The sequence below is a fragment of the Pseudomonas atagonensis genome (genome assembly GCF_011369485.1).
Classification (GTDB): Bacteria; Pseudomonadota; Gammaproteobacteria; order Pseudomonadales; family Pseudomonadaceae; genus Aquipseudomonas; species Aquipseudomonas atagonensis.
In genome coordinates this window covers 1-230,686 of sequence record NZ_VXCA01000035.1, presented here as the reverse complement: position 1 = coordinate 230,686, position 230,686 = coordinate 1, and the positions used below count along the sequence as shown (strand labels likewise).

The 230,686-nt window shown below is 58.5% G+C and carries 202 protein-coding genes and 1 pseudogene (1 of these 203 cut by a window edge); 123 read left to right on the top strand and 80 right to left on the bottom strand.

Translation table 11 applies throughout. From position 1 onward, the window contains the following. The 4 genes from F2P67_RS24235 to F2P67_RS24220 all read right to left on the bottom strand — a co-directional run. Window positions 1–244 carry the 5' portion of a hypothetical protein gene (locus tag F2P67_RS24235; RefSeq protein WP_016986009.1) on the bottom strand. It extends 14 nt beyond the left edge of the window, so only the first 244 of its 258 coding nucleotides appear in the window; it begins with the start codon at window positions 242–244; its stop codon lies off the left edge, out of view. 43 nt (window positions 245–287) lie between these two features. Next, complete coding sequence (locus F2P67_RS24230) at window positions 288–617, bottom strand: hypothetical protein (protein WP_166224718.1); 330 nt, start codon at window positions 615–617, stop codon at window positions 288–290. An 82-nt stretch (window positions 618–699) separates the two neighbouring features. Beyond that, complete coding sequence (locus tag F2P67_RS24225) at window positions 700–1,896, bottom strand: MFS transporter (RefSeq protein WP_166224715.1); 1,197 nt, start codon at window positions 1,894–1,896, stop codon at window positions 700–702. A 109-nt stretch (window positions 1,897–2,005) separates the two neighbouring features. Beyond that, window positions 2,006–2,659: an HD domain-containing protein gene (locus F2P67_RS24220; protein ID WP_166224712.1), complete on the bottom strand. Its 654-nt coding sequence runs from the start codon at window positions 2,657–2,659 to the stop codon at window positions 2,006–2,008. 222 nt (window positions 2,660–2,881) lie between these two features. Between F2P67_RS24220 and F2P67_RS24215 the strand changes: the two genes are divergently transcribed. From F2P67_RS24215 to F2P67_RS24185, 7 genes are all read left to right on the top strand, one after another. Next, window positions 2,882–3,361, top strand: coding sequence for a GNAT family N-acetyltransferase (locus F2P67_RS24215; protein WP_166224709.1), 480 nt, complete (start codon window positions 2,882–2,884; stop codon window positions 3,359–3,361). A gap of 56 nt (window positions 3,362–3,417) precedes the next feature. Beyond that, window positions 3,418–4,344 (top strand): hypothetical protein, encoded by a 927-nt coding sequence (locus F2P67_RS24210; RefSeq protein WP_166224706.1) that lies wholly within the window; start codon window positions 3,418–3,420, stop codon window positions 4,342–4,344. Window positions 4,345–4,421: 77 nt separating this feature from the next. Next, window positions 4,422–5,411, top strand: a complete 990-nt coding sequence (locus tag F2P67_RS24205; protein WP_166224703.1) for a 2-dehydro-3-deoxygalactonokinase — start codon at window positions 4,422–4,424, stop codon at window positions 5,409–5,411. Window positions 5,412–5,430: 19 nt separating this feature from the next. Continuing rightward, window positions 5,431–6,051 carry a 2-dehydro-3-deoxy-6-phosphogalactonate aldolase gene (locus F2P67_RS24200; RefSeq protein ID WP_166224700.1) on the top strand — a complete coding sequence of 207 codons (621 nt, stop codon included), beginning with the start codon at window positions 5,431–5,433 and terminating at the stop codon, window positions 6,049–6,051. A 48-nt stretch (window positions 6,052–6,099) separates the two neighbouring features. Further along, complete coding sequence (dgoD, locus tag F2P67_RS24195) at window positions 6,100–7,248, top strand: galactonate dehydratase (RefSeq protein ID WP_007908327.1); 1,149 nt, start codon at window positions 6,100–6,102, stop codon at window positions 7,246–7,248. Between the two features lie 216 nt (window positions 7,249–7,464). Continuing rightward, window positions 7,465–8,775, top strand: coding sequence for an MFS transporter (locus F2P67_RS24190; RefSeq protein WP_166224698.1), 1,311 nt, complete (start codon window positions 7,465–7,467; stop codon window positions 8,773–8,775). A gap of 60 nt (window positions 8,776–8,835) precedes the next feature. Next, window positions 8,836–9,639 carry an IclR family transcriptional regulator gene (locus F2P67_RS24185; protein WP_166224695.1) on the top strand — a complete coding sequence of 268 codons (804 nt, stop codon included), beginning with the start codon at window positions 8,836–8,838 and terminating at the stop codon, window positions 9,637–9,639. Here the strand turns inward: F2P67_RS24185 and F2P67_RS24180 are convergent. Further along, a complete protein-coding gene (locus tag F2P67_RS24180) occupies window positions 9,636–10,688 on the bottom strand; it encodes an NAD(P)-dependent alcohol dehydrogenase (protein WP_166224692.1) in 1,053 nt (350 codons plus the stop codon). The genes F2P67_RS24185 and F2P67_RS24180 overlap by 4 nt on opposite strands. Before the next feature lie 191 nt (window positions 10,689–10,879). On the opposite strand from F2P67_RS24180, the gene F2P67_RS24175 reads away from it, so the two are divergent. Beyond that, window positions 10,880–11,770 (top strand): AraC family transcriptional regulator, encoded by an 891-nt coding sequence (locus tag F2P67_RS24175; RefSeq protein ID WP_166224689.1) that lies wholly within the window; start codon window positions 10,880–10,882, stop codon window positions 11,768–11,770. A gap of 65 nt (window positions 11,771–11,835) precedes the next feature. Here F2P67_RS24175 and F2P67_RS24170 read toward each other — a convergent pair whose 3' ends face one another. Then, entirely contained in the window at window positions 11,836–13,500 is a 1,665-nt protein-coding gene (locus F2P67_RS24170) for a 4Fe-4S dicluster domain-containing protein (RefSeq protein WP_166224686.1), read from the bottom strand. Window positions 13,501–14,049: 549 nt separating this feature from the next. On the opposite strand from F2P67_RS24170, the gene F2P67_RS24165 reads away from it, so the two are divergent. The 10 genes from F2P67_RS24165 (at window position 14,050) to F2P67_RS24120 (ending at window position 23,476) form a co-directional block, all read left to right on the top strand. Next, window positions 14,050–14,799, top strand: a complete 750-nt coding sequence (locus F2P67_RS24165) for an electron transfer flavoprotein subunit beta/FixA family protein (protein ID WP_007908338.1) — start codon at window positions 14,050–14,052, stop codon at window positions 14,797–14,799. Then, window positions 14,800–15,729 (top strand): electron transfer flavoprotein subunit alpha/FixB family protein, encoded by a 930-nt coding sequence (locus F2P67_RS24160; protein WP_166224683.1) that lies wholly within the window; start codon window positions 14,800–14,802, stop codon window positions 15,727–15,729. A gap of 80 nt (window positions 15,730–15,809) precedes the next feature. Continuing rightward, a complete protein-coding gene (locus tag F2P67_RS24155) occupies window positions 15,810–16,631 on the top strand; it encodes a substrate-binding periplasmic protein (protein ID WP_166224680.1) in 822 nt (273 codons plus the stop codon). A 9-nt stretch (window positions 16,632–16,640) separates the two neighbouring features. Further along, entirely contained in the window at window positions 16,641–16,997 is a 357-nt protein-coding gene (locus F2P67_RS24150; RefSeq protein WP_178120953.1) for a DUF4398 domain-containing protein, read from the top strand. Beyond that, on the top strand, window positions 16,994–17,806 hold the full coding sequence (locus F2P67_RS24145; RefSeq protein ID WP_166224677.1) for an OmpA family protein: 813 nt from the start codon (window positions 16,994–16,996) through the stop codon (window positions 17,804–17,806). The genes F2P67_RS24150 and F2P67_RS24145 overlap by 4 nt, the downstream gene beginning before the upstream one ends. A 201-nt stretch (window positions 17,807–18,007) precedes the next feature. After that, window positions 18,008–19,447, top strand: coding sequence for an aminotransferase-like domain-containing protein (locus F2P67_RS24140; protein ID WP_103305643.1), 1,440 nt, complete (start codon window positions 18,008–18,010; stop codon window positions 19,445–19,447). A 78-nt stretch (window positions 19,448–19,525) separates the two neighbouring features. Then, on the top strand, window positions 19,526–19,999 hold the full coding sequence (locus tag F2P67_RS24135) for a translation initiation factor 2 (protein ID WP_166224674.1): 474 nt from the start codon (window positions 19,526–19,528) through the stop codon (window positions 19,997–19,999). Window positions 20,000–20,164: 165 nt separating this feature from the next. Next, entirely contained in the window at window positions 20,165–20,419 is a 255-nt protein-coding gene (locus F2P67_RS24130) for a YkgJ family cysteine cluster protein (RefSeq protein ID WP_007908349.1), read from the top strand. 41 nt (window positions 20,420–20,460) lie between these two features. Next, window positions 20,461–21,066, top strand: a complete 606-nt coding sequence (locus F2P67_RS24125) for an START domain-containing protein (RefSeq protein WP_166224671.1) — start codon at window positions 20,461–20,463, stop codon at window positions 21,064–21,066. 316 nt (window positions 21,067–21,382) lie between these two features. After that, window positions 21,383–23,476 carry an LTA synthase family protein gene (locus F2P67_RS24120; RefSeq protein WP_166224668.1) on the top strand — a complete coding sequence of 698 codons (2,094 nt, stop codon included), beginning with the start codon at window positions 21,383–21,385 and terminating at the stop codon, window positions 23,474–23,476. Window positions 23,477–23,544: 68 nt separating this feature from the next. Here the strand turns inward: F2P67_RS24120 and F2P67_RS24115 are convergent, their stop codons facing one another. Then, window positions 23,545–23,703, bottom strand: coding sequence for a DUF3309 family protein (locus tag F2P67_RS24115; RefSeq protein WP_169432680.1), 159 nt, complete (start codon window positions 23,701–23,703; stop codon window positions 23,545–23,547). A gap of 301 nt (window positions 23,704–24,004) precedes the next feature. On the opposite strand from F2P67_RS24115, the gene F2P67_RS24110 reads away from it, so the two are divergent. The 3 genes from F2P67_RS24110 to csrA all read left to right on the top strand — a co-directional run bounded on the left by F2P67_RS24110 (window position 24,005) and on the right by csrA (window position 25,549). Further along, window positions 24,005–24,820 carry an SDR family oxidoreductase gene (locus tag F2P67_RS24110; RefSeq protein WP_166224665.1) on the top strand — a complete coding sequence of 272 codons (816 nt, stop codon included), beginning with the start codon at window positions 24,005–24,007 and terminating at the stop codon, window positions 24,818–24,820. A gap of 63 nt (window positions 24,821–24,883) precedes the next feature. After that, on the top strand, window positions 24,884–25,216 hold the full coding sequence (locus F2P67_RS24105) for a YnfA family protein (protein ID WP_166224662.1): 333 nt from the start codon (window positions 24,884–24,886) through the stop codon (window positions 25,214–25,216). A 147-nt stretch (window positions 25,217–25,363) separates the two neighbouring features. After that, the gene (gene csrA, locus F2P67_RS24100; protein WP_166224659.1) at window positions 25,364–25,549 is read left to right on the top strand and encodes a carbon storage regulator CsrA; all 186 of its coding nucleotides are present in this window, start codon (window positions 25,364–25,366) and stop codon (window positions 25,547–25,549) included. A 5-nt stretch (window positions 25,550–25,554) separates the two neighbouring features. Here csrA and F2P67_RS24095 read toward each other — a convergent pair whose 3' ends face one another. From F2P67_RS24095 to F2P67_RS24080, 4 genes are all read right to left on the bottom strand, one after another. Further along, window positions 25,555–25,782, bottom strand: a complete 228-nt coding sequence (locus F2P67_RS24095; protein ID WP_003192759.1) for a YheU family protein — start codon at window positions 25,780–25,782, stop codon at window positions 25,555–25,557. Window positions 25,783–25,954: 172 nt separating this feature from the next. Further along, on the bottom strand, window positions 25,955–27,145 hold the full coding sequence (locus F2P67_RS24090) for an osmoprotectant NAGGN system M42 family peptidase (protein WP_166224656.1): 1,191 nt from the start codon (window positions 27,143–27,145) through the stop codon (window positions 25,955–25,957). A gap of 139 nt (window positions 27,146–27,284) precedes the next feature. Next, complete coding sequence (gene ngg, locus F2P67_RS24085) at window positions 27,285–29,030, bottom strand: N-acetylglutaminylglutamine synthetase (RefSeq protein ID WP_166224653.1); 1,746 nt, start codon at window positions 29,028–29,030, stop codon at window positions 27,285–27,287. A gap of 3 nt (window positions 29,031–29,033) precedes the next feature. Next, window positions 29,034–30,806, bottom strand: a complete 1,773-nt coding sequence (locus F2P67_RS24080; RefSeq protein ID WP_166224650.1) for an N-acetylglutaminylglutamine amidotransferase — start codon at window positions 30,804–30,806, stop codon at window positions 29,034–29,036. A 298-nt stretch (window positions 30,807–31,104) separates the two neighbouring features. On the opposite strand from F2P67_RS24080, the gene F2P67_RS24075 reads away from it, so the two are divergent. Next, a complete protein-coding gene (locus tag F2P67_RS24075) occupies window positions 31,105–35,904 on the top strand; it encodes an NEL-type E3 ubiquitin ligase domain-containing protein (protein WP_166224647.1) in 4,800 nt (1,599 codons plus the stop codon). 6 nt (window positions 35,905–35,910) lie between these two features. Here the strand turns inward: F2P67_RS24075 and mnmC are convergent, their stop codons facing one another. Then, a complete protein-coding gene (gene mnmC, locus F2P67_RS24070) occupies window positions 35,911–37,893 on the bottom strand; it encodes a bifunctional tRNA (5-methylaminomethyl-2-thiouridine)(34)-methyltransferase MnmC2/FAD-dependent 5-carboxymethylaminomethyl-2-thiouridine(34) oxidoreductase MnmC1 (RefSeq protein ID WP_166224644.1) in 1,983 nt (660 codons plus the stop codon). A 365-nt stretch (window positions 37,894–38,258) separates the two neighbouring features. Between mnmC and pap the strand changes: the two genes are divergently transcribed. Beyond that, window positions 38,259–39,773, top strand: coding sequence for a polyphosphate:AMP phosphotransferase (pap, locus tag F2P67_RS24065; RefSeq protein WP_166224641.1), 1,515 nt, complete (start codon window positions 38,259–38,261; stop codon window positions 39,771–39,773). A gap of 103 nt (window positions 39,774–39,876) precedes the next feature. Then, window positions 39,877–41,061, top strand: coding sequence for a thiolase family protein (locus tag F2P67_RS24060; RefSeq protein WP_166224638.1), 1,185 nt, complete (start codon window positions 39,877–39,879; stop codon window positions 41,059–41,061). Between the two features lie 130 nt (window positions 41,062–41,191). Here F2P67_RS24060 and F2P67_RS24055 read toward each other — a convergent pair whose 3' ends face one another. Continuing rightward, on the bottom strand, window positions 41,192–41,386 hold the full coding sequence (locus tag F2P67_RS24055) for a DUF6316 family protein (protein WP_166224635.1): 195 nt from the start codon (window positions 41,384–41,386) through the stop codon (window positions 41,192–41,194). A 212-nt stretch (window positions 41,387–41,598) separates the two neighbouring features. Here F2P67_RS24055 and F2P67_RS24050 point away from each other — a divergent pair, with 212 nt between their 5' ends. Then, the gene (locus F2P67_RS24050; RefSeq protein ID WP_166224632.1) at window positions 41,599–42,558 is read left to right on the top strand and encodes a DMT family transporter; all 960 of its coding nucleotides are present in this window, start codon (window positions 41,599–41,601) and stop codon (window positions 42,556–42,558) included. A 123-nt stretch (window positions 42,559–42,681) separates the two neighbouring features. On the opposite strand, the gene F2P67_RS24045 is transcribed toward F2P67_RS24050, so the two are convergent. Continuing rightward, the gene (locus F2P67_RS24045; RefSeq protein ID WP_166224629.1) at window positions 42,682–44,076 is read right to left on the bottom strand and encodes a class II fumarate hydratase; all 1,395 of its coding nucleotides are present in this window, start codon (window positions 44,074–44,076) and stop codon (window positions 42,682–42,684) included. A gap of 193 nt (window positions 44,077–44,269) precedes the next feature. Between F2P67_RS24045 and F2P67_RS24040 the strand changes: the two genes are divergently transcribed. The 5 genes from F2P67_RS24040 (at window position 44,270) to F2P67_RS24020 (ending at window position 48,794) form a co-directional block, all read left to right on the top strand. Further along, entirely contained in the window at window positions 44,270–44,788 is a 519-nt protein-coding gene (locus F2P67_RS24040; protein WP_102354097.1) for a DUF2059 domain-containing protein, read from the top strand. A gap of 12 nt (window positions 44,789–44,800) precedes the next feature. Continuing rightward, a complete protein-coding gene (locus F2P67_RS24035; RefSeq protein ID WP_166224626.1) occupies window positions 44,801–45,100 on the top strand; it encodes a BolA family protein in 300 nt (99 codons plus the stop codon). Window positions 45,101–45,404: 304 nt separating this feature from the next. Beyond that, entirely contained in the window at window positions 45,405–46,346 is a 942-nt protein-coding gene (trhO, locus tag F2P67_RS24030) for an oxygen-dependent tRNA uridine(34) hydroxylase TrhO (RefSeq protein ID WP_166224624.1), read from the top strand. A gap of 35 nt (window positions 46,347–46,381) precedes the next feature. After that, the gene (locus tag F2P67_RS24025) at window positions 46,382–46,984 is read left to right on the top strand and encodes a DsbA family protein (RefSeq protein ID WP_178120955.1); all 603 of its coding nucleotides are present in this window, start codon (window positions 46,382–46,384) and stop codon (window positions 46,982–46,984) included. Next, a complete protein-coding gene (locus tag F2P67_RS24020) occupies window positions 46,977–48,794 on the top strand; it encodes an ATP-binding cassette domain-containing protein (protein WP_166224618.1) in 1,818 nt (605 codons plus the stop codon). Before F2P67_RS24025 ends, F2P67_RS24020 begins: the two co-directional genes overlap by 8 nt. Window position 48,795: 1 nt before the next feature. Here the strand turns inward: F2P67_RS24020 and F2P67_RS24015 are convergent, their stop codons facing one another. Then, window positions 48,796–52,950 carry a deaminase domain-containing protein gene (locus F2P67_RS24015; RefSeq protein ID WP_166224615.1) on the bottom strand — a complete coding sequence of 1,385 codons (4,155 nt, stop codon included), beginning with the start codon at window positions 52,948–52,950 and terminating at the stop codon, window positions 48,796–48,798. A gap of 218 nt (window positions 52,951–53,168) precedes the next feature. Between F2P67_RS24015 and F2P67_RS24010 the strand changes: the two genes are divergently transcribed. Next, window positions 53,169–55,628: an EAL domain-containing protein gene (locus F2P67_RS24010; RefSeq protein ID WP_166224612.1), complete on the top strand. Its 2,460-nt coding sequence runs from the start codon at window positions 53,169–53,171 to the stop codon at window positions 55,626–55,628. 47 nt (window positions 55,629–55,675) lie between these two features. Then, entirely contained in the window at window positions 55,676–56,470 is a 795-nt protein-coding gene (locus F2P67_RS24005; protein WP_166224610.1) for an iron-containing redox enzyme family protein, read from the top strand. A 74-nt stretch (window positions 56,471–56,544) separates the two neighbouring features. Here F2P67_RS24005 and F2P67_RS24000 read toward each other — a convergent pair whose 3' ends face one another. The 5 genes from F2P67_RS24000 to F2P67_RS23980 all read right to left on the bottom strand — a co-directional run bounded on the left by F2P67_RS24000 (window position 56,545) and on the right by F2P67_RS23980 (window position 61,380). Continuing rightward, window positions 56,545–57,471 carry a GGDEF domain-containing protein gene (locus F2P67_RS24000; RefSeq protein ID WP_166224607.1) on the bottom strand — a complete coding sequence of 309 codons (927 nt, stop codon included), beginning with the start codon at window positions 57,469–57,471 and terminating at the stop codon, window positions 56,545–56,547. Between the two features lie 361 nt (window positions 57,472–57,832). After that, entirely contained in the window at window positions 57,833–58,573 is a 741-nt protein-coding gene (locus F2P67_RS23995; protein WP_166224604.1) for a YciK family oxidoreductase, read from the bottom strand. Window positions 58,574–58,612: 39 nt separating this feature from the next. Further along, the gene (gene mupP, locus F2P67_RS23990; protein WP_166224601.1) at window positions 58,613–59,284 is read right to left on the bottom strand and encodes an N-acetylmuramic acid 6-phosphate phosphatase MupP; all 672 of its coding nucleotides are present in this window, start codon (window positions 59,282–59,284) and stop codon (window positions 58,613–58,615) included. A gap of 4 nt (window positions 59,285–59,288) precedes the next feature. Then, the gene (ubiG, locus tag F2P67_RS23985) at window positions 59,289–59,987 is read right to left on the bottom strand and encodes a bifunctional 2-polyprenyl-6-hydroxyphenol methylase/3-demethylubiquinol 3-O-methyltransferase UbiG (protein ID WP_166224598.1); all 699 of its coding nucleotides are present in this window, start codon (window positions 59,985–59,987) and stop codon (window positions 59,289–59,291) included. A 58-nt stretch (window positions 59,988–60,045) separates the two neighbouring features. Then, window positions 60,046–61,380: a TRZ/ATZ family hydrolase gene (locus F2P67_RS23980; protein ID WP_166224595.1), complete on the bottom strand. Its 1,335-nt coding sequence runs from the start codon at window positions 61,378–61,380 to the stop codon at window positions 60,046–60,048. Between the two features lie 108 nt (window positions 61,381–61,488). On the opposite strand from F2P67_RS23980, the gene mtnA reads away from it, so the two are divergent. From mtnA to fabF, 37 genes are all read left to right on the top strand, one after another. Further along, a complete protein-coding gene (mtnA, locus tag F2P67_RS23975) occupies window positions 61,489–62,565 on the top strand; it encodes an S-methyl-5-thioribose-1-phosphate isomerase (RefSeq protein WP_166224592.1) in 1,077 nt (358 codons plus the stop codon). A gap of 426 nt (window positions 62,566–62,991) precedes the next feature. After that, the gene (gyrA, locus tag F2P67_RS23970; protein WP_166224589.1) at window positions 62,992–65,766 is read left to right on the top strand and encodes a DNA gyrase subunit A; all 2,775 of its coding nucleotides are present in this window, start codon (window positions 62,992–62,994) and stop codon (window positions 65,764–65,766) included. Between the two features lie 154 nt (window positions 65,767–65,920). Then, entirely contained in the window at window positions 65,921–67,006 is a 1,086-nt protein-coding gene (gene serC, locus F2P67_RS23965; RefSeq protein WP_166224586.1) for a 3-phosphoserine/phosphohydroxythreonine transaminase, read from the top strand. Beyond that, complete coding sequence (gene pheA, locus F2P67_RS23960; RefSeq protein ID WP_016770924.1) at window positions 67,006–68,100, top strand: prephenate dehydratase; 1,095 nt, start codon at window positions 67,006–67,008, stop codon at window positions 68,098–68,100. The genes serC and pheA overlap by 1 nt, the downstream gene beginning before the upstream one ends. A gap of 12 nt (window positions 68,101–68,112) precedes the next feature. Next, the gene (gene hisC, locus F2P67_RS23955; RefSeq protein ID WP_016986958.1) at window positions 68,113–69,225 is read left to right on the top strand and encodes a histidinol-phosphate transaminase; all 1,113 of its coding nucleotides are present in this window, start codon (window positions 68,113–68,115) and stop codon (window positions 69,223–69,225) included. A 28-nt stretch (window positions 69,226–69,253) separates the two neighbouring features. Then, on the top strand, window positions 69,254–71,461 hold the full coding sequence (locus F2P67_RS23950) for a bifunctional prephenate dehydrogenase/3-phosphoshikimate 1-carboxyvinyltransferase (protein ID WP_246226546.1): 2,208 nt from the start codon (window positions 69,254–69,256) through the stop codon (window positions 71,459–71,461). Then, window positions 71,458–72,147, top strand: a complete 690-nt coding sequence (gene cmk, locus F2P67_RS23945) for a (d)CMP kinase (protein WP_166224580.1) — start codon at window positions 71,458–71,460, stop codon at window positions 72,145–72,147. The genes F2P67_RS23950 and cmk overlap by 4 nt, the downstream gene beginning before the upstream one ends. Before the next feature lie 119 nt (window positions 72,148–72,266). Beyond that, entirely contained in the window at window positions 72,267–73,952 is a 1,686-nt protein-coding gene (gene rpsA / locus F2P67_RS23940) for a 30S ribosomal protein S1 (protein ID WP_007963626.1), read from the top strand. 213 nt (window positions 73,953–74,165) lie between these two features. Next, entirely contained in the window at window positions 74,166–74,441 is a 276-nt protein-coding gene (locus F2P67_RS23935) for a hypothetical protein (RefSeq protein ID WP_166224577.1), read from the top strand. A gap of 154 nt (window positions 74,442–74,595) precedes the next feature. Then, window positions 74,596–74,892 carry an integration host factor subunit beta gene (gene ihfB, locus F2P67_RS23930; RefSeq protein WP_003189779.1) on the top strand — a complete coding sequence of 99 codons (297 nt, stop codon included), beginning with the start codon at window positions 74,596–74,598 and terminating at the stop codon, window positions 74,890–74,892. Between the two features lie 27 nt (window positions 74,893–74,919). Continuing rightward, window positions 74,920–75,159, top strand: a complete 240-nt coding sequence (locus tag F2P67_RS23925) for a lipopolysaccharide assembly protein LapA domain-containing protein (RefSeq protein ID WP_166224574.1) — start codon at window positions 74,920–74,922, stop codon at window positions 75,157–75,159. Window positions 75,160–75,383: 224 nt separating this feature from the next. Beyond that, the gene (rfbB, locus tag F2P67_RS23920; protein WP_166224571.1) at window positions 75,384–76,460 is read left to right on the top strand and encodes a dTDP-glucose 4,6-dehydratase; all 1,077 of its coding nucleotides are present in this window, start codon (window positions 75,384–75,386) and stop codon (window positions 76,458–76,460) included. Further along, on the top strand, window positions 76,457–77,338 hold the full coding sequence (rfbD, locus tag F2P67_RS23915; RefSeq protein WP_166224568.1) for a dTDP-4-dehydrorhamnose reductase: 882 nt from the start codon (window positions 76,457–76,459) through the stop codon (window positions 77,336–77,338). Before rfbB ends, rfbD begins: the two co-directional genes overlap by 4 nt. Continuing rightward, window positions 77,335–78,225, top strand: a complete 891-nt coding sequence (gene rfbA, locus F2P67_RS23910; protein WP_166224565.1) for a glucose-1-phosphate thymidylyltransferase RfbA — start codon at window positions 77,335–77,337, stop codon at window positions 78,223–78,225. The genes rfbD and rfbA overlap by 4 nt, the downstream gene beginning before the upstream one ends. A 54-nt stretch (window positions 78,226–78,279) precedes the next feature. Then, the gene (locus tag F2P67_RS23905) at window positions 78,280–79,203 is read left to right on the top strand and encodes a glycosyltransferase (protein WP_166224562.1); all 924 of its coding nucleotides are present in this window, start codon (window positions 78,280–78,282) and stop codon (window positions 79,201–79,203) included. Continuing rightward, window positions 79,200–80,162 (top strand): UDP-glucose 4-epimerase family protein, encoded by a 963-nt coding sequence (locus F2P67_RS23900; RefSeq protein ID WP_166224559.1) that lies wholly within the window; start codon window positions 79,200–79,202, stop codon window positions 80,160–80,162. The genes F2P67_RS23905 and F2P67_RS23900 overlap by 4 nt, the downstream gene beginning before the upstream one ends. Continuing rightward, complete coding sequence (locus tag F2P67_RS23895) at window positions 80,159–81,175, top strand: MraY family glycosyltransferase (protein WP_166224557.1); 1,017 nt, start codon at window positions 80,159–80,161, stop codon at window positions 81,173–81,175. The genes F2P67_RS23900 and F2P67_RS23895 overlap by 4 nt, the downstream gene beginning before the upstream one ends. A gap of 220 nt (window positions 81,176–81,395) precedes the next feature. Then, window positions 81,396–81,704 carry a hypothetical protein gene (locus tag F2P67_RS23890; RefSeq protein ID WP_166224554.1) on the top strand — a complete coding sequence of 103 codons (309 nt, stop codon included), beginning with the start codon at window positions 81,396–81,398 and terminating at the stop codon, window positions 81,702–81,704. A gap of 127 nt (window positions 81,705–81,831) precedes the next feature. After that, entirely contained in the window at window positions 81,832–82,647 is an 816-nt protein-coding gene (locus F2P67_RS23885) for an ABC transporter permease (RefSeq protein WP_166224549.1), read from the top strand. Further along, window positions 82,637–84,010, top strand: coding sequence for an ABC transporter ATP-binding protein (locus F2P67_RS23880; protein WP_166224546.1), 1,374 nt, complete (start codon window positions 82,637–82,639; stop codon window positions 84,008–84,010). Before F2P67_RS23885 ends, F2P67_RS23880 begins: the two co-directional genes overlap by 11 nt. Continuing rightward, a complete protein-coding gene (locus tag F2P67_RS23875; protein WP_166224543.1) occupies window positions 84,007–86,871 on the top strand; it encodes a glycosyltransferase in 2,865 nt (954 codons plus the stop codon). Before F2P67_RS23880 ends, F2P67_RS23875 begins: the two co-directional genes overlap by 4 nt. Next, a complete protein-coding gene (locus F2P67_RS23870; protein ID WP_166224540.1) occupies window positions 86,861–88,153 on the top strand; it encodes a rhamnosyltransferase WsaF family glycosyltransferase in 1,293 nt (430 codons plus the stop codon). The genes F2P67_RS23875 and F2P67_RS23870 overlap by 11 nt, the downstream gene beginning before the upstream one ends. A 72-nt stretch (window positions 88,154–88,225) precedes the next feature. Continuing rightward, window positions 88,226–89,323 carry a methyltransferase domain-containing protein gene (locus F2P67_RS23865; RefSeq protein ID WP_166224537.1) on the top strand — a complete coding sequence of 366 codons (1,098 nt, stop codon included), beginning with the start codon at window positions 88,226–88,228 and terminating at the stop codon, window positions 89,321–89,323. Window positions 89,324–89,612: 289 nt separating this feature from the next. After that, window positions 89,613–91,055, top strand: coding sequence for a UbiA family prenyltransferase (locus F2P67_RS23860; protein ID WP_166224534.1), 1,443 nt, complete (start codon window positions 89,613–89,615; stop codon window positions 91,053–91,055). Continuing rightward, the gene (locus tag F2P67_RS23855; protein ID WP_166224531.1) at window positions 91,052–92,344 is read left to right on the top strand and encodes an FAD-binding oxidoreductase; all 1,293 of its coding nucleotides are present in this window, start codon (window positions 91,052–91,054) and stop codon (window positions 92,342–92,344) included. Before F2P67_RS23860 ends, F2P67_RS23855 begins: the two co-directional genes overlap by 4 nt. Before the next feature lies 1 nt (window position 92,345). After that, on the top strand, window positions 92,346–93,092 hold the full coding sequence (locus F2P67_RS23850) for an SDR family NAD(P)-dependent oxidoreductase (protein ID WP_166224528.1): 747 nt from the start codon (window positions 92,346–92,348) through the stop codon (window positions 93,090–93,092). A 162-nt stretch (window positions 93,093–93,254) separates the two neighbouring features. Then, window positions 93,255–95,432, top strand: a complete 2,178-nt coding sequence (locus tag F2P67_RS23845) for a hypothetical protein (RefSeq protein WP_166224525.1) — start codon at window positions 93,255–93,257, stop codon at window positions 95,430–95,432. Between the two features lie 94 nt (window positions 95,433–95,526). Continuing rightward, complete coding sequence (locus tag F2P67_RS23840; protein ID WP_166224522.1) at window positions 95,527–97,230, top strand: hypothetical protein; 1,704 nt, start codon at window positions 95,527–95,529, stop codon at window positions 97,228–97,230. Window positions 97,231–97,257: 27 nt separating this feature from the next. Further along, a complete protein-coding gene (locus F2P67_RS23835) occupies window positions 97,258–98,196 on the top strand; it encodes an NAD-dependent epimerase/dehydratase family protein (protein WP_166224519.1) in 939 nt (312 codons plus the stop codon). Window position 98,197: 1 nt separating this feature from the next. Next, on the top strand, window positions 98,198–99,484 hold the full coding sequence (locus F2P67_RS23830; RefSeq protein ID WP_166224516.1) for an NAD(P)/FAD-dependent oxidoreductase: 1,287 nt from the start codon (window positions 98,198–98,200) through the stop codon (window positions 99,482–99,484). Then, complete coding sequence (locus F2P67_RS23825; protein ID WP_218583402.1) at window positions 99,471–100,163, top strand: class I SAM-dependent methyltransferase; 693 nt, start codon at window positions 99,471–99,473, stop codon at window positions 100,161–100,163. Before F2P67_RS23830 ends, F2P67_RS23825 begins: the two co-directional genes overlap by 14 nt. Next, window positions 100,164–100,553 carry a GtrA family protein gene (locus F2P67_RS23820; protein WP_166224513.1) on the top strand — a complete coding sequence of 130 codons (390 nt, stop codon included), beginning with the start codon at window positions 100,164–100,166 and terminating at the stop codon, window positions 100,551–100,553. 348 nt (window positions 100,554–100,901) lie between these two features. Then, complete coding sequence (locus tag F2P67_RS23815) at window positions 100,902–101,822, top strand: glycosyltransferase family 2 protein (protein ID WP_166224510.1); 921 nt, start codon at window positions 100,902–100,904, stop codon at window positions 101,820–101,822. A 262-nt stretch (window positions 101,823–102,084) separates the two neighbouring features. Further along, window positions 102,085–104,079 (top strand): polysaccharide biosynthesis protein, encoded by a 1,995-nt coding sequence (locus F2P67_RS23810; RefSeq protein WP_166224765.1) that lies wholly within the window; start codon window positions 102,085–102,087, stop codon window positions 104,077–104,079. Window positions 104,080–104,189: 110 nt separating this feature from the next. Next, window positions 104,190–104,525, top strand: a complete 336-nt coding sequence (locus tag F2P67_RS23805) for a ComEA family DNA-binding protein (RefSeq protein WP_166224507.1) — start codon at window positions 104,190–104,192, stop codon at window positions 104,523–104,525. Between the two features lie 214 nt (window positions 104,526–104,739). Further along, entirely contained in the window at window positions 104,740–105,534 is a 795-nt protein-coding gene (locus tag F2P67_RS23800; protein WP_166224504.1) for an SDR family NAD(P)-dependent oxidoreductase, read from the top strand. A 31-nt stretch (window positions 105,535–105,565) separates the two neighbouring features. After that, complete coding sequence (fabF, locus tag F2P67_RS23795) at window positions 105,566–106,840, top strand: beta-ketoacyl-ACP synthase II (protein WP_166224501.1); 1,275 nt, start codon at window positions 105,566–105,568, stop codon at window positions 106,838–106,840. Here fabF and F2P67_RS23790 read toward each other — a convergent pair. The 3 genes from F2P67_RS23790 to eat form a co-directional block, all read right to left on the bottom strand. After that, a complete protein-coding gene (locus tag F2P67_RS23790; RefSeq protein ID WP_166224498.1) occupies window positions 106,837–107,394 on the bottom strand; it encodes a TetR/AcrR family transcriptional regulator in 558 nt (185 codons plus the stop codon). The two genes, fabF and F2P67_RS23790, sit on opposite strands and share 4 nt — an antisense overlap. 135 nt (window positions 107,395–107,529) lie before the next feature. Next, window positions 107,530–107,697: a DUF2897 family protein gene (locus F2P67_RS23785; RefSeq protein WP_003226857.1), complete on the bottom strand. Its 168-nt coding sequence runs from the start codon at window positions 107,695–107,697 to the stop codon at window positions 107,530–107,532. Window positions 107,698–107,824: 127 nt separating this feature from the next. Continuing rightward, window positions 107,825–109,189, bottom strand: coding sequence for an ethanolamine permease (eat, locus tag F2P67_RS23780; RefSeq protein ID WP_166224495.1), 1,365 nt, complete (start codon window positions 109,187–109,189; stop codon window positions 107,825–107,827). Window positions 109,190–109,588: 399 nt separating this feature from the next. Between eat and kdpF the strand changes: the two genes are divergently transcribed. The 6 genes from kdpF (at window position 109,589) to F2P67_RS23750 (ending at window position 117,762) form a co-directional block, all read left to right on the top strand. Then, window positions 109,589–109,678 carry a K(+)-transporting ATPase subunit F gene (gene kdpF / locus F2P67_RS23775; protein ID WP_007899818.1) on the top strand — a complete coding sequence of 30 codons (90 nt, stop codon included), beginning with the start codon at window positions 109,589–109,591 and terminating at the stop codon, window positions 109,676–109,678. A gap of 8 nt (window positions 109,679–109,686) precedes the next feature. Further along, window positions 109,687–111,381, top strand: coding sequence for a potassium-transporting ATPase subunit KdpA (kdpA, locus tag F2P67_RS23770; protein WP_166224492.1), 1,695 nt, complete (start codon window positions 109,687–109,689; stop codon window positions 111,379–111,381). Between the two features lie 10 nt (window positions 111,382–111,391). Further along, a complete protein-coding gene (gene kdpB, locus F2P67_RS23765) occupies window positions 111,392–113,449 on the top strand; it encodes a potassium-transporting ATPase subunit KdpB (RefSeq protein WP_166224489.1) in 2,058 nt (685 codons plus the stop codon). Between the two features lie 246 nt (window positions 113,450–113,695). Beyond that, on the top strand, window positions 113,696–114,241 hold the full coding sequence (gene kdpC / locus F2P67_RS23760; protein ID WP_150706471.1) for a potassium-transporting ATPase subunit KdpC: 546 nt from the start codon (window positions 113,696–113,698) through the stop codon (window positions 114,239–114,241). 122 nt (window positions 114,242–114,363) lie between these two features. Then, entirely contained in the window at window positions 114,364–117,015 is a 2,652-nt protein-coding gene (locus tag F2P67_RS23755; protein WP_166224486.1) for a sensor histidine kinase, read from the top strand. Window positions 117,016–117,063: 48 nt separating this feature from the next. Continuing rightward, window positions 117,064–117,762 carry a response regulator gene (locus F2P67_RS23750; RefSeq protein ID WP_166224483.1) on the top strand — a complete coding sequence of 233 codons (699 nt, stop codon included), beginning with the start codon at window positions 117,064–117,066 and terminating at the stop codon, window positions 117,760–117,762. Between the two features lie 123 nt (window positions 117,763–117,885). Here F2P67_RS23750 and F2P67_RS23745 read toward each other — a convergent pair whose 3' ends face one another. Further along, on the bottom strand, window positions 117,886–118,923 hold the full coding sequence (locus tag F2P67_RS23745; RefSeq protein ID WP_166224480.1) for a patatin-like phospholipase family protein: 1,038 nt from the start codon (window positions 118,921–118,923) through the stop codon (window positions 117,886–117,888). A 215-nt stretch (window positions 118,924–119,138) separates the two neighbouring features. On the opposite strand from F2P67_RS23745, the gene F2P67_RS23740 reads away from it, so the two are divergent. The 3 genes from F2P67_RS23740 (at window position 119,139) to F2P67_RS23730 (ending at window position 121,219) form a co-directional block, all read left to right on the top strand. Then, window positions 119,139–119,417, top strand: a complete 279-nt coding sequence (locus F2P67_RS23740; protein ID WP_008079886.1) for a hypothetical protein — start codon at window positions 119,139–119,141, stop codon at window positions 119,415–119,417. An 80-nt stretch (window positions 119,418–119,497) separates the two neighbouring features. Further along, on the top strand, window positions 119,498–120,262 hold the full coding sequence (locus F2P67_RS23735; RefSeq protein ID WP_166224477.1) for a CHAD domain-containing protein: 765 nt from the start codon (window positions 119,498–119,500) through the stop codon (window positions 120,260–120,262). 162 nt (window positions 120,263–120,424) lie between these two features. After that, window positions 120,425–121,219 (top strand): acyl-CoA thioesterase, encoded by a 795-nt coding sequence (locus tag F2P67_RS23730; RefSeq protein ID WP_166224474.1) that lies wholly within the window; start codon window positions 120,425–120,427, stop codon window positions 121,217–121,219. A 1-nt stretch (window position 121,220) separates the two neighbouring features. On the opposite strand, the gene F2P67_RS23725 is transcribed toward F2P67_RS23730, so the two are convergent. The 3 genes from F2P67_RS23725 to F2P67_RS23715 all read right to left on the bottom strand — a co-directional run bounded on the left by F2P67_RS23725 (window position 121,221) and on the right by F2P67_RS23715 (window position 124,201). Further along, entirely contained in the window at window positions 121,221–121,586 is a 366-nt protein-coding gene (locus F2P67_RS23725) for an Mpo1-like protein (protein ID WP_166224471.1), read from the bottom strand. A gap of 213 nt (window positions 121,587–121,799) precedes the next feature. Then, the gene (locus tag F2P67_RS23720; RefSeq protein WP_166224468.1) at window positions 121,800–123,281 is read right to left on the bottom strand and encodes a methyl-accepting chemotaxis protein; all 1,482 of its coding nucleotides are present in this window, start codon (window positions 123,279–123,281) and stop codon (window positions 121,800–121,802) included. 113 nt (window positions 123,282–123,394) lie between these two features. Continuing rightward, the gene (locus tag F2P67_RS23715; protein ID WP_166224465.1) at window positions 123,395–124,201 is read right to left on the bottom strand and encodes a TatD family hydrolase; all 807 of its coding nucleotides are present in this window, start codon (window positions 124,199–124,201) and stop codon (window positions 123,395–123,397) included. A 236-nt stretch (window positions 124,202–124,437) separates the two neighbouring features. Between F2P67_RS23715 and F2P67_RS23710 the strand changes: the two genes are divergently transcribed. The 3 genes from F2P67_RS23710 (at window position 124,438) to F2P67_RS23700 (ending at window position 126,959) form a co-directional block, all read left to right on the top strand. Then, window positions 124,438–125,859, top strand: coding sequence for an MltF family protein (locus F2P67_RS23710; RefSeq protein ID WP_166224462.1), 1,422 nt, complete (start codon window positions 124,438–124,440; stop codon window positions 125,857–125,859). Window positions 125,860–125,965: 106 nt separating this feature from the next. After that, window positions 125,966–126,400 (top strand): DoxX family protein, encoded by a 435-nt coding sequence (locus tag F2P67_RS23705; protein WP_166224459.1) that lies wholly within the window; start codon window positions 125,966–125,968, stop codon window positions 126,398–126,400. Window positions 126,401–126,650: 250 nt separating this feature from the next. After that, window positions 126,651–126,959: a class I SAM-dependent methyltransferase gene (locus F2P67_RS23700; protein ID WP_166224456.1), complete on the top strand. Its 309-nt coding sequence runs from the start codon at window positions 126,651–126,653 to the stop codon at window positions 126,957–126,959. Between the two features lie 6 nt (window positions 126,960–126,965). Here F2P67_RS23700 and greB read toward each other — a convergent pair whose 3' ends face one another. Genes greB through F2P67_RS23685 form a run of 3 tightly spaced genes read right to left on the bottom strand, consistent with a single transcriptional unit; the run spans window position 126,966 to window position 130,685 of the window. Next, window positions 126,966–127,463: a transcription elongation factor GreB gene (gene greB, locus F2P67_RS23695; RefSeq protein ID WP_166224453.1), complete on the bottom strand. Its 498-nt coding sequence runs from the start codon at window positions 127,461–127,463 to the stop codon at window positions 126,966–126,968. 34 nt (window positions 127,464–127,497) lie between these two features. Next, window positions 127,498–130,002, bottom strand: a complete 2,505-nt coding sequence (locus F2P67_RS23690; protein WP_166224450.1) for an ABC transporter permease — start codon at window positions 130,000–130,002, stop codon at window positions 127,498–127,500. Then, window positions 130,002–130,685 (bottom strand): ABC transporter ATP-binding protein, encoded by a 684-nt coding sequence (locus tag F2P67_RS23685; RefSeq protein WP_103304726.1) that lies wholly within the window; start codon window positions 130,683–130,685, stop codon window positions 130,002–130,004. The genes F2P67_RS23690 and F2P67_RS23685 overlap by 1 nt, the downstream gene beginning before the upstream one ends. A gap of 10 nt (window positions 130,686–130,695) precedes the next feature. Between F2P67_RS23685 and F2P67_RS23680 the strand changes: the two genes are divergently transcribed. Further along, window positions 130,696–131,301, top strand: coding sequence for an arylesterase (locus F2P67_RS23680; protein ID WP_166224447.1), 606 nt, complete (start codon window positions 130,696–130,698; stop codon window positions 131,299–131,301). A gap of 18 nt (window positions 131,302–131,319) precedes the next feature. On the opposite strand, the gene hxsC is transcribed toward F2P67_RS23680, so the two are convergent. From hxsC to hxsA2, 4 genes are read right to left on the bottom strand one after another with little or no spacing between them, the layout of a single operon-like run. Beyond that, on the bottom strand, window positions 131,320–132,483 hold the full coding sequence (gene hxsC, locus F2P67_RS23675; RefSeq protein WP_166224444.1) for a His-Xaa-Ser system radical SAM maturase HxsC: 1,164 nt from the start codon (window positions 132,481–132,483) through the stop codon (window positions 131,320–131,322). Next, window positions 132,477–133,934 carry a His-Xaa-Ser system radical SAM maturase HxsB gene (gene hxsB, locus F2P67_RS23670; protein ID WP_166224441.1) on the bottom strand — a complete coding sequence of 486 codons (1,458 nt, stop codon included), beginning with the start codon at window positions 133,932–133,934 and terminating at the stop codon, window positions 132,477–132,479. Before hxsB ends, hxsC begins: the two co-directional genes overlap by 7 nt. Further along, a complete protein-coding gene (gene hxsD, locus F2P67_RS23665) occupies window positions 133,927–134,229 on the bottom strand; it encodes a His-Xaa-Ser system protein HxsD (RefSeq protein ID WP_166224438.1) in 303 nt (100 codons plus the stop codon). The genes hxsB and hxsD overlap by 8 nt, the downstream gene beginning before the upstream one ends. Before the next feature lies 1 nt (window position 134,230). Further along, the gene (hxsA2, locus tag F2P67_RS28140; RefSeq protein WP_218583401.1) at window positions 134,231–134,515 is read right to left on the bottom strand and encodes a His-Xaa-Ser repeat protein HxsA2; all 285 of its coding nucleotides are present in this window, start codon (window positions 134,513–134,515) and stop codon (window positions 134,231–134,233) included. A 154-nt stretch (window positions 134,516–134,669) separates the two neighbouring features. On the opposite strand from hxsA2, the pseudogene F2P67_RS23660 reads away from it, so the two are divergent. The 3 genes and pseudogenes from F2P67_RS23660 to F2P67_RS23650 form a co-directional block, all read left to right on the top strand. Then, window positions 134,670–134,813, top strand: a pseudogene (locus F2P67_RS23660) (arylesterase); the annotation flags it as partial. A 57-nt stretch (window positions 134,814–134,870) separates the two neighbouring features. Then, the gene (locus F2P67_RS23655; RefSeq protein WP_007908575.1) at window positions 134,871–135,164 is read left to right on the top strand and encodes a hypothetical protein; all 294 of its coding nucleotides are present in this window, start codon (window positions 134,871–134,873) and stop codon (window positions 135,162–135,164) included. Between the two features lie 149 nt (window positions 135,165–135,313). Then, window positions 135,314–136,285, top strand: a complete 972-nt coding sequence (locus F2P67_RS23650) for a L,D-transpeptidase family protein (protein ID WP_166224435.1) — start codon at window positions 135,314–135,316, stop codon at window positions 136,283–136,285. A gap of 126 nt (window positions 136,286–136,411) precedes the next feature. Here F2P67_RS23650 and oprI read toward each other — a convergent pair whose 3' ends face one another. After that, on the bottom strand, window positions 136,412–136,663 hold the full coding sequence (gene oprI / locus F2P67_RS23645; RefSeq protein ID WP_003199355.1) for an outer membrane lipoprotei OprI: 252 nt from the start codon (window positions 136,661–136,663) through the stop codon (window positions 136,412–136,414). A gap of 637 nt (window positions 136,664–137,300) precedes the next feature. On the opposite strand from oprI, the gene F2P67_RS23640 reads away from it, so the two are divergent. Next, window positions 137,301–137,582, top strand: coding sequence for a GNAT family N-acetyltransferase (locus F2P67_RS23640; RefSeq protein WP_095189182.1), 282 nt, complete (start codon window positions 137,301–137,303; stop codon window positions 137,580–137,582). Window positions 137,583–137,646: 64 nt separating this feature from the next. Here the strand turns inward: F2P67_RS23640 and F2P67_RS23635 are convergent, their stop codons facing one another. Both F2P67_RS23635 and F2P67_RS23630 read right to left on the bottom strand, forming a co-directional pair. Next, the gene (locus F2P67_RS23635; protein ID WP_007908583.1) at window positions 137,647–138,723 is read right to left on the bottom strand and encodes a 3-deoxy-7-phosphoheptulonate synthase; all 1,077 of its coding nucleotides are present in this window, start codon (window positions 138,721–138,723) and stop codon (window positions 137,647–137,649) included. A 130-nt stretch (window positions 138,724–138,853) separates the two neighbouring features. Further along, a complete protein-coding gene (locus F2P67_RS23630; RefSeq protein ID WP_166224432.1) occupies window positions 138,854–139,297 on the bottom strand; it encodes a PilZ domain-containing protein in 444 nt (147 codons plus the stop codon). On the opposite strand from F2P67_RS23630, the gene F2P67_RS23625 reads away from it, so the two are divergent. The 5 genes from F2P67_RS23625 to cysB all read left to right on the top strand — a co-directional run bounded on the left by F2P67_RS23625 (window position 139,296) and on the right by cysB (window position 143,251). Then, the gene (locus tag F2P67_RS23625; RefSeq protein ID WP_166224429.1) at window positions 139,296–139,682 is read left to right on the top strand and encodes a thioredoxin family protein; all 387 of its coding nucleotides are present in this window, start codon (window positions 139,296–139,298) and stop codon (window positions 139,680–139,682) included. The two genes, F2P67_RS23630 and F2P67_RS23625, sit on opposite strands and share 2 nt — an antisense overlap. Continuing rightward, on the top strand, window positions 139,679–140,635 hold the full coding sequence (locus F2P67_RS23620) for a putative 2-dehydropantoate 2-reductase (protein WP_178120952.1): 957 nt from the start codon (window positions 139,679–139,681) through the stop codon (window positions 140,633–140,635). Before F2P67_RS23625 ends, F2P67_RS23620 begins: the two co-directional genes overlap by 4 nt. A 21-nt stretch (window positions 140,636–140,656) precedes the next feature. After that, complete coding sequence (locus tag F2P67_RS23615) at window positions 140,657–141,562, top strand: 5'-nucleotidase (protein ID WP_166224426.1); 906 nt, start codon at window positions 140,657–140,659, stop codon at window positions 141,560–141,562. Window positions 141,563–141,659: 97 nt separating this feature from the next. Then, window positions 141,660–142,163, top strand: coding sequence for a universal stress protein (locus tag F2P67_RS23610; RefSeq protein WP_166224423.1), 504 nt, complete (start codon window positions 141,660–141,662; stop codon window positions 142,161–142,163). Between the two features lie 113 nt (window positions 142,164–142,276). Continuing rightward, window positions 142,277–143,251, top strand: coding sequence for an HTH-type transcriptional regulator CysB (gene cysB / locus F2P67_RS23605; RefSeq protein ID WP_008079948.1), 975 nt, complete (start codon window positions 142,277–142,279; stop codon window positions 143,249–143,251). A gap of 9 nt (window positions 143,252–143,260) precedes the next feature. On the opposite strand, the gene F2P67_RS23600 is transcribed toward cysB, so the two are convergent. Together F2P67_RS23600 and F2P67_RS23595 are read right to left on the bottom strand one after the other, a co-directional pair. Beyond that, entirely contained in the window at window positions 143,261–143,743 is a 483-nt protein-coding gene (locus F2P67_RS23600; protein ID WP_166224420.1) for a GreA/GreB family elongation factor, read from the bottom strand. A 2-nt stretch (window positions 143,744–143,745) separates the two neighbouring features. After that, window positions 143,746–144,153, bottom strand: coding sequence for a hypothetical protein (locus F2P67_RS23595; RefSeq protein WP_166224417.1), 408 nt, complete (start codon window positions 144,151–144,153; stop codon window positions 143,746–143,748). A gap of 124 nt (window positions 144,154–144,277) precedes the next feature. Between F2P67_RS23595 and earP the strand changes: the two genes are divergently transcribed. Together earP and F2P67_RS23585 are read left to right on the top strand one after the other, a co-directional pair. Then, on the top strand, window positions 144,278–145,420 hold the full coding sequence (earP, locus tag F2P67_RS23590) for an elongation factor P maturation arginine rhamnosyltransferase EarP (RefSeq protein ID WP_166224414.1): 1,143 nt from the start codon (window positions 144,278–144,280) through the stop codon (window positions 145,418–145,420). A gap of 48 nt (window positions 145,421–145,468) precedes the next feature. Then, window positions 145,469–146,038 carry an elongation factor P gene (locus tag F2P67_RS23585; protein ID WP_003226785.1) on the top strand — a complete coding sequence of 190 codons (570 nt, stop codon included), beginning with the start codon at window positions 145,469–145,471 and terminating at the stop codon, window positions 146,036–146,038. A gap of 78 nt (window positions 146,039–146,116) precedes the next feature. Here the strand turns inward: F2P67_RS23585 and F2P67_RS23580 are convergent, their stop codons facing one another. The 3 genes from F2P67_RS23580 to F2P67_RS23570 all read right to left on the bottom strand — a co-directional run bounded on the left by F2P67_RS23580 (window position 146,117) and on the right by F2P67_RS23570 (window position 148,282). Beyond that, a complete protein-coding gene (locus F2P67_RS23580) occupies window positions 146,117–146,536 on the bottom strand; it encodes an organic hydroperoxide resistance protein (RefSeq protein ID WP_166224411.1) in 420 nt (139 codons plus the stop codon). Window positions 146,537–146,787: 251 nt separating this feature from the next. Continuing rightward, complete coding sequence (locus F2P67_RS23575) at window positions 146,788–147,252, bottom strand: MarR family winged helix-turn-helix transcriptional regulator (protein ID WP_166224759.1); 465 nt, start codon at window positions 147,250–147,252, stop codon at window positions 146,788–146,790. Between the two features lie 73 nt (window positions 147,253–147,325). Further along, window positions 147,326–148,282 carry a LysR family transcriptional regulator gene (locus F2P67_RS23570; RefSeq protein WP_166224408.1) on the bottom strand — a complete coding sequence of 319 codons (957 nt, stop codon included), beginning with the start codon at window positions 148,280–148,282 and terminating at the stop codon, window positions 147,326–147,328. 109 nt (window positions 148,283–148,391) lie between these two features. On the opposite strand from F2P67_RS23570, the gene F2P67_RS23565 reads away from it, so the two are divergent. Beyond that, complete coding sequence (locus tag F2P67_RS23565; RefSeq protein ID WP_178120951.1) at window positions 148,392–149,141, top strand: TSUP family transporter; 750 nt, start codon at window positions 148,392–148,394, stop codon at window positions 149,139–149,141. On the opposite strand, the gene F2P67_RS23560 is transcribed toward F2P67_RS23565, so the two are convergent. Continuing rightward, window positions 149,131–149,985 carry a LysR family transcriptional regulator gene (locus F2P67_RS23560; protein WP_178120954.1) on the bottom strand — a complete coding sequence of 285 codons (855 nt, stop codon included), beginning with the start codon at window positions 149,983–149,985 and terminating at the stop codon, window positions 149,131–149,133. The two genes, F2P67_RS23565 and F2P67_RS23560, sit on opposite strands and share 11 nt — an antisense overlap. Before the next feature lie 97 nt (window positions 149,986–150,082). Between F2P67_RS23560 and F2P67_RS23555 the strand changes: the two genes are divergently transcribed. Both F2P67_RS23555 and F2P67_RS23550 read left to right on the top strand, forming a co-directional pair. Beyond that, window positions 150,083–150,298: a DUF1127 domain-containing protein gene (locus F2P67_RS23555; RefSeq protein WP_166224400.1), complete on the top strand. Its 216-nt coding sequence runs from the start codon at window positions 150,083–150,085 to the stop codon at window positions 150,296–150,298. Window positions 150,299–150,362: 64 nt separating this feature from the next. Next, a complete protein-coding gene (locus tag F2P67_RS23550) occupies window positions 150,363–151,589 on the top strand; it encodes a winged helix-turn-helix domain-containing protein (protein ID WP_166224397.1) in 1,227 nt (408 codons plus the stop codon). A gap of 98 nt (window positions 151,590–151,687) precedes the next feature. Here F2P67_RS23550 and F2P67_RS23545 read toward each other — a convergent pair whose 3' ends face one another. After that, the gene (locus F2P67_RS23545) at window positions 151,688–153,034 is read right to left on the bottom strand and encodes a class II 3-deoxy-7-phosphoheptulonate synthase (protein ID WP_003226774.1); all 1,347 of its coding nucleotides are present in this window, start codon (window positions 153,032–153,034) and stop codon (window positions 151,688–151,690) included. A gap of 151 nt (window positions 153,035–153,185) precedes the next feature. On the opposite strand from F2P67_RS23545, the gene F2P67_RS23540 reads away from it, so the two are divergent. Next, window positions 153,186–153,941, top strand: a complete 756-nt coding sequence (locus F2P67_RS23540) for a spermidine synthase (RefSeq protein WP_166224394.1) — start codon at window positions 153,186–153,188, stop codon at window positions 153,939–153,941. Between the two features lie 131 nt (window positions 153,942–154,072). Here F2P67_RS23540 and F2P67_RS23535 read toward each other — a convergent pair whose 3' ends face one another. After that, window positions 154,073–154,864: a crotonase/enoyl-CoA hydratase family protein gene (locus F2P67_RS23535; protein ID WP_166224391.1), complete on the bottom strand. Its 792-nt coding sequence runs from the start codon at window positions 154,862–154,864 to the stop codon at window positions 154,073–154,075. Window positions 154,865–155,285: 421 nt separating this feature from the next. Here F2P67_RS23535 and F2P67_RS23530 point away from each other — a divergent pair, with 421 nt between their 5' ends. Continuing rightward, window positions 155,286–156,959: a DEAD/DEAH box helicase gene (locus tag F2P67_RS23530; RefSeq protein ID WP_007964821.1), complete on the top strand. Its 1,674-nt coding sequence runs from the start codon at window positions 155,286–155,288 to the stop codon at window positions 156,957–156,959. A 77-nt stretch (window positions 156,960–157,036) separates the two neighbouring features. Here the strand turns inward: F2P67_RS23530 and F2P67_RS23525 are convergent, their stop codons facing one another. Further along, a complete protein-coding gene (locus tag F2P67_RS23525) occupies window positions 157,037–157,804 on the bottom strand; it encodes a DODA-type extradiol aromatic ring-opening family dioxygenase (RefSeq protein ID WP_166224388.1) in 768 nt (255 codons plus the stop codon). A 102-nt stretch (window positions 157,805–157,906) separates the two neighbouring features. Here F2P67_RS23525 and F2P67_RS23520 point away from each other — a divergent pair, with 102 nt between their 5' ends. Next, window positions 157,907–158,563, top strand: a complete 657-nt coding sequence (locus F2P67_RS23520) for a thiopurine S-methyltransferase (RefSeq protein WP_166224385.1) — start codon at window positions 157,907–157,909, stop codon at window positions 158,561–158,563. A gap of 239 nt (window positions 158,564–158,802) precedes the next feature. On the opposite strand, the gene htpX is transcribed toward F2P67_RS23520, so the two are convergent. Both htpX and F2P67_RS23510 read right to left on the bottom strand, forming a co-directional pair. Next, window positions 158,803–159,690, bottom strand: a complete 888-nt coding sequence (gene htpX, locus F2P67_RS23515; RefSeq protein WP_007908619.1) for a protease HtpX — start codon at window positions 159,688–159,690, stop codon at window positions 158,803–158,805. A 304-nt stretch (window positions 159,691–159,994) separates the two neighbouring features. Next, entirely contained in the window at window positions 159,995–161,206 is a 1,212-nt protein-coding gene (locus F2P67_RS23510; RefSeq protein WP_166224382.1) for a pyridoxal phosphate-dependent aminotransferase, read from the bottom strand. Window positions 161,207–161,429: 223 nt separating this feature from the next. Between F2P67_RS23510 and msrB the strand changes: the two genes are divergently transcribed. The 3 genes from msrB (at window position 161,430) to F2P67_RS23495 (ending at window position 162,870) form a co-directional block, all read left to right on the top strand. Further along, the gene (gene msrB / locus F2P67_RS23505; protein WP_166224379.1) at window positions 161,430–161,825 is read left to right on the top strand and encodes a peptide-methionine (R)-S-oxide reductase MsrB; all 396 of its coding nucleotides are present in this window, start codon (window positions 161,430–161,432) and stop codon (window positions 161,823–161,825) included. Between the two features lie 101 nt (window positions 161,826–161,926). Next, window positions 161,927–162,412, top strand: coding sequence for a glutathione peroxidase (locus F2P67_RS23500; RefSeq protein ID WP_166224376.1), 486 nt, complete (start codon window positions 161,927–161,929; stop codon window positions 162,410–162,412). Continuing rightward, a complete protein-coding gene (locus F2P67_RS23495; protein ID WP_166224373.1) occupies window positions 162,409–162,870 on the top strand; it encodes a MarR family winged helix-turn-helix transcriptional regulator in 462 nt (153 codons plus the stop codon). The genes F2P67_RS23500 and F2P67_RS23495 overlap by 4 nt, the downstream gene beginning before the upstream one ends. Here the strand turns inward: F2P67_RS23495 and F2P67_RS23490 are convergent. Continuing rightward, window positions 162,854–165,175 carry a hybrid sensor histidine kinase/response regulator gene (locus F2P67_RS23490; protein ID WP_166224370.1) on the bottom strand — a complete coding sequence of 774 codons (2,322 nt, stop codon included), beginning with the start codon at window positions 165,173–165,175 and terminating at the stop codon, window positions 162,854–162,856. The two genes, F2P67_RS23495 and F2P67_RS23490, sit on opposite strands and share 17 nt — an antisense overlap. 166 nt (window positions 165,176–165,341) lie before the next feature. Here F2P67_RS23490 and F2P67_RS23485 point away from each other — a divergent pair, with 166 nt between their 5' ends. Together F2P67_RS23485 and F2P67_RS23480 are read left to right on the top strand one after the other, a co-directional pair. Next, the gene (locus F2P67_RS23485) at window positions 165,342–166,232 is read left to right on the top strand and encodes an ATP-binding protein (RefSeq protein WP_108592444.1); all 891 of its coding nucleotides are present in this window, start codon (window positions 165,342–165,344) and stop codon (window positions 166,230–166,232) included. Continuing rightward, the gene (locus F2P67_RS23480) at window positions 166,229–166,711 is read left to right on the top strand and encodes a GAF domain-containing protein (protein WP_166224367.1); all 483 of its coding nucleotides are present in this window, start codon (window positions 166,229–166,231) and stop codon (window positions 166,709–166,711) included. Before F2P67_RS23485 ends, F2P67_RS23480 begins: the two co-directional genes overlap by 4 nt. On the opposite strand, the gene F2P67_RS23475 is transcribed toward F2P67_RS23480, so the two are convergent. The 8 genes from F2P67_RS23475 to F2P67_RS23440 form a co-directional block, all read right to left on the bottom strand. Further along, entirely contained in the window at window positions 166,712–169,657 is a 2,946-nt protein-coding gene (locus tag F2P67_RS23475) for an HD domain-containing phosphohydrolase (RefSeq protein ID WP_166224364.1), read from the bottom strand. 48 nt (window positions 169,658–169,705) lie between these two features. Beyond that, window positions 169,706–173,350, bottom strand: coding sequence for a transporter substrate-binding domain-containing protein (locus tag F2P67_RS23470; protein ID WP_166224361.1), 3,645 nt, complete (start codon window positions 173,348–173,350; stop codon window positions 169,706–169,708). An 8-nt stretch (window positions 173,351–173,358) separates the two neighbouring features. Then, a complete protein-coding gene (locus F2P67_RS23465; RefSeq protein WP_166224359.1) occupies window positions 173,359–173,985 on the bottom strand; it encodes a response regulator transcription factor in 627 nt (208 codons plus the stop codon). A 259-nt stretch (window positions 173,986–174,244) separates the two neighbouring features. Further along, window positions 174,245–175,573 (bottom strand): deoxyguanosinetriphosphate triphosphohydrolase, encoded by a 1,329-nt coding sequence (locus F2P67_RS23460; RefSeq protein ID WP_166224356.1) that lies wholly within the window; start codon window positions 175,571–175,573, stop codon window positions 174,245–174,247. A 70-nt stretch (window positions 175,574–175,643) separates the two neighbouring features. Further along, window positions 175,644–176,807, bottom strand: a complete 1,164-nt coding sequence (locus F2P67_RS23455) for an EAL domain-containing protein (protein ID WP_166224353.1) — start codon at window positions 176,805–176,807, stop codon at window positions 175,644–175,646. Window positions 176,808–176,929: 122 nt separating this feature from the next. Beyond that, window positions 176,930–177,268 carry a hypothetical protein gene (locus F2P67_RS23450; protein ID WP_166224350.1) on the bottom strand — a complete coding sequence of 113 codons (339 nt, stop codon included), beginning with the start codon at window positions 177,266–177,268 and terminating at the stop codon, window positions 176,930–176,932. After that, window positions 177,265–177,651 carry a phage holin family protein gene (locus tag F2P67_RS23445; protein WP_166224347.1) on the bottom strand — a complete coding sequence of 129 codons (387 nt, stop codon included), beginning with the start codon at window positions 177,649–177,651 and terminating at the stop codon, window positions 177,265–177,267. Before F2P67_RS23445 ends, F2P67_RS23450 begins: the two co-directional genes overlap by 4 nt. A gap of 2 nt (window positions 177,652–177,653) precedes the next feature. Beyond that, window positions 177,654–177,968: an ElaB/YgaM/YqjD family protein gene (locus F2P67_RS23440; RefSeq protein WP_007908653.1), complete on the bottom strand. Its 315-nt coding sequence runs from the start codon at window positions 177,966–177,968 to the stop codon at window positions 177,654–177,656. A gap of 305 nt (window positions 177,969–178,273) precedes the next feature. On the opposite strand from F2P67_RS23440, the gene F2P67_RS23435 reads away from it, so the two are divergent. Next, window positions 178,274–179,482, top strand: a complete 1,209-nt coding sequence (locus F2P67_RS23435; RefSeq protein WP_166224344.1) for an ammonium transporter — start codon at window positions 178,274–178,276, stop codon at window positions 179,480–179,482. Here F2P67_RS23435 and F2P67_RS23430 read toward each other — a convergent pair. After that, the gene (locus F2P67_RS23430; RefSeq protein WP_166224341.1) at window positions 179,479–181,191 is read right to left on the bottom strand and encodes a monovalent cation:proton antiporter-2 (CPA2) family protein; all 1,713 of its coding nucleotides are present in this window, start codon (window positions 181,189–181,191) and stop codon (window positions 179,479–179,481) included. The genes F2P67_RS23435 and F2P67_RS23430 overlap by 4 nt on opposite strands. A gap of 207 nt (window positions 181,192–181,398) precedes the next feature. Here F2P67_RS23430 and F2P67_RS23425 point away from each other — a divergent pair, with 207 nt between their 5' ends. The 3 genes from F2P67_RS23425 to F2P67_RS23415 all read left to right on the top strand — a co-directional run bounded on the left by F2P67_RS23425 (window position 181,399) and on the right by F2P67_RS23415 (window position 183,026). Continuing rightward, window positions 181,399–181,635 carry a glutaredoxin family protein gene (locus F2P67_RS23425; protein ID WP_007955734.1) on the top strand — a complete coding sequence of 79 codons (237 nt, stop codon included), beginning with the start codon at window positions 181,399–181,401 and terminating at the stop codon, window positions 181,633–181,635. A 112-nt stretch (window positions 181,636–181,747) separates the two neighbouring features. After that, window positions 181,748–182,065 carry a transcriptional regulator gene (locus F2P67_RS23420; RefSeq protein WP_166224338.1) on the top strand — a complete coding sequence of 106 codons (318 nt, stop codon included), beginning with the start codon at window positions 181,748–181,750 and terminating at the stop codon, window positions 182,063–182,065. A 70-nt stretch (window positions 182,066–182,135) separates the two neighbouring features. Beyond that, window positions 182,136–183,026 (top strand): pseudouridine synthase, encoded by an 891-nt coding sequence (locus F2P67_RS23415; protein WP_166224335.1) that lies wholly within the window; start codon window positions 182,136–182,138, stop codon window positions 183,024–183,026. Between the two features lie 79 nt (window positions 183,027–183,105). Here F2P67_RS23415 and F2P67_RS23410 read toward each other — a convergent pair whose 3' ends face one another. Both F2P67_RS23410 and mobA read right to left on the bottom strand, forming a co-directional pair. Further along, window positions 183,106–183,327, bottom strand: coding sequence for a YgdI/YgdR family lipoprotein (locus F2P67_RS23410; protein WP_007908660.1), 222 nt, complete (start codon window positions 183,325–183,327; stop codon window positions 183,106–183,108). A gap of 78 nt (window positions 183,328–183,405) precedes the next feature. After that, window positions 183,406–184,008, bottom strand: a complete 603-nt coding sequence (gene mobA, locus F2P67_RS23405; RefSeq protein WP_166224332.1) for a molybdenum cofactor guanylyltransferase MobA — start codon at window positions 184,006–184,008, stop codon at window positions 183,406–183,408. Window positions 184,009–184,088: 80 nt separating this feature from the next. Here mobA and moaB point away from each other — a divergent pair, with 80 nt between their 5' ends. Both moaB and F2P67_RS23395 read left to right on the top strand, forming a co-directional pair. Further along, a complete protein-coding gene (gene moaB / locus F2P67_RS23400; protein ID WP_166224329.1) occupies window positions 184,089–184,628 on the top strand; it encodes a molybdenum cofactor biosynthesis protein B in 540 nt (179 codons plus the stop codon). Continuing rightward, on the top strand, window positions 184,612–185,838 hold the full coding sequence (locus F2P67_RS23395) for a molybdopterin-binding protein (RefSeq protein WP_166224326.1): 1,227 nt from the start codon (window positions 184,612–184,614) through the stop codon (window positions 185,836–185,838). Before moaB ends, F2P67_RS23395 begins: the two co-directional genes overlap by 17 nt. A 52-nt stretch (window positions 185,839–185,890) precedes the next feature. On the opposite strand, the gene F2P67_RS27645 is transcribed toward F2P67_RS23395, so the two are convergent. Continuing rightward, window positions 185,891–186,199: a hypothetical protein gene (locus tag F2P67_RS27645; RefSeq protein ID WP_178120950.1), complete on the bottom strand. Its 309-nt coding sequence runs from the start codon at window positions 186,197–186,199 to the stop codon at window positions 185,891–185,893. Window positions 186,200–186,516: 317 nt separating this feature from the next. Here F2P67_RS27645 and yegS point away from each other — a divergent pair, with 317 nt between their 5' ends. Next, window positions 186,517–187,434, top strand: a complete 918-nt coding sequence (yegS, locus tag F2P67_RS23385) for a lipid kinase YegS (protein WP_166224323.1) — start codon at window positions 186,517–186,519, stop codon at window positions 187,432–187,434. On the opposite strand, the gene F2P67_RS23380 is transcribed toward yegS, so the two are convergent. From F2P67_RS23380 to F2P67_RS23370, 3 genes are all read right to left on the bottom strand, one after another. Continuing rightward, a complete protein-coding gene (locus tag F2P67_RS23380) occupies window positions 187,418–188,077 on the bottom strand; it encodes a response regulator (RefSeq protein ID WP_166224320.1) in 660 nt (219 codons plus the stop codon). The two genes, yegS and F2P67_RS23380, sit on opposite strands and share 17 nt — an antisense overlap. Continuing rightward, window positions 188,074–188,967 (bottom strand): sensor histidine kinase, encoded by an 894-nt coding sequence (locus F2P67_RS23375; RefSeq protein WP_166224753.1) that lies wholly within the window; start codon window positions 188,965–188,967, stop codon window positions 188,074–188,076. The genes F2P67_RS23380 and F2P67_RS23375 overlap by 4 nt, the downstream gene beginning before the upstream one ends. 467 nt (window positions 188,968–189,434) lie before the next feature. Continuing rightward, the gene (locus tag F2P67_RS23370) at window positions 189,435–189,905 is read right to left on the bottom strand and encodes a hypothetical protein (protein WP_166224317.1); all 471 of its coding nucleotides are present in this window, start codon (window positions 189,903–189,905) and stop codon (window positions 189,435–189,437) included. Window positions 189,906–190,360: 455 nt separating this feature from the next. Between F2P67_RS23370 and F2P67_RS23365 the strand changes: the two genes are divergently transcribed. After that, on the top strand, window positions 190,361–191,296 hold the full coding sequence (locus F2P67_RS23365) for a chemotaxis protein CheV (RefSeq protein ID WP_166224314.1): 936 nt from the start codon (window positions 190,361–190,363) through the stop codon (window positions 191,294–191,296). 93 nt (window positions 191,297–191,389) lie between these two features. Next, window positions 191,390–192,196, top strand: a complete 807-nt coding sequence (locus F2P67_RS23360; RefSeq protein WP_166224312.1) for an MOSC domain-containing protein — start codon at window positions 191,390–191,392, stop codon at window positions 192,194–192,196. Between the two features lie 71 nt (window positions 192,197–192,267). On the opposite strand, the gene ppnP is transcribed toward F2P67_RS23360, so the two are convergent. The 8 genes from ppnP to F2P67_RS23320 all read right to left on the bottom strand — a co-directional run bounded on the left by ppnP (window position 192,268) and on the right by F2P67_RS23320 (window position 201,634). Next, window positions 192,268–192,552, bottom strand: a complete 285-nt coding sequence (ppnP, locus tag F2P67_RS23355) for a pyrimidine/purine nucleoside phosphorylase (RefSeq protein WP_166224309.1) — start codon at window positions 192,550–192,552, stop codon at window positions 192,268–192,270. Window positions 192,553–192,667: 115 nt separating this feature from the next. Further along, window positions 192,668–193,210: a 3'-5' exonuclease gene (locus F2P67_RS23350; protein WP_166224306.1), complete on the bottom strand. Its 543-nt coding sequence runs from the start codon at window positions 193,208–193,210 to the stop codon at window positions 192,668–192,670. A 70-nt stretch (window positions 193,211–193,280) separates the two neighbouring features. Next, complete coding sequence (locus tag F2P67_RS23345) at window positions 193,281–195,242, bottom strand: acetyl/propionyl/methylcrotonyl-CoA carboxylase subunit alpha (RefSeq protein WP_166224303.1); 1,962 nt, start codon at window positions 195,240–195,242, stop codon at window positions 193,281–193,283. A 118-nt stretch (window positions 195,243–195,360) separates the two neighbouring features. Beyond that, window positions 195,361–196,158, bottom strand: coding sequence for an enoyl-CoA hydratase/isomerase family protein (locus F2P67_RS23340; protein ID WP_166224300.1), 798 nt, complete (start codon window positions 196,156–196,158; stop codon window positions 195,361–195,363). After that, on the bottom strand, window positions 196,155–197,312 hold the full coding sequence (atuD, locus tag F2P67_RS23335) for a citronellyl-CoA dehydrogenase (RefSeq protein WP_166224298.1): 1,158 nt from the start codon (window positions 197,310–197,312) through the stop codon (window positions 196,155–196,157). The genes F2P67_RS23340 and atuD overlap by 4 nt, the downstream gene beginning before the upstream one ends. A 29-nt stretch (window positions 197,313–197,341) precedes the next feature. Next, complete coding sequence (gene atuC, locus F2P67_RS23330; RefSeq protein WP_166224295.1) at window positions 197,342–198,958, bottom strand: geranyl-CoA carboxylase subunit beta; 1,617 nt, start codon at window positions 198,956–198,958, stop codon at window positions 197,342–197,344. A 3-nt stretch (window positions 198,959–198,961) separates the two neighbouring features. Further along, window positions 198,962–199,831: an SDR family oxidoreductase gene (locus F2P67_RS23325; protein WP_166224292.1), complete on the bottom strand. Its 870-nt coding sequence runs from the start codon at window positions 199,829–199,831 to the stop codon at window positions 198,962–198,964. 12 nt (window positions 199,832–199,843) lie between these two features. Next, window positions 199,844–201,634 carry an acyclic terpene utilization AtuA family protein gene (locus F2P67_RS23320; RefSeq protein WP_166224289.1) on the bottom strand — a complete coding sequence of 597 codons (1,791 nt, stop codon included), beginning with the start codon at window positions 201,632–201,634 and terminating at the stop codon, window positions 199,844–199,846. 185 nt (window positions 201,635–201,819) lie between these two features. Here F2P67_RS23320 and F2P67_RS23315 point away from each other — a divergent pair, with 185 nt between their 5' ends. The 3 genes from F2P67_RS23315 to F2P67_RS23305 all read left to right on the top strand — a co-directional run bounded on the left by F2P67_RS23315 (window position 201,820) and on the right by F2P67_RS23305 (window position 204,432). Next, window positions 201,820–202,443: a TetR/AcrR family transcriptional regulator gene (locus tag F2P67_RS23315; protein WP_343045172.1), complete on the top strand. Its 624-nt coding sequence runs from the start codon at window positions 201,820–201,822 to the stop codon at window positions 202,441–202,443. A gap of 90 nt (window positions 202,444–202,533) precedes the next feature. Beyond that, the gene (locus tag F2P67_RS23310) at window positions 202,534–203,331 is read left to right on the top strand and encodes a substrate-binding periplasmic protein (protein WP_166224286.1); all 798 of its coding nucleotides are present in this window, start codon (window positions 202,534–202,536) and stop codon (window positions 203,329–203,331) included. 87 nt (window positions 203,332–203,418) lie between these two features. Further along, window positions 203,419–204,432, top strand: a complete 1,014-nt coding sequence (locus tag F2P67_RS23305; RefSeq protein WP_166224283.1) for a GNAT family N-acetyltransferase — start codon at window positions 203,419–203,421, stop codon at window positions 204,430–204,432. Window positions 204,433–204,580: 148 nt separating this feature from the next. Here the strand turns inward: F2P67_RS23305 and F2P67_RS23300 are convergent, their stop codons facing one another. Beyond that, entirely contained in the window at window positions 204,581–205,135 is a 555-nt protein-coding gene (locus F2P67_RS23300) for an RNA polymerase factor sigma-70 (RefSeq protein ID WP_166224280.1), read from the bottom strand. Window positions 205,136–205,503: 368 nt separating this feature from the next. Here F2P67_RS23300 and F2P67_RS23295 point away from each other — a divergent pair, with 368 nt between their 5' ends. Together F2P67_RS23295 and F2P67_RS23290 are read left to right on the top strand one after the other, a co-directional pair. Continuing rightward, window positions 205,504–218,502, top strand: a complete 12,999-nt coding sequence (locus tag F2P67_RS23295) for a non-ribosomal peptide synthetase (protein WP_166224277.1) — start codon at window positions 205,504–205,506, stop codon at window positions 218,500–218,502. A 229-nt stretch (window positions 218,503–218,731) separates the two neighbouring features. After that, complete coding sequence (locus F2P67_RS23290) at window positions 218,732–219,544, top strand: alpha/beta fold hydrolase (RefSeq protein ID WP_166224274.1); 813 nt, start codon at window positions 218,732–218,734, stop codon at window positions 219,542–219,544. A 31-nt stretch (window positions 219,545–219,575) separates the two neighbouring features. On the opposite strand, the gene dsbG is transcribed toward F2P67_RS23290, so the two are convergent. The 4 genes from dsbG to F2P67_RS23270 all read right to left on the bottom strand — a co-directional run bounded on the left by dsbG (window position 219,576) and on the right by F2P67_RS23270 (window position 223,806). Next, window positions 219,576–220,346: a thiol:disulfide interchange protein DsbG gene (gene dsbG, locus F2P67_RS23285; protein WP_166224271.1), complete on the bottom strand. Its 771-nt coding sequence runs from the start codon at window positions 220,344–220,346 to the stop codon at window positions 219,576–219,578. Next, window positions 220,322–221,203: a TlpA disulfide reductase family protein gene (locus tag F2P67_RS23280; protein ID WP_166224268.1), complete on the bottom strand. Its 882-nt coding sequence runs from the start codon at window positions 221,201–221,203 to the stop codon at window positions 220,322–220,324. Before F2P67_RS23280 ends, dsbG begins: the two co-directional genes overlap by 25 nt. Continuing rightward, the gene (gene dsbD / locus F2P67_RS23275; RefSeq protein WP_166224265.1) at window positions 221,203–222,942 is read right to left on the bottom strand and encodes a protein-disulfide reductase DsbD; all 1,740 of its coding nucleotides are present in this window, start codon (window positions 222,940–222,942) and stop codon (window positions 221,203–221,205) included. The genes F2P67_RS23280 and dsbD overlap by 1 nt, the downstream gene beginning before the upstream one ends. 111 nt (window positions 222,943–223,053) lie before the next feature. After that, window positions 223,054–223,806 (bottom strand): hypothetical protein, encoded by a 753-nt coding sequence (locus tag F2P67_RS23270; RefSeq protein ID WP_166224262.1) that lies wholly within the window; start codon window positions 223,804–223,806, stop codon window positions 223,054–223,056. A gap of 254 nt (window positions 223,807–224,060) precedes the next feature. Here F2P67_RS23270 and F2P67_RS23265 point away from each other — a divergent pair, with 254 nt between their 5' ends. The 5 genes from F2P67_RS23265 to F2P67_RS23245 all read left to right on the top strand — a co-directional run bounded on the left by F2P67_RS23265 (window position 224,061) and on the right by F2P67_RS23245 (window position 228,536). Then, window positions 224,061–224,741: a response regulator gene (locus F2P67_RS23265; protein ID WP_166224259.1), complete on the top strand. Its 681-nt coding sequence runs from the start codon at window positions 224,061–224,063 to the stop codon at window positions 224,739–224,741. Next, complete coding sequence (locus F2P67_RS23260) at window positions 224,741–226,063, top strand: ATP-binding protein (RefSeq protein ID WP_166224256.1); 1,323 nt, start codon at window positions 224,741–224,743, stop codon at window positions 226,061–226,063. The genes F2P67_RS23265 and F2P67_RS23260 overlap by 1 nt, the downstream gene beginning before the upstream one ends. 111 nt (window positions 226,064–226,174) lie before the next feature. After that, window positions 226,175–226,660, top strand: coding sequence for a GNAT family N-acetyltransferase (locus F2P67_RS23255; protein WP_166224253.1), 486 nt, complete (start codon window positions 226,175–226,177; stop codon window positions 226,658–226,660). A 143-nt stretch (window positions 226,661–226,803) separates the two neighbouring features. Continuing rightward, window positions 226,804–228,216 (top strand): aspartate aminotransferase family protein, encoded by a 1,413-nt coding sequence (locus F2P67_RS23250; protein ID WP_166224250.1) that lies wholly within the window; start codon window positions 226,804–226,806, stop codon window positions 228,214–228,216. Window positions 228,217–228,299: 83 nt separating this feature from the next. Continuing rightward, window positions 228,300–228,536 (top strand): MbtH family protein, encoded by a 237-nt coding sequence (locus tag F2P67_RS23245; RefSeq protein ID WP_166224247.1) that lies wholly within the window; start codon window positions 228,300–228,302, stop codon window positions 228,534–228,536. Here F2P67_RS23245 and F2P67_RS23240 read toward each other — a convergent pair. From F2P67_RS23240 to F2P67_RS23230, 3 genes are all read right to left on the bottom strand, one after another. Next, window positions 228,514–229,419, bottom strand: coding sequence for a metal ABC transporter substrate-binding protein (locus tag F2P67_RS23240; RefSeq protein ID WP_166224244.1), 906 nt, complete (start codon window positions 229,417–229,419; stop codon window positions 228,514–228,516). The two genes, F2P67_RS23245 and F2P67_RS23240, sit on opposite strands and share 23 nt — an antisense overlap. Beyond that, window positions 229,420–230,319 carry a metal ABC transporter permease gene (locus F2P67_RS23235; protein WP_166224241.1) on the bottom strand — a complete coding sequence of 300 codons (900 nt, stop codon included), beginning with the start codon at window positions 230,317–230,319 and terminating at the stop codon, window positions 229,420–229,422. It abuts the gene before it with no gap. Continuing rightward, window positions 230,319–230,686, bottom strand: a 368-nt coding sequence (locus tag F2P67_RS23230) for an ATP-binding cassette domain-containing protein (RefSeq protein WP_166224238.1), incomplete at its 5' end; no start/stop codon positions are given. The genes F2P67_RS23235 and F2P67_RS23230, both read right to left, overlap by 1 nt.

Sequence of the window (230,686 nt, the reverse complement as noted above, 5' to 3'; positions counted from 1 at the left end):
GCTTGCGTGCCGCTTCAACGCCGGCGGCGCTGAGCTTGATCGGCAGGTTCAGCGAATGTTCGCCAGCCTCGTTGCAGGTCACATGTCCGTGGTGAATCAGTCCACGATCCTGCAAAGCGGCGAGGGCACTGGCCACGACTTTCTCGCCCCGATAATTGTCCAGTACCTCCTTGCCAAGTCCACTCGGGTGGGCATGCAGCAGGCGGGTGAGGACTTCTTTTTCCAGGTTTTTATCGACGTTCATGGTTACCTCTTCATGGATTGAATAGGACGCTCGCGTCGGCGAACTACTGACCGGAACCTTCAGAGCCCGAGCCACCGGTGGTGGTTTTCGAGCCGATGCCGGTGCCGGAATTATCAGGCGGGACGGGATTGCCGGACGTCCCACCCTGACGCCCCGGATCGTTGCCTTGGGTGCGTGGATCAGTGCCGGTGGCGGGTGGCAGTGCGTTTTCCACGCCGGAGCCATCGGTGTTCATGCCGGGGGCACTCTGGATGGCGGGGGCTTTGGGGCGTTCGACCGGGTCGGTCGGGCCGGTTCCTGCGGCAGTGGCGGCGAATGCCGCCGGGCAGAGCAGGGCGGTGAAGATGAGGGCAGTCAACCTTGACGGGATCATAGGGCGTCTCCAGTGATTGGAATCCTTACCTGTCGTTGGTCTGTCCTTGTGATGGAATGGTGCCTGATGAACGACGAACGGTCTAACTCGCCGCGACGGTTTTGACGCTGACCCGTCGCCAGAACAGACGCCCGACGGTGATCAGCCAGTTCGCCAGCGCGACTGACAGCACCGTCAACAGCAATATCGCCATGCCGTGCTCGACAATGATTTTCCCCGCCAGCAACGGAAAGCCAAACACGCCGATAAAGTACGACAGACTGAACAGCAGCAAGGCCTGCGATGTGGTGCCGGTCGGTGCTTCGTTGGCGGCGAGGCCATTGATCACCGAATAGGTGAGGCCGTAACCGACACCGAGCATCAGCGCGGCCAGCAGATAAAGGAACGCGCTGTGCACGCCGAACGCGAACAGGACAATCGATGCCAGCATCAACCCCGACAGCAGACACGAGGCACGCAGCGGATCACGTTTGACCACGAAGCCTGCGATCAGCATTCGGCTGCTGATGGCAGCGCTCATGAAACCAAGAAAGAACAGCGAGTAATCCAGCGAGCGAGCGGCGGCGTAACTGGTCTGAAAACTCGACAGCCCGCCGAACACGCAGCCACCGAGACCGACCATGATGATCGGGAACAACGCGCGCGAACCGAGCACTCGCGTGGTGGCGCGCCAAGTGATTTTTGCCGCACTGGTGGCTTGGCTACTGTGCAATCTCGACCCGAGCAGCCAGAACAACAGCACGCCAGTCAGACTCGCCAGCGCCGCCAGATAAAACGCCGATGTCACCGGCAATCCCATGGCACTCGCTGCACGCCCGAGTAACGGGCCGCTGCCGATGCCGGTCATCATGCTGCCCGACAGCAGAGCGAAGTATTTGGCCCGCTGCGCCGGACTTACCAGACTCGCGACAATGATCGGCCCCAAGGTATAAAACACGCCCCAGCCCAAGCCCAGCAATAAGCCAAAAAACAACAACAGATGACCAAACCCCGACGTCATCGCAAAGCCCAGGCTGGCCGCGACCAACAGCACGCCAAACAGCGCAATCGAGCGCGCCGCTCCCAGCAGATCCGACAGATGCCCCGAGAGCAGCACCGCCACAAACGTGCTGAGCATCGCCGCCGAAATCACACTGCCGGCATCGTGTTCGTTGCCGCCGCGAGCACTGATCAACAGCGACAGCAGAAACGTCGAGCCGTAAGAAAGTGAAAGCAGATAACTGGCGAGGCAGAACAGGCCGAACAGCTTGCCTGAAACCTGAGGTGTTGCTTGCGACATGACGCGGTTCCTTGACCGGAAAAATTGAGCGCCATCTAGATAACACGCCACACACATGGCTTAGGTCTGAGGTTGCTGAAGTCAGGATCGTCACCGGCCGGAGTAACGCTCAGACGATGCCGATTTCTTCCTTGAACTGCTCCATGAAACCCTTCAGGCGCTGATGGCGAATTTGCGCCAGACGCTGGCCGGTGGCGGTCTGGAAACCCTCGGCGAGGTGCAGCAGTTTGGTCTGGAAATGGTCGAGGCAAAAACGTTTGTCGTCGTAGTCGCGTCGCTGCGCTTCGGGATCCTCGGGGTCGTAAAGCGCAGAACCCATACGCCCGGCGACGTAGAACGTGCGGGCGACGCCGAGCATGCCCAGCGAGTCGAGACGGTCGGCGTCCTGCAGCAGTTTTGCTTCAAGGGTCAGCGGGGTGATGCTGGCGGAAAAACTGTGGGCTTCGATGGCGTGGACGACTTTGCTGATTTTTTCGCCGGGCCAGTTCATCCCGGCAAGTACCGCCGAAGCTTTTTCCGCCGCCAGCCGCGACGCCTGTGCACGCAGTGGCGAGTTCTTCTCGACGGCCACGCAATCGTGCAGCAGCGTGGCAGCGAGCAGCACTTCAAGATCGCCACCTTCCTCGGCGTGCAAGGTGCGCACGTTGTGCCAGACCCGCTGCAAGTGCGCGAGGTCGTGCGCACCGTCGTCTGAAGGTTCCAGAGCATGGGGCAGCAACTCGGCAGCAAGTGTGGAGCGTGGCGCGAAAGTAACATCGTTCATAAGCATCCTTACTGGCTGTCGTAGATTTTCAGTTGATGATACTTCTATGGCGAGGGGATTTACCCCCCGTTGGGGCGCCAAGCGGCCCTGAAAAATGGGACTGCTGCGCAGTCCAGCGGGGATAAATCCCCCTCGCCACAGGGTTCCTCATCAGGTTTGGAGTGTGACGAGCGCTGCCCACGGCTTTAGTATGGCGTTTTCCTTTTCCGACAAGGCCCGTCCATGACGATCGAAATCCGCCCGGCGACTCCCAGCGATGCTCCGCAAATCCTCGCCTTCATCACCGAACTGGCAGATTTCGAAAAGGCCCGCCACGAAGTGATCGCCAGCGTCGCCGACATCGAACGCAGCCTGTTTGGTGAAGGCGCCACCGCTCACGGCCTGATCTGCCTGCGCGACGGTTTACCGATCGGTTTCGCGGTGTTCTTCTTCAGCTATTCGACCTGGCTGGGCAGCAATTGCCTGTACCTCGAAGACCTCTACATCACCCCGGAACAGCGTGGCGGCGGTGCCGGCAAAACCCTGCTGCGCCACCTGGCGAAAATCGCCTGCGCCAACGACTGCGGCCGCTTCGAATGGAGCGTGCTGGACTGGAACACCCCGGCCATCGATTTCTACAAGTCCCTCGGCGCCCAGCCGCAGGAAGAGTGGGTACGCTACCGCATGGACGGCAAGGTGTTGCGTGAGTTTGCCGAGGGCTGAACATCAATGATGACAGTCTTCAATGACGTTCCCTGTGGTTGGCTTTTGGAGTGGTAATGGCAAGGTTGCTGTTGGTTTTGGTGTTCGCTTTATGTTCTTCATGTATGCATCTGAATGTTCCTCCCGCCAGGCTTGAGTTTGTCTCGATCGATCACGAGAGGTATTCCTCCTATGACCTGCGTTTCACCTCGGACAGAAACCTGATTGACCTGTATGAGGATCATGGGCGAAGCGGGCAGATCGGTACCTGGATTCATTGCTCGTTGAACGGTGATACGGATTTTTCCGTCGAGCACAAAATCCTTTTGGAAGCGTCGGGAATTGTCAGCGGCGTGCGCTTGATCGAGGGCGATCGTCGGTACGAGATGTTCGCGAATATCAGCGTCGAGAATCACGCCGTCAATGACGGCCATAACGACATCAGACCGGCCGAGCTGGTGCAGATGCTCAAGCCGCAGGAATACATTCCCTGCAAGGTGGCGATCACTGCATTCCCTTTCGTGGCGTACTACTCGAAAGTCATGTACATGCCCACGTCGCGATTCATTGCCGCCATCGAAAACCCTCGCGTGGCCCCACCGCGTATCTCCCTCAAACAGTCTGATCAACCAAGGTCGTTGCTGCCTCTTGCGTCTGTATGCATCGTGCGCTGGCGCTATGAATTGGCGGTGGGACATGACCAGATCGACAGCCTCGGACTGTGCAGCGATGTGCCCTACGCCGGCATGCTGGCCTCGTTTGCACCGAGCAGGACGAAACTGGGGATTGTTTCAGGGCCAGAGGAAACCCCGGCTGCCTTTGCGGCGTACACCATCATTCGTGGTGACGGACGTCTGGAACCCGGAATGACTGACGAGAAAGGTCGTACGCATGAGGTTGGATCCATAGAGCACGAAACGCTGAAGGTCATCATCAACAAGAATTTCGACGTCGTTGAACGGTTTACTCCCTGGACCGATACCATCCCGAAATATGGGATGTAAAATTACATATTGAGATTTCCCGCTTGGGAGGTCTATAGTCCGTCGCACTCACTGCCAAAAACAAAACAGGTGAAGCGATGCAGGCGCAATTGATCGCGCTCGACTGGGGGACGACCTCATTACGTGCTTACAAACTCGCGGCGGGCGGGCAGGTGCTGGCGCAGCGGTCGCTGTCGTTCGGGATCATGCAGTTGCCGAAGACGCTGCGCGTCATCAACGGTCGTGAATGCGCCGAGGGTTTTGAACTGGCGTTTGATGAGGCTTGCGGCGACTGGCTCGACGCACAGCCCGACTTGCCGGTGATTGCCTGCGGCATGGTCGGCAGCGCCCAGGGCTGGCGCGAAGCGTCCTACCGCGATACGCCGGCCAACGTCGCCGATCTCGGAAAATCCCTGCAAACCGTTCGTAGTCTTCGCGGTGTCGATGTGCACATCGTGCCGGGTGTGATTCAGCGTTCGCGTCTGCCGAATGTGATGCGCGGCGAAGAAACCCAGGTGCTTGGCGTCCTGCAGAATCTGCCGGTCGAGACTGGCAATGATCTGCTGATCGGCCTGCCGGGCAGTCACTCGAAATGGGTGAACGTGGTCGATGGCCGCATCACGCATTTCGATACGTTCATGACCGGCGAAGTGTTCGCCGTGCTCAGCGAACACAGCATCCTTGGCCGTACGCAACAGCACAGCGCTACGTTCGATGGTCAGGCGTTTGACCGTGGCGTGCAGATCGCGTTGTCGGCTGACGGCGAACTCGGTGTGCTGTCGACTTTGTTCAGTGCCCGGACACTGGGCCTGACCGGTGAACTCAGCCCGACCGCGCAAGCCGATTATCTGTCCGGTCTGATGATCGGCCATGAACTGGCAGCGCTCGCTGCCGCTCAACGCCGTCGCCGCAATAACCCCAATCTTCCTTCGATCATCCTCATCGGCAACGCACAACTCTGCGCGCGCTACAGCCGAGCCCTGGATACCTGCGGTTTTGCCAAAGTGACGCTGGCCGAGCAGGCCACCGAACGTGGGCTGTGGCAACTGGCGCTGGCTGCCGGACTGATCGATTCCTCATCCCGTTAACCCTGACTGGAGGCCTGAAATGCTCAAGCAAGCACTGGCACAAAACGGTCTGATCGCGATCCTGCGTGGCCTGCATCCGCAGGAGGCCGCCGCTGTCGGAGAAGTCCTGTATGCGGCCGGATTTCGCGTCATCGAAGTACCGCTCAATTCCCCTTCGCCGTACGAAAGTATCCGCATCCTGCGCAAGACCTTGCCCGCCGATTGCCTGATCGGCGCCGGTACAGTGCTGACGCCGGAGCAGGTCGAGTTGGTGAAGGAGGCCGGTGGCCAAGTGATTGTCATGCCGCACAGCGATGCCAAAGTGTTGCGCGCAGCGAAAGCGGCTGGGCTGTATCTGTCGCCGGGCGTTGCCACGCCGACCGAAGCCTTTGCGGCGCTGGAGGAGGGTGCGGACATCCTCAAGCTGTTCCCGGCCGAGCAGATGGGCCCGGCGGTCGTCAAAGCCTGGCTGGCGGTGTTGCCATCCGGAACGGTGCTGGCGCCGGTCGGCGGGATTACGCCGGACAACATGCAGGCGTTCATCGACGCTGGCGTCAAAGGTTTCGGCCTCGGTTCCGGGCTGTTCAAACCGGGCATGACGACTGAGCAAGTGGCGGCCAATGCCAAGGCCTACGTGGCGGCCTGGAAAGCCCTTCGCTAAGACTTTTCTGGCGCTGCGTGCGCTGCATCTAACAAGAGAGACAAACAGATGAAAATCACCAAACTCACCACTTTCATCGTTCCGCCGCGCTGGTGCTTCCTCAAGGTCGAAACCGACGAAGGTGTAACCGGTTGGGGCGAGCCCGTGGTCGAAGGTCGCGCACACACCGTGGCGGCCGCCGTTGAGGAATTGTCCGACTACCTGATCGGCAAAGACCCACGCAACATCGAGGACATCTGGACGGTGCTGTATCGCGGTGGCTTCTACCGGGGCGGCGCCATCCACATGAGCGCGCTGGCCGGTATCGACCAGGCGCTGTGGGACATCAAGGGCAAGGCCCTCGGTGTCTCGGTCAGCGATCTGCTCGGTGGTCAGGTGCGTGACAAGATCCGCGTGTATTCGTGGATCGGTGGCGACCGTCCGGCCGACACCGCGCGTGCGGCGAAAGAGGCGGTGAGCCGGGGTTTCACCGCAGTAAAAATGAACGGCACCGAAGAGCTGCAATTCCTCGACACCTTCGAAAAAGTCGATCTGGCGCTGGCCAACGTCGCCGCCGTGCGTGATGCAGTCGGGCCGAACGTCGGCATTGGCGTCGACTTCCATGGCCGGGTGCACAAGCCGATGGCCAAGGTGCTGATGAAGGAACTCGACCCGTACAAACTGATGTTCATCGAAGAGCCGGTGCTCAGTGAAAACTACGAAGCGTTGAAAGAACTGGCGCCGCTGACCAGCACCCCGATTGCCCTCGGCGAGCGGCTGTTCTCGCGTTGGGACTTTAAACGCGTGTTGAGCGAAGGCTACGTCGACATCATCCAGCCCGACGCCTCCCACGCTGGCGGCATCACCGAAACCCGCAAGATCGCCAACATGGCTGAAGCCTACGACGTCGCGCTGGCGCTGCATTGCCCGTTGGGGCCGATTGCGCTGGCGGCGTGTTTGCAACTGGACGCCGCTTGTTACAACGCGTTTATCCAGGAGCAGAGTCTGGGCATTCATTACAACGAGAGTAATGACTTGCTCGACTACGTGAAGGATCCGCGCGTATTCGATTACGACAAAGGCTTCGTCAAGATTCCCAACGGCCCGGGTCTGGGCATCGAGATCAACGAGGAATACGTGATCGAGCGGGCGGCAGTCGGCCACCGCTGGCGCAACCCGATCTGGCGCCATGCCGATGGCAGTTTTGCCGAGTGGTGAGTCCTGCCTGACGCACCACGAATCCCATGTGGGAGGGGCGGTGCGACGATTCGACTTGCTCCCGAATGCGGAGTGTCATTCGACATCTCTCTGACTGATACACCGCTTTCGGGAGCAAGTCGAATCGTCGCACCGCCCCTCCCACAGTTTTCAATCTCCACATGGATGGGAGATTTGCGTCATGACTTCAAATAAACATAAGAAGAGGCATCTCTCATGCAACCGCAAACCCTCACCGGGCAGGCGTCTTTAGTCACGCCCAGCCGCAAGCGGTTTTTCATCATGGTGTTGCTGTTTATCACCGTGGTCATCAACTACCTCGACCGCAGCAACCTGTCGATTGCCGCGCCAGCCCTGACCAGTGAGCTGGGCATTGATCCGATTCATGTTGGCCTGATCTTCTCCGCATTCGGCTGGACCTACGCTGCCATGCAGATTCCCGGTGGCTGGCTGGTCGACCGAGTGCCGCCGCGCATTCTTTATAGCGTCGCGCTGCTGTTGTGGTCGGCAGCCACGGTGATGCTCGGTTTCGCCGCCAGTTTCATCGCGCTGTTCGTGCTGCGCATGGCGGTCGGAGCGCTGGAAGCACCGGCGTATCCGATCAACAGCCGCGTGGTGACGACGTGGTTCCCTGAGCGCGAGCGCGCCACGGCGATTGGTTTTTACACGTCCGGGCAATTTGTCGGTCTGGCGTTTCTTACGCCGGTGCTGGCCTGGCTGCAACATGAATTTGGCTGGCACATGGTCTTCGTCGCCACTGGTGCGGCGGGAATTATCTGGGCAGGCATCTGGTACGCGGTGTATCGCGAGCCACGGGATTTCAAAGGCGCCAACGATGCGGAAATCGATCTGATTCGCGAGGGCGGCGGGTTGGTGGACATCGCGGCCGAAACCGCAAAAGTGAAGGCGAAATTCAGTTGGAGCGATCTCGGCATCGTCCTCAGCAAACGCAAACTGTGGGGGATTTACCTCGGCCAGTTCTGCCTGAACTCGACGCTGTGGTTTTTCCTGACGTGGTTCCCGACTTATCTGGTGAAGTATCGCGGCATGGACTTCATCAAGTCCGGCCTGCTGGCGTCGCTGCCATTTCTTGCCGCGTTCGTGGGTGTGCTGTGTTCCGGGTTCTTTTCCGACTTCCTGATTCGTCGTGGTTACACCGTGGGTTTTGCACGCAAGTTGCCGATCATTGGCGGTCTGCTGATTTCCACTTCGATCATCGGTGCCAACTTCGTCGAGTCGACGCCGCTGGTGATTGCCTTTCTGGCGTTGGCTTTTTTTGGTAATGGTCTGGCGTCGATCACCTGGTCACTGGTTTCGACATTGGCGCCGGCGCGGCTGCTTGGGCTAACGGGTGGGGTGTTCAACTTCATCGGCAACCTGTCGGCGATTGCTACACCGATCGTGATCGGCTTTCTCGCCAGCGGCGATTCGTTTGCGCCGGCGATCACCTATATCGCGGTTCTCGCACTGATTGGCGCTTTGTCCTACGTGCTGCTGGTGGGCAAGGTCGAGCGTATCGAGTTGTAGTGCTCCGCGTCGGGCGACCATAATGCCGCCCGTTCCCTCGCTCAACGGTAAAGGCTGGATATGCAGGAAGACGCCCCGGAAAAAACCAAGGACGCCGCGCCCACCGGCACCCAGACGCTATTGCGCGGCTTGGGGGTGGTGCAGGCAGTGGCCAGTGGCGCCCGCGATCTCAAAGAGATTGCCCGGCTGATCGGCACCACGCGCAGCACCACTCACCGTCTGGCCAGTTGTCTGGTCGACGAACGCTATCTGCGCGTCGTGCCGCAAGTCGGTTATCTGCTCGGCCCGAAGCTGATCGAGCTGGGTTTCCAGGCACGCGAAGAGTTGCCGCTGGTGAGTCTGGCCGGGCCGTATCTGGACGAGTTGTCGGCGCTGACCGGCGACACCGTTCACCTGGGCATTCGTGAAGGCGATGAAGTGCTGTATTTGCTGAAGAATCCGGGGCGCAATGGCCCGGAAATGCGCTCCCGAGTCGGCCATCGCATGCCGTTGGCACGCACCGGGATCGGTAAGGCGTTGATGCTCGATGATTCGCCGCAGGATTGGCAGCGGCTGTACGACATCAGCCTGCCGGCGGGTGGGAAAAGTCAGTTCTGGCCGCAGCATCCCCAACAGTCGTGGGAACAGCTTGAGCAACGCATGGCCGAATACGTGGCCGGTGGCTACGCCTTCGATCTGGAAGACAACGAGCCGTCGATCCGCTGCGTGGCGGCGCCGATTCGTGACGCGAGCAAGCGCATCGTTGCCGCGATCAGCATCGCCAGCACCGTGCCATACATGCCGCTGGAAAAAATGGCCGAGCTGATTCCCCTGATCAAAGAGGTCACAGCCCGGCTTTCGGCGGAACTCGGTCTAAAGATTTAAACCTTGAGTGTCGCCATGTCGATCACGAAACGGTACTTCACGTCGCCGGCGATCATGCGCGCGTAAGCCTCGTTGATCTGGCGGATGTCGAGCATTTCGATGTCGCAGGTGATGTTGTGTTCGGCGCAGAAATCCAGCACTTCCTGGGTTTCGGCGACGCCACCGATCAAGGAACCGGCCAGTACGCGGCGCCCCAGGACCAGTTTGGCTGCGTGCACCGGTGGATCGATCGGCTCGATCAAACCGACCAGAATGTGCACACCGTCGAAACGCAGAGTGTCGAGGTACGGGTTCAGGTCGTGCTGTACCGGAATGGTGTCGAGCAGGAAATCGAAATAGCCCGCAGCGGCTTTCATCTGTTCGGCGTCGGTGGAAACGATCACGTGATCGGCGCCCTGACGGCGACCCTCTTCAGCCTTGCTTGCCGAGCGGGTGAACAGCGTCACTTCGGCGCCCATGGCTTTGGCGAACTTGATGCCCATGTGGCCGAGGCCGCCCATGCCGAGAATCCCGACCTTGTCGCCGGCTTTCACGCCGTAGTGCTTGAGGGGCGAGTAGGTGGTGATGCCGGCACACAGAATCGGTGCCGCGCTGGCCAGAGCCAGTTTCTCCGGGATGCGCACAACGAAGTGTTCGCTGACGACGATGCTGTCGGAATAGCCGCCCATGGTGTTGCTGCCGTCGACCCGGTCCGGGGTGGCATAGGTCATGGTCGGGCCTTCGAGGCAGTATTGCTCGAGGTTCTGCTGGCAGGCTTCGCAGGTGCGGCAAGAGTCGACCATGCAGCCGACGCCAACCAGATCGCCTACTTTATGCTGAGTGACGTTCGCACCAATGGCGGTGACTTTTCCGACAATCTCGTGGCCGGGCATCAACGGGTAAACGGCGATGCCCCATTCGTTGCGCGCCTGGTGGATGTCGGAGTGGCAGACGCCGCAGTAGAGAATTTCGATGGCGACGTCGTCGGCGCGAGGACTGCGGCGTTCGAACTTCATCGGGGCGAGGGGAGAGGTGGCCGACTGGGCGGCATAACCGATGGCGGTGTACATGAGAAACCTCGCAAAAGCAGGAACAAGTGAGGCGGCGCATTCTGGGCTTCGTCCGGTTGTCCGGCCATGACGATTCCTCCGGGTCTCATGCCTAATCCTCCGGCATGCGGGTTTGATCGGTCGCATTGGCAAAAGGATCTGCGATGATGCTTTTGTCCCTTTTTCCGTGTCTTTTTCAGTGAAGAGTTTTGATGCAATTAACCCGTCATCTTGATGCCAATGCCCGGCTGGTTTCATTGATCGAACCGCTGGCGCTGCGTGATGGTTACAGCCAGACCGGACTGCCTGGCGTGCAAGTGCTGCGCGCCAGTTGCGACGTCGCCCGTGGGCCGCACATTTACGAGCCGAGCCTGATGATCATCGCTCAGGGCAGCAAACTGGCGTTTCTCGGGCCGCGTACCATGGAATACGGCGCCGGGCATTATCTGATTCAGGCGCTGCCGGTGCCGTTCGAGTGCGAGACATTTGCCTTGCCGAATGCGCCGTTGCTCGGTGTATCAGTGGCGATTGACCGGGTGCTGCTCGGTGAACTGGTGCTGGCCATGGGGCTGGCGCCGGGGCGGCATATTCCGGCACAGACGCCGGAATCGATGACGTCGGTGGTACTCGACGATGACATGCGCGGGTGTGTCGAGCGCTTGCTGAGCTGTCTGCACGATCCGCTGGAGTGCCAGATTCTCGGGCCGGCGCGGGTGCGTGAGTTGCTGTTTACAGCGCTGCGCGGGCCGCAGGCCGATGTGTTGCGCGCACTGGTCGAGCAGCAGGGACAGTTCGCGCGGGTAGCGGCGTCGATCAGTCATTTGCATGCGCATTACACCGAACCGTTGAACGTTGAAACGCTGGCCGGTTGCGCGAACATGAGCGTTTCGACGTTTCATGAACACTTCAAGCGCAGCACGCTGCTGTCGCCAGTGCAGTATCTGAAACGTTTACGGCTGCTCAAGGCGCAGACGTTGCTGGTCGCCGAAGGCCTGGGTGTGGCGCAGGTCGCGCATCGGGTGGGGTATCAGAGTACGTCGCAGTTCAGTCGCGAGTACAAACGTTACTTCGAGCGCAGTCCGGGTGACGAACGCGCGGCATGATCTTTCCCGAATGCCGGGCAACAAAAAGGCCCCCATTCGGGAGCCTTGATGTTTGGCGATACGACTTACATGTTCGGGTAGGTCGGGCCGCCGGCGCCTTCCGGCGTCACCCAGGTGATGTTCTGCGAGGGATCCTTGATGTCACAGGTCTTGCAGTGCACGCAGTTCTGGGCGTTGATCTGGAAACGCTTCTCGCCGTCTTCCTTGGTGATCACTTCGTATACGCCGGCCGGGCAGTAGCGCTGCGCCGGTTCGTCATACAGCGGCAGGTTTTTGCTGATCGGGATACTTGGGTCGGTCAGCTTCAGGTGGCACGGCTGTTCTTCTTCGTGGTTGGTACCGGAGATGAACACCGAGCTGAGTTTGTCGAAGCTGAGTTTGCCGTCCGGTTTCGGGTAATCGATCTTCTTGCAGTCCGCCGCGAGCTTGAGGCAAGCGTAATCCGGCTTGGTGTCGTGCAGGGTGAACGGTAGTTTGCCGCCGAAGATGTTCTGATCCAGCCAGTTGAAACCGCCACCCACGATAGCGCCGAACTTGTGGATCGCTGGGCCGAAGTTGCGGCTGGCGAACAGTTCGTCGTAGAGCCAGCTCTTCTTGAAGGCGTCGACGTAAGTGGTCAGCTCTTCAGTGCCATCCTTCTCGGCGAACAGTGCATCGGCCACGGATTCAGCGGCGAGCATGCCGGACTTCATCGCGGTGTGGCTGCCCTTGATCTTGGCGAAGTTCAGGGTGCCGAGGTCGCAACCGATCAGCGCGCCGCCCTTGAAGACCATTTTCGGCAGCGAGTTCAGGCCACCCTTGCAGATTGCGCGGGCGCCGTAGCTGACACGCTTGCCACCTTCCAGGTATTGAGCCAGCACCGGGTGATGCTTGAGGCGCTGAAACTCGTCGAACGGCGACAGGTAAGTGTTGCTGTAGGACAGATCGACGATCAGACCCACCACCACCTGATTGTTTTCCAGGTGATAGAGGAACGAGCCGCCGGTGTTTTCGGTGCCCATGATGTCCAGCGGCCAGCCGGCGGTGTGCACCACCAGGCCTGGCTGATGCTTGGCCGGGTCGATTTCCCAGATTTCTTTCAGGCCGATGCCGTAGTGCTGGGCGTCGGCATCGCTGTCGAGGTTGAAGCGTTTGATCAGTTGCTTGCCGATGTGGCCACGGCAGCCTTCGGCGAACAGCGTGTATTTGCCACGCAGTTCCATGCCCGGGGTGTACAGGCCTTCTTTCGGGTTGCCTTCACGGTCGACGCCCAGATCACCGGTGATGATCCCGCGCACGATGCCGTTTTCGTCGATCAGTGCTTCCTGAGCGGCGAAGCCCGGGTAGATTTCCACACCGAGGTTCTCGGCCTGTTGGGCCAGCCAGCGACACAGATTGCCGAGGGAAATAATGTAGTTGCCTTCGTTGTGCATGGTCTTGGGCACGAAGAAGTCAGGAATCTTTTGCGCGCTGTCAGCGTTTTTCAGCACGAAAATGTCGTCGCGGCTGACTGGCGTGTTCAGCGGCGCGCCGAGTTCCTTCCAGTCCGGGAACAATTCGTTCAGAGCGCGGGGTTCGAATACGGCGCCGGACAGGATATGTGCGCCGACTTCGGAGCCTTTTTCGACCACGCAGACGCTGATTTCCTTACCGGCTTCGGCGGCCTTCTGCTTCAAACGGCAGGCGGCGGACAGGCCAGCGGGGCCGGCACCGACGATGACCACGTCGAATTCCATGTATTCGCGTTCCACAGGCTATCTCCTACTCAAGGCTCAACAGTTTTTTTTCTAATTTGGAGGTTCGGTGTCGCATCCGTTATTGCCTTTACGTTAACGTCAAGGGTAATAATGGGCAAACCACCTTTCTCTCTAGGCGGCGCATTATATCTACACCACTCTTAGCGTCCAATACAAACGTTTGTTTGAATCGCCTCCAGCCCTGATAAATCAAAGAAGCGCGGCTTATGACGGGGCATTTTGGCGTATTGACCGGAATGGGCGTTCCGGTCAAGATACGGGCGGTTTTGCGCTCGCCGTAGGCAGACTGGCGATTTCAAGAGCACCTCTAAAGACAGGGCGTAGGCAGAAAGGGTGAGGCGCGACGCAAGTCCGGAGCGCAGTTTACACAGCGTGAAGTTGAATGACTTGTTGGTCACCACTGACGAACGGTCTTCACACTTCACTGTGCAATCACCTCGCACCCGAGTCGGCGTTTTTAGAGGTGCCCTTTTAGCCTGATGAGCATCAACCGCCAGGTTCGCCTAGGCGACTTTCTTTTCACCGGAGAGTAACGAGGAATCCATGAAGGTTCTTGTAGCTGTCAAACGCGTTGTGGATTACAACGTCAAGGTTCGCGTCAAGGCGGACAATTCCGGCGTCGACCTCGCCAACGTCAAGATGTCGATGAACCCGTTCTGCGAAATCGCAGTGGAAGAAGCCGTACGCCTGAAAGAGAAAGGTGTTGCGACTGAAATCGTCGTCGTCTCCATCGGCCCGACCACCGCTCAGGAGCAACTGCGTACCGCACTGGCTCTGGGTGCCGACCGCGCCATCCTCGTCGAATCCGCTGAAGATCTGACCTCGCTCGCCGTGGCCAAGCTGCTCAAGGCTGTGGTCGACAAGGAGCAGCCTCAGCTGGTGATCCTGGGCAAACAGGCCATCGACAGCGACAACAACCAGACCGGGCAGATGCTCGCTGCACTGAGCGGCTACGGTCAGGGCACGTTCGCTTCGAAAGTCGAAGTTTCCGGCGACAGCGTTGCCGTGACTCGCGAAATCGACGGCGGCGCGCAGACCGTTTCGCTGAAACTGCCAGCGATCGTCACCACCGACCTGCGTTTGAACGAGCCGCGCTACGCGTCTCTGCCAAACATCATGAAAGCCAAGAAGAAGCCTCTTGAAGTGCTGACTCCGGACGCTTTGGGCGTTTCCACCGCCTCCACCAACAAGACTCTGAAAGTCGAAGCGCCGGCTGCACGCAGCGCAGGCATCAAGGTCAAGTCGGTGGCTGAACTGGTCGAGAAACTGAAAAACGAAGCGAAGGTAATCTAAATGACTATCTTGGTTATTGCTGAACACGACAACAAAGTGCTGGCCCCGGCCACTCTGAACACCGTGGCTGCCGCTGCCAAAATCGGCGGCGACATTCACGTTCTGGTTGCCGGCCAGGGCGCTGGCGCCGTGGCTGAAGCCGCTGCGAAAATCGCTGGTGTGAGCAAAGTCCTGAACGCTGACAATGCCGCTTACGCGCATCAGCTGCCGGAAAACGTTGCTCCGCTGGTAGCAGAGCTGGGCGCTGGCTACAGCCACATCCTGGCTGCCGCCACTTCCAACGGCAAAAACATCCTGCCGCGCGTTGCCGCGCAACTGGACGTTGACCAGATCTCCGAGATCATCTCGGTAGAAAGCGCTGACACCTTCAAGCGTCCGATCTATGCCGGTAACGCCATCGCCACCGTGCAGTCGACCGCTGCGATCAAAGTGATCACCGTGCGTGCCACCGGTTTCGACCCGGTTGCCGCCGAAGGTGGTTCGGCTGCCGTTGAATCGGTTGCTGCCGCGCACAATGCCGGCACTTCCAGCTTCGTCAACGAAGAACTGGCCAAGTCCGATCGTCCGGAACTGACCGCTGCCAAGATCGTCGTTTCCGGCGGCCGCGGCATGCAGAACGGCGACAACTTCAAACACCTGTACGCCCTGGCCGACAAGCTGGGCGCTGCCGTCGGTGCTTCGCGCGCCGCGGTCGACGCGGGTTTCGTACCGAACGACATGCAGGTCGGTCAGACCGGCAAGATCGTTGCGCCACAACTGTACATCGCCGTCGGTATCTCCGGCGCGATCCAGCACCTGGCCGGCATGAAAGACTCCAAAGTGATCGTTGCGATCAACAAGGACGAAGAAGCGCCGATCTTCCAGGTGGCCGATTACGGTCTCGTGGCCGATCTGTTCGAAGCAGTACCTGAGCTGGAGAAGCTGGTCTAATCCGGCGGCTTCACTTATAAAGAGCCCGACCTTTTGGTCGGGCTTTTTTTTGACTCGGATTTGAGTGGGAGCGTTTTGCCATGGATCTGCGCCGCAGGTTGTTATTGGGTTTGATCCTTTTACCGGGGGTGGTCGTGGCCGCCGGCAAGTGCGAACGCCTGGTGGTCACCGGTAGCCCGGATGCGCCGCCTTACCTGTGGCAGGATCCGCAGAATCCCAAACAATTGATTGGCGCCAGTGCCGATCTGTTGCAGCAAGTGGCCAAGGATCTGGGCATCAAGGTCGAACTGCTCTACGCGGGCAAACGCTCGCAAGCCCTCGATGAAGTGCGCAGCGGACGCATGGACATGCTCGCCGACGCACCGCTGACCCTCAATGAGCTGGAAAACCTCGACTACATCCATCCGCCGCTGCTGGAAAACGACTATCTGGTGTGGACCCGCAAGGGCTCGACACTGACCTACAGCGAAGCCAAAGACCTGCACGGCCACATCGGCGGCTTGTCGGAAAAGTCTCGGATGACCCAGGCATTCGGCACTTTTGCCGAGCAGAATCTGGCCCTGACCCGGACAGCAAACCTTACTCAGGCCTTGCAGAAATTGCTCCTGGGTGAAGTGGAATATGTACTCGCCGGTCGCTACTCCGGCATGGCAGCCGCGCAGGCATTGGGTATGGCCAATGACCTGCTGGCCTTTGAGCAACCCATTGATCGACCGGGGCTGTTCCTCGCGCTTTCCCATAACTCGGCCTGCAACGATCCGTGGTTGCGCGGACAGCTGGCCAAAAAGATGACAGAATTGCCCGCGTCCGGACTGACGGAAGCCGTGCTGCAACGCAATATCGAGCGCTGGAAGGCGCAGCAGCAACAGCCGCAACAACCTGTCAGTGCCCCAAAACAGTAGGGATTCTTAGTGAGTATTCGACCTCTTTTCGCGGCTGTGGCCGTTCTGGCCCTGGCCGGTTGCGCAACCGATCCGGCACCCAACGAACAAATGCGCCTGACCGAGCAAGCCATTACTCAGGCCAAGGCTGTCGGCGCCACTGCCGATGACATGCCGGAAATGCAACTGGCCGAAACAAAGTACAACCGCGCCAAAGGCAACATGATTGACGAGTCCTACCGCAATGCCCGTATGCGCGCCGAACAGGCCGAACTGGATGCGCGCCTGGCCGAAGCCAAAGTGCTGACGCAGAAAAGCGAAGAACAGGTGAATGTGCTCAACACCCGCATCGTCCGTCTGCGCAAGCAACTGGGGGATGCCCAATGAACCTCAAGTCGACAGTTCTCGGTGGGCTGCTGCTTGCCGGTTGCGTCAGTCTTTACGGTTGCGCCGGTCAGCACAGCGAAGCCGCGTTGCAAGAGGCGGGCGCTGATTTCCAGAAGGTCAAGGAAGACTCCAACGTGCTGCGCATCGCGCCGAAAGACGTGATCCGCGCCGGTGAGTCCTTGGCCCGAGCCGATCGCCTGTCCACTTATTGGGGCAGCGGTGCGGACGTGGTGCATTACGCCTACCTCAGCCAGCGCTACAGCGAAATTGCCCGCGAGCACACCAATCAGGTGCTCAACGAGGAGCGCGCGGCGAAGCTTGAGCTGGAACGGCAGCGCCTGCAACTCGCCCTGCGCGAGTCGAAATTGCTCAGCGTGCAACAACAGGGCAAGTGGCTTGAAGAGCAGATCGTCGCGCTGGCCACCACGCAAACCGACCGTGGTCTGGTGATGACCCTTGGCGACGTGCTGTTCGACACCGGTGAGGCCGAACTGAAAAACTCCGCCAATCGCGTGGTGCTGAAGATTGTCCAGTTCCTGCAGTTGAACCCCAAGCGCGTGGTGCGAATCGAGGGCTACACCGACAGCACCGGCGGCAAGCAGGAAAACCTCAAGTTGTCGCGTGATCGCGCGCAAGCCGTCGCCGATGTGCTGATGGATCTGGGCATCGACGACAAACGCATTCAAGTCGAAGGCTACGGCGACGAATACCCGGTGGACGCCAACGCTTCCGAGCGTGGGCGCGCGCAGAACCGTCGGGTGGAAATTGTCTTCTCCGACGAAAAAGGCCAGCTCGGCGCCGCCCGCTGAGGGTGGCGTTACTGGAAAGCCCGGGCTGTCAGGCAGTACCGGGCTTTTTTACGTCTGTCGATTGCTGCGCAAAACCATACAGTGGTGGCTGACACTGCACTGTATGGTCGAGTATGGTGGCAACTGTCCCAGTACACTTCTAAACTGTTCCGGTATTGTTTCACACAAGAATAAAATGCCCGTGAAATCGAGTGCTGCGTCATGACCAATCTCTTGCTCTACCAACGTATTGCTCAACAACTGGCCGAAGATATCCGCCGTGGTGTCTATCAACCGGGGGAGCGCGTGCCTTCGGTGCGCAAGATGAGTTCGCAGCTCAACGTCAGCCACGCCACCGTGTTGCAGGCGTACGCCAATCTCGAAGATCAGGGATTGATTCGCGCACGGCCGCAGTCCGGTTATTACGTGCATCAGACGCCAGCGCTGACGGCGCCGACGCCGGACATTGCGCGGGTCGAGCGGCCCGGTCTGGTCACGCGCAGCAGCATTATTCAGCAAGTGTTAGTCGAATCGCGTCGCGAAGGTGTATTTCCGTTGGGCGCCGCAGTTCCCAGCGTCGATTACTTGCCGGTTCGTGCGCTGCATCAGCAGTTGGCCAAGGTCACGCGATTCCACAGCCCACGGGCATTCAGCTACATGTTCAGCCCGGGTTTTGAACCCCTGCGCCGGCAGGTCGCGATCCGCATGCGTGATGCCGGGGTGGTGGTTGATCCATCGGAAGTGGTGATCACCCACGGTTGTGTCGATGCCTTGCAGATGTCGTTGCGCGTGCTGACGCGTCCGGGCGATCTGATCGCCGCCGAATCACCGACCTATTACGGGCTGCTGCAACTGGCCGACCTGCTCGGTCTGAAAGTCATCGAAATCCCCAGCGACCCCGCTACCGGCATGAGCCTCGAAGCCTTGCAACTGGCGGCCAACCAGTGGTCGATCAAAGCGCTGGTGCTGACCACACGCCTGAGCAATCCATTGGGCGGCACCATGCCCGAAGAACGCCAGAAGCAATTGCTGCGACTGGCCTCGGACTTCGATATCCAGATCGTCGAAGACGACATCTATGGTGAGTTGATGTTCGAGCAGGGCCGCACCAAAGCGCTCAAGGCCTACGACCGACTGGATCGGGTGATCTACTGTTCGAGTTTCTCGAAAACCCTGTCGCCCGGTGTGCGCATCGGCTGGATGATAGCCGGCAAATATCAGCAGGAAATTCAGCGCCTGCAGACCTTCAGTACGCATTCAGCTTGCAGCGTCACACAAATGGCGATTGCCGCCTATCTGGAAAACGGCGGTTATGACCGGCATTTACGGTACATCCGCCAGGAATACCGAAAAAACCTCAGTGCCTTCCAGTTAGCCGTGCAGCAGTACTTCCCCGAAGGCACGCAGATGACCCGGCCCACGGGCGGTTTCATCCTTTGGGTGAGTCTGCCCGGTAGGGTCAATACGCAAGAATTGCATGTCCGCGCATTACAGCAAGGCATCAGCATCGCCCCCGGGCTGATCTTCAGTAATACCGAGCAGTTCAACCACTGCATCCGCCTGAACTGCGGCATTCCGTGGAATCGCGAGGCGGAGCGGGCACTGATGACCCTCGGTTTGCTGGCCACGCAACTGTGTCAGGAAACCGCTGGCGGATTCTGAACGAGCGGCGGGTCGTGCTTGTTTTGTGACGGTCAACAAGCGAGCATATGGCCCTCTGCCGTTAGTCTCGTTGGGTCCATGAAAGCGTTTTTTTCTGCCGCTGGAGTTTTTCTCTGTTTGTTGATGGTCGGTCAGGCACCCGGTGTCATGGCGGCGACCGTTCAGGACAAACCGACGGCCACCGCCAAGAAGTCAGTCGCGAGCAAGCCATCCGCACCAGTAAAAAAAGCTCAGCAGAAGAAAACGGCGCCGGTGAAGAAACGCGCACCGGTTGCTTCCAAGTCGAAACCGGCCAGTGAGGTGGTGAAAACCAGACTGCCGCCCGCCAGACTTGATCTTAGTCTGCCCAAAGACATGGTTCAGGAACTCAAGCCCAAAGGCACCGTAGAATTGCCCAAGCGCGAAACGATCCTGCCGCAAATGTTCGGCGAGAAAAACAACGGGTTTCAACTCAACGGTCGCTTGCTCAGCAACGAAATGCAGTTGCAACTGCGCAACGAGGAGCGCCGTGAAGTCGAAGGCGCTGCGCTGGATTTCGAATTCAAGCAGTAAACCCGACATCTCTGTGACCCGCAGACCAGACGCTTTGTCGGAGACTGGTCAGTCACATTCAGTTATCGGTAAAAACCCCGGTTCAGGGAATTTAAAACAGCCGTTTTAGCGGTTACTCTGTCCGCGTCCCTTTTACACATTGCCCGTCGCGAGGACTCGCTCGTCATGAAATGCCGTGAAGGCTGTGGCGCTTGCTGCATTGCCCCTTCCATCAGTTCGCCGATTCCCGGCATGCCGGATGGCAAACCTGCGGGCGAACGTTGCGTGCAGCTCTCGGTCGAAAACCTGTGCAGCATTTTCGGCCGCCCGGAGCGCCCGGCAGTCTGTTCGGGCTTTGCCGCTGATGTCGAAGTCTGTGGCAGCAGTTCTGAAGAAGCGATCAGATTGATCGGCTGGTGGGAGCAAATGACGGCGGCGTGATGTGTCAAACGAACGGAACTTCAACAATAAGGAATAAGACTATGGGTTCGCTGCATCGTATCGCTGTGTTGTGTGGTTTGACCGCTGTACTGGCCACGTCGGTCGCTCAGGCTGAGGACTGGAAAGTCGCCAAGAACGAGGACGGCATCAAGGTGTCCCTGAGTGAAGTGCCGGGTTCGGACTACAAGTCCTATCAGGGTGTTGCACTGATGAAGACCACCGTCGCCAAACTGCGCGCACTGCAGGAAGACGTGTCCGGCGCCTGCGCCTGGATTCACGAGTGCAAGACCCAGAAACTGCTCAAGCACGAAGGCGACCAGAGCTGGACTTACACCCAGTTCAATACGCCTTGGCCTGTCACCCCGCGTGACTCGGTGCTGCACGTCACTACCGTTGAAGGCGCCGACGGCAGCCTGACCCGCAATCTGGAAGGCGTGCCGAAGTACATTCCTGACGAGAAAGGCTTTGTCCGTGTGGCCCAGGTCAAAGGCTTCTGGAAGTTCGTGCCAAAAGGCGATCAGGTTGAAGTGACGTATCAGGTGCACACCGAGCCAGGCGGCAGTGTGCCGGCGATGGTTGCCAACAAGTTCGTGGTCGATGCCCCGTTCAACACCCTTAAAGCCCTGAAAGAACGCGCCGAGAAGTAATCGCCGCGCGCACGGCAAAACGCCCCGATCGAGTCGGGGCGTTTTGTTTTGTAGCTATATTGTGTTTCCAGATATGCGTTGCACGAAATTTTCACAACCTGTTCAAGACAATTCGCCCGCGCTGTTTGCCCCTTGTCCCGCCCGGCCACGGCTCTAAATGAAAGTGTCTGGCGGTGGGGCAGTAATCAATGGCAATGGCGCGAGTGATCGTGCAACATTTGCGCATCGCGCACGCCCCGGGGTCTGGAATGACCAATAGAGGGCATGGCGCCGCTGTATTTTTGCAACTTCAACTTCCAATGGGTCCTAAAACGACATGGCAAACCCGGACGCCCTGAATCAGCAGCGAGCTACCAGTCGCCTGCTGCAACCGACCGTCAAATCGCATCTGGCCTACACGCTGCTCTGTGCGCTGGTCATGATGGTGATGTTTTCCGTGCTGCGCCTCGCGCTGCTGGTCTACAACCGCGAGATGATCCTCGACACCCCCGCTTCGACCTTCCTCGAAGCCTTCGCCAACGGCCTGCGTTTCGACCTGCGCCTGGTGGTCTACGTGTGCATTCCGCTGGTGCTGGCGCTTTTCAGCGCCCGTGCCATGGCGGCGCGCGGGTTTTTCCGTCTGTGGCTGACAGTGGCCTCTAGCATCGCGCTGTTCCTCGGCCTGATGGAAATGGACTTCTATCGCGAGTTCCACCAGCGCCTCAATGGCCTGGTGTTCCAGTACGTGAAGGAAGACCCGAAAACCGTGATGAGCATGCTCTGGTACGGTTTCCCGGTGGTTCGCTATCTGCTGGCGTGGGTCATCGGCACGGTGATTCTGACCCTGGCGTTCAAAGGCGCCGACCGCGCCACCCGCCCGCGCGGGCCGTTCAGTGGCGGCAGCGTCAGCACTCGTCAGGTGGCGCCGTGGTACACGCGCCTTGCGGTGTTCGTGGTTTGCCTGCTGATCTGCGTGGTCGCGGCCCGTGGCACCCTGCGTCAAGGCCCGCCAATGCGTTGGGGTGACGTGTACACCACCGATTCGAACTTCGCCAACCAGCTCGGCCTCAACGGCACGCTGTCGCTGATCGCGGCCGCCAAGGACCGCATGGGCGAGGATCGCGACAACATCTGGAAAGCCACGCTGCCGCAGGAGCAGGCGCAGAAAGTCGTGCGCGACATGCTGCTGATGCCGGACGACAAACTGGTCGATGCCGATATCGCCGCTGTGCGCCGCGAGTACACGCCACCGGCCGACAAGACCTTGCCGATCAAGAACGTCGTGGTCATCCTGATGGAAAGCATGGCCGGTCACTCGGTCGGCGCCTTGGGTGCACCGGGCAACATCACGCCTTACCTGGACAAACTGTCGAAGGAAGGCCTGCTGTTCGACCGCTTCTTCTCCAACGGCACGCACACCCACCAGGGTATGTTCGCGACCATGGCCTGCTTCCCCAACCTGCCGGGTTTCGAATACCTGATGCAGACCCCGGAAGGCAGCCACAAACTGTCCGGCCTGCCGCAGTTGCTCAGCGCCCGTGACTACGATGATGTGTACGTCTACAACGGTGACTTCGCCTGGGACAACCAGTCCGGTTTCTTCAGCAACCAGGGCATGACCAACTTTGTTGGCCGTAACGACTTCGTCAATCCGGTGTTCTCCGACCCGACGTGGGGTGTGTCCGACCAGGACATGTTCGACCGTGGCCTGCAGGAGCTCAAGGCGCGCGAAAACGGCAAGCCGTTCTATGCGCTGCTGCAAACCCTGTCCAACCACACGCCGTACGCCTTGCCGACGCCATTGCCGGTCGAGCGTGTGACTGATCGTGGTTCGCTGAACGAACACTTGACCGCCATGCGTTACGCCGACTGGGCATTGGGTCAGTTCTTCGAGAAGGCGCGCAAAGAGCCGTACTTCAAGGAAACCCTGTTCGTCATCGTCGGCGACCACGGTTTCGGCAACGAGCGCCAGATCACCGAAATGGACCTGGGTCGCTTCAACGTGCCGATGCTCATGATCGCGCCGGGCATTCAGGAGAAGTTCGGTACTCGTGACCACACTGTGGGTACGCAGATCGACATCGTGCCGACCATCATGGGTCGTCTGGGTGGCGAAGTGCGTCACCAGTGCTGGGGTCGTGACCTGTTGAACCTGCCAGAAGGCGACACCGGATTCGGTGTGATCAAGCCGTCGGGCAGCGAGCAGACCACCGCCATCGTCACCGCTGACCAGATCCTCGTACTGCCGAAAGACAAGGAAATGGGGCCGAAGATGTGGCACTACCAACTGGGTGCCAACCCAAGTGCCGAGATCGTTCCGAATGCACCGCGCACCGAAGAGTTGAAACTCAAGCTTGAGTCGTTCCTGCAAACGGCGACCAAGAGCCTGATGGACAACACGGCCGGCGTGATTAACGGCAAGCCGGACTGATCGTCAGACTAAAATCCGCGCAATAAAAAGAGGCCCTGAAAAGGGCCTCTTTTTTTATGCCTGAATCTTTATATCCGACCGAGTAACAACAGCACCAACAGCACGACCAACACCACGCCGATAATGCCCGAAGGACCGTAACCCCAACTTCTGGAGTGCGGGAAGACCGGCAGACCACCGATCAGCAACAGGATCAGGATAATGATAAGAATTGTGCCCATGTCGATTTCCTTGTTGATTATGTTCGAGAAGTCTTGGTGTTCAAGGGGCGACTGGAGACTAAGTAATTCCAGACGGCTTATAAATTCCGACCGGTGCGAATGAAAGAAAATTCAATGTTTTTTTAATGTATTTGGATCGTTGGCTTATTTCCTTTTTCCGCCATCCAAGTTGAGAACTTAGTGCCCGTCACACAATCCAACGCGCCACGGTTTGCCCCTGCCATTCAGCAATCTGATGGAGCGTGGGTCGCCACGGATCCTTCGCTACACTGCGGGCATCTTCCCCAGAACAACAAGGCTGTCCGCTATGCAAAATCGCATGATGATCACTGGTGCAGGCTCGGGCCTGGGTCGCGAAATCGCGCTGCGCTGGGCGCGCGAAGGCTGGCGACTGGCCTTGTCGGATGTCAGCGAACCCGGTCTGCAAGAAACCCTGAAACTGGTTCGCGAGGCCGGCGGTGACGGTTTCATCCAGCGTTGCGATGTACGCGATTACAGCCAGCTCACCGCGTTTGCCCAAGCCTGCGAACAGAACTTCGGCGGCATCGACATCATCGTCAACAATGCCGGCGTCGCTTCCGGCGGGTTTTTCAGCGAATTGTCGCTGGAAGACTGGGACTGGCAGATCGCGATCAACCTGATGGGCGTGGTCAAGGGCTGCAAAGCGTTCCTGCCACTGCTCGAGCAAAGCAAAGGCAAGATCATCAACATCGCCTCGATGGCAGCGTTGATGCAAGGCCCGGCGATGAGCAACTACAACGTGGCCAAGGCTGGTGTAGTGGCCCTGTCGGAAAGCCTGTTGATCGAACTGGCGCAACAGGAAGTCGGCGTGCATGTGGTGTGCCCGTCGTTCTTCCAGACCAATTTACTCGACTCTTTCCGTGGCCCGACCCCGGCGATGAAGGCTCAGGTCGGCAAGTTACTGGAAAGTTCGCCGATCACCGCTGCGGACATTGCCGACTACATCTATCAGCAGGTGGCTGCCGGTGAGTTCATGATCCTGCCTCACGAACAAGGGCGCATGGCCTGGGCGATCAAGCAGAAAAACCCGCAATTGCTCTACAACGAAATGACCGCCATGGCCGAGAAAATGCGCGCCAAGGCCAAACAGAACAACGGCTGACCTTGCCCGTTGCCCGCTGCGTCGTTAGGGTGGCCGCCATGGTCATCCTGACGAGACGCGTACATGCTCAATTACTTGTGGTTCTTCCTCGCGGCGCTGTTTGAAATCGCCGGCTGCTTCGCTTTCTGGATGTGGCTGCGTCAGGGCAAAAGTGCGCTGTGGGTGATTCCCGCACTGCTCAGTCTGACCCTGTTCGCGCTGCTGCTGACCCGGGTCGAAGCGACCTACGCCGGGCGCGCCTATGCGGCCTACGGCGGCATTTACATCATTGCGTCCATTGGCTGGCTGGCGGTTGTCGAGCGCATTCGCCCGTTGAGTTCGGACTGGATCGGCGTGGCGTTGTGCGTGATTGGCGCGACCGTGATTCTGTTCGGGCCGCGGTTTTCCGCTGCCTGAATTGCGGCTTTTTGCCTTGTTTGCAGGAAGCGTCTGACGGGCGTTGCGCACAAGTGTGTAGGGCAAGACTGAATTGCCGCCGGCGCATTGTGTAAGAGGCGCGGGCCACGCATCTTCAGGGCTGGCTAACCCTGAAGGACGACCCCCATGTTAGTACTCAGCCGAGTTGTCGGAGAGCAGATATCCATTGGTGACGAGATCACTGTGCGCGTATTGTCGGTCAACGGCTCGAGCGTGCGTTTTGGCGTCGATGCGCCGCAGCAGGTCAACGTGCACCGTGCCGAAGTCTATGAGCGCATCCAGCGCAAACAGGCGAACGGCAAGGGGCGTTGAGCGGATCAGTCGAACAGATGCTTGGGCACGTCATGCTTGAGCATCAACTGACATTGCTCGCTTTCCGGGTCGAAGACGATCAGCGCCTGACCTTTGGTCAGCGCCTGGCGCACGCGCAGCACGCGGGTTTCCAGCGGCGTGTCGTCACCGTTGTCGGTGCCGTCACGGGTGACGAAGTCTTCGATCAGGCGGGTGAGGGTGTCGACTTCAAGCGCGTCGTAAGGAATGAGCATGGGCACCTCGGCTAAATCAATGTCGGGATGCTACGGCGATTGATGTCGGGCTGCCAGTTTTTGTAATACCTGTGCCGGCCTCTTCACGAGGAAGCCCGCTCCCACAGGGGAAATGCATTCCTGCTTTTGGAGCGGGCTTGCTCGCGTAGGCGGCATTGCCGACGGCAAAGTTTTAACTGTCCGACCGCTGCCCTACCAGACTGTCCACCGACGGCACCCGCGTATCGCTTTCCATCTGCGTGTCATGTTCGATCTGATGACTGAAGCGATCCAGCGATGCATTCGCCGGCGCCGCATCGCTGGCGAACACCGGCGGGCTCAGAATGTAAGCGCCGAGCAAGCGACTGAGCGCTGCCAGACTGTCGATGTGCGTGCGCTCATAGCCGTGGGTCGCGTCGCAGCCGAAAGCGAGCAGGGCAGTACGAATGTCGTGGCCGGCGGTCACCGCCGAGTGCGCATCACTGAAGTAGTAGCGGAACAGATCACGACGCACCGGCAGTTCGTTTTCGCCGGCCAGACGCAACAAATGTCGCGACAGGTGATAGTCATAAGGCCCGCCGGAATCCTGCATCGCCACGCTCACTGCATGCTCGCTGGAGTGCTGGCCCGGCGCGACCGGGGCGATGTCGATGCCGACAAATTCACTGACGTCCCACGGCAACGCCGCCGCGGCACCGCTGCCGGTTTCTTCGGTGATGGTGAACAGCGGATGGCAGTCGATCATCAGTTCCTGGCCGCTGTCGACGATGGCTTTAAGCGCGGCGAGCAGCGCAGCCACCCCTGCCTTGTCGTCGAGATGGCGCGCGCTGATGTGGCCGCTTTCGGTGAACTCCGGCAGCGGATCAAACGCCACCACGTCGCCGATGCTGATGCCCAGCGAATCGCAATCGGCCTTGGTCGCACAGTAGGCGTCGAGGCGCAGTTCGACATGATCCCAACTGATCGGCATCTCATCCACTGCGGTGTTAAAGGCATGACCGGAAGCCATCAGCGGCAACACACTGCCGCGAATCACGCCATTGTCGGTGAACAGACTGACGCGGCTGCCCTCGGCGAACCGGCTCGACCAGCAGCCGACCGGCGCGAGGGTCAGGCGACCGTTGTCCTTGATCGCACGCACCGCTGCGCCGATGGTGTCCAGGTGCGCCGACACTGCGCGGTCGGGGCTGTTTTTCTTGCCTTTGAGTGTGGCGCGAATGGTGCCGCGCCGGGTCATTTCGAAGGGGATGCCAAGCTCTTCCAGACGTTCGGCAACGTACCGCACGATGGTGTCGGTGAACCCGGTGGGGCTGGGAATGGCGAGCATTTCCAGCAAGACTTTTTGCAGGTAGTTGAGATCCGGTTCGGGAATGTTCGTGGTCATGGAAACTCCTGATGGGTTGAGCACTGATCGTTCCCACGCTCTGCGTGGGAATACAGCCCGGGACGCTCTGCGGCCCAAGTGGACGCTGAGCGTCCGGTGAGGCGTTCCCATGCAAAACACGGGAACGATCAGGAAATGTTCAGACGGCCGGCAAACTGTGCGGAAACAACAAATCGACAAAGCGCTCAGCCGTCGGCTGCGGTTCGTGATTGGCCAGGCCCGCACGTTCATTGGCTTCGATAAAGACGTATTCCGGCTGATCCGCCGCCGGCACCATCAGATCGAGGCCGACCATGGGAATGTCCAGCGCCCGCGCCGCGCGTACGGCAGCATCGACCAGCGTCGGATGCAGGATCGCCGTGACATCTTCCAGCGTGCCGCCGGTGTGCAGATTGGCCGTTCGCCGGACGAACAGATGTTCGCCCGCCGGCAGCACGCTGTTGTAGTCGTAACCGGCCGCTTGCAGCGTGCGTTCGGTTTCGTGATCCCGGGGAATCTTGCTCTCACCGCCCGTCGCCGCTTGCCGCCGGCGACTCTGCGCTTCGATCAACGCACCGATCGAATGCTGACCGTCACCGACCACCTCCGCCGGGCGTCGAATCGCTGCCGCCACCACTTCAAAACCGATCACCAGAATCCGCAGGTCGAGGCCTTCGTGGAAGCTTTCCAGCAGCACGCGGCTGTCGAACTGCCTGGCGGTTTCGATGGCCTGCTGCACTTCTTCGATGTTCTGCAAATCCACCGCCACGCCTTGCCCCTGTTCACCGTCGAGCGGTTTGACCACCACCCGTTGATGCTCATCGAGAAAGGCCAGATTGTCGTCGGCATTGCCCGCCAGTTGTTGTGACGGCAGGTTCAGCCCGGCAGCCTTGAGCACTTTGTGCGTGAGGCTTTTGTCCTGACACAAACTCATGCTGATCGCACTGGTCAGGTCGCTCAACGACTCGCGGCAACGCACGCGGCGCCCGCCATGACTGAGGGTGAACAGCCCGGTATCGGCGTCATCGACTTGCACGTCGATCCCGCGTCTATGAGCCTCCTCGACAATGATCCGCGCATACGGATTGAACTGCGCCTCCGGCCCCGGCCCGAGAAACAGCGTCTGATTGATGCCGTTCTTGCGCTTGATGGCGAAGGTCGAAAGGTTGCGAAAACCGAGTTTGGCGTAGAGGTTTTTCGCCTGACGGTTGTCGTGCAGCACCGACAGATCGAGGTAGCTCAAGCCGCGACTCATGAAGTGTTCGATCAGGTGGCGCACCAGCACTTCGCCGACGCCGGGGCGCGAGCATTGCGGGTCAACCGCTAGGCACCAGAGACTGCTGCCGTTTTCCGGATCGTTGAAGGCTTTCTGATGATTGAGGCCCATGACGCTGCCGATGACCGCGCCGCTGTCCTCGTCTTCGGCCAGCCAGTACACCGGGCCGCCCTGATGATGCGGGGTCAGCAGCGAGGCATCGATCGGCAGCATGCCGCGCGCTTGATACAAATGATTGATCGCTTGCCAATCCGTCTCGCTCTGCGCACGGCGAATGCGGAAGCCGCGAAACACCCGAGTGGCCTGACGGTAATCGCTGAACCACAGGCGCAACGTGTCGGACGGGTCGAGGAACAACTGCGTCGGCTCTAGGCCGAGGATCTGCTGCGGTGCTGCGACGTAGAGGGCGATGTCGCGCTCGCCGGGCTGTTCGTTGAGCAGTTCCTGCGCCAGCGTCGCCGGGTCGGGGAAGGTGTGGCCGATCAACAATCGGCCCCAGCCGCAATGCACCGCAATCGGCGCGGCACCGAGTTCACTGCCGTCTTCGGCCAGACGCGCCTGCAAGCGTTCGTACGACGGTGTCTGACCGCGCAGCAGGCGTTGGCTGATAGCCGTGGCGTGGGGTTTCATCGATCAGATTCCTTGTTCACTGAGCCACAGATTCAGGGCTGCCAGTTGCCACAGTTTCGAGCCGCGCAATGGCGTCAACTGGCCTTGCGGATCGGTCAGCAGTTTGTCGAGCATGGCCGGGTTGAACAGGCCGCGATCCTGACTCGGATCAAGCAGCAGTTCGCGCACCCAGTTCAGTGTGTCGCCCTGCAAATGCTTGAGGCCGGGCACGGGGAAATAGCCTTTTTTGCGGTCGATCACTTCACTCGGAATGACCCGGCGCGCCGCTTCTTTGAGCACTTGCTTGCCGCCGTCCGGCAGCTTGAACTGACCGGGAACCCGGGCCGACAGTTCGACCAGGCGGTAATCGAGAAACGGCGTACGCGCCTCCAGGCCCCAGGCCATGGTCATGTTGTCGACCCGTTTGACCGGGTCGTCCACCAGCATCACGGTGCTGTCCAGACGCAACGCTTTGTCGACCGCCGCCTCGGCGCCGGGCAGAGCGAAATGTTCCTTCACGAAGTCGCCGGCAGCGTCATTGGCGGTCAGCCATTTCGGTTGCACGGTCGCGGCATAGTCGTCGTAACTACGGTCAAAAAATGCTTGGCGATACGCCGCATAAGGATCGGCCGCGCCATCGACTTGCGGATACCAGTGATAACCGGCGAACAACTCGTCGGCACCCTGGCCGCTCTGCACGACCTTGCAGTGTTTGGCCACCTCGCGGGACAACAGATAGAAGGCGATGCAGTCGTGACTGACCATGGGCTCGCTCATCGCACGGAACGCGGCGGGCAGTTGCTCGATGATCTCTTTCTCGTCGATGCGCAGTTGATGGTGCTGGGTGCCGTAGTGTTTGGCGATCAGGTCGGAGTACTGAAACTCGTCGCCGCGTTCGCCGCCGGCATCCTGAAAACCGATGGAAAAGGTCGACAGGTTTTCCACGCCGACTTCGCGCAACAGACCGACGAGCATGCTCGAATCGACACCGCCGGACAGCAACACACCGACATCCACCGCCGCCCGTTGGCGGATCGCCACGGCTTCGCGGGTGCTGTCGAGGACGCGGTCGACCCAGTCTTCCAGCGTCAGATTTTTCTCGTCATCGTGTGGGCCGTAGGGCAGGGTCCACCAGGTTTTCTGTTCGGTGGTGCCGTCGGCTTCGACGCGCATCCAGCTCGCTGGTGGCAGTTTCTCGATGCCGGCCAGCAGCGTACGTGGCGCGGGCACCACGGCATGGAAGTTGAGGTAATGGTTGAGCGCCACCGGATCGAGAATCGGGTTGATGTCGCCGCCCTTGAGCAGCGCTGGCAAAGCCGAGGCGAAGCGCAGGCGCTGACCGGTGCGCGACAGATACAACGGCTTCACGCCGAGGCGGTCACGGGCGATGAACAGACGCTGGGCATCGCGCTCCCAAATGGCAAAGGCGAACATGCCGTTGAGTTTCGGCAGCAGCGCCTCGCCCCAAGCGTGATAACCCTTGAGCAGTACTTCGGTGTCGCCGCCGGAATAGAAGGCATAACCCAGCGCTTCGAGTTCGGCGCGCAGTTCCGGAAAGTTATAGATCGCGCCGTTGAAGGCCAGTGAAAGGCCGAGCTGGCTGTCGATCATCGGCTGCGCCGAGCCGTCCGACAGGTCCATGATTTTCAGGCGACGATGGCCCAGGGCAATCGGCCCTTGGGCATGGAAACCCCACGCGTCAGGGCCGCGAGGGGCCAAGTGATGGGTGATTCGCTCAATGGCTGCAAGGTCTGCAGGTTGATGATCAAAACGTAACTCGCCAGCTAATCCGCACATAAAATCCTTACCGGTTTTTCCGTTGGGGAGGGTCAATCGCTGTCTCGCCAGAATGGCGGGTACTCAGAAACTGACCCGCCTCAAATTCAGGAGTTTTAGATCGATGAGTTATAAGGACGGGCGGTGACCGGGCCTTCCTCGGGCAAAACGGCTGTTTTGCAGAAAGGGTGGTAGATAGTTATGTGATCTATTCAAAGTTTGCCGGTAAGCCCCGCCGACCCCACAGGATTTTGATTATTGGCTGCCACGTTCTGCACGTTAGGGTGTGATCCACCTCAAGCAATAAGGAACGTTGCTCATGTCAGTACCCGTCACAGCGCTCAGTCAGGACGAGCGCAGACAAGCCTTGCTGGAAATTACCGGTGATCTGGACAAGGCCGATGTCCTTGACCAGCGGTTGCCGGCCTGGCTGTTGAAGGCCGATGCAAACTGGATCAAGGAAGTGCAGAGAGCGCATCGGCAGTTGCAACCCTACGATGCCCGCGTCAGGAAAATGCTGCAGACAATCGAAAGCCTCGAGACGTACTGTGCCCGGCTCCTGACCCAGATCCTCAAGGAGACTTTTTCCGTCGATCTGGATGTATTCCACGACACGCTATGGCTGGAGCGCACCGAGCACATCCTCGACCACTCGAAAGTGCCGGCACTGTGGATCGCCCGGCCACGCACCGAGAAGCTCGGTCTGTTGCAGGCGGCGTTGCGAAACTTCTCCAGCGAGCAGGCGCAGGGCAAGGATTTTGGTCCGGCCAGCAGCATTCGCCACGGCAATGACGGGGCGATCGTCAAGACTGTTTCGGCGGCAGATTTTGCGACCTGTTGCCGAAAGCTCGACCTCGGCCAGCGCTATCAGGATTACCTGGCAGACATCATCAACCTCAGCGTGCCGGTCAAGGACGAGTGGGTCAGCAACCCGGATGCCGACAACCTGCGCGGGCTGCGTTTACATGAACTGCGCATTGAGGCGCACCTGGCCTGGCTGAAAAACGATATCGGCCTGGATGCACACCGGATGCTGCTTGAACTGACCTCGATGGCGTCAACCGTCGGCCCCACAGATGTCGCCGATATCCTTTTTGAAGGCAAGCCGCTGGTGTGGGAGCAAATCGAATTGCTCGACACCTGCATTTGGGGCGCGTTGGTTCTCTCGGCCGGGCAGCCTGAGGGCAAGTGCCTGGTGTACATGCCCAACGATGCCCATCGGGTGCTTTACGAATATCCGTCACTGGCCGAGTTCAAAATCTACCTTGAGCTCAAGCTGCAGGTTCCGGCTTCTGCAAAGCTGTTCGAGCGTCATCTCGATGAGTCTTCCCGCGCGGCTTTTTTCAATCGCTTCGCCGCCACGCGCAAACTTGAGCGGATCAAAACGCTGCCGGTCGAGGCCGGAATCTTCCAGTTTTTCTTCAACAGCTTCATTGGCAAGCTGCAAATCGATGCGCGCACGCTGGCCGTACCCACCCGGGATTTCGATGCCGAGCAACAACGCAAAAGCGATGAAAAGGTTTTCGAAACCGCGCTGACCGTTGCCAACATTGCCGGTTTTTTTGTGCCGGTGATCGGCCAGCTAATGATGGGTGTGGGCATCGGGCAGTTGTTGGGCGAAGTGTATGAAGGGGGTCAGGACTGGCGCAGCGGGGAAAAAACCGAAGCGCTGGCGCACCTGTTTTCGGTCGTGGAAAACCTCGCGTCGATGGCGGTGTTTGCGCTGGGCGCCCGGGTTGTGCACGCCGTTGGCAACACCGAGTTGCCCGCCGGCGAATTCTTTGAAGGGTTCGAAACAGTGAAAAGTCCCGATGGTCGCTCAAGGCTGTGGAAGCCCAATCTGCGCGCTTACCGTTTACCCGCCGGGCACGCTGAGGGGGCAACGCAGGTCACGCCCGGCGAACACCGGGCCGACACGACTTACGTTCTCAACCATGACGACAGGCTCTACTCGGCGCGCTTTGACGAGGAAACCGAGCGCTGGCAAATCACCCATCCCGGCAGCGAGTCGCACTACCAGATCCCGGTTGAACACAATGGCCGGGCCTGGAAGCACATCCACGAACATCCCGGGCAGTGGAGTGATCCGGCCTATGCGGTGCGACGCATCGAACCGGGCCTGGCGACGCTGCGCGACGAGCAACTGGAGCAAATCTGTGCGCTGACACGGACATCCCTCTCTTCGCTGCAACAACTGGCAGAAGGTAATCGCCGATTGCCCATGCGCTTCGTGGACATGGCGCAGCGCTACGTGCTGGAGCAGAAAATTCGCGATCTGATCTGGCAGATGGAACAGGTGGATTTTGCCCGCGCCGACAATGCCGATCTGCTGCTGCACGCGTTGCCGGATTTGCCGGGCTGGCCGCAAAAGCGCTTTTTCAAAGTGTTTGATGACGAAGACGAATTGATCGCGCGCTACCCCGAGCCACCGCTGCTCGACGAGGGCAACCTGAGCGTGCACGTGACCCGGAAGCAGCTTCAGGCCGGAACGCTTTTACAAACTGTCGCCGACGGCATCTACGACAGCGAACTGACCCGGTTGCTGGGGGAATCCGCTGCCGGGCGCCAGGAGGATCAACTGCTGGCCCGACGCATCGCGGTGTTGCTCAAAGAAGACGCCAAACCCTTGTTCAAGCGTTTGTACACCGCTCACGATCAAGCCCTGCAGCCTCGACAAATCCTGTTGAAAGAACACTTCCCCGACGTGCCGACGCGCATGCTCGAAGAACTCAGTGCCGAGCTGAACAGCGTCGACCTCAGTCACCTCGACGATACGCGGCGGATGCCTTTGCGCCTGACTCAGCGCGTGCGGGAGGTGCACGCAGAAATTGCTGTGGATCGAGCCATCAGTGGCTTGCATCTGCCAGCACTCGCCGATGAGCGCACCCGCACACTGGCGCTTGGCCTGCTCGGTCGTCTACCTGAGTGGCCCGAGAGCCTGCAGCTTGAGGTACGTCTCAACAATCGTGACGGTGCCTTGGTCGACCAGGTTGGCAAGATCACAGCGACAGATCGGCGGATGGTTTTCCAAAGCGCAGACGGCTATCAGGCGCAGGGTCTGGATGATCAGGTTCGCCCGGTGGTCTTGCGCGGCCCGCACGGGTTCTATCAGGCGATCATTCAGGCATTGTCGAGTAGCGAACGCGAGGTGCTGGGGATTGCCGGCGAGGAGGTCGGGGACGCAGAGCGCCTGCAGCTGCGTCTGGCGGCAAGGTCTTCAAATCGTGCTGAGTGCGAGCGCATCCTGACACCGCACGCAACCGAGGCGCCCACTCAGGACCTGTCGTGCATGCTGGCCGATGCACCGGCAGAAGCTCCCGTCAGCCACCCGCGAGGATTGGTGCGCAAACTGAAAAAACTCTATCCGTGGTTCACCGATGTTGAGGTCAATCGTTGCCTGAGTGCTTTGGGCAGCAATCACTTTGAACGGGCCAAGGCGTTGAAACTGCGCGAGCGCAGTCTGCAGAGCCTGCGCGAGCAATTGAAACGCTGGAGAAATGACGAAACCCAGATGAAAAAACTGCCTGGCTGGCCCGGTCGTTACAAAGCGGCGCGTCTGCGCGTGGCCGAGCAGCTTGAGCTGTGCTGGCGTCAGCAGACATCGCTGCCGGGAGAGCTTGGTGTACCGGTGTCGGGTTTGCGCCTCGATGGCATGCGCGTGGGCAATCTGCCGGTGTTTTCGGCTGACGTCGATTTCAGCCACGTGCGTCGGCTGTCGCTGCAAAACATGCAACTGGGCGATGACGTGGCCTATTTCCTTAAGGCGTTCAAAGGGCTGGAAAAACTCGAACTGGATGCCAATCGCATCAGCCGTTTGCCTGAAGTGTTGTCCCACATGCCGGCGCTGCGCTATTTGAGCCTGCACAAAAATGCCTTGAACCTGACGGCGCAGACTGCACAGAAACTGGCGCACATGCGCACCCTGCATACTCTCGATCTGAGCGATAACCCGTTGCTCGACACGCCGGATGTGAGCAGGATGAACGCATTGCGCACTCTCAACTTGCGCAACACCCGTGCCAGCGATTTGCCGCAGGGCTTGCTGACGTTGCTGCAACTGGAAGAGGTCAACCTGCGCGAGAACGATATCCGCACCTTGCCGGGCGAGCTGTTCGATGCGCCGATTGCGCTGACTGAAACCATCAATCTGCGCCTCAATCCGCTGACCGCGCAGAGCCAGCTCGACCTCAACGTTTACCGCAGTCGCACCGGTGTCGGCATGGGTTTTCTGGAGGATGAAGTCGGCATGCTCAGCGACCAGCGCGCTCGCGAAGTGTGGCTGGCGGCGGACACGGTGGATGGCTACATGAAGCGCTCGATCACCTGGCAGGCGCTCAAGGATGACTGGCGTTCGGGGGATTTTTTCAAAGTGTTCTATCAGTTGGTGCACTCGCGCGACAATCGTCTGGTTCACGCCGAAATGACCCGGCGAGTGTGGGCGGTACTGGAAGCCGCCGAAGCCGATTTCGAACTGCGCGGTCTGCTGTTTTCATTGGCTGAAGGTGAACCGAATTGCGTGGACGCGGCGGCGTTCACCTTCAGCGAGATGGAGGTCACCGTGCTGATCGATCAGGCATTGCGCCAGTCGGGGCTGTCCGGGCCGGATGACAAACTGCTGATCGAGTTGGCCCGTGGCCTGTTTCGGCTGGATCGACTGGATGGGTTTGCCGACCGCTTCAGTGATCGACACAACGTGGTTGATCGCCTCGGTGTGCGCCTGGCTTTTCGCAAGGGCCTGGCCGACACACTGGCGTTACCGGGACAACCGAAGAACATCACCTATACGCAAGTCGGCGGCGTCACGGAGGACGATCTGAAGGACGCGTTGGCGGAGGTCACGACCAAAGAAATGTCGCAAGCGTTGAAGGGCTTTGTGGTGCGGCAGAATTTCTGGCGCAAGCACTTGAAGCGACACTTCGCGCAGGATTTCACGGCGGCGAGTGATCCGTTGGTGGCGCAACTGGATGCGCTGGTTACCGACTCGGCCACTTATCAACACGACGTGCAGACCTTGCAGACGCGCTACCGACAGGCCCGCGAGGACGTTTTCGAGCGCCTCACCCAAGAGGCGCTGGAGCGTCTGGACGTGCCTGCCAGCGGGCAATGCAGCGTGCGTTAGGCGCTTTTAGCGGGTTCCACGAATCAGGCTGCGCAAGGCGAACCGGTTCGGGTGGCAGGCTTCGGCCACGCTGCGTGGCAATGGCAAGGGTTCGTTGTCCAGCCACGCGGCAAGCAGTTCGCCGGACAGTGGCGCGGTGATCAGTCCGCGCGAACCGTGGCCGCTGTTGACGTACAAACCGTCGAGCCACGGGCAGGGGATGTCCGGCACTTGTCGGGCATCCTTGGCCAGCGCGGCATAGGCCAGATTGAAGGCTTCACGGTCGGCAAGCGGGCCGACGATTGGCAAGTAATCCGGACTGGTGCAACGAAACGCCGCACGCCCCTGAAGTTGCTCGGGGGGCACATCGCCGAGGTGCAGGCGCGCTAGCAGATCAGTGGAGATTTCTTCGAGCATCGCCAGGTTGCCCAGGTGTTCGGCGGTGGTCGGTGTCAGGTCATCGCTGTTGAAATCGAAACTGGCACCGAGAGTGTGTTCACCCAGTCGTGCGGGGGCCACGTAGCCTTCAGCGCAGACCACCGTGTTCAGCGTCTGGCTCTCTGCGGTTTCGGCGAGGCGGGTGATCTGCCCGCGAATGCGCTTGAGCGGCAGTTCGGCGCTTTGGGCGAAACGTTTGATCTCGGCAGCGCCGGCCAGCACCACGACCGCAGCGCTGGCGAGCAGGCGTTCACCGTCGAAGGCTTGCCACTGGTCATCGACCTTGCGCAGTTGCAGCACGTCGCGGTGGCTGAGCAACTCGATGTTCGGCTGCGTAGCTTGAGCCTGGCACAGTGCCGGCGGATGCACCCAGCCACCTTCAGGGTAGAACAGACCGCCATGGGCCACGCCGACACCGGCCTGTTTTTGCGCTTCGGGTTGATCGAGCCAGTGCAACAGATCGTCCGGGAATGCCGTCGCCAATTGCGCGTGACGCTCGGCTTCCTTGGCGTTGAAGGCCAGTTGCAGGACACCGCAACCGTCCCATTCGGTGCCGCGCTGCAGCGATTCCAGCAGGCGGCGGGTGTAACCGAAGCCGCTGATGATCAGTTGTGACAACGCCGTGCCATGGGCCGAGAGTTTCAGGTACAGCACGCCTTGCGGGTTGCCTGAAGCTTCTTGCGCCACCGCCGCGTGACGTTCCAGCAGGCTGACGTGCCAGCCGCGCGCTGCGAGGCTGGCCGCCGTGGCGCAACCGGCCAGACCAGCGCCGATGACCATCGCCCGGCGCTCGCCGGGTAGCGGGGCAGGGCGGGCAAACCAAGGTTTGTCTGGCGCGGGCGGGGCGACGTCTTGCGGCCAGCCGAGGAACTCGCCGCGCAGGATTTCCCACTTGTGACCGATGCCCGGCGTGCGCTTCATTTTGAATCCGGCGGCGTTGAGCAGGCGCCGCACCCAACCGGTGCTGGTGAAGGTGCTGATGGTCGAACCCGGCGCCGCCAGACGCGCCAGCTCGGCGAACAATTCGGCCGTCCACATCTCGGGGTTTTTCGCCGGGGCGAAACCGTCGAGAAACCACGCATCGATCTGCGCGTCGAGTTGCGGCAGTTGTTCCAGCGCGTCGCCGATCAGCAGCGTCAGGGTCACGCGGCCGTTGGCCAGGGTGATGCGCTGAAAACCCTGGTGGATCGCCACATAATGCTTGAGCAATTGATCGGCCAGCGGCTTGAGCTCCGGCCACAGCGCCAGCGCCCGTTGCAGGTCGGGAGGGCTCAGCGGGTATTTTTCGACGCTGACGAAATGCAGGCGAGCACCGGCCGCCGCGTGTTGCTCGAACAGCTGCCAGGCGCAGAGAAAATTCAGCCCGGTGCCGAAGCCGGTTTCGCCGATCACCAGGCGACCGTCCGCTGGCAGCGCCGCGAAGCGCTCGGCCAGACGATTCTGTTCGAGGAACACGTAACGGGTTTCATCGAGGCCCGACTGGTCGGAAAAATACACATCATCGAACACCCGCGAACGCGGACGTCCGTGGTCATCCCAGTCGAGTTGGGCGTGGGGCAATACAGGCTTCATGGCAGGCTCGGCAACGGCAAGGCCGCCATTCTAGCCGATCGCGCAGGGACTGCTTGATCCATGGCAAGCCTTGGATTTGCAAGCTCAGGGACAATCGATCATTCAAGACCTGAACCGATAACCCTGTGGCTAGGGGATTCAGTGAAACGTCGCACCGCCCCGTTCGGCTGCGCAGCAGCCCCAAAACCATTCAACCCGGATACTCCAGTCAAACCGTGTGTACCGGGTATACGACTGCTGCGCAGCCGAACGGGGATAAATCCCCTCGCCACAGGGTTCTCATGCATTCCTCAGAGAGCGGGAATTTCTGTGCTGCACGTGTGCCCAATCCGCTAGTCTTGCTGAACCCTGGAAGGAGCCGTCCCATGTTTGAATCCGCTGAAATCGGTCACGCCATCGACAAAGACACCTACGAGGCCGCCGTTCCCGCGTTGCGTGAAGCGTTGCTGGAAGCGCAGTTCGAGTTGCAGCAGCAGAAGCGTTTCCCGGTGATCATTTTGATCAACGGCATTGAGGGCGCGGGCAAGGGCGAGACGGTCAAGTTGCTCAACGAGTGGATGGATCCGCGCCTGATCGAGGTGCGCACCTTCGATCAGCAGACCGATGAAGAGCTGGCGCGGCCACCGGCGTGGCGTTACTGGCGGATGTTGCCGGCCTCGGGAAGGATGGGGATTTTCTTCGGCAACTGGTACAGCCAGATGCTGCAGGGCCGGGTGCATGGCTTGTTCAAGGATCCGCGTCTGGATCAGGCGATTGCCGGCGCCGAGCGTCTGGAAAAGATGCTTTGCGATGAAGGCGCACTGATCTTCAAATTCTGGTTTCACCTGTCCAAGAAACAAATGAAGGCGCGGCTCAAAGCTCTCGCCGACGACCCGTTGCACAGCTGGCGCATCAGCCCGCTGGACTGGCAGCAATCGCAAACCTACGACAAATTCGTCAAGTACGGCGAGCGCGTACTGCGCCGCACCAGCCGCGACTACGCGCCTTGGCATGTGATCGAAGGCGCGGACGCGCATTACCGCAGTCTGGCGGTCGGCAAGATTCTGCTGGAGGGTTTGCAGAACGCCCTGAAGCGTCTGGAACTGCATCCTCACGATGTCAGTGCGGCGCCATTGGGCACCGCGGTCGATCAGTTGAACCTGCTCGACAGCCTCGACCTCACTCAGCGTCTGGACAAGAAAGACTACGAAGAACAATTGATCACCGAACAAGCCCGGTTGTCCGGGCTGATGCGCGATAAACGCATGCGCCGCCATGCGCTGGTCGCGGTGTTCGAGGGGAACGACGCGGCGGGCAAGGGCGGGGCGATTCGTCGAGTGGCGGCGGCGCTCGATCCACGTCAGTACAGCATCGTGCCGATTGCCGCTCCGACCGAAGAGGAGCGCGCGCAACCCTATTTGTGGCGGTTCTGGCGGCACATTCCGGCGCGGGGCAAATTCACCGTGTTCGACCGCTCGTGGTACGGCCGGGTGCTGGTGGAACGGGTCGAAGGTTTTTGCAGCACTGCTGACTGGATGCGCGCCTACGGTGAGATCAACGACTTCGAAGAGCAACTCGCCGATGCCGGGGTGATCGTGGTCAAGTTCTGGCTGGCGATCGACAAGGACACGCAAATGGAACGTTTCCAGGAGCGTGAAGAGATTCCGTTCAAACGTTTCAAGATCACCGAGGACGACTGGCGTAACCGCGACAAGTGGGACGATTACCGCGCCGCCGTCGGCGACATGGTCGACCGTACCAGTACCGAGATTGCCCCGTGGACCCTGGTCGAAGCCAACGACAAGCGCTGGGCGCGGGTCAAGGTGTTGCGCACGATCAACCGGGCGTTGGAAGAGGCGTTCGAAAAGTCCGACAAAAAGGCCAAAAAGCACAAGGACTGAGGCGATGAACACGCATACGCGGGGTGAATGATTGTCGCGGTCGGTAATCGAGTGGACTTATGCTCAAGTCCACTCTCAACCGACAACAACAATGAGGTATGCCATGCGTGAAGTGGTGATCGTCGACAGCGTACGGACTGGCCTGGCCAAATCCTTTCGCGGCAAGTTCAACCAGACCCGCCCTGACGACATGGCGGCGCACTGCGTCAACGCGCTGCTGTCGCGCAATGACATCGACCCGGCCAGCGTCGAGGATTGCATCGTCGGCGCCGGTTCCAACGAAGGCGCGCAGGGCTACAACATCGGTCGCAACGTCGCAGTACTCTCGCAACTGGGTACGGGCGTGGCGGGCATGACCCTCAACCGTTTCTGTTCGTCGGGTTTGCAGGCCATTGCGATTGCCGCCAACCAGATTGCTTCGGGTTGCAGCGACATCATCGTTGCCGGTGGCGTCGAGTCGATCAGCCTGACCCTGAAAAGCGTCAACACCGATCACCTGATCAACCCGCTGCTCAAGCAGCAGGCGCCGGGCATCTATTACACGATGGGGCAGACCGCCGAAGTGGTCGCGCGCCGTTATGGTGTCAGCCGCGAGGCGCAGGATCGCTATTCACTGCAAAGCCAGATCCGCACCGCACAAGCGCAGGCCGCCGGGCTGTTCAACGATGAAATCGTGCCGATGGCGGTGAAGTACCGCGTCGAGGACAAGAACAGCGATGAAGTGCAGGTTCTCGACGGCATTGTTGACCGCGATGACTGCAACCGACCGGACACCACCTACGAAAGCCTCGCCGGGCTGAAACCGGTGTTTGCCGAGGACGGCTCGGTGACGGCGGGCAATTCGTCGCAATTGTCCGATGGCGCCTCGATGACACTGGTGATGAGCCTGGAGAAAGCGCTGCAACTGGGTCTCAAGCCGAAAGCGTTTTTCCGTGGTTTCACCGTCGCCGGTTGCGAGCCGGATGAAATGGGCATCGGCCCGGTGTTCTCGGTGCCGAAACTGCTCAAGGCCAAGGGCTTGCAGGTGGCGGATATCGATTTGTGGGAGCTGAACGAAGCGTTCGCGTCGCAGTGCCTGTATAGCCGTGATCGGCTGGAGATCGACAACGAGAAATACAACGTCAATGGCGGCTCGATTTCCATCGGCCACCCGTTTGGCATGACCGGCTCGCGCCAGGTCGGGCATCTGGTGCGGGAGTTGCAGCGGCGCAATCTGCGTTACGGCATCGTGACCATGTGTGTGGGCGGGGGGATGGGCGCGACCGGGTTGTTTGAGGCGGTGCGTTAAGCCTGCGGAAATTGGGTTGCCGTTTCAGGCCTCTTCGCGAGCAAGCCCGCTCCCACAGTTGACCGCGATTCCATGTGAGGAAAGCGATCGGATGTGGGAGCGGGCTTGCTCGCGAAGGCAGCGCCGAGGTCTAACGACTGGAATCCAGCCTTTGCATCCGCGCAATATAAGCCTGAATTTCCTTCTCAATCTGCTCGGCATTCTCAAACGGCCCTTCGAGGGTGTTCTCCCGCGTGCTGAAAAACAGTTCGCCATTGACCCGGCATATCCGGTCACTGCGAAAGTGCGTGGCGGGGGCGCTGTCGTGGGCGCGCATTCCTAACATGATCGGTCTCCTTGGCTGATGCGCTGAAAGGGATCCAAAGAGCTTATGCCTGAAGCACTTGAGTTGCCCGCTCAGCCGATCAACGGCCGAAGCGTCAATTTAATGCTGCGACCTACACAGTTTCATTCGCGTCCTGGCCCCAACTGTCCCTGTGTCGCGTCCGGCGGCGGGCCTAGAATGAGCGTTCCGGTCAGCAGGCATTTGGGGTTCGCATGCACATTTCATCGGGTCGCTGGGTGTACGGACTGTTCCTCGCCTTGTTGACCGCGTTTCTGTGGGGAATCCTGCCGATCAAACTCAAACAGGTGTTGCTGGTGATGGACCCGGTCACGGTGACCTGGTTTCGTCTGCTGGTGTCCGGCGGTTGCCTGTTCATTTACCTGGCCTCGGTCAGACGCCTGCCGAGCCGCAAAGTGCTCGGGCCAAAGGGCGGCTGGCTGGTGTTGATGGCGGTGCTCGGGCTCGTCGGCAACTACGTGCTGTACCTGATGGGCCTCAATCTGCTCAGCCCCGGCACCGCGCAACTGGTGGTACAGATGGGGCCGATCATGTTGCTGATCGCCAGTCTGTTTGTGTTCAAGGAGCGCTTCAGCATCGGTCAGGGCATTGGTCTTGCCGTGTTGCTGATCGGTTTTGTGCTGTTCTTCAATCAGCGTCTGGCCGAATTGCTGACCTCGCTGTCGGATTACACCGCCGGTGTGTTGCTGGTGTTGTTGGCATCTACGGTGTGGACGTTCTATGCGCTGGGCCAGAAGCAATTGCTGACGGTGTGGAATTCGCTGCAGGTGATGATGGTGATCTACCTGTTTTGCGCGCTGTTGCTGACGCCGTGGGTGCACCCGCTCGAAGCACTTGAGTTGAGCTCGTTGCAGGGCTGGCTGTTGTTGGCCTGCTGCATGAATACCCTGATCGCCTACGGCGCGTTTGCCGAAGCACTGGCGCACTGGGAAGCCTCGCGGGTCAGCGCGACGCTGGCGATCACGCCGCTGGTGACGTTCGGGGCGGTGGCGGTGGCGGCCGGGATCTGGCCTGAATATGTGCATGCCGAGCAGATCAATGCGCTGGGTTATGGCGGCGCGGTGCTGGTGGTGCTGGGTTCGGCGCTGGTGGCGTTGGGGCCTTCGCTGATTGCCGGGCTGAAGGCCCGGCGGATGAAGATGGCCGCCAGTTAAACCGAGTCAACCTCATTCGCGAGCAAGCTCGCTCCCACATTCAACCGCACTCTTCACAAGGGAATGCGGTCAACTGTGGGAGCGGGCTTGCTCGCGAAGACGTATTTTCAAACGCTACAAAAACTAGCCTTTGGCCCCGGCCTCGATCATGTTCTCCGGCCGCACCCAGGCATCAAACTCTTCATCGGTCAGATAGCCCAGTTCCAGCGCTGCCTCACGTAAGGTCAGGCCTTCGCTGTAAGCCTTCTTGGCGATTTCCGCCGACTTGTCATAACCGATGTGCGGGTTCAGTGCCGTCACCAGCATCAAGCCACGTTCCAGATGCTTCGCCATGACTTCGGCGTCCGGCTCAAGCCCGGTGATGCAGTGCTGCTGGAAGTTGCTGCAGCCGTCGCCGAGCAGGCGGATCGATTGCAGCAGGTTGTGGATGATCACCGGTTTGAACACGTTCAACTGCAAGTGCCCCTGACTGGCGGCGATGCCGACGGTCACGTCATTGCCGAGCACTTGGCAGGCGAGCATCGACAGCGCTTCGCACTGGGTCGGGTTGACCTTGCCGGGCATGATCGAGCTGCCCGGCTCGTTCGCCGGCAATTTCACTTCGGCAAAACCTGCGCGCGGGCCAGAGCCGAGCAGACGCAGGTCGTTGGCGATTTTCATCAGCGCCACGGCGAGGGTTTTCAGGGCGCCGGAGAGGCTGGTCAGCGGTTCGTGGCCGGCGAGGGCGGCGAACTTGTTCGGCGCGGTGACGAAGGGCAGGCCGGACAACGCCGCGAGTTCAGCGGCAATCGCCTCGCCAAAACCGTGCGGCGAGTTCAGTCCGGTACCGACGGCGGTGCCGCCCTGCGCCAGTTCACACACTGCCGGCAATGCAGCGCGGATCGCCCGTTCGGCGTAATCCAGTTGCGCTATGAACCCGGACAATTCCTGACCGAAGGTAATCGGCGTGGCGTCCATCATGTGCGTGCGGCCGGTTTTCACCAGTTTCATGTGGCGCGCAGCCAGCTCAGCGAGCCCGCCGGACAGCTCGGCAATCGCCGGCAGCAGCTGCTCTTGAACGGCTTTGGCGGTGGCGATGCTCATGGCGGTCGGGAAGCAGTCGTTGGAGCTTTGCGAACGGTTGACGTGATCGTTCGGGTGCACCGGGATTTTGCCGCCGCGCGGATTCCCGGCCAGTTCGTTGGCGCGACCGGCAATCACTTCGTTGACGTTCATGTTGCTCTGAGTGCCGCTGCCGGTCTGCCAGACCACCAGCGGGAACTGGTCGTCGTGCTGGCCGTCGAGCACTTCGTCGGCGGCTTGTTCGATCAGGCGGGCGATGTCGGCGGGCAGGTCGCCGTTGCGGTCGTTGACCCGGGCGGCGGCTTTCTTGATCAGGGCCAGGGCGTGCAGGACCGGTAGCGGCATGTGTTCCTGGCCGATGGCGAAGTTGATCAGCGAGCGTTGCGTCTGAGCACCCCAGTAGGCGTCGTCCGGGACTTCGATCTGGCCCAGGCTGTCGGTTTCGATACGGCTCATCGTGCACACTCCTGTTGGTCTGTTTGCGCAGTTTAGGCCGGTGTCGGCCCCGGTGGTTCCCTCGATCCGATTGTTGACCGGCAAATCCCCGTCAATCAAGCGCGGCAAGGCCCGGGGGTTGAGCCGCAGCGATTTTTAGGCGCAGAATGGTCGCCCTTGGGGTTTTACCTCGCTTTGCTTAAAAGGAAACTCGATGACTCGTCTTCGTGCCATCTGCACCGCGGTTGCACTGGTTTGCGCCAGCGGCCAGGTGCTTGCCGATACCGCCAGCCACAACGCCAGTGCCGAAGCTTTCCTGACCCTGGCGCACGCTGACAAACTGGGCACCCCGGTTTACATGCAAGTGCAGCAAATGTTCGCTCAACGCTTTGAGCAGACCAAAGCCCCGGAAGCCAAGAAAGCCGTCCTGGAAACCTACCAGGCCAAGGCCAACGCCGCACTGGATCAGGCCATTGGCTGGAACAAGCTGAAGCCGGACATGGTCAAGCTCTACACCAGCAACTTCAGCGAATCCGAACTCAAAGACCTGGTCGCGTTCTACCAGTCGCCACTGGGCAAGAAAGTCCTGGAAAAAATGCCGCAGCTGACCCAGCAATCGGCCCAGATGACCCAGGCCAAACTGGAAAGCGCGGTGCCTGTGGTCAACAAGCTGCTGGACGACATGACCAACGAGCTGGCACCGAAAGGCGCTGCTCCGGCCAAGAAGAAGTAAGCGGAGTTCGTGATGACCATGCAACAACGCATCGAATCGACGCTGGCTCTGCTTCAGCCTGAGCATCTGCAAGTGCTGGACGAAAGCCACATGCACAGTCGCGGGTTACAGACGCACTACAAGGCTGTGGTGGTCAGCGCGCAGTTCGAGGGGCTGAACCGGGTCAAGCGCCACCAGAAAGTCTACGGCACGCTCGGCGAGCTGATGGGCGAGTTTCATGCGTTGGCGCTGCACACCTACACCCCGCAGGAATGGGCAGAGATCGGCGCCGCCCCGGCGTCGCCGACCTGTGCCGGCGGCAGCAAGCACTGACCTGGACTGGCTTTGTGATGAACGGGCTTTTGTGGCGAGGGGATTTATCCACGTTGGGCCGCGAAACGGCCCCAGACTCTGAGAATGCATTCTTTCAGAGAGACCGGGCTCTGTGGGTTCAGGGCTGCGACGCAACCCAACGGGGATAAATCCCCTCGCCACAGGGTTTGTGTTGCCACAGAAACCTCAGTACATCCAAAACACATCGTGTTTTTGCTAGAATCCGCAACGCGCCGCTCACCCGGCGCGTTTTTTTTTGAATCCGGTTCACCCTTTGCGAGGGTAGCCACCTGGAGAAATACCCATGACACAACCGATTGTCGTGGCGGCACTGTATAAGTTCGTCACCCTCGAAGATTACGTCAACCTGCGCGAGCCTCTGCTGCAAGCGATGGTCGACAACGCTATCAAAGGTACCTTGCTGATCGCCGAAGAAGGCATCAACGGCACGGTTTCCGGCAGCCGCGAAGGCATCGACGGCCTGCTCGCCTGGCTGAAAAACGATCCGCGCATGGTCGACATCGACCACAAGGAATCGTACTGCGACGAGCAGCCGTTCTACCGCACCAAGGTCAAACTGAAGAAAGAGATCGTTACCCTCGGTGTCGAAGGCGTCGACCCGAACAAGAAGGTCGGCACCTACGTTGATCCGCAAGACTGGAACGCGTTGATCAGCGACCCGGAAGTGCTGTTGATCGACACGCGCAACGATTACGAAGTGTCGATCGGCACCTTCGAAGGCGCCATTGATCCGAAAACCACCAGTTTTCGCGAATTCCCCGACTACATCAAAGAACACTTCAATCCGGCCGTGCACAAGAAGGTCGCGATGTTCTGCACCGGTGGCATTCGTTGCGAAAAAGCGTCGAGCTACATGCTCGGCGAAGGCTACGAAGAGGTTTACCACCTCAAGGGCGGCATCCTGAAGTACCTTGAAGAGGTACCGCAGGAAGAGACCAAGTGGCAGGGCGACTGCTTCGTCTTCGACAACCGCGTGACCGTGCGCCACGACCTCAGCGAAGGCGACTACGATCAATGTCATGCCTGCCGCACACCGGTCAGTGTTGAAGATCGTGCCTCCGAACATTACGTCGCCGGCATCAGTTGCCCGCACTGCTGGGACACACTGAGCGAGAAGACCCGCCGCAGCGCCATCGATCGGCAGAAACAGATCGAACTGGCAAAGGCGCGCAACATGCCGCACCCGATCGGCTACAACTATAAACAAGCATCCACCGAGGCTTAACCATGTCTGCGCGCCTGCTCTATGTTATGGATCCGATGTGTTCCTGGTGCTGGGGGTTCGCTCCGGTGGCCAAGGCACTGGTCGAGCAGGCGCAGGCAGCCGGAGTCGAGCTGCACCTGGTGGTCGGCGGCTTGCGTACCGGTAACGGTGCGGCGTTGGAGCCGACTACCCGGCGCTACATTCTTGAACACTGGCAAGCGGTGACCGAGGCCACCGGCCAGCCGTTCAAGTTTGACGGTGCGTTGCCCGATGGTTTCGTCTACGACACCGAGCCAGCCTGCCGGGCGATTGTCACCGCGCGCAGCCTCGCGCCGGATTGCGCGTGGAAACTGGTCGGGTTGATCCAGCACGCGTTCTACGCTGAAGGTCGCGATGTCACCCAGGCCAGTGTGCTGGTGGAGCTGGCCGAGCAGGCCGGTGTGCCGCGCATCGAATTCGCCGCGTTGTTCGACCGCGCCGATCAGCACGAAGCCACTTTGGCCGATTTCAATTGGGTACAGGATCTGGGCATCGCCGGTTTCCCGACCTTGCTCGCCGAGCGCAACGGCCAACTGGCGTTGCTGACCAACGGCTACCAGCCGCTCAGTGAACTGTCACCGTTGCTCGGTCGATGGCTGGAGCGCGCAGCCTGTGCCTGACCTGGCCGATGACACGCCAGCCGTAAAGCGTGTCGACCGGCTGAGCTGGGCAGAAGTCCGGCGACTGGCACTTCATCACAAAAAATCCCTGTGGATCGCCAACGGTGTGGCCGTGCTGGCGACGCTGTGCAGTGTGCCGATTCCGCTGCTACTGCCGTTGTTGGTCGACGAAGTGTTGCTCGGCCACGGCGATGCAGCGCTGAAAGTCATGAACCATGTCCTGCCGGGCATGTGGCAGCAGGCGGCGGGCTACATTGGCCTGATGCTGGTGGTGACCCTGACGTTGCGTTGCAGTGCTCTGTGCTTTGGCGTGTTGCAGGCTCGCTTGTTTGCACGGCTGGCCAAGGACATCGTCTACCGGATTCGAGTGCGCCTGATCGAACGGCTGAAACGGATTTCCCTGGGCGAATACGAAAGCCTGGGCAGCGGCACAGTGACCACGCATCTGGTGACCGACCTCGATACTCTCGACAAATTTGTCGGCGAAACCCTCAGCCGTTTTCTGGTGGCGATGCTGACGTTGGTCGGCACCGCGAGCATCCTGATGTGGATGCACTGGAAACTGGCGCTGCTGATTCTGTTGTTCAACCCGTTGGTGATCTACGCCACGGTGCAGTTGGGCAAGCGGGTCAAGCACCTGAAGAAACTCGAGAACGACAGCACTTCGCGCTTCACGCAGGCCTTGAGTGAAACCCTCGATGCGATCCAGGAAGTGCGCGCCGGCAACCGTCAGGGTTACTTCCTTGGACGCCTCGGCTTGCGCGCGCAGGAAGTGCGCAACTACGCAGTCAATTCGCAATGGAAAACCGACGCGTCGAATCGCGCCAGTGGCCTGCTGTTCCAGTTCGGCATCGACATCTTTCGTGCGGCGGCGATGCTCACGGTGTTGTTCTCCGACCTGTCGATCGGCCAGATGCTCGCGGTGTTCAGTTACCTGTGGTTCATGATCGGCCCGGTGGAGCAGTTGTTGAATCTGCAGTACGCCTACTACGCCGCAGGCGGGGCGCTGACGCGGATCAATGAGCTGCTGGCGCGTGCCGATGAGCCGCAGTACCCAGGCGGAGTCGATCCGTTCAAGGGCCGCGAAACCGTGGGCATCGAAGTGCAAGGTTTGAGCTTCGGCTACGGCGATGAACTGGTGCTCGATCAAATGGATCTGTCCATTGCGCCAGGTGAAAAAGTCGCCATCGTCGGCGCCAGCGGCGGCGGCAAAAGTACCTTGGTGCAACTGCTGCTGGGGCTGTACACGCCGCTGGCGGGCACCATCCGTTTCGGTGGTTCGACCCAAGAGGAAATCGGTCTGGAGACCGTGCGCGAGAACGTCGCCGTGGTGCTGCAGCATCCGGCGCTGTTCAACGATACGGTGCGCGCCAACCTGACCATGGGCCGCACCCGCAGCGACGAAGCCTGCTGGCAGGCACTGGAAATCGCTCAGCTGGAACCCGCCATTCGCGCGCTGCCGGATGGCCTCGACAGCATTGTCGGACGCTCCGGCGTGCGCTTGTCCGGTGGTCAGCGTCAGCGTCTGGCGATCGCACGGATGATCCTTGCCGAACCGAAAGTGGTGATCCTCGACGAAGCCACCTCGGCCCTCGACGCCGCCACCGAATACAACCTGCACCAGGCCATGGCGCGGTTCCTCCATGGCCGTACCACGTTGATCATTGCCCACCGCTTGTCAGCGGTGAAGCAGGCCGATCGCGTACTGGTGTTCGACGGCGGGCAAGTGGCCGAGGATGGTGACCATCAGCAACTGATTGCCGATGGCGGGTTGTACGCAAAGCTCTACGGGCATTTGCAGCGCATGTAGTTCATTGCCACAGCACCTTCAGGCTGTCAGGGCCACCGTCGTGAGCGAACTCTTTGATCACTACCGAGCAGCTGTTGCAGGGGTGCATGGTGGTGACCACATCGATTGATCGGATCGTCGCGTTGTCCGGGTATTTTCCGCGAATCGCGCTGATCAGCTTCGCCTCGCTGTCCAGTGACGTCGGGCGGGTAGTGAGGGCCGGTGTGTAGGTATCGATGTCTTTTATCGTGTGGGGAATGGCCAGCACCTTGCCGTCCTCTGAAACGTTCAGCGATGTCCGGGTAAACGACTCGCCCGCGTCGATGTTGAAGTAGGTGGTATCGCCGACGATGACCTTGTCTTTGGCAAATGGCGGTTTGAACAGCGGGAACTCTCCGGTCAGCCCATGCGCGCCGGAAACGCTGACATAGACCTCGCGTTTGCCGCTCGCGGTGACGATATCGGCGTAGGCGATGTTTCTGGCGTTGCGGGTGCGAAGATTGGCGGGAAGCAGTTTCTGGAAGTTTTGCATGACCTTGTTCAGTTTCAGATCACTGTGAAGAATCAGGTTTATCTCGGTGTCAGTGCCCGAGCCGACCTGGATGGCTTTGCCTTCGAACAGGGTATCGAAGATATCCGCTGCTCTCTGGCGAAACGCCGGCGAAGCCTGGCGACTGCGCGACCATGATCCCGTGCCCGCAGGCAATTGGCTGACAATCATGCGCGTGGAGTGGTCGAACAGCACCGCTTCGCCGGGGCTGGTGTCGACTTTGAGCAGCTTGAGCGTATCCGGTGGAACGGCGTGGCCGCCAATGGGGATTGCGATTTCGTCCATGGTTTTCATCGCACGCTCTACCGTTTCAATGCCGTGAATCCTGACGGTGTTATTGGCGTTGAGCGAGCCGGTGTAGACGATCATCAACTCCTTGTTCAACTCCGTGCTCAAGTCAGCCTTGCGCAAGGTCAGGGGCGCCGACAGGCCTTGCCCGCTGGCAAGTTCTGCGACGTAAAAGTCGCCGGCGTCCACGCGGGTGAACACATAGTGTCTGGAGCCATCCATTGCCGGGACGATGGTCGCTCCGGCCTCAAACGTATCCAGCTGATTTTTGTTACCAACGGGGATCTCTACTTTGATTCGTCCGTAAATGCCTTTCTGAAACTCCACTGTCCCGGTGAACTGATTCTTGCTTTTCAGGGCGGCCAGCGACATCGGTCGCCCTGCAACCGCTGGCGTATAGAGGGAATCACCGAACCACGGCGCCCAACCCTTGCTTTCATCAAACGATCCATGGGCTGGCGTGGGGGCCGGATCACGCAGGACATATTTCGTCTGGCAGAGGTCGCCGCCATCGCGCCTGATCCGACACGGCATTGCTTTGTACTTCGACTGGTCGTTGATCAGGTCGGCGCGGCGCAACTGGTCACCGTCCAGACGATACGGAACTTCGTCAATCAACAGCGTGGTTCGACCATCGACCTCAAGCCATTCACGCACGCGGGCGTGTTCCGGCACCTCTGCCAGCGCATGGGACTCGGTGGGCGGCAGCGCTTTGTAAGTGGATCTGCCCTGAATCAGGTGGCGGTTACTGCGCAGGCGTGGCCCGAAGGGTAAGGACGTCACCGGATCGACCAGATGCAAGCGTTTGGGGTCTGTCGCACTGGTATGGCGCACCAGTACGTCACCTATGCCGTTGACCGTGACCAGTCGATCACTTGAGTTCAACTGTTTCCACTGCCCTGGATCAATTGCCTGGGGCAGGTTGTGCGCCAGTCGATAAGCGCCGACCTTTCCGTGCAGGCTCTTGAGGCCGTTTACACCTGAGCGAGCGACTCCGAGCGCGCCTTTTGCAATGCCCTTCAACAGAGTAGGAATACCGCTCAGGGGGTTTATGTTACTTAGCGAAGAGGTCAGCAGCTTGCGCGACAAGGTCGAAAAGGACGGCAGGCTGGCTTTGACGGCGATGCGCGCGGTGCCACTGCTGGCTTTGATCAGGCGCACAGAGCCCGAAATGAACTTGCCTATGGGAAACAGGAATGACGCCAGGTCCGCCAGCAATCCGATCCCGCCGATCACCTGGTTGGAGGTCTTGTCCGAAAGGAGGTCGTCGATGCTGCCCCAGAAGGGTACGAATCCTTTGACGATGGAATAGGCCAGTTCCTGACGCTTTTCGTTTCTTGCCCTGTACTCGTCGAAAATCGTCATGCCGCGGGCCTCGGCACGCAGTTCTTTTTCGTCGACATAAGGAAATTTCGCTGCAATGTACTCGGCCAATTCATTCAGGCGGGTAGTCAGCACTGTCCATTCACTGCCGATGGCGGTTGCGCTGTCGAATGTCGCTGCAGGGATCTGTAACACGCTGTCGAGGTAGCCGGTGCACCAGGATTTTTCCGCTGGGAGCGTGCCTTCAAAAAAAGCTTTCTCGTCGAGCAGGAGCGTCGCGCTGATGTCGCGCTCGGGTGCATAAGACTCCCCGGCAACCTCCGCGTGAAGCGGCAGTTCGGTACGAACGCCGTCAATGTAAGTAAGCCTCAGTGCGTTTCTTGGGCGAATGAAGCCGGCACTGGGGATGACTTCGTGATAGGTAATAGTGTTGTCGTCCTGGGTCGCCTTCAGCACGAATCCTTTTCTGGCCTTTATATCGCCTGCTTTGTGTCTGAGCTTCCTGCGCAGGCGCAGCACCTCGATATCGCCACGCGCCAGCGCCTTGCGTTCAGTTACTGGCAGGGAGACAAGCAGGCTGGCGATCAGCGTCTGGTAGGCTTTTGAGGTATTGGTCTGATAGCGGTCGAAGCCGCTGGTGAACAATGCGTTGACGTCCGGAAACGTTCGCTCGTTGGGAATGATATCCCCGAAAATATCCCTATAAGTTCCATCGGGAGTCTCGCTTTCCAGATGAGACTTTCGCTGACTGTCGATTCTGAATCTGCGTTTCGTCGGGGTGATGCCATCGGCTTGGGTGACAATCCACCTTTCGCCTTCATCGAACCGGCCATCCGCATACAAGTCCAGAAAGCTGTAGCCCGCCAGCGCCAACGAGTGCATGTCCTTGCCCCCCGCCAGATGCGAGTTGTTAGTCGGCAGGAATTTGTACCCGTCCGTTTCCAGTGCATCTGCGCCAAACGCGGCATCCTTGAACTTCTTAGCCATTTTCAGCCGTTCAGGGATGGTGTCCTCCACTGTCATTACGGCGGAGTTCAGATTCGTACTCTGGGTCTCCAGTGCCTCTATCGCCTGCTTGATATCGTCCACGCCGTAACTTGACGCGGACTTCGACTCAATGAGACCTGTGCACACGGCCCATGTGAGTGCGGGGCCAAGTCTTGCTTCGGTTATGCGTTCAAGTTGATCGGGTGAGGCGCCGTCACTGAGTTGCAGAGGCAGGTTGACCAAATCTTGAAAAGCCATCGAACGCTTCAGATCAAAGGCGTCGACCAGCAAAACGCCGTGCATGAAGTTGACCCACACGATCGAGCTTTTATAGCGCAGATCGGCGGGGATATCGCGAACCGAAAAATCGCCGGACAAACGTGTCTGGAAGATTTGCGCCAGGACGATTGCCTCTTTGCTGTAGATGACCCGCTTGCTGGTCTTCAAGTGCTGCTCAAACTCCATTCGCAGGCTCTGGTAGCTTTTGCCCCAGTGTGCCGAGTCCTGCCAGTCGAAACCGGCGAGGTCTTGTGGTTCATCGGGCAACGGCTTTTGCAGATAGAGGCAGATGGCTTTGCACAGCAGCTGATAGCGCAGTGAGGCCGATGTTTTTTCACCGGGCCGTGCGCCGTACCACCTGAGCTTTTTCAGCAGTTGATCGACCAGATCCTGCGACGGGGCCGAGTCCAGTATCCGCCGGACGAACACCCAGGGGGTGGCGCGTATGTCCTCTGCGCTTGGGGAATGCAGCACATCGCCAGCCAGTCGATAAATCAGCATGGGGTTGGCATTCATGAAGCTTTTGACGGTGTCGAAAATTCGCTGATTGATGCGTTCGGCTTTGTACTGGTCGAGGGTCATCGTTTGATCAAGCGTGGGCTTCTTGCTTAAAGACGCCTTGAAACGCTTGCGATCCCGAGCGGAGGGCGGCGCAAACAGTGCGTCGATGTCCGGGCCGTCATCAAGGCCCAGGGCCTGTATTGCCAGTGATTCTTCTGAACCGGGTGTAACTGAAGGTGTCGATGTCATGTAGCACTCCTTGGCTGGGGGTTTCCCCGGTGAAGAGGAAACCGGATGCACCCATTAAATCGAGCCTGCATGCCCCGGTGGCGGTACATATGTATTTGTTCGGCGGCGTACCGTAATGAGGCGGATCCGTCGCTTGCCGGAACGCTGAAGGCCTCCTAGTCTTGGACGGACGGCCAGATAGAGAAGGACGACCCAGCAGTGCTCATGCAAGGAACCCCATGAAGCAGAAGCGGACGCTCGGAACGCCACGGTTGTTGGGCATCGTCTGGCCATTTATTGCCGTCGTGTTATTTCAGGCATTACTGGGAGGCGTGAGCCTTTACGTCCTGTCGGCAGTTCGCGGCTATGTCGCCGGTGAAAGCCTCTGGTCCAAGGGCCAGAAAGACGCCATCTATTACCTCAACCTCTACGCCGACAGCCGCGATGAGGCGATTTATCTCAAATATCAGGGTGCGATTGCCGTGCCTCAGGGCGGCCATCAATTGCGTCTGGCGCTTGATCGTCAGCCGCCGGATCTGCAAGCCGCCCGCGAGGGCATTCTCAAGGGTGGCAACCACCCTGACGACGTTTCCAGTCTGATCTGGCTGTATCTCAATTTCCGCCATTTCAGTTATCTGGAAACCGCCATTGATCGCTGGACGGTGGGCGATGCCTACCTGGTCGAGCTGGACACGGTCGCTCGGGAGATGCACCAGAGCATCACGCAAAATGAAGCCACGGTGGCGGATGTGCAGCGCTGGAAAGCGCAGATTTTCGCCATTAATGACGGTGTGACCCCGGCGGCCAAGGCGTTCAGTGATGCGCTGGGCGAAGGTTCGCGGATGATCCTGCGGCTGCTGCTGTTTACCAACCTCGCCACTGCGCTGGGCCTGATTGTGCTCGCACTGTTGCGCACACATAAACTGCTCAAGCAACGGCACGCCTTTGCCGAGGCGCTGCAACTGGAGAAAGACCGGGCGCACGTCACGCTGCATTCGATTGGCGATGGCGTGATTACCACGGACGTCGCCGGGGCCATCGACTACATGAACCCGGCCGCCGAGGCCATGACCCACTGGAAGGCCGAGCAGGCGGCCGGTCTGCCGCTGGCGGCGCTGTTCAATCTGCTGGATGAAAATGCGCAGACCGAGGGACTGACACTGATCGAGCATATTCTCAGCGGCAAACTCAGCGGCGGCAGTGAACATTCGAAACTGATCCAGCGTCTGGATGGCAGCACCGTCTCGGTGACGCTGGTGGGCGCGCCGATCCGCAATGCCGGCAAGGTCAGCGGCACGGTGCTGGTGTTGCACGACATGACACAGGAGCGGCAATACATCGCCAACCTGTCGTGGCAGGCGACGCATGACGCGCTGACCGGGCTGGCCAACCGTCGCGAGTTCGAGTATCGCCTCGAGCAGGCCCTGCACAACCTTACGCGACAGGCGGGGCGGCATGCCTTGATGTTCCTTGATCTGGACCAGTTCAAACTGGTCAACGACACCTGTGGTCACGCCGCCGGTGATGAACTGTTGCGCCATATCTGCACGCTGTTGCAGTCCGGCCTGCGCGAGGGCGATACGCTCGCGCGCCTCGGTGGCGACGAGTTCGGCATCCTCCTGGAAAACTGCGCGCCGGACGCTGCCGAGAAGATTGCCGAAGCGCTGCGCCAGACCGTACAGAATCTGCATTTCGTCTGGAAAGGTCGGCCGTTTCTGACCACCGTGAGTATCGGTCTGGTGCACATCGCGCAATCCCCGACCACCCTTGAAGTCTCGCTGCGCGCTGCCGATATGGCCTGCTACATGGCCAAGGAAAAGGGCCGTAACCGCGTGCAGGTCTACCACGCCGATGATTCCGAGCTGTCACTGCGCTTCGGTGAAATGGCCTGGGTGCAGCGCCTGCACATGGCTCTGGAAGAAAACCGCTTCTGCCTCTACGCCCAGGAAATCGCCCCGCTCAAACCCGGCGAGCGTGGCGGCGGACACATCGAAATCCTCTTGCGTCTGCATGACGAAGCCGGGCGGATGATTTTGCCTGACAGCTTTATCCCGGCCGCCGAGCGCTATGGCTTGATGAATCAACTGGATCGTTGGGTAGTGGAGAATGTATTCAAAGTCATTGCGCAGTGTATTGCTCAAGAACATGAAGAACCGTTGGCGATGTGTGCGATTAATCTTTCAGGCATTACTATAGGAGATGACGCGTTTTTGCACTTTCTGCGTGAACAGTTTGTTAACTACGCAATACCACCTGAAATGATTTGTTTTGAAATTACAGAAACCAGTGCTATTTCAAATTTGGGCAGCGCAATACGTTTTATCAATGAACTCAAAGGCTTGGGTTGTTACTTTTCACTGGATGACTTTTGTGCCGGAATGTCTTCATTCGCTTATCTGAAACATTTACCTGTAGACTTCTTGAAGATCGACGGGAGTTTCGTAAAGGATATGCTGGACGACCCGATTAACCGTGCAATGGTCGAAGTGATCAATCACATCGGGCATGTCATGGGTAAGCAGACAATTGCCGAGTTTGTTGAAACAACCCAGATCGAGCAGGCATTGCTTGAAATCGGGGTTGATTACGCTCAAGGTTATATTGTTGAGCGTCCGCAGTTGTTTACCTGTGACAGTTTGCAAAGTCGGCCCGCCAGACCGCAGCCGTTGTTATTCAAAGCGCCTGGCACGTTCCGTTGAAGTCTCTCGCCGATCCTTAAAAATCACAAATCAAAAGGAGCCGAACAGTGATCGACACATTCAACCGAACCGGACCACTCATGGAAGCTGCAAGTTATCCTGCCTGGGCACAACAGCTCATTGCAGATTGCAGCGAGAGCAAACGCCGGGTTGTCGAACATGAACTTTATTTGCGCATGCGTGATAACAAGCTCAGCGCCAAAACCATGCGTCAGTACCTGATCGGGGGCTGGCCCGTTGTTGAGCAGTTCGCGTTGTACATGGCGCAGAACCTCACCAAAACCAGGTTCGCCCGGCATCCGGGTGAAGACATGGCGCGACGCTGGCTGATGCGCAACATCCGCGTCGAGCTCAATCATGCAGATTACTGGGTGCACTGGAGTCGCGCGCACGGTGTCAGTCTGGAGGACCTTCAGGCTCAGCAGGTTCCGCCGGAGCTGCACGCGCTGAGTCATTGGTGCTGGCACACCAGCTCTGCGGATTCGCTGATCGTCGCCATTGCCGCGACCAACTACGCCATCGAGGGCGCGACCGGGGAGTGGTCGGCGCAGGTCTGTTCCACCGGTGTGTACGCGGCGGCATTCCCGGAAGAAGACCGAAAGCGGGCGATGAAGTGGCTGAAGATGCACGCCCAGTACGACGATGCCCATCCGTGGGAAGCGCTGGAAATCATCTGCACGCTGGCCGGAATGAATCCGGGCAAGGCGCTGCAGGCCGAGTTGCGCCAGGCCGTGTGCAAAAGCTACGACTACATGTTCCTGTTTCTGGAGCGCTGCATGCAGCTGGAGACGTCGGAGCGCTTGCTGGTCGGTCGTGAACGTCGGGCGTTAGTCGAAAGCTGATATTCGCCTGAACCTTAAACCAATGTGGGAGCGGCTTTCTCGCTCCCACTCTGTTTTGTGTGCATTGGCCAAGCTCAGCCCGCCATGGCCAACCGGTTACGCCCTTCGCGCTTGGCCACATAAAGCGCACTGTCGGCGCGACGCAGCAGGCTCTCGGCGGACTCGCCCGGCAATAACGTTGAGCAACCCAGGCTCACCGTCAGTTCGATCAACTGGCCATCGGCGTAATATTCGGCCGCTTGCGCCGCATACCGCAGACGCTCACCGACCATCCCTGCCGCTTCCCGGCTGGTGTTGGACAGCAAGATCAAAAACTCCTCGCCGCCATAGCGGAACACCATATCGACATTGCGCAACTGACCCTTGATCGAGGCCGCAACCGCTTTGAGCACGGTATCGCCAGCGCTGTGGCCGTGGCTGTCGTTGACCCGTTTGAAATGGTCGATATCCAGCATCAACACCGACAACGGTTGCAGGTGCCGGCGCGACATCTCGATTTCGCGTTGCAGCGTCTGCTCCATGGCAATGCGATTGCCGGTGCCGGTCAGTGGATCACGCAGCGCGCTCTGAGTGGCGGCGCGATAGAGCAGGGCATTGCGCATCGGGTACAGCAATGACGACAGCAGTGATTCGAGATTGCCTTGTTCCTGATCGTTGAAGCGCTGGTTGCGGCGGAAGACCAGTTCGCCCATGTGCTCGCCTTCGTGGCTGAGGCTATAGCTGATCGAGTGATGGCCGCGTGCGCCAAACTCCAGGCGCAAGTCGCTGCCCTGATGCACATAGCTCAAGGCATCCAGCGGCACGAGCCGTTGGACTTCGCGAAAGAACAGGCCGAGGATTCGTTGCGGTTCAAGGCTGGTCTGCAGTTGCAGGCTCAGTTGCTGGCGCAATTGCGCGAGGCTGGCCGGTCGCTCCAGAAGTGGCGGCAGCTGACCGAAGCCCAGGCGTTGCAATTTGGCACTGTCGAAGTCAATTGCATTGGTCTGGGAGGGTGATTTCATATGGCGTGAGCCCCTAAGCAGTAAGTCTGTCTTACAGGCTGGGTGAGAGCGGCTATGGGCTGCGCGTCATACTGATCCATCAGTCCCGTAGGACATTTGGCGTAAGTTTAGTCTGCCTGATGACGATTAGTCAGCTATCGAAATCGGCCTTGCCCCACTGCCTTCACACGGCATGCTGTGAGGAAATTTAGAGCGAAAGTCGTGCCATTCCGTTCAGCTTTATTAAAGCCTTTACGAATCAATGGCTTGAGTTAATCAGGCGAAAAGACGCGGCGGATATTTGACTGAGATTCGACCGCGCAAAGCGGCAAAGGCGTGCCGCGACGGGAATCCGCCACGGCAACAAAAGCGACGTATGGCACTACTGGGCGTTGAAAGCCTGGCCGTTGATGCCGGTGCTGTCCGGGCCCATGAGGTACAAATAGACCGGCATGATCTCCTCGGGTGTCGGATTGTTCAGCGGGTTTTCCCCCGGGTACGCCTGCGCACGCATGCTCGTACGGGTGCCGCCCGGATTGATGCTGTTGGAGCGTACCGGCGCTACGTTTTCGACTTCATCGGCCAGGGTTTGCATCAGGCCTTCGGTGGCGAATTTCGACACGCCATAGGCGCCCCAATAAGCGCGCCCCTTGCGCCCTACGCTGCTGGAAGTGAACACCACCGAAGCATCCTGCGACAGCTTGAGCAGTGGCAACAAGGTGCTGGTCAGCATGAACATGGCGTTGACGTTGACCTGCATGACGCGCATGAAGTTTTCGCCGGACAACTGCTCGATCGGCGTGCGCGGGCCAATGATCGAGGCGTTGTGCAGCAGGCCGTCGAGGTGGCCGAATTCGGTTTCGATCATCGCTGCCAGCTCATCGTATTGATGGGGCAGGGCGGTTTCGAGGTTGAACGGAATGACCGCCGGTTGCGGGTGGCCGGCCGCTTCGATCTCGTCGTAGACCTGAGTCAGGTTGGCCTCGGTCTTGCCCAGCAGCAACACGGTCGCACCGTGGGCTGCGTAGGTTTTCGCCGCAGCCGCGCCGATACCGCGGCCGGCGCCGGTGACCAGAATGACCCGATCCTTGAGCAATTCGGGGCGAGCGGTGTAATCAAACATAAAAAACCTCAAAATCCATTAACAAGCCGAGGGAAGCATTCAGCAGCTGCAGAGTGCGTTATCCAACACCTTGCGCAACTCCAGCGGATGATCCACCACCACGTCCGCACCCCAGTGTCGCGGGTTGTCGTCCGGGTGAATGTAGCCATAGGTCACGGCGGCGGTCTTGGTGCCGGCGTCGCGGCCGGACTCGATATCGCGCAAATCATCGCCGACAAACAGAACCGTCGACGGATCCAGATCAAGCATCTTGCACGCGAGGATCAACGGCTCCGGATCCGGCTTGCTGTTCTTCACGTGATCCGGGCAGATCAGCAGCGCCGAACGTTCGGCCAGCCCCAGTTGCTGCATGATCGGTTCGGCGAAACGCAGTGGTTTGTTGGTGACCACGCCCCAGACCAGATTGGCTTTTTCGATGTCGGCAAGCAGTTCGCCCATGCCGTCGAACAGCTTGCTGTGCACTGCGCAGCCGACCAGATAACGCTCAAGAAACTCCAGGCGCAATTCTTCGAAGCCCGGCGACTCCGGATCCATCGAGAACGTCACCGCAACCATGGCTTTGGCGCCACCGGAAATTTCGTCGCGGATGTGCTTGTCGTTCATTGGCGGCAAACCGCGATCCGCGCGCATCGCCTGGCAGATGGCGATGAAGTCCGGCGCGGTATCGAGCAGGGTGCCGTCCATGTCGAAAAGAACTGCTCTGATGGCCATCGGCTTACTCCTCGCGCAGGGTCTGGATCATGTAGTTGACGTCAACGTCGTTGGCCAGTTTGTAATGCTTGGTCAACGGGTTGTAGGTCAGGCCGATGATGTCCTTGACGGTCAGGCCGGCCATGCGGCTCCACGCACCCAGCTCGGAAGGGCGGATGAATTTCTTGAAGTCGTGGGTGCCGCGCGGCAGCAGCTTCATGATGTATTCAGCGCCGACAATGGCGAACAGATACGCCTTCGGATTACGGTTGATGGTCGAGAAGAACACCTGGCCGCCCGGCTTGACCATGCGGAAGCAGGCGCGAATGACCGACGATGGATCCGGCACGTGCTCAAGCATCTCCAGGCAAGTGACCACGTCGAACTGCTCGGGCATTTCTTCGGCCAGGGCTTCGGCGGTGATCTGGCGGTATTCGACGCTGACACCGGATTCCAGCTGATGCAGTTGCGCGACCGCCAATGGTGCTTCGCCCATGTCGATACCGGTTACGGTCGCACCGCGCTGGGCCATGGCTTCGCTGAGGATGCCGCCGCCGCAACCGACGTCGAGGACTTTCTTGCCGGCCAGATTGACCCGCTCGTCAATCCAGTTGACCCGCAGCGGGTTGATGTCGTGCAGCGGTTTGAATTCGCTTTCACGATCCCACCAGCGATGGGCCAGGGCTTCGAATTTGGCGATTTCGGCGTGGTCGACGTTGCTCATGTTCAATTCCTCGAAAAACTTGAAAAAGGTTGTAGCCGCGAAACGGATTGCGCGGTGTTTACGATTCGGTATGGCCGCTGATGCGCTGGCCCCAGGCGCGCGCGGTGACGCCCAGCTGTTGTTCGTCAAGACGCGTCAGGTGCCGGTCGTCGAGCAATTGTTTGCCGGCGACCCACAGGTGTTTCACACAATCGCGGCCGGTGGCATATATAAGCTGCGAAACCGGGTCGTAGATCGGTTGCTGGGCAATGCCGGACAGGTCGAAAGCGACGATGTCGGCGGCTTTGCCAATCTCCAGCGAGCCGACCTGACTCTCGATCCCCAGCGCTCGCGCGCCGTTGAGCGTGGCCATGCGCAGCGCCCGGTGCGCGTCCAGCGCGGTGGCCGAGCCAGCAACGGCTTTGGCCAGCAGCGCAGCGGTACGGGTCTCGCCGAGGAGGTCGAGATCGTTGTTGCTGGCTGCGCCATCGGTGCCGACGGCGACATTCACACCAGCCTGCCACAAGCGCTCCACCGGGCAAAAGCCGCTAGCCAGCTTGAGGTTCGATTCCGGGCAATGGATCACGCTGGTGTTGCTTTCTACCAGCATCGCCAGGTCGTCATCGCTGATCTGCGTCATGTGCACGGCCTGGAAGCGCGGGCCGAGCAGGCCGAGGCGACCGAGGCGGGCCAGCGGCCTCTCGCCGTGCTGCTCGAGAGATTGCTGGACTTCGAACGCTGTTTCATGGACGTGCATGTGAATCGAGGCGTCCAGTTCCTCGGCGATCACGCGGATTTTTTCGAGGTTCTCGTCGCCGACGGTGTAGGGTGCGTGAGGGCCGAAGGTGATTTTGATTCGCTCGTGATGCTTCAAATCGCCGAACAGCTCGACGCCCTGACGAATGGCTTCATCGGCACTGCTGGCGCCCGGAATCGGGAAATCGAGGATCGGAATGGCGATCTGCGCGCGAATGCCGCTGTTGTGCACGCGCTCGCTGGCAACCTTGGGGAAGAAGTACATGTCCGAAAAACAGGTGATGCCACCTTTTATCTGCTCGGCGATGGCCAGGTCGGTGCCGTCACGGACAAAATCTTCATCGACCCATTTGCCCTCGGCCGGCCAGATGTGGTTTTCCAGCCAGGTCATCAGTGGCAGATCATCGGCAAGGCCACGGAACAGGGTCATCGCTGCATGGCCGTGAGCGTTGATCAGGCCGGGGCTGAGCAAAACGTCCGGCAATTCGCGGATTTCCGTAGCGTTACACTTCAACGCTTCGGCGCGCGGGCCGATAAACACGATGCGACCGTCGCGGATGCCCAGGCCGTGCTCTTTGAGCACAACGCCTGCAGGTTCGACGGGTACCAGCCAGGTCGGCAGCAATAATAAGTCGAGCGCAATGGCAGGTTTCGGCATCGAGGGTCGGTTCCAGTGCTTTTGTAAAGGATGGCGAAGTATACCCGAGCGTCTTCGCGGGGGGATCGCTATAATCGGCGGCTTTTGTTCATGAGTGCGGGGTGAGGGATGCGCGATCGACTGTTGGCTGCGGAGAAAGTAAAGGCCATCGATTGGCGAGATGGCGCGCTCCACCTGCTGGATCAGCGTATTTTGCCGTTCGAGGAAACCTGGATTGCCTACACCAGCGCCGCCGGCGTGGCTGAGGCGATTCGTTCGATGGTGGTACGTGGCGCGCCGGCCATCGGCATCAGCGCGGCGTATGGCATTGTCCTTGCCGCTCGTGCGCGATTGGCTGAAGGCGGCGACTGGTACGCGGCGCTGGAGGAGGATTTTGCGCTGTTGGCCGACTCTCGTCCGACGGCAGTCAATCTGTTCTGGGCGCTGGGTCGCATGCACGATCGGCTTGATCGTCTGAAGGACAATGCCGATCCGCTGGCCGCGCTGGAGGCGGAAGCCGTCGCCATTCATGAAAGCGACCGCGAGGCCAACCTGACCATGGCGCAATTGGGCGTCGACCTGATCCGCAAACATCAGGGCAATGCTCAGGCGATTCTGACCCACTGCAACACTGGCGCACTGGCTACCGGCGGTTTCGGTACCGCACTCGGCGTGATCCGCGCGGCGTTCATCGAAGGCATGGTCGAGCGCGTTTACGCCGACGAAACCCGCCCGTGGTTGCAAGGCTCGCGCCTGACGGCGTGGGAGCTGGCTAACGAAGGCATCCCGGTGACGCTCAATGCCGACTCCGCTGCCGCGCACATCATGAAAACCAAAGGCGTGACCTGGGTGATCGTTGGTGCTGACCGCATCACCGCCAACGGCGACGTGGCCAACAAGATCGGCACCTACCAGCTGGCGGTCAACGCCATGCACCACGGCGTGCGTTTCATGGTGGTGGCGCCGAGTTCGACCATCGACATGAACCTGGCCAGCGGCGACGACATCCCGATTGAAGAGCGTGACGGTGCTGAGTTGCTGGAAGTCGGCGGTAAACGTGTCGGCGCGGATGTTGAGGCGTTCAACCCGGTGTTTGACGTGACGCCGGCGGATTTGATCGATGCGATCGTGACCGAGAAGGGCATTGTCGAACGTCCGGATACCGCGAAAATGGCTCAGTTGATGTGCCGCAAACGCCTGCATTGATTGGCTGTGATGTCTGCAAGGACGCCATCGCGAACAGGCTCACTCCTACAAGGTCTTGTGTCGAACGCAAAACCTGTAGGAGTGAGCCTGCTCGCGATGAGGACATAAATGTCAATAAACATCCGCAATCCAAGCACTGATTCTGCATTCAAAGAAGCTCTGAGCTTCTCTCGTCCCCGTTAAGCCTGTCACCGGTCAACTAACTATGCTCCATGCGCATCTGGGGGATAGGTGCGTGGCGGCCTTTGTGATAACATCCGGCGTTTTCCGAGGCAGCTCCACGGAGCTGTCTTTACTGCGCAAATCCACTCTCCAGATTGTTGATTTGTCGTAAGTCGGCGCATGGCACTCAGCCTGCCCCGACGAGCTTCGTTGCTCCCACATGGATATGACGAAGTTTCACCAGAAAAAGGAATCAGGCTTCTCATGGGCGAACTGGCCAAAGAAATCCTCCCGGTCAATATCGAAGACGAGCTGAAACAGTCCTATCTCGACTACGCGATGAGCGTGATCGTCGGCCGTGCACTGCCGGATGCGCGCGATGGCCTCAAGCCCGTGCACCGTCGCGTACTGTTCGCGATGAGCGAGCTGGGCAACGACTTCAACAAGCCGTACAAGAAATCCGCCCGTGTTGTCGGCGACGTGATCGGTAAGTATCACCCGCACGGTGATACCGCGGTGTATGACACCATCGTTCGTATGGCGCAGCCTTTCTCCCTGCGCTACCTGCTCGTCGACGGTCAGGGCAACTTCGGTTCGGTGGACGGCGACAACGCTGCGGCCATGCGATACACCGAAGTGCGCATGACCAAGCTGGCACACGAGCTGCTGGCTGACTTGCACAAGGAAACCGTGGACTGGGTGCCGAACTACGACGGTACCGAACTGATCCCGGCGGTCATGCCGACTCGCGTTCCGAACCTGCTGGTCAACGGTTCCAGCGGTATCGCCGTGGGCATGGCAACCAATATTCCGCCGCACAATCTCGGTGAAGTCATCGACGGTTGCCTGGCCCTCATCGACAACCCCGAGCTGACCGTCGATGAGCTGATGCAATACATCCCCGGTCCAGACTTCCCGACCGCCGCGATCATCAACGGTCGTGCCGGCATCATCGAAGCCTACCGTACCGGTCGCGGACGCATTTACATGCGTGCACGTTCGATCATCGAAGACATCGACAAGGTCGGTGGCCGTCAGCAGATCGTCATCACCGAGCTGCCTTACCAGCTGAACAAGGCGCGTCTGATCGAGAAGATCGCCGAGCTGGTCAAAGAGAAGAAGCTGGAAGGCATCACCGAACTGCGCGACGAGTCCGACAAGGACGGTATGCGCGTCGTGATCGAGCTGCGTCGCGGCGAAGTGCCTGAGGTGATCCTCAACAACCTCTACGCCCAGACCCAGCTGCAGTCGGTATTCGGCATCAACATCGTTGCGCTGATCGACGGTCGCCCACGCATCCTGAACCTCAAGGATCTGCTGGAAGCGTTCGTTCGTCACCGTCGCGAAGTCGTCACCCGTCGTACCGTGTTCGAACTGCGCAAGGCGCGCGAGCGTGGCCACATCCTTGAAGGTCAGGCCGTTGCCCTGTCGAACATCGACCCGGTCATCGCTCTGATCAAGGCTTCGCCGACCCCGTCGGAAGCAAAAGAAGCGCTGGTCAGCACGCCGTGGGAATCTTCCGCCGTAGTGGCGATGGTTGAACGTGCCGGTGCCGATTCGTGCCGTCCGGAAAACCTCGATCCGCAATACGGTTTGCGCGAAGGCAAATACTTCCTGTCGCCAGAGCAGGCGCAAGCCATTCTGGAGCTGCGTCTGCACCGTCTGACCGGTCTGGAGCACGAAAAGCTGCTGGCCGAGTATCAAGAGATCCTCAACCAGATCGGCGAGCTGATCCGCATCCTCAACAGCGCTGTGCGCCTGATGGAAGTGATCCGCGAAGAGCTGGAAGTGATCCGCGCCGAATACGGCGATCAGCGGCGCACCGAAATTCTCGATGCCCGTCTCGACCTGACCCTGGGTGACATGATCCCGGAAGAAGAGCGCGTCGTGACCATTTCCCACGGTGGCTACGCCAAGACCCAGCCATTGGCTGCGTACCAGGCTCAGCGTCGTGGCGGTAAAGGCAAATCGGCCACTGGCGTCAAGGATGAGGACTACATCGCTCACCTGCTGGTTGCCAACAGCCACACCACGCTGCTGCTCTTCTCCAGCAAGGGCAAGGTGTACTGGCTCAAGACCTACGAGATTCCGGAAGCGTCCCGCGCCGCCCGTGGTCGTCCACTGGTCAACCTCTTGCCGTTGAGCGAAGGCGAATACATCACCACGATGCTGCCGGTCGATCTCGAAGCCATGAAGCGTCAGGCTGACGAAGAAGAAGCCGAAGGCGCCGAGACCGATGTAGAAGAAATCGAAAACAGCAACGAAACCGACGAAGAGCGTCGCGCCCGTATCAAGGCTGCTGATCGCAAGAAGGCGCCGTTCATTTTCATGTCGACCGCCAACGGTACGGTCAAGAAGACCCCGCTGGTGGCTTTCAGTCGTCAGCGCAGCGTCGGCCTGATCGCGCTGGAGCTGGACGAAGGCGACATCCTGATCTCCGCTGCCATCACCGATGGCGAGCAGGAAATCATGCTGTTCTCCGACGGCGGCAAGGTCACTCGCTTCAAGGAATCCGAAGTTCGCGCCATGGGCCGTACCGCCCGTGGTGTGCGTGGCATGCGTCTGCCGGAAGGGCAGAAACTGATTTCCATGCTGATTCCGGAAGAAGGCAGCGAGATTCTGACGGCATCCGAGCGCGGCTACGGCAAGCGCACGGCGATCACCGAGTTCCCTGAATACAAGCGTGGCGGTCAGGGCGTTATCGCCATGGTCAGCAACGAGCGTAACGGCCGTCTGGTCGGTGCGGTTCAGGTGCAGGATGGCGAAGAAATCATGCTGATCTCCGATCAGGGCACTCTGGTGCGTACCCGTGTCGACGAAGTGTCGAGCCTGGGCCGTAACACGCAGGGCGTGACGCTGATCAAACTGGCCAAGGACGAAACCCTGGTCGGTCTTGAGCGGGTTCAGGAGCCTTCGGAAGTCGAAGGTGAAGAGCTTGAAGGTGAAGAGGGCGAGGAATTCGAAGGCAATGTCGTGATCGACGACGCTGCCGAAGACCAGCAACTCGACGCCGCAGCAGACGAAGAGCCGCAAGAATAAGCGGACAAACGAGGGGGCGGATGAAAATTCGCCCCCTTGTTATTTGTCCGCCATGAAATACCTCAGAAGAATTTCAGATGCGCATAATTGCGTATCCGCAGCATCAGCGATTTACAGAATTATTGTGTATCACCAAGTCAGAGCGAGATTGGATGTGAGCAAGCGAGCCTATAACTTCTGCGCCGGCCCTGCGGCGCTTCCCGAAGCTGTCCTGCAGCGCGCCCAAGGTGAACTCCTTGATTGGCACGGCAAGGGTCTGTCGGTCATGGAAATGAGCCATCGCAGCGATGAGTTCGTGTCCATTGCTACCCAGGCCGAGCAGGATCTGCGTGACCTGCTGAATATCCCGTCGAACTACAAAGTGCTGTTTCTGCAAGGTGGCGCCAGCCAGCAGTTTGCGCAGATCCCGCTGAACCTGCTGCCGGAAAACGGCTCCGCCGACTACATCGACACCGGTATCTGGTCGCAGAAAGCCATCGAAGAAGCCTCGCGCTACGGTCACGTCAATGTCGCCGCCACCGCCAAGCCTTACGACTATTTCGCCATCCCGGGCCAGAACGAGTGGAACCTGTCGAAAGACGCCGCTTACGTTCACTACGCGCCGAACGAAACCATTGGTGGTCTGGAATTCCAGTGGATCCCGCAAACCGGTGATGTTCCGTTGGTGGCCGACATGTCTTCTGACATTCTTTCGCGTCCGGTCGATATCTCGCGCTTCGGCATGATCTATGCCGGTGCGCAGAAAAACATCGGTCCGAGCGGCATCGTCGTCAACATCATCCGCGAAGACTTGCTGGGCAAGGCGCGCTCGTTGTGCCCGACCATGCTCAACTACAAGGTCGCGGCCGACAACGGCTCGATGTACAACACCCCGCCGACCCTGGCCTGGTATCTCTCCGGTCTGGTGTTCCAGTGGCTGAAAGAGCAGGGTGGCGTTGAAGCGATCGCCAAACTGAACGATGTCAAGCAGCGCACGCTGTATGACTTCATCGATGCAAGCGGTCTCTACAGCAACCCGATCAACAAGTCGGATCGCTCGTGGATGAACGTGCCGTTCCGTCTGGCTGATGATCGTCTGGACAAGCCATTCCTGGCCGGTGCCGACGAGCGCGGTCTGCTTAATCTCAAGGGTCACCGCTCCGTGGGCGGCATGCGCGCCTCCATCTACAACGCCGTCGACATCACCGCCGTCAATGCGCTGGTGGCGTACATGGCTGAATTCGAGAAGGAACACGGCTGATGTCCGAGCAAGAACTCAAGGCACTGCGCGTTCGCATTGATGCTCTGGACACCAAGGTCCTCGAGCTGATTAGTGAGCGTGCGCGTTGCGCCCAGGAAGTCGCGCGAGTAAAGATGGCCTCGCTGGCCGAAGGCGAAGTGCCGGTGTTCTATCGTCCCGAGCGTGAAGCTCAGGTGCTCAAGCGGGTGATGGAGCGCAATCAGGGGCCGCTGGGCAACGAAGAAATGGCGCGGTTGTTTCGCGAAATCATGTCTTCCTGCCTGGCGCTGGAGCAGCCGCTGAAAGTGGCTTACCTCGGCCCTGAGGGCACGTTCACCCAGGCGGCGGCCATGAAGCACTTCGGTCATGCAGTGATCAGCAAGCCAATGGCGGCGATCGACGAAGTGTTCCGTGAAGTGGCGGCCGGTGCGGTGAACTTTGGCGTGGTGCCGGTGGAGAACTCCACTGAAGGCGCGGTCAACCACACACTGGACAGCTTCCTCGAACACGACATGGTGATCTGCGGCGAAGTCGAGCTGCGCATCCATCATCACCTGTTGGTCGGTGAAAACACCAAGACCGACAGCATCAGCCGCATTTATTCCCATGCGCAGTCGCTGGCCCAGTGCCGCAAGTGGCTGGACGCGCACTATCCGAATGTCGAGCGCGTGGCGGTGTCGAGCAACGCCGAAGCGGCCAAGCGGGTTAAAGGTGAGTGGAACTCGGCGGCGATTGCCGGTGACATGGCGGCCGGGCTTTACGGTCTGACCCGTCTGGCCGAAAAGATCGAAGACCGTCCGGACAACTCGACGCGCTTCCTGATGATCGGTAACCAGGAAGTGCCGCCGACCGGCGACGACAAGACTTCCATCATCGTGTCGATGAGCAACAAGCCCGGCGCGCTTCACGAGCTGCTGGTACCGTTCCATGACAACGGGATCGACCTGACCCGCATCGAAACCCGTCCGTCGCGTAGCGGCAAATGGACCTACGTGTTCTTCATCGACTTCGTCGGTCATCACCGTGATCCGTTGATCAAAGGTGTATTGGAAAAGATCAGTCAGGAAGCGGTAGCACTCAAAGTGCTGGGTTCCTACCCGAAAGCAGTTCTGTAAGGGGCGGTAGTAATGAGTGGCAATTTCCTCGCTCTGGCACAGCCGGGCGTGCAACAACTTTCGCCGTACGTTCCGGGCAAGCCTGTGGACGAACTGGCGCGCGAGCTGGATCTGGATCCAGCAAAAATCGTCAAACTGGCAAGCAATGAAAACCCGCTGGGTGCCAGTCCAAAGGCCTTGGCGGCGATTCGCGAAGAACTGGCCGAGCTGACCCGTTATCCGGACGGTAACGGTTTCGCGCTGAAATCCCTGCTGGCCGAGCAGTGCCGCGTCGAGTTGAACCAGGTCACCTTGGGCAATGGCTCGAACGACATTCTTGAACTGGTCGCGCGCGCTTATCTGGCGCCAGGCCTGAATGCTGTGTTCAGCGAGCACGCGTTCGCCGTGTATCCGATTGCGACTCAGGCGGTCGGCGCGCAGGCCAAAGTGGTGCCGGCAAAGGATTGGGGGCACGATCTGCCTGCAATGCTCGCGGCCATCGATGCCAACACCCGCGTGGTGTTTATTGCCAACCCGAACAACCCGACCGGCACCTGGTTCGGCGCTGAAGCGCTGGACGAATTCCTGCAGGACGTTCCGGAGCATGTGCTGGTGGTGCTGGACGAGGCGTACATCGAGTACGCCGAAGGCAGCGACTTGCCGGATGGCCTGGACTTCCTCGCGGCTTATCCAAACCTGCTGGTGTCGCGCACGTTCTCCAAGGCCTACGGTCTGGCGGCGTTGCGCGTCGGCTACGGTCTGTCCACTCCAGTGGTGGCGGATGTATTGAACCGTGTTCGTCAGCCCTTCAACGTCAACAGCCTTGCGCTGGCAGCGGCATGTGCTGCGCTGAAAGACGAGGAGTATCTGGCGCAGAGTCGTCAGCTCAACGAAGCGGGCATGCAGCAGTTGCAAGCCGGTTTTCGTGAGTTGGGTCTGAGCTGGATCGAATCCAAAGGCAACTTCATTTGCGTCGATCTGGCTCAGGTAGCCGCTCCGGTATTTCAGGGCTTGCTGCGCGAAGGCGTGATCGTGCGTCCGGTGGCCAACTACGGCATGCCGAACCACCTGCGGGTGACCATCGGTCTGCCGGCGGAAAACAGCCGCTTCCTCGAAGCGCTGCGCAAGGTTCTGGCTCGTGGGTGATGTCACTGCTCTGCAATCTGCTGCACCTATGATCGGTCGCCTTGTGGTGGTCGGTCTGGGGTTGATCGGTGGTTCGTTTGCCAAAGGCTTGCGCGAAAGTGGTGTGTGCCGCGAAGTGGTCGGGGTCGATCTCGACCCGCAATCGCGCAAGCTGGCGGTCGAGTTGGGTGTGGTGGATCGCTGCGAAGATGACCTCGTGGCAGCTTGCCAGGGCGCGGACGTGATTCAGTTGGCGGTGCCGATCCTTGCCATGGAAAAGGTGCTCGCGCGTCTGGCGAGCATGGATCTGGGGCAGGCGATTCTGACCGATGTCGGCAGCGCCAAAGGCAATGTGGTTCGCGCAGCAACCGAGGCGTTTGGCGGCATGCCGGCGCGCTTTGTGCCCGGGCATCCGATTGCCGGTTCCGAGCAGAGCGGGGTGGAAGCCTCCAATGTCGAACTGTTCCGTCGCCATAAAGTGATCCTCACACCGCTTGAACAGACCGATCCGGCAGCGCTGGCTGTCGTCGATCGTCTGTGGCGCGAACTAGGTGCCGATGTCGAGCACATGCAGGTCGAGCGTCATGACGAAGTGTTGGCGGCGACCAGTCATTTGCCGCATCTGCTGGCGTTCGGTCTGGTCGATTCGTTGGCCAAGCGCAATGAAAATCTTGAGATCTTCCGTTACGCTGCGGGCGGTTTCCGCGATTTCACAAGAATCGCCGGAAGCGACCCGGTGATGTGGCACGACATCTTTCTCGCCAACCGCGAGGCTGTCCTGCGCACACTCGATACATTTCGCAGCGATCTCGACGCCTTGCGCGACGCGGTCGATGCAGGGGATGGGCACCAATTGTTGGGCGTTTTCACTCGCGCCCGGGTTGCCCGCGAGCATTTCAGTAAAATCCTGGCCCGCAGGGCCTATGTGGACGCTATGAATTCCAACGATCTGATCTTCCTGGCTCAACCTGGTGGCCGCCTGTCCGGTCGGATTCGCGTACCGGGTGACAAATCCATTTCCCACCGTTCGATCATGCTCGGCTCGCTGGCCGAAGGCGTCACGGAAGTCGAAGGCTTCCTCGAGGGCGAAGACGCCCTGGCGACCTTGCAGGCGTTCCGCGACATGGGCGTGGTTATCGAAGGCCCGCATCACGGCCGCGTGACCATTCACGGTGTCGGCCTGCATGGCCTGAAACCAGCGCCGGGCCCGATCTATCTGGGCAACTCCGGTACTTCGATGCGTCTGCTGTCCGGCCTGCTGGCCGCGCAGAACTTCGACAGCACCCTGACAGGTGATGCGTCGCTGTCCAAGCGTCCGATGAATCGCGTGGCCAATCCGCTGCGTGAAATGGGCGCCGTGATCGAAACTGCTGCCGAAGGTCGTCCGCCGATGACCATTCGCGGCGGTCATAAGCTAAAAGGCCTGACTTACACCATGCCGATGGCCAGTGCGCAGGTGAAATCCTGCCTGCTGCTCGCCGGTCTGTACGCTGAAGGCAAGACCACCGTTACCGAACCTGCGCCGACCCGTGACCACACCGAGCGCATGTTGCGTGGCTTCGGCTACCCGGTCAGCGTTGAAGGCGCTACTGCTTCGGTCGAGTCCGGCGGCAAGCTGACAGCTACTCATATCGAAGTGCCGGGCGACATCTCGTCGTCGGCATTCTTCCTGGTGGCTGCTTCGATTGCCGAAGGTTCGGAGTTGGTGCTCGAGCACGTCGGCATCAACCCGACCCGTACCGGCGTCATCGACATCCTGCGCCTTATGGGCGCGGATATCACGCTGGAAAACCAGCGTGAAGTGGGCGGCGAACCAGTGGCTGACCTGCGCGTGCGGGCAGCTAAACTCAAAGGTATCGAGATTCCGGAAGCGCTGGTTCCGCTGGCCATCGACGAATTCCCGGTGCTGTTCGTGGCTGCTGCCTGTGCCGAAGGGCGCACCGTGCTGACCGGCGCTGAAGAGTTGCGGGTCAAGGAATCGGATCGTATCCAGGTGATGGCGGACGGTCTGTTGGCACTGGGCGTCAAATGCCAGCCAACGCCGGACGGCATCATCATCGACGGCGGCCAGATTGGCGGCGGCGAAGTGCATGGTCACGGCGATCACCGTATCGCCATGGCTTTCAGCGTGGCGTCCTTGTGCGCAACCGCACCGATCCGTATCCATGATTGCGCCAACGTCGCGACGTCGTTCCCGAACTTCCTCGCGTTGTGCGGTCAGGTCGGCATTCGTGTGGCTCAAGAGGCTCAGTCGTGAAAAACATTGCACCGGTCATCACCATCGATGGGCCTAGCGGCTCTGGCAAGGGCACGGTAGCCGGGATTCTGGCCAAGCGTCTGGGCTGGAATCTGCTGGATTCCGGAGCGCTTTACCGCCTGCTGGCGTTCGCTGCGCATAATCATGGTGTCGACCTGACCAATGAAGAACTGCTGAAGAAACTGGCCGCTCATCTGGATGTGCAGTTCATTGCGGCGACCGACGGTCAGTTGCAACGCATCATTCTGGAAGGCGATGAAGTCAGCGACGTGATACGCACGGAAAGCGTCGGTTCCGGCGCTTCGCAAGTGGCTGCATTGCCCGCTGTACGCGAGGCGCTGCTGCAGCGCCAGCGTGCATTTCAGGAAACGCCGGGCCTTGTAGCGGATGGTCGCGACATGGGTACAGTGGTTTTTCCTGATGCGCCGCTGAAGATTTTCCTGACCGCCAGTGCCGAGGAGAGGGCGCGCCGTCGATATTTGCAGTTGAAGGGCAAAGTCGAGGGTGTTAGTCTGTCGAGTCTGCTAGATGAGATCCGTGCGCGCGACGAGCGTGACACCCAGCGAGCGGTAGCCCCGCTTAAACCGGCGGCTGACGCCATACAGCTGGATTCCACGGAGTTGTCCATCGATCAGGTGCTTGAACGCATCATGAGCGAGATCGCCATTCGCGATATCGCCGGGTGACCAAGAAGGCGGCAGGGGACCAGTCATAGTCCTGCAGCGCTTCTTCTATATGAAACTAACCCACACCGTCTGGGGTGTGGAGATGGGCGTATCCTTCGCCCTCATTTACAGGAATTAAAATGAGCGAAAGCTTTGCGGAACTCTTTGAAGAAAGCCTAAAAACCCTGAACCTTCAGGCAGGCTCCATCATCACCGGTGTTATCGTTGATATCGATTACCAGGCTCGCTGGGTAACCGTTCACGCTGGCCTGAAGTCTGAAGCACTCATCCCGCTTGAGCAGTTCTACAACGACGCTGGCGATCTGACTATCAATGTCGGTGACGAAGTTCACGTTGCTCTGGACTCGGTTGAAGACGGTTTCGGTGAAACCAAGCTGTCCCGTGAAAAAGCCAAGCGCGCTGAATGCTGGATCGTTCTGGAAGCAGCCTTCGCAGCTGAGGAAGTGGTCAAGGGCGTTATCAACGGTAAGGTTAAAGGCGGCTTCACTGTCGACGTTAACGGCATCCGTGCGTTCCTGCCAGGTTCCCTGGTTGACGTCCGTCCAGTGCGCGACACCACGCACCTGGAAGGCAAAGAGCTGGAATTCAAGGTCATCAAGCTGGACCAGAAGCGCAACAACGTTGTCGTTTCCCGTCGCAGCGTCCTGGAAGCCGAGAACTCCGCCGAGCGTGAAGCTCTGCTGGAATCCCTGCAGGAAGGCCAGCAAGTCAAAGGTATCGTCAAAAACCTCACCGATTACGGCGCATTCGTCGATCTGGGTGGCGTGGACGGCCTGCTGCACATCACCGACATGGCCTGGAAGCGCATCAAGCATCCTTCCGAGATCGTCAACGTTGGTGACGAAATCGACGTTAAGGTTCTGAAGTACGATCGCGAGCGCAATCGTGTTTCCCTGGGCCTGAAGCAACTGGGCGAAGATCCATGGGTTGCTATTAAAGCCCGTTACCCAGAAAGCACTCGCGTTACCGCTCGTGTAACCAACCTGACCGACTACGGCTGCTTCGCAGAGCTGGAAGAAGGCGTTGAAGGTCTGGTACACGTTTCGGAAATGGACTGGACCAACAAGAACATCCACCCTTCGAAAGTCGTACAAGTCGGCGACGAAGTGGAAGTTATGGTTCTGGACATCGACGAAGAGCGTCGTCGTATCTCCCTGGGCATCAAGCAGTGCAAGTCGAACCCGTGGGAAGACTTCTCTGGCCAGTTCAATAAGGGCGACAAGATCTCCGGCACCATCAAGTCGATCACCGATTTCGGTATCTTCATTGGTCTGGACGGCGGCATCGACGGTCTGGTTCACCTGTCCGACATCTCCTGGAACGAAGTGGGCGAAGAAGCCGTACGTCGTTTCAAGAAGGGCGACGAGCTGGACACCGTTATCCTGTCGGTTGACCCAGAGCGCGAGCGTATCTCCCTGGGTATCAAGCAACTGGAAAGCGATCCGTTCTCCGAGTACGTCTCGGTTAACGACAAAGGCGCAATCGTTACTGGCACCGTGAAAGAAGTTGACGCCAAAGGCGCCATCATCGTTCTGGCCGACGATATCGAAGCGACTCTGAAAGCCTCCGAAATCAGCCGTGACCGCGTTGAAGACGCGCGCAACGTTCTGAAAGAAGGCCAGGAAGTAGAAGCCAAGATCATCAGCGTTGATCGTAAGAGCCGTGTAATTCAGCTGTCGATCAAATCGAAAGACGATGCTGAAGAGAAAGAAGCTATCCAGAGTCTGAAAGCAGCTCCGGAAGGCGAAGCAGCTGACACCACTATGGCGGCACTGCTGCGTCAAGCAATGGCTAAACAGAACTGAGTTCTGTCTGACCATTAAAAAGGGCGACTTCGGTCGCCCTTTTTTGTGTCTGCGATTTGGTGTCATGTAAATTCCTCGCACGCTCAAGCATTTACGTGAAACCAATGCTCGTGCCCGGCGGTCTGTTTGTTTAATCGGATCAATCGTCTATTCGCGGCTAAGCTTGGTCTTAAGCGTGTAGTAGTCGGGCAGTTGCCTGGCATAAGGAAGTGGATGAACAAGTTAATTGTCCTCACGGCAATTTTGCTGTTGGCCGGCTGTACTACCAGCGCAAAGACTCATGCGGTGCGTGGTGTCAGTGGTATCGAAATCGATTGCTCCGGTCTCGGGTCCGGTTGGGAGAAGTGCCAAAAGCGCGCGGCGAAGGAGTGCAAAGGTGATGGCTACAAGGTGATTACGCGGTCTGATGATGCCAAGGATGATGAATTCCCGTTCGGCTTCAATCCTGCGGGATACGTGACTCGAACCATGTTGGTGATCTGCCGCTAATGGCGCAGATGTTCCAGAAGGGTGAATCGATGCTCAAAAAAAGGGCGTTTCGGCGCCGAGGAAGATATGTCAATCCCTGGGCTGTTCAAAATCTTCCGGGCGTGCTAAAACCTTTCAAGCGCTGATCTAGCTGCTTGAAAAAGAAGGGAAAAATATGACGAAGTCGGAGTTGATCGAACGAATTGTCACCCATCAAGGGCTACTCTCATCGAAAGATGTGGAGCTGGCCATCAAGACCATGCTTGAACAAATGTCCCAATGCCTGGCTACCGGCGATCGCATCGAGATCCGTGGGTTTGGCAGCTTCTCTCTGCACTACCGTGCGCCGCGCGTCGGCCGCAATCCGAAGACTGGTCAGTCTGTCAGTCTGGACGGTAAATTTGTTCCGCACTTCAAGCCGGGCAAAGAGTTGCGCGACCGAGTGAACGAGGAAGAGGAGGAGGGGGTTTGACAGTCGCTACCATTCAGGGAGTTACCCATGCGTAACCTTAAGCGCATACTTCTTGGCGTTTTTATTCTCTTGCTGGTGTTGGTGATTCTGGCCTTTGTTCTTGAGAATCAACAATCAGTGTCGTTATTGTTTCTGGGTTTGTCTGGGCCTCAGTTGCCGGTATCACTTGTCGTGGTTTTGGCGTTGCTGATTGGCATGTTGATTGGTCCATTATTCGCCTGGTTTCTGGGGCGTTCGTCCAGGGCTGCGCGCAAACGTCTTATCTAAGGCGACAGGTGCAGGGCGTCTGTCGAAATTGCCTCTCTACCTGTCTTTATCCATTAGTAAAACGTTCGCTAAGCTGTAAAATGCAGCCCTTGTTCGATAGTGCCTGCTTTGTACATCGACTCAGACTGACTCTGACGGAAGCCGTATCTTTGACGGTTTTTGCATTCATGGATTAGACGGCGCTCGTTGGTGGCGCTGTCCGCAGCTCAAGGGTATGGTTTCGCGTGAAAATTCTAGTAACCGGCGGCGCCGGGTTTATCGGCTCGGCAGTCATCCGTCACATTATCTCCAACACTACCGACTCTGTCGTTAACGTCGATAAGCTGACTTACGCCGGTAATCTGGAGTCATTGGCGCAAGTTAGCCAGAATCCACGTTACGTGTTCGAGCGTGTCGATATTTGCGACCGTGAGCAGATCGACCGTGTCCTACGTGAGCATCAACCGGATGCAATCATGCATTTGGCCGCAGAGTCTCACGTTGATCGCTCGATCTCAGGCCCATCCGAGTTCATCCAGACGAACATCATTGGCACTTACACTTTGCTGGAAGCGGCCCGCCATTACTGGGCTGCGTTGGATGATGTGCGTAAAGCCAACTTCCGTTTTCACCATATTTCGACTGACGAAGTTTATGGTGACCTGGAAGGCCCGGAAGATCTGTTCACCGAAACCACGCCTTATCAGCCCAGCTCGCCTTATTCGGCCAGCAAAGCCAGTTCCGATCACTTGGTTCGCGCCTGGGCTCGCACCTATGGGTTGCCAACGCTGGTAACCAATTGTTCCAACAACTACGGCCCGTGCCACTTCCCTGAGAAGCTGATACCGCTGATCATTCTTAATGCGCTGGAAGGTAAGCCACTGCCGGTTTACGGCAAGGGTAACCAGGTTCGTGACTGGCTCTACGTCGAAGATCACGCCCGTGCACTTTACAAAGTCGTGACCGAAGGCGTCATCGGTGAGACGTACAACATTGGCGGTCACAACGAGAAGCAAAACATCGAAGTGGTGAACACTCTTTGTGCACTGCTGGATGAGTTGCGTCCTGATTCAGCTCATCGTCCACATGCCAGCCTGATCACTTATGTTCAGGATCGCCCGGGTCACGATCAGCGTTATGCGATTGATGCAAGCAAAATACAGCGCGAGCTGGGCTGGACGCCGCAAGAGACTTTTGAATCCGGTATCCGTAAAACGGTTGAATGGTATCTGACCAACACTGAATGGGTAGAGCACGTGAAAAGCGGCAGCTATCAGCAGTGGATCGACCAGAATTACAGCGATCGATCGAGCAAGGCATGAAAATCCTTCTCCTGGGAAAAAACGGTCAGGTCGGCTGGGAGCTGCAACGGTCTCTCGCGCCGCTGGGGGAATTGATTTCCCTCGACCGTAACACGGGTGGCGATTTGTCCGATCTGGAAGCATTGCGTGCGACGATTCGCCAGGTCAAGCCTCAGGTCATTGTTAACGCTGCCGCTTACACTGCAGTCGATAAGGCAGAGTCGGAGACCGAACTGGCTGACCGTGTGAACGGTCAGGCGAGTCAGGTCATGGCGCAAGAGGCGGCATCCCTGAGTGCTTGGCTAATTCATTACTCCACCGATTATGTCTTCAGTGGGCAAGGTGCGCAGGCCTGGCAGGAAACCGACTCTGTCGCTCCGGTGAATCACTATGGCGCGAGCAAACTTGCGGGCGAGCAGGCAATTATTGCCTCGGGATGCAAGCATCTGATCTTTCGTACCAGTTGGGTTTATGGCGCTCGCGGCAACAATTTTGCCAAGACTATGCTGCGTCTGGCGAAGGATCGTGAAAGCCTGAGCGTTATCGCCGATCAGATTGGAGCGCCTACTGGCGCCGACTTGATTGCGGATGTCACCGCATTGGCAATTCAGCAAGTCATGCATCGTCCTGAGCTGGCAGGCCTTTATCATTTGGCCGCCGCAGGCGAGGTTTCCTGGTACGGCTATGCCTGTCACGTTATCGATTTTGCCAAGGCTCAAGGTGAAGAGTTGGCAGTGACCGCCGTCAATCCGATCGATACGACCGCTTATCCAACACCTGCGCGTCGCCCGCTGAATTCACGCTTGAATACTCAAAAGCTGCGCGACAACTTTTCTCTACACTTGCCGGATTGGCAAAGTGGCGTAACCCGAATGCTTAGGGAAGTCCTGAATAAATGACCACGACAAATCGTAAAGGCATCATCCTTGCTGGCGGTTCTGGCACGCGCCTGCATCCGTTGACCCTTGGTGTGTCGAAACAGATGCTGCCAATCTATGACAAGCCGATGATCTTTTATCCCTTGTCGGTGTTAATGCTGGCGGGTATGCGCGAAATCCTGATCATCTCGACGCCGGAAGACTTGCCATGTTTCCGCAAGCTGCTGGGTGACGGTAGTGTGTACGGTATCAAGTTGACCTACGCTGAGCAGCCTAGCCCGGACGGCCTTGCACAAGCATTTATCATCGGTGAGGAATTCATCGGCGAGGATCCTTGCTGTCTGATTCTCGGTGACAACATCTTCTACGGTCAGCACTTCTCCGATAACTTGCGTTCGGCAAGCTCTCAACAACAGGGTGCAACGGTATTCGGCTATCACGTGTCCGACCCGGAACGCTTTGGTGTGGTGGAGTTTGATGCTAGCGGTCGCGCACTGAGCATTGAAGAGAAGCCACTAAAGCCGAAGTCCAACTATGCGGTCACCGGCCTGTACTTCTACGACAACGACGTTGTGGAGATTGCCAAGGGCATCAAGCCTTCTGAGCGCGGAGAGCTGGAAATTACCGACGTTAACCGTGCCTACCTTGAGCGCAAAACGCTGAGTGTTGAAATGCTTGGCCGCGGTTTCGCCTGGCTTGATACCGGGACTCATGATTCGCTGCTGGAAGCCAGTCACTTCGTACACACTATCGAGCAGCGACAAGGCTTGAAAGTGGCGTGCCTGGAAGAGATTGCTTACCACAATGGCTGGATCACTGCTGAGCAGTTAGGTGCACAGGCTGATGCCCTGAAGAAAACCGGCTACGGCCAGTATCTGCAAAAGCTTCTGGACTCGCCCTCTCACTGATTCGAACGCTCACTTTTTGAGCGATAGCGTTTACCCGGTGCAAGCAGGAAAGGCATGCCAGTAAAACATCCCAAGGTCGTGGTTTTGCTGGCTGCCTACAATGGCATGCAATGGATTGAGGAGCAGTTGGCTTCAATCCTTGGCCAATCTGCGGTCGACATAACTGTCTATATCAGTATTGATTCTTCCACTGACGGGACCGAAGAGTGGTGCGTGGCTTATGCCGCGACACATCCCGAGGTGCTAATCTTGCCGGCTGCCGGTAGATTTGGTGGGGCCTCTCGCAACTTCTTTCGGCTAGTCCGTGATGTCGATCTTCAAGGTTACGACTACGTGGCCTTTGCCGATCAGGATGACGTGTGGCATTCCGACAAACTGCAGCGCGCTATCCATGCGATTCAAACTCGCGAAGTCGATGCTTACTCTAGTAATGTCACGGCTTTCTGGCCTGATGGAACGACGCATTTACTGGACAAGGCACAGTCTCAGGTTGAATGGGATTTCCTTTTCGAAGCGGCGGGGCCTGGTTGTACTTACGTGATGAACAAGCAGCTCGCAGGTTCACTTAAGGCCTCGATGCTCGATAATTGGCAACTGTTGCAAAAAGTCAGTCTGCATGACTGGTACTGCTATGCCTTTGCACGTAGTCATCGTTACCAATGGTTTATCGATCCGAAACCGTCCATGAATTATCGCCAGCATGAGCGTAATCAGGTCGGTGCCAACAAGGGTTTGAGTCCTCTCATCGCTCGTTATAAAACTATCCATGACGGCTGGTGGTTCAATCAGGTGCAATTGATTGTGCGTCTGGTCGGGCGCTGCAATGACCCTTTTGTTCAAACTTGGCTGCCATTGCGGCGTATGCAACTTGTCACGCTTTCACTGAGTGCCTGGCGTTGCCGGCGTAGGGCTCGGGACAAAGTGTTTTTTTTCTGTATATGTTGGGTTACAGCGATGATAGGGAATAAGTCTAGATGATCGCTCCGAAGGTATTGATTACCGGGGCAGGCGGCTTTGTCGGAGAAGCGGTGGTGTTCAAGTTGCTGGTCGATAAGAGGTTTTATCCCATTGCAGCTGTACGAGGTGCGACCCGCCTGCAAGGACTGTGTCCTGTTCAGTACTTTGATATGAGCGATGACAAGTCGCTGCCTGTGCTGCATGGTGTGCAAGTTGTCGTTCATGCAGCGGCGCGAGTGCATGTCATGAAGGAAGTGGCGGCAAATGCGCTGGAAGCGTTTCGTGAGGTTAATGTAGAAGGTACTCTCCGGTTGGCGCAATGTGCTGCCGCCTCGGGGGTCAAACGGTTTATTTTTCTCAGTTCAATCAAAGTCAATGGTGAGAGCACTGTTACCGGCAAGCCATTCAAGGCTGATGACCTGCCCAATCCTCAAGATCCATATGGTGTTTCCAAATACGAGGCCGAGGAACGTCTGAGTCAATTGGGTCGCGAGACAGGTATGGAGGTGGTGATTATTCGTCCGCCACTGGTTTACGGGCCAGGAGTTAAAGCGAACTTTCTGAGTATGCTCCGTTGGCTTGGCAAAGGCATTCCTTTGCCCTTGGGGGCAATTGAAAACCGGCGAAGCATGGTTTCAATCAACAATTTGGTGAGTTTTATTGTCACCTGCCTCGACCATCCTGCTGCCGCGAATCAAACTTTTCTGGTGAGTGATGGCGAGGACTTATCTACCAGTCAATTGTTGCGTCGACTCTCAAAAGCTTTGGGGCAACCGTCTAGGCTTCTGCCAATACCCCAATGGCTGTTGACGTTGTCAGCTTCATTGCTGGGTAAAAAGTCAGTAGCGCAAAGAGTGTTTGGCTCATTGCAAGTCGATATCAGCAAAAATCGTGATCTGCTCGGATGGAGTCCCTCTGCGAATATGGACGAGACGTTGCGGCAGACCGCCGGTTATTATCTGGAAAAACTAACGAAATGAATGTCTGGTGGCTTCTACTTGCCGTATTCGCCGGTGCATGGTCACTCACGCTGTTTTTACGTCGTTACGCTTTGACGAAGAGCTTGATGGATATACCAAACGAGCGTAGTTCGCACTCAATTCCGACTCCCCGAGGTGGGGGCGTGGCTATCGTAGTCACCTTTCTTCTGGCGCTTCCGGTGCTGGCCGGTCTCGGACTGTTGAGCTTCTCTGCCTTGTGTGGGTTGTTGGGGTCGGGTCTGTTCGTGGCCTTGATCGGATTTGCTGATGATCATGGGCATATTGCCGCCAGATGGCGATTGCTGGGTCATTTCGTTGCTGCGGGTTGGGCGTTGTTTTGGCTTGACGGTCTTCCTGTCATGCATTTCTTCGGCGTCAGTGTTGACTTGGGTTGGGTTGGCAGTGTGTTGGCTTTGGTGTACCTGGTCTGGATGTTGAATCTTTACAACTTCATGGATGGCATCGATGGTCTGGCCAGTGTGGAGGCGATCTGCGTTTGCCTTGGAAGTTGTGTTGTCGCAGGTTTGTCTGGCCATGTCGATTCAATGTGGACCGCCCTTGTGTTGGCTGCCGGAGTAAGTGGCTTCCTTTGCTGGAACTTTCCGCCTGCCCGTATATTCATGGGCGACGCGGGGAGTGGCTTTCTTGGGTTGATCCTGGGTTTTATGAGCATTTCCGCTGCGTGGGCTTCAAGCGAATTACTATGGAGTTGGCTGATACTTTTAGGTGTGTTCATCGTAGATGCAACGTGGACGCTCATCCGGCGTTTGTTGAGTGGCGACAAGGTCTATGAAGCGCACCGTAGTCATGCCTATCAATACGCATCGAGAAAATACGGGAGCCACAAGCTCGTCACGCTTTCGGTCGTCGCGATAAATCTATTGTGGCTACTGCCCATGGCGATTGCCGTGGGAGTCGAGAAAATCCCAGCCCTTGTCGGCATCGCAATTGCGTACGTTCCATTGGCGATAATCGCTTTCGTATTCCGGGCCGGGGAGCGTGAGCGGGCTTAGATCTGGTTGGTCGAAGCTGTTCAAATGCGGGGTTAAGTGATGTCTTTAACTGGACAATCCCCCTCTGTCCGGCGATCGATTTCGACGCCGCTGCGAGAGGGGCAGCCATTATGAAAAGCCTCGGCAGACGAAGTCCAAATGCGGGATAACCGGGTTATACTCCTGCGCCCAGCAAGCGATAGATAACGGCCAGAGCGTTAGGCCTTCGGAGTGTGGCGAGATGGAAATCACCGAACTTGATCCGGTTTATTTTGAGCAGCGCGACCTTTTCTCTGCATTCTCCATGGCGGCTATGGGGCTTTCGCCTGCCCGGCCGATTGGTCGCATGACCGATTCCACGTTCAATCCCAAAGTCGGCCAATACGCTCTTGCACTGGAATCTTTTCAGTACTTTATAGTGGCTTGCCCGAAAATGGTCATCCGTCCGGTGCGCAGCCATGGCGTGCTGATCCACCGCTGGGCTGCACCCCTCATCAAAACTGGCTACGGCCTGCGCCTAAAACGCATCCTGAAAGAGACCGTGTATTAATGATTGTTACGCGCTTAAGCATTCCTGACGTGTCGTCAATGGAGTCAAAGGTATTTGACATGCCGGAAGGCTTTTCCAAAGGTCTTACTGTGTCACAACGTTTTGATGTGGTTGAGGTATTTGCCTGATGCAAGATTTCTCCGCCAGCCCTCGTGAGGTTGCTGCAAGCATTTGGCGCAATCGGAATCTGATATCCGCCGCCACCAAACGTGAAGTCATGGGGCGTTACCGTGGCTCTTTCCTGGGCATTCTATGGTCATTCTTCAACCCTCTTTTGATGCTGGCTGTGTACACCTTTGTATTCAGCGTTGTGTTCAAGGCTCGATGGGGGGGAAGTGAGTCCAAGACCGAATTCGCTCTCGTGCTGTTTGCCGGGATGATTGTTTTCAACCTTTTCAGTGAGTGCATTAACCGTGCTCCCAATCTGATCCTGGGCAATCCAAATTATGTAAAGAAAGTTGTATTTCCTCTCGAGATCTTACCTTTGATTGGATTGGGGGCGGCCCTGTTTCACTTTCTCATCAGCTTGGGCGTGTGGTTGTTCGCCTACGTCATTTTTTATGGCGTGCCTCATCTGACAGTTCTTTTTCTGCCGTTGGTCCTGATTCCTTTCATGTTGTTTATCATGGGGATTAGCTGGGCCCTGGCATCGCTTGGGGTGTATCTGCGCGATGTCGGTCAATTTATCGGCATCCTGACAACCGTTCTGATGTTCCTGTCGCCGATATTTTACCCGGTGTCGGCATTGCCAGAAGCCTATCGAGGTCTGATTTATATGAACCCGATGACACCGGTTATTGAGCAAACCCGAGCGGTTCTGTTCTTTGGCGTGGCTCCAGACTTTGCAATGCTTGGTATTTATCTTGTTGCTACATCATTGATAGCTTGGTTGGGTTTTTTCTGGTTCCAGAAAACGCGGAAAGGGTTTGCAGATGTCATCTGAAATTTCCATCGAGGTCTCTGGCCTTGGCAAGTGTTACCAGATCTACAGTAGCCCGCGCGATCGACTCAAGCAGTTCGTATTACCACGCTTGTCTCCTCTGATCGGGCGTGAGTCCAGGCAGTACTATCGTGAGTTTTGGGCGTTGCAGGACATTTCTTTCGACGTCAAACGAGGGGAAACCATCGGTATCGTTGGTCGCAACGGCAGTGGTAAATCGACGCTCCTGCAAATGCTCTGCGGTACGCTCAATCAAACGACTGGCAGCATCCAGTCCCATGGCCGAATCGCTGCATTGCTTGAGCTGGGATCAGGGTTCAACCCGGAGTTCAGTGGGCGCGAAAACGTTTACATGAGTGCTGCGTTGCTTGGACTGACACCTAAAGAGATCGATGAGCGGTTTGAAGCGATAATTACGTTTGCAGACGTTGGCGAGTTCATCGAGCAGCCGGTTAAAACATATTCAAGCGGTATGTATGTTCGATTGGCCTTCGCGGTCATCGCGCATGTTGACGCCGATATTCTTGTAATCGATGAAGCGTTGGCAGTCGGTGATGCGGTCTTCACCCAGAAATGCATGCGTTTTCTTCGGAAATTCAAGGAGCATGGCACGCTTGTTTTTGTCAGCCACGATATGGGTTCGGTACTCAATCTATGTGAGCGTGCGGTGTGGCTGCACCAAGGGCAGTTGCGCCAAATAGGTTCTTCGAAAGAAATTGCTGAAGCTTACTTGCAATACACATTGCAGGAGGTTTATGGGCAAGAAGAAACGCTGCAGCTTATCGAGTCTGGGGAAACAGGACTTTCGGACTCCAGTTCGGATATAAGCGCACGGGTAACTTCAGAATTTAATGCTCCGCCGGTGGTTGATTACGAGGCAAGCTTGCAAGTTTGCGATAATTTAACCGAAGCAAACGGTTGGAAGACTGGCGCTGGTGAAATTCTGTCGGTATCCATCGCGCCTGTATCAGTAAATTCGACCGAAGTGTTCAAGGGTGGAGATCGTGCTCTATTGACGATCAGTGGAAAGGTGCACCAAGAGTTTGAACGTCCGATTATCGGTTTTGTTGTTAAAGATCGCCTAGGTCAAGATCTATTTGGTGAGAACACTTTACCGTTTACTGACCGTCACCCCCGCCCATTGACAGCGGGCACGAGTTTCACCGGAGAATTTGTTTTTCGCTTGCCAATGCTGCCCAACGGGCAGTACTCAGTAATGGTCTCACTCGCAGATGGCGATCTTTACACTAACGTACAACACCATTGGTTACACGACGCCGTCATATTGAACGTATCGTCGAGTAAGGTGCGGTGGGGGTTAGTGGGTGTTGACTTTGACAGTGTTGAGCTAAAGGTAGCTACATGAATTCGTTATTTGAGCTTTACTCCCAGCATGAAGGCAAGTTGTCCGATAAGTGGTCGATCTACCTATCGGAATACGACAGAATTTTTTCGCCGTACCGCGACCTGCCGGTAAGATTCCTGGAAATCGGGATCCAAAATGGCGGTTCGCTGGAGATATGGGCCAAATACTTCAAAAATGCAGATGTCTTTGTGGGTTGTGATATCAATCCTCAGTGCTCTGTATTGAAATACGAAGATGAGCGAATCAATGTCGTCGTCGGCGATGCGACCACAGATATCTCCGAGCGGGTCATTCTTGGGCTCTCGCCGACTTTCGATATCGTCATTGACGACGGATCGCATACGTCGGGAGATATTACAAAAGCGTTCTCCAGATATTTTCCTGCGATAAATGACGGTGGTGTGTTTATCGCTGAGGACTTGCATTGCAGCTACTGGAAAGAATTTGAGGGTGGAATTTACCATCCGTATTCCTCCATTGCATTTTTCAAACGTCTGGCAGATATCGTCAATTTTGAACATTGGGGCGTAGAAAAAAGCAGGGATGAATTGCTTCAGGGCTTTTCACACGAATATGGAGTGAAGTTTACTGAGGATGACCTGGCGGCGATTCACTCAGTAGAGTTTTTCAACTCTGTATGCGTGGTTCGTAAGCGTGCTCCCTCGGATAATATTCTTGGCCAGCGTTACATTGGCGGTATCGACGAGAAAGTTGTTCCAGGTCATCTTAATCTGAAAGCAGAGTATTCAACTCCGCCGGCCCAGCGCAAAAATAACTGGTCATTGATGACTAGTGCACCCGAAGAGAAATGGGAAGAAGTCACTGGCAAACTGGTAGATCGCAATAAAGCTATCTACGAATTGCAGGCTGATATTACCAATCTCAATGCAAGTGTCGCAGGTCTGAAAGGTGAAATTTCACAACTTCGTCATTCGGCCAGTTGGCGTGTAACGGCGCCATTGAGATTCGCCAGTCGACAAGTGAGAAAGTTTGTCTTTTTAGGCAGAAAAATTCCACTTTTGTTTAAATTGGAAGGTGGGCTGGCGCACAATGCTCGCAAATTTTTCTCGCTTTACCGCCGCGAAGGTATTCCTGGTCTCAAACGAGTGATTTTGGCGCTTGGCAGCTCTCAGGGATCTCCCGTCTCTTCTGCGCCACTACCGATCGACTATGTCAGTTGGGTAGAGGAACACGACACGATCAATGAAAGTACTCGTGTTCAACTTCTCGCGCGCTACGAACAACTTGTTTCGAAGCCTAAAATTTCGGTAGTAATGCCTACCTACAACCCGAACCCGGTTTGGCTGGCGGAGGCCATTGAATCTGTACGCAATCAGGTTTACTTGAACTGGGAGCTTTGCATTGCGGACGATGCTTCAAAAGATCCTCATGTACGTGAAATTCTCGTTCGCTACATGCGTGAGGACGCCCGTATCAAGGTCGTTTTCCGGGAAAAAAACGGGCATATTTCGGCAGCGTCCAACAGCGCGCTAAGTATCGCTTCGGGGGATTGGGTCGCGTTGCTGGATCATGATGATCTGCTCGCTGAGCATGCGTTGCTCGAGATGGCTGATGCTATTAATAAGTTACCAAACGCGAAATTGCTTTACTCCGATGAGGACAAGCTGAATCCGCAGGGAGAGCGGTGCCTGCCATTTTTCAAACCAGGGTGGTCCCCTCATCTGGCTTGCTCGCAAGCTTATCTGGGTCACCTCGTGGTTTTTAGCATTGTCGATGGCATACCTGTTTTTGATGAAAGCGCCGTTGGTGCTCAAGATTACGATCTTTGGCTGACCATTGCGAGTAAGCTAAAGTCTGAAGAAATCGTCCACGTTCCGAAAATTTTGTATCACTGGAGAATGCATCAGGAGTCAACGGCAAGTAACCCTGAGAGTAAAAACTACGCCGATGCGGCGGGACTTCTCGCCGTCAATAAGTTTGTTTCCCAGGTGTACGGGAATGACTCGGTTGTCGCTGTTAATGGCGAAAATCTTTTCACCTACAAACTAGAGTTTAAAAAAGCCGCGTCGCTGAAATATTCGATTGTGATACCGACCAAGGATAAGGTCGAGTTGCTGTCTGAATGCATCAGTAGCATTATTGGCAAGTCCACATGTCAGAATTTTGAGATTATTGTTCTCGATAATAATTCCACCGAAATCGATACCTTCAATTATTTCGATTTTATTCAGAAAGAAGATTCTCGCGTTCGTGTTGTTCCTGCGGCGTTCGAGTTCAATTGGTCTCGATTGAATAATTTGGGTGCTTCGAAGTCCAGTGGCGACGTTCTGGTTTTCTTGAATAACGATACCTCGGTAATTTCACCCGATTGGCTTGAGAAGTTGGGCGGTTATTCTTCGCTTGATGACGTGGGTGTAGTAGGTGCGTTGCTGCTTTTTGCGGATGGCACCATACAACATTCGGGTGTCGTGGTAGGCATGGGTGGTTGGGCCGATCATGTGTATCACGCGCAGCCTGCGACGCACACGGGCGCAGGCCCGTTTGTTTCGCCAGTTCTGACTCGCAACGTCCTCGCGGTAACGGGGGCGTGCATGGCGATGACCAGAAGCAAGTTCGATCTAATCGGTGGATTTGACGAAAGTTTTATCATCTGTGGTAGCGATGTGGAGATCTGTGTTCGCGCGATGAAAAAGGGGTTCCATAACGTGATGTGCGCTGATGCACGTCTTTACCACTTTGAATCGAAAACCCGTTCGTCCTACGTTCCACAAAATGACTACGAGCAATCTGTGCTGAAGTATGCACCGTATCGCGTTGAGCAGACCGACCCTTACTTCAACCCACATCTAAGTCTGCAGTCTAAAACCCCAAGGATAGAGGGATCGCCCCGTGCTTCGTAAAATAGTTCGATTTGCACTTGGTAACAGACGAGTGCACGCCGCATTAAAAAGAGTGTACCAGGCCTCTGTGCCTGGCACTGTAATCGAGTCCGGTTTGCAAGTTGCCGTCCCGGAAGCGCTACCGCTTTTTGCTCGCAGAAGCAGCCTTTCTGGTCAGAGGCTGAATCTTGTGGTGCCGGGGCTTTCTACGAGGCATGTTTTTGGCGGCATATCCACTGCTCTGCATTTCTTCCAAGAGATGGCTGCTCATTTTGAGGATGTACGAATAGTCGTTACAGATGAGCTGGCGTTTGCTGTAGCTGATAACCCGGATTTTGCTGATTGGACGATTTTGAGTCTCGCTGATGATGATCGTCCAGGCAAAACTATTGTTTCCGCAGGCGACAGATCTAAATACACGCTGGCGATTCGCGAGGACGATGTTTTTATCGCCACAGCATGGTGGACCGCGGCAAATGTAAAAAAATTACTGGCACAACGCGCCAAGCTTTGGCCTGGTTGTAAAGAGGGTAAGTTTATTTATCTTATCCAGGATTACGAGCCCGGTTTTTACCCATGGTCAAGTCGCTATGCCCTCGCCGAAGCGTCGTATCACGATGGAAGTGATTGTGTAGCTGTTTTTAACACTTCTTTTTTGAAAAATTACTTCGACGCGAAAGGTTATACTTTCTACAAAAGCTTCGTGTTTGAGCCGATTTTAAACAAAAAACTACAGCCGTTTTTGACTGGTTGCCCTCTTAAAGCACGTGAGCGCCAAATACTTGTGTATGGGCGTCCGAGCGTCAACAGAAATTGCTTTGAATTGATAGTTACAGGACTTCGTCAGGTTGTCTCTTCAGCGGACTGTGGCGGCTGGTCTTTTGTTTCTGCAGGTGAGAGTCACCCGGATATTGATTTGGGAAAGGGTTTTTCGCTTAAGTCGCTCGGCAAGTTGTCGATTGACCAGTATGGCCGCCAATTACAGCAATCCTTTGCGGGCTTATCTTTGATGGTGTCTCCACATCCAAGTTACCCGCCGCTCGAAATGAGCGCATTTGGGATTAAGGTTCTGACCAATCGATATGACGAAAAATGTCTGTCGTCTTTGGCAAGTAATATAACTTCAGTAGATTATCTTTCTGGTGAGTCAATATCTGAGGGGTTAATCGGTATAATGAATTCTTATAAAGCTGATTCGTACGGGCATTTGCCACAAACCGAATTCTTTAAACAGTTTCGTGAAGTGGAAAACCCGTTCGTTCAAATTGTTCCCGCTATTGTGATTGAACTAAAGTTGGCTTGAATCAATAAAAGGTCGGCGTGCAATCATTGAGATTATGATTGAGATGAACCGAATGTTTAAGGAGAGGCAGTTATGAGCATGAGAGATAGTGTTCGCGCTGGTATCCCAGCACCAGAAGCTTCGGTTCTTGAGATCGGGCCTCTCTATCGTCCGTTCTTTCTCAAGTCAGAGACAGACGTGATTTATGTCGACCACGCTGATACGGATACTTTGCGTGAGAAGTACAGGGTTGGTCACGGCTTTGACGTGAAAGATATTGTTGAAGTTGATGCGGTTTGGGGAGACAACTCGCTGGTCAAGTGCGCAGGGCGTCAGGTCGACTACGTAATTGCCTCTCATGTTATTGAGCATGTGCCTGATTTGATTACTTGGTTTAAGGAACTGCAGGCTGTACTCAATTCCGATGGCCAGATTCGTCTGGTAGTGCCTGATAAGCGCTACACATTTGACTTTGCTCGCCGTGAGACTGCGTTGCAAGATTTAATTGATCCATATGCCCGACGTACTCGCCGACCGTTGCCTGCTAATATTTTTGATCATATGACGTATGTAAAAAAAGTTGCTGTCGCAGAGGCTTGGGATAAGCCATTGGATTCAAAAAAACTTGAGCCTCTTCACTCCTATGAAATGGCGATGAGTTTAGTGGAAGATGCACTTTCTTCGCAAAACTACCATGATGTGCATTGCTGGGTTTTTACTCCCTATAGTTTTGCTACCTTGATGCTCGAGGCGGCTGAGTATGGACTTCTTAATCTTGAATGTGTTGAATTTACAGATACACCGCATTACTCGCTGGAGTTTATCGTTTTTGTTCGCCCATCTTCTGACGTCTCAGTGATTAAAGAGAGTTGGAAGAAAATGCAGCAGTCTGTGCGGGTCGCTGTTGACTACCCAGAAATATTTTCATCTCTTAAGTCATGTGTGGCCCCTAAGGGTGTTTTTGAGGGTGGCTCTCTTTCACGCGAAATACAATTGGCTTCAGCGCTAGGGGAGTGTCAGGAAGATCTAAATATATTACAGCAGGAACTAGCGGAAGCTCAAGACGATTTAGCAAAGTTAAAGAGCGAATTGAGCATGGCCAAGCTCAAAAATACCGCTTACGAACACTCTCGATCTTGGCGTTTAACTGCACCGTTGAGAGCTATACAAAGGAAATTTTCAAATCGTTAAGTTTGTGCGTTTGGGAATATGAATGTTTTGTATGAGTTCAGATTTTTGGTTGTATGCGCTACCGATCGTTGCTTCATGATATTTGGATTTTTTAAGTGTTTTTTTGGATGGGACGTTGTCAGGTGGAGAAAAATTATTGTGCCGGAAGCATGGGAAGTGTGCTGCTGTTTACAGGCTGATCCCGGCGCGTGATTATGCTGGAACTGTTTTTTGTATCTATCATATTCCATGTTTGAGTAGGTGATAGACTTAATTTCGTACTTTTGATGATAGTTGCGCAGTAGAAACTATGAATAATAACGTAAGTTCGGTCCCGCTTTGTATTGATCTTGATGGAACACTTATACACTCTGACATGCTTCACGAGAGTGTTCTCGGATTAGTCAAAGCCGCTCCGCTGTCGCTTTTCCGATTGCCTTTCTGGCTAGCGAAAGGCAAAGCGGAAATGAAGAAGCAGATTGCCGAACGGACGGAATTCGATCCCTCTTCGTTGCCTTATAATCTTGACTTCGTTGCGTGGCTGCGTGAACAGCATGCGTCCGGTCGTCGTCTGATTCTTTGCACTGCTTCTGATCGATCTATTGCCAATCCGATCGCTCAGCACCTCGGATTTTTTGATGAAGTGCTCGCCAGTGACGGGCTGGTGAATCTTGCTGGCTCAAATAAGGCCAAGGCATTGATTGCGCGCTTTGGTGAGCAAGGTTTTGACTATGCGGGAAATTCCGCTGCCGACCTGAAAGTTTGGGAGCATGCGCGTCGAGCAATTGTTGTCAATGCGTCAACAGCACTCCAGGCCGATGCCAGCGCTTGTGCCGAAGTGGAGCAGGTTTTCGCGGGTATGAGTTCGGGGGCAACAACGTGGAGCAAGTTGCTTCGTGTACATCAATGGCTGAAAAACGGTCTGCTCGCCGTTCCGCTGTTTGCAGCGCATGGTGTTGCCGAAAGTGGCTCATGGTTAGCATTACTCCTTGCTTTTGTCGCGTTCAGCCTCTGCGCATCTTCGGTGTATATAGCGAACGATCTTCTAGATTTGGAAAGTGATCGCCAGCATCCACGCAAAAGCAAGCGTCCTTTCGCGGCAGGGCTTGTACCTGCATGGAAGGGGGTGCTGCTGGGGCCGGTCTTATTGGTAGTCAGCCTTTTGATCGCAGCCCAAGTCGGTCCAGGCTTTTTGGCGTGGCTAAGCGTCTACTTTGTCCTTACGTGTGTTTACTCTTTCAAACTCAAGCAACTCGTCCTCATTGACTGCCTGACCCTCGCTATTCTTTACACCTTACGAATCGTTGCGGGCGCTGCTGCGGTGGGTATGGTTTTGTCGTTCTGGTTGCTCGCTTTTTCGGTTTTTCTCTTCTTGTCACTGGCGTTCGTCAAGCGCTTTGCGGAGCTGCAGATGCAGTTATTGCACGGCAAGCACAAGGCGCACGGTCGCGGCTATTTCACTGATGATGCGCCTTTGATTCAGATGCTGGGGGTAGCATCCGGCTTCTCTTCGGTGCTGGTGCTGGCGCTGTACCTGAACAGCGTTGATGTTCTGCGCCTTTATCAACATCCCGAGTGGGTCTGGGGGAATGTCCCCGTCATGCTGTTCTGGATCAGTTGGGTGTGGTTGCGCGCGCATCGCGGGGAAATGCATGACGACCCTTTGGTCTTTGCCGTAAAAGATAAGGCAAGTCTATTGGCGGGTGTCGTCTTTGCGATGTTTATCGCTATCGGCGCGGGCGGCTGGGTATGACTTGTGTCGGTTCATGGGGTCGGCTCAGTGAGCTACCGCATTTGGTTCAGCCTCTCTCTCATAAGGCACGGCTGACTCTAGAGTCTGGACAAAAGGGATTGGCTTACGGCAACGGTCGAAGTTATGGCGATGTCTGCCTGAATCCTGACGGCGTTCTATGGACGACCAGTGGGCGCGATCATCTAATTGCCTTTGATGACGAAACCGGCGTACTTGAGTGTGAAGCAGGGATTTTATTGCGAGATATCCAGCGCACTTTTGTGCCTCGGGGCTGGATGTTGCCGGTAACACCTGGCACCCAACTGATCAGTGTTGGGGGAGCAATTGCTAATGACGTGCACGGCAAAAACCACCACGTGATGGGCTCTTTTGGTGATCATGTGTTGGCGCTCCAACTGCTTCGCACGGATGGTGAGGTGATTGAGTGCGGTCCGTTCGAGCGGTCTGACTGGTTCGCTGCCACTGTAGGTGGTATGGGGCTTACCGGTGTAATCACACAGGCTCGACTCCAGTTGCGGCGCATTGGTGGGCCATGGTTGGAAACAGAAAATACCCCTTATGCTGGCCTCAATGAATTCTTCGAGCTTGCTGATGGTTCGGAAGCAAGCTGGGAACACACTGTCTCCTGGATCGATTGCGTCTCCCGCACCAGTGCACGGGGCATATTCATGCGCGGTAACCACGTTGATATCGCGCAAGGCCCCGGGTCGAAATCCTCGAGCGTTACAGTACCGTTCGTGCCGCCGATTTCCCTGGTGAATCGGTTGTCATTGAAACCGTTCAACCTTGCTTATTATCAGTTGCAGGCTCTGAAGCGCGGAAAATCCGTCGCGCATTACGAACCGTTTTTCTATCCACTCGATAATGTACTTGAGTGGAACCGGATTTACGGCCCTCGTGGTTTTTATCAGTACCAAAGTGTCGTAGCGCGTGCAGCAGGGCAAGACGCTGTTGATGCCATGTTGAAAGAGATCGCAAGATCAGGAGATGGCTCATTTCTTGCTGTTCTGAAGACCTTTGGCAATCGTGTCCCTGTAGGGATGATGAGCTTCCCTCAACCTGGTGTGACTCTGGCGCTGGACTTTCCAAACCGAGGCGCACACAGCCACTCGCTGTTTTTGCGCCTGGATGCCATCGTCAGCGAGGCCGGTGGTCGTATATATATGGCTAAAGATGCACGCATGCCACGCAAATTATTTGAGTCGGGCTATTCGCGACTGAACGAATTTTTGAATTATCGTGACCCGGGCATCAGCTCGTCGATGTCACGTCGTCTAATGGGGTACTAGCTTGAGCAGAAAAATTGTAATTGTCGGCGCAACGTCTTCGATCGCTGAGCATTGTGCACGCCTATGGGTGGCTGAAGCTGCATCGGAACTCGTACTTGTCGTCAGAGACGCTGCGAAAGCGGAGCCCATTGCTGCTGACCTGCGAGTTCGCTCACCAGCTTCATTGATTTCCATCCGCACAGTTGAGTTTCTTGACGCTCGTGCAATTAGCGCCTTCGTTGAGGAAGTAAGTAACTCGCGGTGCCCGGACGTTGTCCTGATCGCTCACGGTTCGCTACCGGATCAGCATGCCTGTCAGCAAGATTTAAACGTCGGGCGGGAAGCTCTGGAACTTAATGCCATTTCTCCTGTGATGTTTGCTGAAGCATTCGCTACCCAGTTTGCAATGGTCGGCAAAGGCACGTTGGCGATTATCGGCTCCGTGGCGGGGGATAGGGGGCGGAAGTCTAATTACGTCTACGGGGCGGCTAAGGGATTGGTCACACGTTATGTTGAGGGATTGCAACATCGCTTCGCGGCCACAGATGTGAAGATCGTATTGGTAAAACCTGGTCCAACTGATACTCCTATGACGGCTCATTTAAAGTTGCAGGGCGCGAAGCTGGCAAGTGTCAGTGATGTCGCTCACGAAATTGTTTCAGCAATAAAGGTTGGATCCCCGGTTTTATATGCTCCACGCAAATGGGCGCTGATTATGTTTGTGATAAGAAATCTTCCGCGCTTTATATTTAATAAAATGGACATTTGAGCGGGTTAAGTTTCATTTATGGTAACTCTATCTAAGAAGCGACTTGATTTCATAATTAATTTTATAGTGTCATTTGTTCTTTTTGTTGCATGCATCTGCGTTTTTGTTCCTTTTCTACCATTGATGCCGATTGAGGGGTTGGACCCGTCTTGGTATATAGGTATGAATCAGGCAGTTGAAAATAAACTGCATTTTGGGAGTGACTTAATATTCACCTATGGTCCCTATTCTTCAATCAGTACTGAGATGTATCACCCGTCAACTGATACGAAAATGCTCTGGGGTAGTGGATTTCTTGGGCTGTGCTTCGGACTCGTTCTTTTGTTGTTGACCTTTGAGCGTCCGGTGTGGTGGAAGTTGCCGCTGATAATGGCAATTTCCGCAGGTTTCTTTACTTGGGATGCCCTGATTTTTTTCTATGGGGTGGCCGTCGGCATTTATTGTTTGTTGAATCTTCCCAAGAAAACAGGGTGGCTAATCGAGTTTTTTGCTTTTTCTGTTTTAATGTTTTCTTTGGGTTTGCTTCCCCTTATTAAAGGGACTTTTATAATCTTCTGTGTCGTTGTTGTTGGTTCAATAACCTTCCAAGCTTTGTATTTGCGACAATGGATGCATGCGTTGATTTCCCTCGTGTTTCCAGCTTGCGGAGTATTGTTTTTTTGGGGGCTGTCGGGACAGCCACTTCTGAGTCTGTCAGATTATTTTGTTTCGATGATTCCAGTCGTAGCTACTTATACTGAGGCGATGAGTACGCGTGGTGATGGTTTAAGTGTATTTTCCTTCGTGCTTGCTGTTTTGGTGCTCGTTTTTGCTGTATGGAAGATTGTGGGGCTGGAGTTTTTAACTAAGTTTAACTTGTTTGGTTTGCTAGCTCTTGTTTCATTTTTGGTATTCAAGGCCGGATTCGTTCGACATGGTCATGAGTATGTGTCGGGCGACTTTATTTTAGCCGTTGCCATGTTGATGATGGTCGTCAGGTGTTCGAGATATTTTATTGTTGCGTTTGTGCTCTCTGTTTTTGTTTGGGTGCAGGTGGATATCGGTGGCCGAACATCGAGTGTCGGAACGCTGCCGACGAACCTGGTTAGCAATTATAAACGTGATTGGGAGGGTTTGAACTTACGCCTCTTTCAAGTGGGCGGGTTGAATCGAAAGTATGAAGAAAGTCTTGTAAAAATCAATCGGCACTTTAAATTGCCAGATGTTAAAGGGTCGGCGGATATTTATTCTTTTAATCAAGTTAATCTATTGTCCTCAGGTGCGCGGTGGAATCCTCGACCAGTTTTCCAAAGTTACGCTGCGTATAATGAAACTTTGGCTGAAATAAACAAGGCTCATTTAATTGGTGCTAATGCGCCTGAGAATATATTTTTTAATGTTGAGCCAATTGATGGGCGACTTCCATCTTTAGAGGATGGTGTGAGTTGGCCCGTGCTCTTGTCGAAATATCAACCTGAGGCTTATGAGAATAAATTCCTTCTTCTTCAGAAAAAACAAGATGATTCTGGTTTTAATGAGGTCGACTTAAGAAGTAGTAGGGAGAAGGTTGGAAGGAAAGTTTCTATTAGCGCTAATAATAAGTTGTTGTTTGCGAAGATATATATCAATAAGACCTTTTTTGGGCGCGTGGTCGATTTGTTATTCAAGCCGGATGAGCTAGCAGTTATTGTTGAGTTGAGAGGGGGAGAGACAAAGCGCTTTAGGTTGATATCCAGTATGGCTAGATCTGGATTTGTTTTATCACCATTGATTCAGAATAGTTTGGATTTTGGGCTTTTGTACAATGGTACTAAGTATCTGGGTGACAAAGAGGTAATAGGTATTACGGTGGAGTCCTCTCACTCCAGGCAGTGGGAGGACTCCTATTTGCTTGAGTTGTCAGAATTGAGTATGCCGAAAAGCACTGAGGTTGAAACCGCGTTCAATTTTGTCGATCCCTCAGTCAGAAAGAAAGAATTTACCTCGCAAGAAACGTGCGAAGGAAGCATCGAAAGTGCTAACGGCACCTCACTTGGAGGATTCTTCAGTGCTAGCACTGTGTTGCGTGTAGACGGCTGGATAACGCCTTCCATTACGAACGGATTGTTAGCAGATGAGGTTTTCGTAGTATTAACCGATGACGGCGGGAAGGATTTACTGCTGCCTGCGAAGCGGGTTTACAGACGGGATGTCGGCGAATATTTGGCGAGTAAAAAACTTGAGAACGCAGGATATAGCACGATTGCTGATGTTTCTGGGCTGGCGGGTAACTATCGTTTGTCTATAGCATATGAATATACTGGGAAGCTGGTGCGTTGTTCAAACTTGGAGATTAGAGGGCATCTGGCGGGTGGCAACTAATGTCGCGGTTGCATGATTTAGATTCAGTGAAAATCAATGAGGTTGACGCCAGGTTAAGCAGGCGTCTATCACTTAATTCAATGGAGGGGGCTTAATGGGCGGATTGAGAAGTATAGGTGGTGTATTGCTCGCTCTGGCTGGCTTGATTTGCGCTGCAATTGTTGTCCTTGCTATAGCCGGTGCGGTAATCAATTACTCGCCTGTGCCGAATGCCGATATGTGGAATGGAGCTATCGGATTTGTATTGGATGTTGATGACGGACAGTATGCTGCATGGTGGGCGCAACACAATGAACATAGAATCCTCCTTTCACGATTGTTTTTTTGGCTTGATATAAAGTTATTTGGTGGGATTGGTGTTTTCCTAGTTGTAACTAATTACGTCCTGGTGGTTTGCTCAGTTATTACGTTTTTTTCGTTTGTAAATAAATTGTACGGGGGGCAAAGGAAGTCTCTACAAGATGGAAGAGTTCTGTTGTTGATGTTGGCTACGGCCTTCCTCTTCCTTTGGTCTCAAGAAGGTAATTTGGAGTGGGCGTTCCAGTGTCATTTCTTTTTAGCGCAACTACTACCTCTTTGTGCTTTGTTTTGGCTTGCTAAAAGTGTTGAAAGTGGCAGTCGGCGTGATTTTGTAATTGCTAGCTTGCTTGGCGGTGCTTCAGTTTGGGCGTTAGCAAATGGAGTGTTGATTCTCCCTTTGATGATCCTTTACTCCATTATCCTTGGTTGTGGTATTAGACGAACCGGTTTCATATCGGCGCTTGGCGCGATTATGGTCGTGGCTTACTTTTATGACTATCATGCCCCGGAACATCACGGGCATCTTCTTGATACCTTGAAAAACCATCCTTGGGATTTGCTGCACTACACAATGCTTTATTTGGGAGGAGCGGCATTTTATATTTTCGGCCAAGGGGAGGCGGGTAAGTTATTAGCGCTTCTATCCGGGATGATTTTGACAGGGGCTACTGCCACTATAGCTTGGGTGCAATTTAAGAAGGCCAACAAAAATCCTTTCATCGTAGCGCTGATTTTTTTTATTGTTTACATTGGTGGTACTGCCTTCGGCGCCGGAGGAAGCCGGCTGATTTTTGGCATGGATCAAGCCCTATCCTCCAGGTATACGACTCCTTCGAATATGGCATGGGTTGCTCTTTTTATAGTTGTTTGGCACGAACGATATTTGGCGTTTTTAGGTAAGGTTGCTCCAGTTGTCGTAGTAGTATTTATGTCATGCATGTTGGTTTTTCAGTTGGATGCGCTGAAATCAGCTCGGGAAGTGATCAATACTAGAGAAATAGCGGCATTGGCATCAGCTCTTGATATTGATGATGTTGAATATATTAGGAATGTATTTCCTGATCCTTCCTATGTTCTCGATATCACCAAACGTGCGATTGATAGTAATTATTCGATATTTAATACCTATCCGTACAAGGGATTGAAGAAAGAGATCGGTAATCGATACGATGCTGGTCAACAGCCCGCTTGCCTCGGATCACTCGAGAGAGTGCTGCCTCTGCCGGGGGTTGAAAGCTATGTACGAGTTAATGGTTGGTTGTTTGATCCACATACCAAGACAACGCCAAAACTCATTCGCTTTACGGGAAGCGACGGTGCCGTGGTGGGTTTCGCCTTTACCGGTGGAGTGCGGGAGGATGTGAGGGATGTCATCAGTCACAAAGCCGGAACTTCAGGGTTTACTGGATATATTTTGTCCTCACAGTCAGGGGCGCCAATAACGGCCACTAGTAACGACCTCGGTTGCGCGATCAAATTTACCGTGCAGTCCATGTAGGGCTGCGAAGGAATAAGGAATACATCAATGAGCGGCTTAAAAGTTTTACTCCCTGGAGGAGCAGGCCTGGTAGGCCAGAATCTTGTTGCAAGATTGAAGGATAAAGGTTACTCCAATATTGTTGTGCTTGATAAGCATCGCGCGAATATCGAAGTGCTGAAACGCGTTCAGCCTGATATTACAGTCGAATACGCTGACCTGGCTGAGCCCGGTACGTGGCAAGATCATTTCGTTGGTGCCGATGTAGTAGTGATGTTGCAGGCACAGATAGGTGGAAATGACTATCAGGAATTTGTTCGTAATAATGTTGACTCAACACGTTTGATACTTGAATCGATCAAGGTCAATAGTGTGCCTTACCTGGTACATATCAGCTCCTCAGTCGTTGAGTCCGATGCCGATGATTTCTACACTAACACAAAAGTTGCTCAGGAAAAGATGGTGCTTGAAAGTGGAGTTTCTTGCCCTGTCCTTCGGCCAACGTTGATGTTTGGCTGGTTTGATAGAAAGCATTTGGGGTGGCTGTCGCGTTTTATGGCAAAAGTTCCTGTGTTCCCAGTTCCGGGTGACGGCCGATACATGCGTCAACCGCTCTATGTCGGCGACTTTTCGAACATTATCATCAGTTGTATAGAGAACCGCGTTCGCGATGGGATCTATAATATTTCCGGGCATGAGAAGGTTGATTACATCGATATTATCCGCGAAATCAAGCGTGCCACTCGTGCCAATGCGATGATCTTGCGTATCCCATATGGCCTGTTTTATGCGTTGTTATGGGTCTGGGGTTTGTTCGATAATAACCCCCCTTTTACCACCCAACAGTTGGCTGCGTTGAGCGCCAAAGACGAGTTTGAGGTGATCGATTGGCCGGGAATTTTCGGTGTGCCTTGTACATCGTTCAAAGCCGCCGTGGACGAAACATTTAACGACCCGCGGTACAGCGGCGTTGTGCTGGAGTTCTAAGATGGGACAGCGGATTGCGGTTTTGGGAGCGGGGCCGATGGGCCTGGCTGTCGCCTATCAATTGGTGCTGGATGGTCATCATCCTGTGCTATTCGAGGCGGACGACCGGGTGGGCGGGATGACTGCATGTTTCGATTTCAATGGCTTGGAAATCGAGCGCTATTATCACTTTCACTGCATCTCCGATCACGACTTCCTGCAGGTGCTTGGGGAGTTGGGACTCGCCGACCGTATGCGCTGGGTCGAAACGAAGATGGGTTACTGGTATCAGAACCGCTTGCAGGCCTGGGGTAATCCGGTGGCGCTGCTCAAGTTCCGTGGTTTGAGTTTCATGGCCAAGTTCCGCTACGGCTTACACGCGTTTCTCTCCACCAAGCGTAATGATTGGCGTCCGCTCGACAATGTTGAAGCGGCCGGGTGGATTCGACGTTGGGTGGGTGACGAAGCGTGGGAGGTGTTGTGGCGCAGGCTGTTTGATTACAAATTCTATAACTACGCCCATGGGTTATCGGCCGCATGGATCTGGAGTCGTATTCGCCGTATAGGCCGTTCACGTTACAGTCTGTTCCGCGAAAAACTTGGATACCTCGAAGGCGGCTCGACAACGCTGTTGCAGGGACTGAAAGGCGCAATCGAAAGTCGTGGTGGCGAAATCCGGCTCAAGTGTCCGGTCGAAAAAGTGATCATCGAGGGCAGTGCGGTCACTGGTGTGCAAGTGGGTGGTGTCGTAGAGTCCTTCGACAAGGTAATCAGTACCGTGCCATTGCCCTATGTGCCGCGACTGATGCCGGATTTGCCGGCAGATATCCTTGAAAAATTTACGGCTACCAAAAATATTGCTGTTGTCTGTGTGATTGCCAAACTGAAAAAGGCGGTCACCGAGAATTTCTGGCTCAATACCAATGACCCTGACATGGATATTCCTGGGCTTGTTGAGTACAGCAATCTCCGCCCGCTCGACCAGCATGTTGTGTACGTGCCGTTTTACGTGCCCGGTGAACACCCGACTTTCGCTGAGCCAGACGAAGTGTTCCTGGCCAAAGTGCGCAGCTATCTGAAGAAAATCAACCCGCAGCTCAGCGATGACGACTTTATCGATATCCGCGCAAGCCGATACCGATATGCACAACCTATCTGCGATCCAGGCTACCTCGACAAGCTTCCCCCCGTTGAGCTGCCGGTGAAAGGATTGTGGGTGGCAGATACCTCCTATTACTATCCGGAGGATAGAGGTATCTCGGAAAGCATCGGGTTTGGTCGTCAGATGGCTAAGAATGCAGCTTCTTAAAGTGGAAAAAATTATGGATACGCGGTCGACGGATTTGCAGGAAGAGTACCAAAAGCGCTTTCAGGGTGCTGACCAGTACCGAGACGCTGTCTGGAAAATTCTCTGCGATGAGTTTTTTTCCAAATATATTGGCAAAGACAGTGTTTTGCTCGATTTAGGGGCAGGGTGGGGCGAATTTTCGCGGAACATCAGTGCGCGGAAAAAGTATGCGATGGACCTGAACCCGGATTGCGGAACTCGGGTGGCCGGCCATTCTACGTTCTTGCTTCAGGACTGTTCCACCACATGGCCAATCGAAGATGCCTCTCTGGATGTCGTCTTCACCAGTAATTTTCTTGAGCATTTGCCCAGCAAAGACTTGGTCGACAAAACACTGCGTGAGGCATTTCGGTGCCTGAAGCCGGGTGGGAAAATCATCTGCATGGGGCCCAACATCAAGTTTGTACCTGGGGCTTATTGGGATTATTGGGATCACTATATCCCTATCACCGAAGATTCCATGGCTGAAGCGCTTTCGCTCAAGGGTTTCAACGTGGTCAGAAAGGTTGATCGTTTTCTGCCTTATACGATGTCCGGCGGAAGAAACGCACCGCTGATTGCAATTCGTCTTTATCTAAAAATGGCGTTTGCCTGGCGATTCTTCGGCAAACAGTTTTTAGTCATTGCAGAGAAGTCATAAGTGGCCGTAAAACAGTTTGCTTTCTTTCTCGCAAGCGGTGGGCTTGCTGCTGGTTTGAATTGGGGATCCCGCTTTCTCTTTTCTGTGTTTTTCCAGTTTGAGATTGCAGTGGTTCTCGCTTTTCTGGTCGGATTGCTTTCTGGCTTTATCCTGATGCGCCTGTTTGTATTTGACGGGGCCGGCAAACCGCTGGCACCGCAAATCGGCAAGTACATTGTCGTTAACCTGTTGGCGCTTGCTCAGACTCTGATCATCAGTATCGTGTTCGCTCGTTGGGTGCTTCCTGCGATGGGCATTGTTCAGTACGTCGAAGCGACCGCGCATCTGATAGGCGTATTGATCCCTGTCGTAACCAGCTATTTTGGACATAAGCTTTTGACTTTTCGGTAAGCGTTCAACCGCTATCACCGGGTATCTTTAGGTCGAGGGTTGCGTAGGGGGTGAGGTTGATTTTTACGTCAACTCAGCCCCGGACGTTACCTCGATTTCCCGCGGCATATCGTGAAACAGTTCACGCCATCGCACCCAGCTATCGGAAAGGCGAGGTGATCAAGCCGTATTCTTCGCTGAACGTATAAGTCTTTGTCGGCTAGCCTGTGTATAGGCTGGAATCAAGAGCGCATTATCTGTATCGTTTGCCGCATCGAGGTGATTACCCACAGCCTTGAACTGATGTTGCTCGATTATCATTTTTTTGAAGTTAGGTATTTACCGGTTGCGCGTATTAGTTGAGTTTATATGAATAACACGGTTCCATCGATCTGCGCTGTAGTCATAACGTTTCATCCAGACCTGGACAGATTGGAGCAGCTTATTTGTTCATTGGCGACTCAAGTGAATACGATTGTTATTGTTGATAATGGATCTTTCGAGTCTTTAGATGATTTCGCTGCAGCTCAAAACTTGCCGGATCAACTGGTGGTTTTAAGTCTTGATGATAATTTCGGTATCGCTCATGCCCAGAATGTTGGTATTGACTATGCCCGGAAAGTACGTTCTTCTCATGTCATTTTGTTTGATCAGGACAGTTGTCCTGAGCCCACCATGACTGCAGAGCTTTATCAGTCGGCGTTTGAGTTACAGCAATCTGGTGTTCGTTTGGCCGCGGTGGCCCCTGCTTATAAGGATTCGGAGCAGGGATCGCTTTCAAGTTTCGTGCGCGTTGGTTTGTTCGGCTTTAAACGATTGGCATGTACCGAAGGAGATCGCGTAGTCGAGGCCGACTTTTTAATTGCTTCTGGCTCATTGATACCTATGTCGGTTATCGATGATGTCGGCGAGATGGACGCGAGTTTGTTTATTGATCACGTTGACACTGAGTGGTGTTTTCGCGCCAAGTCAAAAGGATACAAGTTGTTCGGTGTGTGTCAGGCGGAAATGCTTCATTCGCTCGGTGACCGTAGGATAAGGGTCTGGTTTCTAAGGTGGCGAACAATTCCGTATCATTCGCCATTTCGCTACTACTATATGTTCAGAAACAGTGTTTTGCTTCAGAGAAGATCTTACATGCCGGTCAACTGGAAAGTGGCTGATTTAACGCGCTGTATTGTTGTATTTTTATTTTTCGGAATTTTTTCTTCTTCGCGGAGTGCCAGTTTGAAAATGATGCTCCGAGGTTTTCGAGATGGGCTGAAAGGCGTGACGGGTAAAATCAAATAAAATATCACCTCAACATGACGAGGTACCTTTCAAATTCAACCTGCGCTCACGGGGATATCGTCGCTTTCTATGAATGAGCCGTCATTTTCCTCAACCCCGAATTTTTCTTGACCAGCGGTCGACCCATAGAGGAACGTATGTTTCTCAGTCGGTTCAAAGTACAGCGGCTACCATTCAGCTTTATAGTGTTAAGGCTTGGCGATAGAATCCGTCAAAATCTCGCGGTCTGTTGAATGGAGTCTCCTAGGTGCTGGAAAGCAATATGGACAGGGTTAGGATGTTTCTGTTGGCGCTCCCGCGCCGGCAAAAGAGGCTTTTGCAAGTCATCACTGATGTGGTTCTGGTATGGATCGCTCTTTGGATGGCTTTTGTCGTTCGACTGGGTATTGACGAAATGGTCAACCCTTTCAAGGTTCACCTTTGGTTGTTCCTGTTCGCGCCTGTGATCGCGATCCCTCTTTTCATACGCTTCGGCATGTATCGCGCTGTGATGCGCTATTTTGGCAACGACGCGCTTGTCGCCATCATCAAGGCAGTCACGCTTTCATCACTGATTCTGGCATTGGTCGTTTACTGGTACAGCAACCATGAAGCCGTGGTGCCGCGATCCATCGTCTTCAACTATTGGTGGCTCAGTCTTGTCATCATTGGTGGTCTGCGGTTGTGCATGCGTCAGTATTTCATGGGGGATTGGTTCAATGCCTCCCAACATGTCCCGTTTACCAATCGGGATGACGGCCTCACCAAAGTTGCCGTTTATGGTGCTGGTGTCGCCGGTAACCAGCTGGTGGCAGCGCTTCGGATGGGCCGTGCAATGCGCCCTGTCGCTTTTATCGATGATGATGCGAGCATTGCAGATCGCTCGATTGCAGGTCTTCAGGTCTATAAGCCTAAAAATATCCAGGTAATGATCGACGAAACAGGCGCACAAGAAATTCTCCTCGCCCTTCCATCGTCAACCCGTGCCCGGCGCAGAGAGATTCTCACCATCCTCGAGCGTTTCCCTCTACATATACGCAGCGTTCCCAATTTCACCGATCTGGCCAGTGGGCGAGTCAAGGTCGAAGACATCCAGGAAGTGGATATTGCAGACCTTTTGGGGCGCGACTCGGTTCCCGCGCAACCGGATCTGCTCGAGCGTTGTATCAAAGGCAAGACCGTGATGGTTACGGGGGCCGGCGGTTCGATTGGCGGGGAGTTGTGCCGGCAAATTTTTGCCTTGGGTCCCACCACGCTTTTGCTCTTCGAGCACAGTGAGTTCAACCTTTACAGCATACTTTCGGAACTGGAGCAGCGCGCCAGCAGGCAGTCGGTGCCTGTACGTCTACTTCCAATCCTCGGCTCGATCAGGCATCAGGACAAACTTCTGGATGTGATGAAGACTTGGGACGTAGATACTGTTTACCACGCGGCTGCTTATAAACATGTGCCAATGGTCGAACACAACATCGCCGAAGGCGTACTCAATAATGTTATCGGCACGCTCAATACTGCCCAGGCTGCATTGCAGGCAGGGGTTGCCAACTTTGTATTGATTTCAACCGATAAGGCTGTGCGCCCAACGAATGTCATGGGCAGCACCAAGCGTTTAGCCGAGCTGACCTTGCAGGCCCTCAGTCGCGAGATTGCGCCAGTACTGTTTGGTGAAAACGGAAAGGTATCGCGAGTCAACAAGACCCGTTTCACCATGGTGCGCTTTGGCAACGTTCTGGGCTCTTCAGGGTCAGTCATCCCGCTGTTTCACAGCCAGATCAAATCCGGTGGTCCGTTGACGGTCACCCATCCCAAAATCACACGTTACTTCATGACCATTCCCGAAGCTGCACAACTTGTGATTCAAGCAGGTTCGATGGGGCAGGGGGGAGATGTGTTTGTTCTGGACATGGGGGAGCCGGTAAAAATCGTCGAGCTGGCAGAGAAGATGATTCATCTGTCCGGTTTGAGTGTCCGTTCGGACAAGAACCAGCAAGGCGACATTTCCATCGAGTTCACAGGGTTGCGTCCTGGCGAGAAACTTTACGAGGAACTCTTGATCGGCGACAACGTTGTCGCCACGCAGCACCCGATGATCATGAGCGCCAACGAGGATCACCTGCCTTGGGACGTCCTCAAGGTTCGTCTGAAAGAGTTGTTGGTGGCGGTCGATCAAGATGATTACGATCGTGTACGCCAACTCCTGCGCGAAACCGTCTCCGGCTACACCCCCGACGGCGAAATCGTCGATTGGATCTATCAGCAGCGCCATCTCGACTCCTGATTGTTTCACATCCTGTAACGCACGCATTTTTGACTTGTCGCCACCATGACCTAGGTTTGAGGAGCAGCTTCGGAAAAGCTGCTTTCTCAAACGATGATGGAGCGTCACTTATGCGTACTGGTTACTTCTACTCGCTGATTTTTTCCCTGCTCACCAGCGCCTCGATTGCTGCAGTTGCAGCCCCGGCTGCGACTCCGGAGCTGGCCAAGGCGTCCGTTTCTGTTGATGTGTCGGCAGCTTCTCAAAGCGCAAAGGTCGATCTCAATGATGCCGACGCAACGACTCTGCAAAAAGAGCTGTCCGGGATAGGTGAGGCCAAGGCCAAGGCGATTGTTGCGTATCGTGAAACAAACGGGCCGTTCGCATCGGTGGATGAGTTGCTGGAAGTGAAGGGGATCGGTAAAGCGATTCTGGATCGCAATCGTGAAAAGCTGGAAGTGAACTAAGCTGATTGTTCAACGCCAAGGGGCCGGTCATTGACCGGCCTTTCTTGTTTCTGCGTGCAGCTCGAATGGACTGGCCAAGTGGTGCATTCGACGAATGGCTGAAAATTACGGCTATCATATTGCGTTTAGATTATGCCTATAATAATTTCCTCGCCTTCGAAGCAATACCTGCTCTCAGGCCATTTTTCCTTCGCGCATTTTCAGGAGTACTCACATGAATTCTGTAACGTCTCAAGGTACGGCTCTCATCACGGGTGCATCTTCGGGCATCGGGGCCGTGTACGCCGAGCGATTGGCTGCACGCGGTTTTGACTTGTTGTTGGTGGCTCGAGATCAGCAGCGTCTGGAGGCGGCAGCGAGCAAATTGCGTGAAGCGCACGGTGTTCAGGTCGAAGTATTGAAAGCGGATCTGACGCAGAACGACGATGTGCTGAAGGTTCAGCAACGCTTGCGCAGCGATTCCAGCATCAGCCTGTTGCTGAATAATGCCGGTGTGGCCGCGAATGGCTTGCTGGCCAATTCGGACGCGGACGCGCTTGAGCGTCTGATTCAATTAAACGTCACGGCTGTCACGCTGTTGGCCTCTGCAGCCGCCGCGAGTTTTGCCAAGGCTGGGCGTGGCACGATCATCAATATTGCCTCGGTGGTTGCACTGTTCCCCGAGCGTTTCAACGCAACCTACAGCGCGAGCAAGGCCTACGTGCTGAGCCTGACCCAATCGCTCAATGCCGAACTCGATGGCACCGGCGTCAAGGTGCAAGCGGTGCTTCCCGGTGTGACCCGCACTGAAATCTGGGAGCGTTCCGGTATCGACGCGAGCGGCATCCCGGCAGAAATGGTCATGGAGGCTGGCGAGATGGTTGATGCCGCGTTGGCGGGCCTGGATCAGGGCGAGCTCATTACCATCCCGTCATTGCCGGATGCGGGTGATTGGCACGCTTTTGTCGCCGCACGTCATGTGTTGGCGCCGAATCTTTCGCACAGTTCTGCAGCCAGTCGCTACAAGTAAGTCCTTCGAATCGGTCAGGGGTAAACGCGGTATGGATCAGCGTCGAGTAGTCGTCACGGGCATGGGCCTGGTGTCTCCATTGGGCAGTGATGTCGAAGTTGTCTGGCAGCGCTTGCTGGCCGGGCATTCTGGGTTGCGCAGCTTGCCGGAAGCGGTGGTCGCTGATTTGCCTGCGAAGATCGGCGGTGCAGTGCCGACGGTGGAGGAGGATGCCGAAGCCGGTTTCGATCCGGATCGCGCCACTCCACCGAAAGAACAGAAAAAAATGGACCGCTTCATCCTGTTTGCCATGGAGGCTGCGCGTCAGGCGCTCGAGCAGGCCGGATGGCAGCCTTCCAAGACCTTGGATCAGGAACGCACTGCAACCATTATCGGCTCCGGTGTTGGTGGTTTCGGCGCGATTGCCGATGCTGTGCGCACCACGGACAGTCGGGGGCCTCGGCGTTTGTCGCCCTTCACGATTCCGTCGTTTCTGGTCAACCTGGCGGCGGGGCATGTGTCGATTCAGCATGGCCTCAAAGGGCCATTGGGCGCGCCGGTGACGGCGTGTGCCGCCGGGGTTCAGGCAATTGGCGACGCGGCGCGGCTGATTCGTGCAGGTGAAGCCGACATCGCTGTGTGTGGTGGAGCGGAAGCTTCGATCGATCGGGTCAGCCTTGCCGGCTTCGCGGCAGCCCGGGCGCTGTCCAGTGGCTACAACAACACGCCGCAGCGCGCATCGCGTCCGTTCGACAGTGGCCGCGATGGTTTCGTCATGGGCGAGGGCGCGGGTCTTCTGGTCATCGAATCTCTGGAACATGCCTTGGCCCGTGGTGCTCAGCCGTTGGCCGAGCTGGTCGGTTACGGCACCAGCGCCGATGCCTATCACCTGACCGCAGGTCCCGAAGATGGCAGCGGCGCGCGCCGGGCAATGACACTGGCGCTGGCACAGGCGGGAATCGAGCCGGCTCAGGTGCAGCACCTCAATGCGCATGCCACGTCTACGCCAGTAGGGGATCTGGGCGAGTTGGCGGCGATCAAGAGTGTATTTGGCGAGGAAAACAGAATTGCCGTGACTTCGACCAAATCCGCCACGGGGCATCTGCTCGGTGCGGCCGGCGGCCTGGAGGCGATCTTCACGTTGCTGGCCCTTCGTGATCAGATAGTACCGCCCACTCTGAATCTGGATAACCCTGACCCGGCCAGCGCGGGAGTGGATATCGTCCATGGCAAGGCGCGTTCGATGTCGATCGAATATGCGTTGTCCAATGGTTTTGGCTTCGGCGGGGTGAACGCCAGCGTGTTGTTCAAGCGCTGGAAAGATTAATCCTGCTGTTTCTTCAATGAACGTCGCGTGACATCGAGAACCCGCTGCGCCAGCTCCGGGTTTTCGACGCTGCGCGCGAGCACCAGTGCACCGACCAGCGTGGCCATGATGACGATGCTGCGATCAGCGGCGCTCTCGCCCTCAAGGCTATGTTCTACCTGTTCCAATCGATTATTGAGCACGGTATCGGTGGTCGGGCTCGGCTGGCCGCGCAGGCCCAGTTCCGAAGACATGGTGGGCAACGGGCAGCCTTCGTGGGGAGAGGTGTGGTGCCACTCAGAGAGATAGCTGTCGATGAAAGCCTCCAGCGGGCGCTCTTCGGAAAACAGCATGGCGCAATGTGCGTCCAGTTGATTGCCAGCCTCCTGCAAGGCTTTTTCCACCAGATCGTCCTTGGACTTGAAGTGCGAGTAAAAACCGCCATGGGTCAACCCGAGCGCCTTCATCAATGGTTGCAAGCCCGTTGCACCGATACCGTCCTTGCGGAATCGCGCGGAAGCCTCTTTGATGATGCGTTGGTGGGTCTGGGCTTTGTGATCCTGCGAGTAACGCATTTCGACTCTCCGCGACAAGGCCACCATCTTAACCACTGAAAATTAGATGGTGACTGTACTTCTACTCCTAAAAGCATGCAGATAAGTCTCTTGGTTACATAAAACATAAACCCCGCCAATCGGCGGGGTTTGTTTTCAGCGGTCTTGCGCGTCCTTGATGTCCGCTTCGGCATTGCGCTGCGCAACGCGCTTGCGTTCTTCATCGGTCAGTTCGACCTTGTTGGCAGTGTCCCGCAACATCATCAATCCGCCAACGATCGAGCCGATTGCAACGACCAGAATCAACCAGGCATACCAGGGCATAACGGCTCTCCTTAAGGGCAGATCAACGGACGAGGATTTCGCCGCGACGCTGCCTACCACTTTTGAGCGAAGAGACTTCGCAGTGGTTCCATTCTAGGCCGGTTATGCCTGATGCACTCACACTCCCTCAGTTTCCGGTCAGCATCGCATCGGCCGGTGCATTGGCGCGCAATTGTCCGGTAAGCAGGAAATAGCCGAAGCCAACCGCCATGAAGCCGAGAAAGATCAGTCCGATCAACGCGTTGAACCACGCCATCGCCACCAGGCACACCACTGCCAGCACCAGCGCAATCATCGGAATCAGCGGATAGCACGGCGCACGGAATGTACGCTCCAGATTCGGCTCCGATTTACGCAGTTTGAACAGGCTGAGCATGCTCATGATGTACATCACGATGGCGCCGAACACGGCCATGGTGATCATCGCAGCGGTGAGTGTCATGCCGCCGAGGTTGATCAGACCGTCGCTGTAAATCGCCGCAATGCCGATGATGCCGCCGACAATAATTGCCCGGTGCGGTGTCTGGAAGCGCGAGAGCTTGGCCAGCGAGGCCGGCAGGTAACCGGCGCGGGCGAGGGCGAAAAACTGTCGCGAGTAACCCAGGATGATCCCGTGGAAGCTCGCCACCAACCCGAACAAGCCGATCCACACCAACATGTGCAACCAGCCGGAATTATCGCCGACCACGGTTTTCATCGCCTGCGGCAGCGGGTCGTTGATATTGGCCAGAGTGCGCCAGTCGCCGACACCGCCGGCAAAGAACATCACGCCCATTGCCAGCAACACCAGAGTCAGAATGCCGCTGATGTAAGCCTTGGGAATCGTGCGTTTCGGATCCTTGGCTTCTTCGGCAGCCATGGCTGCGCCTTCGATGGCGAGGAAAAACCAGATCGCAAATGGAATCGCCGCGAACATCCCGGCGATCGCCGGTGCACCGAACACATCCGAACCCGCCCAGCCATTGAGGGCGAAGTTGCTGAAGCTGAACGCCGGGGCGACCACGCCCATGAACACCAGCAATTCAGCGACGGCCAATACGCAGACGATCAACTCGAACGTCGCTGCCAGTTTCACCCCGAGGATGTTCAAACCCATGAACACGAAGTAGGCGCCGACCGCCGCGTGTTTCGGATCGAGCGCGGGGAATTGCACGTTCAGATAGGCGCCGATGGCCAGGGCAATGGCGGGCGGGGCGAAAACGAATTCGATCAGCGTCGCCAGTCCGGCGATCAATCCACCTTTCTCGCCAAACGCTCGGCGGCTGTAAGCGAACGGCCCGCCCGCGTGAGGAATCGCGGTGGTCAGTTCGGTGAAGCTGAAAATGAAGCAGGTGTACATGGTCGCGACCATGAACGAAGTCACCAGGAAACCCAGTGTTCCGGCCACGCCCCAGCCGTAACTCCAGCCGAAATATTCCCCGGAAATCACCAGCCCGACGGCGATACCCCACAAATGCAAGGTGCCCAGGGTGGGTTTGAGTTGTGTGTTCATGCGTTTGCTCCCTGAAGAGTTTGGAAAGCTCGGGGAGGGCGCGTGCAGTGGACGTGCCATTGCGGTGAAACAAGTCGTAATAGGTTGAATGGAGTCGTATCGGGGATGTTTGCCGCGGGATGCCAACCTGTTTGTGCGCCAGTTGGGTGCGTTGTTGGTTGTGCTGCCGTCTTCGCGAGCAAGCCCGCTCCTGCAATTTGGAATGCATTCCCCTGTGGGAGCGGGCTTGCTCGCGAAGAGGCCGGCCCAGACACCGCAAAAGCCGGGTGTAACGCCAGCATAAACTCACTCTTTACGCTTTCTTTATGCCCCGCCGCCCCCCTCGGTCTCGTTCCTTTACAGCCTCCTTTCCGACAATGCCTGCACACACGGCAATACGCCGTAACACGGAGATCTTCCATGAGCGTTCTGGACGGGGTGTCCCTGCTGCTGGCAGTGGGGCTGTTCATTTATCTGTTGGTTGCGCTGTTGCGCGCGGACCGGAACTAGGAGCGGCTATGCACAGTTATGACTATTGGCTGATCCTCGCGTTTTTCGCGGTGGTCTTGCTGCCGGCGCCGTTCCTCGGGCGTTTCTACTACAAAGTGATGGAAGGTCAGCGCACCTGGCTGACGCCGATTCTCGGTCCGGTCGAGCGCGGCTGTTATCGCATTGCCGGGGTTGATCCGCAGGCGGAACAGAGCTGGCAGAAATACACGCTGGCGTTGCTGGCGTTCAACCTCGCCGGTTTTCTGCTGCTGTTCGCGATCCTGTTGTTCCAGGATCACTTGCCGCTGAACCCGCAAAACCTGCCGGGCCAGGAGTGGACGCAAGCGTTCAACACCGCCGTCAGTTTCATGACCAACACCAACTGGCAGTCTTACAGCGGCGAAGCGACCCTCAGCTACCTGAGCCAGATGGTCGGCCTCACTGTGCAGAACTTCGTCAGCGCCGCGACTGGCCTGGCTGTACTTGTTGCGCTGTGCCGTGGTATCGGTCGCAAGTCGACGAAAACCCTCGGCAACTTCTGGGTCGACATGACCCGTGCCACCCTCTACGGTTTGCTGCCGCTGTGCCTGTTGCTGGCGCTGTATCTGGTCTGGCAGGGCGTGCCGCAAACCTTCGCGCAATATGTGAATGCGGTGACCATGCAGGGCGTCGATCAAGTGATCCCGCTCGGCCCGGCCGCCAGCCAGATTGCGATCAAGCAGCTGGGCACCAACGGCGGCGGCTTCTTCGGCGTCAACTCGGCGCACCCGTTCGAGAACCCGACCGCGTGGAGCAACCTGTTCGAAGTCGGCTCGATCATTCTGATCCCGGTGGCGCTGGTGTTCACCTTCGGCCACTACGTCAAAGACCTGCGCCAGAGCCGCGCGATCATCGCCTGCATGCTCGCGCTTTTCCTGATCGGCGGCGCGACCTCGCTGTGGGCCGAATATCAACCGAATCCAACCCTGAACAACGCCGCTGTTGAACAGACCGCGCCACTGGAAGGCAAGGAAGCCCGCTTCGGCACCACCGCGACGGTGCTCTGGTCGGTGACCACCACAGCGGCGTCGAACGGCTCCGTCAACGGCATGCATGACAGCCTCAACCCGCTCAGCGGCATGGTCGCGCTGGTCAACATGATGGTCGGCGAAGTGATCTTCGGCGGCGTCGGTGCCGGGCTCTACGGCATGTTGCTCAACGTGCTGATCGCGGTGTTCCTCGCCGGCCTGATGATCGGCCGCACCCCGGAATATCTCGGCAAGAAACTGCAGGCGCGGGAAGTACAACTGCTGGTCGTTACCTTGCTGGTGATGCCGGTTGGCGTGCTGGTGCTCGGCGCGATTGCCGCGACGTTGCCCGGCCCTGCGGCAACCATCAGCAACCCCGGCCCGCACGGCTTCAGTCAATTGCTCTACGCCTACACCTCGGCCAGTGCCAACAACGGTTCGGCGTTCGGTGGCCTGAGCGCGAACACACCGTTCCATAACCTGATGCTCGGTCTGGGCATGTTGATCGGTCGCTTCGGTTACATCCTTCCGGTGTTGGCCCTGGCCGGTAGTCTGGCGATGAAGAAAACTGCACCGATCGGCCAGAACAGCTTCCCGACCCACGGCCCGCTGTTCGTGACCCTGTTGACCGTGACCATTTTGCTGGTGGGCGGCCTGACGTTCTTGCCGACGCTGGCGCTGGGTCCGATTGCTGAACACCTGAGCATGGGCTTCTAAGGAATCGATCATGAATATGCCTGCAATCAAACCCGCTGCCGTCAAGGCACCAGAACAAGCGAAAACCGCGATCTCGGCGTTGTGGCGTCCGGCATTGGTACAAGCCTTCGTCAAGCTCGACCCTCGGCAACTGGCGCGTTCGCCGGTCATGCTGGTGGTCGAACTCACCGCGATCTTCACCACGGTGCTGTGCTTCATACCCGACAGTACGGTGCCGACTTTCGTCGCCGCGCAGATCGCCCTGTGGCTGTGGTTCACCGTGCTGTTCGCCAACTTCGCCGAAGCCTTGGCCGAAGGTCGCGGCAAGGCCCGCGCGGACAGTCTCAAGGCTGGCAGCGAAGGCCTCAGCGCCCGGCGCAAATTGGCCAACGGCAGTTTTCAGGTGGTGCCTGCTGCCAGTCTGCGCAAAGGCGATGTGGTGCGCGTTGAAGCCGGCGAGATGATCCCCGGTGACGGCGAAGTCATCGAAGGCATCGCGGCGGTCAACGAAGCGGCAATCACCGGTGAATCGGCGCCGGTGATCCGTGAGTCGGGCGGCGATCGCTCAGCGGTCACCGGCAACACCCGGTTGGTGTCGGACTGGCTGCTGGTGAAGATCACCGCCAACCCCGGCGAATCGACCCTCGACCGCATGATCGCGTTGGTCGAAGGCGCCAAGCGTCAGAAGACCCCGAACGAAGTCGCACTCGACATCTTGCTGATCGGCCTGACCCTGATCTTCCTGCTGGTGGTCGTGACCCTGCAACCGTTCGCTCACTTCGCCAACGGCAGCTTGCCGCTGGTGTTTCTGGTGGCGTTATTGGTCACGCTGATTCCGACCACCATCGGTGGTCTGTTGTCGGCGATTGGTATTGCCGGGATGGATCGTCTGGTGCGGCTCAACGTGATCGCCAAATCCGGGCGTGCGGTGGAAGCAGCAGGTGACGTGCACGTTCTGTTGCTCGACAAGACCGGCACCATCACCTTCGGCAACCGTCGTTGCAGCGCGGTGTACGCCGCGCCGGGAGTAAATGGTCGGGAACTGGCCGAAGGCGCGTTGTTCGCCTCGCTGGCGGATGAAACCGCCGAGGGTAAATCCATCGTCGAATACCTGCGCGGTCTGCACCCGCAATCCGAGCCAGCGCTGGAAACCCTGACCGCTGTGCCGTTCAGCGCGGAAACCCGCTTGTCTGGCGTCGACTATCAGGGCCGCGTGTATCGCAAGGGCGCGGTGGATTCGCTGCTAAGTTTCCTTGGCCAGAACCGCTCTGACCTGGCCCCGGCACTGTCTCGGGAAATCGACAAGATTGCTCAGAGCGGCGGCACGCCGTTGCTGGTCTGCGCCGACGGCAAACTGCTTGGCGCGATTCACCTCAAGGACGTGGTGAAACCTGGCATCCGCGAACGTTTTGCCGAGTTGCGCAAACTCGGGATTCGCACCGTGATGGTCACCGGCGACAACCCGCTGACCGCCGCTGCGATTGCTGCCGAGGCGGGCGTGGATGACGTCCTTGCCGAAGCCACCCCGGAGAAGAAACTCGCGCGTATTCGTCATGAACAGAACGACGGTCGTCTGGTCGCGATGTGCGGCGACGGCGCCAACGACGCCCCGGCGCTGGCTCAGGCTGACGTCGGCATGGCGATGAACGACGGTACGCAAGCTGCACGCGAGGCCGCCAACATGGTCGACCTCGACAGCGACCCGACCAAGCTGTTGGACGTGGTGCAGATCGGCAAGGAGTTGCTGGTGACGCGCGGTGCGTTGACGACGTTTTCCATCGCCAACGACATCGCCAAATACTTCGCGATCCTGCCGGCGTTGTTCGCTTCGATCTACCCGCAACTGGGCGTGCTGAACATCATGCACCTGACCAGTCCGCAGAGCGCGATTCTCTCGGCCATCGTCTTCAACGCCTTGATCATCGTTGTGCTGATTCCGCTGGCGCTGCGCGGTGTGCGCGTGCAGGCGGCGAGTGCGGCGGCGTTGTTGCGACGCAATTTGTTGATCTACGGATTGGGCGGGATTCTGGTGCCGTTCGTGGGGATCAAGGCCATCGACATGCTGCTCACGGCGTTGCATTTGGTGTGAGGCTGGAAAGAGCCCCTCACCCTAACCCTCCCGAAACGTCGGACCGCCCGGAGGGAGAGGGGACTGACCGAGTGGTTTATCAGAGGTGCGTCGACCTGAGATACCGAGCTGAACTCCGGTCTTGAGAAGCACCACGATCGGCTCCCTTTCCCCCTCGCCCCCCTGGGGGAGAGGGCTGGGGTGAGGGGGAAAAGATCTCCCTGACACTCCACAAAAAGTTTGCCCAACGAATTCGAGGATTTTGAAATGTCCACAATGATACGTCCGGCCCTGAGCCTGCTGGTGCTGATGACCCTGGTCACCGGCGTTGCCTATCCACTGGTAGTGACCGGCGTTGCGCAAGTCGCATTCCCCGAACAGGCCAACGGCAGTCTGGTTCACGATGCCGACGGCAAGGTGCGCGGCTCATCGCTGATCGCTCAGGATTTTGTTGGCGATGCGTGGTTCCATCCACGTCCTTCGGCCGGCGCGTTTGCGACCGTTTCCAGCAGCGCGAGCAACCTGGCCCCGAGCAACCCGGCGCTGGCCACGCGAGTGATCGACGACGCCAACAAATTGCAGGTGCCCGGGCAAGGCCCGGTGCCGTTGGCGCTGTTGACCACCTCAGGCAGCGGCCTCGATCCGCACTTGCCTCCAGCGGCAATTGCCTATCAACTGGCGCGTGTCGCGGCCGCGCGTAACCTGCCGGTGTCGACCCTGCAGCAATTGCTCGATGCGCACATCGAACAGCCGCTGGTAGGGCCGCCGGTGGTCAATGTGCTGGAGCTGAACATGGCCTTGGAAAAACTCTAGTAGATGCTCGTTCCCACGCTCTGCGTGGGAATGCATCAATAGACGCTCCGCGTCTGCTTTAGTGGGACGCAGAGCGTCCCGGNNGCGTGGGAACGATCAACATCTGACTGAAGAGATCAAGCATGAGCGACTCCGGCCGCGCCGACGCACTGTTAGCAGACCTGCCCCGCGACGGCCGTGGCCGGCTCAAGGTTTTCCTCGGCGCCGCCCCCGGTGTCGGCAAGACCTACGCCATGCTCCAGGCGGCCCACACCCAACTGCGTCAGGGCGTGAAACTCATCGCCGGCGTGGTCGAAACCCATGGGCGCGCTGAAACCGAGGCGCTGCTCGGCGGCTTGCCGCAGCAACCGCTGATACGCTCGGAATACCGTGGCGTGATGCTCGAAGAAATGGACCTCGACGGCATTCTCGCGGCCAAACCGAAACTGGTGCTGGTCGATGAGCTGGCGCACACCAACGCTCCCGGCAGCCGCCACACCAAACGCTGGCAAGACATTCAGGAATTGCTCGCTGCCGGCATCGACGTGTTCACCACAGTCAACGTCCAGCACCTGGAAAGCCTCAACGATCAAGTGCGCGGCATCACCGGCGTGCAAGTGCGCGAAACCCTGCCGGACTGGGTGCTGCAGGAAGCCTACGAACTGCTGCTGATCGACCTGCCGCCACGGGAATTGCTCGAGCGACTGCGCGAAGGCAAGGTCTACGTGCCGGAGCAGGCGCGGGCGGCGATTGATGCATTTTTCACCCAGACCAACCTCACTGCGTTGCGCGAACTGGCGATGCAAACGGCGGCCGCGCAGGTCGACAACGATCTCGCTCAGGGCTACCGCCAACTCGGTCAGGCTGCGCCGGCGGTGCGCGGTCGATTGCTGGTCGGCGTCGATGGCGATGCCCAGGCTGAACGGCTGGTGCGCCATGCCAGTCGGGTCGCCCAGCGTCGGCATTTGCCGTGGAGTCTGGTGCATGTCGATAACGGTAGCGTGCGCGACGAGCAATCGCGCCTGCGCCTGCAAAGCGCTCAGCAATTGGCTGAACGCCTCGGCGGCGAAGTGGTGTTGCTGCGTGCCGGTGAAGTGGCGAAAACCCTGATTCAGCATGCCGCTGAACGCCGTGCGAGTTTGGTGCTGGTCGGCCAGTCGCGGCCGCGTCTGCGTCGTCGCTTGTTCGGTGGCGGGTTGGCTGCGCGTCTGTTGCGCCAGGCCCATGGGCTGGAAATCAACGTCCTCGACAGCGACCACGAACAGCATCAACCGCGCACCCGAAACGCCCTGACCCTGGTCTGGTTCGACTACGCGCTGGCGCTGGTCGCTACGGTGTTGGCCAGCGCATTGGCGTGGGCGGTGTCGAGTGTCTTGCCGCTGCCGAACATCTCGTTGGTGTTCCTCGCGGCGGTGCTGCTGGTGGCGGTGCGCAGCAGTCTCGGCCCGGCACTGGCCTGTGCGGCACTGTCGTTTCTGACCTACGACTTTCTGTTCATCCCGCCGAATTTTTCCTTCAGCATTCAGCGTGAAGAAGACGTGCTGACCTTGCTGTTTTTCCTGCTGATGGCGGCGCTCACCGGTAATCTCGCGGCACGTCAGCGTCGACAATTGCAGGCACTGCGCGACACGCAGGAAGAGACCACCGAGCTGCTCGACCTGTCGCGCAAACTCACCGCCGCCACCGACCGGCAAGCCGTGGTCAGCGCCGCCGCGCAGCACCTAAACGGCTGGAGCGATCTACAGTTGTGCCTGCTCAATCGCGACGGGCAGGGTGATTGGAAAGTCGAAACCGGCGGGCCGCTGCAATTCACTGAGTCCGAACGTGCCGCAGCCGATTGGGCCTGGCAACACGATCAGCCGGCAGGGATGGGCACGGGCACGCTGCCGTTCGGTCGTTGGTGGTGGTGGCCGCTTTCGGTCGAGGACGGCCCTTTGGCCTTGCTCGGCGTCTGCGCCAAAGAAGGCCAGACCTTGAGCGGTCAGCGTCGTCGCTTGCTCACCGCGCTCAGCCAGCCGTTGGCGCAAGCCTTGGCCCGGGCGCAACTGGCGGATGATCTGGAAGCGGCGCGCCTGCACGGCGAAACCGAGCAATTGCGCAGCGCCTTGCTGGCGTCGGTGTCCCACGATCTGCGCACACCGCTGACATCGATGCGCGGCAGCATCGACAGCTTGTTGGCCCTCGGCGAAGCGATCCCGCTGGAGGATCGTCGCGAACTGCTCGAAGGCACCCGTGATGAAGCCGAACGCCTTGATCGCTACATCCAGAACCTGCTCGACATGACCCGCCTCGGCCACGGCGCGCTGAAGCTGGCGCGGGACTGGGTGTCGCCCGCCGACATCGTCGGCAGTTCGCTCAATCGCCTGCGCGCAGTGCTCGCGCCGTTGCAGGTCGGCACCGATGTGCCGGTCGAGTTGCCGCTGCTGTTCGTGCACGCCGCGCTGATCGAACAGGCGCTGGTCAATGTGCTGGAAAACGCTGCGCGCTTCTCGCCTGTGCACGGTCGTTTGCAACTGCGCGCCGGTGCCGACGACAGCGAGATTTTCTTCTCGGTCAGCGACGAAGGGCCGGGGATTCCGGAGGACGAACGGGCGAAGATTTTCGACATGTTCTACACCGCGGCGCGGGGTGATCGCGGCGGCCAGGGCACCGGCCTTGGACTGGCGATCTGTCAGGGCATGGTCGGTGCTCACGGCGGGCGAATCAGTGTTGCCGACGGCATCGACGGGCGCGGCACCTGCATCACCTTGCACCTGCCGTTGCAGGCACAACCGGGGATGGACAATGAAGCCTGATGCCGACTGCGCTACTCTCTTGCCAATCTTTACTGTTGATGTGAATTCATGAGCCAGACCGCGACCATTCTGGTCATCGATGATGAACCGCAGATCCGCAAATTCCTGCGCATCAGCCTCGCTTCACAAGGCTACAAAGTGCTTGAGGCCGGCACCGGCGCCGAGGGGTTGGCGCAGGCAGCGCTGAACAAACCCGACCTGCTGGTGCTCGACCTCGGCCTGCCGGACATGGACGGCCAGCAAGTGCTGCGCGAGTTTCGTGAGTGGGCCACGGCGCCGGTGCTGGTGCTCTCGGTGCGCGCCAGCGAGGGGCAGAAAGTCCAGGCATTGGATGGCGGCGCGAATGACTACGTGACCAAGCCGTTCGGCATTCAGGAATTTCTCGCCCGGGTGCGTGCCTTGTTGCGTCAGGCTCCGGCCGGGGAGGCTCAACAAGCGGCGCTCAATTTCGGTCCGCTGACTGTGGATCTGGCCTATCGGCGGGTGCTGCTCGACGGCGTCGAAGTGGCGTTGACTCGCAAGGAATATGCAGTGCTGGCGCAACTGGCGCGGCATCCGGGGCGGGTCATCACCCAGCAGCAATTGCTCAAGGATATCTGGGGCCCGACGCACACCGAGGACAGTCATTATCTGCGGATCGTGGTCGGGCATTTGCGCCAGAAACTGGCAGACGACCCGACCCACCCACGATTTATCGTGACGGAGGCGGGAGTCGGCTATCGATTGTTGAGTGATAGCAGCCTGTAGTGTTTGCGCTGTCTGATCTGACGTTTTCGCGAGCAAGCCCGCTCCCACCCTTGGAATGCGTTCTCCTGTGGGAGCGGGCTTGCTCGCGAAGAGGCCCTCAAACTGACTAAAAATTTCAGCCCGTCAGCCCTGCTCACTCTCGTAACGATCCAGGGTGTCGCTGGCAATCTCACGTCCCAGCGCGATCAGCTCGGGCGCCTTGTAAAACTCGAAAAACCGGCACACCCGCTTCGGCACGTTGATCAGAATGTCTGGTGGATAGCCGGCGATCTTGTACTGCGCCAGTGATGTCTGCATCACCTCGAAACTCTGGTTGATCAAGTCCAGCAGCGACGCTGGCCCGACGTTATCGATGATGAACGAGCCGGTTGCTGATTTCGGCGCGCCTTCGCGTTCGGGCGCGGCGGCCGGTTGTTGGCTTTCCGGTTCGACTCCTTCCAGCCACGGGTTGATGTCGGCAGCCTCGGCGCGCAGTGCTTCCTGTTCCAGCATCAACAATTGCTCAGCCTGCTTACGCCGGAACGGCATCTTCGAACCGAGTGAACTGATCAGGCTGTCAAATCGTGAGCGAAAGGCTGCGGGACGTTGAATTACCGGCAGTTTGTAATGCCGCTGGTTGGTCGAGTTGAGGTTCACCGCGATGATCAGATCGCAGTGGCTGGAGACCACCGGCACGATGGGCAGCGGATTAAGAATGCCGCCGTCCACCAGCATGCGGTTGCCTTGCATTACTGGCGTAAACAGGCTGGGAATCGCCGCCGAAGCGCGCATCGCCTGATGCAGGCAGCCTTCCTGAAACCAGATTTCCTGCTGATTGGTGAGGTCGGCGGCCACTGCCGTGTAGGGAATGCGCAAATCCTCGATGTTGATCTCGCCGACGATCTTGCGGATCTGCCCGAAGACTTTTTCGCCACGAATCGCGCCGAGGCGAAAGCTCACGTCCACCAGGCGCAGGACGTCGAGGTAATCCAGACTTTCGATCCAGTTGCGGTACTCGTCGAGCTTGCCGGCGGCGTAGATGCCGCCGACCACCGCGCCCATCGAACAGCCGGCAATGCAGGCGATGTCGTAACCGCGTTTTTCGATCTCCTCAATGACCCCGATATGGGCATAGCCCCGGGCGCCACCGGAGCCCAACACCAGTGCGACACGCTTTTTCATCAAACGTCCTCCCGACAAGGTTCCACAATGCACCCAACGCGGGGCGGGCTCAATCGCCAGGGTCGCACGGGACATCAACAACGTCGTTTTTCCGATACTCCGTGCAGCTTCGGCGCTATCCTTTTCGCCACCGTCGATCGATTGCGCGGCAAGGCACTTTTTGCCCGCGCAGCCGTCTTACCTGCACGACTGTTGACCTATTTGAGGTGTGAGTGATGAAAGCCTGGATCTGTGTGCCGTTGATGGCTTTGGCGTTGGCCGGTTGCGCGGGCAAGACTGCGTATCGTGACAGCTGTGGCAGCCAGCTCGATGCGGCGTGGCACGAACTGGATCTGGCCAAGGCCGAAGGGTTTGCCGGCACGGTCAGTTATTCCAAAGCGCTTTCGCTGCTGACGGCGGCGAAAACCCAGCAGCAGTTCGAGGGCTTCGAGGGTTGCAGCAGCAAAGCCGAGAAGGCGCGTTTCTACATTCGCGAATCCCGCGCCGGGCGCTAAGCTGCTGACGTAGCTCAAGCGGGATGAGGCTGTGAAGTCGCAGACTCATCCTTTGCAGCCCTTTGATTCAGGAGCAAGTGATGTCTGCGTTGGTTGACCGCCTGGTGGCTCATGTTCTGAGCCTGGAAGTGCGACTGCTGGCCTGTCAGGCGCGAATGAATGCGCACACCGATCCCGAAGCCCTGCACGATTTGCGCACCACGGTTCGCCGACTGCGCAGCCTGTTGCGGCCGTTGCGCGGCTTGCCGGGTGTCGAGCAACTGGAAGACGCCGCTTCGGCTGTCGGCCAATTGACCACGCCTTGGCGTGACCGCGAGGTTCTGGCGGCGTATCTGCTTCAGCACCAGCAGCCTGAAGCGGCGCAACGCCGCATGGCGCAAATGGCGCAGGCCTATCCGACGCTGGCGGCCAGTCAGGAAGTTGCGGCATTGCTGATGATCCTCGATGCCTTTCCACGCTTCTTGCGGGCGTCGCAACGGCAGGGCTTGCTCAAGGATCTGGACAAGCGCATCGAAAAACGCCTCGGCAAACAATGGCAGAAACTCGATGAAGCGCTGCACGATCCGGCGCATGACCGTCACCGTCTGCGCCTGCTGATCAAGCGTGTGCGTTATGGCATCGAAGCCTATCCCGAACTGGATCGTCTGCCTGAAGCTGCGCTGAAACGCCTGAAGGCGGCGCAAGGTGCACTGGGCGACTGGCACGATTGCTGGCAGTGGCTGGCGAAAGCCGAGCAGGAAGCCGATCTGCAACCCTGTGTGGCGACCTGGCAGGCGACCATGATCGAGGCCGAAGGCAAAGCGGATCGTGTCCTCGAAAAACTCAGCTCGACCTGCTTCAAATAACCTCAAGCACTATTTGTATTTCCTTGTGGGAGCGGGCAAGCCCGCTCCCACGGGGTTCTGCATCATGTCCGAGATGTCAGCCCATTTGACCGGAATAGACGCTGCGGCGTTGTCTTGAGCTGGTTAAGATCCGTGCATTCCTTTTTCGTTTCCGAGGTTGCCATGCGCTTTTGTGATCTGCTTGATGCGGTCCGCCGCCAACCGGAACTGACGATTCCTGCCGAATGGGGTCAGGGCCGTGCCAGTTTCGGTGGTCTGGTTGCCGCGCTGCAATACGAAGCGATGCGCGCCCGAGTGCCGGCGGATCGGCCAGTGCGTTCACTGGCGATCACCTTTGTCGGCCCGGTCGAGCCTGAAGTCCCGGTGAGCTTTGAAGTCGAAGTGCTGCGCGAAGGCAAAGCGGTCAGCCAGTTGCTGGGGCGTGCCATGCAGAACGGTCAGGTGGTCACGATGGTGCAAGGCAGCTTCGGTGCTTCGCGGCCTTCAGAGGTCGCGGTTGAAGCCTATCCGGCAGCCGAAATGAAACACTGGGACGAGTGCCCGGAGTTGCCGTATATCAAAGGCGTGACGCCTGAGTTCATGCGCCATCTGGCCATGCGCTGGAATGTCGGCGGCATGCCGTTCACCGGCACACCCTCGCGCCTGATGGGCGGCTGGGTGCGGTTGCGCGGGGATGTGAAGGAAGAACCGGTCAGTGAGGCGCATCTGCTGGCGCTGGTCGATGCATGGCCACCTGCGCTGTTGCCGTATCTGAAGAAACCCGCGCCGGGTAGTACGTTGACCTGGACCATTGAGTTTGTTCAGCCGTTGCATGATCTGAGCACGCTGGACTGGTGCAAATACCTCGCCGACATCGAATACGCCGCCGACGGTTACGGCCACGTGGCCGCCAAGCTGTGGAGCGCAGAAGGGCAGTTGATTGCGATGAGTCGGCAGACCGTCACGATCTTCGCCTGATTCAATGCCGACGGTGGCGCTCACGCCAGGCGCGCCACCAGCCGCCGCTGAGAAAGAAACGCGGAAACGTCAGAAACTGTTCGACCAGCAAACGTGACAGCGCATCTTTGCGATCACTGAACGGCTCGGCGGCTTGCGCCTCCAGGCTGTGGCCGTGGCGCTGCAGACCCAGCGCCGCGACGATGCCGATCACGCCAATGGCCACGCTCGCCAGACTCAGGCTGAACACGCCCGAAACGATCAGCAGAAACGCGACAATGAACAACGGCACGGCAATCAGGTGCAGCACCAGATTGGTCGGATGCTGATGATTGTTCGGGTACGCGCGCCATTGCCACGCGGGAAGGTTGGGGTGACGTTTGCCCATGTTGACGACTCCTCGATCCATGTTGAACACATGGTTGGAGAATAGGCCGGGCTGAGGAGGGCGGCGAATCAAGGTTGGCTATTGAAGTGATAGGCACAGTGGGCGGATTCGACGGTGTTGCAACTAAAGCTATCGCGAGCAGGCTCACTCCTACAGGAGATCTTCGGCGTTCACAAATTCCTTGTAGGAGTGAGCCTGCTCGCGATGAGTCCCCTACAGCTTGAGCTGTCCAATCGCCTTGCTCAGCTCCCCGGCCAACGTCGCCAGCTCATTACTCGTCGTCGCCGAATCGACTGTCTGCTGCACGGTGTTTTCGGTCACATCGCGAATGCTCACCACGGCCCGGTTCATCTCTTCGGCCACCTGACTCTGCTGTTCCGCCGCCACGGCAATCTGCGTATTGCTCTCACGCATCTGCGCCACCGCTCCAGTGATTTCCGCCAGCGCTTCACCTGCCTCCTGCGCCTGCTGCACGCAGTCGTCAGCTTTGTACGAACTCTCCTGCATGAAGTCCACGGCATCCCGAGTACCGGCCTGCAGCGCCGAAACCATGGTGGTGATTTCATCGGTTGAGGTCTGCACCCGCTTGGCGAGATTGCGCACTTCATCGGCGACCACCGCAAAACCACGGCCCATTTCACCGGCCCGGGCGGCTTCAATCGCGGCGTTGAGCGCGAGCAGATTGGTCTGCTCGGCGATGCTGTGAATCACGCCGACCACGCCGTTGATCTTCTGACTGTCCTCGGCCAGCCGCTGGATCATCTCGGCGGTCTGCTGCACGCCGCTGGACAGTCCGGCAATCGAATGCTGCACCCGTGCAACCACTTGCTGACCGCTGCCAGCGAGGCCATCGGCAGTCTGCGAAAGGTCGCGGGTGGCGCCGGCATGCTGGGCGATGTGGTAAACGGTGGCGGTCATTTCGTTGATCGCCGTGGCCGCCTGATCGGTTTCGCTCTGCTGACCGAGCATGCCGTGACGCACCTCGTTCATGCTTTTCGCCAGACGCGCCGCGCCGACATCCAGTTGCCGCGCGGTATTGGCGACGGTGCTGACCACACGCTGATAACCCGCTTGCATGGCGTTGAACGCATTCGCCATCTGCCCGACCTCGTCCTTGCAAGCCAGTGGTACGCGCGCCGAGAGGTCGCCGCTTTTCTCGACGTGCAGCATCACATCTTTCAACGTGTTGAGCTGGCTGAGCAGAAAGCGGATCAGCAGTTGCGACGCGCCGAGCATCGCTAGCATCAGGATGAACACCGCCACCGCGTAATTTGCGAAACGCTCGCTGAACACCTGGCTCAGGCTCGGGCCGTAGGCGATCACGGCGACTTGCTGGCCATCGGCGCGGCTGAACACTTCAGCGCCCATCAACGGGTTTTCGCCGAACAGCGGCATGTGGTTGATGTCGTTCCAGCCGTTGCTGTCGGTGATCTCCAGCAACGGTTGTTCATTGAGGCGCGGCGCTTCACCGCGTTTGAACGTCAGCACCTGATCGGCCTTGGGCAGCGCCTGTCCGGCCGGCCAGGCCTTGAGCAATTGCGCCTGGGCTTGTGCCGACGCCTGCGCCGCGTGGCTGCGCGCCTGTTGTTCGAGTTGTACGGCGTACAACACCAGCAACAGCGTGGTGACGAAGGCGACCGCGTTGACCGCCCAGAATTTGTATTTCAGCGAGATATTGCTAAGCCAGGCACCCATGGAGGTCTTCTCTGATAGCGGAAACAGTTTTGGCAAGGTGCCAGCATTGTGCCGCTACGCAGATCTGAAGTTCTTGATGTGGGTCAACAGGTTCTGCGCTAACCCTTGTGGCGTCAGGGGAAGGTGGGCAGGTTGAAGAAGGCGCGGGCGCATGCGGTAGTGTGTGCGGCCAGATCTTCTTCGCTTTCGCCGCGATGCAGCGCCACCTCGCGCAGCACTTCGCTCAGATACGCCGGTTCATTGCGGCCGTTCTTTGGCTTTGGGCGCAAGGTGCGTGGCAAGAGATACGGCGCATCACTTTCCAGCATCAGCCGCCCACGTTTGATCTCTTTGACCAGCGGATGCAAATGCGTGCCCCGGCGTTCATCGCAGATCCAGCCAGTGATGCCGATATGCAGGTCGAGATCGAGGTAGCTGAACAGCGCCTTTTGCTCGCCGGTGAAGCAATGCACCACGGCGGCAGGCAACTTGTCGCGGAAGTCTTTCAAGATTTCCAGCAGGCGTTGACTGGCGTCGCGCTCGTGTAGAAACACCGGCAGTTGCAGTTCGACGGCCAGCGCCAGATGTTCTTCGAGGACTTTTTCCTGCTGCGGGCGTGGCGAGAAATCGCGATTGAAATCCAGACCGCATTCACCCACCGCCACCACGTTGGTTTCCATCAGCAAACTGCGCAGACGCCGTGCGCTGTCAGCGTTCCAGTCACTGGCCGAATGCGGGTGAATACCGGCGGTGGCGAACAGTCGCTGGCCGCTTTCATCCAGTTGCCGACACAGTTCCAGGGCTTGTTCACTGCCTTCGACGCTGGTGCCGGTCAGCACCAGTTGGCAGACGCCGGCAGCATAGGCGCGGTCGAGTACGGCCTGGTGTTTGTCGGCGAAACTTGGGTTGGTCAGGTTGACGCCGATATCGATGAGTTGCATGGTTGCTACCTCGGGCCGAAGGCCGGGAAGCATACCAGAGCTGTAGATTCATAAGAAAAGCCAAGAACTACAACGAGTTATAGCTGTCTTTTGATGCCGCGACGCCGCTCGGGTTGGCAGAAATGCCATCACTGTGCCAGTCTCTCGCACTTTGCCAGCGCTCAGGCGCTCTGTTTTTCGTCGGTGATATCGACCGTTCAGCGGTGAAATCGCCCCGTATTCTTTCCGGAGAGTGGATGGTTCGTCCCTCGGTTTTGTTGCTGTTGTGTGGTTCGTTGCTGCTGCCGATGACGGCAGTTGCGCGCCTGCCCGGGCCGCTGCAAGCTGTGCCGGCCGCCAAGGTGCGGGATTTGTCGGAGATTCGCAGCAGCCGCGTGTTGCGCGTGCTGGTCAACCAGAGCCGCAATAGCTCCGGCGAAGTCCAGGGGCAGCCCATCGGCATCGAATACCATCGCCTGCGCGCCTTCGAGCAATACCTCAACGGTCACGCCCGTGACGGTCAGGAAATCACCCTCAAGATCATTCCCAAAGCCAAGGATCAACTGCTCGGCGCATTGCAGCGTGGCGAAGGTGATCTGGTCGCGCCGGGTGAATTGCTCGATCTGCAACCGGGGCACGCGGTCGCCAGCAGTGAACCGATTGCCAGCAACGTGCCGCTGATCCTGGTCGGCATCAAGGGCGAGCGGCGCTACACCAAGGTCGAACAGCTTTCCGGCAAAACCCTGGCCTTGCCCACCGGCAGCGCGGCGGGTGAGGCGGTCAGTCAACTCAACCAAAAACTCGCGTTGCACAAACTGGCGCCGATCAAGATCGAATGGGTCGATCCGACGCTGGCGGTCGAAGACGTGCTGGAAATGGTTCAGGGCGGGATTTTTCATCTGACCATCGTCGAGCAACCGATTGCCGAGCGCTGGGGCAAGATCCTGCCGAAATTGCGTTTTGACCGGCAGTTGATGATCAGTGAACCGGGCGAGGAATACTGGTTTGTACGCCGTGATGCCTCGATGCTGCGGGCGAGCATCGACCGCTTTCTGACCGGCTACAAAAAACCTTCGAACGAAGATGCTGCGTTCCTGCGTATCTATCGACGCCTTTATCAAGTTCACTATCCGCTGGCCAAGGCGGATCGCCAGCGTCTGGAAAAACTCCGTCCGACCCTGCAAAAACATGCCGACGCTCAGAGCATGGATTGGCTCAATCTGGCCGCGCTGGCGTTCAAGGAATCGGCCCTGCAACCCAATGTGCGCAGCGGCAGTGGCCCGACCGGTCTGATGCAGATCACACCGTCTGCAGCACAGCGGGTTGGCGTGAACAATATCCAGAATCTCGATGCCAATGTTCAGGCCGGGGCCAAGTACCTGGCGATGATTCGCCGCAAGTTTTTCAACAGCCCGAAGCTCAATGAGCGCGAGCGCATGGCTTTCACGCTGGCGGCTTACAACATTGGCCCGGAGCGGGTGCAGGGCATGCGCGCTGAAGCCCGGCGGCGCGGGCTCAACCCCAATCAGTGGTTCTTCCAGGTCGAACGCATCGCCATGGAGCAGGTGGGTATGGGGCCGGTCAGCTATGTTAATAGCGTGAACAAGTATTACTTGGCGTTCGACCGGGAGCGAGAGTCGTTGGAGCCCGGAGGGCAGAAAGTGGTCTCACGAAAATGATCTAATAAACTGATTGTTATGGCGGAATATTTGCGCTTTTAACATGAAATTAACTGATTAATATAGCGGCCAACCAACAAGCACTTCTCACAACAAGGAACGCAACATGAGCTCTCTGATCAACAAGGTATTGTTCACTCGCGCCGGTTACGGCCTGACTGTTCTGCGTATCGCGGTCGGTGTGATCTTCGCCGCCCACGGCTCGCAGAAGCTCTTCGGCCTGTTCGGTGGCTACGGTCTCGCCGGCACCGCGCAGTACATGGACAGCATCGGTTTGCACCCGGGTTACGTGATGGCCACGTTGGCCGGCGGTACCGAGTTCTTCGCCGGTCTGGCTTTGATCATCGGCCTGCTGGTGCGCCCGGCGGCGCTGGGTCTGACCTTCCTGTCGCTGGTGGCGATCTTCACCGTGCACATCGGCAACGGCTTGTTCATGGCCAACAACGGCTACGAATTTGCTCTGGCCCTGCTCGGTGGCAGCATCGCGGTACTGATCGAAGGTGCGGGTAAGCTCTCGGTGGATCGCGCCATCGCCGGTTAAGCGCTCTGACTCAAGTAAAAGGCCCGCATTGTGCGGGCCTTTTTTGTTGCGGCTGATTCTTGACACCGGCCGGTCACGTTCTCTAGGATGCCGCGTATGCGCCGATTTAAACAGCTACTTGCGGGGCGCCAGGTGACTCATTTGCAGTTGCCGTCAGAAGCCGGAACAGGGCTTCGAAATACCGCTAAAGCGCTGGTTCGGTGTTGCCTCTCACCTGCCATGCAGACTTTTGAGGCAGAGACACGACACGATGAATGCACTACGCCCTCCAGCTCGTCCCGCGCCGATCACGGCACATGTCACTCAGCGCAACCCGAAAATCCTTCTTGGCGGTAAACATCAGCCGACGCTGTTGCGTTATCTCGATGGCTGGCCACGTCGCAGTGGCGGTCCTGCCGCGTTCCTGATTCAGTTTGTTGAAGACGGCGAGTCACTGGCGCGTTTCGCCAGTGACAGTTTCGATCTGGCCGTGATTCAGGCGCCGAGTGCTGAAGATGCCCCGGAAATGATCAGGCAACTGACCCGTGTTGCGCGGCAGGGTTTGATCACCCGCCGCTGATGCGGTTTACGGGTATTCGATTGCCACGATATAAACGAACTGCTCGCCGGTCGGCGTCTGCACCCGCACTTCCGCGTCCAGTGCCTTGCCGATCAGGGCGCGGGCCAGCGGTGAGTCAATGCTGATCAGACCCAGTTTCAGATCCAGTTCATCCGGGCCGACGATGCGGTAGCGCGATTGCTTGCCGTCCTCTTCCTCGATGGTCACCCAGGCGCCGAAGTACACCTTGTTCGGGTCACTGGGTTTTTCGCTGACAACCTTGAGCGCTTCCAGACGTTTGGTCAGAAAGCGCACGCGGCTGTCGATCTCGCGCAGCATCTTTTTACCGTAGGTGTATTCGGCGTTTTCCGAGCGGTCGCCCTGAGCCGCCGCCTCGCTGACCGATTGCGTCACTTGCGGACGGCGCACATGCCACAGCTCATGGAACTCGGCACGCATCCGCGCTTCACCTTCAGGGGTGATCAGCGCGGTGCCGGCGGTGCGGGGAGGGCGGTAACGGCTCATGGCAACTTCTTGTGATCAGGACGACTGGAGTCTATCAACCCTCACGCAACACTGTCAGCGGACTTGCATTCAAGGCCCGGCGTGTGCCGAACACGCCGGCGCCACCGATCAGTGCGGCGCCAATCAGTGGCAGCACCAGCAGCCACGGATGCGGATGCCACGGCAGGTCGAAGGCGTAGCGGTACAACACCAGACTGACGATTTCCGAACCGATGGCCGCGAGCAAACCACTCACTGCTCCGAGCAATCCGAACTCGATACGCCGTGCCTTGATCAACAACTGCCGCTCCGCGCCCAGCGCACGCAACAGCGCACCTTGGCGGATGCGCTCATCCAGCGTTGCTTGCAGGCCGGAAAACAGCACCGCCATGCCCGCCGCCAGAACAAACAACAACACGTACTCCACGGCCAGTGTCACTTGGGCGAGGATGCTGCGCAGTTGTTCGAGCAACGCCTCAACCTGCAGGATGGTCACCGCCGGGAAGGCTCGCGACAGTTCGACGATCTGCTGATCGTGACCGGGCGCCAGATAGAAACTGGTCAGGTAGGTCGCCGGCAGATCCTTCAGGGTGCCGGGCTGGAAGATCATGAAGAAGTTCGGCTGGAAATTGTCCCAGTTTATCTCGCGCAGGCTGGTGACTTTCGCTTCACGATTGATCCCGCCGACACTGAACACCATGTGATCGCCGAGTTTGAGTTTGAGGCTCTCGGCAACTTTGCCTTCCACCGAGACACCCGGTACATCGTCGGTTGGCTGATCCTTCCACCATTCACCCGCGATGAGTTTGTTGCCTGCCGGCAAATCCGCCGCCCAGGTCAGACTCAGGTCACGTTGCACCGCGCGGTCGCCGGCTGAATCCTTGCTGACGATTTGCTGCACCGGTTCGCCGTTGATGCTGATCAGTCGTCCCGGAACCACCGGGTACAAAGGTGCGGCTTGGGCCGAAACATTGATCAGGTGATCGGTAAAGGCCTGTTTATCCGCCGGTAGAATGTTCAGCGCGAAGTAGTTCGGCGCGTTTTTCGGCAACTGGTTTTGCCAGGTGTCGAGCAGTTCGCCGCGCAGCAGGGCGATCAGTGCCATGGACAGAAGAATCAAGCCGAACGCCAGCGATTGACCGGCTGCCGCCAATGGATGCCGCAGCAGTTGGCCAAGGCCAAGACGCCACGGCAAGGACGCTCGGGCGAGCATCCGCCGCAAACTTTTAAGCAGCAACAACAGCAAGCTGCCCAGCACCAACGCGGCCAGCACGCCACCGCCAAGCAAGGCAAAGGTCAGCAGCAGATCGAGGCTCAGGCGCCACATGATCAGGCCGAGCGCGCCGAGCGCCGCGCCATAAACCATCCAGGTACTCGACGGGATGGGCAGCATGTCACGACGTAACACGCGCAGCGGCGGCACTCGACCCAGCGCCGCGAGTGGCGGCAGGGCAAACCCGGCCAGCGCCACCAGCCCGGTGCCGATCCCGGCGATGGCCGGAAAAAGACCACCCGGTGGAACATCCGTCGGTAGCAAATCATGCAACAGCGCGAACAGTCCCAATTGCGCCAGCCAGCCGAGCAACGCCCCGCTGAGTGCAGCGAACAGCCCGAGCACGGTCAGTTGCACACTGAACAGCAGCATGGTTTCCCGGCGTGACAAGCCGAGGCAACGCAGCAAGGCACTGGCATCGAAACGCCGACTGGCGAAGCGATTAGCCGACAACGCCACGGCGACGCCTGCCAGCAATACCGCGACCAGGCTGGCCATGTTCAAGTAACGCTCGGCCTTGCCCAGTGCGCCGCCAATCTGCCGATTGCCGTCGCGCGCATCCTGAATCCGTTGGTTCGCCGCCAGGCCCGGTTTGATCAGCTGGCGATAGGTTTCCAGCCCCTGCGGTTCGCCGCGCCACAAGTCCCGGTAGCTCACCCGGCTGCCGGGCTGCACCACGCCAGTAGCGGCAAGGTCATCGAGGTTGATCATCACCCGGGGTGTCAGGCTGTAGAAGTTGCCGGCGCGATCCGGTTCATACGTCAGCACGCGAGTCAGTTTCAACGTCTTCATGCCGACGTCGATGCTGTCGCCGATCTTCAGATCCAGCGCGGTCAGCAGGCGTGCCTCGACCCAGGCTTCGCCGGGCTGCGGTTCGCCGCCGGGTTGCTCTGCCGCGAAGGGCGCCGGCGCACTTTTCAGCTCGCCACGCAGCGGATAGGCGCGGTCGACGGCTTTGATACTCGACAACTGAATGCCGTTGTCGGTGGCGATGACGCTGGAAAACTCCACCACTTGCGCATGCTGCAAGCGCAGTTCGGTACCGCTCCGTATCTGTTCCTCACGGGCCGGCGAGCTACCTTCAAGCACCAGATCGGCGCCGAGAAATTCGGTGGCCCGCAGCATCATCGCGCCATTGAGGCGCGCGCCGAAGTAACCGATGGCCGTGCTTGCCGCCACGGCGACAACCAGGGCGAAGAACAACACCCGCAATTCCCCGGCGCGGGCATCGCGCAGTAATTGGCGGATGGCGAGACTGAACAGACGCAACAGCGGCAGACGTGCCATCAAGGCTCCAGAGGGGCGACCAACAGGCCGGCTTCAAGACGGATCAGGCGCCGGCAGCGATGGGCCAGGCGTTCGTCGTGGGTCACCAGCACCAGGGTGGTGCCGCGTTCCTTGTTCAGTTCGAAGAGCAAGTCGCTGATGCGCTCACCGGTGTGGCTGTCGAGATTGCCGGTGGGCTCATCGGCAAACAGCACGTCCGGTTCGGCGGCAAACGCGCGGGCGATTGCCACCCGTTGTTGCTCGCCACCGGAGAGCTGGCGCGGAGAATGGGTCAGGCGCTGGCCGAGGCCGACGCGCTGGAGCAGCTCCGTCGCCCGCTCGCGGGCATCTTTGCGGCCATCGAGCTCCAGCGGCAGCATGACGTTTTCCAGGGCGTTGAGGCTGTCGAGCAACTGGAACGACTGAAAGACAAAACCGACATGCTCGGCGCGGATCCGTGCACGCTGATCTTCATCGAGGTTGCTCAGGCTCTGCCCGGCAAGGGTGACTTCGCCGCTGCTCGGCAAGTCGAGGCCGGCGAGCAGGCCGAGGAGGGTGGATTTGCCGGAACCGGACGCGCCGACGATGGCCAGGCTGTCGCCCTTGTTCAGTTCCAGGCTGAGTTCGTGCAGGATAGTCAGTTCACCTTCCGCGCTGGGAACCACTTTGCTGAGGTTCTTCGCGGTGAGAATGCTTGCGCCCATGGAGAATCCGATGCGTGTGTGGTTTTTGAGTGCTGGCCTGGCCTTGATGTGCATGGCCCAGAACGCAGCGGCGGGTACTGTCCTGATCGTTGGCGATAGTATCAGCGCCGGTTTCGGACTGGATACCCGCCTGGGGTGGGTATCGCTGCTGGAGCAACGGCTCAAAAAGGAGGGTTTTGACGACAAAGTGGTCAATGCCTCCATCAGTGGCGACACCAGTGCCGGAGGCCAGGCGCGCCTGCCGGCACTGCTTGCAGAGCATAAGCCTGAGCTGGTGATCCTCGAACTTGGGGGTAACGACGGCCTGCGCGGAATGCCGCCAGCGCAATTGCAACAAAATCTTGCCTCGATGATCGACAGTTCCCGCCAGAGCGGTGCCAAGGTGTTGTTGCTCGGCATGCAATTGCCGCCCAATTACGGCAAGCGCTACACCGACGCCTTCGCCGAGGTCTACGGCAAACTCGCCGACGACAAAAAGATCCCGCTGGTGCCGTTTTTCCTCGACGGCGTGGGCGGTCATCCCGACCTGATGCAGGCCGACGGTCTGCACCCGGCAGCCGGGGCTCAGAGCAAGTTGCTGGAAAATGTCTGGCCGACGCTAAAACCGCTGCTTTGATATAGCTCTGCGAAGGCGTCAGAAAGGCGAAAGTTGTTTGCTGTATCCAAATTTGATCCCTGACGAGAAAAAGCCTCCGCATTCGCTTTGCTTTCTGCAGGTCAGGCATTCCGGCGCAAACTCATTTTTCCAGTCGCTGATTGACTTTCGGTAGTACGGAAGAATGTCTGCGTTAACCAGACACAACTGATGGTTGTAGACCGAAACGTTCATTCCATATTTGGTAAGAATCTGCACTGATTTGCTGAGGATGTCTTTGTACTCGATGGGATCAATCCATAGCTCGTCGAGATTAGCGCGAGTAAACCCCATCATTTCAAGCCCCATCAAAGCAACCTGATCAACGAACAAGAGATTGCGCGCAATGAACTCACATAACTGAGGAAGCCGCTGAATTGACAGCTTGTGCAAGACGACCCGAATCTCAACCTTCTGCCCCAAGCGTTTCAGGTTCAGAATGCCTCGGATGGTTTCGTCGAATGCGCCTCGAGCTTGCACGATGTAGTCATGCAGCGTTGGATCGTCTGAATAGACGGGAATGCCGACCATCGCATCGGGTATTCCTATCGACGCGTATTTTTCAGCAAAGTCCGAGTCTTTAAAGCTTCTTCCGTTCGAAAGGATATGGATGGCGGTTCTTGGTAAATAGCTTTTTGTCAGGCTAATGATTTTAAGAAACCGCTCCTTATTGGTCGTAGGCTCCCCACCAGTGAATCCCAGCTCGCGGGTTTCCTTAGGAATCAATGGAATCAAGCTTTCAATTTCATCGAGTATCCATGAGTCATCGGCTGCTTTAGGAGGTTGTGAACACATAAGGCAATAGTTGTTGCACTGCTCAGTCAGCAGAATGCTGTTGTTCGGCGACGAGGCCCGAAACAGAACCCGTATGCTTTGACGATCAGCGGAAAGCCGGACAATGTCATTGTTATCAATGTAGCCATAGTCATTCGGCAGGACCGAATGGTCGGAACCCATTGGGAGTTCTTGAGCCAAATCCTGATGCTGCTCAGTCAGAAGATAGTGAGCAAATCCGATGGGGATCGGGTATCCGGTCACCAGGTAGGCCATTTCTCTTCGTAGGATTTCGGGAAGGTTTCGGTTAGTGGAGACCTTGATTAGCGTGAGATCCTTCGAGACATCAACTGCATGAATACGGATTATTTTTCCGCTGAGCTTCAGCATCGATTCGCCCACCCCATAAAAATTCGCTTCGTATCTTCGTCGTTTTCCATCAATTCAATGAGGTGTTTGAAGATCGCCATGTTCCGCTTACAAAAAGAGGATTCTGGCTTTCTTCCTACCAGATCGTTTTGCATGGCGTGGTGGTAAACAGGTTCTGAGCCGCAGAAGGGTTCAAATGCGCAGTCTGAGCACATGGGAGAACTCAGTGTGAAGGACTCTTCCAATGCATCTAAGAGCTGATCTGAGAGGATGATATCCTCATAGGATTGTTCCAGAATGTTGCCTAATCTGAAGGTGTAGTCGCCCATCTCAGCAAGCATGCGACTCTCATCTGAAGCGTAGACGGAGCCATCATAATTGAACACGATGGCAGCAATTCCAGCACCTGCGGGGGTCATCAGATCAACGAATCCGGGATCTGTTGATGTGAGCATTTTTGCCAGCACAAGCGATGAGTACTGCTCCACAAAACGTATGCCGGATTTGTTCAGCTCGATGATGTAATCAAGACCTTCTTTGAAAAAGTCTAGCCAGCGTTCAGTGTCATATGCCAGAAATTTCTTGGTCTTGATTGCGAAGCCATATGGCGAGAGAGTTCGGAGAAATATCCCATCAAAGCCGAGACGCAGGTAATCATCAATGATGGCCCTTACGTGGGGTAGGCTTTTGTCGGTGGTCGTCATCAGAGCAGATACTTGATCGTACCCGAGTGCTGCGCGCGCTTTCGTTAACCCTTCTTCGAAACGTTGGTGACTGTCCCGTCCGGGGCGTGGGCGATTGGCGTTGTGGAGATTCATCGGTCCGTCGAGGGATGATGAAAGAACAATGCGGTGCTGCTTGCAAAAAATGAGCATTTCATCAGTTAACAGTGAAAGCGTGGTTGCAATCACGAACTGAAGGTCACGGCCTTCTTTGAGATTGCGTCTTTCAGCCTCAAGGACAACGTACTTCACCATCTCAAAATTCAGCAAGGGCTCCCCGCCCTGAAACTCAATTTTGATGGCCGGATTCGGTGACATGAAAACGAAATCCAACGACCGGTCAGCCATCTCTGAGGTCATGTCGAATTCATCTCTGCTTTCCGATTGCCGTGAGACTTGGCAATAGGGGCAGCTATGGTCACATCGAAGGGTTACTACAAAGATGTGCAGATTTGTGAACTGAGCCAGCCTAGACAAACGGGTGCGAATCTTGAGAGCGAGTAGCTGGAGAGGTGCTTGCTCTTCAGGAAATCGGATGAACTGCTTCGAACGTAGTGTTGGGATCAGCTCTGATGTAAACGATAGCGTTCTGTTGATCAGCTGTTCGAGCACCGGCATTGGCAGGACTTGGTACTCGCCCGCCATATTGGTAATGACGTATTGGCAGTCATTCAAACGGTCGAATTTGAACGGCAGCAGCTCGTAAGGGCGTTGCTGAGCATAGAAATCCAGCTTCTGAAATTTACTCACTGATCAGTCCGGTTTTCGAGAAGGCCAGTCCAAGGATCAGATTTTTGATGGGCAACGTTTCAGCATTCAACTGGTGGCGCAGTTGGTAGTCGATCACGTCCTTCTTGAATTCTTGAACAGCGAGTAGAAATGAAGGCTCTTCGACGCCGATATTTGAGGACAAAACGCAGCTGAATTTACCGTCAGCGCACGTAATATCAACCGTCAGCGAGTTCATTGCCCGATAAGCAGCTTTTTGCAGCACTTGTGCTTCGTAAAGCTGCTCGTCATATACGAGCGTCACCTCGCGTCCCATGTCAGGAGCCCGAATGATGAGAGCTGTGGGAGCTGTGAGATGAGTGGGAGCTATGGGAGCTGTGATAGGCCATAAATTGACCTTGGTCACCGCGTTTTAACACGAACTCGAATAGGTCATTGCCACTGCGTACCGAAAGGTTTTCACTTGGAGGAGGCGTTTGGATTGAGATTGTTTGGTCGATGGTGGTTTCGACGATCTCGTGAGGTGCCGACGCTGAAGCCTGTTCAGTGGCAACAGCCGCAGCCAAGGTAGCCATAGGTACCAAAAAGGAACGATTTTTCATAATGGGATTTCCTTATCAGAGGTGGGGTTAATCGAGGAGAGTCTATGTGCATACAAGGTGATGTCAATATGGAATTGGTGTGACCTTATGGTTCTGCCGTCCAAATCCGACAAACGTATCGGGCTCCCTAATTTTCTAAGCTTAAGTGTTGGTCAAAAAGATCCCGCTGGTGCCGTTTTTCCTCGACGGCGTGGGCGGTCATCCCGACCTGATGCAGGCCGACGGTCTGCACCCGGCAGCCGGGGCTCAGGGCAAGTTGCTGGAAAATGTCTGGCCGACGCTAAAACCGCTGTTATGAGGCTTTTCTAAGGGCAGGCTTTCGGCTAATGTGGCGCCCCCTTATTTGGAGCCCCCGATGTCGCGTTCTGCCTGGTCCCTGTTTGCCTACCAACTGATCGAGCCTGACGAGCAGCTGGATCTGTTCGCCTGCCAGGAAGTGCGGGTGCATCTGGTGACCCGTCAACTTGAACTCGGCGGCTCGGCCGATCGCACCCTCTGCGGCAGTCTGCTGCCGGCGCAACCACGCTGGTCGAGCGTGGATCGTCGGGTGTTTCAGGATCAGCGTCTGTGCTCTTTGTGCCGGGCGATTCTCGAGTCGCAGAAGCGCGGGACTTCGCCGATCTGGCCGGAACTGCGTTTCGAGCTTTAGTCGAATAAGGGCGTCTGATCGCGGCCGAGCCTTCGGCAGCTCCAACATGAAGAGTTTTGCCAGCCTATCGGGCTGTCTCCCCGAATATTCAAAGTGCGGTGTACAATCGCGCTCTTATACCCTTGTTGATCATGCGAAGGATTTTCCGGATGTTGCCGCGCTTTCCTGCCGTCACCCGCTGCCTGTCACTTGCCGCCCTGTGTGTGGCCGGTCCCGTTGCTGCATTGGAGTTTCCCCTGCCACCACCCGGTGAAGACATCATCGGCCAGGTGCAGGTGATCAAAGCCAAGTACGAAGACACCTTCGCCGACCTGGGCACGAAGTACGATCTGGGCTATTCGGAAATGGTCGCGGCCAACCCGGGCGTCGATGCCTGGTTGCCGGGTGCCGGCACCGAAATCGTTCTGCCGACGCGCTTCATTCTGCCGCCGGGCCCGCGCGAAGGCATAGTGATCAACCTCGCCGAATACCGACTCTACTATTTCCCGAAAGGCCGGAGCGTGGTGTACACCTTCCCGCTGGGCATCGGTCGTGAAGGTTGGGGTTCGCCGATTGCGCATACCTCGATCACGGCCAAGACGCCGAACCCGACCTGGACGCCTCCAGCGTCGATCAAGGCTGAGCACGCCGCTGATGGTGATCCGTTGCCAAACGTGGTGCCGGCCGGTCCTGACAACCCGCTGGGGCCGTTCAAGTTCACCCTCGGCACGCCGGGCTACCTGATCCATGGTTCGAACAAGAAGTTCGGCATCGGCATGCGCACCAGTCACGGCTGCTTCCGCATGTTCAACAACAACGTGCTGGAAATGGCCAGCATGGTGCCGGTCGGCACTTCGGTGCGTATTCTCAACGATGCGTACAAGTTCGGGCGCAGTGGCGGCAAGGTCTATCTCGAAGCGCACACGCCAATCGACGACAAGGGCAACCCGTCGGTGGTCGACAAGCACACGGCGGTGATCAACGCGATGCTCAAGCGTGACGACATCACCAACAACCTGCGCATGAACTGGGATGTGGTACGCGACGTTGTTGCGGCCGAAGATGGTCTGCCAACCGAGATCGGCACGCCGAATACTTCGGCGCCGATTGTCTCGAGCGCACCGATCGACCTGCAGCAGTAACAGGCTGATCCAGAACCCGCCGACGCCTCGCGCGCCGGCGGGTTTTTTTGTGCCCGGACAAAAACTCCGGGCACAAAAAAGCCGACCCGAAAAACGGGTCGGCTTGATAACAATCCCGAGGGATTATTACTTGCGGCTAGCTTTGTCCAGCATGCGCAGAGCACGCTCGTTAGCTTCGTCAGCAGTCTGTTGTGCTTTTTGAGCAGCAGCCAGAGCTTCATCAGCTTTACGGTAAGCTTCGTCTGCACGAGCCTGGGAGCGAGCAGCTGCGTCTTCAGTAGCGGTCAGACGTGCTTCGGTTTCTTTCGATGCGCTGCTGCAACCGGTAGCCAGAACTGCGGCCAGAGCCAGAGCAGAGAATTTCAGAACGTTGTTCATCGTGTTCCCCTTCAAGGACTTTCAATTAAGTGGCTGTCTCCTCCGATTGAGGAAATAGCCGGCGTACATACTACCCATTACTTGTAGTAAGTAAACTGACGTAAGGCAAGAAGCAAAAAAAATTGTAGGCGTTGATTCTTTTTCGAGCAACTTTTAACTGCACTGTTTAAAAAATATCCAGCTGCAAGCCCCGCGCAGAGCGAGTTATTGAGAAAAAGTTCCCGTTGTCACGTGCTGTTTTGCAGGCAATGGCTAAAGTCTGCCTATATCAATTCGTCCATACTTTCGTTGCGATTTTGCGTGATGCGTCACCTATCTTTGTCCCTCTTGAGGTGACTTTAAACAAAGTCGCACGTCTTAAGTCTCAACATCCGGCAATGTTCAGGTGACCGGCCGGGGAAGATAATCTCCCAAGCCACCCCTGCGTCCAACGGAGCCACCGCCGCCAACCCGTCTGATGACGAGCGCACCTTGAGCATTTTTGCCAATGGTGCCTACTATTTATCAGGTGCTCGGTTACGCGAGATCGGTGTGGCTCTTCTCGGTGTCCAGCAGGCACGGGGTGGCGTAGATGTTCCTTCGCCGGAAAAACATCGGTAAGGTAGGGGTCAGAATTCAAGACCCGCGAGGAGTAGTGATGAGCGAGGCGTTGTCCATCCACCATGACCAGGCTGGTCATCAGTTCGAGACCAGTGTGGACGGTCATCGTGCCTACCTGACCTATATGGATCTGGGAAAACAGACCCTGGATATCTATCGCACGTTTGTGCCCAATGCCCTGCGCGGGCGTGGCATTGCCGCAGCGCTGACTGAAAGCGCGCTGCAATACGCCGAAGAAATGGGCTACACGGTGATTCCGTCGTGCTCCTACGTCGAGCGCTACATGGAGCGCCACCAACGGCGCGCCGCGAAGATCTGAAAAAACTGCACACACAAAAACGCCGGGCAATGCCCGGCGTTTTTTTATGCCTGCGAAACGCCGATCAGCTGCGCTGACGCTTCGGCAGCACGTCCTTGAGTTTGGCGTGCATGCTGCGCAGGGTGTTCTCGGTGGCGGACCAATCGATGCAGGCATCGGTGATCGACACGCCGTATTGCAGGTCGGCGAGGTCTTTCGGAATCGCCTGGCAGCCCCAGTTCAAATGACTCTCGACCATCAGGCCGATGATCGATTGGTTGCCTTCGAGGATCTGGTTGGCGACGTTTTCCATCACCAGCGGTTGCAGGGCCGGATCCTTGTTGGAGTTGGCGTGGCTGCAATCGACCATGATGTTCGGCTTGATCTTCGCTTTGTTCAGCGCCTGCTCGCACAGGGCAACGCTGACCGAATCGTAGTTTGGCTTGCCGTTGCCACCGCGCAGCACCACGTGGCCGTAGGCGTTGCCTTTGGTGGTGACGATCGACACGCCACCTTCCTGGTTGATACCGAGGAAACGGTGCGGGCTGGAGACCGACTGCAAGGCGTTGATCGCGACGGTCAGGCCGCCATCGGTGCCGTTCTTGAAGCCCACAGCCGAGGACAGGCCCGAAGCCATTTCACGGTGAGTCTGGGATTCGGTGGTACGCGCGCCGATGGCCGACCAGCTGATCAGGTCCTGCAGGTACTGCGGGGAGATCGGGTCGAGGGCTTCGGTGGCGGTTGGCAGGCCTTTTTCGGCCAGATCCAGCAGCAACTGACGACCGATGTGCAGACCGTCCTGAATCTTGAACGAGTCATCCAGATACGGATCGTTGATCAGGCCTTTCCAGCCGACGGTGGTGCGCGGCTTCTCGAAATACACACGCATGACCAGATACAGGGTATCGGAGACTTCCGCCGCCAGTACCTTCAGGCGGTCGGCGTATTCGTGGGCAGCCTTGATGTCGTGGATCGAGCACGGGCCGATCACTACGAACAGACGGTGGTCGGTGCCATCAAGAATGTTGCGAATGACTTCGCGGCCCTTGGTGACGGTGCGCAGGGCAGCGTCGCTCAAAGGGATATCACGCTTGAGCTGATCGGGAGTGATCAGGGTCTCGTTAGAGGCGACGTTTAGGTCGTTGATCGGTAAATCAGCCATCGTTTACTCGTCAGGTCACGGGTGCCGGCCGCCAGCGATCCCCGCGCGGCGGAGCACAGCAGATTTAAGCGCGTCGGGGAGCGGAACCTTAGCGCGTTACGCGCCTGCTCGACAATGGGCAAACGCCGCTTTAATCCAGTACTGGCTGGGCAAAAGCCTTGCTGACGCTGTCGTGGGAGAACTCGTCGGCGTGTTGTTCGACCCATTGCAGGGCCAGCGCCTGAATATCCTGAAGGTCATCGTGGGGGTCGTTCATCCGGCAAAACCGCTCGATCTGACACACCTGCTCACCCATTCGCGCGCTGAACAGCGTCTGCTCATCGGTAAACGCGATCCCCACCAGATAGCCTTTTTTGCGCCGCAGGCACCAGGCGACATAGCCCGGATAGCAGATGTCGGCATTGAGTGTCGGCATGCGCACCTGCAGCGCCGTGCCGTGTCGCCAGGCGCGGTGGTAATTGCAAGCGATGCCGCCGAGGCTGATAGTGTGCAGTTGTTGCCTGGAAATACACTCAGGTTTGAGCAAGGTTAATTCAACCGGCACCTCGTCCGGATGAGGAATGAAACGTCCCATGAGCACAGACTCCCTGTGTCGGCCATTTGACATTGTTTCCCCCAGTATAGTGGTCGAATCCGAACTGACCGATTTCGACGCCGACCAACGGCTGCTGGCGATGAGCGGCGTTTCCCTGGTGATATTCACCAGCGTCGGCTGCGCCAGTTGCCGGTTCGCCCGTGAGGTACTGCCTGGATTCGATCTGGCGATCGACCGATTGTGCTGGATCGATGCCGGTAACAACGGCGGGTTGGTGGAGCGTTATCAGGTCTTTCATTTGCCGGCGCTGTTTGTCGTGCGCGACGGTGAGTTCTTTGGGGCATTGCACACGCGCCTGACGGCTGACGCGCTCAACGCGGCGCTGACGCAGGCACTGGGTCGAATTGCAGAGGAGTTGCCATGATGGGGGCAGTGAACAAACCGGTGGTGGGGATTATCGGCACCGGCGCGATTGGTGGTTTCTACGGGGTGATGCTGGCGCGGGCCGGATTCGACGTGCACTTTTTGCTGCGCAGCGAGTTTTCTGCCGTGGCCGAACGAGGTTTGCAGGTGAACAGCGCGGTGCATGGCCAACTGACGCTAAACCCTGCGCAGGCTTATTCTGCGGCCGAAGACATGCCCAAGTGTGACTGGCTGCTGGTCGGTGCCAAAACCACCAGTAACGCCGATCTGGCGCCGGCGATCATTCAAGCGGCCAAAGCGGATGCAAAAGTGCTGTTGCTGCAAAACGGTCTGGACGTCGAAGACAGTTTGCGTGCGTTACTCCCCGACTCCCTGCATCTGCTCGGTGGTCTGTGCCTGATCTGCGTGCATCGCGACGGGCCCGGGCAGATCATCCATCAGGCGCTGGGGGCGGTCAACGTGGGTTATCACAGCGGCCCGGCCATCGACGATGCCGCACGCATGGCGATCGTCGAGGCAGGCTCGGAGCTGTTTCGCCGCGCTGGTCTGGACTCCCAGGCGATGCCCAATCTGCATCAGGCGCGCTGGCAGAAACTGGTCTGGAATATTCCTTACAACGGACTCTCGGTTTTGCTCAATGCCGGCACCACGCCGCTGATGGCCGACCCTGACAGCCGCGTGTTGATTCAGGCACTGATGGCGGAAGTGGTGCAGGGCGCCAAGGCCTGCGGTCACGACATGCCGCCGGGTTACGCCGGTTTTCTATTCCAGATGACCGAAAAGATGCCCGATTACTGGCCGAGCATGTACCACGATTTTCTGCACAAGCGGCCGCTTGAACTTGAGGCGATTTACGCCCGGCCCCTGGCCGCAGCCAAAGCGGCGGGGTGTGAATTGCCGCGTATCGAAGCGCTGTATCGCAATCTGTGTTTTATCGACCGACGCAATCGCTGATCGGTCAATCCGGGGGAAGGCATGGCCAAGAACATCGATGACAAACTGGTGCTGGCGATTTCGTCGCGTGCGTTGTTCGACCTGAGCGAGAGCCACAAGGTTTACCTGTCGAGCGGCGTCGAAGCCTATCGGCAATATCAGATCGAACACGAAGACGAAATTCTCGCGCCCGGCGATGCCTTTCCGCTGGTGGAAAAACTCTTGAGCCTGAACAGTCGTCTCGGTCGCGCGCGGGTCGAGGTGATTCTGGTGTCGCGCAACAGTGCCGACACCGGTCTGCGCGTTTTCAACTCGATTCATCACTACGGTCTGGCGATTTCCCGTGCGGCGTTTGTTGGCGGGCGCAGTCCTTATCCGTATCTCAAAGCGTTCGGTTGTGACCTGTTTCTTTCTACCCATGCCGAAGATGTGCGTGCGGCGCTGGAGGCCGGTTTCGCCGCTGCGACGATTCTGTCGGGCGGCGCCAGTCGTGCGGCCAGCGATGAATTGCGCATCGCCTTCGACGGTGACGCGGTGATTTTTTCCGACGAGTCGGAGCGCATTTATCAGTCCGGCGGCCTGGAAGCGTTTCAGGCCAAGGAGCGCGAATCGGCGCGCGAGCCCTTGCGCGGCGGGCCGTTCAAGGGCTTTCTGGCGGCGCTCAATCTGTTGCAGCGCGAGTTTCCCGACGACGACTGCCCGATCCGCACAGCGCTGGTCACGGCACGTTCGGCGCCGGCCCATGAGCGGGTGATCCGCACATTGCGCGAGTGGGACATCCGTCTTGATGAGTCGCTGTTCCTCGGCGGGTTGACCAAGTCGGCCTTCCTCGAAGCCTTTGCCGCCGACGTGTTCTTCGACGATCAGGCCGGTCATTGCGAACTCGCCCGCGACGTCGTCGCCACCGGCCATGTGCCCCACGGCATCAGTAACGAACCGTCGATCTAAATCCCTGTGCTTCAAGACGTTGCGTCGCACGTCGTACTCGCCAAGGCACTGCTAAGCTGAATCAAATCTCCGCCATGTTGGCTTGCGAGGAGGTCATATGATTCGTTCGATGCTGTATGCCACTGACCTCGGTCTGTACGCACCGTTAGTGATGCAGCACGCTCTGGCGTTGGCGCGAACGTTCAATGCCGACTTGTACGTGGTGCACGCGGTGGAGCCGATGGGGCTGTTTGCCGAGTCGGTGTTGCAGAGTTATCTCGACGAGCAGGCATTGAACGAATTTCACAGCGAGGGTCTGAAAACAGTCATCGCCAATATCGAGCAGCGGGTGCTGGAGAGTTTTCGCGAAGAACTGGGAGACGAGGGCGAGCAGGATCTGCAGCGCATTCGCGCGGTGCGCGTGCTGCAGGGCGATCCGTCGCAGGTGATTCTCGACCAGGTGCAGAAACTCTCGGTCGATTTGCTGATCGTAGGTAGCCACAGCCACGGCGTTGGGGCCGAAACCCCATTGGGGCGCACGGCGGCTCGAGTGCTTCAACTGGCCAAGGTGCCGGTCTATCTGGTGCCTCTGGTGGAGCGGCGGCGGCGGGAGGATCGCTGAAGCAAGAATAATGGCACTTTGATAAAAAAGTTCTAGATTTATTCTTCAAACCATTAATATAGTTATATACCGTCGCTGATGCCCGTGGCGTCTACCTGCTTTGAGGGATTCATATGAAGCTTCAACAATTGCGCTACATCTGGGAAGTGGCGCACCACGACCTCAACGTTTCCGCTACAGCCCAAAGCCTTTACACCTCGCAACCGGGCATCAGTAAGCAAATCCGTCTGCTGGAAGACGAACTCGGCGTCGAAGTGTTTGCCCGCAGCGGCAAACACCTGACCCGCGTCACCCCGGCCGGCGAGCGCATCATCACCACCGCCGGTGAGATTCTGCGCAAGGTTGAAAGCATCAAGCAGATCGCCCAGGAATTCTCCAACGAGAAGAAAGGCACCCTGTCGATCGCCACCACCCATACCCAGGCACGTTATGCGCTGCCGCCGGTGATCAGCAACTTCATCAAGCAATACCCGGACGTGGCGCTGCACATGCATCAGGGCTCGCCGATGCAGATCGCCGAAATGGCTGCTGACGGCACCGTCGATTTCGCCATTGCCACCGAAGCGCTGGAGTTGTTCGGTGACCTGGTGATGATGCCGTGCTACCGCTGGAACCGTTGCGTGGTCGTGCCGCAAGGCCACCCCCTGACCAAGCTGCCGAAGCTGACCCTCGAAGCCTTGGCCGAATACCCGATCGTGACCTACGTGTTCGGTTTCACCGGCCGTTCGAAACTCGACGAAGCCTTCAGCCATCGTGGCCTGACGCCGAAAGTGGTGTTCACCGCCGCTGACGCCGACGTGATCAAAACCTACGTGCGTCTGGGTCTGGGTGTGGGTATCGTGGCGAAAATGGCCGTCGATACCAAACTCGACAGCGACCTGGTCGTACTTGATGCCAGCGAACTGTTCGAGTCGAGCATCACCAAGATCGGTTTCCGTCGCGGCACTTTCCTGCGCGGTTTCATGTGCGATTTCATCGAGAAGTTTGCCCCGCACCTGACCCGCGAAGTCATGGCCAAAGCCATTCAGTGCCACAACAAGCAGGAACTGGAAGAGTTGTTCGACGGCGTCGAACTGCCGGTTCACTGATCCGTTGTTTCAGAGCACCTCGGTGACAGCAAACTGTTGCCGAGTACCCGCCACCAGAATTTCCACCTCATCGCCCTCGAACTTGCCCAGCAAACTTTTGCCCAGTGGCGAGCGCGGGGTGATGACGGTAATCGGCTGACCGACCACGTCGACTTTCAAGCCTGCCGCATCCGGCGCCAGAAACAGCCATTGCTCGCGACCTTTCTCATCTTCCAGACCGAGCAGTGCACCGATCTCTATTCCTCGGTTTTCGTCATAGGCGCGCAGCGTAAGGTTCTGGCACAGGGCCAGTGACTGACGAATCTCCTCGACGCGTTTTGCTTGCCCGGCTGCCAGATAAGACGCCTCAAGTCCCAGTGTGTCGTATTTGTTTTCGGCGATGTTCTCTTCGTGAGTCGCGGTTTCGTAAGCGGTCTGCGCGGCGCGTTCGGCGATGTCGAGGTCGACGCGCAATTTGTCGAGAATCAATTGGTGGACAGTCTGTTTATTCATGATCAATCGCAGAATTGCAAAACATTGGCGCGGCTTTTCTCGCTCGGCGCGGTCTGGTCCTGTTGCAGCCAGAACTGACATTTGGGGTTCGACTGATTACGGCTGTTGCCGCGTGCCTGATCCAGTCGAGCCTGCTGCTCGTTCTTGCGCAGGTTTTCTTCGTACTGATCAAACAACGGACTTTGCGGTGGAATGTCCGGCACCTGCTGCACGGCTGGCGGATTGGCCAGTTGCTGCACCGCTTGCGCGACGGGCGCCAGTTGCTCATTGAACAGAAAACGCGAGAGCAACCAGCAAGTCAGCGCAATGGCGAGAAAGCCCAGCCACAATCCCAGGGCAATGCTGCCGGTCAATTGCAGCGCGCTAAGCTGGACAGGCAAGGGGCGACGTGGGTTGGGACGATAGGGCATGGCTGCCTCCTGGCGGACGATTGCGGGCAAGTGGCGATTGTCGCACGAAGATTAATCGGCGTCGGCTCTTCTGCGCGAGCTCATTTATGCGGACAATCAGCGCTTTTGCCAACGGGAGTCTTGAATGCCGGAAGTGAACACCCGCTGGGATATTTTTTGCACCGTGGTCGACAACTTTGGCGACATTGGCGTGACCTGGCGTCTGGCCCGGCAACTGGTGGCCGAACACTCGCTGGCGGTACGCTTGTGGGTCGATGACCTGCGTGCGTTCGAACGTCTTTGCCCAGAGATCGACATCGATGCTGCGCAGCAATTTCAGCAAGGTGTGGATGTGCGGCACTGGCCGGGCGAGTGGTTGCCGACCGAGGCCGGTGACGTGGTGATCGCGGCATTTGCCTGCCAGTTGCCGGGCGCTTACATGGACGCCATGGCCGCGCGGGAAAAACCGCTGCTGTGGATGAATCTGGACTATCTGAGCGCTGAAGACTGGGTGACCGGTTGTCACGGGTTGCCTTCGGTCAAATACAAATCGGTGCAGAAGTTCTTCTTCTTTCCGGGGTTCCAGCCAGGTACCGGTGGACTGCTGCGTGAGCGTGGATTGCTCGAGCAGTGTCGGCAGTTTCAACAGGATCTCCAGGCGCAGCGACAATTCCTGCAAGGCCTGGGAATTGATCGTGCGCCCGAGGCGCAGCTGGTTTCGCTGTTTGCCTACGAGAATGCAGGATTGGCCAGTTGGCTCAAGGTGTTGTCTGCCGACGCACAACCAACCCACTTGCTGGTGCCGGAAGGCCGAATCCTTGGCGACGTTGCGCGCTGGCTCGGCGTGGAAAGCCTGACGGTCGGCGCTATTCATGTGCGCCAGTCACTGACCGTGCAAGTGCTGCCGTTCGTCCGTCAGGATCAATACGACCGTCTGCTTTGGTGCTGCGATTTCAACGCGGTGCGCGGCGAGGATTCGTTCGTGCGGGCACAGTGGGCGGGGCGCCCGATGCTCTGGCACATCTATCAGCAGGACGAAGACATCCATCTGGACAAGCTTGATGCCTTCCTTGCGCTGTACACCAAAGGCCTTTCACCGGGCGCCGCCGAGGCGATGAACGGTCTGTGGCGAGCGTGGAGTGCAGGGCAGCCGATAGGTGAACACTGGCTCGCCGCCCGTAAACATTGGCCGCAGCTGCAGGAAAATGCCGAAGCGTGGTGTCTGGAACAAGGCTTGCAGGCGGATCTTGCCACGGCGCTGGTACAGTTTTATGTAAATTGGATATGATACGCGGCCTAGATTTTTGTAAATCCCATCCAAATTCGGATATTCGCAATGAAAACTGGTAAAGAACTCAAACCCGGTACCGTGATCCGTATCGACAACGATCCTTGGCTGGTTCAGAAAGCTGAATTCACCAAGTCGGGCCGTAACAGCGCGATCATGAAGACCAAGCTGAAAAACCTGCTGACCGGTTACAAGACCGAAACCGTTTACGGTGCGGACGACAAACTGGACGACGTGATCCTGGATCGTAAAGAAGCCACCCTGTCTTTCATCAGCGGTGACACCTACACGTTCATGGACACCACCGACTACACCATGTACGAACTGAATGCCGAAGACATCGAAAGCGTTCTGCCTTTCGTTGAAGAAGGCATGACCGACGTTTGCGAAGCCGTGTTCTTCGAAGAGCGTCTGGTTTCCGTAGAGCTGCCGACCACTATCGTGCGTCAGGTTGACTACACCGAAGGTTCCGCTCGCGGTGACACTTCCGGCAAAGTGATGAAGCCTGCCAAACTGAAGAACGGTACCGAGCTGTCGGTTGCTGACTTCATCGAAATCGGCGACATGATCGAGATCGATACCCGCGAAGGCGGTTCCTACAAAGGCCGTGCCAAATAAGCACTGCTTTTACGGAAAAGAAAAAGCCCGACCATTGAGTCGGGCTTTTTTGTGCCTGCGATTTTTGCTTCAGGCCAATTACACGGTCACGTGCAGGCGTACATCGACATTGCCGCGGGTGGCGTTGGAGTACGGGCAGACCTGGTGAGCCGCTTCGACCAGGCTTTGTGCGTCGGCTTGCTCAAGGCCCGGCAGGCTGATGTGCAGGTCGATATCCAGACCGAAACCGCCGGGGATCTGGCCAATGCCAACGTGGGCAGTGATCGACGCATCGTCCGGGATCTTGCGCTTGGTCTGGCTGGCGACGAATTTCAGTGCGCCGATGAAGCAGGCCGAGTAGCCGGCGGCAAACAATTGCTCAGGGTTGGTCGCCGCGCCGCCGGCACCGCCGAGTTCTTTCGGGGTGGCGAGTTTGACGTCGAGGATGTTGTCGCTGGAGACCGCACGACCGTCACGGCCGCCAGTGGAGGTTGCGATTGCAGTGTAGAGAGTTTGCATGGTGTGAGCCTCGATGAGTGAGTTTTTTTGCGCTAATTGTTTGCGCGCTAAGTAAGTGCGAGATAAAGGTAGCTCGCAAGTATTTAGTGCGCAAGATAAATTTTTGAAAAAAACCGATCACGAGGGTGAACGGAGTAGTCCGATTGGCTGGGAGAGTTGAAATAGAGCGCTGAAGGAGGCATCCCCGCCTGCGAAAAAATTTCAATCTGGGGGAGAATCCAGAAGAAGATGAGATCCAGAGAAAGCGAGTTTCAGGTCAGGCTGTCCTGCAGATGGCTGCGTAGAGCCTGCAGTTCTGATTGCAGATTCTGCAAACGCTCAAGGCTGAAACCGCTGGCGCCCAGGATGCACGGCGGCACGCTTCGGGCCTGATCCTTCAATGCGCGACCCTGCTCGGTGAGCTCAACGATCACCACTCGCTCGTCCTCGCGGCTGCGCGTGCGGCTGAGCAGCCCTTCGCCTTCCAGCCGTTTGAGCAGCGGCGTCAGTGACCCCGGATCTGTCAGCAGTCGCGTGCTGATTTCTCCAACCGTCAAACCATCCTTCTCCCACAACACCATCATCGCCAGGTACTGCGGGTAGGTCAGGCCCAGCGCCTGCAACAGCGGCTTGTAGACCTTGGTCATCATCAACGATGTGGAATGCAGGGCGAAGCAGGCCTGGTTGTCCAGCAGCAGTTCTTCGCAAACGTCAGGGGTGGTGCGGTCGATGGTCATGTCAGAGCCTTGATCAGTCATGCCCACGAATCTAGCGCCCGAATGTTTAATGCGCCAGATAATTATCAGGCCATCAGTGCCGGCCGAAGTCGCGTTGTAACGCAAGATCCCATGGCGGTACCGGGCTGAAGCGGGTTTTCAGGTATTCCAGCAGCAGGCGGCTGCGCGAGTTGGTTTGTTGTTCCATGCGCAAGGCATAGATGCCCGTGGTCTCTGGCTCCGGCAGGCCATTCTCGCAAAACAGCGGGATCAGTTCGCCGCGTAGCAGGTACTCGCTGGCCAGCCAGGTCGGCAGATGGGCAATGCCCAGCCCGGCCAATGCGCCGCACACTAAAGCTTCGGCATTGTTGGCGCTCATGCGGATGCGTGCCGGTCGATGCAGCTGCATCTGCCCGTTTTGTTCAAACCGCCAGGCGAATGGCGGGGCCAGTCCGTCCCAGTCGAGACCGTCGTGTTCGCTCAACTGTGCGGGCGCATTCGGCACGCCACGGCGTTTGAGATAGTCGGGGCTCGCGCAGGCGATGCGCACCATGCTCGCCAGCGGTGTGGCGACCAGTCGCGTATCTGCCAGTTGCCCGGCGCGCAATACCAGATCGACTTTGCCCAGGTTCGACCCGGCCATGTCGACGAAGCTGTCGATCAGGTGCAGCTGCACATCCAGCCCCGGGTACAGCACCAGAAAATCGGCAATCACTGGCGCCAGGTGTCGACGCCCGAAGGCCGCTGGTGCATCAATTCGAATCAGCCCCTCCGGCGCGCTGCTCAGGGATACCGCTTCGGCCCGGGCCAGTTGCAGCTCGGCGACAATGCGCCGCGCCCGTTCGGCAAATGCCAGGCCGGCCGGCGTGGCACGCACGGCGTGGGTACTGCGGATGAACAATTGACTGCCGACGGCACTTTCGAGGCTGTCGATGCGCCGGGCGACGGCTGAAGGCGTCAGCGGATGACGGCGCGAGGCGGCGGAAAAACTGCCGCTTTCCAGCACATCAAGGAACAACCCGAGCTGATCGGTCAGTTGATTGGGATTCATATCAGTCCACGCTTGTGCGAAATCGGCATAGCCATTGTGCGGTGCTGTGCGTTTCCCCGCCAGCGTCGACTGCGTAGGATGAATCGCCTGACGTAAGAGGAATTCGGCTGTGATGGAGTTTTTGTTGTACCTGCTGTTTGGCGCAGCCCTTGGCACACTGGGCGGTATTTTCGGCATCGGTGGCGGTTTGATCGCTATCCCGTTGCTGGGCGTCTGGTTCGGTCTCGACCAGCAAATCGCCCAAGGCACCGCGCTGGTGATGGTCGTGCCGAACGTGATGCTGGCGTTGTGGCGTTATCACCAGCGCAATCGCATTGAGCTGCGCCACGCATTGCCATTGGCGCTCATGGGTTTTTGCTTTGCCTGGATCGGCTCGATCTGGGCGGTGGGCATCGATGCGCAAACCATGCGCATCGGTTTCGTCGCGTTTCTGGTGGCGCTGTCAGCTTATAACCTGCTGAAGATGTTCGGCAAACGCCCGGCAGCCACTGCCGAGATGCGTTATTCCTGGCGGTGGCTCGGTGTGCTCGGCGCGGCGTCCGGCACCATGGGCGGCTTGTTCGGTGTCGGCGGGGCGGTGGTGGCAACGCCGGTACTGACCAGTCTGTTCGGCACCACGCAAGTGGTGGCGCAAGGTTTGTCGCTGGCACTGGCCTTGCCCAGTACCGGCGTCACTTTGGTGACTTACGCGTTGCATCACGAAGTGAATTGGATGATCGGTCTGCCGTTGGCGCTGGGTGGTCTGGCGAGCATCAGTTGGGGTGTGAAAGTTGCCCACGCCATGCCGGAAAAACTCCTGCGCGGGCTGTTCTGCGGATTCCTAGTGCTCTGTGCGGTGATGCTCGCGTTTAAAGTTTGAAGCCTTCGACGATGTGCTCGGCCAGGCATTCGGTAATCGGCGAAGGATTGTTGAGGTTGCGGATCAGCATGATGCTCGCCTCAGGCAAAAGCGGCAGGTCCTCGTCGGCGCCGAGAATGCGCATGTCCGCAGTGATCAGGCTCTCCAGTTGCGCGGTGATCGCCAGGCCCGCGCTCACCACCGCCATCAGCGCTGACAGACTGCTGCTGTTATAGGCGATGCGGTAATCGCGGCCCATCGCGTCCAGCGCATTGCAGGCCCACAAGCGGCAGAAACAATCACTGTTAAACATCGCGAGAGGCAGCGGCGTCTGCTCGTGGGCGCTGAAGTTTTGCGCTTCGGCCCAGACGAAACGCTCCTTGCGCAGCAACTGACCGATCTCGTTACCCGGCTCGCGGGTGACGATCGATAAATCCAGATCGGTGCGCTGCAACAGTTGTTTGGTCGACTCGCAATGCACTTCGATCTGGATCAGCGGATAAAACTGCGCGAACCGCGACAGGATCCCCGGCAGAAAACGCATCACGTAATCATCCGGCGTGCCGATCTTCACGGTGCCGACCATGTGCGGCTCGCGCAGCGTATTGAACACCTCACTGTGCAGTTTGAGAATGCGCCGCGCGTAGCCGAGCAGCACCTGGCCCTCGGCGGTCAGGCGAACCTGACGTCCGTCACGTTCGAACAACTGGCGCTGCAACACGTCCTCTTCCAGACGTTTCATCTGCATGCTCACCGCTGATTGCGTGCGGTTGACCATCTCGCCGGCGCGGGTGAAACCACCCTGATCGGCAATCGCGACGAAGGTGCGCAGGACATCGGTATCGATACTGGGGTAAGCCGACAATTGATGAATCTCCGTGATGCATGCCATCAGAAACATTCGTTGGATTGATCTTAGCGCCGGGACGAGACTTGAGCCATCCACAATGGAGGGCAACACGATGAAAGGTCATGAAGAGTACGCAGGCGAAGAAAAATTTACCGGCCATATCGTTTCCGATCTGCTGCACAAGTTTAGTCGCTGGTACGAATTGCACAGAGAGCGCGAACTGCTCGCCAGCCTGAGCGACGAAGCCTTGAAGGATATCGGGATCAGCCGTGCCGACGTCGAGCATGAAACCGTGCGGCCGTTCTGGGACGATCCGATGCATAAATGATGAGCCGAACGCTACACAAACCCACTTACGGTGAGGTAGGTTGCGAGCAGACAAGGAGATTTTCATGCCCGCGACACTGTCCTTTTCCATCACACAGGCGCGACGTCTGGCGCTGGCTGCCCAAGGGTTCAACGGGCGCCAGCCGCCAACCGTCAAGGCTGCGCACATCAATCAGCTGATCCAACGGCTGGGCCTGCTGCAAATCGACTCCGTCAATGCGCTGGTGCGCTCGCACTATCTGCCGCTGTTTTCCCGTCTCGGTTCCTATTCTTCTGATTTGCTCGACCAGGCGGCCTGGAGTTCGGGCCGGCGTCGTACGCTCTTCGAATATTGGGGCCACGAAGCCTCGTTGCTGCCGTTGTCGATGTATCCCTTGCTCGGCTGGCGCATGCAGCGGGCAAAGCGTGGCGAGGATATTTATCAGCAACTGGCGAAATTCGGTCGTGAACAGCAAGGGACGATTCGCCGGGTTCTGGCGTTGGTCGAAGAGCGTGGCGCACTGGGTGCCGGCAGCCTCTCGACCCGCGAGGACAAGGCCGGGCCCTGGTGGGACTGGAGTGCGGAAAAGCATGCGCTGGAATGGTTGTTTGCCGCCGGTGAAGTGACGGTGGCGGGGCGGCGGGGTTTTGAGCGGTTGTACGATTTGCCCGAGCGGGTGATTCCTTCTGCCATTCTGCAACAGGCGCTACCTGACGAAGCCAACGCCCAGCGCGGTTTGTTGTTGCACGCCGCCACCGCGTTGGGCGTTGGCACTGAGAAAGACCTGCGCGATTACTTCCGTCTGAATCCGGCCGATGCCCGACCGCGTTTGGCTGAACTGGTTGAAGCGGGTCAGTTGATTGCCTGTGAAGTCGGCGATTGGCGGCAAATCGCCTACTGCCTGCCGGAGCCGAAATTCCCGCGCAAGGTCGCCGCCAGCGCGCTGCTGTCGCCGTTCGATTCACTGATCTGGGAGCGTAGCCGCACCGAGCGATTGTTCGACTTTCGCTATCGGCTGGAGATCTACACGCCGCAGGACAAGCGGGTATACGGCTATTACGTGTTGCCGTTTTTGCACAATGAGCGGATCGCCGCGCGAGTCGACTTGCGCGCCGAACGGGCGTCGGGGCGGCTGGCGGTGCATGCAGTGCACGAGGAACAGCCGGGGCTGGATGAGGAGGGGATGCTGGCGCTGGCCGTGAGTTTGCGGCGGATGGCGCACTGGTTGGGGCTGGAGCGCGTGCAGCTCAATTGTCACCGCGAGAGTGCGGGGCGGTTGCGGGTGGCGTTGGCGCAGATTGATGTTGTCTGAGCTGGCCTCTTCGCGAGAAAGCCCGCTCCCACATTGGATTTGTGTACGACACAAATCGTGTGTGGGAGCGAGCCTGCTCGCGAAAGGGACGGCGCGGTCTAGCGACGGACTTGCTTCAACGTCTCGGCAATCAAAAATGCCAGTTCCAGCGACTGATCGGCATTCATCCGAGGATCGCAATGCGTGTGATAGCGATCCGACAACCCGTCTTCAGTGATCGGCCGCGCCCCACCAATGCACTCGGTCACGTTCTGCCCGGTCATTTCGATGTGAATCCCGCCGGCATAACTGCCTTCTGCCTCGTGCACCTGGAAGAATTGCTTCACCTCGCCGAGGATCTGCGCAAAATCGCGGGTCTTGTAGCCGCTGCTGGCTTTGATGGTGTTGCCGTGCATCGGGTCGGAACTCCACAGCACCTGCTTGCCTTCGCGCTGTACCGCGCGGATCAGCGCCGGCAGGTGATCGCCAACCTTGTTCGCACCCATCCGCGCGATCAGGTTCAGACGGCCCGGATCGTTGTCCGGGTTGAGCACGTCGATCAGGCGGATCAAATCGTCCGGGTTCATGCTCGGGCCGACTTTGACCCCAATCGGGTTATTCACCCCGCGCAGGAATTCAACGTGAGCGCCGTCGAGCTGACGGGTGCGGTCGCCGATCCACAGCATGTGGGCCGAGCAGTCGTAGTAATCGTTGGTCAGGCTGTCGCGGCGAACGAAGGCTTCTTCATAGTTCAGCAGCAGCGCTTCGTGGGCAGTGAAGAAACTGGTTTCGCGCAATTGCGGCGAGCTGTCCATGCCACAGGCACGCATGAACGCCAGGGTTTCATCGATGCGGTCGGCGAGGTGGCTGTACTTCTCCGCCAGCGCCGAGTTGGCGATGAAGTCCAGGTTCCACTTGTGCACCTGATGCAGGTCGGCAAAACCGCCCTGAGCAAACGCGCGCAGCAGGTTGAGGGTCGCGGTGGACTGGTGATAGGACTGCAGCAGACGCTCGGGATCCGGTACGCGGCTCTTCTCGTCAAAACCGATGCCGTTGACGATATCCCCACGGTAGGCGGGCAGGGTCACGCCGTCGATGGTCTCGTCGTTGGCCGAACGCGGCTTGGCGAACTGACCGGCCATACGGCCGACCTTGACCACCGGGCAACCGGCCGCAAAGGTCATGACAATCGCCATTTGCAGCAACACTTTAAACGTGTCGCGAATCTTTGCCGCAGAGAATTCGGCGAAGCTTTCGGCGCAATCGCCACCCTGCAGCAGAAACGCCCGGCCCTGAGTGACCTCGGCAAACTGACGACGCAGCTCGCGCGCTTCGCCGGCAAACACCAGTGGCGGATAACTGGCCAGGGTTTGCTCGACCTGGCGCAGGTGTGCGGCGTCGGGGTATTGGGGTTGTTGCTGGATCGGCAGGGCGCGCCAGCTGTCAGGGCTCCACGGTTGGCTCATCACGTTCTCTAAGGTTCTACGCACGGAAGGCCATGGTATCAGCAAATTAGTGCGTGACCTGTTCCCGCACCTTCGCCGACAATCGCCGCTTTGCCACGGCGCCACAGCGGTGCCATCGCGTCACCGCGCCCGGTGACCATCAGGAGACGAAATGACTGAGGAGCGCGTCGAGCATCTGCTCGCCGAGGTACAGGATGAATTCGGCGTGATTCGCGTGCTGGAAGTGGCCGACTACCGTTTTCTGGAGTTCGGCGATGCGATCGAGCAGAGCTGCGTGTTCACCGCCGACCCGAGCTGGCTGGAATACGACTACACCCGGGCGATGCTGATTGGTGCGCTGTGCCATGAGCAACCTGAGAGCGCGCTGTTTCTCGGGCTGGGCGCGGGGACGCTGACTCAGGCCTGCCTGAAGTTCCTGCCGCTGGACGATGTCGAAGCCATCGAGTTGCGCCCGGATGTACCGCGTCTGGCCATCGAATATCTGGGCCTGGACGATGATCCGCGTTTGTACATCCGTGTCGGCGATGCCCTCGAATTGTTACCGACGGCGGAGCCGGCGGATCTGATCTTTGTCGACCTGTACACCGATGTCGGTCCGGGTGTCGGGCATCTGGCCTGGAGTTTTCTCGGCGACTGCCAGAAGCGTCTGAATCCGGGAGGCTGGCTGGTGATCAATCAATGGGCCACGGATGACGGCAAGCCGCTCGGTGCGGCGTTGTTGCGCGGGCTCTATCACCGGCACTACTGGGAATTGCCAGTGAAGGAGGGCAACGTGATTCTGATTGTGCCGGCGGATCTCGATCAGGCGCTGGACCTGCAGGCGCTGACGGCGCGGGCCGAAGCATTGGCGCCGCGACTGGGGTATTCGCTGGAGTCGTTGATCAAGGCGATTCGCCCGGCTACATGATTTGCTGAATGTGCCTGCCCCTTCGCGGGCAACCCCGCTCCTACAGTGACCGTGTCGTTCACAGATTGTGTGTACGGCGCAGAACTTGTGGGAGCGGGCTTGCCCGCTAAGGCGGCATCACCGCCGCCCATTCAGATCCCTTTGAAGATGCCGGGGCGCCGCTCCACCAGCGACCGCACTCCCTCTTTGGCATCCTCAGTTGCCAGCAATTTCTTCACCATCGCCGGCAATCCCTGCGCCGCTACCGTCTCGCCTTCATACCGCGCCTGCCGCGCCGACATCAGCGTCGCCTGCACGCCCAGCGGTGCCTGCCGGGCAATCCGATCGGCCAGTTCAATCGCCCGGGGCAGCAAGTCTTCGCTGGCCATCACTTCCTGCACCAGGCCCAGTCGCAGCGCGTCGTGCGCATCGAACTCATCCCCGGTCAGCAGCCAGCGCATGGCGTTGCCCCAGCCGGCTATCTGTTGAAAACGCAAAGTCGCTCCGCCAAACGGAAAGATCCCACGCTGCACTTCCATCTGTGCGAAGCGGGTATTGCTCGCGCAAAGGTTGATGTCGGCGGCCAGCATCAACTCGATGCCGATGGTCAGGCAGTACCCCTGCGCCGCAACTATCACCGGTTTGCTCACCCGGGGTCCGACGAAAACACCCCACGGATCGCAACCGCCGGTCGGAACCTGCCAGCCTTGGGCGAGGGCGGCGCTGGCATTCACCAGATCCAGACCGGCGGTAAAGTGCTCGCCATGCCCGAACACCACCGCCACCCGAGCCTCGGAATCAGCCTCGAACTCGCCGTAGGCCAGGCTCAGCTCATTGAGCAGATCGAGGTCGAAAGCATTGCGCTTGGCGGCCCGGTCGAGGCCAATCAAATGGACATGACCACGACGCTCACGGCTGACGCGGCCGGGACAGGGCTGATTCATGGATAAATCCTCGGGCGGGAAGGGCGGGTGCAGCGACGGTATGCCACACGTCGGTGAATCGTTTAAGCGTCATCGCCCGCAGGGCCGGGCCTTTGAAAAATAGACCTTCGCGCGATTATCCGCAAAACCCCGTTACACAGCGGTGACACACGGATTCAGTCGATAAAAAAAGCTCCCTTTTCGGGCAAATTCCGGTATAGTGCGCGCCGGCCTTTAACCGGGCCGCGTTTAGGTAGCGCAATTCCCCGAAGTCAGCTTCGGCTGCATGTCCGCACTGCGGGCTCTTCCTTGACGATTCTTTTTCATTCATTCGTTTTCGCAAATCCCCGCCGACAAAGCTGCCAGGGCGACTCTTGAGTCTCAACACGGCATGTGCAGCTTTGGAGCATGGGTCTTTGCGGATGCACTTAGAGGCAGACCCATGACCCAGGAAATCGGCGGCTTCGCCGCTCTTGAACTTCATCCCAATATTGTCGCTGCAGTAGTCGCTACCGGCTATGAAGAGCCTTCGGCCATTCAGCAGCAGTCGATCCCGATCATCCTCGCCGGTCACGATATGATTGGTCAGGCGCAAACCGGTACCGGTAAAACCGCTGCCTTTGCCCTGCCTATCCTGCACCGCATTGATCCGTCCAAGCGCGAGCCGCAAGCTCTGATCCTGGCCCCAACTCGTGAGTTGGCGCTACAAGTTGCAACCGCTTTCGAAACCTATGCCAAGCAAATGCCGGGCGTAACTGTTGTGGCTGTCTACGGCGGCGCGCCGATGGGCCCACAACTGAAAGCAATCCGTAATGGCGCACAGATCGTTGTCGCCACGCCGGGCCGTCTGTGCGACCACCTGCGTCGCGACGAAAAAGTCCTCGCTACCGTGAACCACCTGGTTCTGGACGAAGCAGACGAAATGCTCAAACTGGGCTTCATGGACGACCTGGAAGTTATCTTCAAGGCCATGCCGGAAACCCGTCAGACCGTATTGTTCTCGGCTACCCTGCCGCAATCGATCCGTGCCATCGCCGAACGCCATCTGCGCGATCCGAAGCACGTGAAGATCCAGAGCAAGACCCAGACCGTTACCGCGATCGAACAGGCTCACCTGTTGGTTCACGCTGACCAGAAGACTTCGGCCGTTCTCAGCTTGCTGGAAGTGGAAGATTTCGACGCGCTGATCATGTTCGTGCGCACCAAGCAGGCGACCCTGGATCTGGCCAGTGCCCTCGACGCCAAAGGCTACAAAGCCGCAGCGCTGAACGGCGACATCGCCCAGAACCAGCGTGAGCGCGTGATCGACTCGCTGAAAGATGGCCGTCTGGACATCGTTGTGGCGACCGACGTAGCGGCTCGTGGTCTGGACGTTCCGCGCATCACTCACGTGTTCAACGTTGACATGCCGTACGATCCTGAGTCCTACGTTCACCGTATCGGCCGTACCGGCCGTGCCGGTCGCGAAGGTCGTGCACTGCTGCTGGTGACTCCACGTGAGCGCCGCATGCTGCAAGTGATCGAACGTGTCACCGGTCAGAAGGTTGCTGAAGTTCGCCTGCCGGACGCGCAAGCCGTTCTCGACGCACGCATCAAGAAATTGACCAACAGCCTGTCGCCGCTGGTCGCTGATGCCGAATCGACTCACGGTGAGCTGCTCGATCGTCTGACCGCTGACATCGGCTGCACGCCGCGTGCTCTGGCTGCTGCGCTGCTGCGCAAGGCTACCAACGGTCAAGCGCTGAACCTGGCCGCGATCGAGAAGGAACGTCCACTGGTGCCGAACAACGCACCGCGTGGCGACCGTCCTGAGCGTTCCGGTGATCGTCCTGATCGTGGTGACCGCGAGCGTCGCGCGCCAATGCCTTTGGGCGAAGGCCGTGCTCGTTGCCGTACCGCGCTGGGTGCGCGTGACGGTATCGCCGCGAAAAACCTGCTGGGCGCCATCCTCAACGAAGGTGGTCTGGCCCGTGAAGCGATCGGTCGCATCCAGGTGCGTGACAGCTTCAGCCTCGTCGAGCTGCCGGAAGACGGTCTGGACAAGCTCCTGACCAAGCTGAAGGACACTCGCGTTGCCGGTAAGCAGCTGAAACTGCGTCGCTATCGCGAAGATTGATCCGCCCTTGGGCTGATTGATCGAACATAAAAAATCCCCGACTGGTTCGGGGATTTTTTTTACCTGCGATTTGGGCATCAGCCGAAGCGGTAGATGTCCATGCCCAGCGCGGCCATCGTGAATCCCTTGTGCGCGACGCTGAACTCACCCCCAGCACCCCGCGCAAAATACAACGGCAACAAATGCTCATCACTCGGATGGCTGCGCACCGCGTTCGGTGCCTGCTGGCGGTAATCATGCAGCGCCGCTTCATCGTCGGCCGCCAGCTTGTCGATCACCCAGTCACGGAACTCCCGCGCCCACGGCTCCACGCTGTCTGGGCCGGCGTGCCAGTCCAGTTCGCGCAGGTTGTGTGTAATGCTGCCGGAACCGATCAGTAAAATGCCTTGTTCACGCAAACTGGCCAGCGCATGGCCGACACGGGTCTGCAGCGCCGGGCCACCCCGGCTGGGCAGCGAAACCTGCACCACCGGAATATCGGCCTGCGGATACATCAGCGAAAGCGGCACCCACACCCCATGGTCAAACGGTCGTTGTGGGTCGAGGCGCGCCGGCAGGTCGTTGGCGGTCAGCAATTGCGCGACTTCGGCAGCCAGTTGCGGATTACCCGGCGCCGGGTATTGCACTTCAAACAGCGCCCGGGGAAAACCGCCGAAGTCGTGCCAGGTCTCGGGTTGTGGATGGCTGCTGACCAGCAGCTCATGGCTTTCCCAGTGTGCCGATACGATCACAATGGCATTCGGGCGGGGCAGTTCAGCGGCCAGTCGCGCCAGGGCCGGGCCGCTGGCGCCGGGTTCCAGTGCGAGCATGGGTGAACCATGGGAAATAAACAGGCTGGGAAACATGATGGGTTCCTGAGCGGTAAGATGGCTCATCTTCAGTCAGTTCATTGATCTGATTCCAATATAAGTTTTAACGCTTTTTGATCGATTTTTTGGGAGTGATACATGCAGCCTGAGTTTTGGCACAAGAAGTGGGAATCGAACCAGATCGGCTTTCACCAACCCGAGGTCAACGTGTATTTGCAGCGGCACTGGCCGGCACTGGCAATTCCTGCGCAGGCGCGCGTGCTGGTGCCGCTGTGTGGGAAAAGTCTGGATTTGGCGTGGCTGGCCGGGCGTGGCCATCAGGTGCTGGGGGTTGAACTGTCGGAAAAGGCTGTCGAGGATTTTTTCAGTGAACACCAGATTCAGCCGCAAGTCAGCGAGAACGGCGCGTTCAAGGTCTATCACAGCGACGCTGTCGAACTTTGGTGTGGTGATTTCTTTGCGCTGACTGCCAGCGATGTGGTCGATTGCCCAGCGTTGTACGACCGGGCCGCGCTGATCGCCTTGCCGGCGCCGATGCGGGAGCGCTATGCAGCTCATCTCCAACAGATCCTGCCGCAGGGTGTGCAGGGGTTGCTGATCACGCTGGATTACGATCAGGCGCAGATGCCCGGGCCACCGTTTGCCGTGCCGGATGCCGAAGTGCAGCGCTTGTTGGGTGGCGGCTGGCAGGTCGAGAGGCTAGAAGAGCAGGATGTGCTAAGGGACAGCTGGAAATTCCTGCAAGCTGGGGTGACGCGGCTGGAGGAGCGGGTTTACCGGGTTTCGTCGTGTTAGTTATGTGCAAATAATGCCGACGCTTTCGGGAGCAAGCCCCCTCCCACACTGATTGGTTCAATGTCACAGATTACCTGTCCATCACACTGTGGCTGGTTCAATTTCACTGATTGGATGTACACCACAAAACCTGTGGGAGGGGGCTTGCTCCCGAAGAGGCTGGAACAGGCACTGCATAATCCTGAGCAACAAAAAAGGCCCGCATCACTGCGGGCCTTTTTGTTTTTACTTCAGTCTGATCAACCGCGACGACGCAGGGCGTCGATACGCTCTTCCAGTGGCGGGTGGCTCATGAACATGCGTGCGAAGCCCTGTTTGATGCCACCGTTGATGCCAAAGGCGTTCAGGGTGTCCGGCATGTGCACCGGCAGGCCCTGTTCGGCGCGCAGGCGTTGCAGCGCACCAATCATCGCGCTGGTGCCGGCCAGGCGTGCACCGGCTTCGTCGGCGCGAAATTCGCGTTTACGCGAGAACCACATGACGATGGCGCTGGCCAGAATGCCCAGTACCAGTTCGGCGAAGATGGTCGCCACGTAGTAGGCGATGCCCTGGCCTTCTTCGTTCTTGAAGATCACTTTGTCGACGAAGTTGCCGATGATCCGTGCGAAGAACATCACGAAGGTGTTCACCACGCCCTGAATCAGCGCCAGTGTGACCATGTCACCGTTGGCCACGTGACCGATTTCGTGGGCCAGCACCGCTTTCACTTCGTCCGGCGAGAAGCGCTCGAGAAGGCCCTGGCTGACGGCTACCAGCGCGTCGTTCTTGTTCCAGCCGGTAGCGAAGGCGTTTGCTTCGTAGGCCGGGAAAATACCGACTTCGGGCATCTTGATCCCGGCTTCGCGGGACAGTTGTTCGACGGTTTGCAGCAGCCATTGCTCATGACGGGTACGTGGCTGGCTGATGATCTGGGTACCGGTGCTCATTTTCGCCATCCATTTGGAGATGAACAGCGAGAACAACGAACCGGCGAAACCAAAGACCGCACAGAAGACCAGCAGCTGACTGAGGTCGAGATCAACCCCGTTGGCCGCCATGAACCCGTTGAAGCCGAACAGGCTCAGGGTGATGCTGGCTATCAGCACGACCGCCAGGTTAGTGGCCAAAAACAGCAGGATGCGCATCATGGTTGTAGAAATCTCCTCAAGCTAAAGATGTAGCGTACTGCGGGGTATATAAGGTGCTGCAACGGGCTATTCAACCGAGTGACTATTTCAAACTGTGTCCTACAGTGGATTCCTCGCTGCACGGCTCATTTCCCACAGCAGACACCGACATGGATGACAGATAGCCGCGACCCGCCGCCATTACGTCAGGCGCGAGTGGCAGGTACGAATCGCAAGTGTAGAAGGCGTGGAGAGGCGGGGACTGCAGAAGTGTTGCTGAATCAGACAATGCGCAACGAACCGGTCGTTGCGCACTGCTGGCCAGTTACTGGCGGTAGGACTTGAGGAAGTTGCCGATGCGGCCGATGGCCATTTCCAGATCATCGACACGGGGCAGGGTCACGACACGGAAGTGATCCGGCCAAGGCCAGTTGAACGCGGTGCCTTGCACGACCAGCAGCTTCTCGGAGAGCAGCAGGTCGAGGACGAATTTTTCGTCGTTATGAATCGGGCAGACCTTTGGATCGATTTTCGGGAACGCGTACAGCGCGCCCATCGGCTTGACGCAGCTCACGCCGGGAATGTCGTTGAGCAGCTCCCAGGTGCGGTTGCGCTGTTCCAGCAAACGACCTTGCGGCAGCACCAGATCATTGATGCTCTGATAGCCGCCCAGCGCCGTCTGGATCGCATGCTGGCTTGGCACGTTGGCGCACAGACGCATGTTGGCCAGCATGTCGATGCCTTCGATGTAGCTCTGGGCATTGTGTTTCGGCCCGGAAATCGCAATCCAGCCGGAGCGGAAACCCGCCACGCGGTAGGACTTCGACAGACCGTTGAAGGTCAGGCACAGCAGATCCGGGGCCAGGGAGGCGGTGCAGATGTGCACGGCGTCGTCGTACAGAATCTTGTCGTAGATCTCGTCGGAGAACACCACCAGATTATGCTGACGAGCCAGTTCCAGCATGCCCAGCAACACTTCTTTCGAATACACCGCACCGGTCGGGTTGTTCGGGTTGATGATCACCATCGCTTTGGTGTTCGGGGTGATCTTGGCCTTGATATCGGCCAGATCCGGGAACCAGTCGGCGCCTTCGTCGCACAGGTAATGCACGGCGTTGCCACCGGCCAGACTCACGGCAGCCGTCCACAGCGGGTAGTCCGGCGCCGGCACCAGCACTTCATCGCCATTGTTGAGCAGCGCCTGCAACGACATCACGATCAGCTCGGACACGCCGTTGCCCAGGTAAATGTCTTCGATGCCGACACCTTCTACCTGCTTTTGCTGGTAGTACTGCATCACGGCCTTGCGCGCACTGAACAGGCCTTTGGAATCGCTGTAACCCTGCGCGGTCGGCAGGTTGCGGATCACATCCTGAAGAATTTCGTCCGGCGCTTCGAAACCAAACGGCGCCGGGTTGCCGATGTTCAGCTTGAGGATGCGTTGACCTTCCTCTTCCAGTCGTTTGGCGTGCTTGAGCACCGGGCCGCGAATGTCGTAGCAGACGTTGGCGAGCTTGTTCGATTTGCTGAACTGCATGGCGATGTGATCCCGAAAATGAACGATCCAGACGGTGAGTGGACAACCGTTCTGGGATTCCTGCGTTTCGCACAGGCGGAGCTCTTGAGCCGTGGCTTGGAGAATCCGTTTGAATGCGTCCGGTCTGGCTGCCAGACTGGCGCGTGACGAGGCGCAATCATACGTGCCGCCCGATCCGTGGAAAAGGTACAGATCGGGCTTTTTCAGCCGCTGAGGTGTGATGATGGAAAAGTTGGAAAAAACCCTGGAAGAATGGCGTGAGATGCTCGACCCCGAGCAGTACAACGTTTGCCGTCTCAGTGCGACCGAGCGACCGTTCTCCGGCAAATACAACGCCACCAAAACCGACGGTGTTTACCACTGTGTCTGCTGCAATGAGCCACTGTTCGACTCCAAGACCAAATTCGACTCAGGCTGCGGTTGGCCGAGCTTCTACGCGCCAATCGGCGAAAGCGCCATGACCGAAATCCGTGACACGACCCACGGCATGATCCGCACTGAAGTGAAGTGCGCCCGCTGCGATGCGCACCTGGGACACGTGTTCCCGGACGGCCCGCCGCCGACCGGTCTGCGTTATTGCATCAACTCGGTGTGCCTGGATCTGGTGCCTCGCGAGTAGCTGATCGGGCGACCTGTGGGTCGCCTTTCGCATAATTGAATTGCACGCAATTTAATTGCTCGCTATGTTTCAGGGTCTCGACTTCCAATGGAGCCAGTCCGATGAGCGACAACCTGCTGAATATTCCCGTCACCACCATCAAAGGTGAGCAAAAGACCCTGTCTGACTTTGCCGGCAAGGCGGTTCTGGTGGTCAACACCGCCAGCAAATGCGGTTTCACCCCGCAATACAAAGGCCTGGAAGAACTGTGGCAGACCTACAAGGATCAGGGTCTGGTGGTGCTGGGCTTTCCGTGCAATCAGTTCGGCAAGCAAGAGCCGGGTAACGAAGGCGCGATCAGCGAGTTTTGTGAGTTGAATTACGGCGTCAGCTTCCCGCTGTTCAAGAAAATCGACGTCAACGGCGCCGGCGCCCATCCGCTGTTCGTGCAGTTGAAGAAACGCGCTCCGGGCGTGCTCGGTTCCCAAGGCATCAAGTGGAACTTCACCAAGTTCCTGATCGGCAAGGACGGCCAGTTGGTCAAGCGTTTCGCCCCGGCCACCAAGCCGCAGGACCTGAGCCGCGAGATTGAAGCCCTGCTCAAATGAACAGCCTGCCCGTTGATTCGCTGAAGCTCGACAGTCAGTTGTGCTTCAAGTTGTACGCCGCATCCCGGGCGGTGATTCGCGCTTACAAGCCTATGCTCGACCAGCTTGGCCTGACTTACCCGCAGTACCTGGCGATGCTGGTGTTGTGGGAATGGCAGGACAACGCGCCGGAGCAGCCTACGGTGAAAGCCTTGGGCGAACGTCTGGCGCTGGATTCCGGCACGCTGACGCCGCTGCTCAAGCGTCTGCAGCAGTTGCAACTGGTTCAGCGTCGGCGCTCGGCGCGCGACGAGCGTGAGGTTCACTTGAGCCTCACGTCGGCAGGGCAAACGTTGCGCGAGCAAGTCGGGCCGTTGAAGAGTCGCCTGCTGTGTGACAGCGGGGTCGATCTGGATCGGCTCAACGAATTGCGCGACGGCCTCGATCACTTGCTCTGGCAAATCAAGGCGTTGTCGTAGTCGGGATCCATTGATCCAGTAGCGCGGCGAGTTCTTCGCGGCGAAACGGCTTGGCCAGATAGTCGCTCATGCCCGCCGCGCGGCAGCGCTCGCGCTCTTCGGACATGGCGTTGGCGGTCAGGGCAACGATGGGCAGGTTCGGCCACCGCCCGCTCTGGCGAATCTGCCGGCTCGCTTCGTAGCCGTCCATGACCGGCATGTTGCAGTCCATCAGCACCATGTCGAATTCGTGGAACTCCAGTTGATCCAGCGCTTCGGCGCCGTGGCTGGCAACCACCACCTCGCAGCCGAGCTTGCCGAGCATGCCTTTGGCCACCAGTTGATTGACCGGATTGTCCTCGACCAGCAGTACTCGCCCGCGTCGCTGCGATGGCGAGGTTTCAAGGCGTGCGTCGTCGGGAGGCGTGATGTCCGGTTGCAGGATTCGCCGCAGGTTCTGGTACAGCGCATTGCGCGCCAGCGGCCGCGCCTGTTGCTGCAGCGGGGCGAGGGCGGCGGCTTCTTCGCTGGGCAGGAAACTGCCGTAGGCGGTGACCAGCAAAATCGGCGCATTGAGCGTCGGGCGCAGACCGAACAGACACTCGGGGCAATCGGTGATCAACACGTCCGGGGTCAGCCCCAGCAATGAGTCGTCGATGGTGCGTTGCTCATATTCAAGACCCCACACCGGCAGCAAGCTTTTCAACAACTCTGCCAGACCACTGCTGCTGGCGGTGATCGCGAGGACTTTGCCTTGCAGCGGCGGCGTGGGCACCGCGCGGGTGTGGCACGGCAGCGGCAGGTCGGCGCAGAACTGGCTGCCGAAACCGGCTTCGGAACTGATAGTCAGGCGTCCCTGCATCGCCTCGCAGAGGTTATAGGTCAGGGCCAGTCCCAGGCCGGTGCCGCCGTACTGGCGGGTAATGCCGGCGCCAGCCTGCGTGAACGGCTGGAAGATTTTCACCTGCGCGTCCTGGGCGATGCCGATCCCGGTGTCACAGACTTCGATGCGCACGCCTTCGTTGCAGGTCGACAAGCGCACATCGACGCGCCCGAAACGAGTGAATTTCAGCGCATTGGACAGCAGGTTGCTGACGATTTGCCGAACCCGGGTCGGATCGCCGAGTACCAGCGCAGGAAACTGCGGATCAATCAGGCAGGTCAGTTCGACACTGGGCGCGGCGTTCTGAGACAGCAGGTTGGCGGTGTCTTCGATCAGCGAGCCGAGGTCGAACGGAATGTGCTCAAGCTCCAGTTGCCCGGCATCGAATTTCGACAGGTCGAGAATATCGTTGAGCAGTTCCACCAGCACCTTGCCCGAGTCATGCGCGATGGACAGCTGTTGCTGCTGTTCGGCGTTCAACGGGCCGTCGAGTGACAGTGCGATCATCCCCAGCAAACCGTTGAGCGGCGTGCGGATCTCATGGCTCATGTTGGCGAGAAACGCCGAGCGGGCTTCAGCCATGTCCAGCGCCGTGCTGCGGGCGACTTCCAGTTCCTGATTGGACTGGCTGAGCCGGGCGTTGATGGCTTTGAGTTCAGCGGTGCGCGCCGAGACGATGTTCTCCAGTTGGCCGAGGTAATCGGTCAAACGGTTTTCGGCGTTGCGTCGCTGCTGGATTTCCGTGGCAATGTTTTCGAATTGCTGATTGGCGACTTTGACCAGCACGCCGATCTCGTCGTTGCCGTGCCCGGCCGGGCATTCAAGCGTTGTCGGTTCGGCGCTGCGCGGATCGCGGCCGCTGAGTTCACGAATCACCCGCACCAGCGGCTTGGTCAGCATCACGTAAAACAGCGCGAGCAGGATGCCGGTCAGAATCAGGCTGCGGGCGAAGCCATTGAGCAGGGTGACTTCGGCCCGCCGCAGAAAACGGCTGCCGAAGGCAAAGGTGTCGACTTCCAGGCTGAGTACGCCGAGGGATTCGTTGGGCAAGTGGTCGAGATAGAGGCGGTCTTCGAACTGGCGTTTGGCGCCGAACAGAAAGTCGCTGATGACCCGGTAATTGCTTTGCGACTCGGGGCGTTTGACGCTGGCCAGCACGGTATTGTTGTTGTCGGTCAGGTGAGCGGAAATGATCGCTGGCGAGCGCAACAGACCCAGCGTGAGTTCCTGCGCCAGTTCTGCGTCGATGTTGTAGGCGATACGCGAGGCCGGATTGTGGCTGATTTCCAGCAACGAGAGGATTTCACGGTTGATGGAGGCGTCTTCACTGGCATAATCGATGCCGATTTGCAGCAGGCTGAGCAGCGTGCCCAGAATGAACCCGACCAGCACGGTAAGCCTGGCTTGCTTGTAAGACAGCCGGTGGGTGAATTTGATATCCATGGGGTGTTGAACCACTTCCGTTTCCCTTCGCTGCTCAAGCATAGTCGATCATGTATCGATTCCGAGGTTCCCGAATCGCCTTGTAACAAGGGCGCAGAACGGATTTGAGGTCTGTGAGTCGTCGCTGTATCGCCATCATCACTGTGAACGTGCCCGAGGAGAAGACGTGGATTCCCGATTGAATGCTTTTCTTGAACGCGCCGAGTCGGTTCTGGCGCGGATCGAGCCGCTGCTGCCGGCGCCGCGTCCGCTTATCGACTGGAACACGTGCCTCGCCGCGCGCTGGCAGCGCGATGGTCGCAGCGGCTATCTGCTGCCCCTGGAAGTCAGCCTCGACATGCGCCTGTCCGACCTGATCGGGGTCGATCGGCAACTGGAGCAACTGGGGCGCAACACACAACAGTTTCTCGACGGCATGCCCGCCAACCATGCGTTGTTGTGGGGCTCTCGCGGGACCGGCAAATCCTCGCTGGTGCGGGCGCTGCTGGCCGAGCACGCCAAGGCCGGATTGCGCCTGATCGAAATCGAGCGCGATCACTTGGCCGACCTGCCACGGGTGGTCGAACAGATCGCCAAGCTGCCGCAGCGTTTCGTGCTGTTCTGTGATGATTTGTCGTTCGAGTCTGGCGAAGGCGATTACCGCGTGTTGAAAAGCGTGCTCGACGGCTCGCTGGAGCAGGCGCCGGACAACGTTTTGCTGTACGCCACTTCCAACCGTCGCCACTTGGTGCCGGAGAAGGAAAGCGACAACGAAAACTGGAAACGCGTCGATGGCGAATTGCACCCGAGCGAAGCGGTGGAAGACAAAATCGCGCTGTCGGACCGTTTCGGCCTGTGGCTGTCGTTTTACCCGTTTACCCAAGAACATTTCCTCAACGTCGTTGAACACTGGATCGGCCAGTTGGCGGCCAAGGCCGGTTTGAGCTGGCAGCGTGACGAAGCGCTGGACATCCTCGCCGTGCGCTGGGCCACCGGCCGCGGCAATCGCAACGGACGTTGCGCGTACCAATTCGCCCGTTATTGGGTGGGACTGAAATTGTTGGAGCACAAGGCATGATTGATTTGCAACAAAGCGGCCAGGGACTGGAAGGCTATGGCATGTTGGCCGCGCAACTGGAGTCGCTACTGGCGGACGAGCGCGATTTCATTGCCAACGCCGCACAGTTTTCGGCGTTCCTGTACAACCAGCTCGACGATCTCAACTGGGCCGGGTTTTACCTCAATCGCAATGAAGAACTGGTGCTTGGCCCGTTCCAGGGCCAGATCGCGTGTGTGCGCATTCCTTTTGGTCGCGGTGTCTGCGGCGCGGCGGCGGCCAGTCGGCAAACCCAGCGGGTCGAGGACGTTCATGCGTTTCCTGGCCACATCGCTTGCGACAGTGCGTCGAACAGCGAACTGGTGGTGCCTCTGATCAAGGATGGTCGCCTGATTGGCGTGCTCGATCTCGACAGCCCGAAACTCGCCCGCTTCGGCGCAGATGACCAGGCTGGTATCGAGCAACTGGCTGCGATCTTCCTGCGCCTGACCGACTGCTGATCACGCGCTCAGGCCAGCCTTGTGCAGCAGGCTGGCCGGATCCACCGTATCGACCTGCCTCGGATCGAGAAAACGCGCGGCGTATTGCAGGTAGATCCTGTCGTTGATGAACAGCCCGAACAGGTCCGGATCGATATGCGCCTCGCGGCACATGTTGGCCATGATCCCCAAGGCCTCGCTCATTGACTTGGCTTTCTTGTACGGGCGATCCGCCGCGGTCAACGCTTCGAAAATATCGGCAATCGCCATCATTCGTGCCGGCAGGCTCATCTCTTCGCGTTTCAAGCGTTTGGGGTAACCGGTGCCGTCCATTTTTTCGTGATGACCGCCGGCGATTTCCGCGACGTTGGCCAGATGACCCGGGAAGGGCAGGTGACTGAGCATCAGGATCGTTTGCACTATGTGGTGGTTGATGATGTAGCGTTCCTCGCGCGTCAGGGTGCCGCGGGTAATACTCAGGTTATACAGCTCGCCACGGTTGTATTTGTGTAACGGCACTTCAAGCTTGAAACCCCACGGATTGTCTTCGGCGATCAGTTCGCTTTCCAGGCGTTCGATCAAGTGCTCCGGTTTGTCGGCCAGCAACGGCTCGGTGACCGGCAGTGTCGGCGCGGCGGTTCGCGTCTGACGCCGGTTTTCCTCCCATGACACGCCCAGTCGATCATCCAGCGTACGCGTCCAGTGGCGTTGAGCGATGAGGCTGAGACGTTGCAGGTCGGCGTCGGCCATCGCTTCACCGCCCAGATTGCAATGGGCGACAAAGGCAAAATCATCATCCAGCGCGGCCAGCGTGACGTCGCGCAGTTGCGCTAGCGAATGTTCATCGCCGCCCATCGCTACACCCTGCCAGTAACTGACCCAGGCATCACGCTTGAGCACCTCGAAACGGGTGCGGATTTCGTGGATGCGGTCATTGATCGTTTCCAGTTTGGTGGCTTTGTCGACCACGTATTCCGGGGTCGTGACCTTGCCGCAGTCGTGCAGCCACGCGGCGATATGCAAGGCTTCCCATTCGTCCTCGTCAGGCTGGTAGGCACTGAAAGCGGGGGCCTGACTGGCCGCTGCGGCCTGGGCGATCATCAGGGTCAGTTCCGGCACTCGCTGGCAATGGCCACCGGTGTACGGGCTCTTGGCGTCGATGGCTCCGGCCACCAACTGAATGAACGCGTCCATCAATTGCTTCTGTCTGGCTTGCAGCCGCTGACTTTCAATACTGACCGCAGCTGCCCCCGATACGGCCTGCAGAAACGCAATGCGGTCGGGACGGGTTTTCTCCAGGTCGGCCGGGGTGCCGCTGTCATTGACCAGCAGAATCAGCAGGCCGATGGTCTCGTTGTGACGGTTGTGCAGGCGAATGCCGATCAGGTGCACACGTGGAGATTCCATAGCCAGCAGCACTTTTTGCAGATCGCCGGCCTGATCGAAACCCAGATCACTGACCACGTTGTCGGCCGTCGCCAATTGTTGCAGCCACGCCGGGCTCTGGCTTGCCTGTAGATCATGGCCCTGAACATCGAACGCGGACAGTGGCCGGGAGGTGCCGTTGACCACCAGTCCATAGGGCTGCACACGATTGCCGTCGCTTTCACGCAGGTAGATCAGGCCTGCCTGAGCCTGAGCAATCTGCACGGTTTCAAACAGTACTTTCTGCAGCAGTGGGGCAAAACGCGTTTCGGCGCTGAGGCTGTCGGTGATGCGAAAGAAACTGGCGAGGGTTTCCTTCATGCGCGCCATCGAAATGCTCAATTGGTCGACTTCGAGTACCGGCGAGCGGCGCGTGACCGGGAAATTGAAGTCGAAGCTGCGAATCGCGTCCGCCTCTTTGACCAGTGCACGTAACGGTTTGACCAGAACCCGCGAGGTCAGCCAACCCAGCGGCAGGCACAACAACAGCGTGGCAAGGGTCACCAATGCACCTTGCCAGCGCATGCGGTAGGCATCGACCAACAACTCGTCCTCCGGCACCAGCAAGGCCATCTGCAACCCTTTCGGCCCGCCTTCCTGCAGGCTGCTGCGGGCGATGATCCACTGGCGACCGTCGACTTCCAGACGATTTCCGGCGGTGGCGGTCGAGAGCAGCGCATGCAGGACGGGGCTGAGGTCGGCGGCTCTGGCCAGGCGCGCAGTGCGGTCGTCGACGATCAAACGGTCGCTGTCGGGATACGCCACGGCGTTGCCGTCGGTATCGAACAGGACGATTTCAGTGGAGGGTGTCACGACGTGCTTGCTCAACGTCGCGGACAGCGCGGCGAGGGTCAGGTCAGCGCCGATCACGGCTTGTTCGCCACTGCGCCGGGCTAATGTCGTGCCGACGTTGTGGGTCGAGAAAAACACGTACGGCTCGGTGGTGATCTGGTCGTCCTGCTCGCGTGCGCTGGTGAACCACCCCCGGCTGCGCGGATCGTAGCGATCGTCGGGGTTTTCCTGCTGACCGATCGGGTTCAATGCCTGATCGAAGTACAGCGATTGCGAGTGCGGTACGCCGTGCTCGCCATGCTCGATGCTCCAGACCTGATAGGCCGCCGCGTCCGGAGCCTTGAGCAGGGTTTTCAGTGCGGCGCTGCGCAGTGGCCGCACCATGAAAAAGTCGCCGTTGGCATAACCCAGATACAGCGAGGCCAGATCGGGGTTGTCGGTCAGTGACTGGCTGAACGGCTTGAGCAAGGCCAGGCGTTGCTCAAGGGCTGGCGCCTGAGCCGCCGGCGCTTGTGCCAGCAGACTCAGCAAATGGCGGATGGGTTGATACGTCGCGTGTAGATCGAGGCGAACGTCCTGTTCGATGCGACCGAACAGTTTTTCGCTGCTCGACAGAATGATCTGCGTGGTCTGGCGATAATTGAACAGTCCCAGCACCACGCCGGTGAGCAGCAGCAGAAAGGTGAACATGACGCTGATGTGCACATGCAGAGGAAACCGGCGTTGTTCCGGGCGCAGTGGGCTGGGCATTGCTGACTCTCCATAATGATTAACTCACTGCTCAGCGCCCAAGCATAGTTAAGGCTCGCCCAATCTGCCTTGCCCGACTTCGGTCATTTGTTGCTGCAATGCCTGCTCCAGTTCGAGCATGGCCAGATTGCCCGCTTCACAATGCCGGGTCAGCAAATCTGCAGATAACGCCTGCTGGCAGGCCTGTTCAAGCGCATCGCAGCATTCGATCACCCGCGTGGCCTGAGCGATGCGCGCCGCGCCTTTGATTTTGTGGGCGACGTCGGCCAGCGCCTGATGATCGGTGAAAGGCTTCAGCGACATCAGTTCTAGACGATCGGTGCGGTTACTTTTGAGCAGTTCGGCCAGCAGTCTTTGCGTCTGTACCGGGCTGGCTCCGGTCAGCGCGTTGAGTCCATGCAGATTGAACACCGCCGCAGTGGACGACGGTTTGACACTGTTGACCCACTGGCTCAGCACGCTCAGGGACAACGGTTTGAACAGGCAATCGTTCATGCCCGCCTGTTTGCAGCGCTCGACCTCTTCGGGTTGCGCATTGGCGGTGAAGCCCAGAACCGTGCAGGGCGCTTGTCGGGTCTGTTGTTCGTGTCGACGGATGGCCCGGGTCAGGTCATAGCCGTTCATCAAGGGCATGTTGCAGTCGGCGACCACGAGATCGAAGCGTCCGCTTTTCCACAGCTCGAACCCATGCAGGCCCTCTTCGGCAATGCAGAAATCATGGCCGAGGAACTCCAGTTGCTGACACATCAGCAGGCGATTGGCCGGGTGATCGTCAACCACCAGAACCCGCAGTTTTATGGAAGATTTCTCGATCAAAGGCTCGCTTTTCTGCGGGATGACTTCTGCCGGCAGGGTCTCGACCGGCAACGACACAGCCACTTGTGTGCCAATGCCCAGTTGACTGCTCAACTGCAACTGTCCGCCCATCATCTCGCACAGACTGCGGCTTATCACCAAGCCCAAACCCGCGCCGCTACGGGGTTGCTGGCTGCTGTTGTCCGCTTGGGCGAAGGGCTTGAACAGGCGTTGCTGATCCTCGGCATTGATGCCAACGCCACTGTCCTGCACCGTCAACTGAATGATTGAGCGGTGTGCAACCTTGGTGTCGAGCAGTTCAAGGGTTATCCGCACCCGACCCTGAACCGTGAACTTGATGGCGTTGCTGATCAGGTTGGAGAGGATCTGCTTGAACCTCAGCGGATCGAGGCAAACATCGACTGCCAGCCCGGGAGGGTTGAGGATCAACTGCAGATCGAGGTTTTTCTGCCGCGCCAGCCCTTCGAAAATCCGTGTCACGGCGGTGACCGTCCCGACCAGACTGACCCGTTGCGGGCTGAGCGTCATGTGCCCCGATTCGATGCGTGCGATATCGAGAATGTCGCCAATCAGGTCCAGCAGATCCTTGGCCGAATGGTAGGCCGTGTCGATGGAGGAGCGATCCGGATGATTCTGGCTCATGCGCTTGAGGGTCAGTTCGAGCAGGCCGATCACGGCATTCATCGGGGTGCGGATTTCGTGGCTCATGGTTGCCAGAAAAGTGCTTTTGGCGCGATTGGCATCGTCGGCACGCTCCTTGGCCGAGCACAGTTCATCGAACAATTGGCGACGTTCGCTGATGTCGATCCAGCCGCCAATGATGCCTTGAACGTCACCGCTGGAATCGCGGTAGGGCAGGATCCAGTGGTAGATCGTCAGTTTGCGATGACCGATTTGCAGCGGTCGGTCCAGAACCAACGGTTTACCCTCGGCCACCACGCGCTGGTAATCCGCTTGAAATGTCTGGGCTTCGAAGGCATTGGTCAGCGCACCCTGCATGACACTTTTGCCGATGACGTCCTCGCGTCTGGCGTTGAACGCTTCGAGATAACTGTCGTTGCAGCTCTGCAGCAAACCTTTGCAGTCGCGGACATAAATGGGGTGCGGCGTGCCGTTGACCAGCGAGCGCATGAATTCGAACTGATCGTTCAACGCTCGCTCGGCGGCCTGACGCTGCTTGATCTGCCGACGCATATAGGCGTTCCAGGCCAGTGACAGCAGCAGAAGCACGCAGACTGCGAACACCACCTGATAGAACAGTCGCTGGTAGCGGTGCCAGGTGTTTTGCGATTCCGTCGAATAACCTCGCCAGCGCCCATTGATGATGCCCAGCTCTTCCGGGGCGATGCTCAGTAGGGCTTTGTCGATGATCGAGGCCAGTTCGGTGTTGTTTCGGGCGGTTGCCAGGGAAAAGGCCGCCTGACCCGTGCCAATCGTGTTGGTGATTTGCAGCGGGTGCTCGAAGATCCGCGAAGAGATGAAGTAGTTGGCGATCACCAGAGAGTTGACCGCCCCGTCTGCACGGTTTTCGGCGAGCAGGCTTACGGCACTGAAGGTGTCCGGGGTTTCGATCAGTTGAATGCGTGGAAACTCGCGACGCAGGTACTCGACCATCGGGCTGCCGTGGGCAATCGCCAGTGACTTGCCCTTGAGTTGCCCGAGATGCGTGGGGCTGTCCGCGCTCTTTTGCGTCAGCAGCACATATGAATTCTCGAGATAGGGGCGACTGAAGTTCAGCGATGCCTCGCGTTGCGTACTGGGCAATAAAGCGGCGATGAGGTCGGCTTGACCCGTGTCGACCTTCTCGACCATTTCCGCGTCGTCACGGCTACGGATGATGTCGAAGCGCAGTCCGGTACGCAGGCGGATGATTTCCAGCAAGTCGGCACTGATGCCGCGAAAGTTGCCGTTGCTGTCGAAAAACGTCAGTGGCGCAAAAGCTTCATTGACCACCACGCGCACGACCGGATGTTGTTTGAGCCAGTCTTCTTCGCGATGGGTCAATTGCAGCTTCTGATCGGTCAGCAACAGATCGCTGCCGGCGCTCCAGCGTTTGGCAATGGTGTCGCGTTCACTGCCGGGGACTGCGGCGAGCACGGTATTGAGGATGTCGAGCAGTGGCGCGTTGTCGCGATTGACCGCAAAGCTGAAGCCGTGGGCTTCGTGTTTACCGAAATTGGCCATGCGAATGTTGTTCAGGTAACCCTTGTTGATCATGTAGTGCGTGGAAATGGTGTCGCCGAGAAATACGTCGGCCTGATCGAACGCAACCGCATTGATCGCATTCTGGTAGGACGGGTATGAGGTAATCAGGGCTTTGGGATACAGCGCCTTGACTTCGTCCAGCGGCAGGTAGTGATAGACCATGCTCAATCGCAGCCCCGCCAGGCCGTTGCTCAGTGAGCGCGTTTCACCATCGCGGGTGACAAGGACTGGCTGATCGATTGCGTATGGCCGGGACAACAGCACTTGTTGATTACTGGCTTCGAAGCCGTTGGCCGTTCCGAGCAGATCCACTTCGCCGTCGACCAGCGCCTGTACGGCCGAGTCTCGAGAGGGAAAACGTTGAACCTTGACCGGCAACCCGGTGGCCCGACTGAGGAGTTCAGCGTAGTCGGCGGTCAAGCCTTCGTAATCGCGACCGCTGACGGTCATGTCGAACGGCGGATAATCGGGGGCGGAGGCTCCCAGCACCAGTTCGCTGCGCGATTGCAGCCAGTGCCTTTGCGCCGCATCAAACGTCACCGGCACCGAAATTCCAGCGGAACGCCCCAGCAGGGAATAACTGCGCGGGACATCCGATGCGGTAGACGTCTGGGCACTCAGGACGAGGGCAAAACCCAGAACAGTCAGGAAGTCCTTCAAGCGGCTCGACATGGCAGTTCTCACACGAGTGCGTTGCGTTTGGCCATTTCAATCAGTTCAACAAGGGATCTGGCTTTAAGTTTTTGCATCAGGCGTTTTTTATAAGTGCTGACAGTCTTATTGCTCAGAAACATACCCTTGGCTATTTCCTTGTTGGTGCGGCCTTGAGCAAAAAGTTGCAATACCATTAATTCGCGGTCATTGACGGATTTGAATAGTTCAAGTTCGGCATAACGAATGTCATCACTGCGAACGGGGTTCAAAGCCTGACTCGGGTAATAGTTATAACCGGACAACACAGCCTTGATGGCGCTGACCAGCTCACTCAAGTCTTCCTGTTTGCAGACATAACCCGATGCACCGGATTGCATGCACCGAATCCCGAACAGGGTCGGGCATTGTGCAGTCAGGACGAGGGTTTTCATGGGGGAACCCATGGCGTTGAAACGGGCCAGAACCTCCAGACCGTCGAGCTTTGGAATGCTGATGTCGAGAATGATCAGATCGGGCATGCACTCTCGAACCATTTGCATGGCATCGACCCCGTTATCCGTCTCGCCAATGACTTTATATCCTTCATGTTCCAGGAGCATTCGAACGGCAAGACGGATGACCGGGTGGTCGTCGACGATAAAAACGGAGTTCATGATCAAATCCCATACAAGCGCGAATAAAGGGCGCACCTTAGCTCAGATGACTGAGCGGTCGCATGGACTGACTTGGCTCTAGCGGCAATATAGGATTAATCCTACAAGTAAAAGAGAAAGTGACCACGAGAGAGGCGGTTCACACGTAAGCAAGACAAGTTTTTTAATTAGTTGTTATTAAGTCATTAATAACGTCAGGCGGGATGTCGGGGAGGGGCAGGCGTTGTACCGACGGCAATCGCCGGTACAACACTGTGGCTCAATGGCTGGAGCGGCCCGTCATTTCCAGGGCCATGTCGCTGGCGTAGCTGTCGGTCATACCCGCGATGAAGTCGATCATGCGCAGGAATGACGTGTGCAGAGAGCCTTGCGGATCCGGCGCATTATTGCCCAGCAAATCGAGAATGCGCCGGCTCTTGAACGACGGCGTACGTCCGTTGTGCTGTTCCAGGGCGGCGCCGCAGAACGAGTTGAGGAGGATTTCCAGCGTGGTGTAAGCGCCGATTTCATGCAACGTCTTGCGTTTATCCTGAAAGATCTTTTTACGGGCGATGTCTTTGGCATTCAGCACGCAGCGTTTGGCCGGGCCGTGCATGTGCTCCACCAGATCACCGTGCAGAGTGCCGGCGAGCAGCGCGTCCTGCTGTTCGACAAATGCCCGCGCCGCGGCGTTGGTCAAATGCTCGATGGCCTTGCCGCGCAGAATCGCCAGTTTGCGTCGACGCGAGTCCTGCGGGCCGAGTTGCCGATAGGTTTCCGGCAGGTCGTCACCGACCAGACCGAGCAGCAGCGACTCGACTTCGGCGTACTCCAGCAACTCCATTTCCAGACCGTCTTCCAGATCGATCAACGCGTAGCAAATGTCGTCGGCGGCCTCCATCAGATAGACCAACGGATGACGCGCCCAGCGTTGGTCTTCCAACTGAGGCAGGCCGAGTTTGTGGGCGATTTGTTCAAGCAGCGGCAGTTCGCTCTGGTAGCAGCCGAACTTGTGTTTCTTGTAACCAAGGGAGTCGGCGTGGCGCGCCGTCCACGGATACTTCAAGTAAGTGCCGAGGGTCGCGTAGGTCAGGCGTGTGCCGCCATCGAACTGGTGATATTCCAGTTGGGTGAGTACCCGGAAACCCTGAGCATTGCCTTCAAAGTTCAGGAAGTCGCCGCGCTCGGCCTCGCTCATGCCGTCCAGCCAGCCACGCCCGGCCGCTTGTTGAAACCAGTGGCGGATCGCGTCTTCGCCGGAATGACCGAACGGCGGGTTACCGATGTCATGCGCCAGGCAGGCCGATTGCACCACCATGCCCAAGTCACTGGGATCGCACCATTCGGGCAGCGCGCTGCGCAGGGTTTCCCCGACGCGCATGCCCAGCGAACGGCCCACGCAACTCACTTCCAGCGAGTGGGTCAGGCGCGTGTGAATGTGATCGTTGCTGGTGACCGGATGGACCTGGGTCTTGCGCCCCAGTCGACGGAATGCGCCGGAGAAAATGATGCGGTCGTGGTCTTTGTGGAACGGGCTGCGGCCGAGTTCTTGCGGGCTGTGCAGCGGCTTTCCGAGGCGTTCGCGGTTGAGCAGGGTTTGCCAATCCAAGGCTGATTCTCTCCGTCGGGTGACTGAATGACCCTAGCTTCCGGGTTCGCGCAGCCCCCTGCAAGCAGAACTACAGGCCGGCGGCATCAATGTCGATCAGTAGCAGTCGTTCACCGTTGTCGAAAAACTGCCCCGCCGTCAGGCAGTACTGATTGCTGGTGGCGTCGCGGTACGTGTTGGACAGGGTCAGGCGGCGCTCTTCCCAGCCCTCGGCCAGCAAGTGATAGAAGTACGGACGCCACGACCAGTTGTGGCCCAGATAACGGTTATCGGCGAACCAGCCGTTTTGCCGCCATTCCAGATTGGGCGTCAATTGTGTGCCGTGACGGTCGCATTGGTAAAAGCGCAGCAGCCAGGGAAAGGCTTCCAGTTGCGGCAGTGCGCTGAGTGGCGCGTGGGCCTGAGCCCAGTTCTGCAGGATCGCCATCAATTCGCCCAGTTGCTGGCGCATCTGCATCAAGCGCCCGCGTTCGGCGAGCTTCTGCCGAACGTAGCGCTGGCGCAGTTCGGCAAAGCGCGGCACAAAGGCATCGGTGGCAAAGAACGCTTCTTGCGCGCGGGCGAACAGAAATCCTTGCACGTAGCGCGAACCGCATTCGAGCGCAAAATTCAGCTGCGCTTCGGTTTCGACCCCTTCGGCAATGATCCAGCAGCCGGTTTTTTCGGCCATCTGCGCCAGCGCCTTGACCACATCGCTGCTCGGCCCGCCCAGTGCCGCAGCCTGAAACAGGCGCATGTCGAGTTTGAGGATGTCCGGCTGCAATGCCAGCACCCGATCAAGCTGCGAATAGCCTGCACCGAAGTCATCAATGGCGATGCGAGCACCCGCCTCGCGATAACGTGCGACCACTTCGGACAAGCGCTGAATGTTGCCACCCAATTCGGTGATCTCGAACACAATGCGTTGCGGATCGACATGGTGTCGTGCCAGTTGCTTGAGGCTGGGCAGAGCCTGATTGACGCGCAGGCGACTGATCCAGCGAGGCGACATGTTCAGGCTCAGAAACCAGTCTTCAGGGGCTTCATGCAGGCGGCTCAGCGCGTTGTCGCGAATCTGTCGATCGAGGCGGCGCAGGGCAATGGCCGGTGTGCGAGGGTCGGCGAACAGCGGCCCGACCGAAGCCAGTTGGCCGTCGGCCTGACGCAGGCGACCTAAGGCTTCAACGCCTGCAATACGTCCCGTGGCGGTATCGATGAAAGGCTGAAAGCAGGCGAGCGGTTGCCCGTCGATCACGGGGCCTCCTTAGTCGTTCTTGTTCTGGTTGAACCCCGCCGACCGGGTAGGCGCACGGGATTGAATCTCTGGTTAAGAGATTCATCCCGCCGCTGTTGCAAGAATGTAGCCAGATGCGTCACTCAGCGTTTGCTGGAACTCTGCATGACCAGTTTGATCAGTGGCCCGAGACTGGTGCCCAGGCGGATCAATCGGGTCAGACCACTGACGCCGCCGCTCTTCGCGCCTTTGCCGGTGATGAAACCCAGGAGGGTTACGGCCGCCACGCCCCACAACGGCGCGTGCTTGATGCCGAAACCTTCGTGCAGGTTTTGCGTCATGCCGCGCATTCGCTGCAGAGGTTGCAGGACTTGCCCGGCTTCGTGACGGATTTCCTGGCGGTGCATTTCCATGCGAAGACGGATCAACGCCTTGCGCATTTCCCGACGCGAGCTGTTGTGTGGCAGTTCAGGCAGGCTCATGGCAGCAGGCGCTCCCGGTCGTTGGCCAGCTCTTCGAGCGTGCCGTGAAAAGGCGAAGACTCATCGAAGATTGCCGCTTTGAGACGCAACCCGCAAAACGCTGCGGCCAAGGTGTAGAACACGCAGAGGCCGATGATGGCAGGCAAGCGATAAGTGTCCCAAAACACGATCAACACCAGCGTCGACAGGCCGACCAGCAACAGCAGGGCAAACACCAGCGCCAGACCGGCGAACAGCAACAGGCTGACGGTGCGTGATTTCTGCTCTTGCAGTTCGATGCCGAACAATTCGACGTGACTGTGCAACAAGCCAAGGACAGCAGCGCCCAAGCGCCGCGTGGAGGAGGCGGTGCCCGCAGTCGGGCCGGATTCACCGATCGACATAATCAGCGCCGGGTAGCCAGCAGGCCAATCAGGAAACCGACGCCGGCGGCGATGCCGACGGACTGCCAAGGGTTGGCCGACACATAGTCCTCGGTGGCGGTGACCGCTGCCTGACCGCGGTCGCGCAGGGTTTCTTCGGTCAGCTTCAGGGTTTCGCGCGCACGCAGCAGGCTGTCGTGGATCTGTTCGCGCAACTCATCGGCCTGATCGCCGGCCAGCGTGGCGGTGTGCTCGAGCAACCGTTCGGTATCGGCGACCAGCGTCTGGAAGTCGTTCATGAGGATTTCTTGAGCAGTCTTTGCCTTGATGCTGGCCATGGGTGGATCTCCGTAAGTGACGTCTGAAGCGTTCGAGTATGAGCCTTGCGCGAAGGTTCAGTACAAATGACTGGTACAACTTTTGCTGTGTCGTGGTGCGTTGCCCGTCCGGTGTGCGCCGTTGCCGGGCGTGCGTGCAGGAAAACCTTAACTCAAATAATCCCGGTTCGTGTCAGGACATCGACCTTGTGCGCCAAAGCGGTTCGTCGGATCTTGCATCTGATGACTGTGTGGTCGCAATTTGGTGCATGAAATGTGCGCGCGAACCGCTTTGGTGCCTTTTTAGCCTTCAGGTCTGCCCATTCATGGAAAATCTGCAAAGCGCTGTGGACACGCTGGTTCACAGCTCCAATACGTTGTTCATTCTGATCGGTGCGGTGATGGTGCTGGCGATGCACGCCGGTTTCGCGTTTCTGGAAGTGGGTACGGTTCGCCAGAAAAACCAGGTCAACGCGCTGTCGAAAATTCTCAGTGATTTCGCGGTCTCGACCCTGGCCTATTTCTTTATAGGCTATTGGATCTCCTACGGCGTGACATTCATGCAACCGGCCGCGGTGCTGAGCGCTGATCATGGTTACGGGTTGGTGAAGTTTTTCTTCCTGCTGACATTTGCCGCGGCGATTCCGGCGATCATTTCCGGTGGCATCGCCGAGCGTGCGCGGTTCGTTCCGCAACTGTGTGCGACGGCGTTGATCGTCGCGTTCATCTACCCGTTTTTCGAAGGCATGATCTGGAACGGCAACTATGGTCTGCAAGCGTGGCTGACGGCACAGTTCGGCGCGGCGTTCCATGATTTCGCCGGATCTGTGGTGGTGCACGCCATGGGCGGCTGGCTGGCATTGGCAGCGGTGTTGCTGCTCGGCCCACGCAATGGGCGTTATCGCGACGGTCGACTGGTCGCGTTTGCACCGTCGAGCATTCCGTTTCTGGCCTTGGGTTCATGGATTCTGATTGTCGGCTGGTTCGGCTTTAACGTGATGAGTGCACAGACCCTGCAAGGCGTCAGTGGCCTGGTGGCCGTCAACTCGCTGATGGCCATGGTGGGCGGCACCGTGGCGGCGTTGATCGTCGGGCGCAACGATCCGGGCTTCCTGCACAACGGCCCGTTGGCCGGTCTGGTGGCGGTGTGCGCTGGTTCCGACCTCATGCATCCAGTCGGCGCATTGGTGACCGGCGCCATCGCCGGTGCATTGTTTGTCTGGTGCTTCACCGCTGCGCAGGTCAAATGGCGCATCGACGATGTCTTGGGCGTGTGGCCATTGCACGGTTTGTGCGGGGTATGGGGCGGGATCGCTTGCGGGATCTTCGGCCAGACCGCACTCGGTGGGCTGGGTGGCGTCAGCCTGATCAGCCAGTTGATCGGCTCGGCACTCGGCGTCGCGGTGGCGCTGATCGGTGGCTTCGTGGTGTATGGCGCGATCAAGGCATTGCACGGGCTGCGCCTGAGCCAGGAACAGGAGTATTACGGCGCCGACCTGTCGCTGCACAAGATCGGCGCAGTGAGTCAGGATTAAGTCTCCTCATCTTCCGCGCCGGGATAAAAACCGTGCAGCAGGCGGTAGCGGTCAATGCGAACCTGATCGACTTGCGCCTGCACCTGATGCGCCGGCAGACCGAGCATGATCAACGCATGAGAGGCGAGCATCAGGCTCGATTCCAGTAGCTCCGGCACCACTTCTGTGGCGCCGGCGGCTTTCAGATCCGCCCATTGGCCGTCGTCGCGGGTGCGCACCAGTATCGGTACGTGAGCGTTGAGCCGGCGAGCTTCCCTGAGAATGTTCAAGGCGATGTCACTTTGATCAACGGCAATCACCAGTAACCTGGCGCGCAGCAGGCCGACGGCGGTCAGCAGATCACCGCGCGAAGAGTCGCCGTAGTGCACGTCGCTTTCACCGCTCGCAGCTTCTTGTACGCGCACCGGATCATTGTCGAGCGCAATGAAAGGTTGTTGCGCATTGCGCATGAAACGGCCGATGGATTGACCGACGCGGCCGTAACCGCAAATCACCACATGCTTGTCGAGCCCGGCGTTGAGTGCGCTGATCTCCTCGATCTGCGCTTCCTGATTGGGTTTGCGGTGCAGGGCGGCGGCCATGCGCGGTGCGCCGCGTAACAAGAGTGGTGTCAGCACCATTGAACAGAATGTTGCCGCGAGCAGCAGCGACCCCAGTTCGGCAGGCATCATCTGGTTTTGCTGCATCTGCGCCATCAGGGCGAAACAGAACTCGCCCCCCTGGGCGAGGGCCAGACCGCTGCGCCAGGCCGTTTCACTGTCGTTGCCGCGCCATTTCACCAGCAACGCTACAACGACGCCCTTGATCAGCATCAAACCGAGCGTCAGGCCGGCGATCAACAGGCTGTGGCTGACGAACAGTTGCAGGTCGATGAGCATGCCGATACTGACGAAAAATACCCCGAGCAGGATGTCGCGAAAGGGCCGGATGTCCGCTTCGATCTGATGGCGATAGTGGCTCTCGCCAAGCAGCATGCCCGCCAGAAAAGCCCCCAGTGCCGGCGACAAACCGAGCAAGTGGGTCAGCCACGCGGTCAGCAGTACAATCACCAGCGCCAGCAGCACAAACAACTCTGCCGAGCGTGACGCCGCCACCTCATGGAACAGCCGGGGCAGCAGCCAGCGACTGGCGAGCAGCAGGCCGATAAACAACACCACGGTTTTTGCCAGCGTCAGCGGCAGCGCCCAGTACCAGGCTTGGTCGCTGCTGCCCGCGAACACTGGCACCAGGGTCAACAGCAAGACTGCCACCACATCCTGAAACAGCAGCACGCCAACAGCGTTTTGCCCGTGACTGCTGAACACTTCACCCAGGCTGCCCAGTTCTTTGGTGACAATCGCTGTCGACGACAGCGAAAGCCCCGCACCCAGCAACAGCGCCGGCGCGGCAGGCATGCCCAGCACCATCAATAAAAAGCCCAGCAGTCCTGCGCTGAGGAGCACCTGTTGGCTGCCCAGGCGAAACACCACCTGACGCAGGGCAATCATTTTCGACAGGGAAAATTCCAGGCCCAGTGAGAACAACAGAAACACCACGCCCAGTTCGGCGACATCGGGCAGGTGTTCACTCTCATTGACCCAATTGAAGGCTGTCGGCCCGACCAGCAATCCCACGCACAGGTAACCCAGCACGGGTGGCAGCCGCAGACGTCGAAACAGGGCAATCACCACGAGGGACGAGGCGAGGATGATCAAAAGATTGGCAAACACTGGGCACTCCGGAATCAGGCTCTGGCTGTTCAAGCGTAGAGGCAAAAAGTGCGGGAGCATGATGCAAATGGCTTTTCCGCGAACTGATTTACGTCAGGATTTTGCGCCCGAGTATCCGTGAATCCGCTCAAGCCTTTGGGCGGGGCTGTCTCGACGGGTTTTCGGCGGCGGCCTAGAATGAGCGCACAATTTTCTGGTTGAGCGATCATGCTTCCTGAATGTCAGCTGTTCGGCACCTTGGGGTGCCATCTGTGTGAAGTCGCTGAAGCCGAGCTGATGCCTTTTGTTGAACATGGCCTGCTGGTGGAACTGGTGGACATTGCCGATGACGAGAGCTGGTTCGAGGCTTACAGCTTGCGGATTCCGGTGTTGCGCCGGGTCGACACCGGGGCGGAACTTGGCTGGCCATTCAGCGCCGATCAAGTGGTGGCGTTTCTCCGTTAATCGTTTTTGCTGCTTCATTCCGTCGGTCGTCACCGCGCATCCTTCCCTTGGCACTTTCCGGTTTATTCGGTTACTGTATGTTCATACAGTAAATGCGTCAAAGGGATGAACCGTGGTCAATGTCGAACAGTTAAAGAACAGCGTGAACCGGATGTCGGTTGACGTGGTGCGCGAGGCTGTCATCGAACTGCGCCTTGACGGGCTGGTCACGGAAGGCAAGACACCCTTCAACAAACTGCATTTCAACACTTGCTTTGCCGAGATCGAAGCCCTGTTTCAGCGCGCCGGTTATCACAAGCAACTGGATGTGGTCGGCTATCAAGGGCTGCTTTACGCCTTGTACGATCCGGGGCGCTGGGAGGCGGTCGACGTGCTGCGCTGGCTCAAGGAGTTCACTGAGGCGGCGGCACTGAAAACGATTCCGGCCTGAGGATTCGCGCTAGGTTCGAATCCTTCAGTGTTGGATAATGCCGTCCTGCATTGAGGGTTCGAATTTCCGTATGTCCATTTCCACATTTTCTGCAGCACAGAATCAGGCCAGCACACTGTACCTGCCGCCCGGTCAGTGGCTGACCGTACTCGATTGCCTGAGCGAGCATTTCAGCGCCATCGGACGCGAACAATGGCTGGACAGGATCGCCCGAGGCCGTGTGCTGGATGGCCACGGACAGCCGATTTCCGTAGATCTGGCTTACAAGGAAGGTCTGCGCATTCACTACTTCCGTGAAGTCCCGGACGAAAAACCGATTCCTGTGGTCGAGACGATTCTCTATGCAGATGAGCATCTGGTGGTTGCTGACAAACCTCACTTCCTGCCGGTGACCCCGGCCGGCGAATATGTCGAGCAGACGCTCCTGCGCCGTTTGATCCGGCGTCTGGACAATCCGCATCTGGTCCCGTTGCACCGGATCGACCGCCACACGGCAGGATTGGTGATCTTTTCGGCCAACCCGCAAAGCCGTTCGGCGTATCAATCGCTGTTTCCGACTCGACAGATCGACAAGCGCTACGAAGCCATTGCCCCGGCGTTGCCTCACTTGAATTTCCCCTTGGTGCATAAAAGCCGTCTGGTCGATGGCGAGCCGTTTTTCCGTATGCAGGAAGGGCCGGGCGTCAGTAACACTGAAACGGCTGTGGAAGTCCGGGAAAAAAATGGCGATCTCTGGCGTTATGCCCTGTACCCGGTGACCGGCAAAAAACATCAGTTGCGCGTGCACATGACGGCGCTGGGCGCGAGTATCTGCAACGACCCGTTTTATCCGGATGCGCTGAAAGACGTCGAGGATGACTACACCAAACCGTTGAAACTGCTGGCGCAGGGGCTCCGCTTCATTGACCCGTTGACGGGTGAAGAGCGTGAGTTTGAAAGCCGGATTACCTTGCAGTGGTGAGGTTCAGTGCACTTTTCCTGCGCCCATGAAAAAGCCCGCACTTATGCGGGCTTTTCTGTATCCGGCGTCGACGTCGAGCTTACAGCTCTTTGACGGTACGAACCTGATCCTTGTTGATGCGAGTTTCTTTACCGTCCAGTTGCTTGAACTCGTAGAAACCCGAATCGTCATCGTATTTCGGGGTGTCGACGGCCTGGATTTCGCGACCGTCATTCAAGGTGATCACTGTTGGCGAGGAGCAACCAGCGAGGGTAGCCAGGCCCAGTGCGAGCATGAAAGTGGCGAGGGTCCGTTGAGTCATGAGTGTGTCTCCGAATGGGAATTCTTTTGGTTACTGAGCTTGAGACGTATACAAGTCACGAGAGTTCCTTGAATGCTGTCAGTCTGACACAGTGTTGTGCGAATTTAACAGTTCGGGGGTGTTCAGGTTGGCCAGTCGCGGGTCGTTGTCCGGGCATTGCAGGGCAGTCGCGCCAAGGCTGCGCATGACCCGGCCAGGGCTGCGTTCACCGGCATTCCAGGCATCTTCGAAAGCGGCTGAAAGGGCCGTCGGAATCACGCAGAGCAACGGTTCCCAATGCTCGTCATGACGCAACATTAAAGGTTTTTCAGGTTGCTGATTGGCGGTCTCGCGCATGCTTTGCAGCAGGGCCGCGTCGATTCGCGGGACATCACACGGCAACACCAGCAGGTGCGAATGGCGCGCGGCTTTCAGGCCTGCACGAATGCCGGCCAATGGCCCCGGAAAATCGTCCTGGTCGTCCACCACTAACTGGTCGGCGTACGGCGCGTAACGCTCCTGATTGCGGTTGCAGGAAATGATCAGGTCATCGGTCAGTGGACGTGTCTTGCGCTGCAAATGCGCGATCAACGGCTCGCCCAGCCATTCAATCAGGCCTTTGTCCTGACCGCCCATGCGCTGTCCGCGTCCGCCCGCCAATAACAGAACCGAGCAGGGCGGCAATGGCGTATTTGTGGTCATGGCGGTTCTCCAGAGGGCGGCGAAAAATGGGGGCGCTGTGATATAACACCGGGCTGTTTCTCCTACAACTGGACGAGCCTATGAAAGCCAAGGCTGATATACCTTTCGCACCGCTCAACATTGCAGTGTTGACGGTCAGCGATACCCGAACCCTGGAAACCGACACCTCCGGACAAGTGTTTGTCGACCGTCTGACGGCGGCCGGACACAATCTGGCGGAGCGGGTTCTGCTCAAAGATGACCTCTATAAAATCCGCGCGCAAGTCGCCAACTGGATTGCCGATGATGTCGTGCAAGTCGTGCTGATCACCGGTGGCACCGGCTTCACGGGTCGCGACAGCACTCCGGAAGCTGTGGCCTGCCTGCTCGACAAGCAGGTTGACGGTTTTGGTGAGTTGTTCCGGCAGATTTCGGTCGCCGATATCGGCACCTCGACCGTGCAATCCCGGGCGCTGGCCGGGTTGGCCAATGGCACATTGGTCTGCTGCCTGCCAGGTTCGACCAATGCTGTGCGCACCGGTTGGGATGGCATCCTGGCCGAACAACTGGATTCGCGGCACCGCCCGTGCAATTTCGTGACTCACCTGAAACAGGCGGCGCCTTGTGAATCCCGCGGCTAAGCCGGGCAAGACAGGCAGCCTGATGCCCGTTGAAGTGGCATTGGCACGTCTGCTGGAAATGGCTGAGGCGTCGCCCATTGTCGAGCGTGAATTTTTGCCGCTGGCGCAAGCACAGGGACGGGTACTGGCCGAGGATCTGATTTCGACACTCGACCTGCCTCCATGGCCCAACAGTGCCATGGATGGCTACGCCTTGAACCTCTCCGACTGGACGGGCGAGCCGCTGTTGGTCAGCCAAAAGGTTTTCGCCGGTCAGGCTCCGCAGGCGTTGCAGCCGGGAACTTGTGCGCGGATCTTCACCGGCGCGCCAGTGCCAGCGGGGGCCGATTGTGTAGAGATGCAGGAAAACGCCAAAGTTCTTCCGGATCAGCGTGTGCGCTTCATCGAGACCATGTCGCGGGGGCAGAACATTCGCCCGCAAGGCCAGGAAACGACCGTCGGTGAATTGATTCTGCGCGCTGGAACCCGATTGGGCCCTATCGAGCTGGGGCTGGCGGCGTCGTTGGGGTGTGCCGGGCTTGAGGTGGTGCGCAAGGTCCGGGTGGCCGTTCTGTCGACCGGCGATGAGTTGGTGGAACCGGGTCAGGCACTGGGGCCGGGACAGATCTACAACAGCAATCGGGTGGTGCTGTGCAGTTGGTTGCAGCGCATGGGGTGCGAGGTCGTGGATGCCGGGATTCTCCCGGATGATCTGGACACCACGCGTCTGCGCCTGGGCGAATTGCAGGATGTGGATCTGATCCTTTCGACCGGGGGCGTGTCGGTGGGTGAAGCTGACTTTCTCGGTATTGCCTTGCGCGAGGAGGGCGAGCTAGCGCTTTGGAAACTGGCGATCAAACCCGGCAAGCCACTGACGTTCGGTCATTTTCGCAATGTCCCGGTGATCGGGCTCCCAGGTAACCCGGCTTCGACGCTGGTGACCTTTGCCTTGCTGACGCGGCCGTATCTGTTGCGGCGTCAGGGTGTGCAGGATGGCGAGCCACTGAAGTTTCCGGTACCCGCCGGGTTTGATTGGCCTCAGGCCGGCAATCGGCGCGAATACCTGCGGGGGCGCCTGGATAGCGGGAGAGCAACCATTTACGGAAACCAGAGTTCGGGCGTTCTGCGCAGTGCCGCCTGGGCTGACGGGTTGGTTGAAGTGCAGGAGGGCCGCACCTTGGTCGAAGGAGACGAAGTACTGTTCATTCCCTTGAGTGATCTTTTGGGTTGAGCGGCCTGCAGCGCAGGTGTCGGCTTGTTGGCCGGCGCCTGCATTCATTTGATTAGTGGCTGATCAATGTCACCAGTTGCTCGAAGCGGCTGTTGGCTACCCAGCCAAGCAAACACAGTATTACCGCCGTGGCGCCCGCAGAGTAGGCAAGCCGATGCTTGATCGATTTAAGGTCTGCTTTGACTTCGTCCATGTCACGGCGAATGTATTGGAGATGGGTCTCCAGTTCGATGACTCGGGGTTCCATATCAGCGGCTCCAGTGGTTTTGTGGCTGCTCTTGAAATCGGTCTTTTGCCGGGCACGACTGTCGGCGACAGGGGCAATCGGATTCACCGAAACTCTGGCTTCATGGCTTCGCATGGAAAGGTCCGTCCACTGCTCCCCAACTGCGCCTGTGGTTGGTTCCATCATTCAAACGGGTGAGAAACCCGAAGGCGTATCCACTCATTACATGCACATCCTTGTGTTGTCAGATTGAAAATTGATACCGCCTGCACACGGTGACCCAATCACTGAGCCGGGTCAATTAAGCCGTTTCCGCATATCTTGTAAGAAAAAATACCGTTGTGTAGGACGCCGTGATCGGGCGCTTGAAATAAATGCCATTGCTACGGCTTTTTTGCGTCGCTCAGCGGTCAAGATGTCCCGTACCGATTCAACTATGGGAGTCAACCGCAATGAGTGAGCGCAAGGCGCTATTGATTTTGCATGGCAAGCAAGCACTCAATGAGGCGGTTCGTGCCGCTGTCGAAAGCAAGCGCGAGCAAGGGTGGGAGCTGGCGGTACGCCTGACCTGGGAGGCCGGCGACGCCCAGCGCCTGGTTGAGGAAGCGTTGGCCGACGGGTTCACGAAGATCATTGCCGGGGGCGGCGACGGAACATTACGTGACATCGCCGAAGCACTTGCCGGGCACCCTCGCAAGGCCAGTCTGGTGTTGCTGCCACTGGGAACCGCCAACGATTTTTCCCGCGCGGCGGGAATTCCTCTGGAACCTGCCGAAGCGCTCGACCTGCTCGACGTAACACCCAGTCACATAGATTTGGGCGCAGTGGGCGGGCAGATCTTCCTGAATATGGCCACTGGTGGTTTCGGCAGCCAGGTGACGGCCAATACGTCGGAAGATCTGAAAAAGGTCCTCGGCGGAGCGGCCTATCTGTTTACCGGGCTTTCCCGCTTCAGTGAGTTGCATGCCGCTTATGGCGAACTGCAGGGGCCTGACTTCCACTGGAGTGGTGAGTTGCTGGCGCTGGGAATCGGCAATGGCCGGCAGGCTGGCGGCGGTCACGAGTTATGTCCGCAGGCGACGGTCGATGACGGCTTGCTGGACATCAGTATCCTGCCGGCGCCACAGGAGCTGGTTGGCACATTGAAAACCCTGCTCAGTGACGGCTTCGGGCTCGACAATATGTTTGTCCGGGCGCGGTTGCCGTGGGTTGAGATCAAGGCGTCCGAGGGTCTTTATATCAACCTCGATGGCGAGCCGCTGGAGGGCGATAGCATGCGTTTTGAAGCGCTGCCAGCGGCATTGCAGGTGCACCTGCCGACGAACTCGCCTTTGTTGAGCGGCAAGCCGCCAGTCAGTCGTCCAGACTGATGATCTGCTCGCGCACGGCAAACAGCACCAGGCCCGCCACGTCGTAGATTTGCAGACGCTTCATGATCTGCGAGCGGTGGGTTTCAACCGTTTTGATGCTCAGGCCCAGGCCGTTGGCGATTTCCCGGGTGGACTTGCCGCGCACGATCAGGCGCAGGATTTCCAGCTGACGCGCGGTCAGATTGTGCGATTCGGCAACTTCCGGTTGTTGCTTCTGATTGCGGATCAGCGCCTGGTTGATCACCGTGTGGGCGATGGCCGGGCTGAGGTAGCGCTCATTGTTGCGCAAGGCTTCCAGAGCATGTTCAAGTTCCGTGGCCGTGGTGTCCTTGAGCAGGTAACCATGGGCGCCGGATTCCAGCGCCTGCATGATCAACGCCGGATCGGTGTGCATCGAAAGGATCAGCACTTTGCTTTGCGGGCGCACGCGTTTGAGGCGCTGCAGGGCTTCGAGGCCGCCGGTTTCTTTCATGGAAATATCCAGCAGGACGATATCCGGATTCAGTTGCTCGACCATTTCGAGCAGCTGCGAGCCGTCATTGGCCTCGCCGACAACGGCGTAACCTGGAATATCCAGCACCAGAGCGCGCACGCCGGCCCTGATCAGCGAGTGGTCATCCACCAGAAGTAAGTTACAAGTCAACGCATAACCTTATTCGTACTGGCCCGCTCGAGTGCACGGGGCGCCCAGGGGAAAAGTGCTTCGATTTGAGTGCCTTTGCCCGGCTCGCTGCTGACGCTCAGGGTGCCGCCCAATTGCTCTATCCGTTCGGCCATTCCGGCCATGCCCCGTTGTCCTTCGCGGCCCGGGTTGGCCGCCGGGGCGAACCCCTGACCGTCATCGCTGATCAACAGCGTCAAGCCTTGCGGCAGGCGCTGGACACGAATCAGCAGGTTTTTCGCCTGTGCGTGTCGCAGGATATTAGTGACCGCTTCCTGAGTGATGCGAAACGCGGCAACCGCCATTTCTTCCGGCAAACCGTTAAGGCGCTGCTGGCAATCCAGGCTCCAGTGCACATTCGTGTTGGTCAACGTTTTGAGCAAATGCGCACGCAGACTTGCTTCCAGACCCAGACTGGTCAGTTGGCGTGGATTGAGAATGGCCGAGACGTCGCGCACTTTATTGAGGGTTTCTTCTAGCGTGTCGCAGAGCGCCGTGCATTGTTCCTGCAGATCCTGCGGCATTCGACGCTTGAGCCACTCGCTCTGAAGTTTGGCGGCGGTGAGCAGTTGGCCGATGTCATCGTGCAGTTCTCGGCTGAGGCGATGGCGCTCGTTTTCCTGAACTTCGAGTAAACGGTCAGCCAGCTCCTGAGGCTGGAATTTGATCGACTTGCGCGACAGTCGATATTGCACCCACACGCACGCAGTCGCGGCGAGATTGAGCAACAGCAGGCCCAGACAAAGACGCGTGGAAAAGCCATAGGTCAGCAGGCTGCCAAGTGACGCTGCCACACACAGGATGAGTGTGAACCGGCGAGCGTTTTCCCGGGAGGGTGGCCATGTGGTGATTGACTTGAGGCTGGCGTACATAACGGATGGAGCCAATGGATGTTCGCTGCGGGTAGACCGGCCGTTGGCTGGCGGGTCTCTGTCTGGAATTGCTGTCAATTATCTTATTGAATTCAAAAAGGTTCAGTGAACGGTATTTGACCGCCAACTTCGCTGGATCCCTTCGCTGAAATCACTGTGCCATTAACTAGAAGGCAACTAACGGGCGGCATAATACCACTTAAGATACCGTTGGTCGCGTTCGCCATATATGTCCAACAGGTCAGGAAAACTGACTTATTGGACTCCAGTTCCATAATGGAAAAAACTCGAATTGTTGTATTCAGAAGTTGAGTTCTTTGCGCACAGGAAAACCCTGAGGCCAACGAAAAATATCCGTTGCTGTCAGGAGTGATTATTTAATTCGACTTGTCGTTGGCAGGTATGAACTATTCAATAACGACATTCAATTATTGAGTCATGAGCGTGCGATCGGCACGTTGTGCGGATCAGGCCTGCCGTTCCGAATAGGATAAAGGGGGCAAACGTTTGCTCGTCAGCGGTCGTTGAAACTGGCTCTGACCCACCTGAAAGGCAAGGGCTTCGATTAGCGAGGTCTGCTCGCTACCGTCCAGGCTCAGTTGCCCGGTTTTCTGATCCACCAGCTCCAGTTGCCAGGCCATCAAGGTGAAGCAATCCTTGAGGGCATCGAGTGCCTGCTCGTGCAGGTCGAGGTGATCCTGCGTCACATTGATCAGGCTGTAGATGTGCAGGGAAAACTCGGAAATCGCCTCGAGCGCCAGTGCTTCAGCTCTGCTCGCGAGCTTGAGCAGGGTGCTGAGCATGCAATCGATGGCGTCCTTGTCATTGCTGATCAGTTGCAGATGGCTCAGGCATTCTTCGGACTTGGCCAGGAGCGTTTCAGCCTCGACCAGGAACTCGGGAAAGCGTTGAGCCCAGTCTTTATGGTCGATTGGCATGTTTATCTCCACAACGTCATGTCTGATGAGGGAATGCCGTGTGTGACGACGATCGTGAATCGTCGGGAGACCGCGCCCAGATGTGCTGCAGGTGCACAGGCTGAGGTTTTCCAGAGGTTGGGTTTCCACTGAACTGCGATCGCACACAATAGCCTGACTCCGTTCATGCAATGAGAATGGCGTCACATTAATGGCTATTGGATATTGCGAATATCAGGTTGGGCCTGATTGTTACTAGGGGAATCCCTTAGGCGCGGGAACCTACCGTGCAAACCGAGGTCGCGCCGCAAAGACTTTAGCAGATGAAACAACGGGCTCAGTAAAGCATGATGCTAATGTGACATCAATGGTCTGATGTGGCATTTTGATGGCAAGTTTTTCGCTCATCAAGATTTGCGATGCGCAGCCGATAAACCCTCTTAGTGAATTCATCAGAACAAGCCCAGGAGTCATTGATGGCCGGCATTCTCGACACGGTAGACCAACGCACGCAACTGGTGGGTGAGAATCGCCTGGAAATTCTCATGTTTCGCCTGGCCGGACGCCAATTGTTCGCGATCAACGTGTTCAAGGTTCAGGAAGTCTTGCAACTGCCAAAGCTGACCCTGATGCCTCAGCGTCATCCGTTTGTTTGTGGCGTGGTCAACTTGCGCGGCCAGACCTTGCCGGTGATCGACCTGTCCCAGGCGATCGGCATGCGTCCGCTGGTGCCAGGGCCTAACAGCACGATCATCGTTACTGAATACAACCGTTCGGTGCAGGCTTTCCTCGTCGGTGGCGTGGATCGCATCGTCAACATGAACTGGGAAGCCATTCTGCCGCCGCCGACCAGCGCCGGCCGCCAGCACTACCTGACGGCGATCAGCAAGGTCGACGATCAGTTGGTGGAAATCATCGACGTGGAAAAAGTCCTCGCCGAAATCGTGCCGTACAACGCCAAGGTCTCGCGCGAAAAACTCGACGATCCGGTGCTGGAGCGCGCCCGTGGCCGCGAAGTGTTGCTGGTCGACGACTCCAATGTAGCGCTGTCGCAATTGCGTGACACCCTCGGTCAACTGGGCGTGAAAATGCACATCGCCAGCGACGGCTTGAAGGCTCTGAACATGCTCAAGGCCTGGGCGGATACCGGCGTGAACATGACCGACAAACTGCTGATGGTGTTCACCGACGCGGAAATGCCGGAAATGGACGGTTATCGCCTGACCACTGAAATCCGCAACGACCCGCGCCTGCGTGGTTTGTACGTGGTGTTGCACACTTCGCTTTCTGGCAGTTTCAACGATTCGATGGTGAAGAAGGTCGGTTGCGACAACTTCCTCTCCAAGTTCCAGCCGGACAAACTGGTCGACGTGGTACGCCAGCGTCTGATGCTCGACGAAGTGCCTGCCTGATAACGTGTCGTCCAAGCCTGACCTTCAGTCAGCCTTTGATTCGCCGGTGAAGCTCGTATAGGGTGGCTTTTTTTAGCCACCAGGGAGCTGGCCATGCTGCGTCTGAGCGCGCTTTATCGTTACCCGTTGAAATCCGGCAAAGTCGACGTGCTGCAAAGCGTCGACCTCGACAAGCTGGGGCTTGATGGCGACCGACGCTGGATGCTGGTGGACGAAGCCAGCGGGCGCTTTTTGACCCAGCGTGCTGAAGCGAAGATGAGCCAGCTGTCGGCGTTGTGGAATGCCAGCGGCGGTCTGACGCTAAGCGCGCCGGGGCATTCGGCAATCGATGTCGCCTTGCCCGGCAGTGACGACGACCTGCGTGGCGTAACCATCTGGCGCGACACCTTGCGTGTGCCGGACGCCGGTGAAGAAGCGGCCCGCTGGGTCAGCGAGTTCATCGGCAAACCGACTCGTCTGGTGCAGGTGCCGCTGGATCGCGCGCGGACTACCCAGGCCGGTTACGGCAAGGATGACGATCAGGTGGCATTCGCCGACGGTTTTCCTTTGCTGCTGATTGGCGAAGCGTCGCTGCAGGATCTTTCGCAAAAGGTCGGTCGACCACTGGAAATGCTGCGCTTTCGGCCGAACCTGGTCATCGAAGGCAGCGAGGCCTACGCCGAGGATGGCTGGAAACGGATTCGTATCGGTGATGTCGAGTTCCGCGTGGTCAAGTCGTGCTCGCGGTGCATTCTCACCACCATCGATCCGCAAACCGGTGAACGCAGCGCGGATCGCGAACCGCTGGCGACCTTGCAGAAATACCGCGCCGAGGCGGATGGCGCGATGTTTGGCCAGAATCTGGTCAACGACAGCAATGGCCGGCTTGAAGTCGGCATGCCGGTGGAAATCCTCGAATAATCCGCCCTGAAACGAAAAATGCCCGTGTCCTTGGACACGGGCATTTTTTATGACCGCAGGAAACCGGGGATTCAGCCGCGGTATTCGCACAGGTAGGCGGTGTCGACCACGACTTTCAGCTGAAACTTGCTGTTGGCCGGTACGTTGAACTGGCTGCCGGCGGCGAAGGTTTCCCAGTCGCTGCTGTCAGGCAGTTTGACGGTCAGTGCGCCGGAAACCACGTGCATGATTTCACGCTGGCTGGTGCCGAATTCGTATTCGCCCGGGGCCATGACGCCGATGGTCGCTGGACCTTCAGCAGTGCCAAAGGCGATCGACTTGACGGTGCCGTCGAAGTACTCGTTGACTTTAAACATGGGCGATTCCTCTCGAAAAGGGCTTAAAAGGGTTAAAAAGGGCCGGCCAGTATGCACAAGGTGCCTGACGCCGTCACCTGTCCGGGAGGCTGTCCGGCGAGTTCTCGGTCTGACTCTAGAGTGGCAACACCAGCGGCAGTAATCGTGCGGTATTGCGCGCATCTTCCAGCGCCCGGTGTTGCTGACCGCTGAACTGCATGCCGGCCAGTTGCAACGCGCCATTGAGACCCAGTGGCCGCTCCAGCCGTCGCGCCTTGGCGAAGCGTTGTTTGAGGTTCATGTGCGGCACGCGGCTCAACGCACTGTCGAGTTGCAGGCGTTGCCATTCCTGCAATAACTGCTTGCGGTCGTAGTCGCCCCAACTGGCCCAGCCTTCAAGGCGTGTCTGATGCTGGCCGAGCCAGCGTTCGAACGCCGGCCACACTTCACTCAGCGGTTGGGCCGTGTCGATATTGGCCTGGGTGATGTGCGTCAGTTCGCGACAGAACGGCGTGAGCAAAGGGCGCCGCGTCGGTTTGACGAAGCGTTGAAAGTGATCCTGCTCGCGACCGGCACGATCGACCAGCGTGGCGCCGATCTCGATAATTTCCATCTCTGTAACCGGCCAGCCACCCTCATCGGTGGTGGCTTCCAGATCAATGACCAGCCAGTGTGGCATCGCAGGGTTCCTGATTTCCGCGTCCTGAATATTCAGAGCGTAGTCAAACCCTGCGTTTGCGCGCGGCTGACTACTCGACCTGCAACAGAACCTGACGATTTTTTACCTGATCGCCAACCTTGACCTGCACCCGCTTGAGCACGCCGTCGATGCCGGCCTTGAGCGGGTGCTCCATTTTCATTGCCTCCAGCACCACCAGCAGTTGGCCCTTGCTGACCGGGCTGCCTTCGCTGACCAGCACGTCGACGATGGCGCCATCCATCGGTGCCTTCAAGGTGCCGGAACTGACCGTGGTCTGACTGTCGATCACAGCGTGAGTTCGATCCTCCAGGCGCAGATTGCCGGGCTGGGTGAACAGCCAGATATGCTCGGCCTCAAGGCGATAGGCGCGGCGTTGGCGCACGCCATCGATCTCCACGGTTATCGCGCGGGGCGTGCAGTCGATGACGTTCAGCTCAAGTGTGCGATCCGCCGTTTGCACCTGAAAGCGGCCCTGTGCCCCGGCAATCAGTTGCGTGTTCCAGTTCTGTTCGTCCAGACCGAGGCGATAGTGCAGAGGGACGCCGGCGTTGTTGCGCCACCCTGACAGCGGCGCGCGATGCACCTGCGTGCTGCGCTGATAAAACAACAGGGTGGCAACCGCCAGTTCCTCGGCACTTGGCGAGTGAGGGCGCAGGCAAGGGTGATCGCTGAAATGCCCGGCGATAAACGCTGTGCTGAATTTACCCTCGATGAACTGCGGATGCTGCAGCAGTTGCGCCAACAGACGCTGATTGCTGTGCACGCCGAGCAGCACGGTGTCCTGCACGGCTCGCAACAGTTTGCGTCGGGCTTCTTCACGCGTCGCACCGTGGGCGATCAGTTTGCCGAGCATCGGGTCGTAGAACGGGCTGATCGACTGGCCTTCGCGCAAGCCGTGATCAATGCGTGCGCCGTGTTGCTTCGCCGGCTCCCATGCCTGGATGCGACCGGTTTGCGGCAGAAAGTCTTGCGCCGGATCTTCGGCATAGAGCCGCACTTCCATCGCATGGCCATTGAGCTGAACCTGATCCTGGGTCAACGGCAGCGGTTGACCTTCGGCAATCTGTAATTGCCAGGCGACCAGATCCAACCCAGTGATCAGTTCAGTCACCGGGTGCTCGACTTGCAGGCGCGTATTCATCTCCAGAAAGTAGAAAACCCCGCGCGCATCCAGCAAAAACTCTACGGTGCCGGCACCGACGTAATTGACTGCGCGCCCGGCCTTGAGCGCCGCCTCACCCATGGCCTGACGCAGTTCGGTGGTCATCACCGGGCAGGGCGCCTCTTCGATGACTTTCTGGTGGCGGCGCTGCACCGAGCAATCGCGTTCGCCGAGGTAGATCAAGTGACCGTGTTGATCTCCGAACAATTGAATTTCTACGTGTCGCGGTTCGATCAAGGCCTGTTCGAGGATCAGTTCGTCATTGCCAAAACCATTGAGCGCTTCCGAGCGTGCGGTGCGCAGTTGTGCCGGCAGTTCAGACGCGCTGTGCACCAGACGCATGCCACGACCGCCGCCACCGGCGCTGGCCTTGATCATCAGCGGATAGCCGATGCGTTCGGCCTCGCGCAGCAGGGTCGCGTCGTCCTGTGCGGATCCTTGATAACCGGCGATGCACGGCACGCCCGCGTCGAGCATGGCGATTTTCGACAGGCGCTTGCTGCCCATCAACTCGATGGCCTCGACACTCGGGCCGACGAAGGTCAGGCCGGCCTGTTCGCAGACGCGGGCAAATTCGGCGTTTTCCGAGAGAAAACCGTAGCCGGGATGAACCGCATCGGCCCCGCTGCGGTGTGCGGCATCGAGGATCGCCGGGATGTTCAGATAAGACTGTTGCACCGGTGCCGGGCCGATCCGCACGGCTTGATCGGCCATTTGCACGTGCGGCGCGTCGGCATCGGCGTCGCTGAATACCGCGACCGTGCGGTAGCCGAGGGCCTGCGCAGTGCGCTGGATGCGGCAGGCGATTTCACCGCGGTTGGCGATCAGGATTTTGTGGATGGCGGGCATGGTGATCTTCCTGAAGTGTTGACGGTGAATGTGCTGGCCTCTTCGCGAGCAAGCCCGCTCCCACAGGTCTGGTGAACAACTCAGAACCATTGTGGGAGCGAGCTTGCTCGCGAAGCATTCAAGTGGCCCAACCCGGTTTACGTTTTTGCACGAAAGCCAGGGTGCCTTCGATGCCTTCTTCGCCAGTCACCGCTTCGCTGAACCATTGCGCCGCCTCATCCAGCAACGCACCCGACGGCTGTCCGGCACTGGCCAGCAGCAACTTCTTGGTCAGGGCATTTGCTTCGGGGGCGCAACACAAAACATGTTGCAGGACTTCGTCCAGGCGCTCGGCCAATGCTTGCGCGTCCTGTTCGACAAAGTGCACCAGCCCCAGCCGTCGCGCTTGATGACCATCGAAACGCGCCGCCGTCAATGCCAGCCGCCGGGCTTCAGTCAGGCCGATGCGCTGCACCACAAACGGTGCGATCTGCGCCGGCAACAGGCCAAGGCTGGTTTCGGGCAGGCCGAATTGCGCCTGATGGTCGGCCATCGCGATGTCGCTGACGCAGGCCAGACCGAAGCCGCCGCCCAGCACCGCACCCTGCAGCACGCTGATCACTACTTGCGGTGAGTGTTGCGCTTCTTCCAGCAAGGCGCCGAATGCACGGTTCAGATCGCGATACGCGTCGGCACCCTGAGCGCGTGCGCTGGCCATGTCCTTGATGTCCCCGCCGGCACAGAAATGCCCGCCAGCACCGCTGAACACCAGGGCGCGAATCGCGCGGTCATCGCGAGCCGCCGCTAGCACCGCGCGCAGTTCCGTGACCATTTGCAGGCTCATTGCATTACGGCTTTCCGGGCGGTTGAGGGTCACGTGCAACACGCCGCCGTGCAGTTCCAGCAGCAGCGTCTGGCAATCCGGCAGGTGGCTCATTTCCTTTTCCCCGGCAGGATGCCCATCAGTTTGCAGATGATTCCCAGCATGATTTCGTCGGCGCCGCCGCCAATCGACACCAGCCGCACATCGCGATAGGCGCGGGCCACCGGGTTGTCCCACATGAAGCCCATGCCTCCCCAATATTGCAGGCAACTGTCGCTGACTTCACGGCCAAGGCGCCCGGCCTTGAGCTTGGCCATCGAGGCCAGACGCGTGACGTCCTGACCTTTCACATACTGTTCGGTGGCTTGATAGACCAATGCGCGCAGGCATTCGATTTCGGTCTGCAATTCAGCGAGACGGAAGTGAATGACCTGGTTGTCGATCAGCGCGTTGCCGAAGGTCTTGCGCTCTTTGCAGTACTCGATGGTGCTGTCGATGCAGTACTCCAGGCCTTTGATCATGTTGGCCGCGCCGAACAGGCGTTCCTCCTGGAACTGCAGCATCTGCATCATGAAACCGGCGCCTTCGTGGCCGATGCGATTGCGCTGCGGCACGCGCACGTTGTCGAAAAACACCTGAGCGGTTTCCGAACTGCGCATGCCGAGCTTGTCCAGATGTGAACTCAAACTGATCCCCGGCGTGTTCATCGGCACCATGATCAGCGACTTGTTGATGTGCGGTTTGTCGTCCGAGGTGTTGGCCAGCAGACAGATAAAGTCGGCACTCGGCGAGTTGGTGATCCACATTTTGCTGCCGTTGATCACGTAGTCGTCGCCGTCCTTGCGCGCGGTGGTCTTCAGCCCGGCGACGTCGGAGCCGGCACCGACTTCGGAAACGCCGATGCAGCCGACCTGCTCGCCGGTGATTGCCGGACGGAGGAACTCTTCGCGTAATTCATCCGAGCCGAAGCGGGCGAGGGCGGGCGTGCACATGTCGGTCTGCACGCCGATTGACATCGGAATCCCGCCACAATGAATAGTGCCGAACTCTTCGGCGGCGACGATCGAGTAGCTGTAATCAAGGCCCATGCCGCCGAATTTTTCCGGCTTGGAAATCCCCAGCAAACCCAGTTCACCGGCCTTGCGGAAAATCTCGTGAATCGGAAAGCGCCCGGCCTTCTCCCACTCATCGACGTGCGGATTGATCTCGTGCTCGACGAATTGGCGGACGGTGCGGCGCAGTGCTTCGTGTTCCGGGGTGAAGATCATTTTTATTGTTCTCCTTTAATCCGTGGCGATCAGAACCGACTGACGCCGAAGCTGTTGGGTTGCAACGTGCGGATGTCGGCTTCGTGGCAGATGTCCAGCAGATAACCGAGCAGGGTGCGGGTGTCGCGCGGATCGATCAGCCCGTCGTCCCACAGGTTGGCGCTGCCGTAGAGAGCGGTGGACTGGCTGTCGAGTTTCTGCGCGGTGACCTGCTCCAGCATGTCGAGCATTTTCGGGTCGGGCACCAGGCCGTCCTTGAGCTGTTTGGCTTCGGTGACGATGCGCAACACCTTGCCGGCCTGGGCGCCGCCCATCACGGCGGTGCGGCTGTTGGGCCAGGCGAAAATGAAACGTGGATCGAGACCGCGACCGCACATGGCGTAGTTGCCGGCACCGTAGGAGCCGCCGACGACAATCGTCAGCTTGGGCACTCGCGCGTTGGCCACCGCTTGAATCAGTTTCGAGCCGTGTTTGATCACGCCCTGCTGTTCCGATTCGGTGCCGACCATGAAGCCTGTGGTGTTGTGGAAAAACAGCAGCGGCGTCTGGCTTTGATCGCACAACTGAATGAACTGCGCCGCTTTGCTCGCACCGTTCGGGGTGATCGGGCCGTTGTTGCCGATGAAACCGCAGGCGCGCCCCTGAATTTTCAACTGGCCGCAAACGGTCTGCTGATCGAACTCGCCCTTGAATTCGACGAAGCAGGATTCGTCGGCAATACGCGCGATGATTTCGCGCACGTCGTAAGGTTTTTTCGGATCGTCCGGGATCAGTCCGAGCAGTTCATCGATGGGGTAGAGCGGTTCTTTGAACTGCGGTTTGGGCAGCCACGGCAGTTGCTCGTTCCACGGCAGCATGCGCAGGATTTCGCGCACCTGGCGCACACCATCGGCATCGTTTTCCGCGAGGTATTCAGCCGTCCCGGCGACTTGCGCGTGCATCTCGGCACCACCGAGTTCTTCATCGGTGGCCACTTCACCGGTGGCGGCCTTGAGCAGTGGCGGGCCGGCAAGAAACAGTTTGGCCTTGCCGCGCACCACCACCACGTAATCCGACAATCCCGGTTGATAAGCGCCGCCCGCTGTGGCCGAGCCGTGCACCACGGTGATCTGCGGCAACCCCATCGCCGACATCCGCGCCTGATTGGCAAAACTGCGTGCGCCTTCGACGAAAATCTCCGCTGCATAGTTGAGGTTGGCGCCGCCGCTTTCGGCGAGGGTGATGACCGGCAATTTGTTCTCTTGGGCGATCTGTTGCAGGCGCAGGGATTTTTTCAGGCCGGTGGGCGAAATCGTGCCGCCCTTGATCGCACTGTTATTGGCCACGACCATGGCGCGCACGCCGGATACGTAACCGATGCCGGCAATCAATCCTCCACCGGCGGCGCTGCCATCCTTGTCATCGTGCAGTTTGTAACCGGCGAGGCTGGCCAGTTCGAGAAACGGCGCACCGGGGTCGAGCAACAGATTCAGGCGTTCGCGGGGCAGCAGTTGCCCGCGCTTGTCGAACTTCGCTTTGGCTTCGGCGGCTTTGTTCAGCAGGTTCTGTTCGAGTTGCTGCACTTGCTCGATGGCGGCAAGCATCGCCGAGCGATTGCGCGCAAAGGCATCGTTGTGGGGGTCGAGTTGAGACAGGATTTGCGGCATGGCTTACTCCTTGTCCTTCAAGACATCCGGCATATAGGCGCGGTGAAATCCGTTGAAGGATTCGCTGTGCGTTGCCTTGTGCAGCGGCCAGGCGCGACTGCCGAGGCTGGCTGCGCCGTCGATGCGCAAGGTGCTGCCGCTGATGAACGCGGCAGCCGGGCTGAGCAGAAAGACAATCGCTGCGCTGACTTCCGATTCAGTGCCGATGCGCTTGAGCGGCACATGCTCGCGCAGTGTCGGGATCACCGCTTTGAACGCGCCCTCATAAGTGTCCATGCCGCTGGACGCGATCCAGCCCGGCGCGACGGCGTTGACCCGCACGCCGGCGTAACCCCATTCAAACGCGGCGGTCTTGGTGAAATTGTCCATGCCCGAACGCGCGGCGCCCGAGTGGCCCATGCCCGGCATGCCGCCCCACATGTCGGCGAGCATGTTGACGATGCTGCCGCCGTGTTTGCTCATCGACTGGTTGAACACTTCCCGGGCCATCAGGAAACCGCCGACCAGATTGGTGCGCAGCACGGTTTCGAAACCTTTCTGGTTGATCGAGGCCAGTGGCGACGGGTACTGGCCGCCGGCATTGTTGACCAGTCCGTGGATCGGCCCGTGCTCAGCGATCAGTTCGCTGACCCGTTGCTTCACCGCTTCCTCATCGCGGATGTCGCAGGCTTTCCAGTGTGCGCGGCCTCCGTCCTCGGCGATCTCGCCGGCCACCTTTTGCAGCTTTTCCGGCTTGCGCCCGACCAGCACGACATTGGCGCCGAGTGCTGCGAGTTCATGGGCGGTGCAGCGCCCGATGCCGCTGCCTCCCCCCGTAACGATGAGGGTCTGGCCGCTGAACAGACCGGCTTTGAAAATCGACGCGTACGCCATGCAAACAATCCTCTAGTCGAGCTGTTCGGCGATGCTCTGTGGCACCGGGATCTGAATGTCCAGCAGTTGCTGGGCGAAGGCCTTGCCTTGCGGATCGATGCGCAGACTGGCCACGCCACCGCCGCCGAGGGCGTTTTCCAATAGAAAGTTGAGGCTGTGGGTGCCGGGCAGATACCAGCGCTCGACGCGACCATGAATCGGATCGAGGACATGGCTCATCCAGTCGACGATCACCGCCGGGGTCAGCGCTTCGGCGATCCATGGCAGGTATTCGGGTTGGCGCGGCATGACGCCGATGTTGCTGTGGTTGCCTTTGTCACCGGAGCGCGCCACCGCCAGTTTCACCAGCGGCACACTGGCGTCGGCGGCGCCTTGGGGTTTCGGCGGTTGATGGGGGATGGGCAAGTCCTGACTGTCGAGTGCGGTCAGCGCGGACAGGGCGCAGGGCACGCGTTCCCCACCGATGTCGACTTGCAGGTGGCAGGCATTCTTGGCAATGAGGAACGAGAACAGGCGGATAACCGGGTACACCGTTGGCCGTCCGCCGACGATGCCGGTCAGCCCCGGCGCCATGCCCGTGGCCGCTTGGGCAATTTCTCTGGAGAACAGGATCAGCGCCTGTTTGTCGGGGTGACGCACCGCGAGTTTGATCACCACTTCGCGGCTGTCGCGCCGCTGGCCGTGCGGGCCGTATGTGGCTTCACTGCCGAGCAGTTCGATGCTGGTTTCGCTGTAGGGTGCCCAACCGCGCTGGCTGAACATCTCTGCGGTCTTGTCGAGAATCGCCTGACTGACGCGGCGCGCCTTGTCCACTGCATCGATGCCGGCGATCAGGCAACTGGCGGTGCAACGAAAGCCGTCCGGGTAGGTGGCGCTGACTTTGTATTGATCGCTGGGTGGCAAGCCTTTGGCGCCGTGAACCTGCACCGCGTTCTTGCCTTGTTGCTGAAGTTTCACCTGACTGAAATCGCAGACCACGTCCGGCAGCAAATACGCCTGAGGATCACCGATCTCGTAGAGCATCTGCTCGCCAACGGTCAGGGGCGTGACCAGCCCGCCCGAGCCTTTAGGTTTGCTGACGATGAATTGGCTGTCGGCGCTGACTTCAACGATGGGAAAACCGATGTGTTCGTAATCCGGCACGTCGCGCCAGTCGGTGAAGTTGCCGCCGGTGCATTGCGCGCCACATTCAATGATGTGCCCGGCCAGCGCCGCTTGCGCGAGTTTGTCGTAGTCGTGCCACGACCAGCCGAACTCGTGCACCAGCGCGGCGCTGACCACGGCGCTGTCGACCACACGTCCGGTGATGACGATGTCGGCGCCCAGACGCAGGGCTTCGACGATGCCCGGCGCACCGAGGTAGGCATTGGTCGAGACGCACATCGGCGGCAGCGGGGCGCCGCTGAACATCTCGCGGATTTCCTGGGTTTTCAGGTGTTTGAATTGCGCTTGCAGGTCATCGCCCAGCAACACGGCGATTTTAAGATTCACCCCAGCCTTGTCACAGGCAGCTTGCAGCGCGGTGGCGCAAGCCTGTGGATTGACCCCGCCGGCATTGCTGATGACGCGGATTTTCTGCTCGGCCAGTTGTGGCAGCAGCGGTGCCAGGACATCGATGAAATCACCGGCATAACCCGCTTGCGGGTCTTTCATGCGGGCGCCGGCCATGATCGACAGGGTGATTTCGGCCAGATAATCAAACACCAGGTAATCCAGACGTCCGCCGTTCACCAGCTGCGCGGCAGCCGTCGACGTATCTCCCCAGAAAGCACTGGCGCATCCGATGCGAACGGTGGTGGGCATTTTTATCTCCGACTCAGAAACCTGCGACAGATGTGTTCGGAGGCTACCAAGCAAGCGCTTGGTTTGTAAACAGCTGGAAAATATCTTCCGCCCAAGCGCTTGCTTGGTCGCGGCCGGCGGCTTAAATTGCGCGCAACCCTGCGGTTTCAGGGGGCAACAGACAGATCGACTGTAGGAGAGAACGGGTGGACGAGCAAAAAGCCCTGAGGGTCATGCGCGAATTGGTCGATCAAGGCCAATTGACTGACCCGGACAGCGCCCGCGGCAAACTGCTGCAAGTGGCGGCTCACCTGTTTCGTAACAAAGGTTATGAACGCACCACCGTGCGCGATCTCGCCGGTGCGGTGGGGATTCAGTCCGGGAGTATTTTTCATCACTTCAAGAGCAAGGATGAAATCCTCCGTGCGGTGATGGAAGAAACCATCCGTTACAACACCGCGTTGATGCGTGCCGCGCTGGCCGAGGCCGACAATGTGCGCGAGCGGGTGCTGGCGCTGATCCGCTGTGAATTGCAGTCGATCATGGGTGGTAGCGGTGAGGCGATGGCGGTGCTGGTTTATGAATGGCGTTCGCTGTCCGACGAGGGCCAGGCCAAAGTGCTGGCGCTGCGTGATGTGTATGAGGACATCTGGCTGCAAGTGCTGGGCGAAGCCAAGGAGGCCGGGTTCATCCGTGGTGACGTGTTTATCACGCGTCGGTTCCTCACGGGCGCGCTGTCCTGGACCACCACCTGGTTCAAATCCGGTGGCAGTCTGAGCCTCGATCAATTGGCCGAAGAGGCGTTGATTCTGGTGCTTGAAGAGCGCTAGATTTTTTCTGTCCGGCGATGAAACTGGCTAACTGGGCGAAACCGCCTAGCTTGAATGCATTGATCGGTATTTTTTGGGGAGTGGGGTGTTTTGAAGTTTTCGCCAATTCGGACGGCCGCAGGGCTGATGCTCGCAGCGCTGACTGCACTATGGGTATTGCCTGCTCAGGCGGTGCAAGTGGTTCGGGTGGGCGCAGCGCACTTTCCGCCTTACACCATTCGCCCGGAAAACGGTGCCGACACCGGCCTGCTGCCGGAGTTGGTGGCGGCACTGAACAACTTGCAGAGCGACTACCACTTCGAACTGGTGCCAACCTCGATTCCCCGGCGGTTCGGCGACTTCAAGGACGCTCGCACCGACATGGCCATCTTCGAGAACCCGGAGTGGGGCTGGAAGGACATTCCTCACGCCACCGTCGACATGGGCCTGGAAGACGCGGAAATCTTTGTCGCGCAGAACAAACCCGGTCGCCAGCAGAATTACTTCGCCGATCTCAAGGGCAAACGCCTGGCGCTCTACAGTGGCTATCACTATGAGTTCGCCAACTTCAATGCCGATCCCAAGTACCTTGCGGAAACCTACAACGCCACGCTGACCTATTCCCACGACAGCAACCTGCTGATGGTGCTGCGCGGTCGGGCGGACATCGCGTTGGTCACGCGCTCGTATCTGTTCGATTACCTGCTGCGCAACGAAAAGGTGCGCGAGGAGTTGCTGGTGTCGCAGCGGATCGATCAGGTCTACCACCATTATGCGATCCTGCGCCCGCAGGCGCCGATCACCGGCGAGGCGTTCGGCAAGTTGCTGCAGGGCTTGCGCGACAACGGCCAGATGCTGAAGATTTTCGATCCGTACAAGATTGCCGTGGTGCCGGTGTCGCATCCCTGAAGCGCCGATTTGCACGCAAAGCCTAAATTTCCCCTTTCGGCTCACGTCCCATCGTTGAACTGTCGACGATTATCGTGAGCCCGACCCATGTCCAATCTGAATGACTTGACTGCCCTGGCCTTGCCTTCGGGCAGCCAATTGGTAGCCGATGCAACCGAAAGCCGTCTGAGCCTGAGCCTGGACGGGCAACCACTGATTCGCCTGCGTCTCGACCGAGAAGCCAAAGGGCCGATCCAGATCGATGAGCGTTTTGCCCTGCCGCCGGGGCAAGCGTTGTGGGCGGCGTGTTATTGGCTGTTCGCCCGCGATCCCGGGTGCCAGCAGTTGATCTGGCAACTCGATCAGCCGCCGACCGAAGCGTTGCTCAGTGGTTTGCTGGTGAACACGGAGGTCACTGGTGAATACCGTTGCGAGCGCACGTTGTTCTGGCAATTGCCGCAACCTTGGCTCGGTGCTTCGCTGACCGGCAGCTATCCGCAGCAAATGGTCATCAGCCAAGGCAAACGTCATCCGCTACGACCGGTGAAACCACGTGGCGAAGTCTATCGGCGTTTCGATGCGCGCCTCGGCGCCTGGATTTCCCTGCGTACGGTGGAGATCGAAGAGGATTTGCCGCGTTTCAATCGCTGGCAGAACAGCCCGCGGGTGGCGAGTTTCTGGGAAGAAGAGGGCAGCATTGAAAAGCACCGCGAATACCTGAGCAAGCTTGACGCGGATCCGCACACGCTGACCCTGATCGGCTGTTTCGATGATCAGCCGTTTGCCTACTTTGAAGCGTACTGGGCGAAGGAAGATCGCATAGCGCCGTTCTACGATGCCGACAATTACGATCGCGGCATTCATATGCTGGTCGGCGAAGAGGATCACCGCGGCCCGCACAAAGTGGCGAGCTGGTTATCGGCGCTGGTGCACTACCTGTTTCTGGATGATCCGCGCACTCAGCGGGTGGTCGCCGAGCCGCGTGCCGACAACGCGAAGATGATCGGCTACATGCAGAACCAGTGCTTTCACTGCGAGAAGGAATTCGATTTTCCGCACAAGCGGGCGGCATTGATGATTCTGGGGCGCGAGCGGTTTTTTGATCGGTGCAAACTGGCTTGATGGCCAGGCCTCAGGATTGTCGCGATCTTGAGGTCGTCTTCGCGAGCAAGCCCACACACACACACATTCGACTGCATTTGGTTTGAAGAAACGCGGTCGAATGTGGGAACGGGCTTGCTCGCGAATGGCTTGACGCCAGATTTGAGTCCTAACGACGACCTGCAATCATCGCATCACGGCGGCTGCCCGAGACCTTGCGGCAGTGCACCAGCGCATCACGAATCATGAAGTTGACCAGAGTCGGCGAGACGCCGAGTTCCTTGGCGATGTCTTTCTGTGGCACGCCGTGCAAGCGGTACATCTCGAACGCATAACGGGTGCGGCTCGGCAGTTCGGTCAGGGCGTCGGCGATGTGTTCCAGGGTCGAGAAGTTGATGTGCGAGGTTTCTGGCGAAGCACCCTGAATGACCACGTTCAGCCCTTCCTCTTCAGGGCCTGAGTATTTCTGCTCCAGCGCCTGTTTGCGGTAGTGATCGATGGCGAGGTTGCGCACGATCTGGAACAGATAACTCAGTTGAGCTTTGATCGACGACGTGATCGGTGGCGCCGATTGCAGTCGGAAGAACGCATCCTGCACCACATCTTCGGCGCGCGACCGGCAGCCGGTAATGCGGGCTGCGATTTTGACCAGAATCAGTCGATTGTCGACGAATGCCTGAAGTAGCGGTGAATCGCACCTGCTTGTGGATACTTGTTCCGTCATGGAAATCACCTTGCTGCCAATAGGTTAGTGGGACGCCTGGGGACGCGGCCGTCCTACACATCGAGCGACAAATTATGTTGAATGATAATGATTGTCAATTGAGAAAGAGAAGTAATGCGCCATAAAAGTGCGATGTGAGAACTGCGACACGCCGCCGCAGCCCAGCTCCATTGGCGTTCCAGCCTGCCGACTAATTATTTCAAGACGTCATCCGTTCTCATTGGTGAATGGTTCCGGGTACGCAGCCCCGGACCTACAGCATTCCAATGCCTTGCGCGGTCGGCGAAGACCGTGTCCCGCATGCCTTGCACGGGCATGCCGCAGCCAACCCGATTCCACCAGCAAGCCGAATTCAGGCAGGAAACCTCATGACCGACGCGTTCGAACTCCCCAGCACCCTGGTCCAAGCCCTTCAGCGCCGCGCGGCCCTGACGCCGGATCGGCTGGCCTTGCGTTTTCTGGCCGAAAACGAAGAGCAGTCTGTGGTGCTCAGTTATCGCGAACTCGACCAGCGTGCGCGCACCATTGCTGCCGCGTTGCAGGCCGAAACCGGGTTCGGCGATCGCGCGGTGCTGCTGTTTCCCAGCGGCCCGGACTACGTCGCGGCGTTTTTCGGATGCCTGTACGCGGGCGTGATCGCGGTGCCGGCGTATCCGCCGGAATCGGCGCGTCGCCATCATCAGGAACGCTTGCTGTCGATCATCGCCGACGCCGAACCGCGTCTGCTGCTGACCAGCGCCGACCTGCGCGAAGCCTTGCAGCAGATCGACGGCGCGCCGCCGCTGTTGTGCGTCGATGCCCTCGACGCTGCATTGGCCGAGCGCTGGGTCGAACCGACCTTGCCGCAAAACCACATCGCCTTCCTGCAATACACCTCTGGCTCCACCGCGCTGCCCAAAGGTGTGCAGGTCAGCCACGGCAACCTGGTCGCCAACGAACTGCTGATCCGCCACGGCTTCGGCATCGACGTGAACCCGGACGACGTGATCGTCAGCTGGCTGCCGCTGTATCACGACATGGGGTTGATCGGCGGCCTGCTGCAGCCGATCTTCAGCGGCGTGCCGTGCATTCTGATGTCGCCCGCGTACTTCCTCGGCCGACCGTTGCGCTGGCTCGAAGCGATCAGCCAGTACGGCGGCACCATCAGTGGCGGGCCGGATTTTGCCTACCGCTTGTGCAGCGAACGGGTCAGTGAGTCAGCGCTGGAGCGCCTCGATCTGAGCCGCTGGCGTGTGGCCTATTCCGGTTCCGAGCCGATTCGTCTCGACACCAATGAGCGCTTCGCCGAGAAGTTCGCGGTCTGCGGTTTCAGCGAAAACAGTTTCATGGCCTCTTACGGTCTGGCCGAAGCGACGCTGTTCGTTGCCGGCACACCGCGTGGCACCGGCATTCCTGCACTGCGCGTCAACGACGAGGCGCTGGCGCAAAACCGCGCCGAACCTGGCGACGGCAGCCCGATCATGAGCTGCGGCATCAGCCAGCCGGAACACGCCGTGCTGATCGTCGAGCCGAGCAGCCTTGTTGAACTTGCCGACAACGCCGTCGGTGAAGTCTGGGCCGCCGGGCCGAGCATTGCCCACGGCTACTGGCGTAACCCCGAAGCCAGCGCCAAGACCTTCGTCCAGCACGCCGGCCGCACCTGGTTGCGCACTGGCGATCTGGGTTTCATGCGTGACGGCGAACTGTTCGTCACCGGTCGCCTGAAAGACATGCTGATCGTGCGCGGTCACAACCTGTATCCGCAGGACATCGAGAAAACCGTCGAGAACGAGGTGGAAGTGGTGCGCAGGGGCCGCGTCGCCGCGTTCGCGATCACTCAGGACGGCGAGGAGGGCATCGGCATCGCAGCGGAAATCAGCCGCAGCGTGCAGAAAATCCTGCCGCCAGAAGCGCTGATCAAAGCCATCCGTCAGGCCGTGGCCGAGGCGTATCAGGAAGCACCGAGCGTGGTGGTACTGCTCAACCCGGGTGCGCTGCCGAAGACCTCCAGCGGCAAGCTGCAACGTTCGGCCTGCCGCAATCGCCTGGTCGATGGCAGCCTCGACAGCTATGCCGTATTCCCGTCAGCCACCGCTGAAACCAGCGAGTCGACCGCGTCCGTCTCCGAACTGGAAGCGCTGATCGGCAAAATCTGGGCCGAGCAACTCAACGTCAAACAGGTCAACGCTGACGACCACTTCTTCCTGCTCGGCGGCAACTCGATTGCCGCGACGCAGGTGATTGCCAAGATTCGCGAAGAGCTGAGCCTGGAGCTGAACCTGCGCCTGCTGTTCGAAGCGCCGACCCTGTCCGCGTTCGCCGCAGCCGTGGCGCAACAGCAACAGGACGGCGGCAGCGCCCAAGGCGAAATCACCGCGTTGTCGCGCAACGAAGCGCTGCCGCAATCGCTGGCACAAAACCGTCTGTGGATCACCTGGCAACTCGACCCGCAAAGCAGCGCCTACAACATTCCCGGCGCCCTGCGCTTGCGCGGCGAACTCGACGAAGACGCGTTGCGCGCCAGTTTCCAGCAACTGATCGAACGCCATGAATCCCTGCGCACACGCTTCTTCGAACGCGACGGTGTGGCGCTGCAACAAGTCGACGCGGCAGGCGAGTTCAACCTGCAACTGATCGACATCAGCGATCTGTCGGTGCATGAGCGCGAAGCGCGCGCCCTGCAGATTCGCGAAGACGAAGCCCGTACCCAGTTCGATCTGGAGAAAGGCCCGCTGCTGTGGGTGACGCTGGTTCGCCTCGACGATGAAGATCACCAGTTGCTGGTGACCATGCACCACATCATCGCCGACGGCTGGTCGCTGAACGTGTTGATCGACGAGTTCTCGCGCCTGTACGCCGCCGCTTCCCAAGGCCAGCGCGCCGAACTCGCGCCGCTGCCCACCCAATACGCCGACTATGGCAGTTGGCAGCGCCAGTGGCTGGCGCAAGGCGAGGGCGAACGCCAACTGGCGTACTGGAAAGCACAGTTGGGCGAAGAGCATCCGGCGCTGGAACTGGCCACCGACCATCCACGTGCCAACAAGCAATTGCACAGCGCCGCGCGCCACAGCGTGCGCTTGAGCGCCAGCCTCAGCGAAGCGATTCGCAACACGGCGCAGGCTTATCAGGCGACGCCGTTCATGCTGCTGCTCTCGGCATTGCAGAGCCTGTTGCATCGCTACAGTGGCCAGCGCGACATCCGCATCGGCGTACCCAACGCCAACCGCCCGCGTCTGGAAATCCAGAGCCTGATCGGCTTCTTCATCAACACCCAGGTGCTGCGCGCCGACGTCGATTCGCGACTGCCATTCACCGAACTGCTGGCGCAAACCCGTCAGGCCGCACTCGGTGCGCAAGCGAATCAGGATCTGCCGTTCGAACAACTGCTCGAAGCCTTCCCGCAGGCGCGTGAACAAGGCCTGTTCCAGGTCATGTTCAACCATCAGCAGCGCGATCTTAGCGCGTTGAAACGCCTGCCCGGCCTGCTCGCCGAAGAACTTCCGTGGCACAGCCGCGAAGCCAAGTTCGACCTGCAACTGCACAGCGAAGAAGACCGTAACGGTCGCCTGACCCTGTCCTTCGACTATGCTGATGAGCTGTTCGACGCCGCGACCATCGAGCGCCTCGCCGAGCATTTCAGCAACCTGCTGCGAGCAGTTTGCGAACGTCCGGAACAAACCATCGGCGAGCTGCAACTGCTAACCGCCGCCGAGCACACTCAGCAAAACGCGTGGAGCATTGCCCCGTGCAGCCCGGCGCAACGATGGCTGCCGGAACTGCTGAATGAACAAGCACGACAGACGCCTGATCGCACCGCGCTGGTGTGGGACGGCGGCAGTCTCGACTTCGCTGAACTGCACGCCCAGGCCAACCGTCTCGCCCATTACCTGCGCGACAAAGGCGTCGGCCCGGACGTCTGCGTGGCCATCGCCGCCGAGCGTTCACCGCAACTGCTGATCGGTCTGCTGGCGATCATTAAGGCCGGTGGCGCCTACGTGCCGCTGGACCCGGATTACCCGGCCGATCGCCTGGCCTACATGCTCAGCGACAGCGGCGTCGAACTGCTGCTGACCCAGACGGCATTGCTCGACCGCTTGCCGGCCAGCGAAGGCGTCAGCGTGATCGCCATGGACACCCTGCACCTGGAAAACTGGCCGAGCCAGGCACCGGGCCTTCACCTGCACGGCGACAACCTCGCCTACGTGATTTACACCTCCGGCTCCACCGGCCAGCCGAAAGGCGTGGGTAACACTCACACGGCGCTGGCCGAACGTCTGCAATGGATGCAGAACACTTACCGCCTGAGCGACAGTGACGTGCTGATGCAAAAGGCGCCGATCAGTTTCGACGTATCGGTGTGGGAATGCTTCTGGCCGCTGATCACCGGCGCGCGCCTGCTGATCGCCGGCCCCGGTGAACATCGCGATCCGCATCGCATCGCGCAGCTTGTTCAAGAATATGGCGTGACCACGCTGCACTTCGTGCCGCCGCTGCTTTCGCTGTTCATCGACGAGCCGCTGAGCGCCGAATGCGCCAGCCTGCGTCGGGTGTTCTCCGGCGGTGAAGCGTTGCCGGCGGAATTGCGCAACCGGGTGTTGGCGCAACTGCCGGCGGTGCAACTGCACAACCGTTATGGCCCGACCGAAACCGCGATCAACGTCACCCACTGGCATTGCACCGTGACGGACGGTGAGCGCTCGCCGATTGGCCGTCCGCTGGGCAACGTGATTTGCCGCATCCTCGACGCCGATCTCAATCCGGTGCCGGCCGGTGTGCCCGGAGAGCTGTGCATCAGCGGCATCGGTCTGGCCCGTGGTTACCTCGGCCGTTCTGCGCTGACCGCCGAGCGTTTCGTCGTTGATCCTTTGGGCGAGCAGGGCGCGCGGCTGTACCGCACCGGTGACCGCGCACGCTGGACCCATGATGGCGTGATTGAATATCTCGGCCGCCTGGATCAGCAGGTCAAACTGCGTGGCTTCCGCGTCGAGCCGGAAGAGATCGAAGCGCGTCTGCTCGCTCAGGACGGCGTCGCTCAGGCCGCCGTGCTGGTGCGTGAAACCGTCGCCGGCCCGCAACTGATCGGCTACTTCACCGCCATCGATGCCAGCGAAAATCAGGACGCGCAAATCGCTCGCCTGAAAACCGCACTGGCTGCAGAGCTGCCGGAATACATGGTTCCGGCGCAACTGATGCGTCTGGACGCAATGCCTCTGAGCCCGAGCGGCAAACTCGACCGCCGCGCCTTGCCCGAGCCGCAATGGCAGGTGCGCGAGCACGTCGAACCGGTCACTGAGCTGGAACACCAGATCGCCGCGATCTGGCGCGAAGTGCTGGGCCTGAAACAGGTCGGCCTGCGCGACGACTTCTTCGCCCTCGGCGGTCACTCGTTGTTGGCCACGCAAATCATCTCCCGCACCCGTCAGGCCTGCGACGTCGAGCTGCCGTTGCGCGCCTTGTTCGAACACAGCGAGCTCGGTGATTTCGCCGAGCAGATCCGCCAGATCCAGGCCAGCGGTCGCACCAACAAACAGCCGCCGATCGACAAGGTCGATCGCAACAAGCCTGTACCGCTGTCCTATTCCCAGCAGCGCATGTGGTTCCTCTGGCAGATGGAACCGGACAGCCCGGCGTACAACGTCGGCGGCATGGCGCGCCTGCGTGGCGTCTTGCATGTCGAGCGATTCGAAGCGGCGCTGCAGGCGCTGGTCCTGCGCCACGAAACCCTGCGCACCACGTTCCCGAGCATCGACGGAGTGGCCCGTCAGCAGGTGCATGCCGAGACTGGCGTGCGCATGGACTGGAAGGATTTTTCGAAATTCGCCGCTGATGTGCGCGAGCAGAAAGTCCAGCAACTGGCCGACGACGAAGCGCATTTGCCGTTCGATCTGGAAACCGGCCCGCTGCTGCGCGCCTGCTTGGTCAAGACCGCCGAGCACGAGCATTACTTCGTTCTGACCCTGCACCACATCGTCACAGAAGGCTGGGCGATGGACATCTTCGCCCGGGAACTCAGCGCGCTGTACGAAGCGTTCGTCGATGACCGCGACTCGCCGCTGGAGCCGCTGCCGGTGCAGTACCTCGACTACAGCGTGTGGCAGCGCAACTGGCTGGAGTCCGGTGAGCGCCAGCGCCAGCTCGACTACTGGACTGCACAACTGGGTCGCGAACATCCGCTGCTGGAATTGCCGGGCGACCGGCCGCGTCCGCCGGTGCAAAGTCACCAGGGTGAGTTGTTCCGCTTCGACCTCAGCGACGATCTTGCCGCACGCGTCCGGGCCTTCAACGCGCAGAACGGTCTGACCCTGTTCATGACCATGACCGCCGCACTCGCGACCTTGCTTTACCGCTACAGCGGCCAGACCGATCTGCGCATCGGCGCGCCGGTGGCCAACCGTATCCGCCCGGAAAGCGAAGGGCTGATCGGTGCGTTCCTCAACACTCAAGTGCTGCGTTGCCAGCTCGACGGCCAGATGTCGGTCGGCGAGTTGTTCGAGCAAGTGCGCCACACCGTGATCGAAGGTCAGTCCCATCAGGACCTGCCGTTCGATCATCTGGTTGAAGCGCTGCAACCACCGCGCAGTGCGGCATACAACCCGCTGTTCCAAGTGATGTGCAACGTGCAGCGCTGGGAATTCCAGCAGAGCCGCATGCTCGCCGGAATGACCGTCGAGTATCTGGCTAACGACGCGCGGGCGACCAAGTTCGACCTTAACCTGGAAGTCACCGACCTCGACCATCGCCTCGGTTGCTGCCTGACTTACAGCACCGATTTGTTCGACGAGCCGACCATTGCGCGCATGGCCAAACATTGGCGCAACCTGCTGGAAGCGCTGATCGCCAACCCGCAACAACGCCTCAGCGAACTGCCGCTGCTCGATGCACCTGAACAGCTGCAGTTGCTGGCAAGCCTTGGCGTCGAACCGGGCGAGCGTCGTCTCGACCAGTGCATTCATCACCTGTTCGCTGAACAGGCACTGGCGCGCAAAGATGCGCCGGCCCTGACCTTTGCCGGGCAGACCTTGAGCTACGCCGAACTCGACGCTCGCGCCAACCGTCTGGCCTGGGCGCTGCGCGAGCGCGGTGTCGGCCCGCAAGTGCGGGTCGGTCTGGCGCTTGAGCGTTCGCTGGAAATGGTTGTCGGCCTGCTGGCGATTCTCAAGGCCGGCGGCGCCTATGTACCGCTGGACCCGGAATACCCGCTCGATCGTCTGCATTACATGATCGAAGACAGCCGCGTCGGCTTGCTGCTCAGCGACCGCGCGATGTTCAAGGCCCTCGGCGAACTGCCGTCGAACGTGGCGCGCTGGTGCCTGGAAGACGACAGCGCGGCGTTGGCCGATTACCCGCCCACCGAACTGCCGTTCATCAGCCTGCCGCAGCATCAGGCGTACCTGATCTACACCTCGGGTTCCACCGGCAAGCCGAAAGGCGTGGTGGTGTCCCACGGTGAAATCGCCATGCACTGCCAGGCCGTGATCGAGCGCTTCGGCATGCGTGCGGACGACTGCGAGCTGCACTTTTATTCGATCAACTTCGACGCTGCCACCGAGCGTCTGCTGGTGCCGCTGCTCAGCGGTGCGCAGGTGGTGCTGCGGGCGCAGGGTCAGTGGGACGCGGAAGAAATCTGCAGCCTGATCCGCGAACATCGGATCAATATTCTCGGTTTCACTCCGAGCTACGGCAGCCAGTTGGCGCAGTTCCTCGCGACGCAGAACGACATCCTGCCGGTGCGCATGATCATTACCGGCGGCGAGGCGCTGACCGGCGAACACCTGCAACGGATTCGCGCGGCGTTCAAACCGAGCCTGTTCTTCAATGCCTACGGCCCGACCGAAACCGTGGTCATGCCGCTGGCCAGTCTTGCGCCGGAAGTGCTGGAAGAGGGCGCCGGCAGTGTGCCGATCGGCAGCGTGATCGGTGATCGCGTGGCCTACATTCTCGACGCCGATCTGGCGCTGGTGCCGCAAGGCGCGACCGGTGAATTGTTCGTCGGTGGCGCCGGTCTGGCGGTGGGGTATCACGAGCGTGCAGGCATCACTGCCGAACGTTTCGTCGCCGACCCGTTTGCCGTCGATGGTGGGCGCATGTACCGCACCGGTGACCTGGTACGCCAACGCGCCGACGGTCTGGTGGAATACCTGGGGCGGATCGACCATCAGGTGAAGATCCGTGGTTTCCGCATCGAGCTGGGCGAGATCGAAACCCGCCTGCTCGATCACCGTTCGATCCGCGAAGCGGTGGTGCTGGCGCTGGATGCGCCGAGCGGCAAGCAACTGGTCGGCTATCTCGTGACCGAGGTCGCTTCGCGAAGCGAAGCCGAGCAGGCCGAACTGCGTGAAGCACTGAAATCCCATCTCAAGACGCAATTGCCGGACTACATGGTGCCGACGCACCTGATCCTGCTGGCGAGCATGCCGCTGACCGCCAACGGCAAGCTCGACCGCCGCGCCTTGCCGGCACCGGATCCGGAGCTCAATCGTCAGGATTACGTGGCGCCAAGCAACGAGCTGGAGCAGACCCTGGCGCAGATCTGGTGCGAGGTGCTCAACGTCGAGCAGGTGGGTCTGAACGACAACTTCTTTGAACTGGGCGGCGACTCGATCCTGTCGATTCAAGTGGTCAGCCGGGCGCGTCAGCAGGGCATTCACTTCAGCCCGCGTGATCTGTTCCAGCACCAGACCGTGCAGACGTTGGCCGCGGTCGCCAGTCGCAGTGAAACCGTGACGGCCGAGCAAGGTCTGGTGACCGGCGAATCGCGTCTGACACCGATCCAGCGATGGTTCTTCGACACCGAGATTCCCGAGCGTCAGCACTGGAACCAGGCGTTGCTGCTGGAGCCGACGGTTGCGCTGGAACCTCATCGTCTGGAGCAAGCCCTGTTGGCAGTGATCGAGCAGCATGACGCCCTGCGTCTGCGCTTCAGCGAGGTCAAAGGCGCATGGCAAGCGACTCATCAACCGGTGACCGATGCCGCCGTGCTGTGGCAAGTCCGCGTGCCGTCGATGGACAAGTGCGCCGCACTGTTCGCCGATGCCCAGCGCAGTCTCGACCTTGCCCAGGGCCCGCTGTTGCGTGCCGTGCTGGTCGATGGGCCGGACGCTCAGCAACGGCTGTTCATCGCCATCCATCACCTGGTAGTGGACGGTGTGTCGTGGCGCGTTCTGCTCGACGATCTGCAAACCGTGTATCGCCAGCTCAACGCCGATCAGTCGGTGAAACTGCCGGCCAAAACCAGTGCCTTCAAGGACTGGGCGGCGCGCTTGCAAGCCTATGCCGGCAGCGAATCCCTGCGTGAAGAACTGAGCTGGTGGCAGGCGCAACTGGCCGGTCCGAACGCCGACTTGCCGTGCGAACGCCCTGAGGGCGGCCGGCAGAATAGCCATGCGCAAACCGTCAGCGTGCGTCTGAATGCAGAAAAAACCAAACAACTGCTGCAACAGGCACCGAGTGCCTATCGCACGCAGGTCAACGACCTGTTGCTGACCGCACTGGCCCGCGTGCTGTGCCGCTGGAGCGGGCAGCCGTCGGCGCTGATTCAACTGGAAGGCCACGGCCGCGAAACCCTTTTCGACGAGATCGACCTGACCCGCACCGTCGGCTGGTTCACCAGCGCCTATCCGCTGCGCCTGACCCCGTACAACATCGAAGAAGCCGCCGGGCAGGGCGCTTCGATCAAGGCGATCAAGGAACAACTGCGGGCCGTTCCGCATAAGGGCCTTGGTTATGGCGTGCTGCGATATCTGGCCGATGACGCCAGTCGCGCAAGCATGGCGGCACTGCCGAACGCGCCGATCACCTTCAACTACCTCGGCCAGTTCGACCAGAGCTTCGGCAGCGATGCGCTGTTCCGTCCGCTGGATGAATCGGTTGGCGCCGCCCACGATCCGCACGCACCGTTGCCGAACGAGTTGAGCGTCGACAGCCAGGTTTACGGTGGGGAACTGCTGCTGCGCTGGACCTTCAGCGCCGAACGCTACGACGCCCAGACCATCAACGACTTGGCCGATGCCTACGTCGGCGAGTTGCAGAGTCTGATCGAACATTGCCTGCAGGACGAGGCCGGTGGTCTGACGCCGTCGGACTTCCCGCTGGCGAAACTGACCCAGGCGCAGCTCGATGCACTGCCGGTGCCGGCGGCGCACATCGAAGACGTGTACCCGCTGACGCCGATGCAGGAAGGCATGTTGCTGCACACCCTGCTCGAGCCGGGTACCGGTCTTTACTACATGCAGGATCGCTACCGTATCAACAGCGACCTCGACCCCGAGCGTTTCGCCCAGGCCTGGCAAGCGGTGGTTGCCCGTCACGAAGCGTTGCGTGCCTCGTTCTGCTGGAACGTTGGCGAAGACATGCTGCAAGTGATTCATACGCCGGGGCGTACGCCGATCGAGTATCTCGACTGGAGCGCCATCGCCGAAACCGAGCAGGAGCCGAAGCTACAAATTTTGCTCAAGACTGAACGCGAGGCCGGGTTCGATCTGCTCAATCAGGCACCGTTCCACCTGCGTCTGATCAAGGTCGGCGCGGCGCGTTACTGGTTCATGATGAGTAACCACCACATCCTGATCGATGCCTGGTGCCGTTCGCTGCTGATGAACGATTTCTTCGAGATCTACACCGCGCTCGGCGAAGGTCGTGAAGCGCAATTGGCCGTGCCGCCGCGCTACCGCGATTACATCGGCTGGCTGCAACGCCAGAGCCTGGCCGAAGCGCGTCAGTGGTGGCAGCAGAACCTGCAAGGCTTCGAGCGCACCACGCCGATCCCGAGCGACCGCCCGTTCCTGCGTGAACACGCCGGCGAAAGCGGCGGCATGATCGTTGGCGACCGCTACACGCGACTGAATATCGAGGACGGCGCCCGACTGCGCGAACTGGCTCAGGCCCACCAACTGACCATCAACACCTTCGCCCAGGCGGCGTGGGCACTGGTGCTGCGACGCATGAGCGGTGATCGCGACGTGCTCTTCGGCGTGACCGTGGCCGGGCGCCCGGTGGAGATGCCGGAGATGCAGCGCACCGTCGGCCTGTTCATCAACAGCATCGCGCTGCGGGTGAAGATGCCGGAAGACGATCAGCGCGCCAGCGTGCGTCAGTGGCTGAGCGCTCTGCTCGACAGCAACATGCAACTGCGCGAGTACGAATACCTGCCGCTGGTGAACATCCAGGAGCAGAGCGAACTGCCGAAAGGCCAGCCGCTGTTCGACAGCCTGTTCGTGTTCGAAAACGCCCCGGTGGAAGTCTCGGTGCTGGATCGTGCGCAGAGCCTCAACGCGACGTCGGATTCGGGGCGCACGCACACCAACTTCCCGTTGACGGCGGTGTGCTACCCGGGCGATGACCTCGGCTTGCATCTGTCTTACGACCAGCGTTACTTCGACGAATCGACCATCGAGCGCATGCTCGGCGAGTTCAAGCGTCTGCTGCTGGCGCTGGTCGACGGCTTCCATGGCGACATGGCTGACCTGCCACTGCTGGGCTTTGATGAACAGGACTTCCTGCTCCACGGTTGCAACCAGAGTGAGCACGACTATCCGCTGGAGCAGAGCTACGTCGAGCTGTTCGAAGCGCAGGTCGCGCAACATCCGCAACGCATTGCCGCCAGTTGCCTCGATCAGCAACTGAGCTATGTCGAGTTGAACCAGAACGCCAACCGTCTCGGCCATGCACTGGTCGCGGCCGGGGTGCAGATGGATCAGCCGGTGGCGCTGCTGGGTGAACGCAGTCTGGATCTGCTGGGCATGATCATCGGCAGCTTCAAGGCCGGGGCCGGTTACCTGCCGCTGGACCCGGGCCTGCCGAGCCAGCGCCTGCAACGCATCATCGAACTCAGCCGCACGCCGGTTTTGGTGTGCACCGAGGCTTGCCGTGAACAGGCTGCGACCTTGCTGGATGAGTTCAGCTGTGCCAACCGTCCACGCCTGCTGGTGTGGGAAGAGATTCAGGCTGGCGCAGTTTCGTCGGCGAATCCGGGTATCTTTAGCGGCCCGGACAACCTGGCCTACGTGATCTACACCTCGGGTTCCACCGGATTGCCGAAAGGCGTGATGGTCGAGCAGCGCGGCATGCTCAACAACCAGTTGAGCAAAGTGCCGTACCTGAACCTGAGCGACGCCGATGTGATCGCCCAGACTGCTTCGCAAAGCTTCGACATTTCGGTCTGGCAGTTCCTCGCCGCACCGTTGTTCGGCGCGCGAGTGGACATCGTGCCGAACACCATCGCCCACGATCCGCAAGGCTTGCTGGTGCATGTTCAGCAGCAGGGCATCACCGTGCTGGAGAGCGTACCGTCGCTGATCCAGGGCATGCTCGCTTCGGATCGCCTCAGCCTCGATGGTCTGCGCTGGATGTTGCCGACCGGTGAAGCGATGCCGCCGGAACTGGCGCACCAATGGCTGCAGCGTTATCCGCAGATTGGTCTGGTCAACGCCTATGGCCCGGCGGAATGTTCCGATGACGTGGCGTTCTTCCGTGTCGACCTGGCCTCGACGCGCGGCAGTTACCTGCCGATTGGCACGCCGACCGACAACAATTTGCTTTACGTGCTCGATGGCGCGCTGGATCTGGTGCCGTTGGGAGCGGTAGGTGAGTTGTGCGTGGCCGGCACCGGTGTCGGTCGCGGGTATGTCAGCGATCCGCTGCGCACCGCGCCGGTGTTCGTGCCGAATCCGTTCGGTGCGCCGGGCGAACGCCTGTATCGCACCGGTGACCTGGCGCGGCGTCGCAGCGACGGTGTGCTGGAGTACGTCGGCCGGGTCGATCATCAGGTGAAGATTCGCGGCTACCGAATCGAGCTGGGCGAAATCGAAGCGCGTCTGCATGAACAGCCGGAAGTGCGTGACGGCGCGGTTGGCGTGCAGGACGGCGTCAACGGCAAGCATTTGGTCGGTTATCTGGTAGCGGCCGATTCGGCACTCAACCCGAACGAACGTCTGGAGCGGATCAAGCAGCGCCTGCGCGCCGAACTGCCGGAATACATGGTGCCGCTGCACTGGTTATGGCTTGAGCAGATGCCGCTCAACGCCAACGGCAAACTCGACCGCAACGCCTTGCCGGCGCTGGAAATCGGCCAGTTGCAGAGCCAGGACTATGTGGCGCCGCGCAACGAGCTGGAGCAGACACTGGCCGATATCTGGGCCGAGGTGCTGAAGGTCGACAAGGTCGGCGTGCGCGACAACTTCTTCGAACTCGGCGGCCACTCGCTGCTCGCCACGCAGATTGCCTCGCGGGTGCAAAAAACCTTGCAACGCGATGTGCCGCTGCGGGCGATGTTCGAATGCAGCACGGTGGAGGAACTGGCCGATTACATCGATGGACTGGCGGCCGGTGACATGACGGAGGAGAAAGTGGATCGCTTGAATGATCTGATGGCGGAGCTGGAAGGCTTGTAATTTTCAGCGTCTGCAGCGCCCCTTTCGCTGGCGAGCCAGATCCCACAGTTTCAGCGGTGAGCACAAGTCTTGTGTACGACATGAAACCCTGTGGGAGCTGGCTTGCCAGCGATGGCGTCAGTGCCTTCAACACCATTCAACAGCTACATTCACGTACATCTCGACGGTTGACGATAAGGAACCGGCAGCTCAGTCTGCCGGTTCTGTTTTTTACCGCGCAGGTGAATCGATGGCTTTCTTCGAAGTTGACGGACAAGCGCTGCACTACATTGATCAAGGCACTGGCCCGGCCGTACTTCTGGCCGGAAGTTACCTGTGGGATCAGGCCATGTGGGCGCCGCAGATTGCGGCGTTGTCACCGCACTATCGGGTGATCGCGCTGGATCTGTGGGGGCACGGTGAATCCGGGCGCTTGCCTGATGGCAGCACTTCTCTGGACGACATCGCCCGTCAGGCGTTGGCACTGCTCGATCATCTGCAGATTGACCGGGCCACGCTTGTCGGCCTGTCGGTCGGCGGCATGTGGGGCGTGCGTCTGGCGTTGTCGGCGCCGCAGCGGCTCAACGGTCTGGTGCTGATGGACACCTACGTCGGCGTCGAACCCGAACCCACGCGTCAGTATTACTTCTCGCTGTTCAAGCAAATCGAAGAAAGCGGTGAGATCAGCGAGCAGTTGCTCGACATCGTCGTGCCGATTTTCTTCCGCCCGGGCATCGATCCACAGTCGGCGCTGTATCAGGACTTCCGCGCCAAACTCGCCGGCTATTCAGCTGAACGCCTGCGCGAAAGCATCGTGCCGATGGGGCGCATCACCTTTGGCCGTGACGATCTGTTGCCGCGTCTGGGCGAACTGAATGCGGCCACCACGCTAGTGGTCTGCGGCGATCAGGACAAACCACGCCCGCCGTCGGAAGCACGGGAAATGGCTGAGCTGATTGGCTGTCCGTCTGTGCTGGTGCCGGAGGCGGGGCATATCTCCAATCTGGAGAATCCGCCGTTCGTGACCGACACGCTGCTGAAGTTTCTGGCTGAGCTGAAGTAACGAAAACGCCCACGCATTGCGTGGGCGTTTTTTATTTCGGCCCGAGAATCTTCGCCAGCTTGTCCGGCGAAGGCGCACCTTGCTGCTGTTGCAGTTCACCCTTGTCGTCCATGTAGAAAATCGCCGGGGTGGCCTGCAGTTCGAGGTCTTCCATCAACTGCATGTTCGCTGCCAGTCTGGTTTGCACCGCTGGCGGAATGTCTTTCATTGGTTTGAGGGTGCTGGCCTTGCCGGCCTTCTCGTGGTCTTCCAGGGCTTTTACCGGGTCTTTGGCGGCCAGCAGCGCGGCGGATTTTGCCGGGCTGTCTTCGCGGATGATGCCGACCATGATGTGCCGCAATTGCACCTTGCCGGACTTGACCCACGGCCGCGCCTGTTCCCAGAACATGTTGCAGTACGGGCAGTTCGGGTCGCTGAACAGGTACACGGTGCGCGGAGCATTCTTGTCGCCGTCCTGAATCCAGTTGCTCGCCTCGAACTTCGCCCAGACTTCCTTGGCCAGCGGCGCATAGACCAGTTTCTGCAACGGCTCGCTGCTCAGGTCCTTGCCGTCGGCGTCGTAAAGATTGCCCAGCAGCACGTGTTTGCCGTCTGGGGTCAGGTACAGCGCCATGCCACGGTTCTGGTATTGCGCCGCGTAACCGCGCAGGCCGTCCGGAGCATCGAACTGGCCGACGATCTTCGCGCCTTTGGCTTCGATCTGTTTGATCGCCGCGGGCAGTTCTTCGGCAGCGTGCACCGACGGCAATTGCAGCAGGGCGGTGCCCAGGGTCAACGTCAGCAGGTGGCGGAGGCGGGGCATGGCAGTTTCCTTGCAGAGGTGGCCGGTGCAGCGGCCGGGTTCTGATTTGAATGAGGGACGTCGAAGTTTTCCAGGGCGCGGGCCAGACTGGCGTTCGACAGTTCGCCGAGATGGCTGCCCAGCAGGCGACCGTCAGGGCTGTAGAACAGCGTAGTCGGCAATGCCATGGAACCCACGGCCTGGCCGAGACGACCGCTGCGGTCGAACAAAACGTTGCTCAGGCTCAGGCCTTGGGTTTCGAGAAACGTTGCCACGCTTTGCATGCTTTCGGCCTGGTTGACGAACAGGAACGTCAGATCCGGGCGTTGCTGCTGGGCGTTTTCCAGCACCGGCATCTCGCGCCGGCACGGCGGGCACCATGTCGCCCAGAGGTTGATCACCAACGGGCCGCCCTGATAGTCGCTGAGTTTCACGGTCTCTCCAGCGGCGTTGCGCAAGGTGATATCCGGCAGGCGTGTGCCTTGTTCGTAGATGTTCAGCGACAGCGTCGCCAACAACCAGAACACCACGCCGCTGACCACGCCGAAGCCCAGCGGGCGGCGCAGACCCGGGCGGCGCCAGCCCCGATACAGCGCCGCCAGCACCAGCACGATCACCCCCGGCCAGGCGAGGAAACCACCGTCGCGCAGGTCGATGATCTGCCACGGATCGTTGCGGTAGTGACTCCAGTACAGCGCCACAAAAGCGCCGCGCGCCGCGAGCATGCCTAACAGGAACAAGCTGAACAGCGCCGACTCGGGGTTATCGCCACCGCGTTTGGCCACGCGCCAGCCGACAAACGTCGCCAGTGCCAAGGCACTGATCAGCAGCAGGTGGTTAAGGGCAATGGCAAAGGTGCCGAGGGTGAAGGTCAGCATTAACGGGCGTCTCGGGTGGTGGTCCAGCGTTGCAGGAAAGTGTCGGCATCCACCTCACCGGTGATGCGCTGGCTGCGACGCTCTTCGCCGTCGGCGCCGATCCACACAAAACTCGGTGGCCCCGGCACTTTGTAACGGCCGAGCAGTTCGCGGCTGGCGGCATTGTCGGCGGTCACGTCGAGCCTGAGCAAGCGCACATCGCTTAGCGCCTGCATCACGCGCGGCTGGCCGAAGACCTGTTTTTCCATGACTTTGCACGACACGCACCAGTCGGCGTAGTAATCGAGCAGCACCCACTGCCCCTGTGCCCTGGCCGCATCGAGTTCGCGTTGCAGCGCAGCCGGTTCGTTGATCGTGGTGAACGCCTCATGGCCGTCGGGCGCTGCATTGGCGATACGCCCGGCGCTGTAAACCTGCAGCGGCTGATAAGGATCGTCGCTACCGCCGGCGGCGCCGATCACCAGCAGACTGCCCCACAATCCCAGCAACAGCGAACTGGCGCCGAACAACTGGGCGATGCGGCCAAAGCCTTCGGACTGTTTCCAGGCGCAAAACGCTGCGATCAGTAACAAGGCGCCGCACAGGCCGAGCCACAACGACGCGTCCAGCACCGGACGCAACATCAACAGCGCGGTGGCAAGGAACAGGAAACCGAAAACGCCCTTGAGCAGGTTCATCCACGCGCCGGGCTTGGGCAGGAAGCGATTGCCGACGGTCACCAGCAACAGCAGCGGTACACCAATGCCAATGCCCAGCGCGAACAGAATCAGCCCGCCGTGCAAGGCATTGCCGCTCTGCGCGATATAAAGCAGTGCACCTGCCAGCGGCGCAGTCATGCACGGGCCGACCAGCAAACCGGACAGCGCGCCGAGTACGCCAGCGCCAATCAGGCTGCCACCGCTGCGACTGCGCGAGGCATGTTCGAGGCGATCACGCAGCGCTACCGGCAATTGCAATTCAAAGAAACCGAACATCGGCAGCGCCAGTACCACGAACACAGCGGCAAAAGCACCGAGCAGCCACGGATTCTGCAGCCATGCCTGCAGATTGGCCCCCAGCAACGCAGCGACTACGCCCATCGCCGCATACACCAGCGCCATGCAAATCACATAGCTGCTGGCCAGCGCGAAACCACGGCGCGGCGTCGCGCCGCTGCCGACAATCATGCCCGCCAGAATCGGCAGCATCGGTAATGAACAGGGAGTGAAGGCGAGCAGTAAGCCCAGGCCAAAGAACACCAGCAGACTCCAGCCCAGCGCCCGTTGTTGCAGGCTGCTGGCCAAGGCCTGATCCGGCGCTTGATCGCCTGCACTGGCTGCTGGCGGTGCCTTGCCGCCGAGGTCGATGACCCGCGTTTGCGGCGGATAACACAGGCCCGCATCGGCGCAGCCCTGATAACTGACTTTGATCTGGCCGCTGGCCGAGGCCGGAATTTTCAGCTCCAGGCCCTGGCGATAAACCGGTTGCTCGCCGAAGAACTCATCGTTGTGCGATTCACCCTCGGGCAGAACCGGTTGTTGGTCTGCGCTGAGCCCATCGAATTTCAGGCGTTTCTGATACAGGTAATAGCCGTCGGTGATTTGCCAGAACAGCTGGGTTTCGCCGGATTCCAGGCGTTCAGAGGTCAGCACGAACGCCTTGTCGACCGGCAAGAAATCGGGTTTCGTTTCGAAAGGATTGTTGCCTGCCTGGGCCAGACCCGACAGCAACAGCGCAAACAGAAGAAAAATATGACGCATGGAGGAGCCTTGTCCCTGTGCAAGTGAGTGCACAGTGGCGGTCGGCGATTAACCGATGATTAACCGCCACTGCCGATAGATCGAGGGCTGGCGTCGGTACTGTTTTAATCCTTAATCGCGCAGCAAGCCTGGCCAGGTGGCGTTATCAACCTTTTTTGGTCCGTATTCCAGTTGGTTTTCTGGAATGTTGTAGGCGAGATATTCATTGTCCGTAAGGAAAATATATAAACGGCTGTCTGCAAACGAACGATCATTTTGTACTGCAGTGATGATTCGGTCTTTATACGGTGTAATACCTGGCCATGTCGTTTCGGAAATGGCAGCCAGTTGAACTTTCGAGTCGCCCTTGTAATAAGTAAAGTTCATTTCGCTGAGGCCGTCGTATTCACTGGAAGGATCCAGCGTCATTTCAAGCGAGTTTCCATCGCTCAGGATGAAACGGAAACGCCCCCTGCTGTTCGAGTCCCACCAGACACCGGCAATGATCCGGTCAAAGTACGGGATCAAGACTTTCCAAAGTGTGTTCTCCAACGGATCAGTGCGAATGACCCGGTCGCTATCCTGGTCGTACTCACACACCATCGGCGTGTCGCCGTCTACGTAAAACAGCCAGAGCGTGTCATCGTCGGCCCCCCGTGCAGTCGTTTTAAGAAGATCGGTGGTGGTAAAACCGAAACGTATATTTGGGGCGTGCGGAGCAAAAGCGCCCCAGCGATCCGTGCCAACGATGCGAGGATATCCGTCGGGAACTTCGTCATCGGCAATATTGAATCGAGAGTAAGTGTCAGTGTCCTTGAAGAAAAAGAAGATACAGTCCCTTCCCGAACGCCAGTCGACGGCGACTACGTTTTGCATGGCCGGCATTTATTAGTTCCTTTAATGATTTTAAATAAGTGTCATGTTGCTGGTGTCGGGCGAAGTCTATTGTTTGAGTGCTGGCTTTATAAGTGTTGAAGCGTGTGCAGTTGTGTCGTTTCAGGAAGTTACTTTGATTTGTCCGTTTTTTTACGGATGTCTCAAAGGATCGCAGATCCACACTTCTCCCACGCTGGCGTGCGCGCCATAATTGCGCCTTAATCCATGACTGATTGAATCGCGATTTTTCCCACGGAGCTGCCATGCACGTACTGGTCTGTGAAGATGACGAGCTGATTGCCAGTGGCATTGTTGCCGGGCTGACGGCGCAGGGCCTGACCGTCGAGCACGTCAACACCGCGTCGAAAGCGCGAGCGATGCTCAAGGTTGCCGAATTCGACGTGATGGTGCTCGATCTCGGGCTGCCAGACGAAGATGGTCTCAAGCTGTTGCAACAATTGCGTCAGCAAGGTCTGGAAATTCCGGTACTGATCCTGACGGCGCGTGACTCTGTGACCGACCGCGTCGACGGCTTGCAGGCCGGTGCCGATGATTACCTGCTCAAGCCGTTCGATCTGCGCGAACTGTTCGCCCGTCTGCAAACCCTGCTGCGCAGAGTCGCCGGGCGCAGCGTCAACCTGATCGAGCATGGCGCTCTGACCTACGATCCAAGCAGCCGCGAAACCACGCTTGCCGGTCAGCCGGTGGACTTGTCGCGTCGTGAGCAATCACTGTTGCAGGCCTTGTTGCACAACCGTGGCCGGGTGCTGTCGACCGAGCAGTTGAAGGACAGCGTTTACGGCTTCAACGATGAACTGGAAAGCAACGCACTGAACGTGCACATCCATCATCTGCGCAGCAAGCTCGGCAAAGGCATTGTGGAAACCGTGCGCGGTCTGGGCTATCGCCTGGGCCCTGCCGATGGTGGAGATCAAGGCAAGTGATGAGCCTGCGACTGCGCCTGAGCCTGACCCTCGGCGCCGCGTTCGCGCTGATCTGGGCGCTGGCAGCGGCCTGGATGCTCAGCGACTTGCGCAACCAGATGATGTTTTCCCTCGACCAGCGTCTGGTGGCTTCGGCGCGCATGGTCGCCGGCTTGCTCGAGCAACTGCCGGCCTTGCCGAGCAAAGGCGAGGGCACCCATTTCAGTGCCGAGCAGTTGAACATTCCCGGCGGCATGGCCTGTCAGGTCAGTTCGCTGCGTGGGGAAATTCTCGCGCGCAGCCACAACCACCCCGAACAAGCGCTGGAAGCGGAGAAAATGGGCTTCCACGATCAGATGATCGATGGCGCACCGTGGCGCAGTTTCACGCTGGCGCGCGGTGATGTGCGCATCACCACGGCGGATCGGCAAATCGAACGCGAAGCCTTGAACATGTCGATTTTGCTCGCGGCTTCGGTACCGGTCGGCGTCGCGCTGCTTGGTTGTCTGTGCCTGTTGTGGCTGGGCATCGGTCAGGGGCTGGCGCCGCTCAATCGCTTGCGTGAAGCACTGATGCGGCGCAATGCCGACTCGCTGGAACCGCTGCAATTGCAGTCGTTTCCGAGTGAACTGAAACCGCTGCTCGATACCCAGAATCAACTGTTTCAGCGCATCGGCAAGACCATCGAGCGTGAACGGCGCCTGACCGGTGATGCCGCCCACGAACTGCGCAGTCCGTTGACCGCCATCAAAACCCACCTGCAAGTGGCGCGCATGACCGAAGGCAGTGCCCGCGATCAGTCGCTCGCCCGTGCCGAGGAGGGCGCCGACCGTTTGCATCGCACTCTCGAACAGTTGTTGTTGCTGGCCCGGGTCGAGGGCAGCCTGTCGTTCGATGACGGCTCGCAGTGCAGCGCCGAACAAGTGGCGCGGCTGGCGATTCAGGATGCCACCGGTGGTGAGCGTTTGCGGATCAAACTGCACCTGCCCGAGAACCTGTCGCAGGCGCCGTTGCAGATGCCGGCGGTGTTGTCGATTGCCGCGCTGCGCAATCTGCTCGACAACGCGCTGCGTCATACGCCAGAGGACTGTGCCGTCGAGGTGAGCCTGGAAACCATCGGCAATCGCGTGCGTTTCATTGTGCGCGACCACGGGCCGGGGATTGCACCGGATGACCTGCAACACCTGACGCAACGATTCTGGCGTAACGGGCAAAGCACGGGCTGCGGTCTGGGATTGGCGATTGTTCAGGCCATCGTCCAGCGCTGTGACTGCGCCCTGCATTTCGACAGCCGTCCGGATGGTTTGCGGGTCGAACTGACCATGCCGCTGCAAGCCCTTTGAACGTCCGCAAGTTCGTGGCACATCAAATGTAACTTCTCTCCATTAGTCATTCGGCTGCCACGACGGTAAGGTCAGCGCAGCCTTGACTCAATGGATTGAGGGAACAGCGCCATGGAAGCACCCATCTGTATTGGCCCGGCCACACGGGCCGACGCCGGCATCATCTGTCGCATCATCGAGCGTTCCATCCGCGTCGGTTGCGCGCTCGATCACCGTAATGAAGTTCTCTGTGTAAACGCCTGGATCAGTCGCCAGTCCGCTGACCTCATCAGCGCCTGGCTGGCGGACCCGCATCGCTATCTCAGCATCGCTTCGGCCCAAGGCAAACCGATTGGCGTCGGTATGGCCTCGGACAACGGCGACATTCTGTTCTGTTACGTGTTGCCGGAATGGTTTCGTCGCGGTGCGGGGCGAGCGTTGATGACCGACATGGAAGGCTGGTTGCAGATTCGCGGGTCAGCCCGCGCGCACCTCGACAGCACCCGCACCGCCGAAGCCTTTTACCGGCGTCTGGGTTATCAGGCGTCCGCGCCACAACCGGCCCGTCGACGCTTGAAAACCTTGCCCATGTACAAGCGATTGGCGCTCTCGGGCTGACAAGTCGATCAAGGGTCTAAATCCTCGCCCCGCTTAAGCGTTTCCAGAACAGGAAAACCTGCAAGTGCGCCCCGCGACCGGAACGCGCACCTGCCCGGTGTGCTGTTTGGTCACTATCCATAGCGTATTGAAGGGGTCGAGAGATGTCAGTCGCCACCAGCCTTATCGAAGAGTCGTCGGCCCGGGTCACCTCCGCGCCGGCGGAAACGCTGTACCAGTTCAATGAATCACCGTTGCTCGCCCGCCAGAGCCAGCAGGAATCCAACGCGCGCAGTTATCCGCGGCGCATTCCGCTGGCGCTCAAGCGCGCCAAGGGTTTGTACGTCGAAGACGTTGAAGGTCGTACCTTCATCGATTGCCTGGCCGGAGCCGGTACGCTGGCGCTGGGTCACAATCACCCGGTGGTGATCGAAGCGATCCAGCAAGTGCTGGCGGATGAATTGCCGCTGCACACACTGGACCTGACCACGCCGGTCAAGGATCAGTTCGTGCAGGATCTGTTCGGTTTGCTGCCGGCCGATCTGGCGGCACAGGCAAAAATCCAGTTCTGCGGCCCGACCGGCACCGATGCCGTGGAAGCAGCATTGAAACTGGTGCGCACTGCGACCGGTCGCAGCACCGTGCTGTCGTTCTCCGGCGGTTACCACGGCATGAGTCAGGGGGCGTTGAGCCTGATGGGCAGCCTGGGCCCGAAAAAGCCTTTGGGCGCCTTGCTCAGTAATGGCGTGCAGTTCATGCCGTTTCCGTACGACTACCGTTGCCCGTTCGGCCTCGGGGGAGCGGCGGGCGTGAAGGCCAACCTGAGTTACCTCGACAACCTGCTTAACGATCCTGAAGCCGGCGTGCAACTGCCGGCGGCGGTGATCGTTGAAGCGGTGCAGGGCGAAGGCGGGGTGATCCCGGCGGACATCGAGTGGCTGCGCGGATTGCGCCGCATCACCGAGAAGGCTGGCGTCGCCTTGATCGTCGATGAAATTCAAAGTGGTTTTGCCCGTACCGGCAAGATGTTTGCCTTTGAGCACGCCGGCATAACCCCGGACGTGGTGGTGTTGTCCAAAGCCATCGGCGGCAGTCTGCCGTTGGCGGTGGTGGTCTATCGCGACTGGCTCGACACCTGGCAGCCGGGCGCCCACGCCGGGACTTTCCGTGGCAATCAGATGGCCATGGCCGCAGGCTCTGCCGTCATGCGCTATCTGGTCGAGCACAACGTCTGCGAGCACGCCGCCGCCATGGGTGAGCGCCTCGGCGAACATCTGCAGATCCTGGCGCGGGACTTCCCGCAACTGGGCGACATTCGCGGACGTGGCTTGATGCTCGGCGTCGAACTGGTCGACCCGAGTGGCACCCCGGATGCGCTCGGCCATCCGCCGGCGTTCGCGCGTCTGGCGCCACTGGTGCAGCGCGAGTGCCTCAAGCGCGGCTTGATCCTGGAATTGGGCGGCCGCCACGGTGCCGTGGTGCGCTTCCTGCCGCCGCTGGTGATCACTGCCGCCGAAGTCGATCGTGTGGCCGAGATTTTCGGTCGTGCGTTGGCCGCTGCCACCGCCGCGCTGTAAATTTTTCGCGGCGCCGAACGTTCTTTCTTTATACCCGGCTGCACCCGTGGTGCAGCCCACCCTTACAACGATGGAGAACCAGCATGACGTCAGTATTCGACCGCGAGGACATCCTCTTTCAGGTCGTGGTCAACCACGAAGAGCAGTACTCGATCTGGCCGGATTACAAGGCCATCCCGGAAGGCTGGCGCACCGTGGGCAAGAGCGGCCTGAAAAAGGAGTGCCTGGCCTACATCGAAGAAGTCTGGACCGACATGCGTCCGCTGAGCNNCAGAGCGTGGGAACGATCACTTCTCCTCAGGCGCCGGCCAGGCTCTTGAGCAGCACATCCACATTGCCTTCCAGCTCTGCCACCGGATCCGCCGCATCGGTGCTGAGCACCAGCAGATGACTGCCCGATTCGGTAATCGCCGCTTTCACCGCGTCCGACGGCTGCCGATGGTGCAGCACCACCGCCACGTCATTGTCTTTCAGGGTGGCGGTCAGTTTTTTCAGATCCTCCGGCGTCCACTCGGCATCCGCTCTCGCATCTTGTCCGATCAGCTCCAGATTCAGGCTGCCGATCAAATAGCCGAAGTGATCGCTCAGGCTCATCACACTCAGGTTGTCGGCACTGGCCAGACGCGCCTCGCTGTCGGCGCTGAGTTTGAGCAGACGCTGCTTCAACGCTGTCAGATTCGCCTCGATTTTTGGTTTGGCTGCCGGGGCCAGGCGCACCAGATCCGCCGCCATCACATCAGCCATGCGTCCCATGTTGTTGCTCGCCAGCCATGGCTGGCTGTTCAGCCCGTCGACCTTCGAGCCCGGCTGCACGGCGATCCCGGGCAGGGCACCGTCGACCGGGCGGGCGGCGTCGACTTCAACGATCCGGATGTTACTGCGGCGGGCGATCGGGTACAGCGGATCATCGGCCCACAGCGAACGCACGCCGATCACCGCGTCGGCGTCGGTGGCCAGTTTGCTCAGGGCCGGAGCACCACGCCCGGTGAAGTAGGCAGTCTGGCGACTGCCCGGCAGGTTCGCTGGCGCCGCACGTTCGAGTTTGACGTCAGTGCCTTTGAGCAGTACTTCGCCCAGCCCGTAAGTGATTGGCAGCGAAGTCAGTACGTGTAGCGGTTTGGCGCTTTCGGCTGCCATCAACGGAGAGCAGACCACGCCGCACAGGGCCATGGCCAGGGTCAGTTTGCGCATTGAAAAAGTCATTTATCCAAGGTTCCCTTTCAGGCTCGGGACAACCCCGCGCGCGATGGCGGCGAGGGCGAAAGCAATGCCGGCGACCAGAATGATCGCGGCGCCGGAAGGTATCGGCAGATCGAAGACGATCGGCGCGAGAATCCCGCACAACGTGCTGACCGTGGCGATCAAGACCGAGCACCAGAAAAAGCCTTTCAGCGACTGACTGAGCAAGCGTGCCGCCGCAGCCGGAATCACTAGCAAGGCACCGACCAGAATCGCACCGATGACTTTCACCGCCGCCACGGTGATCAGCGTCACCAGAATCACGAACAGATAATCCAGCGTCTTCACCGCCACGCCGCGCACGGCCGCCAGCTGCGGGTTGAAGCTGGCGAGCATGATGCGGTTGTACAGCGGCAAAGCGAGGGCCATGACCAGCGAGCCAACAATGGCCAGCACCAGCAAGTCATTGCCATTGACCGTCAGAACCGAGCCGAACAGCACGTTTTCGAGAATGTGCACGTTGATCTTGCCGGCGAGAATCAGCAGCAGGCTCGCGCCCAGCGCCAGTGACACCGACAGGAACACGCCGATCAGGGTGTCCGGTGCCAGGCCGGTGCGGTTGCGCAGGTAATTGAGCAGGATGCCGAACAGCAGGCAGTAGCCGAACAGGCTGCCGAAAGGCCCGGTGTAGGGTTCGCCGAGCAGAATGCCGATGGCCACGCCGGTCAGCGCTGCGTGGCCGACCGCTTCGGAGAAAAACGCAAAGCGTTTGACCACCACCAGCGTGCCGAGACCGCCGAGCACCGGGCCGATCAGCAGACCGGCAAGCAACGCATTGACAACAAAACCGTAGGCCAGCGCTTCCGGCAGATAACCGGACGAGGCCCAGCCTTGAACCATCAAACGAAAGGCTTCATAACTCATCAGACAGCGCTCCGTGGATGGGTGGAGAACAGGCTCAGCAGACGCTCCGGGGTCAGCGCCTGTTGCGGCGTGGCATCGAACAGCACGCGGCGGTTGAGGCCGGTGACGCGATTGGCCAGACGCCCGACGGCTTCCAGATCGTGTTCGATCCACAACACGGTGATGCCGGCCGCACGCCAATCGCTGAGCAGGCGTTCGAATACCTGAATCCCGGCTTCATCGAGGGCCGACATCGGTTCATCCAGCACCAGCAATTGCGGAGCAGGAATCAGCCCTTGAGCGAGCAGTACCCGCTGGCGCTCACCGCCGGACAGTGCGCCCATGCGGCGTTTGCGTTTGTCCTGCATGCCGACCCGCTCCAGTGCCT

Excerpts from the sequence above, each read along its gene's own strand:
- F2P67_RS24015 (WP_166224615.1), bottom strand. The coding sequence starts at position 52,950 with ATGACATCGACACCTTCAGTTACACCCGGTTCAGAAGAATCACTGGCA.
- F2P67_RS23375 (WP_166224753.1), bottom strand. The coding sequence starts at position 188,967 with ATGTACGCCAGCCTCAAGTCAATCACCACATGGCCACCCTCCCGGGAA.
- F2P67_RS23260 (WP_166224256.1), top strand. The coding sequence starts at position 224,741 with ATGAGCCTGCGACTGCGCCTGAGCCTGACCCTCGGCGCCGCGTTCGCG.
- F2P67_RS23995 (WP_166224604.1), bottom strand. The coding sequence starts at position 58,573 with ATGTTTGATTACACCGCTCGCCCCGAATTGCTCAAGGATCGGGTCATT.
- F2P67_RS24055 (WP_166224635.1), bottom strand. The coding sequence starts at position 41,386 with ATGTTAGGAATGCGCGCCCACGACAGCGCCCCCGCCACGCACTTTCGC.
- F2P67_RS23360 (WP_166224312.1), top strand. The coding sequence starts at position 191,390 with ATGCTGCGTCTGAGCGCGCTTTATCGTTACCCGTTGAAATCCGGCAAA.
- F2P67_RS23725 (WP_166224471.1), bottom strand. The coding sequence starts at position 121,586 with ATGGGCAAACGTCACCCCAACCTTCCCGCGTGGCAATGGCGCGCGTAC.
- F2P67_RS23925 (WP_166224574.1), top strand. The coding sequence starts at position 74,920 with ATGCGTAACCTTAAGCGCATACTTCTTGGCGTTTTTATTCTCTTGCTG.
- F2P67_RS23835 (WP_166224519.1), top strand. The coding sequence starts at position 97,258 with ATGAGCGGCTTAAAAGTTTTACTCCCTGGAGGAGCAGGCCTGGTAGGC.
- moaB (WP_166224329.1), top strand. The coding sequence starts at position 184,089 with ATGAAAGCCAAGGCTGATATACCTTTCGCACCGCTCAACATTGCAGTG.
- htpX (WP_007908619.1), bottom strand. The coding sequence starts at position 159,690 with ATGATGCGCATCCTGCTGTTTTTGGCCACTAACCTGGCGGTCGTGCTG.
- F2P67_RS23845 (WP_166224525.1), top strand. The coding sequence starts at position 93,255 with ATGAATCAGGCAGTTGAAAATAAACTGCATTTTGGGAGTGACTTAATA.
- kdpC (WP_150706471.1), top strand. The coding sequence starts at position 113,696 with ATGTCCACAATGATACGTCCGGCCCTGAGCCTGCTGGTGCTGATGACC.
- F2P67_RS23745 (WP_166224480.1), bottom strand. The coding sequence starts at position 118,923 with ATGAAAAAGCGTGTCGCACTGGTGTTGGGCTCCGGTGGCGCCCGGGGC.
- F2P67_RS24140 (WP_103305643.1), top strand. The coding sequence starts at position 18,008 with ATGACCAATCTCTTGCTCTACCAACGTATTGCTCAACAACTGGCCGAA.
- F2P67_RS24060 (WP_166224638.1), top strand. The coding sequence starts at position 39,877 with ATGCGTGAAGTGGTGATCGTCGACAGCGTACGGACTGGCCTGGCCAAA.
- dsbG (WP_166224271.1), bottom strand. The coding sequence starts at position 220,346 with ATGCCCCGCCTCCGCCACCTGCTGACGTTGACCCTGGGCACCGCCCTG.
- F2P67_RS23540 (WP_166224394.1), top strand. The coding sequence starts at position 153,186 with ATGACTGAGGAGCGCGTCGAGCATCTGCTCGCCGAGGTACAGGATGAA.
- rpsA (WP_007963626.1), top strand. The coding sequence starts at position 72,267 with ATGAGCGAAAGCTTTGCGGAACTCTTTGAAGAAAGCCTAAAAACCCTG.
- F2P67_RS23815 (WP_166224510.1), top strand. The coding sequence starts at position 100,902 with ATGAATAACACGGTTCCATCGATCTGCGCTGTAGTCATAACGTTTCAT.
- F2P67_RS24080 (WP_166224650.1), bottom strand. The coding sequence starts at position 30,806 with ATGTGCGGATTAGCTGGCGAGTTACGTTTTGATCATCAACCTGCAGAC.
- F2P67_RS23875 (WP_166224543.1), top strand. The coding sequence starts at position 84,007 with ATGAATTCGTTATTTGAGCTTTACTCCCAGCATGAAGGCAAGTTGTCC.
- F2P67_RS24220 (WP_166224712.1), bottom strand. The coding sequence starts at position 2,659 with ATGAACGATGTTACTTTCGCGCCACGCTCCACACTTGCTGCCGAGTTG.
- F2P67_RS23410 (WP_007908660.1), bottom strand. The coding sequence starts at position 183,327 with ATGACTCAACGGACCCTCGCCACTTTCATGCTCGCACTGGGCCTGGCT.
- F2P67_RS23575 (WP_166224759.1), bottom strand. The coding sequence starts at position 147,252 with ATGACCATCGACCGCACCACCCCTGACGTTTGCGAAGAACTGCTGCTG.
- F2P67_RS23685 (WP_103304726.1), bottom strand. The coding sequence starts at position 130,685 with ATGGGCGCAAGCATTCTCACCGCGAAGAACCTCAGCAAAGTGGTTCCC.
- F2P67_RS24160 (WP_166224683.1), top strand. The coding sequence starts at position 14,800 with ATGACTATCTTGGTTATTGCTGAACACGACAACAAAGTGCTGGCCCCG.
- F2P67_RS24145 (WP_166224677.1), top strand. The coding sequence starts at position 16,994 with ATGAACCTCAAGTCGACAGTTCTCGGTGGGCTGCTGCTTGCCGGTTGC.
- F2P67_RS23855 (WP_166224531.1), top strand. The coding sequence starts at position 91,052 with ATGACTTGTGTCGGTTCATGGGGTCGGCTCAGTGAGCTACCGCATTTG.
- F2P67_RS24110 (WP_166224665.1), top strand. The coding sequence starts at position 24,005 with ATGCAAAATCGCATGATGATCACTGGTGCAGGCTCGGGCCTGGGTCGC.
- gyrA (WP_166224589.1), top strand. The coding sequence starts at position 62,992 with ATGGGCGAACTGGCCAAAGAAATCCTCCCGGTCAATATCGAAGACGAG.
- F2P67_RS24200 (WP_166224700.1), top strand. The coding sequence starts at position 5,431 with ATGCTCAAGCAAGCACTGGCACAAAACGGTCTGATCGCGATCCTGCGT.
- F2P67_RS23425 (WP_007955734.1), top strand. The coding sequence starts at position 181,399 with ATGCTTCCTGAATGTCAGCTGTTCGGCACCTTGGGGTGCCATCTGTGT.
- F2P67_RS23450 (WP_166224350.1), bottom strand. The coding sequence starts at position 177,268 with ATGAGCCTGCCTGAACTGCCACACAACAGCTCGCGTCGGGAAATGCGC.
- mobA (WP_166224332.1), bottom strand. The coding sequence starts at position 184,008 with ATGACCACAAATACGCCATTGCCGCCCTGCTCGGTTCTGTTATTGGCG.
- F2P67_RS23280 (WP_166224268.1), bottom strand. The coding sequence starts at position 221,203 with ATGCTGACCTTCACCCTCGGCACCTTTGCCATTGCCCTTAACCACCTG.
- F2P67_RS23700 (WP_166224456.1), top strand. The coding sequence starts at position 126,651 with ATGAATGCACTACGCCCTCCAGCTCGTCCCGCGCCGATCACGGCACAT.
- F2P67_RS23435 (WP_166224344.1), top strand. The coding sequence starts at position 178,274 with ATGGAAAATCTGCAAAGCGCTGTGGACACGCTGGTTCACAGCTCCAAT.
- trhO (WP_166224624.1), top strand. The coding sequence starts at position 45,405 with ATGACACAACCGATTGTCGTGGCGGCACTGTATAAGTTCGTCACCCTC.
- F2P67_RS24210 (WP_166224706.1), top strand. The coding sequence starts at position 3,418 with ATGGCAAGGTTGCTGTTGGTTTTGGTGTTCGCTTTATGTTCTTCATGT.
- F2P67_RS24165 (WP_007908338.1), top strand. The coding sequence starts at position 14,050 with ATGAAGGTTCTTGTAGCTGTCAAACGCGTTGTGGATTACAACGTCAAG.
- F2P67_RS23710 (WP_166224462.1), top strand. The coding sequence starts at position 124,438 with ATGGTTCGTCCCTCGGTTTTGTTGCTGTTGTGTGGTTCGTTGCTGCTG.
- F2P67_RS23495 (WP_166224373.1), top strand. The coding sequence starts at position 162,409 with ATGAACAGCCTGCCCGTTGATTCGCTGAAGCTCGACAGTCAGTTGTGC.
- F2P67_RS23525 (WP_166224388.1), bottom strand. The coding sequence starts at position 157,804 with ATGTTTCCCAGCCTGTTTATTTCCCATGGTTCACCCATGCTCGCACTG.
- F2P67_RS24075 (WP_166224647.1), top strand. The coding sequence starts at position 31,105 with ATGTCAGTACCCGTCACAGCGCTCAGTCAGGACGAGCGCAGACAAGCC.
- yegS (WP_166224323.1), top strand. The coding sequence starts at position 186,517 with ATGAGTGAGCGCAAGGCGCTATTGATTTTGCATGGCAAGCAAGCACTC.
- F2P67_RS23790 (WP_166224498.1), bottom strand. The coding sequence starts at position 107,394 with ATGCGTTACTCGCAGGATCACAAAGCCCAGACCCACCAACGCATCATC.
- F2P67_RS23265 (WP_166224259.1), top strand. The coding sequence starts at position 224,061 with ATGCACGTACTGGTCTGTGAAGATGACGAGCTGATTGCCAGTGGCATT.
- F2P67_RS24040 (WP_102354097.1), top strand. The coding sequence starts at position 44,270 with ATGACTCGTCTTCGTGCCATCTGCACCGCGGTTGCACTGGTTTGCGCC.
- kdpB (WP_166224489.1), top strand. The coding sequence starts at position 111,392 with ATGAATATGCCTGCAATCAAACCCGCTGCCGTCAAGGCACCAGAACAA.
- F2P67_RS23345 (WP_166224303.1), bottom strand. The coding sequence starts at position 195,242 with ATGCCCGCCATCCACAAAATCCTGATCGCCAACCGCGGTGAAATCGCC.
- F2P67_RS23860 (WP_166224534.1), top strand. The coding sequence starts at position 89,613 with ATGAATAATAACGTAAGTTCGGTCCCGCTTTGTATTGATCTTGATGGA.
- atuC (WP_166224295.1), bottom strand. The coding sequence starts at position 198,958 with ATGCCGCAAATCCTGTCTCAACTCGACCCCCACAACGATGCCTTTGCG.
- F2P67_RS23475 (WP_166224364.1), bottom strand. The coding sequence starts at position 169,657 with ATGCCCAGCCCACTGCGCCCGGAACAACGCCGGTTTCCTCTGCATGTG.
- F2P67_RS23630 (WP_166224432.1), bottom strand. The coding sequence starts at position 139,297 with ATGGGACGTTTCATTCCTCATCCGGACGAGGTGCCGGTTGAATTAACC.
- F2P67_RS23720 (WP_166224468.1), bottom strand. The coding sequence starts at position 123,281 with ATGGGTGCCTGGCTTAGCAATATCTCGCTGAAATACAAATTCTGGGCG.
- F2P67_RS23620 (WP_178120952.1), top strand. The coding sequence starts at position 139,679 with ATGATGGGGGCAGTGAACAAACCGGTGGTGGGGATTATCGGCACCGGC.
- F2P67_RS24175 (WP_166224689.1), top strand. The coding sequence starts at position 10,880 with ATGCAATTAACCCGTCATCTTGATGCCAATGCCCGGCTGGTTTCATTG.
- greB (WP_166224453.1), bottom strand. The coding sequence starts at position 127,463 with ATGAGCCGTTACCGCCCTCCCCGCACCGCCGGCACCGCGCTGATCACC.
- F2P67_RS23480 (WP_166224367.1), top strand. The coding sequence starts at position 166,229 with ATGATTGATTTGCAACAAAGCGGCCAGGGACTGGAAGGCTATGGCATG.
- F2P67_RS24035 (WP_166224626.1), top strand. The coding sequence starts at position 44,801 with ATGACCATGCAACAACGCATCGAATCGACGCTGGCTCTGCTTCAGCCT.
- F2P67_RS23320 (WP_166224289.1), bottom strand. The coding sequence starts at position 201,634 with ATGCCCACCACCGTTCGCATCGGATGCGCCAGTGCTTTCTGGGGAGAT.
- rfbA (WP_166224565.1), top strand. The coding sequence starts at position 77,335 with ATGACCACGACAAATCGTAAAGGCATCATCCTTGCTGGCGGTTCTGGC.
- F2P67_RS23900 (WP_166224559.1), top strand. The coding sequence starts at position 79,200 with ATGATCGCTCCGAAGGTATTGATTACCGGGGCAGGCGGCTTTGTCGGA.
- ppnP (WP_166224309.1), bottom strand. The coding sequence starts at position 192,552 with ATGTTTAAAGTCAACGAGTACTTCGACGGCACCGTCAAGTCGATCGCC.
- F2P67_RS23810 (WP_166224765.1), top strand. The coding sequence starts at position 102,085 with ATGGACAGGGTTAGGATGTTTCTGTTGGCGCTCCCGCGCCGGCAAAAG.
- F2P67_RS23905 (WP_166224562.1), top strand. The coding sequence starts at position 78,280 with ATGCCAGTAAAACATCCCAAGGTCGTGGTTTTGCTGGCTGCCTACAAT.
- F2P67_RS24090 (WP_166224656.1), bottom strand. The coding sequence starts at position 27,145 with ATGACCACGAACATTCCCGAACCGGATCTCAACTACCTGCAAAAAGTC.
- F2P67_RS23520 (WP_166224385.1), top strand. The coding sequence starts at position 157,907 with ATGCAGCCTGAGTTTTGGCACAAGAAGTGGGAATCGAACCAGATCGGC.
- kdpF (WP_007899818.1), top strand. The coding sequence starts at position 109,589 with ATGAGCGTTCTGGACGGGGTGTCCCTGCTGCTGGCAGTGGGGCTGTTC.
- dsbD (WP_166224265.1), bottom strand. The coding sequence starts at position 222,942 with ATGCGTCATATTTTTCTTCTGTTTGCGCTGTTGCTGTCGGGTCTGGCC.
- hisC (WP_016986958.1), top strand. The coding sequence starts at position 68,113 with ATGAGTGGCAATTTCCTCGCTCTGGCACAGCCGGGCGTGCAACAACTT.
- fabF (WP_166224501.1), top strand. The coding sequence starts at position 105,566 with ATGGATCAGCGTCGAGTAGTCGTCACGGGCATGGGCCTGGTGTCTCCA.
- F2P67_RS23270 (WP_166224262.1), bottom strand. The coding sequence starts at position 223,806 with ATGCCGGCCATGCAAAACGTAGTCGCCGTCGACTGGCGTTCGGGAAGG.
- cysB (WP_008079948.1), top strand. The coding sequence starts at position 142,277 with ATGAAGCTTCAACAATTGCGCTACATCTGGGAAGTGGCGCACCACGAC.
- F2P67_RS24230 (WP_166224718.1), bottom strand. The coding sequence starts at position 617 with ATGATCCCGTCAAGGTTGACTGCCCTCATCTTCACCGCCCTGCTCTGC.
- F2P67_RS24025 (WP_178120955.1), top strand. The coding sequence starts at position 46,382 with ATGTGTTCCTGGTGCTGGGGGTTCGCTCCGGTGGCCAAGGCACTGGTC.
- F2P67_RS23735 (WP_166224477.1), top strand. The coding sequence starts at position 119,498 with ATGTCTGCGTTGGTTGACCGCCTGGTGGCTCATGTTCTGAGCCTGGAA.
- mupP (WP_166224601.1), bottom strand. The coding sequence starts at position 59,284 with ATGGCCATCAGAGCAGTTCTTTTCGACATGGACGGCACCCTGCTCGAT.
- F2P67_RS23980 (WP_166224595.1), bottom strand. The coding sequence starts at position 61,380 with ATGCCGAAACCTGCCATTGCGCTCGACTTATTATTGCTGCCGACCTGG.
- F2P67_RS23890 (WP_166224554.1), top strand. The coding sequence starts at position 81,396 with ATGGAAATCACCGAACTTGATCCGGTTTATTTTGAGCAGCGCGACCTT.
- F2P67_RS23580 (WP_166224411.1), bottom strand. The coding sequence starts at position 146,536 with ATGCAAACTCTCTACACTGCAATCGCAACCTCCACTGGCGGCCGTGAC.
- ihfB (WP_003189779.1), top strand. The coding sequence starts at position 74,596 with ATGACGAAGTCGGAGTTGATCGAACGAATTGTCACCCATCAAGGGCTA.
- F2P67_RS24185 (WP_166224695.1), top strand. The coding sequence starts at position 8,836 with ATGCAGGAAGACGCCCCGGAAAAAACCAAGGACGCCGCGCCCACCGGC.
- F2P67_RS23885 (WP_166224549.1), top strand. The coding sequence starts at position 81,832 with ATGCAAGATTTCTCCGCCAGCCCTCGTGAGGTTGCTGCAAGCATTTGG.
- dgoD (WP_007908327.1), top strand. The coding sequence starts at position 6,100 with ATGAAAATCACCAAACTCACCACTTTCATCGTTCCGCCGCGCTGGTGC.
- F2P67_RS24010 (WP_166224612.1), top strand. The coding sequence starts at position 53,169 with ATGAAGCAGAAGCGGACGCTCGGAACGCCACGGTTGTTGGGCATCGTC.
- F2P67_RS24135 (WP_166224674.1), top strand. The coding sequence starts at position 19,526 with ATGAAAGCGTTTTTTTCTGCCGCTGGAGTTTTTCTCTGTTTGTTGATG.
- earP (WP_166224414.1), top strand. The coding sequence starts at position 144,278 with ATGCCGGAAGTGAACACCCGCTGGGATATTTTTTGCACCGTGGTCGAC.
- F2P67_RS23595 (WP_166224417.1), bottom strand. The coding sequence starts at position 144,153 with ATGCCCTATCGTCCCAACCCACGTCGCCCCTTGCCTGTCCAGCTTAGC.
- F2P67_RS23465 (WP_166224359.1), bottom strand. The coding sequence starts at position 173,985 with ATGAACTCCGTTTTTATCGTCGACGACCACCCGGTCATCCGTCTTGCC.
- F2P67_RS23865 (WP_166224537.1), top strand. The coding sequence starts at position 88,226 with ATGAGCATGAGAGATAGTGTTCGCGCTGGTATCCCAGCACCAGAAGCT.
- F2P67_RS23545 (WP_003226774.1), bottom strand. The coding sequence starts at position 153,034 with ATGAGCCAACCGTGGAGCCCTGACAGCTGGCGCGCCCTGCCGATCCAG.
- F2P67_RS24105 (WP_166224662.1), top strand. The coding sequence starts at position 24,884 with ATGCTCAATTACTTGTGGTTCTTCCTCGCGGCGCTGTTTGAAATCGCC.
- oprI (WP_003199355.1), bottom strand. The coding sequence starts at position 136,663 with ATGAACAACGTTCTGAAATTCTCTGCTCTGGCTCTGGCCGCAGTTCTG.
- F2P67_RS23730 (WP_166224474.1), top strand. The coding sequence starts at position 120,425 with ATGCGCTTTTGTGATCTGCTTGATGCGGTCCGCCGCCAACCGGAACTG.
- F2P67_RS23250 (WP_166224250.1), top strand. The coding sequence starts at position 226,804 with ATGTCAGTCGCCACCAGCCTTATCGAAGAGTCGTCGGCCCGGGTCACC.
- ngg (WP_166224653.1), bottom strand. The coding sequence starts at position 29,030 with ATGAAACCCCACGCCACGGCTATCAGCCAACGCCTGCTGCGCGGTCAG.
- F2P67_RS23535 (WP_166224391.1), bottom strand. The coding sequence starts at position 154,864 with ATGAATCAGCCCTGTCCCGGCCGCGTCAGCCGTGAGCGTCGTGGTCAT.
- F2P67_RS23255 (WP_166224253.1), top strand. The coding sequence starts at position 226,175 with ATGGAAGCACCCATCTGTATTGGCCCGGCCACACGGGCCGACGCCGGC.
- F2P67_RS24225 (WP_166224715.1), bottom strand. The coding sequence starts at position 1,896 with ATGTCGCAAGCAACACCTCAGGTTTCAGGCAAGCTGTTCGGCCTGTTC.
- F2P67_RS24050 (WP_166224632.1), top strand. The coding sequence starts at position 41,599 with ATGCACATTTCATCGGGTCGCTGGGTGTACGGACTGTTCCTCGCCTTG.
- F2P67_RS23650 (WP_166224435.1), top strand. The coding sequence starts at position 135,314 with ATGTTGCCGCGCTTTCCTGCCGTCACCCGCTGCCTGTCACTTGCCGCC.
- F2P67_RS23295 (WP_166224277.1), top strand. The coding sequence starts at position 205,504 with ATGACCGACGCGTTCGAACTCCCCAGCACCCTGGTCCAAGCCCTTCAG.
- F2P67_RS23800 (WP_166224504.1), top strand. The coding sequence starts at position 104,740 with ATGAATTCTGTAACGTCTCAAGGTACGGCTCTCATCACGGGTGCATCT.
- F2P67_RS23570 (WP_166224408.1), bottom strand. The coding sequence starts at position 148,282 with ATGAATCCCAATCAACTGACCGATCAGCTCGGGTTGTTCCTTGATGTG.
- msrB (WP_166224379.1), top strand. The coding sequence starts at position 161,430 with ATGGAAAAGTTGGAAAAAACCCTGGAAGAATGGCGTGAGATGCTCGAC.
- F2P67_RS23880 (WP_166224546.1), top strand. The coding sequence starts at position 82,637 with ATGTCATCTGAAATTTCCATCGAGGTCTCTGGCCTTGGCAAGTGTTAC.
- F2P67_RS24095 (WP_003192759.1), bottom strand. The coding sequence starts at position 25,782 with ATGCTCATTCCTTACGACGCGCTTGAAGTCGACACCCTCACCCGCCTG.
- pheA (WP_016770924.1), top strand. The coding sequence starts at position 67,006 with ATGTCCGAGCAAGAACTCAAGGCACTGCGCGTTCGCATTGATGCTCTG.
- F2P67_RS23340 (WP_166224300.1), bottom strand. The coding sequence starts at position 196,158 with ATGAGCCACCTGCCGGATTGCCAGACGCTGCTGCTGGAACTGCACGGC.
- F2P67_RS24130 (WP_007908349.1), top strand. The coding sequence starts at position 20,165 with ATGAAATGCCGTGAAGGCTGTGGCGCTTGCTGCATTGCCCCTTCCATC.
- F2P67_RS23740 (WP_008079886.1), top strand. The coding sequence starts at position 119,139 with ATGAAAGCCTGGATCTGTGTGCCGTTGATGGCTTTGGCGTTGGCCGGT.
- F2P67_RS23440 (WP_007908653.1), bottom strand. The coding sequence starts at position 177,968 with ATGGCCAGCATCAAGGCAAAGACTGCTCAAGAAATCCTCATGAACGAC.
- F2P67_RS23935 (WP_166224577.1), top strand. The coding sequence starts at position 74,166 with ATGAACAAGTTAATTGTCCTCACGGCAATTTTGCTGTTGGCCGGCTGT.
- F2P67_RS23705 (WP_166224459.1), top strand. The coding sequence starts at position 125,966 with ATGAGCTCTCTGATCAACAAGGTATTGTTCACTCGCGCCGGTTACGGC.
- F2P67_RS23415 (WP_166224335.1), top strand. The coding sequence starts at position 182,136 with ATGTCCATTTCCACATTTTCTGCAGCACAGAATCAGGCCAGCACACTG.
- F2P67_RS23680 (WP_166224447.1), top strand. The coding sequence starts at position 130,696 with ATGCGTGTGTGGTTTTTGAGTGCTGGCCTGGCCTTGATGTGCATGGCC.
- F2P67_RS24180 (WP_166224692.1), bottom strand. The coding sequence starts at position 10,688 with ATGTACACCGCCATCGGTTATGCCGCCCAGTCGGCCACCTCTCCCCTC.
- F2P67_RS23830 (WP_166224516.1), top strand. The coding sequence starts at position 98,198 with ATGGGACAGCGGATTGCGGTTTTGGGAGCGGGGCCGATGGGCCTGGCT.
- F2P67_RS23500 (WP_166224376.1), top strand. The coding sequence starts at position 161,927 with ATGAGCGACAACCTGCTGAATATTCCCGTCACCACCATCAAAGGTGAG.
- F2P67_RS23490 (WP_166224370.1), bottom strand. The coding sequence starts at position 165,175 with ATGGATATCAAATTCACCCACCGGCTGTCTTACAAGCAAGCCAGGCTT.
- F2P67_RS23510 (WP_166224382.1), bottom strand. The coding sequence starts at position 161,206 with ATGCAGTTCAGCAAATCGAACAAGCTCGCCAACGTCTGCTACGACATT.
- F2P67_RS23600 (WP_166224420.1), bottom strand. The coding sequence starts at position 143,743 with ATGAATAAACAGACTGTCCACCAATTGATTCTCGACAAATTGCGCGTC.
- F2P67_RS23950 (WP_246226546.1), top strand. The coding sequence starts at position 69,254 with ATGATCGGTCGCCTTGTGGTGGTCGGTCTGGGGTTGATCGGTGGTTCG.
- hxsC (WP_166224444.1), bottom strand. The coding sequence starts at position 132,483 with ATGCTGAAGCTCAGCGGAAAAATAATCCGTATTCATGCAGTTGATGTC.
- F2P67_RS24205 (WP_166224703.1), top strand. The coding sequence starts at position 4,422 with ATGCAGGCGCAATTGATCGCGCTCGACTGGGGGACGACCTCATTACGT.
- hxsD (WP_166224438.1), bottom strand. The coding sequence starts at position 134,229 with ATGGGACGCGAGGTGACGCTCGTATATGACGAGCAGCTTTACGAAGCA.
- F2P67_RS23610 (WP_166224423.1), top strand. The coding sequence starts at position 141,660 with ATGATTCGTTCGATGCTGTATGCCACTGACCTCGGTCTGTACGCACCG.
- F2P67_RS23585 (WP_003226785.1), top strand. The coding sequence starts at position 145,469 with ATGAAAACTGGTAAAGAACTCAAACCCGGTACCGTGATCCGTATCGAC.
- F2P67_RS23530 (WP_007964821.1), top strand. The coding sequence starts at position 155,286 with ATGACCCAGGAAATCGGCGGCTTCGCCGCTCTTGAACTTCATCCCAAT.
- F2P67_RS27645 (WP_178120950.1), bottom strand. The coding sequence starts at position 186,199 with ATGCGAAGCCATGAAGCCAGAGTTTCGGTGAATCCGATTGCCCCTGTC.
- F2P67_RS23690 (WP_166224450.1), bottom strand. The coding sequence starts at position 130,002 with ATGGCACGTCTGCCGCTGTTGCGTCTGTTCAGTCTCGCCATCCGCCAA.
- F2P67_RS23445 (WP_166224347.1), bottom strand. The coding sequence starts at position 177,651 with ATGTCGATCGGTGAATCCGGCCCGACTGCGGGCACCGCCTCCTCCACG.
- F2P67_RS23785 (WP_003226857.1), bottom strand. The coding sequence starts at position 107,697 with ATGCCCTGGTATGCCTGGTTGATTCTGGTCGTTGCAATCGGCTCGATC.
- F2P67_RS23290 (WP_166224274.1), top strand. The coding sequence starts at position 218,732 with ATGGCTTTCTTCGAAGTTGACGGACAAGCGCTGCACTACATTGATCAA.
- F2P67_RS23655 (WP_007908575.1), top strand. The coding sequence starts at position 134,871 with ATGTCGCGTTCTGCCTGGTCCCTGTTTGCCTACCAACTGATCGAGCCT.
- eat (WP_166224495.1), bottom strand. The coding sequence starts at position 109,189 with ATGAACACACAACTCAAACCCACCCTGGGCACCTTGCATTTGTGGGGT.
- F2P67_RS23825 (WP_218583402.1), top strand. The coding sequence starts at position 99,471 with ATGCAGCTTCTTAAAGTGGAAAAAATTATGGATACGCGGTCGACGGAT.
- mnmC (WP_166224644.1), bottom strand. The coding sequence starts at position 37,893 with ATGAAGCCTGTATTGCCCCACGCCCAACTCGACTGGGATGACCACGGA.
- F2P67_RS23550 (WP_166224397.1), top strand. The coding sequence starts at position 150,363 with ATGCCCGCGACACTGTCCTTTTCCATCACACAGGCGCGACGTCTGGCG.
- F2P67_RS24190 (WP_166224698.1), top strand. The coding sequence starts at position 7,465 with ATGCAACCGCAAACCCTCACCGGGCAGGCGTCTTTAGTCACGCCCAGC.
- hxsA2 (WP_218583401.1), bottom strand. The coding sequence starts at position 134,515 with ATGAAAAATCGTTCCTTTTTGGTACCTATGGCTACCTTGGCTGCGGCT.
- F2P67_RS23300 (WP_166224280.1), bottom strand. The coding sequence starts at position 205,135 with ATGACGGAACAAGTATCCACAAGCAGGTGCGATTCACCGCTACTTCAG.
- ubiG (WP_166224598.1), bottom strand. The coding sequence starts at position 59,987 with ATGAGCAACGTCGACCACGCCGAAATCGCCAAATTCGAAGCCCTGGCC.
- F2P67_RS23615 (WP_166224426.1), top strand. The coding sequence starts at position 140,657 with ATGGCCAAGAACATCGATGACAAACTGGTGCTGGCGATTTCGTCGCGT.
- F2P67_RS24045 (WP_166224629.1), bottom strand. The coding sequence starts at position 44,076 with ATGAGCCGTATCGAAACCGACAGCCTGGGCCAGATCGAAGTCCCGGAC.
- mtnA (WP_166224592.1), top strand. The coding sequence starts at position 61,489 with ATGCGCGATCGACTGTTGGCTGCGGAGAAAGTAAAGGCCATCGATTGG.
- F2P67_RS24125 (WP_166224671.1), top strand. The coding sequence starts at position 20,461 with ATGGGTTCGCTGCATCGTATCGCTGTGTTGTGTGGTTTGACCGCTGTA.
- F2P67_RS23755 (WP_166224486.1), top strand. The coding sequence starts at position 114,364 with ATGAGCGACTCCGGCCGCGCCGACGCACTGTTAGCAGACCTGCCCCGC.
- F2P67_RS23305 (WP_166224283.1), top strand. The coding sequence starts at position 203,419 with ATGTCCAATCTGAATGACTTGACTGCCCTGGCCTTGCCTTCGGGCAGC.
- F2P67_RS23750 (WP_166224483.1), top strand. The coding sequence starts at position 117,064 with ATGAGCCAGACCGCGACCATTCTGGTCATCGATGATGAACCGCAGATC.
- F2P67_RS23325 (WP_166224292.1), bottom strand. The coding sequence starts at position 199,831 with ATGGCGTACGCGTCGATTTTCAAAGCCGGTCTGTTCAGCGGCCAGACC.
- F2P67_RS23235 (WP_166224241.1), bottom strand. The coding sequence starts at position 230,319 with ATGAGTTATGAAGCCTTTCGTTTGATGGTTCAAGGCTGGGCCTCGTCC.
- pap (WP_166224641.1), top strand. The coding sequence starts at position 38,259 with ATGTTTGAATCCGCTGAAATCGGTCACGCCATCGACAAAGACACCTAC.
- F2P67_RS23555 (WP_166224400.1), top strand. The coding sequence starts at position 150,083 with ATGAAAGGTCATGAAGAGTACGCAGGCGAAGAAAAATTTACCGGCCAT.
- kdpA (WP_166224492.1), top strand. The coding sequence starts at position 109,687 with ATGCACAGTTATGACTATTGGCTGATCCTCGCGTTTTTCGCGGTGGTC.
- rfbD (WP_166224568.1), top strand. The coding sequence starts at position 76,457 with ATGAAAATCCTTCTCCTGGGAAAAAACGGTCAGGTCGGCTGGGAGCTG.
- F2P67_RS23625 (WP_166224429.1), top strand. The coding sequence starts at position 139,296 with ATGAGCACAGACTCCCTGTGTCGGCCATTTGACATTGTTTCCCCCAGT.
- csrA (WP_166224659.1), top strand. The coding sequence starts at position 25,364 with ATGTTAGTACTCAGCCGAGTTGTCGGAGAGCAGATATCCATTGGTGAC.
- F2P67_RS24000 (WP_166224607.1), bottom strand. The coding sequence starts at position 57,471 with ATGAAATCACCCTCCCAGACCAATGCAATTGACTTCGACAGTGCCAAA.
- F2P67_RS23805 (WP_166224507.1), top strand. The coding sequence starts at position 104,190 with ATGCGTACTGGTTACTTCTACTCGCTGATTTTTTCCCTGCTCACCAGC.
- F2P67_RS23840 (WP_166224522.1), top strand. The coding sequence starts at position 95,527 with ATGGGCGGATTGAGAAGTATAGGTGGTGTATTGCTCGCTCTGGCTGGC.
- atuD (WP_166224298.1), bottom strand. The coding sequence starts at position 197,312 with ATGATCTTCACCCCGGAACACGAAGCACTGCGCCGCACCGTCCGCCAA.
- F2P67_RS23635 (WP_007908583.1), bottom strand. The coding sequence starts at position 138,723 with ATGGCTGATTTACCGATCAACGACCTAAACGTCGCCTCTAACGAGACC.
- F2P67_RS23350 (WP_166224306.1), bottom strand. The coding sequence starts at position 193,210 with ATGCCACACTGGCTGGTCATTGATCTGGAAGCCACCACCGATGAGGGT.
- F2P67_RS23715 (WP_166224465.1), bottom strand. The coding sequence starts at position 124,201 with ATGCAACTCATCGATATCGGCGTCAACCTGACCAACCCAAGTTTCGCC.
- F2P67_RS23895 (WP_166224557.1), top strand. The coding sequence starts at position 80,159 with ATGAATGTCTGGTGGCTTCTACTTGCCGTATTCGCCGGTGCATGGTCA.
- F2P67_RS23470 (WP_166224361.1), bottom strand. The coding sequence starts at position 173,350 with ATGTCGAGCCGCTTGAAGGACTTCCTGACTGTTCTGGGTTTTGCCCTC.
- F2P67_RS23365 (WP_166224314.1), top strand. The coding sequence starts at position 190,361 with ATGGCCGGCATTCTCGACACGGTAGACCAACGCACGCAACTGGTGGGT.
- F2P67_RS24215 (WP_166224709.1), top strand. The coding sequence starts at position 2,882 with ATGACGATCGAAATCCGCCCGGCGACTCCCAGCGATGCTCCGCAAATC.
- F2P67_RS24155 (WP_166224680.1), top strand. The coding sequence starts at position 15,810 with ATGGATCTGCGCCGCAGGTTGTTATTGGGTTTGATCCTTTTACCGGGG.
- F2P67_RS23370 (WP_166224317.1), bottom strand. The coding sequence starts at position 189,905 with ATGCCAATCGACCATAAAGACTGGGCTCAACGCTTTCCCGAGTTCCTG.
- F2P67_RS24120 (WP_166224668.1), top strand. The coding sequence starts at position 21,383 with ATGGCAAACCCGGACGCCCTGAATCAGCAGCGAGCTACCAGTCGCCTG.
- F2P67_RS23640 (WP_095189182.1), top strand. The coding sequence starts at position 137,301 with ATGAGCGAGGCGTTGTCCATCCACCATGACCAGGCTGGTCATCAGTTC.
- F2P67_RS23240 (WP_166224244.1), bottom strand. The coding sequence starts at position 229,419 with ATGACTTTTTCAATGCGCAAACTGACCCTGGCCATGGCCCTGTGCGGC.